Origin of the sequence: endosymbiont of Bathymodiolus septemdierum str. Myojin knoll (genome assembly GCF_001547755.1) — a bacterium.
Taxonomy (GTDB): Bacteria; Pseudomonadota; Gammaproteobacteria; order PS1; family Pseudothioglobaceae; genus Thiodubiliella.
The window spans coordinates 1,257,478-1,469,434 of sequence record NZ_AP013042.1; the positions used below are offsets into that span (position 1 = coordinate 1,257,478).

General features: G+C 39.3%; 221 protein-coding genes, 6 tRNA genes, 3 rRNA genes, 2 other RNA genes and 2 pseudogenes. 99 read left to right on the top strand and 135 right to left on the bottom strand.

From position 1 onward, the window contains the following. Window positions 1-304: 304 nt before the first annotated feature. From BSEPE_RS06620 to ftsH, 14 genes are read right to left on the bottom strand one after another with little or no spacing between them, the layout of a single operon-like run. Complete coding sequence (locus tag BSEPE_RS06620; RefSeq protein ID WP_066045342.1) at window positions 305-634, bottom strand: thioredoxin family protein; 330 nt, start codon at window positions 632-634, stop codon at window positions 305-307. Continuing rightward, window positions 631-987, bottom strand: coding sequence for an HIT family protein (locus BSEPE_RS06625; protein WP_173636498.1), 357 nt, complete (start codon window positions 985-987; stop codon window positions 631-633). Before BSEPE_RS06625 ends, BSEPE_RS06620 begins: the two co-directional genes overlap by 4 nt. Further along, window positions 977-1,999 (bottom strand): tRNA preQ1(34) S-adenosylmethionine ribosyltransferase-isomerase QueA, encoded by a 1,023-nt coding sequence (gene queA, locus BSEPE_RS06630; protein ID WP_066045344.1) that lies wholly within the window; start codon window positions 1,997-1,999, stop codon window positions 977-979. The genes BSEPE_RS06625 and queA overlap by 11 nt, the downstream gene beginning before the upstream one ends. Next, on the bottom strand, window positions 1,986-2,579 hold the full coding sequence (gene rsxG / locus BSEPE_RS06635) for an electron transport complex subunit RsxG (protein ID WP_066045346.1): 594 nt from the start codon (window positions 2,577-2,579) through the stop codon (window positions 1,986-1,988). Before rsxG ends, queA begins: the two co-directional genes overlap by 14 nt. Continuing rightward, entirely contained in the window at window positions 2,576-3,520 is a 945-nt protein-coding gene (locus BSEPE_RS06640; RefSeq protein WP_066045349.1) for an RnfABCDGE type electron transport complex subunit D, read from the bottom strand. The genes rsxG and BSEPE_RS06640 overlap by 4 nt, the downstream gene beginning before the upstream one ends. Further along, window positions 3,504-4,994, bottom strand: coding sequence for an electron transport complex subunit RsxC (rsxC, locus tag BSEPE_RS06645; protein ID WP_066045352.1), 1,491 nt, complete (start codon window positions 4,992-4,994; stop codon window positions 3,504-3,506). The genes BSEPE_RS06640 and rsxC overlap by 17 nt, the downstream gene beginning before the upstream one ends. Beyond that, entirely contained in the window at window positions 4,987-5,520 is a 534-nt protein-coding gene (gene rsxB, locus BSEPE_RS06650; protein WP_066045355.1) for an electron transport complex subunit RsxB, read from the bottom strand. The genes rsxC and rsxB overlap by 8 nt, the downstream gene beginning before the upstream one ends. Further along, window positions 5,517-6,092: an electron transport complex subunit RsxA gene (gene rsxA, locus BSEPE_RS06655; RefSeq protein WP_066045357.1), complete on the bottom strand. Its 576-nt coding sequence runs from the start codon at window positions 6,090-6,092 to the stop codon at window positions 5,517-5,519. The genes rsxB and rsxA overlap by 4 nt, the downstream gene beginning before the upstream one ends. Continuing rightward, complete coding sequence (locus BSEPE_RS06660; RefSeq protein ID WP_066045359.1) at window positions 6,089-6,418, bottom strand: type II toxin-antitoxin system PemK/MazF family toxin; 330 nt, start codon at window positions 6,416-6,418, stop codon at window positions 6,089-6,091. The genes rsxA and BSEPE_RS06660 overlap by 4 nt, the downstream gene beginning before the upstream one ends. A gap of 1 nt (window position 6,419) precedes the next feature. Beyond that, the gene (locus BSEPE_RS06665; RefSeq protein WP_066045361.1) at window positions 6,420-6,671 is read right to left on the bottom strand and encodes a hypothetical protein; all 252 of its coding nucleotides are present in this window, start codon (window positions 6,669-6,671) and stop codon (window positions 6,420-6,422) included. Between the two features lie 54 nt (window positions 6,672-6,725). Beyond that, window positions 6,726-7,460, bottom strand: coding sequence for a TSUP family transporter (locus BSEPE_RS06670; RefSeq protein ID WP_066045363.1), 735 nt, complete (start codon window positions 7,458-7,460; stop codon window positions 6,726-6,728). Between the two features lie 18 nt (window positions 7,461-7,478). Continuing rightward, complete coding sequence (gene glmM / locus BSEPE_RS06675) at window positions 7,479-8,807, bottom strand: phosphoglucosamine mutase (RefSeq protein ID WP_066045366.1); 1,329 nt, start codon at window positions 8,805-8,807, stop codon at window positions 7,479-7,481. After that, entirely contained in the window at window positions 8,800-9,600 is an 801-nt protein-coding gene (folP, locus tag BSEPE_RS06680) for a dihydropteroate synthase (protein WP_066045368.1), read from the bottom strand. Before folP ends, glmM begins: the two co-directional genes overlap by 8 nt. Window positions 9,601-9,607: 7 nt before the next feature. Beyond that, window positions 9,608-11,527: an ATP-dependent zinc metalloprotease FtsH gene (ftsH, locus tag BSEPE_RS06685; protein WP_066045369.1), complete on the bottom strand. Its 1,920-nt coding sequence runs from the start codon at window positions 11,525-11,527 to the stop codon at window positions 9,608-9,610. Window positions 11,528-11,663: 136 nt separating this feature from the next. Between ftsH and BSEPE_RS06690 the strand changes: the two genes are divergently transcribed. From BSEPE_RS06690 to ssrA, 5 genes are all read left to right on the top strand, one after another. Further along, window positions 11,664-12,104: an LPS-assembly lipoprotein LptE gene (locus BSEPE_RS06690; RefSeq protein WP_066045371.1), complete on the top strand. Its 441-nt coding sequence runs from the start codon at window positions 11,664-11,666 to the stop codon at window positions 12,102-12,104. A 6-nt stretch (window positions 12,105-12,110) separates the two neighbouring features. Continuing rightward, entirely contained in the window at window positions 12,111-13,130 is a 1,020-nt protein-coding gene (holA, locus tag BSEPE_RS06695; RefSeq protein ID WP_066045373.1) for a DNA polymerase III subunit delta, read from the top strand. Next, window positions 13,118-14,377, top strand: coding sequence for a glutamate-5-semialdehyde dehydrogenase (locus BSEPE_RS06700; protein WP_066045376.1), 1,260 nt, complete (start codon window positions 13,118-13,120; stop codon window positions 14,375-14,377). Before holA ends, BSEPE_RS06700 begins: the two co-directional genes overlap by 13 nt. 40 nt (window positions 14,378-14,417) lie before the next feature. Then, window positions 14,418-15,602 carry a tyrosine--tRNA ligase gene (gene tyrS / locus BSEPE_RS06705; RefSeq protein ID WP_066046178.1) on the top strand — a complete coding sequence of 395 codons (1,185 nt, stop codon included), beginning with the start codon at window positions 14,418-14,420 and terminating at the stop codon, window positions 15,600-15,602. A gap of 21 nt (window positions 15,603-15,623) precedes the next feature. Continuing rightward, window positions 15,624-15,967, top strand: a transfer-messenger RNA (tmRNA) gene (gene ssrA, locus BSEPE_RS06710). A 91-nt stretch (window positions 15,968-16,058) separates the two neighbouring features. On the opposite strand, the gene BSEPE_RS06715 is transcribed toward ssrA, so the two are convergent. Beyond that, the gene (locus tag BSEPE_RS06715; RefSeq protein ID WP_066045378.1) at window positions 16,059-17,339 is read right to left on the bottom strand and encodes a DEAD/DEAH box helicase; all 1,281 of its coding nucleotides are present in this window, start codon (window positions 17,337-17,339) and stop codon (window positions 16,059-16,061) included. Window positions 17,340-17,397: 58 nt separating this feature from the next. Between BSEPE_RS06715 and BSEPE_RS06720 the strand changes: the two genes are divergently transcribed. Beyond that, window positions 17,398-17,574, top strand: a complete 177-nt coding sequence (locus BSEPE_RS06720; protein WP_083503028.1) for a DUF1289 domain-containing protein — start codon at window positions 17,398-17,400, stop codon at window positions 17,572-17,574. Here the strand turns inward: BSEPE_RS06720 and BSEPE_RS06725 are convergent. From BSEPE_RS06725 to BSEPE_RS06735, 3 genes are read right to left on the bottom strand one after another with little or no spacing between them, the layout of a single operon-like run. Further along, complete coding sequence (locus BSEPE_RS06725; RefSeq protein ID WP_066045382.1) at window positions 17,571-17,801, bottom strand: BolA family protein; 231 nt, start codon at window positions 17,799-17,801, stop codon at window positions 17,571-17,573. The two genes, BSEPE_RS06720 and BSEPE_RS06725, sit on opposite strands and share 4 nt — an antisense overlap. 1 nt (window position 17,802) lies before the next feature. Continuing rightward, window positions 17,803-19,071, bottom strand: a complete 1,269-nt coding sequence (locus BSEPE_RS06730) for an inorganic phosphate transporter (protein WP_066045384.1) — start codon at window positions 19,069-19,071, stop codon at window positions 17,803-17,805. A gap of 9 nt (window positions 19,072-19,080) precedes the next feature. Beyond that, on the bottom strand, window positions 19,081-19,758 hold the full coding sequence (locus BSEPE_RS06735; protein WP_066045386.1) for a TIGR00153 family protein: 678 nt from the start codon (window positions 19,756-19,758) through the stop codon (window positions 19,081-19,083). Between the two features lie 243 nt (window positions 19,759-20,001). Here BSEPE_RS06735 and BSEPE_RS06740 point away from each other — a divergent pair, with 243 nt between their 5' ends. After that, the gene (locus tag BSEPE_RS06740; RefSeq protein WP_066045388.1) at window positions 20,002-20,952 is read left to right on the top strand and encodes an acetyl-CoA carboxylase carboxyltransferase subunit alpha; all 951 of its coding nucleotides are present in this window, start codon (window positions 20,002-20,004) and stop codon (window positions 20,950-20,952) included. Further along, window positions 20,933-22,102 carry a tRNA lysidine(34) synthetase TilS gene (gene tilS, locus BSEPE_RS06745; RefSeq protein ID WP_066045390.1) on the top strand — a complete coding sequence of 390 codons (1,170 nt, stop codon included), beginning with the start codon at window positions 20,933-20,935 and terminating at the stop codon, window positions 22,100-22,102. The genes BSEPE_RS06740 and tilS overlap by 20 nt, the downstream gene beginning before the upstream one ends. A 1-nt stretch (window position 22,103) precedes the next feature. On the opposite strand, the gene ybeY is transcribed toward tilS, so the two are convergent. Then, complete coding sequence (gene ybeY, locus BSEPE_RS06750; RefSeq protein WP_066045392.1) at window positions 22,104-22,541, bottom strand: rRNA maturation RNase YbeY; 438 nt, start codon at window positions 22,539-22,541, stop codon at window positions 22,104-22,106. 54 nt (window positions 22,542-22,595) lie between these two features. Between ybeY and priA the strand changes: the two genes are divergently transcribed. After that, window positions 22,596-24,560 (top strand): replication restart helicase PriA, encoded by a 1,965-nt coding sequence (gene priA, locus BSEPE_RS06755; RefSeq protein ID WP_066045394.1) that lies wholly within the window; start codon window positions 22,596-22,598, stop codon window positions 24,558-24,560. 167 nt (window positions 24,561-24,727) lie between these two features. Then, window positions 24,728-26,116, top strand: coding sequence for a tetratricopeptide repeat protein (locus BSEPE_RS06760; protein WP_066045396.1), 1,389 nt, complete (start codon window positions 24,728-24,730; stop codon window positions 26,114-26,116). 108 nt (window positions 26,117-26,224) lie between these two features. Here the strand turns inward: BSEPE_RS06760 and bioA are convergent, their stop codons facing one another. Together bioA and BSEPE_RS06770 are read right to left on the bottom strand one after the other, a co-directional pair. After that, window positions 26,225-27,457 (bottom strand): adenosylmethionine--8-amino-7-oxononanoate transaminase, encoded by a 1,233-nt coding sequence (gene bioA, locus BSEPE_RS06765; protein WP_066045398.1) that lies wholly within the window; start codon window positions 27,455-27,457, stop codon window positions 26,225-26,227. Window positions 27,458-27,467: 10 nt separating this feature from the next. Further along, the gene (locus BSEPE_RS06770) at window positions 27,468-28,136 is read right to left on the bottom strand and encodes a phosphoglycolate phosphatase (protein WP_066045400.1); all 669 of its coding nucleotides are present in this window, start codon (window positions 28,134-28,136) and stop codon (window positions 27,468-27,470) included. Between the two features lie 53 nt (window positions 28,137-28,189). On the opposite strand from BSEPE_RS06770, the gene proC reads away from it, so the two are divergent. The 3 genes from proC to BSEPE_RS06785 are packed head-to-tail and all read left to right on the top strand — an operon-like array spanning window position 28,190 to window position 30,444. Continuing rightward, window positions 28,190-29,020 carry a pyrroline-5-carboxylate reductase gene (proC, locus tag BSEPE_RS06775; RefSeq protein WP_066045402.1) on the top strand — a complete coding sequence of 277 codons (831 nt, stop codon included), beginning with the start codon at window positions 28,190-28,192 and terminating at the stop codon, window positions 29,018-29,020. Beyond that, window positions 29,013-29,417 (top strand): hypothetical protein, encoded by a 405-nt coding sequence (locus tag BSEPE_RS06780; RefSeq protein ID WP_066045403.1) that lies wholly within the window; start codon window positions 29,013-29,015, stop codon window positions 29,415-29,417. Before proC ends, BSEPE_RS06780 begins: the two co-directional genes overlap by 8 nt. Then, window positions 29,404-30,444: a hypothetical protein gene (locus BSEPE_RS06785; RefSeq protein WP_066045405.1), complete on the top strand. Its 1,041-nt coding sequence runs from the start codon at window positions 29,404-29,406 to the stop codon at window positions 30,442-30,444. Before BSEPE_RS06780 ends, BSEPE_RS06785 begins: the two co-directional genes overlap by 14 nt. Here BSEPE_RS06785 and BSEPE_RS06790 read toward each other — a convergent pair. The 14 genes from BSEPE_RS06790 to BSEPE_RS06855 form a co-directional block, all read right to left on the bottom strand. Beyond that, entirely contained in the window at window positions 30,430-31,146 is a 717-nt protein-coding gene (locus tag BSEPE_RS06790; RefSeq protein ID WP_066045407.1) for a 16S rRNA (uracil(1498)-N(3))-methyltransferase, read from the bottom strand. The genes BSEPE_RS06785 and BSEPE_RS06790 overlap by 15 nt on opposite strands. Before the next feature lie 4 nt (window positions 31,147-31,150). Further along, the gene (gene fabG, locus BSEPE_RS06795; protein ID WP_066045409.1) at window positions 31,151-31,870 is read right to left on the bottom strand and encodes a 3-oxoacyl-ACP reductase FabG; all 720 of its coding nucleotides are present in this window, start codon (window positions 31,868-31,870) and stop codon (window positions 31,151-31,153) included. An 11-nt stretch (window positions 31,871-31,881) separates the two neighbouring features. Next, window positions 31,882-32,319, bottom strand: coding sequence for a hypothetical protein (locus tag BSEPE_RS06800; protein ID WP_066045411.1), 438 nt, complete (start codon window positions 32,317-32,319; stop codon window positions 31,882-31,884). Beyond that, a complete protein-coding gene (locus BSEPE_RS06805) occupies window positions 32,312-33,103 on the bottom strand; it encodes a beta-ketoacyl synthase chain length factor (RefSeq protein ID WP_066045413.1) in 792 nt (263 codons plus the stop codon). Before BSEPE_RS06805 ends, BSEPE_RS06800 begins: the two co-directional genes overlap by 8 nt. After that, a complete protein-coding gene (locus BSEPE_RS06810; protein WP_231893493.1) occupies window positions 33,097-34,284 on the bottom strand; it encodes a beta-ketoacyl-ACP synthase in 1,188 nt (395 codons plus the stop codon). Before BSEPE_RS06810 ends, BSEPE_RS06805 begins: the two co-directional genes overlap by 7 nt. Next, window positions 34,277-36,535, bottom strand: coding sequence for an MMPL family transporter (locus BSEPE_RS06815; protein ID WP_162262093.1), 2,259 nt, complete (start codon window positions 36,533-36,535; stop codon window positions 34,277-34,279). Before BSEPE_RS06815 ends, BSEPE_RS06810 begins: the two co-directional genes overlap by 8 nt. Window positions 36,536-36,571: 36 nt before the next feature. Then, complete coding sequence (locus BSEPE_RS06820) at window positions 36,572-37,135, bottom strand: LolA-related protein (protein WP_066045417.1); 564 nt, start codon at window positions 37,133-37,135, stop codon at window positions 36,572-36,574. Then, entirely contained in the window at window positions 37,132-38,025 is an 894-nt protein-coding gene (locus BSEPE_RS06825) for an LpxL/LpxP family acyltransferase (RefSeq protein ID WP_066045420.1), read from the bottom strand. The genes BSEPE_RS06820 and BSEPE_RS06825 overlap by 4 nt, the downstream gene beginning before the upstream one ends. After that, window positions 38,022-38,312: a hypothetical protein gene (locus tag BSEPE_RS06830; protein WP_066045422.1), complete on the bottom strand. Its 291-nt coding sequence runs from the start codon at window positions 38,310-38,312 to the stop codon at window positions 38,022-38,024. Before BSEPE_RS06830 ends, BSEPE_RS06825 begins: the two co-directional genes overlap by 4 nt. Window positions 38,313-38,362: 50 nt before the next feature. After that, complete coding sequence (locus tag BSEPE_RS06835; RefSeq protein WP_066045424.1) at window positions 38,363-39,679, bottom strand: AMP-binding protein; 1,317 nt, start codon at window positions 39,677-39,679, stop codon at window positions 38,363-38,365. Then, window positions 39,676-40,185, bottom strand: a complete 510-nt coding sequence (locus tag BSEPE_RS06840; protein WP_066045426.1) for a COG4648 family protein — start codon at window positions 40,183-40,185, stop codon at window positions 39,676-39,678. The genes BSEPE_RS06835 and BSEPE_RS06840 overlap by 4 nt, the downstream gene beginning before the upstream one ends. A gap of 102 nt (window positions 40,186-40,287) precedes the next feature. Further along, the gene (locus BSEPE_RS06845) at window positions 40,288-40,554 is read right to left on the bottom strand and encodes a phosphopantetheine-binding protein (RefSeq protein WP_066045428.1); all 267 of its coding nucleotides are present in this window, start codon (window positions 40,552-40,554) and stop codon (window positions 40,288-40,290) included. Window positions 40,555-40,576: 22 nt separating this feature from the next. Continuing rightward, on the bottom strand, window positions 40,577-41,263 hold the full coding sequence (locus BSEPE_RS06850; RefSeq protein ID WP_066045431.1) for a YdcF family protein: 687 nt from the start codon (window positions 41,261-41,263) through the stop codon (window positions 40,577-40,579). A gap of 1 nt (window position 41,264) precedes the next feature. Further along, complete coding sequence (locus BSEPE_RS06855; protein ID WP_157059396.1) at window positions 41,265-41,966, bottom strand: glycosyltransferase family 2 protein; 702 nt, start codon at window positions 41,964-41,966, stop codon at window positions 41,265-41,267. 122 nt (window positions 41,967-42,088) lie between these two features. Between BSEPE_RS06855 and BSEPE_RS06860 the strand changes: the two genes are divergently transcribed. Further along, on the top strand, window positions 42,089-42,475 hold the full coding sequence (locus tag BSEPE_RS06860) for a hypothetical protein (RefSeq protein ID WP_066045435.1): 387 nt from the start codon (window positions 42,089-42,091) through the stop codon (window positions 42,473-42,475). A gap of 90 nt (window positions 42,476-42,565) precedes the next feature. After that, entirely contained in the window at window positions 42,566-43,657 is a 1,092-nt protein-coding gene (locus BSEPE_RS06865) for an SAM-dependent methyltransferase (RefSeq protein ID WP_066045437.1), read from the top strand. On the opposite strand, the gene BSEPE_RS06870 is transcribed toward BSEPE_RS06865, so the two are convergent. Genes BSEPE_RS06870 through BSEPE_RS06890 form a run of 5 tightly spaced genes read right to left on the bottom strand, consistent with a single transcriptional unit; the run spans window position 43,650 to window position 48,185 of the window. Then, window positions 43,650-44,762, bottom strand: coding sequence for an ABC transporter permease (locus tag BSEPE_RS06870; RefSeq protein ID WP_066045440.1), 1,113 nt, complete (start codon window positions 44,760-44,762; stop codon window positions 43,650-43,652). The genes BSEPE_RS06865 and BSEPE_RS06870 overlap by 8 nt on opposite strands. Next, the gene (locus BSEPE_RS06875) at window positions 44,755-45,672 is read right to left on the bottom strand and encodes an ABC transporter ATP-binding protein (RefSeq protein WP_066045443.1); all 918 of its coding nucleotides are present in this window, start codon (window positions 45,670-45,672) and stop codon (window positions 44,755-44,757) included. Before BSEPE_RS06875 ends, BSEPE_RS06870 begins: the two co-directional genes overlap by 8 nt. Window positions 45,673-45,702: 30 nt before the next feature. After that, complete coding sequence (locus BSEPE_RS06880; RefSeq protein WP_066045446.1) at window positions 45,703-46,110, bottom strand: hypothetical protein; 408 nt, start codon at window positions 46,108-46,110, stop codon at window positions 45,703-45,705. 9 nt (window positions 46,111-46,119) lie between these two features. Further along, entirely contained in the window at window positions 46,120-47,253 is a 1,134-nt protein-coding gene (locus tag BSEPE_RS06885) for a beta-ketoacyl-ACP synthase III (RefSeq protein WP_066045449.1), read from the bottom strand. Beyond that, a complete protein-coding gene (locus BSEPE_RS06890; RefSeq protein WP_066045452.1) occupies window positions 47,247-48,185 on the bottom strand; it encodes a hypothetical protein in 939 nt (312 codons plus the stop codon). Before BSEPE_RS06890 ends, BSEPE_RS06885 begins: the two co-directional genes overlap by 7 nt. 48 nt (window positions 48,186-48,233) lie before the next feature. Between BSEPE_RS06890 and BSEPE_RS06895 the strand changes: the two genes are divergently transcribed. The 10 genes from BSEPE_RS06895 (at window position 48,234) to cysQ (ending at window position 57,076) form a co-directional block, all read left to right on the top strand. Next, entirely contained in the window at window positions 48,234-49,241 is a 1,008-nt protein-coding gene (locus BSEPE_RS06895) for a BtrH N-terminal domain-containing protein (RefSeq protein ID WP_157059397.1), read from the top strand. Window positions 49,242-49,253: 12 nt separating this feature from the next. Further along, on the top strand, window positions 49,254-50,477 hold the full coding sequence (locus BSEPE_RS06900) for an aminopeptidase P N-terminal domain-containing protein (RefSeq protein WP_066045457.1): 1,224 nt from the start codon (window positions 49,254-49,256) through the stop codon (window positions 50,475-50,477). Next, on the top strand, window positions 50,474-51,493 hold the full coding sequence (gene trpD, locus BSEPE_RS06905) for an anthranilate phosphoribosyltransferase (protein WP_066045459.1): 1,020 nt from the start codon (window positions 50,474-50,476) through the stop codon (window positions 51,491-51,493). Before BSEPE_RS06900 ends, trpD begins: the two co-directional genes overlap by 4 nt. Continuing rightward, window positions 51,494-52,039, top strand: coding sequence for an oligoribonuclease (gene orn, locus BSEPE_RS06910; RefSeq protein WP_066045462.1), 546 nt, complete (start codon window positions 51,494-51,496; stop codon window positions 52,037-52,039). Next, window positions 52,032-52,865, top strand: a complete 834-nt coding sequence (gene ispE, locus BSEPE_RS06915; protein WP_066045465.1) for a 4-(cytidine 5'-diphospho)-2-C-methyl-D-erythritol kinase — start codon at window positions 52,032-52,034, stop codon at window positions 52,863-52,865. Before orn ends, ispE begins: the two co-directional genes overlap by 8 nt. 1 nt (window position 52,866) lies before the next feature. Beyond that, window positions 52,867-52,941 (top strand) — tRNA-Gln (locus tag BSEPE_RS06920). A 296-nt stretch (window positions 52,942-53,237) separates the two neighbouring features. Continuing rightward, a complete protein-coding gene (locus BSEPE_RS06925; protein ID WP_066045468.1) occupies window positions 53,238-54,200 on the top strand; it encodes a ribose-phosphate pyrophosphokinase in 963 nt (320 codons plus the stop codon). A gap of 85 nt (window positions 54,201-54,285) precedes the next feature. After that, a complete protein-coding gene (gene rpoD / locus BSEPE_RS06930; protein ID WP_066045471.1) occupies window positions 54,286-56,097 on the top strand; it encodes an RNA polymerase sigma factor RpoD in 1,812 nt (603 codons plus the stop codon). Between the two features lie 10 nt (window positions 56,098-56,107). Continuing rightward, a tRNA-Ile gene (locus BSEPE_RS06935) sits at window positions 56,108-56,184 on the top strand. A 124-nt stretch (window positions 56,185-56,308) separates the two neighbouring features. After that, a complete protein-coding gene (cysQ, locus tag BSEPE_RS06940) occupies window positions 56,309-57,076 on the top strand; it encodes a 3'(2'),5'-bisphosphate nucleotidase CysQ (protein WP_083502999.1) in 768 nt (255 codons plus the stop codon). Here the strand turns inward: cysQ and nadC are convergent. From nadC to BSEPE_RS07040, 21 genes are all read right to left on the bottom strand, one after another. Next, window positions 57,056-57,865 carry a carboxylating nicotinate-nucleotide diphosphorylase gene (nadC, locus tag BSEPE_RS06945; protein WP_083503000.1) on the bottom strand — a complete coding sequence of 270 codons (810 nt, stop codon included), beginning with the start codon at window positions 57,863-57,865 and terminating at the stop codon, window positions 57,056-57,058. The two genes, cysQ and nadC, sit on opposite strands and share 21 nt — an antisense overlap. Further along, window positions 57,858-58,943 (bottom strand): lipid-A-disaccharide synthase, encoded by a 1,086-nt coding sequence (gene lpxB / locus BSEPE_RS06950; protein WP_066045480.1) that lies wholly within the window; start codon window positions 58,941-58,943, stop codon window positions 57,858-57,860. The genes nadC and lpxB overlap by 8 nt, the downstream gene beginning before the upstream one ends. Continuing rightward, complete coding sequence (yhbY, locus tag BSEPE_RS06955; RefSeq protein ID WP_066045483.1) at window positions 58,943-59,245, bottom strand: ribosome assembly RNA-binding protein YhbY; 303 nt, start codon at window positions 59,243-59,245, stop codon at window positions 58,943-58,945. The genes lpxB and yhbY overlap by 1 nt, the downstream gene beginning before the upstream one ends. Window positions 59,246-59,249: 4 nt before the next feature. Next, on the bottom strand, window positions 59,250-60,224 hold the full coding sequence (locus BSEPE_RS06960; protein ID WP_066045486.1) for a tetratricopeptide repeat protein: 975 nt from the start codon (window positions 60,222-60,224) through the stop codon (window positions 59,250-59,252). Beyond that, window positions 60,214-61,455 carry a diaminopimelate decarboxylase gene (gene lysA / locus BSEPE_RS06965; protein WP_083503001.1) on the bottom strand — a complete coding sequence of 414 codons (1,242 nt, stop codon included), beginning with the start codon at window positions 61,453-61,455 and terminating at the stop codon, window positions 60,214-60,216. Before lysA ends, BSEPE_RS06960 begins: the two co-directional genes overlap by 11 nt. A gap of 4 nt (window positions 61,456-61,459) precedes the next feature. Further along, complete coding sequence (locus tag BSEPE_RS08215; protein ID WP_269450658.1) at window positions 61,460-61,585, bottom strand: hypothetical protein; 126 nt, start codon at window positions 61,583-61,585, stop codon at window positions 61,460-61,462. Between the two features lie 25 nt (window positions 61,586-61,610). Then, window positions 61,611-62,276, bottom strand: coding sequence for a leucyl/phenylalanyl-tRNA--protein transferase (gene aat, locus BSEPE_RS06970; RefSeq protein ID WP_066045491.1), 666 nt, complete (start codon window positions 62,274-62,276; stop codon window positions 61,611-61,613). Continuing rightward, window positions 62,273-62,818: an ADP compounds hydrolase NudE gene (gene nudE, locus BSEPE_RS06975; RefSeq protein WP_066045495.1), complete on the bottom strand. Its 546-nt coding sequence runs from the start codon at window positions 62,816-62,818 to the stop codon at window positions 62,273-62,275. Before nudE ends, aat begins: the two co-directional genes overlap by 4 nt. Window positions 62,819-62,836: 18 nt before the next feature. After that, complete coding sequence (locus BSEPE_RS06980) at window positions 62,837-63,103, bottom strand: thioredoxin family protein (RefSeq protein ID WP_066045498.1); 267 nt, start codon at window positions 63,101-63,103, stop codon at window positions 62,837-62,839. Window positions 63,104-63,117: 14 nt separating this feature from the next. Continuing rightward, window positions 63,118-64,023, bottom strand: a complete 906-nt coding sequence (locus BSEPE_RS06985) for a sulfurtransferase (protein ID WP_157059398.1) — start codon at window positions 64,021-64,023, stop codon at window positions 63,118-63,120. Between the two features lie 17 nt (window positions 64,024-64,040). Further along, the gene (locus BSEPE_RS06990; protein WP_066045504.1) at window positions 64,041-64,292 is read right to left on the bottom strand and encodes a hypothetical protein; all 252 of its coding nucleotides are present in this window, start codon (window positions 64,290-64,292) and stop codon (window positions 64,041-64,043) included. Between the two features lie 95 nt (window positions 64,293-64,387). After that, complete coding sequence (locus tag BSEPE_RS06995; protein WP_066045508.1) at window positions 64,388-64,801, bottom strand: arsenate reductase ArsC; 414 nt, start codon at window positions 64,799-64,801, stop codon at window positions 64,388-64,390. Further along, window positions 64,801-65,016, bottom strand: coding sequence for a YgaP family membrane protein (locus BSEPE_RS07000; protein ID WP_066045511.1), 216 nt, complete (start codon window positions 65,014-65,016; stop codon window positions 64,801-64,803). The genes BSEPE_RS06995 and BSEPE_RS07000 overlap by 1 nt, the downstream gene beginning before the upstream one ends. A 2-nt stretch (window positions 65,017-65,018) precedes the next feature. Further along, the gene (locus tag BSEPE_RS07005) at window positions 65,019-66,356 is read right to left on the bottom strand and encodes a multiheme c-type cytochrome (RefSeq protein WP_066045514.1); all 1,338 of its coding nucleotides are present in this window, start codon (window positions 66,354-66,356) and stop codon (window positions 65,019-65,021) included. A gap of 48 nt (window positions 66,357-66,404) precedes the next feature. Continuing rightward, window positions 66,405-67,091 carry a hypothetical protein gene (locus BSEPE_RS08085; RefSeq protein WP_066045517.1) on the bottom strand — a complete coding sequence of 229 codons (687 nt, stop codon included), beginning with the start codon at window positions 67,089-67,091 and terminating at the stop codon, window positions 66,405-66,407. Between the two features lie 50 nt (window positions 67,092-67,141). Continuing rightward, window positions 67,142-68,266 carry a transporter family protein gene (locus tag BSEPE_RS07015; RefSeq protein WP_066045520.1) on the bottom strand — a complete coding sequence of 375 codons (1,125 nt, stop codon included), beginning with the start codon at window positions 68,264-68,266 and terminating at the stop codon, window positions 67,142-67,144. Between the two features lie 74 nt (window positions 68,267-68,340). Further along, window positions 68,341-68,967: a Crp/Fnr family transcriptional regulator gene (locus tag BSEPE_RS07020; protein WP_066045523.1), complete on the bottom strand. Its 627-nt coding sequence runs from the start codon at window positions 68,965-68,967 to the stop codon at window positions 68,341-68,343. 71 nt (window positions 68,968-69,038) lie between these two features. Beyond that, window positions 69,039-69,305, bottom strand: a complete 267-nt coding sequence (locus BSEPE_RS07025; protein ID WP_066045498.1) for a thioredoxin family protein — start codon at window positions 69,303-69,305, stop codon at window positions 69,039-69,041. A gap of 66 nt (window positions 69,306-69,371) precedes the next feature. Then, window positions 69,372-70,325: a permease gene (locus BSEPE_RS07030; protein ID WP_066045526.1), complete on the bottom strand. Its 954-nt coding sequence runs from the start codon at window positions 70,323-70,325 to the stop codon at window positions 69,372-69,374. Further along, window positions 70,318-70,662 (bottom strand): ArsR/SmtB family transcription factor, encoded by a 345-nt coding sequence (locus tag BSEPE_RS07035; RefSeq protein WP_066045529.1) that lies wholly within the window; start codon window positions 70,660-70,662, stop codon window positions 70,318-70,320. Before BSEPE_RS07035 ends, BSEPE_RS07030 begins: the two co-directional genes overlap by 8 nt. Window positions 70,663-70,815: 153 nt before the next feature. After that, window positions 70,816-72,048: an MFS transporter gene (locus BSEPE_RS07040; protein ID WP_231893494.1), complete on the bottom strand. Its 1,233-nt coding sequence runs from the start codon at window positions 72,046-72,048 to the stop codon at window positions 70,816-70,818. Window positions 72,049-72,147: 99 nt separating this feature from the next. On the opposite strand from BSEPE_RS07040, the gene BSEPE_RS07045 reads away from it, so the two are divergent. From BSEPE_RS07045 to BSEPE_RS07060, 4 genes are read left to right on the top strand one after another with little or no spacing between them, the layout of a single operon-like run. Further along, window positions 72,148-72,828, top strand: coding sequence for an ArsR/SmtB family transcription factor (locus BSEPE_RS07045; RefSeq protein WP_066045535.1), 681 nt, complete (start codon window positions 72,148-72,150; stop codon window positions 72,826-72,828). Continuing rightward, window positions 72,828-73,556 carry an MBL fold metallo-hydrolase gene (locus BSEPE_RS07050; protein ID WP_066045538.1) on the top strand — a complete coding sequence of 243 codons (729 nt, stop codon included), beginning with the start codon at window positions 72,828-72,830 and terminating at the stop codon, window positions 73,554-73,556. The genes BSEPE_RS07045 and BSEPE_RS07050 overlap by 1 nt, the downstream gene beginning before the upstream one ends. Before the next feature lie 35 nt (window positions 73,557-73,591). Continuing rightward, window positions 73,592-74,548 carry an MBL fold metallo-hydrolase gene (locus BSEPE_RS07055; protein WP_066045540.1) on the top strand — a complete coding sequence of 319 codons (957 nt, stop codon included), beginning with the start codon at window positions 73,592-73,594 and terminating at the stop codon, window positions 74,546-74,548. Between the two features lie 57 nt (window positions 74,549-74,605). After that, window positions 74,606-75,232, top strand: coding sequence for a hypothetical protein (locus tag BSEPE_RS07060; protein WP_066045544.1), 627 nt, complete (start codon window positions 74,606-74,608; stop codon window positions 75,230-75,232). A gap of 3 nt (window positions 75,233-75,235) precedes the next feature. Here the strand turns inward: BSEPE_RS07060 and BSEPE_RS07065 are convergent, their stop codons facing one another. The 4 genes from BSEPE_RS07065 to BSEPE_RS07080 all read right to left on the bottom strand — a co-directional run bounded on the left by BSEPE_RS07065 (window position 75,236) and on the right by BSEPE_RS07080 (window position 77,371). After that, window positions 75,236-75,475 (bottom strand): glutaredoxin domain-containing protein, encoded by a 240-nt coding sequence (locus BSEPE_RS07065; protein ID WP_066045547.1) that lies wholly within the window; start codon window positions 75,473-75,475, stop codon window positions 75,236-75,238. After that, window positions 75,472-76,542, bottom strand: a complete 1,071-nt coding sequence (gene leuB, locus BSEPE_RS07070; protein ID WP_066045550.1) for a 3-isopropylmalate dehydrogenase — start codon at window positions 76,540-76,542, stop codon at window positions 75,472-75,474. The genes BSEPE_RS07065 and leuB overlap by 4 nt, the downstream gene beginning before the upstream one ends. Continuing rightward, entirely contained in the window at window positions 76,543-76,707 is a 165-nt protein-coding gene (locus BSEPE_RS07075) for a rubredoxin (RefSeq protein ID WP_066045554.1), read from the bottom strand. It abuts the gene before it with no gap. A gap of 64 nt (window positions 76,708-76,771) precedes the next feature. Continuing rightward, a complete protein-coding gene (locus BSEPE_RS07080) occupies window positions 76,772-77,371 on the bottom strand; it encodes a peroxiredoxin (protein ID WP_066045557.1) in 600 nt (199 codons plus the stop codon). Window positions 77,372-77,482: 111 nt separating this feature from the next. Here BSEPE_RS07080 and cysS point away from each other — a divergent pair, with 111 nt between their 5' ends. The 5 genes from cysS (at window position 77,483) to BSEPE_RS07105 (ending at window position 82,681) form a co-directional block, all read left to right on the top strand. Further along, window positions 77,483-78,871 carry a cysteine--tRNA ligase gene (gene cysS, locus BSEPE_RS07085; protein WP_066045560.1) on the top strand — a complete coding sequence of 463 codons (1,389 nt, stop codon included), beginning with the start codon at window positions 77,483-77,485 and terminating at the stop codon, window positions 78,869-78,871. Then, the gene (yrfG, locus tag BSEPE_RS07090; RefSeq protein WP_066045563.1) at window positions 78,856-79,518 is read left to right on the top strand and encodes a GMP/IMP nucleotidase; all 663 of its coding nucleotides are present in this window, start codon (window positions 78,856-78,858) and stop codon (window positions 79,516-79,518) included. Before cysS ends, yrfG begins: the two co-directional genes overlap by 16 nt. Continuing rightward, a complete protein-coding gene (locus tag BSEPE_RS07095; protein ID WP_066045566.1) occupies window positions 79,515-79,988 on the top strand; it encodes a metallophosphoesterase family protein in 474 nt (157 codons plus the stop codon). The genes yrfG and BSEPE_RS07095 overlap by 4 nt, the downstream gene beginning before the upstream one ends. Window positions 79,989-80,036: 48 nt before the next feature. Next, window positions 80,037-81,281: a 6-phosphofructokinase gene (locus BSEPE_RS07100; RefSeq protein WP_083503003.1), complete on the top strand. Its 1,245-nt coding sequence runs from the start codon at window positions 80,037-80,039 to the stop codon at window positions 81,279-81,281. A gap of 239 nt (window positions 81,282-81,520) precedes the next feature. After that, entirely contained in the window at window positions 81,521-82,681 is a 1,161-nt protein-coding gene (locus BSEPE_RS07105; RefSeq protein ID WP_066045572.1) for a hypothetical protein, read from the top strand. 178 nt (window positions 82,682-82,859) lie between these two features. On the opposite strand, the gene rrf is transcribed toward BSEPE_RS07105, so the two are convergent. The 10 genes from rrf to gshA all read right to left on the bottom strand — a co-directional run bounded on the left by rrf (window position 82,860) and on the right by gshA (window position 94,449). Further along, window positions 82,860-82,975 (bottom strand): 5S ribosomal RNA (rrf, locus tag BSEPE_RS07110). A gap of 326 nt (window positions 82,976-83,301) precedes the next feature. Beyond that, a 23S ribosomal RNA gene (locus BSEPE_RS07115) occupies window positions 83,302-86,193 on the bottom strand. A gap of 391 nt (window positions 86,194-86,584) precedes the next feature. Then, window positions 86,585-86,660: transfer RNA gene (locus BSEPE_RS07120), tRNA-Ala, on the bottom strand. Window positions 86,661-86,884: 224 nt separating this feature from the next. Continuing rightward, a tRNA-Ile gene (locus BSEPE_RS07125) sits at window positions 86,885-86,961 on the bottom strand. A 213-nt stretch (window positions 86,962-87,174) separates the two neighbouring features. Beyond that, window positions 87,175-88,707: ribosomal RNA gene (locus BSEPE_RS07130) — 16S ribosomal RNA — on the bottom strand. Together the 16S, 23S and 5S rRNA genes with 2 tRNA genes alongside form the textbook arrangement of a ribosomal RNA operon. A gap of 264 nt (window positions 88,708-88,971) precedes the next feature. After that, window positions 88,972-89,436 carry a rhodanese-like domain-containing protein gene (locus tag BSEPE_RS07135; protein WP_066045575.1) on the bottom strand — a complete coding sequence of 155 codons (465 nt, stop codon included), beginning with the start codon at window positions 89,434-89,436 and terminating at the stop codon, window positions 88,972-88,974. Between the two features lie 19 nt (window positions 89,437-89,455). Beyond that, window positions 89,456-90,085: a response regulator gene (locus tag BSEPE_RS07140; protein WP_066045578.1), complete on the bottom strand. Its 630-nt coding sequence runs from the start codon at window positions 90,083-90,085 to the stop codon at window positions 89,456-89,458. Continuing rightward, window positions 90,082-91,518, bottom strand: coding sequence for a GAF domain-containing sensor histidine kinase (locus BSEPE_RS07145; RefSeq protein WP_231893495.1), 1,437 nt, complete (start codon window positions 91,516-91,518; stop codon window positions 90,082-90,084). Before BSEPE_RS07145 ends, BSEPE_RS07140 begins: the two co-directional genes overlap by 4 nt. Window positions 91,519-91,565: 47 nt before the next feature. Beyond that, window positions 91,566-92,906 carry a tRNA uridine-5-carboxymethylaminomethyl(34) synthesis GTPase MnmE gene (gene mnmE, locus BSEPE_RS07150; protein ID WP_066045584.1) on the bottom strand — a complete coding sequence of 447 codons (1,341 nt, stop codon included), beginning with the start codon at window positions 92,904-92,906 and terminating at the stop codon, window positions 91,566-91,568. Further along, window positions 92,899-94,449: a glutamate--cysteine ligase gene (gene gshA / locus BSEPE_RS07155; protein ID WP_066045588.1), complete on the bottom strand. Its 1,551-nt coding sequence runs from the start codon at window positions 94,447-94,449 to the stop codon at window positions 92,899-92,901. The genes mnmE and gshA overlap by 8 nt, the downstream gene beginning before the upstream one ends. A gap of 48 nt (window positions 94,450-94,497) precedes the next feature. Between gshA and BSEPE_RS07160 the strand changes: the two genes are divergently transcribed. From BSEPE_RS07160 to BSEPE_RS07180, 5 genes are all read left to right on the top strand, one after another. After that, window positions 94,498-95,421: a Nudix family hydrolase gene (locus BSEPE_RS07160; protein WP_066045591.1), complete on the top strand. Its 924-nt coding sequence runs from the start codon at window positions 94,498-94,500 to the stop codon at window positions 95,419-95,421. Between the two features lie 319 nt (window positions 95,422-95,740). Further along, window positions 95,741-96,964, top strand: coding sequence for an IS256 family transposase (locus BSEPE_RS07165; protein WP_066046185.1), 1,224 nt, complete (start codon window positions 95,741-95,743; stop codon window positions 96,962-96,964). 76 nt (window positions 96,965-97,040) lie between these two features. Next, window positions 97,041-97,253 carry a helix-turn-helix domain-containing protein gene (locus BSEPE_RS08270; protein WP_066045594.1) on the top strand — a complete coding sequence of 71 codons (213 nt, stop codon included), beginning with the start codon at window positions 97,041-97,043 and terminating at the stop codon, window positions 97,251-97,253. A 123-nt stretch (window positions 97,254-97,376) separates the two neighbouring features. Beyond that, window positions 97,377-99,836 carry a DNA cytosine methyltransferase gene (locus BSEPE_RS07175; protein ID WP_066045597.1) on the top strand — a complete coding sequence of 820 codons (2,460 nt, stop codon included), beginning with the start codon at window positions 97,377-97,379 and terminating at the stop codon, window positions 99,834-99,836. Window position 99,837: 1 nt separating this feature from the next. Beyond that, window positions 99,838-101,052, top strand: coding sequence for a hypothetical protein (locus BSEPE_RS07180; RefSeq protein ID WP_066045600.1), 1,215 nt, complete (start codon window positions 99,838-99,840; stop codon window positions 101,050-101,052). Between the two features lie 328 nt (window positions 101,053-101,380). Here the strand turns inward: BSEPE_RS07180 and nadS are convergent, their stop codons facing one another. From nadS to BSEPE_RS07910, 5 genes and pseudogenes are all read right to left on the bottom strand, one after another. Further along, complete coding sequence (gene nadS / locus BSEPE_RS07185; RefSeq protein ID WP_066045603.1) at window positions 101,381-101,668, bottom strand: NadS family protein; 288 nt, start codon at window positions 101,666-101,668, stop codon at window positions 101,381-101,383. A 3-nt stretch (window positions 101,669-101,671) separates the two neighbouring features. Then, window positions 101,672-102,002 (bottom strand): annotated as a pseudogene (locus tag BSEPE_RS07190) (type II toxin-antitoxin system RelE/ParE family toxin). A 415-nt stretch (window positions 102,003-102,417) separates the two neighbouring features. Next, entirely contained in the window at window positions 102,418-102,864 is a 447-nt protein-coding gene (locus BSEPE_RS07195; protein WP_066045606.1) for a hypothetical protein, read from the bottom strand. Window positions 102,865-102,944: 80 nt separating this feature from the next. After that, window positions 102,945-103,193: pseudogene (locus BSEPE_RS08275) on the bottom strand (magnesium chelatase subunit ChlI family protein); the annotation flags it as partial. Window positions 103,194-103,205: 12 nt separating this feature from the next. Further along, on the bottom strand, window positions 103,206-103,430 hold the full coding sequence (locus BSEPE_RS07910; RefSeq protein WP_083503004.1) for an ATP-binding protein: 225 nt from the start codon (window positions 103,428-103,430) through the stop codon (window positions 103,206-103,208). A 28-nt stretch (window positions 103,431-103,458) separates the two neighbouring features. Between BSEPE_RS07910 and BSEPE_RS07200 the strand changes: the two genes are divergently transcribed. The 5 genes from BSEPE_RS07200 (at window position 103,459) to BSEPE_RS07220 (ending at window position 106,635) form a co-directional block, all read left to right on the top strand. Further along, window positions 103,459-103,860, top strand: a complete 402-nt coding sequence (locus BSEPE_RS07200) for a transcriptional regulator (protein ID WP_066045609.1) — start codon at window positions 103,459-103,461, stop codon at window positions 103,858-103,860. Between the two features lie 76 nt (window positions 103,861-103,936). Further along, window positions 103,937-104,806 carry a hypothetical protein gene (locus BSEPE_RS07205; protein WP_066045612.1) on the top strand — a complete coding sequence of 290 codons (870 nt, stop codon included), beginning with the start codon at window positions 103,937-103,939 and terminating at the stop codon, window positions 104,804-104,806. Between the two features lie 56 nt (window positions 104,807-104,862). Next, on the top strand, window positions 104,863-105,102 hold the full coding sequence (locus BSEPE_RS07210) for a hypothetical protein (protein ID WP_066045615.1): 240 nt from the start codon (window positions 104,863-104,865) through the stop codon (window positions 105,100-105,102). A gap of 364 nt (window positions 105,103-105,466) precedes the next feature. Then, window positions 105,467-106,009: a hypothetical protein gene (locus tag BSEPE_RS07215; RefSeq protein ID WP_066045618.1), complete on the top strand. Its 543-nt coding sequence runs from the start codon at window positions 105,467-105,469 to the stop codon at window positions 106,007-106,009. A gap of 23 nt (window positions 106,010-106,032) precedes the next feature. After that, window positions 106,033-106,635 carry a C39 family peptidase gene (locus BSEPE_RS07220; RefSeq protein WP_231893496.1) on the top strand — a complete coding sequence of 201 codons (603 nt, stop codon included), beginning with the start codon at window positions 106,033-106,035 and terminating at the stop codon, window positions 106,633-106,635. An 18-nt stretch (window positions 106,636-106,653) separates the two neighbouring features. Here the strand turns inward: BSEPE_RS07220 and BSEPE_RS07225 are convergent, their stop codons facing one another. Beyond that, window positions 106,654-107,130, bottom strand: coding sequence for a magnesium chelatase subunit ChlI family protein (locus BSEPE_RS07225; RefSeq protein WP_066045621.1), 477 nt, complete (start codon window positions 107,128-107,130; stop codon window positions 106,654-106,656). On the opposite strand from BSEPE_RS07225, the gene BSEPE_RS07230 reads away from it, so the two are divergent. The 3 genes from BSEPE_RS07230 to BSEPE_RS07240 all read left to right on the top strand — a co-directional run bounded on the left by BSEPE_RS07230 (window position 107,129) and on the right by BSEPE_RS07240 (window position 114,147). Beyond that, window positions 107,129-107,584: a helix-turn-helix domain-containing protein gene (locus BSEPE_RS07230; protein ID WP_066045625.1), complete on the top strand. Its 456-nt coding sequence runs from the start codon at window positions 107,129-107,131 to the stop codon at window positions 107,582-107,584. The two genes, BSEPE_RS07225 and BSEPE_RS07230, sit on opposite strands and share 2 nt — an antisense overlap. A gap of 131 nt (window positions 107,585-107,715) precedes the next feature. Then, window positions 107,716-108,201, top strand: a complete 486-nt coding sequence (locus BSEPE_RS07235; RefSeq protein ID WP_066045628.1) for a hypothetical protein — start codon at window positions 107,716-107,718, stop codon at window positions 108,199-108,201. Window positions 108,202-108,222: 21 nt separating this feature from the next. Then, window positions 108,223-114,147: a cadherin-like domain-containing protein gene (locus BSEPE_RS07240; protein WP_066045631.1), complete on the top strand. Its 5,925-nt coding sequence runs from the start codon at window positions 108,223-108,225 to the stop codon at window positions 114,145-114,147. 7 nt (window positions 114,148-114,154) lie between these two features. Here the strand turns inward: BSEPE_RS07240 and BSEPE_RS07245 are convergent, their stop codons facing one another. The 4 genes from BSEPE_RS07245 to BSEPE_RS07260 form a co-directional block, all read right to left on the bottom strand. Further along, entirely contained in the window at window positions 114,155-115,498 is a 1,344-nt protein-coding gene (locus tag BSEPE_RS07245; protein ID WP_066045634.1) for a YifB family Mg chelatase-like AAA ATPase, read from the bottom strand. Between the two features lie 334 nt (window positions 115,499-115,832). Next, the gene (locus BSEPE_RS07250) at window positions 115,833-116,138 is read right to left on the bottom strand and encodes a type II toxin-antitoxin system RelE family toxin (RefSeq protein ID WP_066045637.1); all 306 of its coding nucleotides are present in this window, start codon (window positions 116,136-116,138) and stop codon (window positions 115,833-115,835) included. Beyond that, window positions 116,128-116,382: a type II toxin-antitoxin system Phd/YefM family antitoxin gene (locus BSEPE_RS07255; RefSeq protein WP_331710346.1), complete on the bottom strand. Its 255-nt coding sequence runs from the start codon at window positions 116,380-116,382 to the stop codon at window positions 116,128-116,130. The genes BSEPE_RS07250 and BSEPE_RS07255 overlap by 11 nt, the downstream gene beginning before the upstream one ends. 267 nt (window positions 116,383-116,649) lie before the next feature. Next, window positions 116,650-116,739, bottom strand: a tRNA-Ser gene (locus BSEPE_RS07260). A 121-nt stretch (window positions 116,740-116,860) separates the two neighbouring features. On the opposite strand from BSEPE_RS07260, the gene rpmB reads away from it, so the two are divergent. Then, window positions 116,861-117,097, top strand: a complete 237-nt coding sequence (gene rpmB, locus BSEPE_RS07265; RefSeq protein WP_066045643.1) for a 50S ribosomal protein L28 — start codon at window positions 116,861-116,863, stop codon at window positions 117,095-117,097. A 10-nt stretch (window positions 117,098-117,107) separates the two neighbouring features. Continuing rightward, a complete protein-coding gene (gene rpmG, locus BSEPE_RS07270) occupies window positions 117,108-117,263 on the top strand; it encodes a 50S ribosomal protein L33 (protein ID WP_066045648.1) in 156 nt (51 codons plus the stop codon). A 71-nt stretch (window positions 117,264-117,334) separates the two neighbouring features. Here the strand turns inward: rpmG and BSEPE_RS07275 are convergent, their stop codons facing one another. After that, window positions 117,335-119,893: a bifunctional aconitate hydratase 2/2-methylisocitrate dehydratase gene (locus tag BSEPE_RS07275; protein WP_066045651.1), complete on the bottom strand. Its 2,559-nt coding sequence runs from the start codon at window positions 119,891-119,893 to the stop codon at window positions 117,335-117,337. A 66-nt stretch (window positions 119,894-119,959) separates the two neighbouring features. On the opposite strand from BSEPE_RS07275, the gene purB reads away from it, so the two are divergent. From purB to BSEPE_RS07295, 4 genes are read left to right on the top strand one after another with little or no spacing between them, the layout of a single operon-like run. Further along, window positions 119,960-121,336 (top strand): adenylosuccinate lyase, encoded by a 1,377-nt coding sequence (purB, locus tag BSEPE_RS07280; RefSeq protein WP_066045654.1) that lies wholly within the window; start codon window positions 119,960-119,962, stop codon window positions 121,334-121,336. Between the two features lie 60 nt (window positions 121,337-121,396). Continuing rightward, window positions 121,397-121,840: a 30S ribosomal protein S16 gene (gene rpsP, locus BSEPE_RS08220; RefSeq protein WP_066045658.1), complete on the top strand. Its 444-nt coding sequence runs from the start codon at window positions 121,397-121,399 to the stop codon at window positions 121,838-121,840. Window positions 121,841-121,844: 4 nt separating this feature from the next. After that, window positions 121,845-122,363 carry a ribosome maturation factor RimM gene (gene rimM, locus BSEPE_RS07290; protein WP_066045662.1) on the top strand — a complete coding sequence of 173 codons (519 nt, stop codon included), beginning with the start codon at window positions 121,845-121,847 and terminating at the stop codon, window positions 122,361-122,363. 44 nt (window positions 122,364-122,407) lie between these two features. Further along, window positions 122,408-123,001 (top strand): carbonic anhydrase, encoded by a 594-nt coding sequence (locus BSEPE_RS07295; protein ID WP_066045665.1) that lies wholly within the window; start codon window positions 122,408-122,410, stop codon window positions 122,999-123,001. Window positions 123,002-123,317: 316 nt separating this feature from the next. On the opposite strand, the gene BSEPE_RS07300 is transcribed toward BSEPE_RS07295, so the two are convergent. Beyond that, window positions 123,318-123,830 carry a hypothetical protein gene (locus BSEPE_RS07300; RefSeq protein WP_066045670.1) on the bottom strand — a complete coding sequence of 171 codons (513 nt, stop codon included), beginning with the start codon at window positions 123,828-123,830 and terminating at the stop codon, window positions 123,318-123,320. Window positions 123,831-124,035: 205 nt separating this feature from the next. Between BSEPE_RS07300 and BSEPE_RS07305 the strand changes: the two genes are divergently transcribed. Continuing rightward, complete coding sequence (locus BSEPE_RS07305; protein ID WP_066045958.1) at window positions 124,036-125,259, top strand: IS256 family transposase; 1,224 nt, start codon at window positions 124,036-124,038, stop codon at window positions 125,257-125,259. 30 nt (window positions 125,260-125,289) lie between these two features. Here BSEPE_RS07305 and BSEPE_RS07310 read toward each other — a convergent pair whose 3' ends face one another. Next, window positions 125,290-126,222 (bottom strand): hypothetical protein, encoded by a 933-nt coding sequence (locus BSEPE_RS07310; protein ID WP_066045673.1) that lies wholly within the window; start codon window positions 126,220-126,222, stop codon window positions 125,290-125,292. Window positions 126,223-126,437: 215 nt separating this feature from the next. Here BSEPE_RS07310 and BSEPE_RS07315 point away from each other — a divergent pair, with 215 nt between their 5' ends. Then, window positions 126,438-128,378 carry an SLC13 family permease gene (locus BSEPE_RS07315; RefSeq protein WP_066045676.1) on the top strand — a complete coding sequence of 647 codons (1,941 nt, stop codon included), beginning with the start codon at window positions 126,438-126,440 and terminating at the stop codon, window positions 128,376-128,378. Window positions 128,379-128,387: 9 nt separating this feature from the next. Here the strand turns inward: BSEPE_RS07315 and BSEPE_RS07320 are convergent, their stop codons facing one another. Further along, a complete protein-coding gene (locus BSEPE_RS07320) occupies window positions 128,388-129,272 on the bottom strand; it encodes a LysR family transcriptional regulator (RefSeq protein ID WP_066045682.1) in 885 nt (294 codons plus the stop codon). Between the two features lie 104 nt (window positions 129,273-129,376). On the opposite strand from BSEPE_RS07320, the gene metE reads away from it, so the two are divergent. After that, window positions 129,377-131,650 (top strand): 5-methyltetrahydropteroyltriglutamate--homocysteine S-methyltransferase, encoded by a 2,274-nt coding sequence (gene metE, locus BSEPE_RS07325; protein ID WP_066045685.1) that lies wholly within the window; start codon window positions 129,377-129,379, stop codon window positions 131,648-131,650. On the opposite strand, the gene truA is transcribed toward metE, so the two are convergent. Then, window positions 131,640-132,383 carry a tRNA pseudouridine(38-40) synthase TruA gene (gene truA, locus BSEPE_RS07330; protein ID WP_066045688.1) on the bottom strand — a complete coding sequence of 248 codons (744 nt, stop codon included), beginning with the start codon at window positions 132,381-132,383 and terminating at the stop codon, window positions 131,640-131,642. The two genes, metE and truA, sit on opposite strands and share 11 nt — an antisense overlap. Window positions 132,384-132,431: 48 nt before the next feature. Here truA and BSEPE_RS07335 point away from each other — a divergent pair, with 48 nt between their 5' ends. Together BSEPE_RS07335 and BSEPE_RS07340 are read left to right on the top strand one after the other, a co-directional pair. Then, complete coding sequence (locus BSEPE_RS07335; protein WP_066045693.1) at window positions 132,432-132,788, top strand: diacylglycerol kinase; 357 nt, start codon at window positions 132,432-132,434, stop codon at window positions 132,786-132,788. Continuing rightward, a complete protein-coding gene (locus BSEPE_RS07340; protein ID WP_231893497.1) occupies window positions 132,737-133,516 on the top strand; it encodes a biotin--[acetyl-CoA-carboxylase] ligase in 780 nt (259 codons plus the stop codon). The genes BSEPE_RS07335 and BSEPE_RS07340 overlap by 52 nt, the downstream gene beginning before the upstream one ends. Here BSEPE_RS07340 and BSEPE_RS07345 read toward each other — a convergent pair. Then, window positions 133,473-133,973, bottom strand: coding sequence for a bactofilin family protein (locus tag BSEPE_RS07345; RefSeq protein WP_066045698.1), 501 nt, complete (start codon window positions 133,971-133,973; stop codon window positions 133,473-133,475). The two genes, BSEPE_RS07340 and BSEPE_RS07345, sit on opposite strands and share 44 nt — an antisense overlap. A 51-nt stretch (window positions 133,974-134,024) precedes the next feature. On the opposite strand from BSEPE_RS07345, the gene lptB reads away from it, so the two are divergent. Genes lptB through BSEPE_RS07385 form a run of 8 tightly spaced genes read left to right on the top strand, consistent with a single transcriptional unit; the run spans window position 134,025 to window position 141,666 of the window. After that, window positions 134,025-134,753: an LPS export ABC transporter ATP-binding protein gene (gene lptB / locus BSEPE_RS07350; protein ID WP_066045701.1), complete on the top strand. Its 729-nt coding sequence runs from the start codon at window positions 134,025-134,027 to the stop codon at window positions 134,751-134,753. Beyond that, on the top strand, window positions 134,746-135,762 hold the full coding sequence (gene tsaD / locus BSEPE_RS07355) for a tRNA (adenosine(37)-N6)-threonylcarbamoyltransferase complex transferase subunit TsaD (protein ID WP_408065654.1): 1,017 nt from the start codon (window positions 134,746-134,748) through the stop codon (window positions 135,760-135,762). Before lptB ends, tsaD begins: the two co-directional genes overlap by 8 nt. Further along, window positions 135,759-137,267: a YifB family Mg chelatase-like AAA ATPase gene (locus tag BSEPE_RS07360; RefSeq protein WP_066045705.1), complete on the top strand. Its 1,509-nt coding sequence runs from the start codon at window positions 135,759-135,761 to the stop codon at window positions 137,265-137,267. The genes tsaD and BSEPE_RS07360 overlap by 4 nt, the downstream gene beginning before the upstream one ends. Window positions 137,268-137,304: 37 nt before the next feature. Then, window positions 137,305-138,036: a 1-(5-phosphoribosyl)-5-[(5-phosphoribosylamino)methylideneamino]imidazole-4-carboxamide isomerase gene (gene hisA / locus BSEPE_RS07365; protein WP_066045708.1), complete on the top strand. Its 732-nt coding sequence runs from the start codon at window positions 137,305-137,307 to the stop codon at window positions 138,034-138,036. Next, entirely contained in the window at window positions 138,036-138,332 is a 297-nt protein-coding gene (locus tag BSEPE_RS07370) for an RnfH family protein (protein WP_066045711.1), read from the top strand. The genes hisA and BSEPE_RS07370 overlap by 1 nt, the downstream gene beginning before the upstream one ends. 40 nt (window positions 138,333-138,372) lie before the next feature. Next, window positions 138,373-139,203, top strand: a complete 831-nt coding sequence (locus BSEPE_RS07375; RefSeq protein WP_066045714.1) for a transporter associated domain-containing protein — start codon at window positions 138,373-138,375, stop codon at window positions 139,201-139,203. After that, window positions 139,203-140,522 carry a metalloprotease PmbA gene (gene pmbA, locus BSEPE_RS07380; protein WP_066045717.1) on the top strand — a complete coding sequence of 440 codons (1,320 nt, stop codon included), beginning with the start codon at window positions 139,203-139,205 and terminating at the stop codon, window positions 140,520-140,522. The genes BSEPE_RS07375 and pmbA overlap by 1 nt, the downstream gene beginning before the upstream one ends. Continuing rightward, window positions 140,515-141,666 (top strand): FAD-dependent monooxygenase, encoded by a 1,152-nt coding sequence (locus BSEPE_RS07385; RefSeq protein WP_157059399.1) that lies wholly within the window; start codon window positions 140,515-140,517, stop codon window positions 141,664-141,666. Before pmbA ends, BSEPE_RS07385 begins: the two co-directional genes overlap by 8 nt. Here BSEPE_RS07385 and BSEPE_RS07390 read toward each other — a convergent pair. The 4 genes from BSEPE_RS07390 to yaaA form a co-directional block, all read right to left on the bottom strand. Next, the gene (locus BSEPE_RS07390; RefSeq protein WP_066046197.1) at window positions 141,653-142,198 is read right to left on the bottom strand and encodes a 5-formyltetrahydrofolate cyclo-ligase; all 546 of its coding nucleotides are present in this window, start codon (window positions 142,196-142,198) and stop codon (window positions 141,653-141,655) included. The two genes, BSEPE_RS07385 and BSEPE_RS07390, sit on opposite strands and share 14 nt — an antisense overlap. 20 nt (window positions 142,199-142,218) lie before the next feature. Beyond that, a non-coding RNA gene (gene ssrS / locus BSEPE_RS07395) (6S RNA) lies at window positions 142,219-142,413 on the bottom strand. Window positions 142,414-142,450: 37 nt separating this feature from the next. After that, complete coding sequence (locus tag BSEPE_RS07400) at window positions 142,451-143,122, bottom strand: ComF family protein (protein ID WP_066045719.1); 672 nt, start codon at window positions 143,120-143,122, stop codon at window positions 142,451-142,453. Next, on the bottom strand, window positions 143,101-143,853 hold the full coding sequence (gene yaaA / locus BSEPE_RS07405) for a peroxide stress protein YaaA (protein ID WP_066045722.1): 753 nt from the start codon (window positions 143,851-143,853) through the stop codon (window positions 143,101-143,103). The genes BSEPE_RS07400 and yaaA overlap by 22 nt, the downstream gene beginning before the upstream one ends. Window positions 143,854-143,974: 121 nt before the next feature. Between yaaA and gltB the strand changes: the two genes are divergently transcribed. Beyond that, the gene (gene gltB / locus BSEPE_RS07410; protein WP_066045725.1) at window positions 143,975-148,471 is read left to right on the top strand and encodes a glutamate synthase large subunit; all 4,497 of its coding nucleotides are present in this window, start codon (window positions 143,975-143,977) and stop codon (window positions 148,469-148,471) included. Window positions 148,472-148,539: 68 nt separating this feature from the next. Here gltB and tsf read toward each other — a convergent pair whose 3' ends face one another. The 21 genes from tsf to grpE all read right to left on the bottom strand — a co-directional run bounded on the left by tsf (window position 148,540) and on the right by grpE (window position 169,292). Next, on the bottom strand, window positions 148,540-149,424 hold the full coding sequence (gene tsf, locus BSEPE_RS07415) for a translation elongation factor Ts (RefSeq protein WP_066045728.1): 885 nt from the start codon (window positions 149,422-149,424) through the stop codon (window positions 148,540-148,542). Window positions 149,425-149,451: 27 nt separating this feature from the next. Next, window positions 149,452-150,411 carry a 30S ribosomal protein S2 gene (gene rpsB / locus BSEPE_RS07425; RefSeq protein WP_066045732.1) on the bottom strand — a complete coding sequence of 320 codons (960 nt, stop codon included), beginning with the start codon at window positions 150,409-150,411 and terminating at the stop codon, window positions 149,452-149,454. A 267-nt stretch (window positions 150,412-150,678) separates the two neighbouring features. Then, a complete protein-coding gene (gene rpe, locus BSEPE_RS07430; RefSeq protein ID WP_066045737.1) occupies window positions 150,679-151,353 on the bottom strand; it encodes a ribulose-phosphate 3-epimerase in 675 nt (224 codons plus the stop codon). A 9-nt stretch (window positions 151,354-151,362) separates the two neighbouring features. Next, window positions 151,363-152,904: a 2,3-bisphosphoglycerate-independent phosphoglycerate mutase gene (gpmI, locus tag BSEPE_RS07435; RefSeq protein WP_066045740.1), complete on the bottom strand. Its 1,542-nt coding sequence runs from the start codon at window positions 152,902-152,904 to the stop codon at window positions 151,363-151,365. Window positions 152,905-152,925: 21 nt separating this feature from the next. Beyond that, the gene (ychF, locus tag BSEPE_RS07440; RefSeq protein ID WP_066045743.1) at window positions 152,926-154,017 is read right to left on the bottom strand and encodes a redox-regulated ATPase YchF; all 1,092 of its coding nucleotides are present in this window, start codon (window positions 154,015-154,017) and stop codon (window positions 152,926-152,928) included. Between the two features lie 4 nt (window positions 154,018-154,021). Next, window positions 154,022-154,597, bottom strand: a complete 576-nt coding sequence (gene pth, locus BSEPE_RS07445) for an aminoacyl-tRNA hydrolase (RefSeq protein ID WP_066045746.1) — start codon at window positions 154,595-154,597, stop codon at window positions 154,022-154,024. Between the two features lie 14 nt (window positions 154,598-154,611). Continuing rightward, window positions 154,612-155,295, bottom strand: coding sequence for a 50S ribosomal protein L25/general stress protein Ctc (locus BSEPE_RS07450; RefSeq protein ID WP_066045749.1), 684 nt, complete (start codon window positions 155,293-155,295; stop codon window positions 154,612-154,614). Between the two features lie 127 nt (window positions 155,296-155,422). Beyond that, on the bottom strand, window positions 155,423-157,036 hold the full coding sequence (gene ubiB / locus BSEPE_RS07455; RefSeq protein ID WP_066045751.1) for a 2-polyprenylphenol 6-hydroxylase: 1,614 nt from the start codon (window positions 157,034-157,036) through the stop codon (window positions 155,423-155,425). Further along, window positions 157,036-157,515 (bottom strand): ubiquinone biosynthesis accessory factor UbiJ, encoded by a 480-nt coding sequence (locus BSEPE_RS07460; protein WP_066045753.1) that lies wholly within the window; start codon window positions 157,513-157,515, stop codon window positions 157,036-157,038. Before BSEPE_RS07460 ends, ubiB begins: the two co-directional genes overlap by 1 nt. Beyond that, complete coding sequence (gene ubiE / locus BSEPE_RS07465; RefSeq protein ID WP_066046200.1) at window positions 157,515-158,255, bottom strand: bifunctional demethylmenaquinone methyltransferase/2-methoxy-6-polyprenyl-1,4-benzoquinol methylase UbiE; 741 nt, start codon at window positions 158,253-158,255, stop codon at window positions 157,515-157,517. The genes BSEPE_RS07460 and ubiE overlap by 1 nt, the downstream gene beginning before the upstream one ends. A 2-nt stretch (window positions 158,256-158,257) precedes the next feature. Then, the gene (locus BSEPE_RS07470; RefSeq protein WP_066045757.1) at window positions 158,258-159,394 is read right to left on the bottom strand and encodes a citrate synthase; all 1,137 of its coding nucleotides are present in this window, start codon (window positions 159,392-159,394) and stop codon (window positions 158,258-158,260) included. 82 nt (window positions 159,395-159,476) lie between these two features. Further along, a complete protein-coding gene (locus BSEPE_RS07475; protein ID WP_066045759.1) occupies window positions 159,477-160,619 on the bottom strand; it encodes a Fic family protein in 1,143 nt (380 codons plus the stop codon). 183 nt (window positions 160,620-160,802) lie between these two features. Then, window positions 160,803-161,156 carry an iron-sulfur cluster insertion protein ErpA gene (gene erpA, locus BSEPE_RS07480; protein ID WP_066045762.1) on the bottom strand — a complete coding sequence of 118 codons (354 nt, stop codon included), beginning with the start codon at window positions 161,154-161,156 and terminating at the stop codon, window positions 160,803-160,805. Between the two features lie 12 nt (window positions 161,157-161,168). Continuing rightward, window positions 161,169-162,200 carry an N-acetyl-gamma-glutamyl-phosphate reductase gene (argC, locus tag BSEPE_RS07485; RefSeq protein WP_066045765.1) on the bottom strand — a complete coding sequence of 344 codons (1,032 nt, stop codon included), beginning with the start codon at window positions 162,198-162,200 and terminating at the stop codon, window positions 161,169-161,171. Next, the gene (gene accC / locus BSEPE_RS07490) at window positions 162,200-163,549 is read right to left on the bottom strand and encodes an acetyl-CoA carboxylase biotin carboxylase subunit (RefSeq protein ID WP_066045768.1); all 1,350 of its coding nucleotides are present in this window, start codon (window positions 163,547-163,549) and stop codon (window positions 162,200-162,202) included. Before accC ends, argC begins: the two co-directional genes overlap by 1 nt. 9 nt (window positions 163,550-163,558) lie before the next feature. Beyond that, the gene (gene accB / locus BSEPE_RS07495; RefSeq protein WP_066045771.1) at window positions 163,559-163,999 is read right to left on the bottom strand and encodes an acetyl-CoA carboxylase biotin carboxyl carrier protein; all 441 of its coding nucleotides are present in this window, start codon (window positions 163,997-163,999) and stop codon (window positions 163,559-163,561) included. A 20-nt stretch (window positions 164,000-164,019) separates the two neighbouring features. Then, window positions 164,020-164,460, bottom strand: coding sequence for a type II 3-dehydroquinate dehydratase (gene aroQ / locus BSEPE_RS07500; protein WP_066045774.1), 441 nt, complete (start codon window positions 164,458-164,460; stop codon window positions 164,020-164,022). Window positions 164,461-164,534: 74 nt separating this feature from the next. Beyond that, a complete protein-coding gene (gene dsbD / locus BSEPE_RS07505) occupies window positions 164,535-166,769 on the bottom strand; it encodes a protein-disulfide reductase DsbD (protein ID WP_066045778.1) in 2,235 nt (744 codons plus the stop codon). Window positions 166,770-166,826: 57 nt separating this feature from the next. Further along, entirely contained in the window at window positions 166,827-167,843 is a 1,017-nt protein-coding gene (locus BSEPE_RS07510; protein WP_066045781.1) for a thioredoxin family protein, read from the bottom strand. A gap of 104 nt (window positions 167,844-167,947) precedes the next feature. Next, window positions 167,948-168,589 (bottom strand): adenylate kinase, encoded by a 642-nt coding sequence (locus BSEPE_RS07515; protein ID WP_066045785.1) that lies wholly within the window; start codon window positions 168,587-168,589, stop codon window positions 167,948-167,950. Between the two features lie 91 nt (window positions 168,590-168,680). Further along, complete coding sequence (gene grpE / locus BSEPE_RS07520; RefSeq protein WP_083503006.1) at window positions 168,681-169,292, bottom strand: nucleotide exchange factor GrpE; 612 nt, start codon at window positions 169,290-169,292, stop codon at window positions 168,681-168,683. 76 nt (window positions 169,293-169,368) lie between these two features. On the opposite strand from grpE, the gene BSEPE_RS07525 reads away from it, so the two are divergent. Together BSEPE_RS07525 and recN are read left to right on the top strand one after the other, a co-directional pair. Beyond that, complete coding sequence (locus BSEPE_RS07525; RefSeq protein WP_066045789.1) at window positions 169,369-170,184, top strand: NAD(+) kinase; 816 nt, start codon at window positions 169,369-169,371, stop codon at window positions 170,182-170,184. Window positions 170,185-170,186: 2 nt separating this feature from the next. Then, entirely contained in the window at window positions 170,187-171,848 is a 1,662-nt protein-coding gene (gene recN / locus BSEPE_RS07530) for a DNA repair protein RecN (protein WP_066045792.1), read from the top strand. On the opposite strand, the gene BSEPE_RS07535 is transcribed toward recN, so the two are convergent. Beyond that, window positions 171,845-172,300 carry an RDD family protein gene (locus BSEPE_RS07535; protein ID WP_066045795.1) on the bottom strand — a complete coding sequence of 152 codons (456 nt, stop codon included), beginning with the start codon at window positions 172,298-172,300 and terminating at the stop codon, window positions 171,845-171,847. The genes recN and BSEPE_RS07535 overlap by 4 nt on opposite strands. A gap of 45 nt (window positions 172,301-172,345) precedes the next feature. Continuing rightward, window positions 172,346-173,632, bottom strand: coding sequence for an NAD(P)/FAD-dependent oxidoreductase (locus BSEPE_RS07540; protein WP_066045798.1), 1,287 nt, complete (start codon window positions 173,630-173,632; stop codon window positions 172,346-172,348). 163 nt (window positions 173,633-173,795) lie between these two features. On the opposite strand from BSEPE_RS07540, the gene BSEPE_RS07545 reads away from it, so the two are divergent. The 9 genes from BSEPE_RS07545 to BSEPE_RS07585 are packed head-to-tail and all read left to right on the top strand — an operon-like array spanning window position 173,796 to window position 180,619. Further along, the gene (locus BSEPE_RS07545; protein WP_408065655.1) at window positions 173,796-174,152 is read left to right on the top strand and encodes an ATP synthase subunit I; all 357 of its coding nucleotides are present in this window, start codon (window positions 173,796-173,798) and stop codon (window positions 174,150-174,152) included. Beyond that, a complete protein-coding gene (atpB, locus tag BSEPE_RS07550; protein WP_066045801.1) occupies window positions 174,152-175,018 on the top strand; it encodes a F0F1 ATP synthase subunit A in 867 nt (288 codons plus the stop codon). The genes BSEPE_RS07545 and atpB overlap by 1 nt, the downstream gene beginning before the upstream one ends. A gap of 26 nt (window positions 175,019-175,044) precedes the next feature. Then, a complete protein-coding gene (gene atpE, locus BSEPE_RS07555) occupies window positions 175,045-175,284 on the top strand; it encodes a F0F1 ATP synthase subunit C (protein ID WP_066045805.1) in 240 nt (79 codons plus the stop codon). 24 nt (window positions 175,285-175,308) lie between these two features. Next, on the top strand, window positions 175,309-175,779 hold the full coding sequence (locus tag BSEPE_RS07560) for a F0F1 ATP synthase subunit B (protein WP_066045807.1): 471 nt from the start codon (window positions 175,309-175,311) through the stop codon (window positions 175,777-175,779). Between the two features lie 12 nt (window positions 175,780-175,791). Continuing rightward, window positions 175,792-176,340 (top strand): F0F1 ATP synthase subunit delta, encoded by a 549-nt coding sequence (locus BSEPE_RS07565; RefSeq protein WP_066045810.1) that lies wholly within the window; start codon window positions 175,792-175,794, stop codon window positions 176,338-176,340. A 23-nt stretch (window positions 176,341-176,363) separates the two neighbouring features. Further along, a complete protein-coding gene (gene atpA, locus BSEPE_RS07570; RefSeq protein ID WP_066045815.1) occupies window positions 176,364-177,905 on the top strand; it encodes a F0F1 ATP synthase subunit alpha in 1,542 nt (513 codons plus the stop codon). A 16-nt stretch (window positions 177,906-177,921) separates the two neighbouring features. Next, on the top strand, window positions 177,922-178,785 hold the full coding sequence (gene atpG / locus BSEPE_RS07575; protein WP_066045818.1) for a F0F1 ATP synthase subunit gamma: 864 nt from the start codon (window positions 177,922-177,924) through the stop codon (window positions 178,783-178,785). Window positions 178,786-178,822: 37 nt separating this feature from the next. Further along, entirely contained in the window at window positions 178,823-180,205 is a 1,383-nt protein-coding gene (gene atpD / locus BSEPE_RS07580) for a F0F1 ATP synthase subunit beta (RefSeq protein WP_066045821.1), read from the top strand. Then, a complete protein-coding gene (locus tag BSEPE_RS07585; RefSeq protein WP_066045824.1) occupies window positions 180,206-180,619 on the top strand; it encodes a F0F1 ATP synthase subunit epsilon in 414 nt (137 codons plus the stop codon). Here BSEPE_RS07585 and BSEPE_RS07590 read toward each other — a convergent pair. From BSEPE_RS07590 to rpmH, 10 genes are read right to left on the bottom strand one after another with little or no spacing between them, the layout of a single operon-like run. Then, window positions 180,616-180,915 (bottom strand): MGMT family protein, encoded by a 300-nt coding sequence (locus BSEPE_RS07590; RefSeq protein WP_066045826.1) that lies wholly within the window; start codon window positions 180,913-180,915, stop codon window positions 180,616-180,618. The genes BSEPE_RS07585 and BSEPE_RS07590 overlap by 4 nt on opposite strands. Continuing rightward, complete coding sequence (kdsC, locus tag BSEPE_RS07595) at window positions 180,912-181,433, bottom strand: 3-deoxy-manno-octulosonate-8-phosphatase KdsC (RefSeq protein ID WP_066045829.1); 522 nt, start codon at window positions 181,431-181,433, stop codon at window positions 180,912-180,914. The genes BSEPE_RS07590 and kdsC overlap by 4 nt, the downstream gene beginning before the upstream one ends. Next, window positions 181,402-181,953, bottom strand: a complete 552-nt coding sequence (gene ampD, locus BSEPE_RS07600) for a 1,6-anhydro-N-acetylmuramyl-L-alanine amidase AmpD (RefSeq protein WP_066045832.1) — start codon at window positions 181,951-181,953, stop codon at window positions 181,402-181,404. The genes kdsC and ampD overlap by 32 nt, the downstream gene beginning before the upstream one ends. Next, window positions 181,917-182,288 carry a pentapeptide repeat-containing protein gene (locus tag BSEPE_RS07605; RefSeq protein ID WP_066045835.1) on the bottom strand — a complete coding sequence of 124 codons (372 nt, stop codon included), beginning with the start codon at window positions 182,286-182,288 and terminating at the stop codon, window positions 181,917-181,919. The genes ampD and BSEPE_RS07605 overlap by 37 nt, the downstream gene beginning before the upstream one ends. Beyond that, window positions 182,288-183,319 (bottom strand): pentapeptide repeat-containing protein, encoded by a 1,032-nt coding sequence (locus tag BSEPE_RS08295; RefSeq protein WP_066045838.1) that lies wholly within the window; start codon window positions 183,317-183,319, stop codon window positions 182,288-182,290. The genes BSEPE_RS07605 and BSEPE_RS08295 overlap by 1 nt, the downstream gene beginning before the upstream one ends. Next, a complete protein-coding gene (locus tag BSEPE_RS07615) occupies window positions 183,306-184,148 on the bottom strand; it encodes a TauD/TfdA family dioxygenase (RefSeq protein ID WP_066045841.1) in 843 nt (280 codons plus the stop codon). The genes BSEPE_RS08295 and BSEPE_RS07615 overlap by 14 nt, the downstream gene beginning before the upstream one ends. 49 nt (window positions 184,149-184,197) lie before the next feature. Then, the gene (yidC, locus tag BSEPE_RS07620) at window positions 184,198-185,817 is read right to left on the bottom strand and encodes a membrane protein insertase YidC (protein ID WP_066045844.1); all 1,620 of its coding nucleotides are present in this window, start codon (window positions 185,815-185,817) and stop codon (window positions 184,198-184,200) included. Between the two features lie 12 nt (window positions 185,818-185,829). Further along, window positions 185,830-186,057 (bottom strand): membrane protein insertion efficiency factor YidD, encoded by a 228-nt coding sequence (gene yidD, locus BSEPE_RS07625; RefSeq protein WP_066045848.1) that lies wholly within the window; start codon window positions 186,055-186,057, stop codon window positions 185,830-185,832. Beyond that, window positions 186,054-186,392: a ribonuclease P protein component gene (gene rnpA / locus BSEPE_RS07630; RefSeq protein WP_066045851.1), complete on the bottom strand. Its 339-nt coding sequence runs from the start codon at window positions 186,390-186,392 to the stop codon at window positions 186,054-186,056. The genes yidD and rnpA overlap by 4 nt, the downstream gene beginning before the upstream one ends. Continuing rightward, window positions 186,392-186,532: a 50S ribosomal protein L34 gene (rpmH, locus tag BSEPE_RS07635; RefSeq protein WP_066045854.1), complete on the bottom strand. Its 141-nt coding sequence runs from the start codon at window positions 186,530-186,532 to the stop codon at window positions 186,392-186,394. Before rpmH ends, rnpA begins: the two co-directional genes overlap by 1 nt. A 91-nt stretch (window positions 186,533-186,623) precedes the next feature. Here rpmH and dprA point away from each other — a divergent pair, with 91 nt between their 5' ends. The 10 genes from dprA to trpB all read left to right on the top strand — a co-directional run bounded on the left by dprA (window position 186,624) and on the right by trpB (window position 195,884). Further along, window positions 186,624-187,712: a DNA-processing protein DprA gene (gene dprA, locus BSEPE_RS07640; protein ID WP_066045857.1), complete on the top strand. Its 1,089-nt coding sequence runs from the start codon at window positions 186,624-186,626 to the stop codon at window positions 187,710-187,712. A gap of 6 nt (window positions 187,713-187,718) precedes the next feature. Further along, window positions 187,719-188,207: a DUF494 family protein gene (locus BSEPE_RS07645; RefSeq protein ID WP_066045861.1), complete on the top strand. Its 489-nt coding sequence runs from the start codon at window positions 187,719-187,721 to the stop codon at window positions 188,205-188,207. 15 nt (window positions 188,208-188,222) lie between these two features. Further along, window positions 188,223-190,553, top strand: coding sequence for a type I DNA topoisomerase (gene topA, locus BSEPE_RS07650; protein WP_066045866.1), 2,331 nt, complete (start codon window positions 188,223-188,225; stop codon window positions 190,551-190,553). A gap of 23 nt (window positions 190,554-190,576) precedes the next feature. Next, on the top strand, window positions 190,577-191,758 hold the full coding sequence (locus tag BSEPE_RS07655; protein ID WP_066045868.1) for an ImmA/IrrE family metallo-endopeptidase: 1,182 nt from the start codon (window positions 190,577-190,579) through the stop codon (window positions 191,756-191,758). Then, entirely contained in the window at window positions 191,751-192,239 is a 489-nt protein-coding gene (locus BSEPE_RS07660; protein ID WP_066045871.1) for a DUF4411 family protein, read from the top strand. The genes BSEPE_RS07655 and BSEPE_RS07660 overlap by 8 nt, the downstream gene beginning before the upstream one ends. 22 nt (window positions 192,240-192,261) lie before the next feature. After that, entirely contained in the window at window positions 192,262-192,999 is a 738-nt protein-coding gene (locus BSEPE_RS07665) for a phospholipase D-like domain-containing protein (RefSeq protein ID WP_066045874.1), read from the top strand. A 162-nt stretch (window positions 193,000-193,161) separates the two neighbouring features. Then, window positions 193,162-193,344: a sulfur relay protein DsrC gene (locus BSEPE_RS07670; protein ID WP_066045879.1), complete on the top strand. Its 183-nt coding sequence runs from the start codon at window positions 193,162-193,164 to the stop codon at window positions 193,342-193,344. Between the two features lie 11 nt (window positions 193,345-193,355). Beyond that, window positions 193,356-194,084, top strand: a complete 729-nt coding sequence (locus tag BSEPE_RS07675; protein WP_066045884.1) for a hypothetical protein — start codon at window positions 193,356-193,358, stop codon at window positions 194,082-194,084. Further along, window positions 194,074-194,682, top strand: a complete 609-nt coding sequence (locus tag BSEPE_RS07680) for a phosphoribosylanthranilate isomerase (RefSeq protein WP_408065657.1) — start codon at window positions 194,074-194,076, stop codon at window positions 194,680-194,682. The genes BSEPE_RS07675 and BSEPE_RS07680 overlap by 11 nt, the downstream gene beginning before the upstream one ends. After that, complete coding sequence (gene trpB / locus BSEPE_RS07685) at window positions 194,679-195,884, top strand: tryptophan synthase subunit beta (RefSeq protein WP_066045890.1); 1,206 nt, start codon at window positions 194,679-194,681, stop codon at window positions 195,882-195,884. Before BSEPE_RS07680 ends, trpB begins: the two co-directional genes overlap by 4 nt. Here the strand turns inward: trpB and glmU are convergent. Continuing rightward, window positions 195,881-197,242: a bifunctional UDP-N-acetylglucosamine diphosphorylase/glucosamine-1-phosphate N-acetyltransferase GlmU gene (gene glmU, locus BSEPE_RS07690; protein WP_066045893.1), complete on the bottom strand. Its 1,362-nt coding sequence runs from the start codon at window positions 197,240-197,242 to the stop codon at window positions 195,881-195,883. The genes trpB and glmU overlap by 4 nt on opposite strands. Before the next feature lie 58 nt (window positions 197,243-197,300). Here glmU and rpmE point away from each other — a divergent pair, with 58 nt between their 5' ends. The 10 genes from rpmE (at window position 197,301) to BSEPE_RS07740 (ending at window position 205,315) form a co-directional block, all read left to right on the top strand. Continuing rightward, on the top strand, window positions 197,301-197,513 hold the full coding sequence (gene rpmE, locus BSEPE_RS07695; protein WP_066045897.1) for a 50S ribosomal protein L31: 213 nt from the start codon (window positions 197,301-197,303) through the stop codon (window positions 197,511-197,513). A gap of 117 nt (window positions 197,514-197,630) precedes the next feature. Then, window positions 197,631-198,665 carry a uroporphyrinogen decarboxylase gene (gene hemE / locus BSEPE_RS07700; RefSeq protein ID WP_066045899.1) on the top strand — a complete coding sequence of 345 codons (1,035 nt, stop codon included), beginning with the start codon at window positions 197,631-197,633 and terminating at the stop codon, window positions 198,663-198,665. Window positions 198,666-198,670: 5 nt separating this feature from the next. Further along, window positions 198,671-200,044 carry an AAA family ATPase gene (locus BSEPE_RS07705; RefSeq protein WP_066045902.1) on the top strand — a complete coding sequence of 458 codons (1,374 nt, stop codon included), beginning with the start codon at window positions 198,671-198,673 and terminating at the stop codon, window positions 200,042-200,044. Next, window positions 200,037-200,570 carry a hypothetical protein gene (locus BSEPE_RS07710; protein ID WP_066045905.1) on the top strand — a complete coding sequence of 178 codons (534 nt, stop codon included), beginning with the start codon at window positions 200,037-200,039 and terminating at the stop codon, window positions 200,568-200,570. The genes BSEPE_RS07705 and BSEPE_RS07710 overlap by 8 nt, the downstream gene beginning before the upstream one ends. After that, complete coding sequence (gene trpA / locus BSEPE_RS07715; protein WP_066045909.1) at window positions 200,558-201,358, top strand: tryptophan synthase subunit alpha; 801 nt, start codon at window positions 200,558-200,560, stop codon at window positions 201,356-201,358. The genes BSEPE_RS07710 and trpA overlap by 13 nt, the downstream gene beginning before the upstream one ends. Next, on the top strand, window positions 201,355-202,194 hold the full coding sequence (gene accD / locus BSEPE_RS07720) for an acetyl-CoA carboxylase, carboxyltransferase subunit beta (protein ID WP_066045912.1): 840 nt from the start codon (window positions 201,355-201,357) through the stop codon (window positions 202,192-202,194). The genes trpA and accD overlap by 4 nt, the downstream gene beginning before the upstream one ends. Next, window positions 202,187-202,594, top strand: coding sequence for an FKBP-type peptidyl-prolyl cis-trans isomerase (locus tag BSEPE_RS07725; RefSeq protein WP_066045915.1), 408 nt, complete (start codon window positions 202,187-202,189; stop codon window positions 202,592-202,594). The genes accD and BSEPE_RS07725 overlap by 8 nt, the downstream gene beginning before the upstream one ends. Then, the gene (gene ispH / locus BSEPE_RS07730; protein ID WP_066045918.1) at window positions 202,591-203,511 is read left to right on the top strand and encodes a 4-hydroxy-3-methylbut-2-enyl diphosphate reductase; all 921 of its coding nucleotides are present in this window, start codon (window positions 202,591-202,593) and stop codon (window positions 203,509-203,511) included. Before BSEPE_RS07725 ends, ispH begins: the two co-directional genes overlap by 4 nt. Before the next feature lie 22 nt (window positions 203,512-203,533). Continuing rightward, window positions 203,534-204,475, top strand: coding sequence for a carbohydrate kinase family protein (locus tag BSEPE_RS07735; protein WP_066045921.1), 942 nt, complete (start codon window positions 203,534-203,536; stop codon window positions 204,473-204,475). Window positions 204,476-204,655: 180 nt separating this feature from the next. Then, on the top strand, window positions 204,656-205,315 hold the full coding sequence (locus BSEPE_RS07740) for a hypothetical protein (protein ID WP_066045924.1): 660 nt from the start codon (window positions 204,656-204,658) through the stop codon (window positions 205,313-205,315). 59 nt (window positions 205,316-205,374) lie between these two features. On the opposite strand, the gene mfd is transcribed toward BSEPE_RS07740, so the two are convergent. Together mfd and BSEPE_RS07750 are read right to left on the bottom strand one after the other, a co-directional pair. Next, entirely contained in the window at window positions 205,375-208,809 is a 3,435-nt protein-coding gene (gene mfd / locus BSEPE_RS07745; protein WP_066045927.1) for a transcription-repair coupling factor, read from the bottom strand. A gap of 4 nt (window positions 208,810-208,813) precedes the next feature. Then, window positions 208,814-209,413, bottom strand: coding sequence for a Maf family protein (locus tag BSEPE_RS07750; RefSeq protein WP_066045930.1), 600 nt, complete (start codon window positions 209,411-209,413; stop codon window positions 208,814-208,816). 63 nt (window positions 209,414-209,476) lie between these two features. Here BSEPE_RS07750 and folA point away from each other — a divergent pair, with 63 nt between their 5' ends. Then, on the top strand, window positions 209,477-209,962 hold the full coding sequence (gene folA / locus BSEPE_RS07755; protein WP_066046209.1) for a type 3 dihydrofolate reductase: 486 nt from the start codon (window positions 209,477-209,479) through the stop codon (window positions 209,960-209,962). A 178-nt stretch (window positions 209,963-210,140) separates the two neighbouring features. Here folA and BSEPE_RS07760 read toward each other — a convergent pair. The 4 genes from BSEPE_RS07760 to BSEPE_RS07775 form a co-directional block, all read right to left on the bottom strand. Next, window positions 210,141-210,226 (bottom strand) — tRNA-Leu (locus BSEPE_RS07760). A gap of 8 nt (window positions 210,227-210,234) precedes the next feature. After that, window positions 210,235-210,573 carry a preprotein translocase subunit SecG gene (gene secG / locus BSEPE_RS07765; RefSeq protein WP_066045933.1) on the bottom strand — a complete coding sequence of 113 codons (339 nt, stop codon included), beginning with the start codon at window positions 210,571-210,573 and terminating at the stop codon, window positions 210,235-210,237. 5 nt (window positions 210,574-210,578) lie between these two features. After that, window positions 210,579-211,328: a triose-phosphate isomerase gene (gene tpiA / locus BSEPE_RS07770; protein ID WP_066045936.1), complete on the bottom strand. Its 750-nt coding sequence runs from the start codon at window positions 211,326-211,328 to the stop codon at window positions 210,579-210,581. 57 nt (window positions 211,329-211,385) lie between these two features. Next, a complete protein-coding gene (locus BSEPE_RS07775) occupies window positions 211,386-211,904 on the bottom strand; it encodes a YqhA family protein (RefSeq protein ID WP_173636499.1) in 519 nt (172 codons plus the stop codon). Between the last annotated feature and the right edge of the window lie 53 nt (window positions 211,905-211,957).

The following is a 211,957-nucleotide window of genomic DNA, read 5'->3' on the forward strand; positions in this document are numbered from 1 at the left end:
AAACCAATAGGGAGTAATGGACAGACTTTTTATACTCCCATTAATTAAGAATAAGGTTGATTTTTAAGATGGCATCTGACCCCTTGATTGCATTATTTACTGCATGTGCCTTTTTTGGCTAACTCTAATTTAGAAACAGCCCTCTTTCCTTTTTTGGGATTTACAAATTCAAGTCCTGCACCTCCGACAAAAAGACCAAATTTTATATATTACCGTATAAAATAATTTTGATCTTTTTCTGTTTCTAGAACTAAAGCAACTATAACAACTAATGAGATTTTTTTAACGAATATGTTAAATAATTTCAGCTTTTCATCTTGATAAAAACTTGCTCAATTTTTTGCTCCAAAGCCAATAAACTAAAGCCTCGAACTTCTTCAATAAATTTTTGCCCCATAAAGAATACATGCACAACGGGGAGGGAGAACACGCCGTGTTGGGCGCAAATTTCTTGTTGTTGTTCGCAGTCGATGTAAATCATTTCTAGGGTGAGAAATTTGTGAGTGAATTTTTCGCTAATTTGGGGTTTGATGACCTGGCAAACGCCACAGTTTGCACCACCAAAAAGGAGCAGGAGCGCGTCTTTTTCACGCTTTAAGTTGTCTAATTGTTCCTGAGTTTTTAACGGATTCATAATTGGGTTTTGAGTTGCTTGAAAAATGTATCAAAATCAGGCAGGTTGAGCCCAGATTCCCTTTGTTTTTTGCCCCACATTGGCTCGGGAAAATGGCTGTCTAATTCAAATCGTGCCATAATGTGCCAATGGACTTGTGGCAAAATGTTGCCAAAAGAAGCGATATTGATTTTATCTGCGTTGAAATATTGCAACATTGTTTTTTCGACGATGTCAATGATGCGGAAAATTTCTAATTTTTCTTCCGTGCTACATTCGCTGAATTCTTTCATTTTGCGTTTAGTAAAAACTTTGACCCACGGGATGTCGCTGGGTTCGATTTCTACGGTGACTAAGGCGTTTTCATAAATCATTATTTCTCTCCAGAAGCATGGCGTCGCCATACGAGAAAAATCGATATTTTCCTTTAATAGCATGTTGGTAGATTTCCATCATTCGTTCGCGTCCGATGAAAGCACTGACCAGCATTAAAAGTGAAGATTTTGGCAAATGGAAATTTGTAATCATTGCATCCACCACTTGGAATTGATAGCCTGGGTAGATAAAAATATCCGTCTCTTCTTGTCTTTGTTTGAGTGCACCATGTCTAGCGGCAGATTCTAAGGAACGAACAGCTGTCGTGCCTACGGCAATGATGCGTCCGCCGTTGGCTTTGGCTTTGGTAATTTTATCAACAGTTTGTTGTGGCAATTCATAATATTCGCTGTGCATATGGTGGTCTTCGATTTCATTGGTTTTAACGGGTTGAAAGGTGCCTGCGCCAACATGTAAAGTGACAAAAGCTGAATTAACGCCTTGGTTTTTTAAGCTGGTAAGTAATGCATCGTCGAAATGTAATCCTGCGGTAGGGGCGGCAACGGCACCCTCTTTTTGTGCAAAAACAGTTTGGTAGCGACTTAAATCTTGCGCATTGTCTGCACGCTCAATGTAGGGTGGCAATGGAATATGCCCGACTTTGTCCAATAAATTTAACAAGGAGTCGGTAGCGAACTCAAGGGTGTAAAAGCCTTCACCTTTTTGTAAAATGGTTGCCTGAACTTGGTTTTCTAAGATGATATGACTGCCAACTTTTGGCGCTCTGCTGGCTTTAATCATTGCCAATGCTTGGCAGTCGCTGAGTAAACGCTCAATCATAATTTCAACTTTTCCGCCTGATTCTTTATGTCCGAATAGGCGGGCAGGAATGACTTTAGTATTGTTTAGCACCAATAAGTCCCCCTCTTTAATAAAATCTCCAATATTACTAAATATTGTATCTATAATGTTCAATTGTGGGATTAAAAGACGCGAACTTGTTCTATTTTCTGGCGGTGATTGTGCAATCAATGCCTTTGGTAAATCAAAATCAAAATCACTTAATTTCATGTTCAGAGAAATAAGTTAAGAGTTGATAAGTGGCAGTAACAATGGCTCTCGGGGTAATGGTGGCACCTGTAAAAGCATCAAACCTGCCACCATCGCGTTTGACTTTCCACTGGCTTGCAGTCGGATTGCCTAAAGACAGCCCTTTGAATTGTTCAATCCAATTGGATTTTTTGGTTTCTATTTTATCGCCCAAACCTGGGGTTTCTTTGTGAGCAATGACACGGACACCTAAAAGTTGGTTGTTGCTATCAATGCCTGTTAATAGGCGAATACTACCGCTATAACCGTTGGGGTAATTGTGCTCAACAAGGTAGGCAAATACTTGATTGTTGCGTTTGGCAGGGTAAATATTAATGGTTTGTTTACTGCCGTATAAGGTGATTTCTTTTGAAAATTTATCTTCTAAAATATTATTATCATAATTTTTAACTAACTCACCAAGGCGCTGAATAAGTAACTGTTCTTCATTGTGTTTAATGCGTTCTTTCATGGATTGTTGTGCCAATGATACAAAGAAAATACTAATGGCGGTGAAAATAAACAGCAAAAAACCTGCTTTGATTATCGGTTGCGATTTCATTTTCCAAATACCTTTGGCTGAGTGTAATAATCAATTAGCGGCACGGCGATATTCATTAACAAAACAGCAAATGCAATGCCGTCTGGATAATTACCAAAAGTGCGAATAATCACAATTAGCATACCGATAAGGAAGCCATAAATAAGCCTCCCTTTTGGCGTAGTACAAGCAGATACGGGATCGGTGGCAATGAAGAAAGCACCCAACATTGTACCCCCAAGCATCAAGTGATTTTGGATGGGTAGGTAATGTTCGGTGTTGCCGAATGAAAGTAAAGAGGCGCTGACGACAATACCCAATAAAAATGCCGCTGGAATATGCCAAAAAATAACACGACGAACAAGCAAATAAAAACCACCTAATAAAAATCCTGCGTTAATATAGGCTTGCGCCGTTGAATGCAGACTTAATTCGCTGATGGTTTTACCCAGTCCTAATTGCGTTTTTACCTCATCTAATCGGGTTGCACCGCTGAGCGCATCTACAGAATTAAGGTTGAAAATTACATCCAAAGTTTGCGTAAAGGTGACAAAATCGCCAGCCCAAGTAGTCATTTGTAGCGGGTATGAAATCAATAAAAAAGCGTAGCCTAACATTGCAGGATTAAAAGGATTATTGCCCAAACCACCGTAAAGTTGCTTGCCAAAAATAATGGCAAAACTCACGCCAACAACGACAATCCACCATGGTGCAATGCTCGGAATTGAGATGGCTAACAAGATACCTGTGAGCGCTGCGGAACCATCGCCAATGGCAGGTGCAACTGGTAGTTTTCTGATTTTCAAAAACGCAGCCTCTACGGCAACTGCAGTGGTGACGGCTAAGATAATTTGCAGTATTACACCCCAACCAAAAAAGTAATAAGAGGCGGCAACGCCCAAGGCAAGCGCATAAATCACTTGCCGCATCATTTGTGAAGTTGAATTAAGTATCGCTATCATTTTTCTTTTTAACCCTTGCCATTGCTTGTACTATTTTATCTTTTTGAATCTTGTCGCCCGCCATTTTTTTCTTTAATTCTGCTTTCTTTCTCTCCATCATCTCAGCGCGTTCGATTTTATTGCGTTCTAAGCGATATTCTCGATACTCAAATCGCTTGCGAGCCTTATCAATCTTTTGTTTTTCTTGTGTTTCTTTGCGGTGCAACGCCTTGGCAAAGGAAAAATACTCTGCTAATGGAATATGACTCGGACATACCACATCGCAACAGCGACACTCAATGCAACTGCTTAAATTATAACGCATTGCTTTCTCGGTATTTTCACTTTTTGCGTACCAATACAACTGTTGTGGTAATAAATCCACTGGGCAAACTTGATTACATTGCCCGCAACGAATACATTCTTGTACACTCGGTTTTGGCTTAACATTGTTGACAAAAATACAATTAGTAATCTTACAAATTGGCACGGCCAACGACGCCACATCAACCCCCATCATCATACCGCCCATACGCACTTCATGGGGCTGATTATTCGGCTTTGCCAACGCCACAATATGTTCAAATGATGCACCCAAACGCACTTCAAAATTATTCGGTATCACTGCGTCTCCCGTTACCGTTACTACGCGTGAAACCAACGGTCTATCCTCTACTACTGCATCAAAAATGGCTTTAGCAGTCGATACATTTTGACAAACAATACCTTTATCAATAGCAAGCTTGTCTGCAGGGATTTCAATATCCAATAAAGTTTTAATCAATAATTTTTCTGCTCCCGATGTGTATTTAGTCGGAATTTGTCTAATGGTAATTCGCTCATTATGATTAAACATCAATAACGATTGATAAGCTTCTTGCTTGTCATCTTCAATGGCAATAATTACCTTCTGTGCACCACAAATACGCAACAAAACTTCCACACCAAGAATGACTTCTCGTGCAAAATATTGCATCAATGCATCATCACACATAATCCCTGGTTCACATTCAGTTGCATTGATAATCAGCGTCTGACAATCAATTGCTTTATCTAATTTTGAATGCGTTGGAAACCCCGCACCACCCAAACCTACAATACCTGATTGTTGCACACAATCAATCAAAATTTCACGCGAGCAATGCAAGAAATCGCCAATCCACTCATCCTTAATCCACTCATCCTTGCCATCTGATTCAATGGTAATACATTTTGATTTCAACCCCGATTTATGTGGAATAATTTGCTCGTCAATAGCCACCACTACGCCAGAAATAGAGGCGTGAATCGGGGTACAAAATTGGTCTGTCGTTTGTGCAATTAATTGTCCTGTTAATACCAAATCACCGACCTCAACACAGGGTTCAGCCTGCTCGCCAATGCGTTGCTGTAAAGGTAGAACTACCTTATCAGGCAATGGTGCTTGAATAATTTCAACCTGTGCCACAGGGTGGGGGTTTTCAATCACAACACCATTATTAAAAGCGTTAAGCATGTGCCATATTCCCCACAAAAGTCGTCAGCGTCGGTTGAATTTCTTTAACATAAATACAATCCACAGGGCAAACTGGAATACATAAATCACAGCCTGTGCATTCCTCTTCGATCACCGTTGTCATTACTTTAGACGCCCCGACAAACGCATCAACCGGGCAGGCCTGAATGCATAAAGTACAGCCGATGCATAATTTTTCATCAACGAACACCACATGGTCAGTGGTATTTTCGCCATGCGCTTCATTCAGCAATAAAGTTTCCACGCCCAATAATTCTGCCAAAGCGTCTGCGCCTTCTTGTCCACCTGGTGGACATTGATTGACTTCTGCTTCACCTTTTGCTAATGCCTCCGCATAAGGCTTGCAACCCGGAAAATCACATTGTCCGCATTGTGTCTGTGGCAAAATCGCATCAATTTGATCTACCAATGGGTTGCCTTTAACCTTGAATTTAATCGCCGCGTAGCCTAAGACCAAACCTAATGCTAATGCCAGTAAAGAAAAAATGGAAATAGACGCTATCATGCCAAACCGATAAAACCCATAAATGCCATAGACATAAGCCCTGCAGTAATCAGTGCAATTGGAACGCCTTTAAAAACTGTTGGTACATTCGCCCCATCAATGCGTTCACGAATGCTTGAAAATAAAACCAATACAAAAGAAAAACCAATGGCCGCACCAAATCCATACACTGCCGATGCTAAAAATCCATTGTCCTGATTGACATTTAATAACGCCACACCTAACACCGCACAATTTGTCGTAATTAATGGCAAAAATACACCTAAAGATTGATGTAAAACTGGTGAAGTTTTATTCACCACCAACTCAGTAAAGCCTACCACACCTGCAATCGTTACAATAAACGCCACTGTGCGTAAATATTCCATCTCAAAGGGAATTAAAATATAAGTATTAATTAAATAACTGGTAACACTTGCCAAAGTTAGCACAAAAGTCGTGGCAAAGCCCATACCAATAGCTGTTTCTACCTTTTTGGACACCCCCATAAAAGGACATAAGCCCAAAAACTTTACCAAAACAAAGTTATTGACTAAAATCGTACTCACTAAAATTAAGATATATTCGTTCATAATAAATCACACAAAGCCTGGCGAATATCCTCTAATTCGCTACTTGTTACACTGCCAATTTTATCGCCTACTCTGCTTTTAGATAAAGATCGAATTTCATAAATACAAGCATCTGAATCTTTTTCGAGTGCCTGTCTTTTGCTAATAAAATAGCGATACGGTTGATTATCTTCAATCACCAAACTTGAAAGTGGTACAACCACAACGGTCGCAAATATCGTTGAGTCTTGATTATCGCTCAAAATAATGGCGGGTCTTAGTTTTCCAATTTCGTCCTTTTTTGCAGGATTGAAATTAACCAAACAGATGTCGCCCTTATTTAACATTTTACTCAATACCATCTCCTGCTGTGCCATCTCCTACAGGGTCAAGCATTTGAGCATTTGCTGCACGCTTAGCATTTTTTAGGCGTTTTTCTTGTTCTATTTTTTTCAAAAATTCTAAAAAATCTGCCTTAAATATATTTGGAACAAAGTAGCCAATTTCTTGTTTCTTTCTGCCGTTAATAATATTAATCACTTGATCGGTTTGAAAAAAATCAACCGACTTTCGCATATCTGCCATCGTTGCTTGAATCATTATATCTTCCTATTTTGTTGAACCATTATGTAACATTATAATGCAATATTAGCGTTACACAAATACTTTTAAAAGTCCAAACGAACTAATCAACAACAATGCCAGCCCAACCCAGCGTTTAAATAAAGCATCATTTTGAATGATTTTTTCGTGTAATTTTAGTCCGATGACATGCCCAATCGCTGCGATAGGAATCAGTCCTAACGATAATTGCCAATCAATCGTCACGCCCACTGCCACAAAGGTACTCATCTTAATACTAACCAAAATAAACCACAGTACAAATAGTGTGTTACGCAAATATTGTTTAGCCACATAACGCATATAAACTGCGACAATCAATGGCGCACCTGTGAGCGAAGTGCCAGCGACATAACCACCAAGAATCAACAGCACTTTATCTGCCCATGAGCGATGTGAAGTGATTTTTTGATTAAAAATCCAAGTGATTGCGTAGAAAATAGTAATGCAATAGACGAAAATAATCATCACCTTATCAGGTAATGCTAACAATCCAAATACGCCAACTAAAGTCGGTGGAATAACCCACCAAAGGGAATATTTAAGGTATTTCCAGTCGACTTGTTTGAGTGATTTTGACAACGTTAATGATGAGAAAAACAACAAATGCAGTCCAATCACTGGCAGCCAATAAAGGGGTGACCCGCCCAATAACAACATCAGTGGCAAGCCCAAAGCAGCGCCACCAAAGCCTAAACCTGTACGCACAAATCCCGCCCACATAAAAATTAAAGCGACTAAAAATAATTCTGTATTGGAGAAAATCACATCTTGAGACTGTTGAACTTAACTCAATGTGACAGCTAAGGCTTCGGCACTTTTTTGAACCAGCGTTAAGTCCTTACCTTCCACCATTATCCGAATGAGTGGCTCGGTACCAGATGCACGAATTAACACTCTACCAGAATCACCTAAAGCACTTTCCACTGCAATTTTCGCTTCTTTTAATGCTTGGTGCTCCGATAAATCAAGATGCCCTTTGACTTTAACATTGATTAATACTTGCGGATATTTTTGCACTTCAGATTTTAACTTGTCCAGTGTTTTACCGCTGCTAATAATAATTTCTAGAACCTGCAGGGCGGCAATAATAGCATCCCCTGAGGTGGTTTGATTAAGGCAAATAATATGCCCAGAACCTTCGCCACCCAGAATAGAATCGTTATTTTGCATTTCCTCCATAACAAATCTATCGCCCACATCCGCTTCAATAAAGTTAATATCTAAAGTTTTATAACCATGACGCACACCAAGATTGGTCATTTTCGTCCCCACCACGGTATTGTTAACTAATCGATTTTGTACTTTCCAAGCTTTGGCAATAATGAAAACCAATTCATCACCATCAATCAACTTACCTTGGCTATCCACCATCATTAAACGATCACCATCACCATCAAAAGCAATGCCTAAATCGGCTTTTTCCTCAACCACAACCTGTTGTAAATTTTCGGTATCCGTCGCACCGCAATTCAGATTAATATTAAAGCCATCCGGCTGATTGTTGATAACTGTAATATTTGCACCCAACTCAGAAAATACATTTTCGGCAATATGATAAGTTGCACCATTAGCACAGTCCACCACGATATTAAGACTGGACAAATCCATTTTTTTATCAAATGAGCGTTTACAAAAATCAATATAACGCCCCAAAGATTGCTCGTGACGAATAGCCTTTCCGATGTTTTCACTGCTGACACTAACCATCGGTTGACTCAGTCTCATTTCAATGTCTTTTTGGTCTTGGTCACTGAGTTTAAAACCTTTTTCGGAGAAAAATTTAACCCCATTATCTTGAAAATGATTGTGTGATGCGCTGATAACTACGCCCGCAGTAGCGCCATAAGTTTGTGTCAAATAAGCGATTGCAGGGGTTGGCATTGGACCCAAAAGACCGACATCCACACCTGCTGATAAAAACCCAGCTTCCAATGCAGACTCGAATAAATAACCTGAAACACGGGTATCTTTACCAATAACGACACTGGGGTTGTTATGATTTTGCGCCAAAACAGAGCCGACTGCCCAGCCTAGTTTTAAGAAAAAATCTGCCGTAATCGGCTCAACCCCAACTTCGCCTCGTATCCCATCTGTTCCAAAATAACTAGCCATTGTTAACCTTGTTTAATATCGTTAATGCATCTTTAGTTTCCAGAACATCGTGCACACGCACAATATCTGCACCATTTTGAACCGCTATTATAGCCCCAGAAACACTGCCTATCATCCTTGATTCTATGCTTGCGTCATTGAGCATTTGTCCAATCATATTTTTGCGTGACAATCCCGCTAATACAGGCAGACCAAAAGATTTGAATTCATTAAAACGACGCAGAATTTCTAAATTATGTTTGTAAGTTTTCCCAAAGCCAAATCCTGGGTCTAAAATCAACCTATTTTTATTGATACCAAAATCAACACAAACCTTTATTCTATCTGTAAAAAAGTCTTTAATATCCGCCACCACATCAAAATACTTAGGGTTGTTTTGCATACTACGAGGGCTACCTTGCATATGCATCAAACAAACATCAACATCCAAAGCGGCAACCGCCTCCACAGCACCCTCCATACTCAATGCACACACATCATTAATCATACTTGCACCCGCCCGAACAGCCTGTGTCATTAATTCTGGTTTTGAAGTGTCAATAGAAATCGGAATATCAGTGGTTTTAGCAAGCGCCTCAATCACAGGAATCACCCGATTAAACTCCTCTTCAAGGGAAACGGAATTTGCACCTGGGCGGGTTGATTCGCCACCGATATCAATAATATCAGCCCCTTGCTCAATCATCCGTTGCGCACGCTGAACAGCATTAGTAACATTAAAATACTGACCACCATCAGAAAAAGAATCGGGTGTTACATTCAAAATGCCCATAATTTTAGGCTGGATAGCCATAATTTTTTTAGGCGACTTGCTCGTTTAATGGTGCTTCGTTAGTGTTATCATCTGTATCTTCAGTTGCATCTTCATCAAGCCCTTTGCCTAATTCAGTAGAAGCCACATCAGAATCTACAATTACCGCTGCTTCACGCATTGGTACTCTTGACATTAAATCATCAATTTGGTCTTTATCAATGGTTTCAAACGCCATTAACGCTTTTGTCATCGCATGCAAAATATCAACATTGTCTTCCAAAATTTTAAGCGCAACCGCATAATTAGTATCAATAATTTCACGGATTTCAGCATCAATGACTTTAAAAGTATCTTCTGAGATGTGCTTATGTTTGGTCACCTGCTTACCCAAGAATACTTCACCCTCTTCTTCGCCGTACGCCAAGGGACCTAATTTATTAGACATACCCCATTGTTTAACCATTTTATGTGCAATTTCTGTGGCGCGTTCAATATCATTGCTCGCCCCTGTCGTTACTGCATCGTCGCCATAAATCAAACCTTCGGCAATACGACCACCAAATAATGCTGCTATTTGAGAGTTTAATTTGCGTTTAGAAATACTGTAACTGTCTTTTTCTGGCAAGAACATTGTCACGCCCAACGCACGACCTCTTGGGATAATGCTAACCTTATAAACAGGGTCATGCTCAGGTACCAAACGACCTACAATCGCATGTCCTGCTTCGTGATAAGCCGTCATTTCCTTCTCAGATTCATCCATAGCCATCGACTTTCGTTCAGCGCCCATCATAATCTTATCTTTGGCTTTTTCAAGCTCATTCATACCTACTAAATCTTTACCTTTACCTGCTGTAATCAGCGCTGCTTCATTGCATAAATTTGCCAAATCTGCACCTGAAAACCCTGGTGTACCTTTAGCAATATCAACAGATTTCACATTTTTCGCAATCGGCAGTTTGTTCATATGCACTTTTAAAATCGCATCACGACCATTAATATCTGGCAGACCAACCACCACTTGACGATCAAAACGACCTGGTCTCAATAGCGCAGGGTCTAAAACATCTGGGCGGTTAGTCGCCGCAATCACAATAATACCTTCTGAACCTTCAAAGCCATCCATTTCCACCAACATTTGGTTTAGTGTTTGCTCTCTCTCATCATGACCACCGCCCATGCCCGCACCTCGTTGGCGACCAACTGCATCAATTTCATCAATAAATATAATACACGGTGCGCTTTTCTTCGCTTGTTGAAACATATCGCGCACACGAGAAGCGCCAACGCCGACAAACATTTCTACAAAATCAGAGCCTGAAATAAAGAAAAATGGCACTTCTGCTTCACCTGCAATGGCTTTAGCCAATAAGGTTTTACCTGTACCTGGTGGTCCAACCAATAAAACACCTTTAGGAATTTTACCGCCCACCCTGGTAAATTTACTCGGATCAGATAAGAAATCCACCAATTCTTTAACATCTTCTTTAGCTTCTTCCACGCCAGCAACATCTTTAAAGGTCACATTCGACTCATCCTTGGGAATTAATCTTGCTTTAGATTTACCAAAACTCATCGGATTTTTACCACCCATCGTACCGCCAGCACCTTTCATTGTGTAAAGAATAACTCCGATTAATAATAAAATCGGCGCCAAAGAAATGATTAATTGTTTAAAAAAACCTTCTTTTTCTGGGGGCTTTGCCACCACATTCACACCATTATTAAGTAAATCTCCCATCAAGCCTAAATCTCCAGGACTGTAAGTAGTAAACTGTTTGCCACCAACACCCGTACCTGAAATACTACTGCCAGCAATCGTTACATTAGAAACATCGCCCTGCTTAACGCTTTGAATAAACTCAGAATAAGTGATGTTGTTGCTCTTTCCACCCGTCTGAAACTGACTAAAAAGTGAACTTGCAACAATGCCCAAAACCAACCAAAATAATAAATTTTTAAACATAAAAAAATCAATAGAAAATAAGAAATAAAATATACCCTAAATACGCCCGAGATAAAGTAGGTTTTTTCAAGGTTTATTACACAAATAAATTCAAATTCTGTCATAATTACTACTTTTACTTATTCAATACAAATCAATGTCAAAATTTAATTTACTTACCGTCCTCCTTGTTTCTAGTCTATTAAGCGCTTGTGGCTTTCACACACCAACCAATACAATATCGATAAATGTGTCAATCACAGGCAACTCAAACGGTGCATTTGCAACCGAATTCAAAAAACATCTTAGTGCAAAAGCAGAACGCACTTTAACGGTAAAAATTGGCGATGAAGTGCAAAAACAACAAGCGATTGCTTATACAAAAGGCGTTGCCAGTAGTTACACACTGATATTAAGTGTGCCTGTAGAAATATCTCGTGGTAAGAAAATATTATTATCAAAAAAATTGACAGCAAGCACTACAGTAAGCGACATAACAACATCTCAAGCTGATAGACTACGCATTGGTGACAGTTATGTGCAACTTCGCAAGGCGCTTGTCGTGAAATTATTGAGAAGGTTAAACGCTCTCAAATAATTTTAAATGCGCATTAAACCTGAACAACTCAAAACTAACTTAGTCAGCCAATTCAATTCACTTTACTTTGTTTTTGGTCCAGAGCTTTTATTGGTTGAACAAAGTCTTTCCCATATTAGAAACACTGCAAAAATGCAAGGCTTTGATGATAGAGTCAGCTTTGAAATAGAGGGTAATTTTGATTGGGGTGAAATCACAGCTGAACTCTCAGCAACCTCTTTATTTTCACCAAAACGTATTATTGAATGTCGTCTAAAAACTGGGAAAATCGGCATTAAAGGTTCAAAAGCATTAACTGAAATCGCTTCAAATCTATCAAATGACATCTTATTTATCGTTTCCACAGGTAAACTTGATTTCGCCCAACAAAAAGCAAAATGGTTTAAAACCCTTGATGCAAATGGCACGATTGTGCAAGTGTGGGAAGTGCAACGCGACCACCTTGTCGGTTGGGTTGCCAACCACATGGCAGAGGAAGGTTTGACTGCCAATCTAAAAATTGCAGAAGGTATCGCCTACTTCACCGAAGGTAATTTACTCGCCTCCATGCAAGAAATTCAAAAATTAAAAATGGCATACCCTGACGGTAATATTGATGCGGATGATTATCTCAAACAACTCAGTCAGCAATCGCATTACAGCATTTACAACCTTGTTGATTCTGCACTATTAGGCAATAGCGACCAAGTGTTGAAAATTTACGAAACCATGATTGCTGACACAGCAACACCGATTATTTTAAGTAGCACGCTCTACCGAGAAATCAGCGCATTGATTGATATGGCTATTGAACTGCGACAAGTTAAACAGGTAGCAAGTGTCATGAATAACCATCGAGTTTGGAAAAGCAGACAGGCTGTCATCAGTAACGCACTCAAGCATCATTCTTACCAACGCCTACAAAAAATCTTATTATTGCTCGGGCGTATTGACCGCTCCATCAAGGGTATGGATAATCTCAATGTTATTAACGAACTACGCACACTCTTATTAAATTTAGCAGGGAAAACACCATGGACTCAATAACAACTCTCATCAACACACTCGGTCAAAACGCACGCACTGCGTCAAAAACACTTCGTAGTGCGACGACTTATCAAAAAAATAATGCACTGATTAATATTGCCGAACAGGTAAATAAAAATCGCAAAGATATTCTAAACGCCAATCAAAAAGACTTAACCCAAGGTAAGGACAATAAATTAGACGCCGCTTTATTGGATAGATTAATGTTAGACGATGTGCGTTTAGACGGCATCATTGAAAGCCTAAAGCAAATCGCCGCGCTACCCGACCCAGTTGGAGAAATCACCGACTTAAAGTACCGCCCAAGTGGCATTCAAGTCGGAAAAATGCGTGTACCACTTGGTGTTATGGGCATCATTTACGAATCGCGTCCAAATGTAACAATTGACGCTGCTGCCCTGTGTCTTAAATCAGGCAATGGTGCAATTTTGCGTGGTGGCTCCGAAGCCATTGATTCAAACATTGCTCTTTATGCCTGTGTTAGGCGAGGATTGATTGATGCGAGTTTAAATAAAAATTGTGTACAACTGATTGACACCACCGATAGAGCCGCCGTTACTGAATTGGTTAAAGCCAAAGACTTCGTTGATGCGATTATTCCACGAGGTGGCAAAGGCTTGGTTGAAGCCATTAGTGATAGCGCTAAGATGCCTGTTATCAAACATTTACATGGAATTTGCCACACTTACATCGATAAAGACGCTGACACCAAAAAAGCCATTAACATTGCTTTCAACGGCAAAGCACGACGATATGGTGTATGCAATGCCACCGAAACTTTATTGATCCACGCATCCGCAGTCGGTCGGGTTATGCCTGAACTCATTGCAGAATTTATTGCCAAAGGTGTAGAATTAAGGGGCTGCAAAGAAACGCAAAAACTCTCAAAACAAATTAAAAAAGCCACTGAAGAAGATTGGGACACCGAATATTTAGATGCAATCCTATCTATTCGCATTGTCAATTCAATGACGGATGCAATTGACCATATTGAACAACATGGTTCGGGGCATACCGAGGCCATCGTTAGCGAAAACTACGGTGCTACTCGTCGCTTTATGACCGAAGTCGATTCATCTTCCATTATGGTCAACGCTTCTACAGGTTTTGCCGATGGTTTTGAATACGGACTTGGGGCAGAAATTGGTATCAGTACGGATAAATTTCATGTTCGTGGTCCTGTCGGATTAGAGGGTCTAACTTCACAAAAATACATTGTCCTTGGCGATGGACATATCCGAAGTTAAAGAATTAAGATTAAAAATAGTAGATATAGGCACACAAACAATGGATTTAGAACAGCAATTAGAAATATTTTTAAGGGGCACTGACGAAATCTTGCCACTGGATGAACTCAAAGACAAACTCAAACGCAAAAAAGTGTTAAAAATCAAAGCGGGTTTTGACCCAACAGCACCTGACTTACATTTGGGGCATACCGTTTTAATCAATAAATTGAAAATGCTGCAAGACCTAGGTCACGAAATTCAATTCCTAATCGGCGATTTCACCGCAATGATTGGTGACCCAACAGGAAAAAGCAAAACTCGCCCACCGCTTTCGCGTGAACAAGTGATAGAAAACGCCAAAAGTTACACAGAGCAAGTATTCAAAATCTTGGACGAAAACAAAACCACCGTTGTTTTCAATTCGCAGTGGATGGATAAAATGACGCCAATGGAATTTATCAAACTTTCATCAACGCGTACTGTTGCCAGAATGTTAGAGCGCAATGATTTTGAAACCCGTTACAAAAATGGCAATGATATTGCCATCCACGAATTCCTATATCCACTGGTGCAAGGTTATGATTCTGTTGAACTTGAAAGTGATATGGAAATCGGTGGCACTGATCAAAAATTCAATCTACTAATGGGCAGAGAATTACAAAAGCGTTATGGCAAAGAACAACAAGTCATCCTAACTATGCCAATTTTAGAGGGTTTGGATGGCGTACAAAAAATGTCAAAATCCTTAGATAATTATATTGGTATTGACGATACTGCTGATGAAATGTTTGGCAAAATTATGTCCATTAGCGATGAACTTATGTGGCGTTATTTTGAGTTATTGAGTTTTGAAAGTTTGCAGGCGATTGCCAATTTAAAGCAAGAAATGAACGATGGTAGAAACCCAAGAGATATTAAATTTATCTTGGCTGCTGAAATCATCACCCGTTTTCATAATGAGAAAGCCGCCAAACAAGCACAACAAAACTTCATTGACCGCTTTGCCAAAAATCAAATTCCTGATGAAATGGAAGTCTTTATTTTTGATGCTGGCATCAAAATTGCCAACCTACTCAAAGATGCCGGGCTTTGCAACAGCACCTCAAACGCCTACCAAATGATTAAAGGTGGCGGTGCAAAGATTGACGGTGAAAAGATTACGGATAAAAGCCTTGAACCTGAAAAAGGCACAGCCGTTTATCAAATCGGTAAACGCAAATTTGCCAGGGTTACCATTCAGTAGGTGTATAATATTATTCTTCCAGGGGATGACATGGCTTCGACGAGGAGTTGGATCTCAAGGATGCATGCCGAGGATGAGAATAACTCGTAACCGTTTCTCAAAAAAGATAGTTGCAAACGAAAACAACTACGCTCTAGCTGCATAGCTAGCCGCTCCCTTGAAGTTGTCTGTGCTTCTTGGACAGCGGTCGATTACAGACTCGCTAGAATTATTGGTTTAGGGTAATTCGGTTAAAACCAACTAAAATCGCACTTACATCCCTGATGGTCGGGTGGTAAATTGTTAAACTAATAGGCTAAACTAAGCATGTAGATTCTTTGTTTGAAGGTTTTCGGACGGCGGTTCGATCCCGCCCATCTCCACCACTTCATTAAATTAGCCCGCTTTATGCGGGCTTTTTTTATCGCTCAAAATATTCAGAAAAGAGCCGCTTAAATTGTTATGATCCTAGTTGTTTTATTTTTTGAAAAAAGTTTTTTTCTTCTTGGGTTTATTGTCGGCAGAGTTACTATTTTTTCCGTATCTTGGTTTGTTGCGACTTTTGCTTTTCTTTGGTTTCTTATTTTTTGGGGGTAGTAACTTCTTACCAGTTTCAGGAACATCGTGATTTGGAATAAAATCATCAACCATTATGCGCTCAAGTTTTTTCTGGGTTAGGCGTTCGATGTCAAACAATTGTTTGGCTTCGTCGGCGCTGACTAATGAAATGGCCTCTCCTTTTGAACCAGCACGACCTGTTCTACCGATACGATGAACATAATCCTCTGGGACATTGGGAAGGTCAAAGTTAACCACATGAGGGAGTTCAACGATGTCAATGCCACGGGCAGCGATGTCGGTTGCCACTAAGACATTCACTTTTCCAGCTTTGAAATCTGCTAAGGCGCGTGTTCTAGCGCCTTGGGATTTATTGCCATGAATGGCGGCGGCGGTGATGCCGCGTTTTCCCAACTGTGTGGCAATACGATTAGCGCCATGCTTAGTGCGACTAAATACCAACACTTGATACCAACTGTGTTCTTGTATAAGATGCGTCAGCAGGGCTTGTTTTTTAGATTTGTCAACGGGATGAATCCATTGTTTGACGGATTTCACTGTGGTATTTCTTGGGGTTACTGAAATTTCTACTGGATCATTAACCAAGGTTTTAGCCAGTTTTCTAATATCGTCAGAAAAAGTAGCTGAAAACATTAAAGTTTGTCTATTTGCTGGTAAAATCTTTAAAATTCTCTTAATATCGTGGATAAATCCCATATCTAACATTCTGTCGGCTTCATCCATCACAAAAATTTCTAAATGGTCGAATTTCACTGCATTTTGTGAATATAAATCTAATAATCTACCTGGGGTTGCTACCAAGATATCCACACCACCTCTGAGTTTTTGCATTTGTGGGTTGATTTTAACGCCACCAAAAACCACGGTTGATTTGAGTGGTAACTGCCTACCATAATCCATCACGCTGGCATTCACTTGTGCGGCAAGCTCGCGTGTTGGTGTCAAGATAAGGGTGCGCACTTGGTTGGATTTTGCAGGGGTGCCTTTTGATAGAAGTTGCAAAATTGGCAAAGTAAAGCCTGCGGTCTTACCGGTACCTGTTTGTGCAGCGGCCATAATGTCCTTACCATCTAAAACAACAGGAATTGCCTGTTCTTGAATGGGCGACGGTTTGTCGTAGCCCTTTTTAATGACTGCCTCAAGGATGGCGTCAGATAAACCTAATTTCGAAAAACCCATAGCAAACTATTTTTTAAATAAAGACGCACATTTTACATTAGCATCCTATAATACATTAATGAATACTCAAATCAAATCGCCTTGTGTTGGCATTTGTAAATACAACAAACAGAACTTCTGTGTCGGTTGCAAGCGCAACAGTGATGAAATTAGTAACTGGATTAATTATTCAAATGCAATGCGTGAAGCAATTATGAAAGATCTAGAGGGTCGGAAAGTTAAAGGTAGAGATTAAGACACTTCCGAAGGCGTACGGGCTTTAATACTTAAAGCATGTAACGCACCGCTATCAATATCTGAACGCACCGCAGCCAACACCATTTTTTGTCTGGCTAATAACGACATACCTTCAAAGACAGGGGAAACTACCAAAGTTGAACAATTACAACCATCACCCTCCATGGTAACAGTTGAATTTTCAATAGCTGCTTCAAGTTTTACTTGGATTTCTTCTAATGTCATATTATGCACCAAACACGCCTTTAAGGGTAAAAAAGAATAAAATCGACATTAACGCACCTGCCGGCAATGTTATTAACCATGATAAAAATATTTTATTAATCACACGGGTATTGAGTGCCGCCATACCTCTTGCCAAACCAACACCTAAGACTGCACCTACCAAAACTTGCGTGGTGGAAACTGGCAAACCTGTACCTGATGCAATGACCACAGTTGTGGCAGCCGCCAAAGTTGCCGCAAAACCGCGTGAAGGCGTTAGCTGAGTTATACCAGCGCCAATTGTGGCAATAACCTTATGCCCATAAGTCACGAGACCAAAGACGATACCCACGCCACCGACCAACAAGATACCAACGGGCAAAGCGCTTTTAGAGCCAATCAAGCCACCACTTTCAATCACACCGTAAATAGCAGCCAATGGACCAATCGCATTTGCCACATCGTTTGACCCATGTGCGAACGCCATAGCAGCGGCGGTAATGACCATTAATACACTGAATATTCGTTCCATTGAGGTAAAGTGAAAGTCTTTATTTTCTTTCGGATCTACATGAATGCGGCGAATAATTACAGTACCAACAAGGGTAACCAACAATCCAAACCCGACTGCCAAGGCATAACTTGTACCCATTTCGAATTCTAAACCAACATGTTTAAGTCCTTTAAAAATCGTTACCAGGGAAATAATAAAGCCCACTAAAAACATATAAAACGGTACATATTTTTTAGCATTATCAAATGGATCAGAAGTGTCAATAATTAAATTTTGCAAACTTTTAAACAATACAAAAGCGATGCTACCAGCCAAAATCGGTGAAACAATCCAACTCATTGCAATGTTGCCAACTTTTCCCCAAGCAACCGCATCAATACCTACGCCCACCGCACCAAAGCCAACGATTGCACCAACAATTGAGTGCGTGGTTGATACCGGCCAACCAAAAGAAGAGGCAATCATTAGCCAAAAACCCGCTGCTAATAACGATGCCAACATACCATAAACCAATAAATGCGGACTGTCAGTAAACACATTGGCATCTAAAATGCCTTTACGAATAGTTGCCGTAACTTCGCCACCTGCCAATACTGCCCCTGCAAATTCAAAAATAACAGCAATGATAATGGCTTGTTTGACAGTAATGGCGCCCGAACCGACAGATGTCCCCATTGCATTTGCGACATCGTTTGCACCTACGCCCCACGCCATAAATAAGCCAAAAACAACCGCAAGGATTAATAAGATATCGCCGTGATTTGCAATAATTTCCATAACGCTCCTTTATTTTGCAAGCAAGACTTCTAAGCGAGACCCAACTTTTTGAGCAGAATCTGCTAACTCACCTAGCCACTCAACCGCACGATAGTAAAACATTACATCAACGGGTGGGTAATCTCCTTCTATCGGGAATAATTTGGTGCGGATTTGGTGCTGAATTTTGTCAGATTTACTTTCTAGTTGATTGACATCGTCAATAATAGAACTCACAACTTTGCGCTCTCTATTGCCAAAAGCAGTTTCCATTAACTCATCTAACTCATTCACCGCCTTAAGTGCTGCTGCAGAAGTTTTAATACATACATCTGTCAATTCAATAACATCGGCAGAAATTGCTTCTGGCAAGGTCATTTTGCGATTAATAATTAAGCCTGCAACATCCTTTGTCGTGTTGGCAATAGAATCTTGAATCAATAATAAATCCAATAAATCACGACGAGAGAAGGGCATCATAAAAGTTGAAGGTAATTTTGCACGCAATTTTTTCTTCAAAATATCGGCTTCGCCTTCTTTATGTCCAATATCAACTCTGATTTCTTGCGCCTTTTCCCAGTCTTTTTCGTCAATAGCAATCATAAAACCTTTGAGCAATGAAATACACGAATGAACACTGCTCATATGCTGTTGTAGTGGGCTAATTGGTGATTTTCCGAACAGCCCATCAATGATACTTTTTGGCATTTTAACCCCACTTTAAAATTATGATTTCAATAAAGTGCATTTTCAACAGATAACCCCATATGTCAAGTCTTTTTTTAATTAAAACTTAAATCCATTCTTAATCCTGCCAAGAGTGGATTTAAAAAATTTATAAATTAATAAAATCTGTCATTTTGCTAATCACCCTTATTTATGCAGAGGTCTTAATAATAATTTAATGTTATAATTTACCACAATTGTAAAAAACACCCACTTTAACTTGATATGAATTTAAATTATCTCGATTTTGAACAACCGATTGCCGACTTAGAAGGTAAGATTGAAGCCCTACAGAGCGTCAAAGACAAAGTAGATATTTCCGAGGAAATACAAGCCCTAAAAGACAAAAGCACTTCATTAACTAAAAAAATTTTCTCTTCATTGTCGGACTGGCAAATTGCACAATTAGCACGCCATCCTAATCGCCTTTATACGCTTGATTATATTGACGATGTGTTTGATGAATTTACCGAACTCCATGGCGACCGTGCTTTTGCAGATGATTATGCAATTATTGGCGGTCTTGCCAAACTTGATGGCATGCCAGTAATGTTCATCGGTCAGCAAAAAGGTCGAACCACGCAAGATAAAATCAAACACAATTTTGGTATGCCAAGGCCAGAAGGCTATCGCAAGGCTTTGCGTTTAATGAAAATGGCTGAAAAATTTTCACTGCCCATTGTTACTTTTATTGACACCCCAGGTGCCTATCCAGGTATCGGCGCCGAAGAACGCGGTCAGTCTGAAGCAATTGCCAGAAACTTGTTCGAAATGTCCACCCTAAAAAGCCCAATTGTTTCTGTCGTCATTGGCGAAGGTGGCTCTGGTGGCGCATTGGCAATCGGCGTGTCAGATAGAATAATGATGTTTGAATACAGCATTTATTCCGTGATTTCTCCTGAAGGTTGCGCATCTATCCTTTATAAAGATGCAGCAAAAGCAAACATTGCAGCAGAATCGCTTAAATTAACCAGTGCTCATCTTAAAAAAGAAGGGCTGATTGATACGATTATCACTGAACCACTTGGTGGCGTTCACCGTGATACTGAGTCAGCCAAAATAATTCTCAAAGCTGCCTTAAAACAACAACTCAACGAAATAACTGCCATTGATATTGAACAATTGGTGGCTCAACGCGCAGAAAAACTATTAGGTTTTGGAAAATTTAAAGACTAAAGATGCATTTTTAGAAGGGAAAAACATCGTTCTCGGGCTGAGTGGTGGCATTGATTCGGTGGTTTTATTGCATTATTTGCACGCCAAATATCCTAATAAAGTCCGCGCTGTACATTGCAATCATCATCTTTCAAGGCATTGTAATGAATGGCAAGCATTTTGCGATGATTTGTGCCAATCTCTAAATATTCCTTTTACCAAAATCAATCTTATTATTAAAAAATCGTCAAATGTGGAAGAAAATGCGCGTAAAAGTCGTTATCTCTCACTATCTTCAGATTTAAAAAAAAACGAAGTGCTTTGCACTGCCCATCATAAAAATGACCAGGCAGAAACTTTATTGCTACAATTATTCCGTGGCTCTGGCGTGGCTGGATTGGCATCTATGCCAACCTTTAAAACCTTTGGCAAAGGCACCCTTTACCGTCCACTGCTAAATATTGCCAAATCTGAAATTATTCAATACGCTAAAGACAATCAATTGTCTTGGATTGAAGATGACAGCAATACGGATACAAATTTCCGTCGTAATTTTTTGAGATTAGACATTCTACCAAAATTAGAAACCGTTTATCAAAACCTAACAAATACTTTAGCGCGTAGTGCAAAACATCAGTCTGAATCCTTGCGTCTTACACAGGATTTAGCAAAATTAGACATTGAACAATATCATTTAATCTCAAGCAATAGATTGAATGTTGCGCGTTTGTCGGTTCTCAAACCTTATCGCATTAGGAATGTTTTGCGCCACCATCTGAGTAATTTAGGTTTTTTAATGCCCTCGGATAAAGTTATGCAACAAATCTTGGATTTACTCTATGCCAAAGAAGATGCTGTGCCGCTTGTTAGTTGGGGAGAGGCTGAAATTCGTCGTTATAAAAATGAACTTTATTTTATCAATCAAGCGCTAGAAAATAAGTCAAACTGCCCTTACCACGCTGAATTTAAGGATATGAATAATTTCTCCATTCGCCATCGTAAGGACGGTCAGCGTATCAAACTTTCAAACAAGCGTCACTCGCAATCCTTAAAAAAAGTCTTACAAGAAGCAAGCATCCCACCTTGGGAGCGTAATACTTTAAAGATGTATTATGTTGAAGATGAATTGCGGGCAATGGAACGCATCGGCTATATGGAAAATGCAGAATAACCTAGTAAGGGTTAGCTATTCCTAGTCCATTCAAAATCTTAACTTCTAACGCTTCCATTTCCTCAGCCTCAGCCTCTACAATATGGTCGTAACCAAGCAAATGTAATACGCCATGAATAGACATATGCATCAAATGGTGTTCAAAAGTTTTGCCTTGCGCCTTTGCCTCTTCGCGTACGATTTCAAGGCAAACAATGACATCACCCAAAATCATTTCTTCAATCTCTTTAGGTAAATCACTAGAAAAAGACAGCACATTGGTTGGTTGATTTTTATCGCGATAAGTTTTATTCAACGCCTGAATTTCATTTTTATCCACCAGTCGAATTAATAACTCGCTATCGCCCTCACCCAAGTCTGCAATCACTTTTTGCAAGGTGTTAATAAGATTTGGCTCATTAATTGACGCATCATTAGCGCTATTTTGAATAACAACCATATCCGCCTATTGTCTTATTGATAAAATGATTTATTTTATAGCATAATTTTTATCTTGTCATTAATCCTTGAAGTTGCTATTCCAGTGCCGTTAAACAAAACTTTTGATTACCTTTGCAATCAGAAGGCAACAGTTGGTGCGCGCGTCAAAGTACCCTTTGGGCGTAAAACAGTCATCGGCGTGGTGCTGACAATCAAAGACAAAAGCGACTTTGAAAAGTTAAAAAGCGTTGAAGAAGTCGTGGACGACACGCCAATCCTCGACCAGCCTATCCTTGATTTTTTGCTGTGGTCAGCCAACTACTACCATCACCCAATCGGTGAAGTTATTGCCACTGCTCTACCAAAAAACCTACGCATTGGTAAAGAAGCCATTATTAAAAAAGTCGTCGGACTGCCTCTAAAAACCAATGAACCCGACTTTGAGCCTACTGAAGAACAAACCAATGCGATTAATACAATCATCGGCGCTTTAGGAAAGTACCATGGCTTTTTACTACACGGCGTTACTGGTAGTGGTAAAACCGAAGTCTATTTACGCATCGCTCAAAAAGCCCTCAACCAAGGTAAACAAGTTCTTGTCCTTGTCCCCGAAATCGGACTCACGCCACAAATGGTCTCACGATTTGAATCCAGACTCAACACCCGCATCGTTTCCATTCATTCACAACGCAACGAAACACAAAAATTAGACGCTTATTTAATGGCAAAAAGTGGTGAGGCGGGTGTGGTACTCGGTACTCGTAGTGCGATTTTTGCCCCAATGCCAAACCTAGGTTTAATCATCATTGACGAAGAGCATGACAGTTCTTTCAAGCAACAATCCAGTTTTCGTTACTCCGCCAGAGACTTGTCTTTTGTCCGTGCCAAACAAGCCAATATTCCTGTGGTACTTGGCACTGCAACGCCGTCATTAGAAATGCTAAAACGCATGATAGATAAAAAGATAACGCGTTTAACCCTCGCTAAACGAGCAAATGGGGCGTTATTGCCAAAAGTGAGTTTGCTTGATATGCGCACCGAAACGGGGGTTGCTTTATCCGCCTTATTGGTTGAAAAAATGAAACAGTATTTGAAAAAAAATAAGCAAGTAATGTTGTTCATTAACCGCCGCGGCTATGCCCCCGTGTATTTTTGTACCGAATGCGACTGGAAAGCACAATGCGACCATTGCGACACAGGTATGATTTACCATCGCCACATCAACCGTCTAAAATGCCATCATTGTGGCGACGAAAAAATACCTCAAAGCACTTGCCCTGACTGCAATCAAGCCTCATTAGAAGTCTATGGATACGGCACTGAACGCCTAGAAGAAACCCTCTGTTCTCACTTTCCAGACACAGCAATTATCCGCATTGACCGCGATACCACACGACGCAAAAAATCCTTTGAGCAACATTTAGAACAAATCAATTCTGGCAAACCGTGCATCATCGTCGGTACACAAATGCTTGCCAAGGGTCACGATTTTTCTAACCTTGCAATGGTCGGCGTTTTGGACATTGACGGCGGTTTATTATCCAGTAATTTCCGAGCTACAGAATATTTGGCGCAACTCCTCATTCAAGTTTCCGGTCGTGCTGGACGCAGTGGTGACCAAGGCGAAGTTGCCATTCAAACCCGCTACCCAGAACACCCAATTTTTAACTTCGTACTCTCTAATCGCTACACCCAATACGCTGGCATATTACTCAAACAACGCAATCAAGCGATGATGCCTCCCTACGCCCAATACGCCCTATTATGTGCCAATGCCAAAGATAAAACGCTCGCTGAAGCCTTCCTCAACGAAGCCGTCACCCTGCTCAAACGCATCCAAATAGACAGTGTAGAACTCTGGGGGCCCGTTGCCAATACCATTGAGAAAAAATCTGACTACTACTACTTCAACCTTTACCTACAATCTAACGATAGAAAAGCATTACACCAACTGCTCTCAACTTTCAATCAACACGCTCATACCTTAAAACTCAAAAACAAAGTGCGTTGGTATTTAGATATAGACCCAATTGAATAACTCGTAATAAAGTTTATAAGATTTAAATATGCCCCTATAATAGTCAATTCATCAAAATAGTAAAAAGAAAAACAAATGAACCACTGGGCAAAATTAAGTATTGAATTTGCAAACCAACGCAATTATTAAATCAATTACTCTGGCTCCTTGATTTTAATCCGCATTCTATGACAACAAACAACGAAAAAAATATTAAAACTGTCTCTGATTTTCAAAAGCAAATTTTGAAATTAAAAGGTAGTTTTGCCTATCGCGGACAAGGCGACAAAACCTGGGGAGTTGAGTCTGGTGCATATAGACGCTTAGAGGGAAATGTCAATCAAGACCTAATTAAATACACCGAAAATATTATCAACCAAGCAAAAAACTACACGCAAGAGATTGCCAGCAATAACGACCTTGAACTTTTGGCAGAATTGCAGCATTATGGGTGCGCCACGCCTTTGATTGATTTTTCCTTGAATGCTTTAACGGCTTTGTGGTTTGCCTGTGAAGACACGAAAGAAGACGGCAAAGTTGTTTGTTTGAAGGTTGACGATAAAGCGCGTTTTTTAGAAGTATCCGGCGAAGATAAAAACAAGTTATTAAGCAGTATTTTATCTTTGTCAATTAGAGATGGTATAACATACACCCTTGGAAAGTGGCAACCACCCTTAAACAACAGCCGTATTGTTAAACAAGACAGCCTCTTTATATTCACAGCAAGTGGCGAGATTAAAGACAATGAATTTGAAGCGATACTCATCATTGACAAAGACTCAAAGTTAACCATTAGAGGCGAACTTGAGCAACTTTGTGGCATAACACAAACCAGCATCTACCCAGATTTTTATGGCTTTGCCACCAGTAATAGTGCAGTTAAGACTTATCGAGAACCAACCGTTGAGGAACTTATCAAGCGAGCCGATAAAGACTACCAACAAGGCGAATATAAAAAAGCCATTGAGTATTATGAATTGGCACTGGCAAGTGATTTAAAAACCTATGGTGAGGCGCATCCTAGTGTGGCAACTTGTCGCAATAATTTAGGCATGGCGTGGGAATCGCTAGGCGAATATAAAAAAGCCATTGAGTATTATGAATTGGCACTGGCAAGTGATTTAAAAACCTATGGTGAGGCGCATCCTAGTGTGGCAACTCGTCGCAATAATTTAGGCATGGCGTGGCAATCGCTAGGCGAATATAAAAAAGCCATTGAGTATCTTGAATTGGCACTGGCAAGTGATTTAAAAACCTATGGTGAGGCGCATCCTAGTGTGGCAACTTGTCGCAATAATTTAGGCGTGGCGTGGCAATCGCTAGGCGAATATAAAAAAGCCATTGAGTATTATGAATTGGCACTGGCAAGTAATTTAAAAACCTATGGTGAGGCGCATCCTGATGTGGCAAATCGTCGCAATAATTTAGGCATGGCGTGGCAATCGTTAGGCGAATATAAAAAAGCCATTGAGTATTATGAATTGGCACTGGCTACGCTTCAGAAAACTTTGGGTGATGAGCATCCTACCACTAAACAGGTGTCTGAAAATTTAGCAAATGTCTTAACGCACCTATGACTTTCGTTGAGGTGGTCGTTCTTACAAACTAGGGATATCTAAATTTCCTGCAAGATATGGCTGAAGTATTGGCAGTGCTAATGCTCGGAAACAATAAGAAATATATTGTTATTTAGTTACTTTTTTTATAGCGTTTGTTAACAATAACAACTCATCATCAGTAATGGTAAACGCTGGCATAGTGTAGAGTAGTTTGCCGTAAGGTCGCAGCCAAACGCCGCCCTCAAGCAGCTGGTTTTGAACTTTTTCTACCTCAATTTCAGCAACCATTTCTACCACGCCGATGGCACCCAAAATTCGCACACTGGCAACTTTGTCATTTTCACTGAGAGGGGATAAATGGGTGTAGAAATGTTTTTCTATGCGGGCAATATTGTCTTGCCATGGTTCGTTTAACAGCAATTCAATGCTGGCATTCGCGACGGCGCAAGCGAGCGGGTTTGCCATAAAAGTTGGTCCGTGCATTAGCGTACCGACTGTTGTCGCGACTTTATCACTGGTGAGCGTGGCAGCGAGCGTCATATAACCGCCTGTGAGTGCCTTACCAAGGCAGAGAATATCGGGCTCAACATCAACATATTCTAAGGCGAACAATTCACCTGTTCTACCAAAACCAGTGGCAATTTCATCTAAGATAAACAACACTTTGTATTGTTCGCACAATGCTTTTGCGTGGCTGAGGTATTGGGGATTGTAGATGCGCATTCCACCTGCGCCCTGCACCACAGGCTCTAAAATCATGGCGGCAATTGTATTAGCGCTTTTACTTAAAGTTTGCTCTAAATCTTCAAGCGCTTCGTCCATTGCTACTATGGATGGACTTTTGACAAAAACTTGCTGTGCTAATGTGTCGCCGAATAAGTGGTGCATGCCATTTTCAGGGTCGCATAGACTCATCGCGCCAAAAGTATCGCCATGATAACCACCATAAATGGTGATAAATTTTTGCTTATCGGTTTTTCCTTGCTTATGCCAATATTGCAATGCCATTTTAAGGGCGACTTCAACGGCTATAGAACCCGAATCAGAAAAAAATACTTTGGTTAAATTATCGGGGGTAATGTTAATTAATGTTTTTGCAAGATCAATTGCAGGTTGATGCGTCAGCCCGCCAAACATCACATGTGACATTTTTTTCAACTGTTCGGTAATCGCTTGATTTAATACAGGATTATTGTATCCGTGAATCACGCTCCACCACGAACTCATACCATCAATTACCTGCTTTCCATTCTTTAAAACCAAGTAAACACCTTGGGCAGATTCAACTAAATGCGTGGGAACCTCATTGGGAATCTTAGCATACGGATGCCAAATATGCGAATTGTCAAATGCATCCATAACGGTAGTTTTATAGGTATTCCTTAAGTTCAACCATAGAATCAATCACCATATCTGGATTGGCATCGCGGATATCAACGCCGTGATTATAACCATAAGACATACAAATAATATCAAATCCAGCTGCACGAGAGGCTTTAACATCACTAATAGAATCGCCTAACATCAGTGAGTCTTCTGGACTAATGTCAAAAAATTCTGCCGAATGCAGCAAAGGCAATGGGTCAGGTTTTTTCTTTGCCAAAGTGTCGCCAGAAACCACGATGCCGAAATAATCAAAAATCCCTAAATCTTTCAAAATAGGCAAAGTAAATTGCGCTGCTTTATTGGTCACACACCCCAAGGTATAGCCTTGTGCTTTCATATAATCCAAGCCCTCTTGTACACCCGGATACAGCGACGAGCGACCTGTAGTATTTTTGGCATATAATGCCAAGAAAATTGGATAAGCCTTGTCATAATCTTCTTGATTAACTGTGCCTTCTAACTCACCTGTTAACGAACGCTCTACTAACTTAGGCACGCCATTGCCTACCCACTGACGCACTTTCGCTTCGCCCCATTTTTTGCGTCCCATTGCCAACATCATTTCATCAACGCAATATGCCAAATCTGGCACACTATCAACCAAAGTGCCATCAACATCAATCATAATAAGTTTTGGGTTAAATTTTTTCATATTGTCCTTTTTTAGGTAGAATAGTCATCTTCTATAAGTTTTAAGATATTTTAATGGAAAAGACAACAACAATCGGTTTTATTGGTGCAGGAAATATGGCGTTTGCTTTGATATCTGGACTGCGTAGTAGTGGATTTCCAGTAAAAAATATCAAAGTCAGCGATAAAGATGCGGTTTTATTATCACAACGAAAGACCGAACTCGGTATTGAGATTTTTACCGACAATATGCAATTAGCCCGACAATCTGATGTCATTGTTTTTGCCGTCAAACCGCAAATATTATCAACAGTTTGTCAAGAATTACAGCCACATATTAACCACCAGCCTTTAATGATTTCTATTGTTGCAGGGGTCAAGTCCACCAGTATTAATCGCTGGCTCGGGGGCGATGCATCAATTGTGCGTGCTATGCCAAATACACCTGCATTATTAGGTGTAGGCGCAACTGGCATGATGACAAATGATGCGGTTAGCAAAGAGCAAAAGGCTTTAACCGAACAAATATTGAGTTCTGTTGGTGCGTGTTTCTGGGTTAAAGATGAGGATATGATTGATGCGGTAACCGCATTATCGGGCAGCGGTCCAGCCTATTTCTTTTTAATGATTGAATCAATGACAAAAGCGGGGGTCGCCCTCGGACTGGATGAAAAAATAGCCGAAAAACTCAGTATTCAAACCGCATTAGGCGCAAGTATGATGGCAAGTCAAAGCAACGATTCCAGCAATGAATTACGCGCCAAAGTAACTTCAAAAAATGGCACAACGCAGGCGGCGATTGAGTCCTTTCAAACGCAGAATTTTGAGTCTGTGGTTTCTCATGCAATGCGTGCTGCTTTTGACCGCGCTAAGAAAATCGGCTTCGAATTAGATGACAATGCGTAATAATTTGAGCGTCAAAATTCAACCGTCAAAAATCTATCTAGGCATTAGTATTGCTGTCTATCTATTGGGTATATTTTCAGCTTGGTATTATTTTTATAGCCTATGGCTCAGTCTTGCCGTTAGTATCGCCTTATGCTTTTGGTTGGTTTATTTTTTACCTAGGTTTTTATGGCTTACCCATCCGAACTCTATCGTAGAAATTTCTCTGAATATGGATAAATTAATGGTGACAAAAAACAATTTTGCCACCCAACAATATTCCACTTTCCACCTTGAATTTCAATCTCGTTTCTTGGTTATTATCCGCATTGGCAAAGAATCTGTGGTTATTTTTAAAGATGCTTTGGCACCTGCTTCCCTTTCAAAAATTAACAAATATTTCAATGCTCACAGCTGAAGACACCCTTAAACTCAATGTATTAATGGCAACCTGTGAGGCGATTCGCGTTGATGTTTATAAAATCGTCGTCGTCGGATTGACCGCAGATAAAAAAGAGCAAATCATCGTCCTCAACCCGCCTGGTGATAGTAGTAAGTATATTCAAGCCGTGCAAAAATTATTAGTCTCGCAAGCATTAGGCAGTATGGGCGGCTATCCATCTTACCTCAAACGCTGGTCAAGAATGGGGCAAGTCAGCTCCGTCAATCTAAAATCCTTGCTCAAAATCGGCAACATTGAAGCCGTTGTTGCTGTAGCAAATGCTCAAAGTTTAAACGATGAAGTGCTGGATTTAGTCTGGTGGTGTGCCACCAACACCGACCAACAAGCGGAAATCGGTCGCTTCCTACTGACCCGTGATTTTGTTGTAAAACACCCTGTTGGTAAACAAATTGCCGATTATTTATTAGAGTTTTTACCTTTTACCGACGACACAACGCAATTAATTGACACTACCAATCTACTTTTGCAAGACGCATTAATTTCTCAAGAAGCAAAAGATAGATTGTGGAAACAAGGGCAAAGAAAAACCGCCTTCTTAGTGGGATTTATTGAGAGAGATACCGACAATTTACCGAATAATGACCACACAATTGCGTTAGATAGCGACATTAAAGAACTTGAATGCATTAATAGCGAACAAAGGCAAATCCTACTCAAAACTATTATTACTATCTTGAAAAAAATCAACCAAGAACATGTCCTATATCGCACTTTAGAAGTCTTGGGTAGTACTTTGGCACATCCAATGATTCAACGCTCAGACGACATCAAACATTGCCAAACCCAAGCACAACAAGTTTTAGGCAGCTTAGGTTTAGATAATGAAAAAATCAAAGCCCGTCTTTTCCTGGCAAGCATCGGCGAACAATTGGTCGTTAGTACCATCTCCGCCCACAGTTTGGCAGGTTCTGCCATTCGCAAAAAACTTGCTAATGTGCTAATGCCTATTCAGGATGCTCTGAAACTACTAACTACCCCATAGCAACTGCATATTAGCAATCGCCACCAATGAAGCGGTTTCAGTTCTAAGAACGCGGGCACCTAATAATAAAGGTTGACAACCCGCCTGTGTGGCTTGATCAATTTCTACCCCGCTCAGCCCACCTTCTGGACCGATTAAGATGGTGGCTTGGTTGACTTTTTCTACTTCTAATAAAATTTTTTCACAACGATGATGAAGGACAAAACCATTGATAATTGGCTGTTGTAAAAAAGCCTCTAATGTCATTGGTGCAACAACTTCTGGAACGACAGAGCGACCTGATTGCTCGCAGGCACTAATGACGATTTTTTGCCAATGTGCGTGGCGTTTTGCTAATTTATCACCTTTAAGACGGACGACGCAACGCTCAGTAAAAATAGGGATGATTTTATTAATACCGAGTTCCACCGCTTTTTGCATTAAGAAATCCATTTTTTCACCCTTGGCAATGCCCTGCACTAAAGTGAGATTGAGTTTTGACTCGGACAAATTTTGAGATTTCTCTAAAATTTTTACAACACATTTCTTTTGCACTTGTGATATTTCAGCTGTGTAATTCGCACCATCGCCATTAAACAAAGTCACTCTCTTCCCTTGTTGAAAGCGTAAAACTTTCACCAAATGATGTGATGCAGGTGCATCCAGTGTCAATTCATCGTTAACATTAATTAAGGTATTTTGGTAGAGCCGTGGGTTTTTCATTAAATTAAGCCATGGCGCCATTAATACCGATGACTTGTCCAGAAATATAACCAGCAGAATCGCTTGCTAAAAACGATATTAGTGCGGCAACTTCTTCTGGTGTGCCTTCTCGCCCAGCAGGAACTACTTTTTTTATGTACTCTTTATCAAACACATCTTGCGTCATACTACCTTTTATAATGCCTGGAGCCACAGCATTAACCGTAATGCCTCTTGACGACATTTCTATCGCTAAAGATTTGGTAGCGCCAATGATTCCTGCTTTTGTTGCCGAATAATTTACTTGTCCACGATTACCTATTACACCTGCAACTGAAGATAAATTAATCACCCTTCCCCAGCGAGTTTTCATCATTGGCAACATTAATTTTTGTGTAACATTAAAAAAGCCGTTTAAATTTACATTAATAACTTTTTGCCACTGGGCATAGCTCATACTCGCAAAAATACCATCATCGTGAATACCGGCATTATTAACCAAAATTTGTATAGCACCCTGCTCTAAAACTTTATCTAACGCCTTCTGTGTGGATTCTATATCGGTAATATCAAAACAAACTAAGGTCGCTTTCCCTCCATTTTCAGTAATAATTTGCACAACTTCAATCGCTTTTTCTTCATTGCGATTACTATGAACCAAAACTTCAACGCCCTTCTTGGCTAAATCAATACATATTGCACTGCCTAAATCCCCACTACCACCTGTTACTAAAGCTCTTTTCATTTTTTATCTCATTAATCGTTAAAAATAGCAACCACTGTTGCCCTTCCAGATATTAAATTCTCACCCTCAGAAGTAATTAAAAAATCATATATCATATTGCCATGGGAGGCTAGTCTTCTTGTAGCTTCAATGACCAAAGGCGAAGTAACACTATTTATTTCAGCATTCTGGTAGAAATCTATACCCCTTAATGCTGCCAAATACCCTTTTTGCATTTTCTCCTTAGACTCTTTTGCAATCAGAGCTCCATGAACTGCCATCGCCTGAGCTCCGTATTCTATCAAAGCAGATGTATGTAATATGCCATTACTAAGCAAGGGATTATCCTGCTTTTGATGTGTTTGCGTTGTACAGAGAATTGAATCTTTATCCCATTTTTCAACAAAATCTATTAAGCACATCGCTCCAGCGTGCGGAATCAATTGACAAATTTCATCACTGCTAAACATTATTAACTTTGACCAATAATTGATTTTTATTTAAATATGGAATGAAAATTTTAGTATCCATCTTGCTAACAAGCGCTTCAACCAAAGGCAACCCAAGTCCGATAGGGTTTCCAACTCTAACTTTTTCCAGGGAGTCATTAAAACATTGGGTTATTCTTTGTTGCTGGTCTGCAATTGAAATATCAATGCTTGCTATTGTGCCAATTTCCTTGTTTGCGCTTAACAGCAAGGAAATGGCAACTGGATATTCAAAATGACGAAAGCCATCTAAATTATCAGGGATAACATTATCATAAGCCACTAATAAAACATCGTTTTCCTCAACTAATACTTGACTTACTGCCTCAATCAATCCAGCAGAAAAGGTGTTGTCTCCCGCAGATAAACTGGTTGAAGGTGTTTTCATGTTAGCAGAAATAGAAAAATACCCTGCAGGGGCATTATGTACAGAATTATGGAATAAAGTTGGGGATACCATTTTAGTTTCAGTTGCCAAAGTCTTACAGATTTTATCTGTTATACCTAAATCCCCTTCTGACGAAGCAAAAACTGCCAATGTAATATCATTGTTATATTCTACCAATTCGATGACTTTTAAGGCAAGTCTAATAACTGTCGTCGTCCTACGAGCCTCATTTGCTGGTAATAAAGATGGAATCATTTTAGACAGTGCCTTTGCTTGCCAGTTTTTATGACCTTTTAAAATCTTTAACGACTCACTAGAGTCTTCCATTCCTGGGATTATCACTGAGACACCGTTAACATAAACTTTTTTATTTAGCATGAGAATATTAAACTACAGTTACTGCCACCGAATCCAAAAGAATTAGACATTATATGGTTTAGTGATTTTTTGACGCTCTTTGTCAATACCTGAACTGGTAGATTTTCATCTACAGTGTCTAAATTTATATTAGCAGGAATAATAGAGTTCTCTAACGCCAAAATGCAAATAATAGCCTCATTAATGCCAGCCGCCCCCAAAGTGTGTCCAGTCATACCTTTGGTTGAACTGCATAAAATTTCTGAGTTAAAAACTGTGGATAGTCCTATAGATTCTGATTGGTCATTTGATGGCGTTGCTGTACCATGTAAATTCACATAGTTGATATCCGTAGCATTAATACCGGCGGCCATTAACGCACTCTCCATTGCCATCTTTCCACCGGCACCTTTGGGATGAGGTGAAGAAATATGATAAGCGTCATTACTTTCTCCGTAGCCCGTTAGGCGAATATGATTATTACCACTAGATTTTTCTAACAACACAAAGCCCGCAGCCTCGCCTATATTAATACCCTGTCTATTCTTATCCCAAGGTCGACAAATACCCTCAGACACTAATTGCAAAGCGTTAAATCCATACAAAGTTGTTAAACACATACTATCAACACCGCCCACAACTGCAGCATCGCAGAAACCTGCTTGTATATGTCGATAGGCTGAGGCAAAAACTTTGGCACTTGACGAGCAAGCAGTAGAAATCACCATACCAACACCTGTCAAACCTAATGAGCGACAAACATATCTTTGGATAGAACTAGTATTGTCGGTATAAAGCATATCTATGTTGAGTAATTTACCTGTCTCCTCATTTCTACCAATATAAGCATTCTCAGTTTCTGCAATACCCGAAGTGCTAGTACCCAGAAAAACACCAATTCGATCTTTGCCATACCTTTCAATAGCCATATCAACTTCATTGCGGAAATCATTAGTATCTAATGCCAATTTAGCTAATCTATTATTTCTACAACTAAATTTTGTTAGAGGGTCTTCTAATTCGACATTGTTAACACTGTTAACCAGCCCCAAAAAGGTATTGAAGTTCATCCCGGGATAATGAACATTACGCAAACCACTGGAACTATTAAACATTGCCTCTAAGGTGGTACCTTTTCCAACGCCCAGTGCGTTAACCAGAGTACTTGCAGTGATTTGAAGAGCGTCTATCGTTTTATTCATATTTATTCACAGCAGATAAAGTAGGTGTACTAACAAATTTAGCAACAATAAAACAACTTAGCACACCCACAACAACAACTTGTCCAATCGAACTTAGCACACTAACCTCTGAAAAAGTCAGTACAGAAAAGGACATTATAGTCGTTATTGCACTAATAGTAATGGCATGCGTGCTATTAGAAGGTTGACCTGCTTTTATGTTTTCATAATTAAAAAACAAGCTGTAATCAAAACCCAAACCCACAACTAGCAATAACGACAATAAATGAAAAATGCCAATACTATTTCCTAACAACACTTGAAAACTAAGGCTAATCAGAACCCCTGAAAACACAGGTAGAACTATCCAAATTCGACTTTTATCTTTGCGAGAAAACCAAAGTACGCTAAAAAAGAGCAACGCCATCATCAGCAACAACCTGTTCCAAGTTTCACTCAAATAATTATCCATAATATTACTAGCTTCTTCACTGACAGAATAATAAGCATCTTTTAAGATAGGATCGCTATCAACTTGTTGACTAAATTTATCCATCTCTTTAATGTCAATAATCCTAATTAAAGAATACCATATGCCTTCTTGAGTAAACAACAATGACCGCATCTTATTACCCATAATAGACTCTTTGAACGCTTGATAATTCAACAAAGGTAGTGTTTTACTGTTGCTAACATCTTCAATGAATTGTTTAAATACACCTTTTTTAAAAGGTAGTTCTAATACAGACAGCGCCACCTTACTTTGTAATGTCTCTTTACTCGGTAAATGACTTTGGCGATATTGTTGCATTTTTTTACTTGGTAGCAATGTATCCACGCCAATAGACCCAGCAATAATCTGCTGATTAATAAGATTTTTTAACTGTTGCCGTATCTCTTTAGTCTTTGCCAAAACACCTTCTAAATCTTTATCGGATACCAAAAAAAGCTGGTCAATTTCCTCAACTCCCAATGCTTGGCGTAAATTTGAATCAATCTGTCTTGATTCAATCGAAGCCGGGTTTAATTGTGAAATACTGGCATTAAATAAATTGTTTTGTTGCCATAAAAATATTGCAGGTAACAAAACAACCAAAAAACTAATTAAAAATTTTAGCCTTAATGACGAAGGTTTTCCGATAGAAACCTCTCGTTTGTTTACCTTTTGATTCCGCATCCACACAGGGATTAAATAAACACTGACTACAAATGCTATGAACAATCCCACAATAGCAAAAACAGCCAATTGATTGAGCCCATCAAATCCAGTTCCCATCAAGGAAACATAAGCAAATATAGAGGTTAATAAGCCAATTTTAAGCGGGTTTGAAATATAATTAACTGCATCAGAAGCTGATTTTTTTGCTGATATATTACTAAATATATGTAATGGGTAATCTAAGCAAACACCAAGTGCGGTAATGCCAAACGCCAACACAATACCGTGTATTTGTCCAAAGATAATTTGGGTCATGGTCATTGCAATAAGAATAGAGGATCCAAGTACAATATTTGCTAATAGCAATAAATAAACAGACCTATAGACAAAGATAAAGATAAGAAACATAACCAAGAGAAGCACAAAGCTAGCCTTTTTAATAGTATCTTGAATGTTTTCACGCACCTGTGTTGCCACAACACTCGGACCCGATAACAATAACTTAGCACTGCCTGGTTTGCTATTGATAAAAGCATCTTTAATAGCCTTTATTGCTATATCTTGCTGTCCAGTCGTAGAATTTTCTTGAATTTGTATCATTAACAACGACTTGTCAGCAACAAACCAAACGCCATGTTTTTCTTTTGCTACTGTTTTAACTTGATTTAAAAACAGATAGTCTAAAAATGCCTTTTGAGGGTCAATCAATAAATAATCAATGAGCTTATTAGGGGCATTAGCAGTAAAAGTAGATAATAATTCTGCAAAATTATTACGCAATTCATCCACTTCAAAACTATTATCGTGTAATAAATACCGGTATTTCAATAACTCTTTATACCTCAAATTATCGTAATCTTGGGAGTTAACAATAAAATCAAATATATTATTTGTTTGCAATTTTGCCTTTAGCGATTGACTGAGTCGAGATAACTCTTTGCTATTAGACTCTAAAATTTGTACCAAAATAAGGTTGGCAGACGCTCCTTTTTGAGACTGCTCAATTAACACTTGCGAATTTTTATCTTGAATATTGCTAGGTAAAAATTGCTCAATATTAGAAACAACTAATAAGTGGTTGTTTAAATACCAAGTAGAAATTACGATAGTCATTAAAAATAAGAAATTTTTATACGCAATACTCATTTTTTACAGATCACTAAAAGTTGTTGTAACATCAGCGCCATTAGACTTAATTAATTTAATAGTGTCTATAATGCCAAGATGCCCTTTTATTAAAATACTTGGAATTTCAGCTAGCACTTCTTCATCTTTTGGCACCAGTTCAATTTCCCATTTATCGGTTTTAGCAAGATATTCAATGGCATAATTACTTGCAATTTTTTCCACATCCCCCAATAAAAGCCACTTAATAACATTAACACTACTAGCAAGAACAGGATAGTTAGCAATTATCACACTTTTTTCTTTACCTTCATTATTTATCAATAAAAGCGTCTCTTCTGTTATATGCGATTCAGATTTTTTAGGTGTATGAATATATTTACTCATCACCCCATCGCTACTGAGCGAGACTATGCCTGTTGATATAATCTCATTGGTAAAGAAAGTTTCACTATGTACTTCAATAAAATTTCGAGACTTGCTTGAATTTTGAACAATGTTGTCAAAAATAGTATTAACCTCAATTTTTGCGTAAGCAATACTCGTCATTAATACTGAAAAAATTAATAAAAACCTGAGAGAAATCACAACTCATCTCCCCAATAATCATAAAAATTAAACCAGTTGTATGGATGCTCTCTAACTATATCCTCAATATACGACACATACACTTGAGCATCTTTTTCAATATTACTTTCTCTTGCAATGCGCCCCTCTTTATAATTACTTTTTAATTCCTTGAAGTGAATCTCATATTTATTACCACCCATATATATTCCAAAAAAAACAATGGTAGGTTTTTTTAATATGTATGAAAGTGTAAATGGATATTTTGGTACGCTTACATCACCACCTAGCAGTGAACATTGGATAGTTTTTCGCCCATTAATACTTCTATCTGCTAATATAGCCACAAATCTAGCGTCATCTAAAGCCTCCTTAACCTCCAATAAAGCATTATTATCATTAACATTAATCACAGCATCTAGCATAACTGGATTAAGGTTGTACAAAATATCTGTAATCATTGAATTATGGGAAATATCCATCATAATTTTTGCTTGACCATATTTTGGGGTTAAATATTGCAAAATATCAAACCCACCGATATGAGAACCAAGTAATATAAAGCCAGAATTATCTTTGGTTAATTTTGATACGATATCTTCATTAACAACCTTAATGTTAAATTGCTCTGTTTGATTAGTAATGAAATAAACTCTATCTAAAATCATGGCAGAAAAACAATAAATGTGTTTCAAGGTTTTAAATAACCCATATTTTGTTAAGGTTACTCTTTTTAGATAATTTTTAGAAGCTCGACGCACTTGCGACGAAGTAAAAAAGAAATACAGCGTAATTGGATACAGCCAAAATCTTGCAAAATTGCGAGAAATATTAACAGCAAACCAACAAATTAAGCGAATAAAAAATGGACTACCTCTTTCTTTGCTTGCCCTCCAATCAAGATTTTTCATTTAATTTTTAAACGCCCTAGCACTGAAACTTCATCATTACAAATACATTCAAAAGAGACCAATGTGGGGGAAATATCTTTCAAAAACACAGTAACTCTTTGATTAGATAAAATAGGTTTTACAAACTTCACTGTGGGCAAAAATATCTCTTCCTTGGCACCCCCTAACTCAAAAAAACCCTGAAGGACATGCTCAATAATTACTGCCCCAGGAACAATAGGGTTGCCAGGAAAGTGCCCTACAAGGGATTTATGTTTACTATTAACAACAAAATTAAAAAAATTCATAACAGCCTCAAATCAAAAAAATTCAACAACCCTTTATACCTCATATTATATTACTTTTCTAAAGGTAAAATATTCATTGTCTTAATCAAGTCATCTAATGGCAATTTTCCCAATTCATTATAAGGGAGTTTATCAACAATTTTCAAGGGTCTTGGCAAGAAAACAGAATCCACTGCTTCTGACAATTTCTGTATTATTTGCTTGTTTGTTAAAGTTTTAGACACAACTAAAGCAGCCAATCTTATGCGACAATTTGAGTCTTCTTTAGGGATAAAAAAGACACCATCACTAACACCGCCAATGCCTTTAAGTTTGCAAGAAAGTCCAGCTAATGACTCTCTTTTCCCGCCAATTTTAATTAAATCATTACTCCTTCCAAGTAAATAAAAAAATCGATTATTAATGACCTTAATTTTATCAGAAAGTTTAATTAAATCGTCATATCCAATCGCATTTAATAAGGCCCCGTTCTCTGTCTCTTGAATATTATAATTCTCTAGTAATTCCCATTGCTTATGCTTGCTCGTTTGCCTTGTTGCGATAGCACCAGACTCACTGCACCCATATATTTCAAATACCTTAGCACCCAATATCTGTTCCGTCTTATAAGCAATCTCATTAGACAATGGGGCGGTTGCTGAAATGATTAAATCAATATTTCTCCAGCCTTCAATCAACCCAGTGCAGGCCTTTAGATGTAATGGCGTTGTAATAACAATCTTTGGCTCCAAAGTTTCTAGCACGGTTTGCTGAATATCCAATGGATAAAATGGATGAGCATCATGCATCGTCACTCCCAAAGTCAAGGGGAAAATAATAGAAGTCTCAAACCCAAACATATGTTGTGGGGGAACAGAAGCAACAACACACTTCCCAGCAATACCCATCGGCCACAACCTTTGGCTAACTCTAATTGAACTTTCATTTAATTGCCCCCAAGTTTTTGGGTTTTCCTTTGGCTTTCCAGTAGTACCTGAAGTAAACAAAACAGCGACAATTTGCTGTGCGTCTATATCAAAATTCTTTGCCATATCTTTTTCATTGTGACAGTCTCCGCTATACAAATGAGCAACATCCTCGTCATTAATAATATCACTATCAGAATATAGCTCTGAGAGCCGACCTATCTCTTTTGTTGCTTTTGAATTTGGAAATAAACTTACTTTCCCAAGGGCAACACAGGCTGAAAAAGTAACTAAAAAATGATATTTATTCTCACAAAGATTAATCATATATTTACCCGATGATAAAGTAGCCCTTGTGAGTTCAATATGAAATAGAAACTCTTCTTTGAAAATTTTACGACCCTGGTAAATAGCAACTGCGTTTTCATTAAAATCATTCAGCAGTTTAAATGTTTTGTTCATAAACTATTTTTCAGTCTGCAACGAGAAAGGCGGATAATAAAAACTTTGAAACTAATTTTATCATCTTTAAATTTAATATTTCTATATAAAAACTCAATCAGCATAATCAATGTCAAAATAGCGTAGTTCCCAAAATTTGAAACCCAACTCCAAGTCTCAATAGAAAACCAGATAAAGACAACTACATTTTGCACAAGCATATACATAAAGCCAACTACCCAAATGACAGTAACCGTCCTCGTGTATTTTTTCTTGTTAGCGTTCAATGGTTTGTTATCAATGCAATCTGCAAATTGTGTAATAACGGGCACATTTCCAGATAGAAGAGATTTGGAAAATATATAAAGTAAGGTTAATAAAACCAATATAGGTGTTGATTGAATTAACGCTTGTCCTTTATTGCACATAACAATAAAAAATGCAGCACTTGTTGCAAATGCAATAATCGAAACCTTCAAAGTATAAGATTTGGTTTTTAAGGAGTAAGTAAGAAAAAATACTGCCATTAATAAATAAATAACGGGTAGCAATGTATTAGAAATTTGAACGCCTATATGGGAGACCACTGGATACAGGATAACCCATATAGGAAATTTCCCCATTAGAAATTAGACTTTATTTAATTTAACATGTTTGGCGAGCGAGCGAATAGAGGAAAAAATTTCCTTATTGTTTGCACCATCTGACTTTAATTGAAAACCGTATTGGGCCGATAATGCCATAGACAATTCTAAAGAGTCAATTGAGTCTAAGCCAAGTCCATCATAAAATAATGGCTCATCAAAATTAATATCAGATGCGTTAATATCCTCAAGATTTAAGGTTTCAACGATTAATTCTGCAATTTCACTTTCTAACTGCTCTGTACTTGACATAACTAGCTCCTAATATTTTGTTTTAAGGTGTGGAAATTCGATTGATAATTATACTGTTATTTGTGAGCATTGCCCAATACTTTCCTACTAAGTAAAAGTTAATAAAAAAAGCTTCAATAATAATTTTCCCCATACAGGGTAATCTGTATTTAAAAGCATCCTCCGCAGAGCAGCTAAGTGCATTTATTTTAAAACCTTTTGCCATCATTATGGCGCGTGCCATGTGGTAACGATTGGTTATCAATAAAACCTGTTGACTCTTGTTGCTGTACAAACCATAGAAATTCTTTAGATTTTCTAATGTATGTTTGGATTCTTGCTCTAAAAATATTCTATTATCCTCAACGCCCAAATCTTTTAAAACCTTCTTTCCTGCCTCTGATTCAGTAATATTTGCATTATTAGTCATCCCTCCTAGAATATAAACATTACTATCAGAATTTTTACCCAACATCCATGAAGCGCGTTTTAATCTACTACGGTATTCAGCATCTGGGATATCGTTGTCCAATTTTTTTCCCAACACCAGTAATACACCTGTATCACTAATACAATAGTCTTTAGATTTTGCAATAACAAGCACATATAAGAATGAAACTACCAAACTAAAACCAACTGTTATCAAAATAACAACCATTGATAAGATTAAGATTAAGATTAAGATTAAGATTAAGATTAAGATTAAATGTTTATCATAATCAATTTTCACACTATCTAAATAACTTTAATATCATTGGCTTAATAGCAGATTTATACAGACCTTGGGGGTACACCCCCCTGAGGATTAAAAACTTTGCTACCATTAAAGTAATCAGGGTTATGTCTCTCACCCCTTGAAAATGACTGGGCCGGGCATCTTCTCTATAAACGGCAGGAATAGGTACAGATTGGCTGATTATCCCCACCTGGGCAGCTTTAATAATAATTTCACTCTCAAAAACGAAACTGTTGTTTTTTGAAGTTGATATTTTTAATTTTTTAAGAAAATTTGCTGGATAAAGCCTAAAACCCGATTGACTATCAGAAATAGGGTAGCCCGCAGCCCATGCAATCCAAAAATTGGCAATTTTATTGGCGTAATATCTTTTTGCAGGTATGGAATCTTTATCGGCCAAACGAGCACCAATAATAATATGATGGTTGTATTTAAGTCTTTTATCAATCAAAAGACCTGTGTCCTCTGGTGCATGCTGGGCGTCTCCATCCAGTGTCACAATAAAATCAACTTCTTTTTTTAAAGCCAACTGAAAACCATCCCATAAACTAGAAGCCTTACCTTGATTCATTTTATGCTCAATTAAATCAATAGGTAAACCCTTTAATTCTAAAATAGTGTTGTCATTAGAGCCGTCATCTACTACAATGACTTTTGAGTGCTCTTTGAACAACATCTCGAATGGTTTTCTCTTCATTATAAGCTGGGATAACGATAGCAAAATTTTCTTGGAACGCCAAATTACCAATACCTTAAACAAAAAAATACATTATAATCCCTTCCGAAAAAATTTTTTAATTATATAAACAGGGGTAAAAGATGGAATTTAATTTATTTGGAAAAATATCAATCGTTATGGTTTCTTTAGCATTACTAGTGGGTTGTGGTTCTAAGCCAGTTAAAAATATTGATAATTCTACAATTTCTGGAGTTAGTTCTATTTCAAGTGTTGAGAATGCAATTATTAGGGCTGGCGCTGGACTTGGTTGGATTATTAAAAAGAAGAACAGCGGACACATGGTAGGAAAGTTAGCCCTTAGAAAGCATGTTGCAATTGTAGATATTACATATACTAAAAACAGCTATTCAATTAAATATAAAGATAGCACTAATCTAAATTATGATGGCACAAATATCCATTCAAATTATAACGGTTGGATTCAAAACTTACAGAATGCTATCAATGTCCAATTGAACTTACAATAAATATCTTATCTATTTAAAACAAACATTAACCCGCTGAGCGTAAATTACACTCAGCGGGTTTTTTATGAAAATAAATATATTTAATAACACATGACTTCAAAAAAACAGCTCTTCTCTCAAGGTGAAAAAACAGCCCAAGAAGCAATTTATGACGCTCAAAAAATAGCCTTTGCACCCATGACATTCCAAGCAGTTAGAATTGCTTGGAAAAGAGGTCTATTAAAAGCATTAGATAAAAACAAAGATGGGCTGACACCGAAAGAATTATCATCATCTGTCAACATGAGTTTATATGGAGTTAGAGTGATACTTGAGTCTTGCTTAAGTGTCAATGTTGTTTCATTAAAAGAAGGGGTTTATCATATTACTAAAACAGGTAAAGTTTTCTTATACAGTGAAATGACTCAAGTTAATATGAATTATAATCATGATATCAATTATTTGGGTTTGTTCTATTTAGAAGAAAGTATTGATAAATCTAGCCCTGAAGGGTTAAAAAAAATATTTGGCAACTACCCAACCATATACCCAGCACTAACATCACTTCCAGAGCCTGCTAAGACAAGTTGGTTTGAATTTGACCACTACTATTCTGATATTACCTTTCCATCGATATTGCCGCATATCTTCAAGGATAGCCCAAAAACAATTATGGACATTGGAGGTAATACAGGTAAGTTCTCTATCGTTTCTGCAAATTATGATAGCAATGTTAATGTTACCATTGTTGATATCCCTGAGCAATTAGCAGTTGCCAAAACTGAAATTACAAAAGCAGGCTTTAAAGATAGAATTGATACCATTCATATTGATATGCTTGACCACTCAAAACCACTACCAAAAGGTAAAGATGTTATTTGGATGAGTCAATTTTTAGATTGTTTTGGTGATAACGATATTATTGCCATCTTAAAAAGAGCGGCGGCGGCTATCACAAAAGATGGCAAAATATTCATTCTAGAAACCTATTGGGATAATCAAGAACTTGATAAAGCAGCATTTTGTATTGTTAATACATCTTTATACTTTACAGCAATGGCAAACGGAACCAGTAGAATGTATCGATTGTCAGATATGTTAGAATTTATTAAACAGGCAAACCTAAAAGTAAGCAATACAATAGAAAATATTGGCATGGGGCATACATTACTTGAAGTAGTCCCAGTTGTCTCACTTAAGTAATAAGCGTTTTTTGTAATTGCCAGTAAGTCAATAAGAATAAGAATATTGCCAAACCGACTAACTTTAACATATGGGGCAAGACAGAATAAAAATCTCCTTGCCTTAACAAAATCTCTAAAAAAGCGTTAAGCCCCCAATTCATAGGGGAGAATTCTGCTAAAGTTTGCATGGTTTTTGGCATAACAAAAACAGGCACCATAACCCCACCAATAGCACCCATAAGTAAATTACTCACCCCACCAATACTGGAGGCTTGCTCGTGTGTTCTAACAATAATAGCAATCAACAAAGCAAAACTAATAGCCGTCAAACTAAGTGCTATTGATACAGGTAATAATAACCAGGCGTTAGCACCTAGCACTAACGCCTCTCCACCAAGTGCTGGTACTAAAAATAAACCTGTGGCAAACATCAAGCAAGCTTGAATTAAATTAACCAACATATAAGGTAAAAGCTTGCCCAGTAAAATCCAAGTTTTTGCAATTGCAAAGGTATTTAAACGCTCTAATGTCCCATTATTAAGTTCAATAAGTAGTGTAGAGGATAGCGGAATAATAATAAAAAACATAGCAAATATTAGCCAAGCTGGTACACTTTGTTGTACAGACGATGGTTTTTTATTTGTTGTTGTGTTCGCCAGTTCATATACTGTTAAAGGGCTGGGCACTTTACTTGATTGTTTATTGCTTAATTTTAATAATAAATACGCCTCAATCAAAGCACGACTATAATCAGGTGTATTAGGGGCATAATAGATATCGATAGCAATTTTTTTAGACACTTGATTAAAGACAATAACGGCTGATGTATCGCCAGCTAAAGTGGTTTTTTTAGCGGCCTTAATTACATCAATATCATTTGAAACTGATTCTATTGTCGCATTGGCTAATGTTGAAAAATGTTGCCTTGTTTTTGGGTCGATATTATCAGCAAATACTGTCATTAGTTGCAAACTTCTATTGGCACTATCTTTACTAGAAAAAACAGACTGTAAACTGAATGACACAATAAGCACAAATACAATTGGCATAAAAAATAAAACCAATAAAGCATGATAATCCCTTAGTATAAGGCGAAATTCTTTAATGAGTAAAGTGCTAAGCATGGTTTATTTTTTGTAAAAATAAAGATTCCATACTACTTGGTCTGATGCTGAATTGTTTTAAATTAGCTTGCTGGCGTTCAAAATAACGATGAAACTCTTGGGTTATTTCGATAATATTGATTTGTGCAGGGAGTTGCCCAACAATATGACATTCTTCTAATTTTAGTTCGTACTGTTTAACAAAGTCAGATATGCCTTGTGGCCAAGGGTACATTGTTTCTGCTTCAAAAGTGTAACCATTATTTTTCTTTAATGTAGATAAATCGCCCTGGTGTAGAACCTCGCCCTGATTAATAATGATAACCTGGTCACATAAGATATCAATTTCAGCCATTTGATGGGAGGTATAAACAATACTAACACCTGTTTTTTTTAAGCGTTGAATTGCCGTTAAAATGAAATTACGAGAAACAGGGTCGATACCTATAGTTGGCTCGTCTAAAAATAATAAGCTAGGCTTATTAACAATACCGATAGCTAAGTTAAGTCGCCTTTTAAAGCCACCCGACAATGTTTGAGAGACTTTATCTTGATGATTTTTCAATTGACAAAAATCTAACGCTTCGTCAACCCTAGTTTTAAAAGCACCCAGCTCTTTTCTAAGCTTGGCAAAAAATAACAAATTTTCTTTCACGCTAAGCGTTGGATAAAAGGCATACTCTTGTGGCACAAGTGCGATTTTATTGAGTATTTGACGACGCTGATACTGGTAATCTTTGCCAAAAATATCAAGTGTCCCTGCTTGTGCTTTAAGCTGCCCAGTTAGCAACGCAATAAGGGTGCTTTTTCCTGCACCATTAACACCTAACAGCCCGGTAATACCTGGCTGAATAGATAAGCTTAGTTTCTTGATTGCCCAATTATCTTTTTGATAAGCATAACTAAGTTGCTTGGTTTCTATAAGGGTCATAAATCATTGACATATAAATTATTCAAAATCCTAGTCAGGTAAATCGCTGATATTTTGTAATGTATTGACATCAATGTCTAAAGCTACTGCGTATTTTCTCAGTATTTTTAAGGGCAATCTTTTAAAAATATTTGGCTTAAAATGGCGTTTAACCTGCCATTTAAATTGCCCAGTTGCTTGTGCTAGCATAGTCACATCTAAGCGTTGATGATGCATATGATATGCCAATATTGAAATTTTACTTAATTTTACTTGTTCTAACGCTATTTTTGTATTGTACTCAATTTCTTTAATTGCCTCTTTAAGAGCATTAATCTCAGCATCACAACCTGTACCTGTGGTACTTTTTATTTGACCTTGCTTGTTAATCGTATAAATAATTTTTTGATTATTTTCATAAATATCGTCAATTTTATTTGAAATTTTATTATTGCTCATAAAAAATTATCATACCACTGTTAGCAGCATAAATCCACTGGAAAAGCGCCCACTTTCAGGCACAAAACACAATATTTTATTCCCTGGTTTTAAAGATTTGGTTTTAATAAACTCATCCAACATAATAAAAATAGAAGCGGCACCTGTGTTACCTTTAGTGGCTAAATTGGTAAACCACTTTTCCATTGGAATCGCAAAATTTTTTGCCTCTAAGGCTTGTTTAATTTTCGGCATAAAATACATAGACGAAGCATGTGGTAAAAAATAATCAATATCGCTGGCTTGGATACCTGTGCAGGCAATAATTTTATCAATAGTTTGATTGATAGCAAATTCAATAATACTATAATTGAGTAATTTTACATCTTGTTTCAAAGTAAATGCATTGGGTTGGTAATGCATCCAGCCTAATAAGCCTCCATTTTCTATTTTTTTAGCACCTAGATACATACAGGTATCAATCTCATTGGCATAAGAATAAGTTTTAATCCATTCAATTCGTAAATTGAGCTGCCCTGCCCTAGGTTGAGTTTCAAGACACAATGCGCCGGCACCATCAGAAAGCATCCAACGCAAGAAATCTTCATTAAACCCTAACTCTGGATGTTTATCAAGTGTTTCAGCATCAATGGCTGAATGGTTGGAAAAATTATGAGCATGTAGCAACGGTGAAACCACTTCAGACCCAGTAATAACCGCCATTTGACTGTCGTCATTTTTAAGGGCTAAAAACCCGTATTTCAACGCCATTAATCCACTAATGCAAATACCTGATAAAGACGCTACTTCGCAAGGGGGTGAGCCTAATTCACCGTGTACCATCACCGCATGCCCAGGTGCAAGCTGGTCAGCAATAGTAGTTCCTGTGCAAATTAAATCAATGTGATTTAACGCATCTGCTGTATTAAACAATTGCTTAATAGCTTTGGCACTAAGCTGTGCATTGGTATGAGAAGGTTTTCCTGACTTGCTATTAAGCACATAATGGCGTAACTTAATACCGTTATTTCTCAAAACAATACGCTTTGTTTTTGAGGCTTTGTTATTAATTAATCCTAATACCTTTTCTATTTGACTATTGTCAACTGGAGCATTAGGCAGAACACAAGCACTTGAGGTGATAAAAACAGAATGGCTTAACATAAAAACTCCGAAATCCTGCTATCATCGGCACCAGAAGGTAGTTCAAATTTCGCCTCTAACGCTTTAATTTTTTTCCTAAAGAAGGGTTTTAATATTGCCCTTAATAATAAACTGATAGGCACAACACTGATAATCATCAGTATTAAAAATAACAAATACAGCAATAATATTGGTTTTCTAATCCAGGAACCACGAGCACCAAGCGAGCGCAAAAGTTTACCCCAAATGTGAAAACTTCTGCTACCAATTTTTTCAGATTGCAACAAACCTGCATGGACTTTGACGGCACTCAAACCTTTTAAAATATTACTATTTAATTGATGAGTATTGAGTGCATAGGAAATTGCTTTGCCAAAGCGCGCAGATGCCTCAATCTCTTTTTCACTAATACCTGCTTTAGGAAAACGCCAAAAGCCATTTTTTTTGCCTGTTAGTAGCCATCTTGGTGTTGTGATAAAACTCACTAAACTTGAACCTTGGTCAGTTAAAACCGCGTTACCGATTAAATTTGCATCTAAATCGTTAAGCATTTGTAATATTTTTTGTTGTGCTTGCACCCACATATTTCTACAAGCAATCACAGTAATAACTGGTGTATTTTTCAAAACAACTTGTGCTTGTTTAGATTTTAAAAAAGCCGTTGTTGGTAATGATGGTGCTAAAAACCAGGGCTGATAACCCAAAATAACCAAATCATAATTACTTTCTAGGTTTAGTGCTTTATTTTTTGGAGCATCTAAATATATACATTCAGGAAAAGTATCAAAGAAATTAAAAAAAGACCAAGGGAAGTCATACGCCTTAATAGGCTCTAGTGCTTTAAAGGTTACTTCAATGTTGTTTTGATGGGTTAATGGTAATTTAATTGCTTTCAAAACCTTATGCAATTGCCCTGTTTGACTATAACCAATAATAAGTACTTTTTTTACCATTAAAACAAAGTTGACTGTTAAAATTAGCCATTTTAATATACTTTCATTATGGAAACTCACTTTAAACACCAGCAGTCTGCTCATTGCGAAACAGGTGTGGCTTCTACTTTATTGCGCCATCATGGTTTAAGACTATCGGAGCCTATGGTGTTTGGTATTGCTAGTGGTTTGACCTACGCTTGCTTGCCCTTTGTTAAGATTAACGGTTTGCCATTAATGGCGTATCGCATGCCACCGCGTTTAATTATTAAACTGTTGTCATGGCGTATCAAAGGACTGAGCGTTACTTTTAAAACTTTCAAAAAACAGGCTGATGGCACTTTATTTTTAAATAAAAAATTAAATGAAAATCAAGTGGTTGGGCTCCAAACTTCGGTTTACTTTTTACCTTACTTTCCTAAGGAAATGCGTTTTCATTTTAATGCGCACAACCTAATTGTGTATGCAAAATCAAATAACAATAAAGATGTGTATTATCATGTTAGCGACCCTGTTTTTGCCAAAACACAGCGCATTGAAGCATCAAACTTGTTAAAAGCACGCTTTGCTAAGGGTGCGCTAGCGCCAAAAGGTAGGCTATATTACTTAACTTCAGTGCCAAACTCAATTGACTTTAAAGTGGTTATCACAAAAGCCATTCGCTTTACAGGTAAAATAAACCTTAGCAAACTTATTCCTATTGCTGGTATAAGTGGTATGAAAAAAGTAGCTAATAAAATTGAATCTTTACAACACAAATCACCTAGATATCAACAATTATTTTTAGGTAATATTGTTAGAATGCAAGAAGAAATTGGCACAGGAGGGGCGGGTTTTCGATATATGTACGCTGCTTTTTTACAAGAATCTGCAGAGTTAATCAATAAGCCAGAACTCGAAGACTGGGCACAACAATTTATGGTAGTGGGCGACGAATGGAGAGAATTTGCTAGGCTATGTGCACAAATCAATAAAAATCGAGGGGATGCAACCCTGAAACAAGTAGCAAATACCTTGAGGGAGGTGGCTAAAAAGGAAGAAGCGTTGTATAACAAAATGGCAAGTTTTAAATTGTAGCGCCCTAAAATAATGACAAATCAACACAGACAAAAAAAGTTATTAAGCCAATTAAAAGACGGTGCGTTGGTGATTATTGCCACAAATCCTGAGCAAACTCGAAATGGAGATGTGCATTATCCGTTTCGTCCGCATAGCGATTTTTGGTATTTAACGGGATTTACTGAGCCAGAATCGGTGGCAGTTTTTTCAAGGGAAGGTTATACAATTTTCTTGCGTGAAAAAGACCAAAAACGCCAGATTTGGGATGGGGAGCGATTGGGTGTTAAATCGGCATTAGAGGTTTTAAAGGCTGATTACGCTTATTCGATTGATGCGTTAAAAACACAATTACCGCAATTAATCAAAAATGCAACGACGGTATATTATGATTTTAAACCGTGTAAGTTGGATGATGATATTATGGAATGCTTGGCAACAACGCAAACACAATCATTGGGCGAATATTTACATGAAATGCGCCTTATTAAAGATGACAATGAAATTGCACTTATGCAAAAAGCGGCGGATATCTCGGTGGAGACGCATCAACTGGCAATGCAAGAGACGGCTCCGAAATTATTTGAATACGAGATTGCGAGTATTTTTGATGGGAATTTTAGGAAATATAACGCCGAACACGCCTACACACCGATTGTAGCGGGGGGTAAAAACGCCTGTGTGTTGCATTATATTCAGAATAATAAGGTGCTGAATGAGGGTGAGTTACTGTTAATTGACGCAGGCTGCGAGGTGGAAGGGTATGCGTCAGATATTACACGAACTTTCCCAATTAACGGGATATTTAGCGGGGCGCAACAACAAATTTATCAACTTGTGTTGGACGCACAATTGGCAGCAATTGCAGCGATTAAGCCAGGTGTGGCAATTACCACACCGCATAACATTGCAACGGAAATTATCCAGCAAGGCTTGATTGATTTAGGGATTTTGACGAAAAATGGCGATGTGAAGCAGTTTTATATGCACGGCACGGGGCATTGGCTGGGGATGGATGTGCACGATGTAGGGTGCTATCAACAAGGGAAACAGGACCGAGAATACGAAATTGGAATGGTAACAACGGTAGAACCAGGCATTTACATCCGTAAGAGTGATAAAATTAACCCAATTTATTGGGATATTGGCGTTCGGATTGAGGACAATATATTAGTTATCAAGGGTGGAAATCGTGTACTGACGCAGGCGTTGGAAAAAGAAATTGACGATATAGAAAAAATAATGGAAACACAATGAACATACAAGAAGCGATAAAAGCAGTTATTGCAAAACAGGATTTAACGCAGGAACAAATGCACTCGGTGATGAGTGATATTATGACTGGCAAGACCGAGGATGCACAAATCGGCGGTTTTTTGGTTGGCTTGTCAATGAAAGGCGAAACTGTTGCGGAGATTACGGCAGCAGCAAAAGTAATGCGTTCACTAGCGACGCAGGTCAATCTAAAAAACCCAAAACACCTAGTGGACACTTGTGGCACAGGAGGTGATGGCTTAGGTTTGTTCAACATCTCAACCGCTTGTGCATTTGTCGTTGCTGCTGCTGGGGCACAGGTTGCCAAGCACGGTAATCGCAGTATTTCTTCTAAATCTGGCAGTGCTGATGTATTGGAAGCGGCAGGCGTTAATTTAGATATGACGCCTGAAGAAATTAGCAAATCGGTGGAAAAAATTGGCGTTGGTTTTATGTTCGCACCAGCGCATCACTCGGCAATGAAACACGCTATTGGCGCGCGTAAATCCTTAGCAGTTCGCACTATTTTTAATGTCTTGGGTCCACTCACAAACCCTGCCAAAGCACCACATCAAGTAATGGGTGTGTATGATAAAAATTTAGTTGAGCCGATTGCAAATGTATTGAAAAGTCTTGGCTCTAAACAAGTGATGGTCGTACATTCGAAGGATGGGTTGGATGAAATTTCAATCGCTGACGACACTTTTGTGGCAGAATTAAAAGACGGGAAAGTCACAACTTATACCATTAATCCTACCGATTTTGGCTTACCATTGGGCGATTTAAATGACATCAAGGCAGAAGATGCAGAAAGTTCATTGTTGTTAATTCAAAATGCCTTGGATGGCACCGATGGTGCGGCTAAAAATATCGTTGCTTTAAACGCCGGTGCGGCAATTTATGTATCGGGCGTAGTCGATTCTTTGCAAGCAGGCGTCAATAAAGCGATGAAAATTTTAAACAGTGGCGTTGCACATCAAAAACTTGATGACTTCGTTAAAGAAAGTACGGGGTGCTAAATGTCAAATAAAGAAACCAACCTAATTTGGATTGATTTGGAAATGACAGGTCTGCTGCCAGAAAGCGATGTCATTATTGAAATTGCCACGATTGTAACCGATAAAGATTTGAATATTTTGGCAGAAGGTCCTGCTTTGGCAATCCATCAAAGCGATGTGCTTTTGGATAAAATGGATGAGTGGAATACCGAGCACCACACCAATTCTGGACTGGTTAAACGCGTCAAAGAAAGCACAACTTCTACCCTACAAGCCGAAATAAAAACCATCGAATTCTTGCAACAATGGGTGGACAAAGGTGCATCACCAATGTGCGGCAACACCATCTGTCAAGACCGTCGTTTTCTGTATAACGCTATGCCAAAATTAGAAAAGTTTTTCCACTATCGTCACATCGATGTCAGCACATTAAAAGAGTTAATTAAACGCTGGAAACCTGAAGCAGCCTTAGAACGAGAAGGTGAATCCGAACACCTGGCCTTGGCGGATATTCGTGAATCCATCAGAGAACTTAAACATTATCGCAAGACCTTTATTAATGTCTAAAACTTGGCTTTCTCCTGCAAAAATCAACCTATTTTTGCACATTAATTCAAAACGAGAAGACGGGTATCATAACCTGCAAACTATTTTTCAATTGCTGGATTATTATGATGAATTGACTTTTGAGATTCGTCAAGATGGTGTTATTTCTCGTATTTCTGGCAATGAAACAGTGCCAGAAGCGGAGGATTTGATTATTCGCGCTGCGAAGGCACTACAAAAATCCACAGGCACAGCATTAGGTGCGGATATTTCGGTGCTGAAAAAAATTCCTGCGGGGGGCGGATTGGGGGGCGGCAGTTCAAACGCTGCAACAACTTTACTTGCCCTTAATCAATTATGGAATACAAAATATTCTACAAAACAACTCTCTGAAATCGGCTTATCGCTAGGGGCTGATGTGCCAATTTTCATTGCTGGACATAGTGCCTGGGCAGAAGGCGTGGGGGAGGCTTTAACGCCGATATGCTTGCCAAAACACCACTTTTTGGTAGTTTGTATTAACAAACACATCTCTACCAAAAAAATATTCTCACATAAAGCATTGACAATGACGCCTATCATAGGGAAAATACAGCCTTTCTCAGAATTAATCAATCCACACAATGATTGTCTTGAGGCTGCCATAGAGTTAGAAGATGAGATTTTAGAAGCGTTAACGCATTTGAAATTAAGTGAAAATTATCTTTATGAGCCGAGAATGACAGGCACAGGTTGCTGTGTTTTTGTGGCGTTTGAGAATGAAAAAGATGCTTTGGTGGCGTTGAGAAATGTGCCAAGGCAGTGGCTGGGGTTTGTTGCGAAAGCGATTGACACCCTGCCAAAATAATTGGGCTGTCGCCAAGCGGTAAGGCAACGGGTTTTGATCCCGTCATGCGCAGGTTCAAATCCTGCCAGCCCAGCCAATTTCCTTTTTTTCGTTGCGTCTTTTTACTTTCTGCGGCGTTAAATTTTAAAAATACTCAGTTATGTAGGCGAACTACATGCTTTCGTATTTTTGCAATTTGCCTTGCAGAAAGAAAAAATACTTTGCGAAAAAATCTCTCGTTGCGTCTTTTTACTTTCTGCGGCGTTAAATTTTAAAAATACTCAGTTATGTAGGCGAACTACATGCTTTCGTATTTTTGCAATTTTTTGTAAAAAAATGATTGCATAGATAGTATAATTTATACACTTTAAAAATACCCCCCCAAATATACCTATGTCACTTGACAAAATTAAAATTTTTAGCGGAAACGCTAATCCGCAACTTTCTGGTGAGATTATTTCAAATTTGAATGTTATCCAAGGTAAGGCTTTAGTGAGTAAGTTTAGCGATGGAGAGGCACGGGTTGAGATTTTGGAAAATGTGCGCGGCTGTGATGTGTTTGTATTACAGCCGACTTGTGGACCTTCTCCAGCGGAAACTTTGATGGAGTTGCTGGTTATTGTAGATGCACTGAAACGCTCCTCAGCTTCTCGGATTACAGCAGTTGTACCCTACCTTGGGTATTCTCGTCAAGATCGTCGTTCACGATTGACGCGTGTGCCGATTACGGCAAAATTAGCGGCAAAAATGATTGAAGCAGCTGGGGTTGATAGGATTTTAACCGTTGACTTGCACGCAGACCAAATCCAAGGATTCTTTAATATTCCAATTGATAATATTTATGCGCAACCCGTGTTAATTGAAGATATTCTTGCGCAAAATTATAAAGATATCGTTGTCGTATCGCCCGATGTTGGTGGCGTGGTGCGTGCACGAGCGGCGGCGAAAAGATTAAATGATGCGGATTTGGCAATTATTGACAAACGACGCCCTGAAGCGAATGTTGTAGAAGTAATGAATGTGATTGGCAAGGTTAAAGGTCGAACTTGCGTGCTGATTGACGACATGGTTGATACCGCTGGCACTTTATGTCAAGCGGCAGCAATTTTAAAAGAAAGAGGCGCTAAAAAAGTAGTAGCCTATGCAACGCATGCTGTGTTATCTGGCAAGGCTATTGTGAACATTAACAATTCAGAATTAGATGAATTGGTGGCAACCAACACCATTCCTTTATCAGCTCCAGCAACTAATTGTAAAAAAATTAGACAATTATCTCTTGCGCCAAAACTTGCAGAAGTGATTAAACGAATCAGCGAAGAGCAATCTATCAGCACCATATTCTCTGATGCCAAATAATCACTTAAAATTTAAATTTCACCCTTTACATAAGGCTCTATATGTATAATTGCTCTTTTCGTCAACCGTAAAATAAAAAATCTCTATGAAATCTACGACAAAAGCACACAAACAAGCACTCCAAAATCTCATTACTGTTGGCAAGGATAAAGGTTACCTAACCTATGCAGAACTTAATGACATGCTACCAGAGGACTTATTGACGCAAGATCAAATTGAGCCGATTGTTTCTATTTTAGAAGAGTTAGATATTATCGTTTCTGAAACCGTTCCTGATGCGGATACTTTGGTTGTAGAATCTGGTGCCAAAGCACAATCTACTTCTGCGGAAGCAGCAACTGCAGCGCTTGCAGCGCTTGACTCAGAATTTGGCAGAACCACTGACCCAGTTAGAATGTATATGCGTGAAATGGGTGTGGTAGATTTGTTAGAGCAAGAAGATGAAATTCGTATTGCCAAGGAGATTGAGGAAGGCATCTTCGAAATTATGCAGGCGATTACACTTTATCCGTCAATTACTGATTTGTTCTTTAAAGCACATATGCGACTTGAAGAAGGAAAATGTAAGATGACCGATGTCATTATCGGCTACCAAAACGACGCACAAGATTTTGCTAAGAAAAAAGCAGCATTTGATTCAGGTGAGTTTGACGATGATGATGAATATGCAGATATGGAAGAAATGGAATACACCGGACCCGATGAAGATCAGGTGTACTTGCGTTATGATAAAATTCTAAAAGCTGCTAAAAAATATGAAGATACCAATAAGGAGTACGGATTGCATGATAAAAAAACAATCTCTACGCGTACAGCACTGGCAAAAAATCTATCAGATTTGCGCCTAGCACCAAAATTAGTATCTACCATGGTGGATGTTGTTTGTGAGCGTATTGCCAAAGTCAAGAAACAAGAAAAAATCATTCAAAATGCTTGCCTATATGCAGACATGGAACGCAAACAATTTTTTGACTTGTTTACTGACAATGAAACTAACTTTGACTGGCTAAAAAATGCCAAATTAGATAAAAAAGTTAAAGATAAATTAGCCGACAGCGAAGACAAAATTTATTACGCACAAAAAAACCTTAAAGAGTACGAAGAAGAAATGCAACTCACTATTGCCGAGTTAAAAGCAATTAATAAACTCTATCGTCGTGGCGATCGTCGCGCCAAAACAGCAAAAGCACAAATGATTGAAGCAAACTTGCGTTTAGTGATTTCAATTGCCAAAAAATATGCCAACCGTGGCTTGCAATTCTTAGACCTTATTCAAGAAGGCAATGTTGGCTTAATGAAAGCCGTTGATAAATTTGAATACCGTCGTGGTTACAAATTCTCAACTTACGCAACTTGGTGGATTCGTCAAGCAATTACGCGCTCAATCGCTGATCAAGCGCGCACCATTCGTATCCCAGTGCATATGATTGAAACGATTAATAAATTGAATCGTGTAAAGCGTCAATTACTACAAAAATACGGCAGAGAGGCAAGCCCTGAAGAATTATCCGTAGAAATGGAATTACCAGAAAGTAAAATTATTAAGATTTTAAAGATTGCCAAAGAGCCATTATCAATGGAAACCCCAGTTGGTGACGACGAAGATTCAAACATTGGTGATTTTATTGAAGATATCAACCTTTCTTCACCGGTGGAAACCACAACCAAAGAAAGCCTTAGAGAGACAACTGGCGACTTACTTGCCAACCTTTCTTCAAGAGAGGCAAAAGTATTAAAAATGCGCTTTGGTATCGATATGAACACTGACCATACCCTAGAAGAAGTGGGTCGTCAATTTGATGTAACACGCGAGCGTATTCGTCAAATTGAAGCCAAAGCATTGCGCAAACTCAGGCATCCGTCAAGAGCGCACAAACTAGCAAGTTTTCTAGAATAACCCCGTTTTCGGGCCTATAGCTCAGTTGGTTAGAGCAATCGACTCATAATCGATTGGTCCTTGGTTCAAGTCCAAGTAGGCCCACCATTTTAAAACTACCTCGTCTCTTTCCTTCGCATTGCGTTGGATTTTTCGTGTGCCTGTTCATATAACGCTCTTCCGCCCTGTAGAATGAGAAAATGTTTGTATTTAAAAAAGGTATGATGTCCATATGATGTTTGACCAAATTCTGCCCTCGTTAATTAAACTCACCACCAAGGTTGGAGATGAGATTTTGTCGCATTATAAAAACGACATAAAAGTTGAGTTTAAAACAGATGAAACGCCGTTGACGATTGCAGATAAAAATGCACATCGGGCTATTGCTGAGGCCTTATCCAAACTAACGCCTAATACACCTGTCTTATCCGAAGAATCGACCGTAGTAGATTTTAAAGAGCGTTCAAAATGGACTGAATATTGGCTGATTGATCCGCTGGATGGGACGAAAGATTTTATTGAACGAACGGGTGAGTTTTGTATTTGTATCGCTTATATTAAAAATCATCGGGCAATTTTTGGCTTGGTTTATGCGCCGATAACCCGGGTGCATTATTATGGTTTTGAGGGGGTGGCGTATAAATATCATCAGAATATTCAAACTATCATTAATGCTTGCATGAAAAAACAGCCATTGCGTATCGTTACTGGACATCATTCGTCGAATAATTCAAAATTAAAAGCGCATTTTGCTACGCTGGGTGAATACGAATTAAATAACTTAGGCAGTGCGTTAAAATTTTGTGAAATTGCGCAAGGGCATTATGACTATTATCCGAGATTTGGACCTTGTTCTGAATGGGATACAGCGGCAGGTGGCTGTATTTTACAAAATGCAGGTGGCTTGGTAGTGGATGAGAATGGCAAGCCACTTAGGTACAACACTCAAGACAGTTTATTATCGCCGCCGTTCTTTGCCTCAGGAAAACCTAAGGGATAAATCGATTGCTTGAATGTTTTTGGTGATACTGCCAGTGGAAATATAATCAACACCCGTTTCAGCGACTTTAACAATGGTATTTTCATCAATATTACCCGATGCCTCTAAGGGTAGTTTGTGATTGGCTAATTTAACGGCCTGAATTAAATCTGTGATTGAAAAATTATCACACAATGCCCTAGTAATGCCCGTTAAACCTAACACCTCTGTAAGTTGTTCCAAATCTTCTACTTCCACAATTAATGGCAAATCTGGGTATTGGTCTTTTGCTAATTGCACGGCTTTTGTGATTGATCCAGCGGCAATAATATGATTTTCTTTGAGCATTATCGCATCAAATAAGCCGATGCGATGATTAACACCGCCCCCGCATTTAACCGCCTGTTTTTGTGCCAAGCGTAATCCAGGAATGGTTTTTCGAGTGTCTAATAATTGGGCGTTGGTATGGGCGATTTTATCCACCAAGGTTTTTGTCTGCGTGGCAACAGCGCTCAAAGTTTGTAAGAAATTGAGCGCCACCCTTTCCCCGCTGATAATGCTATTAGAGGCGCCTGATAAAGTGCATAAAACTTGTTTTGCTTGAATGCGCTCGCCTTCTTTAAAATGCCACTCAATTTGAATATCCTTGTCTAGAGATAAAAAAACAGCTTGCGCATATTCAACGCCACAAATAATGGCAGATTCCCTGGCAATAACTTGTGCAGATACGATTTTGTCTTCCAACAAGTGTGCCGATACATCGCCACTGCCAATGTCTTCATTGAGCGCAAGTTCAATTATTTTATTCATTGACAAACTCGCTAATAAGTCGTGCCGACTCTTCGCTAGCATTCATATTTAATTGCTGATGAATAGCGTTAAATTCTTGCACCAATAATGCGCTGTCATTTTGCAAAATAGTCATCGCTTTTTCAGCAATATTAGCCCCATTCGCCTCGTCTTGAATCAACTCTGGCACCAGCGATTTATTGGCAATAATATTCGGCAAACTCACATGCTCAATCTTAACGAGTCGTGAGACAATGAAATAACTAAAAACTGACAATTTATACACCACCACCATCGGCACGCCCAACAGTGCCAATTCCAAAGCTGCCGTGCCACTCGCCACCAATACCAAATCTGACTCTGGCATCCGCTGATGCGCATCACCTGTAGAAATGCTAACATTCGCCTTCTCAGCCAACGGCTTTGCCCACGCCAGCAATTCGTCATTTGCCAAAGCCAAATGAAAAGTTAATTGCGCATCTTGCTGCGCCATAATAGAGGTTGCCACCAACATTTCAGGTAACAATCGGGTAATTTCGCTAACGCGTGAGCCAGGCATTAATAAGATTTTTTTGCTACTTTGATAGTTGACGCGTGGATGCAATGTTTCTGCCAAAGGATGTCCAACAAACAGCGCACGCTGCTGATGTTTTTGATAAAAATCCACCTCAAAGGGAAATAGGCACAACACCAAATCGGTTGACTTTTTGATTTTTTTCACCCGACTTTGACGCCACGCCCACACCGATGGAGAAATAAAATGCACCGTTTTAACACCTCGGCGCTTGAGTTTTTTCTCAATCATAAAATTAAAATCAGGGCCATCCACCCCAATAAAAACATCGGGTTTATTCTTGGAAAAATAGTCAATAATGGTTTTTCTGAGTTGCAATAATGCAGGCAATTTTTTCAGCACTTCACTAAGCCCCATCACATTCACCCGCTTTTGATCCCACAATTGCTCACAGCCCGCCTCAATCATCTTGTCGCCAGCCAGCCCTTGTATTTGAATATCAGAATTTTGCGCTTTTAACGCAGTCACCAATTTTGAACCAATCAAATCGCCCGAAGTCTCAGCAGCACTGATGGCAATTTTCATTACTTCCTCGGTAAAATAATTTCCGGCTCTTCATCAAACCCGCGATAAATCACCATCACCGCACCAATCACCTGTATCAAATGCGCCTGAGTCACATTGACAATCTCATCAATCATCCGCTGCCTATCTTCTCTATCCTCTGCACGAATTTTTATTTTCAGTAACTCGTGCTTAGTCATACTGATTTCCAATTCCTTCAACACCGACTCACTCAGCCCATGCTGCCCGACCATTACAATAGGCTTTAAGGCGTGCCCGCGAGCGCGTAAGAATTTTTTTTGATTGTTTGTTAGTTTGTTCATAACTTTATTTTCTTAATTTTTCAAGTCCATTAATTATTTTTTCCACCAAGCCATTGGAATCATTTTTTTCTTTGATTGTAGAATACACGATAGCATCAGAGAGTTTAGGTAAAAATTCTTTTTGGTAATCATTATTTTCGTGTTTCACTCGTTCAAACATCTTTGCCATTGCCACACGATTGCTGGCTTCAATACGCAAAGCCTTGGCATTAGTATATTGACGAATGACAGTATAAGTGATAATAGAGAAAAATACATAAGCTGTATAAAAAGACATATTAGATGGCATGCTGGTCATATCAAAAACATATACAACATCAGGCAGTCCGTTCATTAGATTCTGTCCAGATATAAGGAAGCACACCATTAAAACAATTACAACCACGCTACCTACTCCCCAGTTTTTTTCATCTCTTTCACAATTGTCTTCTAATTCTTTTAAAATATCTTGAAACCCTTGCACCTCTTTATTGCTTGCTTGAGTTTGTTCAATCTTTTCTACAAACTCTTTTTCTAATTCTTTGATGTTTTCTTGAGTAATGATGGTTGGGTCAATATCTGCTGCGGCTTTCAAGCTTTCAATGGCTTTTTCCTCATCACCCATTTTTCGGTAAGCAACGCCGCGGTTGTAAAAGGCGTTGGCATACTTTGGATTTAAGTCAATGGCCTTATCATAATCTTCAATGGCTTTTTCAAACTGTTTTAAATGAGTATAAGCATTGCCGCGGTTGTAAAAGGCCTTGGCATACTTTGGGTTTAAGTCAATAGCCTTATCATAATCTTCAATGGCTTTATCAAACTGTTTTAAAGAAGCATAAACAATACCACGGTTATTAAAGGCATAGGCATCATTTGGATCTAGTTTAACAATCTGGGTGCAAATTTCAATTTTCCTAGTGTGATCGTCACTTTTAATAATCTTATCATATTCTGATTTCAATTCTGCAAGCGTCATTCCCGTCACATTCTTATCCTTCATACAATCGCTCCTTGGCAAATAAATCTTGCACGCTTTCTCGCTTGCGCACTAATTGGTGATTTTCGCCTGAGACCATCACTTCGGCGACTCTAGGGCGGGAGTTGTAGTTGGAGCTCATGCTAAAGCCGTAAGCACCAGCGGACATTAGTGCCAAATAATCACCTTCGCTTAGGGATAAATCTCGGTTTTTGGCGAGGAAATCGCCGGTTTCGCAGATGGGGCCGACTAAATCCCATTGGGCTTTGGTGCCGGTGGCGTTTTCATTGACGGGTAATACTTGGTGATAGGCGTTATAAAAACTTGGGCGTAGTAAATCGTTCATAGCACCATCAACGATAGCAAAGGAATGTTCAGAATTTTGTTTTAAAAACTCAACTTTAGTGACGAATATGCCAGCGTTACCGACGATGGCTCTGCCAGGTTCTAGGATTATTTCGGTTTGCCCTACTTTGTTGATAATGGCGTCGATGTAGGCTTTAATGTTGATGGTTTGCTCGCCGTCATAATCAATGCCAACGCCACCACCTAAATCTAAGTGGTGAATACTAATACCTTCGTCATTTAATTGCCAAACTAAGGCTAAAACCTTGTCCAATGCATCTAAAAATGGCGATACATCGGTGATTTGTGATCCGATATGGCAGTCTAAGCCTTGGACTTCTAAGTAATCGGCGTTATTGGCTTTTTTGTATAAGTCAATGGCTTCACCAATATCAACGCCGAATTTGTTTTCTTTTAAGCCCGTGGATATGTATGGATGGGTTTTGGCATCAACATTTGGGTTGACGCGAATAGAAATTGGGGCTTTTTTACCGATGGATTTTGCCACAGTGTTGATGCGGTCTAATTCGGATTCAGACTCCACATTGAAACAACGCACACCAACCTCTAAGGCACGCTCAATTTCAATGACGGTTTTTGCCACACCTGAAAAAACACATTTGCTCGCTTCTCCGCCTGCTTTAAGGACGCGTTCTAATTCACCGATAGAGACAATGTCAAAACCACTACCCAATTTTGCTAAAACATTGAGCACAGCAATGTTGGAATTTGCCTTAACGGCGTAACACACTAAATGCGGATGCGCACCAAAAGCTTGGTCAAACTCACGCCAATTATTCTCAATGTCAGTGCGTGAATAAACATACAGCGGTGAGCCGTAAGCATCCATTAACTCCATGATAGCAATAGATTCTGCGTGTAGCGTTTGATTTTGGTACGAGAAACTCAAAATACTATGCGATGTGTGTAATGTGCGTTGTTGTTGAAGTTTTAACGCGCTCTAATTCGCCCATTCTGCCACAAGCAGAAATGCTGAGAATAAAAAGTGTTAATGCGGTTAGTTTGATAAAAGTTTTCATGGCTGCCCTCTTAAATGGTTTAACGCTATTTTAACAGTAATTTTTGTAATTTTTGAATGAACACATCACGAGGGATATTAAATGCACCCAAACTTTTTAAATGCGTGCTTTCAACTTGGCAGTCAATCATTTCATAATCCATATTTTTAACCAGATGAACGAAGGCGATTTTTGAGGCATTACTCACCTTTGAGAACATAGACTCACCAAAAAACACCCTGCCCATTCGCACACCATACAACCCACCCACCAATACATCGTTTTGATACACTTCCACCGATTGCACCACACCCTGATGATATAATTCCGTGTAAGCACGCACCATGTCTGCATCAATCCAAGTGCCTGTTTGGTCTTTGCGTATTACACTTTTACAGTGGCGAATGACGCTGTCAAAATCGGCGTTAATTCTAACTTCAAATTGATTGGAACGCAGGGTTTTGCCCAAACTTTTGGCAATATGCAAAGCCTCAGGCGTAATAATCATTCGCGGGTTAGGGCTGTACCAAATCACCGGCTCATTGTCGCTATACCACGGGAAAATGCCTTGCTGATAAGCGCTGATTAATCGTTCAGATGACAAATCACCGCCAATCGCAATCAGTCCATTTGGCTCATCAAGTGCCAAGGAGGCATCGGGGAACGGGGTGCTTGGCGATTTGAGAAAAAACGACGGCGGGATTTCTATCACTGATTTCTAATGATTTCCTTTGCCATGTAAAGTGCTGCAATGGTTCTGGCTTCGGTTAAATCTTCGTTATAAACCAAGTTTTCTAAGTCCGATAATTTGTGCTTAACCACTTCCAACGGTTCTGGCTCATCGCCCTGCGCACTGTCTTTATACAAATCTTGTGCCAAAATAATATGGGTAAAATTTGATTGATAACCTGGTGCTAAAGTCATGGTTTTTACAAAAGAAAGCTGTCTGGCACCGTAGCCAATTTCTTCAATTAACTCTCTATTAGCAGCCTCAATTGGAGATTCACCTGCATCAATTTTACCTTTGGTCAGTGCTAACTCGTATCTATCGGTGCCACCCGAATATTCATAAATCATCAAAACTGTATCATCATCCAACATCGGAATCACCAAAACTGCCCCGTCGCCATCGGGCTTCAATCGTTCATATTGTCGCTTTTCCCCATTAGAAAACTCGATATCCATTGACTGAATATTGAAAAATTTTGTGGTGGCAATATTTTTTATATTGGTAACAATTGGTTTTTTTTTCATTTGACCATTATAACGCTTTTAGCAACAATCATTATCCGTTGGGCAACATTGTGATTTAAACCAAGATAAAACAGTTTTTGCGTCTGGAATACCGCCTGCATGAGCGATTTTGCCATCAACCACGACACCTGGTGTGGACATAATACCGTAAGACATAATCTGCGCGGTATCTTCAATTTTTTCTATGCTGATAGGAATGGCGTTGTCGCTACAGACTTTTTCAATCAATTTTTGCGTTGCCTTGCAATTTGCACAACCTGTGCCTAAAACTTTGACTTCTATCATTTTTTCTCCTTTTTTTATAATTCATAATCGCCAGCATAAGGCGCCTCATCTTCCACAGTTGGCAAAGTTAAACGATTGCCCCAATGTGACCAGCCACCATTGTAAAGTTTGACATGTTTATAACCCAAACTCTTTAATTGTAAATACGCCAAACTCATTCTAAAACCATCATGACAATAAACATAAATAGTCTTATCTTTGGGAATCTGCGCATAAAGATCAATCAAACCTTTTTCGTCTATCCATTCTTGTGCGCTAATACCTTTCATACTAACAATATTTATTGCACCAGGAATATGTCCCGCTAAAATAGAATGTTTAATCACTTCTCCAGTATACATTTTATGTGGTCTGGCATCCAATAACACAATATTCTTATCGCGTTCTGAAACAACATCACCATAAACATCTTGCCATTCAATAAATAAATTAGGATTTTTTTCTTGCAACACAACATTACCTCGGGAGACTCTTGTAGTTTCTGTGGTCATATCTTCAAATGAATTCCATGCCCTGCTGCCACCATTTAAAATTTTAACTTGATTCATATTAAAACCGTATAACTCTAACAAAAAATATACTCTTGATGCTAAGGCAGTGCCTGAATCATCATATATAACTATTGTAGAATCATTATTTATACCCCAACGACGCAAGGTGTCTTCAAATGCTTTTTTACTAGGAAAACGCATAATAGGATTGGCGTTATTATCACCCAAATCTTTAAAGCGTTGCACCTGCACAGCTCCTGGAATATGTCCAATGGTAAAATAGCGATGCGGATGATAACGCACCTCTAGAACGCGTATATTTTTATCCTCAATTCTCTCACTTAGCCAATCACTGTCTATTAAAAAATCTCGGTTTGCTAAAGCAAACTGACTGATTAACACCAATATAAAACTAATTAATATTCTCATTTTCATTCCCCTGTTATTTAATTTTCAAATTCTAGTTGCAAAAATACATTATTAGGCATTTTTTCTTGCAATGCCTTTAAAATTTTTAAATAATTAAACTTATCTTGATTAATATTAGTTGCTATCATAATACAATCATCATTAGCAACAACCTTGCGTATTTCATCACGCAAAAATACCAGGTAATCATAAGTATCTTTGCTTGCCTCCACTAAATTTGTTATATGTCTATGTCCTGGAATAATATAGTTTGGTTTGAAACTTGCCATTTTCTCAAATACCTTAATCCAGCTTTTAATATTTGGGTCTTAACTAGTTAAGACCCAAAATAATAATTAGTTTTTTCATTGCGTCCTTCCTAATTTTATGATAAACACAATTTATCACTAACAACTGGCACAAGTTTTTCTCGAATTTGCATAAAGGTTTGTTTAAACACATCAAATGCTTGTCCATCCGGGTCATCAAACCCAATATGAATAACTTCTGTCTTTCCTGGGAAAGTTGGGCAAGTTTCTTGTGCGTTACCGCAAACCGTTACCACTAAATCAAACTTAACACCTAATATTGTTTCAATAGCTTTTGAATGATAATTCTCACTCCACATATTGTTTTGCTTTAATATTTTTTCAGCATTTGGGTTAACCTTTCCGCTGGCAGCTACCCCAGCAGAATAAGCGTTAACACAATAAGATAAATCGTAATTTAACAAGGCTTCAGCAATAATAGAACGACACGAATTACCTGTGCATAAAATTAAGTACTTTTTTTCATGAATTAACCCTTGGTGTCTTTAAGCCCTAAAAGTTTAAAAATAAATTTAGCAGGGCAAAATCCAGTGATTGCCATTTGCATTAAATTTAATCCTACAAAAGCACTCAGCCATAACCAACTGGTATTGGTAATATCAATGGTGCCATTAAAATGTGCAAGTGCCAAACCAAGTGTTACCACCGAACCTGCCATAAAATTAACTGCGTTATTAATTGTCATATTTACTCCTTTAAGTTAAAGATTTTGTTAACTGTAATCATTTCTCGCTGCGCTAATTTCCAGCCTTTCTTGTCTGATAATGGCTTGAATGCATCACGATAAACAATACGGGCTTTTATTTTTATACTTTTAGTATTTTTAGGCAAAGCATACACAAATTTAGCATGGTCTGGTTCTCTGGGTTTGAGCGCTGTATCAAATACGACAGCATCAGCCAAAAATCCACCAACGCCTACCATTGATCTATTTCCCATTTTAGCAATGGGTTTGGATTTATATACCTTGGCATACATTTTACCTGGTTTACCCGCCCAATCATTAGGTCCGCGTTTTTTGGTTTTAGGGTTGCCAAAACCTGCTAACGGTGGCAAAAGACCTCGTTTATCACCTATATAATTAAGTATTTTACCATCAACATCTGTGACTTCTATTTTAAGAATAACATTTCTAATAGGTCCAGAACCTGGCACTTTATGACCTGCACCAACATTTTCAACCGTTGTGTTGACAATGAGTTTTCCATTTTTCACCTCAGGCTTAACCTCTAATGTTAGTGCTTTTTTTAACATTTCGGTATCATGGGCGCCAACAAAAGTATGGGCTCTAGTGATTCTTTTAGGATTGTTTAACCCTGTAACGGTTGCCAGTTTATGCCTGCCTGGTAATATTGGCATATGACATTGTTGACAGGTCTGATTTGTTTTGCCAGAAGTATAAGCCTTTTTCCAATCGTCATATTGTGAAATAGAAAGGAACTTTTCTTGGTTTAAATGGCAGGTGCCACAAAGTTTAGAATCTCTAATTAAATCACTTTTCATGGTTGGGTGAGCTAGTGATTTAGCATCTGCACGCGGACCATATTTAACGCCAGAATGATCCATAGTTACTGTTTCAAATATACGCGTATTATATCGTCCATTTTTGTCTTTGTTGATATGCACATCTGCAATGCTATGGCAGAAATTACAACTAATACCATGGTCAAGCTTTTGTTTCATGGCTATACCTAAATCAACCTCTTCACCTTTTGCATGTTTTTCAAGCGCCAACTCTGGCACATGACAATCGGCACAATCACCATTTTTACCGTGCATCAGAGGCTGAAACCCAAGCCCATCTTTTTTACCTGCTGGATTAGTGCCAGTATAGAATTGATACACAATTGAATTGTTCAAATCTTTACCCATTAATGAGCCCGACCATTCTTTGTAAATTCGTTGATGGCAACTACCACAATATTTAGGGTCTTTTAATGGGTCTGGTGCCGCTATTGCTATGACGGATTGCCCTGTTATTACAATCAGTATAAGTAAAATCCAGTTTTTGTAATATTTTTTCATTTTTTATTCCTTTTAAAAGTTTATTATCATTGATATGTTTTGACTTGGTTATTTTTGTGGCAAATATAGCTTTGCCCCTGCTTGTAACGAGATATTGCGCAAATGCCCTGCTTCCCCTAAATTAGTAAGTAGCACATGTGGGTGAATGTTATAGCCCTTAACCATAAAATATTTTTGTTTATTATTGACGTTATAAAGTCCGACAACTTCCACAGATTGATTTTTACTATTTACTACTCTAGGGTTTTCAGTATCCATACTCCAAGTAAGTGAATTGGCATAACCAATAATCTTAAATGGCATCAAAACATTCTCACCACATTCAATTTCTTCTACCACATCATCCATTTCAAATGCTAAACCATTAAATGAATCAATATCGTCCATTTCACCGTATAATTTCCAAGCTTTTGGTGTTGCTATTTGTAACATTGCAGCGCCATCAGCCTCTTTGAGTATTGTGCGCATCATTACTTCATCATCTTTTCCAGGGCGTGCCATATATACCACACCATTAACTATAGTCAATTCGTATTGATGATCAGCACCTGGACCATAGCCAACACTGGTATTTGACAATTTAACATCTTTAAATAAAACATTGGGTGAAAAATCACCGGCTGTCATTTTTTTAATATTACCAAATGATTGCACAGGCACTTTGCATGCAAAATCACTGGCAATACTTGATATACTTAGTGTAATTAAAATACTACCTAATAAATATTTTTTCATTTTTATCTCTCTTTATAAAACAATTAAAATAACTAAAATTGGTTAATTTTTTAGAAAAATGCATTTCTCCAACTGATGGAAATTGTTGAATCTCTTTCTGCTTGATAACCATTACGATTTTGTGAAATTGGCACTGCGTATTCAATGCTAATATTTTTGGCACGGGCATATGTCCAATTCATACCAATACTGGCCTCGGTAAGATTGCCACCATAGTTACTGGTTTGGGCGCCTAACCCTGGACCGTATATGTTTGAGTCAACACCTTTGATTTTGCCTTGATGCTCTGTGCGTAACCGTAATGATGAGACCAAAGATGGTTTCCAGGCATAACTCCCCCAAACAGTTGCTTCATGTTTATCATCATAACGCCAACCTTCTGAATTTTTATCTTCAAGTGGAATGGTGGCTAAATATTGAGCCCCCCAACCCCATCTTTTATCTTTGCCCCAGTAAGAAACACCTAATAAAGCATCTAAAGTGCCACTGCCTAATTGTAGGCCATAACCTAAGCGTGCACTTTGCATAGTGTTTGCTGGTGTAAGTGCAATATCCTCTTTTTTAATGCTACCAGTTGGCAAACTCAATACCATATCAACTAACACATGATGTTTGTCGCTATCATGTAACTTATACAAAGCACCTAATTTAATATCACCCAAACCTTTAGATTCAACAGTATTAGTGCCAAGACTAACATTTGGATTGGCACCTGAAAAAGTCTCAAGTGTGGCTTGTTTCTTAGTCAAAGGGACAAGGGCAACTAAGGAAACTTTATCACTTATGGTGTAGTTAATAAATGGAAGTATTACATCTGCTTTGGATTTTTTCGGCACAACTCGTAATGTTGCTGGTTGCAGAGGTTTGCCAAAAAATTGATTGGGCGCCTCTAAAGCAGTTTGTTGTGCTGAAATAGAATTACTGCCTTTTAATAATCCGCTAAATTCATAACGCTGGTAATTAACGCCTATCACAAATTGTCCTTTCTTTGGTAGTCCATAAACGCCAAAAAGTCCAGCTGCTGGTGGGATGGACAGTTTTTTCTTTAAGTTTTTCATTTTCTCAGACATAACCATATGTTTTTTATCAACATCGCTATATTTAGCAAATGTTTGGGCTGAAGTAGCAAGTGCCAAAGTAAACATCATTATAGTTAAAATATTTTTTATCATCATTTTCTCCCCTTTATAGTTATAAATGAATCATACAATAACTCTGATAAATAAAATATGACCGCTGTTAGGTTTTTTTATTTTTTTGATTTCAAAATTCTAATGCGTCGACGATTTCTTTTAATTAATCCAATATTTTCCATATTGGCTAATGTGCGATACAAACTTTCTGGCTCAACACATAGTTCTTCTGCCCATACCAATAAAGGTATATTCAGTCCAAGTGTAATTCCATCAGGTGCCTCACAATTGATAAAGTGCAAAATTCGCTCTTGAATGGTTTTTAAGCGTAACCTTTCAACACGTCCGCATTGCTTTTTTAATTCTTTAGATAAAGCTAGTGAAAATTGCTTACCCAGTGTTGCCGACACCCCTAGTGACTGATAAAATTTGTCTTTGGGTATGCGCCATAAAATCGTCTTAACTGGTGCAAAACCATCACAAGAATAAGTATCCAGACAAAGGCTAGAAGTAGCAAAAAATTCATAATTAGTTGCCCGCATTAAAGTAGATTTTTGTCCACTTAATTGATATCTAATCGCTCGTAATTCACCTTTAATAACAAAATACAAATAATCAGAATTTTCGCCACAATGAAAAAGATAAGTATTTTTTTCTACTTGCAACATACTGCCTTTGATGGCAATTTCAGCAGGCACAACACTCAAAAGAGCTTTAGGTATGTCAGATTCAACTAAATTCATAATTATATAAAAAGTTTCTTTAGGTTTTCGAGTCTTGCTTGCTTAAAAACTACTCGTCCTTAAGGAAATTTTCAACAACAATCATTATCCGTTGGGCAACATTGTGATTTAAACCAAGATAAAACAGTTTTTGCATCCGGAATACCGCCTGCATGAGCGATTTTGCCATCAACCACGACACCTGGTGTGGACATAATACCGTAAGACATAATCTGCGCGGTATCTTCAATTTTTTCTATGCTGATAGGAATGGCGTTGTCGCTACAGACTTTTTCAATCAATTTTTGCGTTGCCTTGCAATTTGCACAACCTGTGCCTAAAACTTTGACTTCTATCATTTTTTTCTCCTTTATAAAAAGACCCTTGTATGAACATAAATAACCATCTTTGTTTATACGAAAGTCTCACAAAATTATATTAAATACAATCCCAATCAAAATAATTGAAATTGTCACTATGGCAGTAAAGAGCGCCAATGCCTGCCACTTAATCACCTTTCTTAAAATCAATAATTCTGGCAAAGAAATTGCGGCAATGCTCATCATAAAAGCAAGTGTGGTGCCGACCGCCACACCTTTTAGCAACATTGCCTCTGCCAATGGAATCACACCGACTGCGTTTGAATACAATGGTACACCGATTAGCACTGCCATTGGTACGGCTAATACGCTGTTAGCCTCACCCAAACTTTGTGCCCATTCTTCAGGGAAATAACCGTGGAAATACGCACCCAAGCCCACACCTAAAATCACCCATTTCCACACGCGTCCAACAATTTCTTTGGTTTCACCAATCGCATAACGATGTCTTGCTTCTAAAGAATTATCTTGCTTAATTTCTGCCATTTCACCCATTTGGATTTTCCAAACATAATCCTCTACCCAGCGCTCAGGCTTAAATTTTTCAATAATAATGCCACCAAAAAATGCCACCAATAATCCTGATCCGACATACAATAATGTAATCTTCCAACCGACAATACCTAACAACATTACTACGGCAATTTCGTTAATCATCGGGCTGGCAATTAAGAATGAAAAGGTAATACCAAGCGGAATGCCTGCTTCAACAAAACCAATGAATAATGGCACCGATGAGCATGAGCAAAATGGGGTAAAGGCACCCAGAACGATTGAAAAAATTCGGGCAACAAATTTAGAGCGTCCGCGCACATAATTACGCACCTTTTCGGGGGAGACAAACGATCTAAATAAACCCATGACATAAATAATAAGAACCAGCATAAAAAATATTTTGCTAATATCCATTACGAAAAAATGCACACTTTCGCCTAATTTTCCATCAGGTGAGACCCCTGCTAAGTCATAGACCAAATAATTTGCTAATAAATCAAACATCGCATTCTCCTATTTTTGGACGGTTAGTCATTACTTTAAGTTGTTTTGAATCTTGTTGAAACAAAGACTTTGTATGTGCTTCGGTGGTTGTAAACTTAATAATACTCTTCTGAAAATCTACCAAATCTGGGTGAATAGAATACAAGACCCATTTACCACAACGGCGTTTACGAATCAATCCATTGAGTTTTAAAATATTCAAGTGACGCGATATTTTTGACTGCGGCAAATTAAGCGCGTATTCAATTTCACAAACGCACAATTCCTTTTGTTCACAAATTAAAGTAAGGCACCTCAGCCTAGTTTCGTCGGATAAAACATTAAAAAATTCATTCATAATTAAGTATTCACATATTCGTTTTTCCATATATGATACACTAAAAAATTTATAGATGCAAAACTCTCTAAATTAATCACATTTCTTACTGCTCTAATTCAAAGATAAAGGCTGCACAGATGGGGATAGGCGACAATGTTAGATTTGTTGCTTTTATTTTTGGATTTGGGTACTAGGTAAAGCAATTAAAACATACAGTCCTGATAAAATCATTGCCGTAGATGCGAGCAAAAATGGCGCTATCAGAACTTGTGTCATTTGCGCAACCATTCCTAGTGTTAAAGCTGATACAGCATAACCAAAATCACGCCAAAATCTGTAAATACCTAACAATGTTCCTCTGGATTCAACAGGTGCAAAATCAGCAACAGCAGCGCCCAGTGTTGGGTACAACATTGCCATACCAGTACCGATTACGCCAGCTTCCAATGTCCATAAAAATATATTGTTAGTATATGGAATGCTTAACAGACCAAGTCCACATATCCACATACCACCAACAATTAACACTTTGCGTCCAATTTTGTCAGATAAAGGTCCAGTAATCAGCTGAGACCCTCCCCATACAACAGCATACACAGACACGATCGCACTTCCCTCTATTAAAGTTAAATTTTTTGATAAAAAGAACACAGGTAGAAATATCCAAACCATCGCATCTGTAAATTTCTCAACCAATCCTGCCTGATTTAAAGACAGTAATACTTTATCATGCCAACTTGCTTGAATAAACAACTTGCCAAGGCTTTGATGTGTAGCAGGAGTCACACCAACTTGATGCAACTTCGCCCACGGCATGGTTTCTTTGATTGAGAATATAGAAGAAATTAACCCTAGAAAAATAACCACTACGCCAAAAATAAACAAACCTTGTCTTGCACCCAGAAAGTCAACAATATAAGCAGTAATTACACCCGCAATTGCAACAGCCGCATAGCCAGAAAACTCATTAATGCCGTTCACCAATCCTTTTTGATTGAGTCGTGCTAAGTCTAGCTTGCTATTAATGGTCATCGACCAACACAGACCTTGGTTTACACCTAATAATAAGGTCGCTGCTACAATCCAATTCCAACTGGGCGCATACAAAATCATCAATGGAATAGGAATAGCAACAACCCAACCAGTAACCAATACGCGTTTACGCCCATAAGTATCGCTCAATTTTCCTGCGAGTAAATTCATAATGGCTTTAACCACGCCAAAAACAACCACGAATGAAGTCAACAATAAAAACTGCTGACTTCCTAGCCCAAATTCCGTATCTGCTAGACCTGGTATGACCGTTCTTGTCATGCCAATTGTTAGACCAACTAAAAATACTTGTATTAATTGCAATATTATTTGCAACTTATTTTCAGATATTCCATGTCTAATTGTCATCATTTATCCCCTATTTAATTAAATCTACATTTGCCATATTATATGCTATAATTCAATAAATCAATTGAATAGATGAATAGATGAATAGATGAATAAATAATTATGTCTTCAATAAAATACTTATTAAATGAACAACTGTCACTCATCGCACAAAGTTTAACATCGCCACAGCGATTAGAAATATTAGAATATCTATCGCAAACAGAACGCAGTGTTGATGAGTTAAGTCAATTATCAAACTTAAATATTGCTAATACTTCTCGCCATTTACAAATTTTAAAACAAGCTGCCTTAGTCGTTGTTCGTCGCGCAGGAAATAAACGCTTTTATAAATTAGCTGGAAATGATGTTACCAACCTAATTTCTAGCCTTCGTAATACAGCTAAAATCCATTTGGCTGAAGTTGAGTATTTAATGCAAAGTTATTTAAATAAGAAAGATGAGTTAGAGGCTATTGATGCGCAAGAATTACTCGAAAGAACAAAACATAATGAGGTTACCATTCTGGATATACGCCCAAAAGAGGAATTTAATACGGGTCATCTGCCAAATGCTATCAATATCCCTCCCGATGAAATAAATGAGCGCATTAAAAACCTTAAAAAGGACAAAGAAATTGTGGCATATTGTCGAGGTCCATACTGCTTATTTGCTTATGATGCAATCGAGGCATTGAGAGGTCAAGGTTTTAGGGCAAAACGCCTAGAAAATGGCTTTCCAGAATGGAAGGCTGCTGGATATCCAATTCAACAGTCTCATAATTTAAAACAAGGAGGCTTATAATGTTCTTAACCCAAAGACAAGCGCCTAGCGACCCATCGTCACTATCCTATTTATACGGCTGTGGTGGCAAAGGAAAAGCTATTGCAGTTGATGTTCATCAAGAGGATGTGGACTGGTTTATCGAGCAAGCCAAAATCAGAGAAGTTGAAATTAATACCATTATTGACACGCATATTCATGCCGACCATATCTCAGGTGGTCGTGAATTAGCTAATAAATGTGGTGGTACTTATATGCTGCACGAATCGTCTACGCCTAATTTTGAATTTAGTCCATTGCAAGATGAACAACTACTTGTTTCTGGCAATGTAATGACCAAAATCCTTCACACACCTGGGCATACAATGGACAGCGTATGTTTACTTGTATCTGACACAAGACGGACTAGCGAACCTTGGTTTTTAATCTCTGGTCATACTTTATTTGTAGGTAGTGCTGGCAGACCAGATTTGAAAGGACAAGAAGAAAAAATGGCGAGATTATTGTATCATTCAATTAATGAGAAAATCTTAACCTTGCCGGGACATGTGGAAATATACCCAGGTGCTCAAGCAGGCAGTGTTTGTGGTGCAGGTTTATCAGCCAAACCCTGCTCAACAATTTCTTTTGAAAGGCGTTTTAATACCTCGCTAAAAGAGAACGAAGATAATTTTATTAAGAGTATCTTAGATAACATCCCGTCGAAACCCATTAATATGCCAAATATTGTTCAGAAAAATAGCCAATAACAAATATAATACATTCTATTCTTAAGGAGAAAATAATGAAAAAACTTATACTAACATTAACACTTATATTTTTAGCAATCGCTGTCGTTTGGCTGTTAAATAGCACAGAGGGATATAAATTTGAAAAAATTGCCGACAATGTGTATGTAATACATGGTCCACTTGACGAGCCTAATGCTGAAAATCGTGGATTTATGAATAATCCTGGGCTTATTGTCGGTGCTAATGGTGCCATTATTATTGATCCAGGTAGCGCTTATAGTGTTGGCAAAAATGTCCTTGCTGCGGCTGAGAAAATTACCGATAAGCCAATTGTCGCAGTTTTTGACACCCATGTCCATGGTGACCATTGGTTGGGCAATCAGGCGATTGTTGAACACTACCCAAATGTCAAAATCTATGCCCACCCAAATATGATTGAGCAAGCCAAAGATGGTGAAGGTAATCGCTGGATAGCCTTAATGAATACCTTAACTGAGGGCGCCACTAAAGGCACGATTGCCACTTACCCAACGAATGCCACAACACACCTTCAAATCATTAACGCAGGCGGTGAAACTTTTAAAATTCACCATAATGTGACAAAAGCAGCGCACACCAATACTGACATTATGGTTGAGCATATCAAAACTAAAACTTTATTTATGGGTGACAATGGTTTACTACACAGACACGGACGATTTGACAACACTTCTGATATGCACGGCAACATTAAAGTATTAGAGTATGCAATCGATTTAAACTTGGATTACTATGTCCCTGGCCATGGGGAAACTGGCAATGCAGAAAGCACGGTAAAACCCTTGTTAACTTACTTGCGTATTATCCGTGATGAAGTCAAAAAAGGCTACGAAGAAGACTTGGCCGACTATGAAATCAAACCACTTGCTGACAAAAAATTAACGGATTATCGTGATTGGCATGGCTACGAAAGCAACATGGGTAAACATATTGGTAAGATGTTTAGTGAGATTGAGGCGTTAGATGAATAAAATTCAAAAAAATATTCTTACGCTATCACTGATTATATTTAATTTTCCTGCTTTTGCATGGTTTGGTATAAAAATAGCATAACTGAAGACAATAAAGCAGAATTACATAAACTTGCCTGTCAAGGCGAACGCAAAAGCAACTCCCCTTGGCATATAATCAACTTATACAATTGCGAAGAAAATACGCTATTTATTCCTTATCAATTATGGAGTGGTGCAGATTGGAATGGCGATAAAAACAGCGCCTGTATGCATAAAGCAAACACCTCCTTCTATGTCAATGAAAACAGTGGCACAACCATTAAAGGTCCAAAAAAATGGCTTAACCCAAAAACCAATCAAGAAATTGAAGTATGGTTTAGAGAAAAAATGAATGGTTCAAAACAACAATTTTTCACCTGCAACGAAAAAGGCATAGGTCGCGTATATGACAGTCGTAGAGGTGGCAGGTATTATAAATTGGGCAGATGTAAATTCCCTGCTGGATTCGGCTGGAGTATTGGCGTGCAAAGAAAATGCAAAAGCACCATGATTGAAATTATCAAGATTGATTTAAACTCAGATAATGACTTATCTGCAATAGAATTCAAATGGTGGTATAAAAACAAAAAAGGCAAACACATTCACGATCATACTTATAGATATGAAGCAGGTTATGGCTCAACAAATGCTTGGAAACAGTAATTTTTAATCGAAAAAACCATCCATATGTAATTCAGTTAAATCACTAAACCCGCCGATATGCTTGTCGTTAATGACGATTTGTGGCACTGTTCTTGCACCATTTGTAATTTTTGAAAACTCTGCCATTAAACTGCGGTCTTCATCAATCATTTTTTGTTCAAACGGCAGATTCCATTTGTTTAATAGTGCTTTGGTTTTAACGCAAATTGGACAGGTATTTGTTGAATAAACCACTATTTTCATGCCAATGCTCCCACCACTAAATCACCCATTTTATTAGTGCCCACAACAGTATCTCCATCGCTGGCAATGTCTTGGGTGCGATAGCCTTGGTCTAAGACACTGTTAACAGCCGCCTCAATTTTCTTGGCGAGAGACTCTTGATTGAGTGAGTAACGCAACATCATTGCCACTGATAAAATAGTTGCCAATGGATTTGCAATATCTTGCCCCGCAATATCAGGTGCACTGCCATGAATAGGCTCGTACATGCCAAAACCATCTTTATTCAACGATGCCGACGGTAACATACCAATAGAACCCGTCAACATTGCGGCGCAATCAGACAATACATCACCGAACAAATTACTGGTAACCATTACATCAAATTGCTTCGGTGCTTTGACCAATTGCATGGCTGCATTGTCTACATACATATGTGAAAGTTCAACATCTGGATATTCTTTTGCCACCTCAATCATGGTTTCACGCCACAACTCGCAAACTTCTAACACATTGGCTTTATCAACCGAACAAACGCGTTTTCCACGAATTTGAGCGATTTTGAAGGCAGAATGTCCAATACGGCGGATTTCAGATTCAAAATAAGTCGCTGTATTAAAGCCATATTTTTCACCATTCTTCTCTTCAATGCCTCGTGGCTGACCGAAATAAATCCCCGCTACCAGTTCACGCACAATCATTAAATCCAGACCTGAAACCACTTCCTCTTTCAAAGTTGAGGCGCTGGCAAGTTGCGGATACAAAATCGCAGGTCGCAAGTTAGAAAACAAATCCATTTCCGCGCGCAAACCCAATAAACCGCGCTCTGGACGCAAATCGCGCTGTAATTTTTCCCACTGATAACCACCCACCGCACCCAACAAAATTGAGTCGCACTCCGCGGCCGTATCCAGTGTTGCCTGTGGCAATGGCGAACCCGTCTCGTCATAAGCCGTACCGCCGATTAACCCGTGCACCAGCTTCATATTGAGTGCGTTGTTTTCATTTAGAAAATCGATAACTTTCAACGCTTGCTCAACAATCTCTTTGCCGATGCCATCGCCTGGCAATATTAGAACTTTTGACATTTAAATTTCCACCATATCAAATTGGTCTTTAGTCACGCCACAATCAGGGCATACCCAATCTTCAGGAACATCTTGCCATTTTGTCCCTGGCACAAGCCCTTCTTTTTCAGAACCTTTTTCTTCGTCGTAAATCCAACCGCAAACCATACATTTATATTTTTTCATGCTTTTCTCCGTGTAAAAAAGGGAGTGATTGTCACTCCCTTTTCATTAAATTTTTACCTAATTACTACAGGTTATCGGCGTTTTTTGCCAAGTATTCAGCCACGCCTTCCGGGGTGTCTTTCATACCTTCATCACCTTTATTCCAACCTGCTGGACAAACTTCACCGTGTGTTATGTGAAAATCAAGTGCATCAACCATTCGCAACATTTCATCAACATCCCGACCTAATGGCAAATCGTTCACCACTTGATGGCGAACAACAAAATCTTCATCAATCAAGAATGACGCGCGAAGTGCGATGCCCGCTGGATGAACAACACCATAAGATTCCATAATTGAATGGTTAACATCGGCAACCAATGGGAAGTCAATCTTGCCTAAACCACCATCTTTAGGGTCGGTATTTCTCCATGCATTATGGGTAAATTGTGAATCAATAGAAACGCCTACAACTTCAACGCCCTTTTCTGCAAATTTTGCCATACGGTGATGGTGTGCCAAAATCTCAGATGGACAAACAAAAGTAAAGTCCAACGGATAAAAGAACAGCATAATTTTCTTACCTTTAAGGCTTGAAAGTGTAAAGTTGTCTACAATTGAACCGTCTGCCAATACTGCTGCAGAAGTAAAATCTGGTGCTTGCTGTGTTACTAAAACGCTCATAATTTTCTCCAAAATAATAAATATAAAACCGTTTAATTATACAACCATAAATGCCTTTAAATCATATAAAAAATAAGGGATTGTCTGAAATACTAAGTAAAATACCGTCTTATGCTAAAAATTTACAACACACTCAGCAAGAAAAAAGAAATTTTTCAAGCCATTAACCCTGAAAAAATCGGAATGTATGTCTGTGGAATGACGGTGTATGATTATTGTCATATGGGTCATGCCCGCGTGCTGGTGATGTTTGATGTGATTACTCGCCATCTTCGTCGCCACTTTCCACAGGTGGAATATGTGCGCAATATTACCGACATTGACGATAAGATTATTCAACGGGCAATTGAAAATAAAGAGGATATTTATGCATTAACCAACCGTTTTATCAAAGCAATGCACGAGGATGAGCGTGCTTTGGGCATCTTGCCTCCTAATGCTGAACCTCGTGCAACGGATGCCATTGATCAGATGTTTTATATGATTAAAACTTTGATTGATAAAGGTATTGCTTATCAAGGCAAGAATGGTGATGTGTACTATTCAGTGCGAAAATTCAAGGATTATGGTAAGTTAAGCGGTAAAAATATCGATGATTTAGAGGCGGGTGCACGGATTGACATTGAGGAAAATAAAAAAGATCCGTTGGATTTTGTACTGTGGAAAATGGCAAAAGCAGATGAGCCAAGTTGGGAATCGCCTTGGGGCAATGGTCGTCCGGGGTGGCACATTGAGTGTTCGGCAATGTCTTGCACGCACCTTGGTAAACATTTTGACATTCACGGGGGTGGAATGGATTTGGCGTTTCCACATCACGAAAATGAAATTGCACAATCTGAAGGGGCAAACGATTGTGCCTTTGTGAATACTTGGATGCATGTAGGGTTTGTCAATATTAATAACGAGAAAATGAGTAAGTCGTTGAATAATTTCTTTACCATCCGCGGGGTGTTAGAAAATTATGACGGCGAATCCTTGCGTTACTTTATTATAAGTTCACATTATCGCTCTCCGTTGAATTTTTCAAATGAAAATTTAGACAACGCCAAGGCATCGTTGATGCGTTTATATACTGCCATTCGTGGACTTTATGCATCAGAATCAGCAACGGAAGAAGTTTCACAACGCTTTGATTTTGAGGCGAGAATGACACAAGCACTGGACGATGATTTTAATACGCCGATTGCATTAAGCGTATTATTTGAATTAGCAAAACTAATCAATACTGAGCGAGAAAAAGACAAGGATTTGGCAAATGCATTGGGGCAGTTATTGAAAAAACTCGGTGGCTTCATTGGTATTTTGCAGATGGATGCGGATGCTTTTTTAAAGCAAGGCGTAACATTATCTGATGAAGATATTGAGGCAAAAATCACACAAAGAAATGAAGCCAGACTCAACAAAGATTTTACCACTTCTGATCAAATCAGAGATGAATTAGCCGACCTTGATATTATTTTAGAAGACAGCGCGGGCGTGACCACATGGCGAAGAAAATAGAATGGGACGATATTGACACCGTACTGTTAGATATGGATGGCACACTGTTGGATTTGAATTTTGATTTGCATTTTTGGATGGAATATATGCCCTTAGTTTTTGCCAAAAAACACGGTCTCACGCATGAGCAAGCAAAGAATAAACTTTTCCCGATTTTGCGCGCTGAAGAGGGGAAATTGCATTGGTATTGCCTGGATTATTGGCAGGAAAAATTACAATTAGACATTGCCGCATTAAAAGAAGATGTGGCACATTTGATTCAAATTCATCCTTTTGTTTTGGAATTTTTAGAGCAGGCAAAAGCCCACAAAAAACGCATTTATTTAGTCACTAACGCTCATAGAAAAACCCTGCAATTAAAAATGCGAGTAACGAATCTAGCGTCTTATTTTGACGCTATGATTGTCTCGCACGACTACAACGCTGCCAAAGAAAAACAAGAATTTTGGCACAAATTAGAAACTGAATTAAAATTTGACAAAGCCAAAAGCATCTTTTTCGATGACTCATGCGCCGTATTAAATGCCGCCAAAGAATACGGCATCGGCACCATTGTTGCAATGAGCAAGCCCAGTTCTAAAATGGACGCCAAAGAAATTGAAGGTTTTATAAACATCGACACTTTTAAACAGGCATTAATCTTATGAAAATAGGCATCCTATCAGACTCCCACACTTGGATTCACCCTCAAATAATTACTTTAATGAATACCTGCGACCGCATTATTCACGCAGGGGATATCATGGAAGAAAACACGCTCAATGTATTTACTGCGCCACTCACAGCGGTCAGAGGCAATAATGATGGGCACCTTGCTTTTGCCGATATTGAGATGCTTGACTTGCCTGGTGGCAAATTGGTGGTGGAACATGGGCATGAACACGGATGGCAAACACCGTCGCATGAATCTTTACGAGAAACCCACGCTGACGCCAAAGTCATTATTTACGGACACACGCACAAGCAAGTCATTGATACCGATGTTAGCCCTTGGATTGTCAATCCAGGTGCATCGGGTGCTGTTCGCAATCGCGGTGGTTCTAAATGTTTGGTGCTAACGATTGACAATCAGCAATCATGGGAAATAACGCCTTACAATTTCCCCGATAACGCATAGTCTGCACTGTATAATTATTCTTTTTTAAGTTAACAAAGGATACAACAAATGAAAAACGCTTTTTATGCACAATCTGGCGGTGTAACTGCCGTAATCAATGCTTCGGCTTGTGGTGTTATCGAAACAGCACGCAAATTCCCAGACAAAATTGGCAAAGTTTACGCAGGTCAAAATGGCATCATCGGCGCCTTAATGGAAAACTTAATTGACACTTCAAAAGAATCTGACTCGAACATTTCTGCATTAAAGCATACACCTTCTGGTGGTTTTGGCTCTTGTCGTTATAAGATGAAGTCTTTAGAGGCTAACAAGGCTGAATATGAAAGACTTATTGAAGTATTTAAAGCGCACGACATTGGTTATTTTTTCTACAACGGTGGTGGCGATTCTGCTGACACTTGTTTAAAAGTTTCTCAACTATCTGAGTCTATGGGCTACCCAATCCAAGCGATTCATGTACCTAAAACAGTTGATAACGATTTACCAGTCACAGACAACTGCCCGGGTTTTGGCTCGGTAGCAAAATACATTGCAGTTTCCACAATGGAGGCAAGTTTTGATGTTGCATCAATGGCTGCAACCTCTACTAAGATTTTCGTTTTAGAAGTAATGGGTCGTCATGCAGGCTGGATTGCAGCGGCAGGTGGTTTGGTTGATGATTCAATCCCCGTGGTTATTTTATTCCCAGAAATTGAGTTTGATGAAAAGGCATTCCTTGCGAAAGTTGACAAGAATGTGAAAGAATTTGGTTATTGCACCATTGTGGTTTCTGAAGGCACGCAATGGCCAGATGGTCGTTTCCTTGCAGAGCAAGGTACACGCGATGACTTCGGTCACGCACAACTTGGTGGCGCGGCGCCAGTTGTTGCTAACTTAATTAAAGACGCATTAGGCTACAAATACCACTGGGCAGTTGCAGATTACTTACAACGAGCAGCACGCCATTTGGCTTCCAAATCAGATGTTGAGCAAGCATACGCATTAGGTGAGGCAGCTGTCAACTTGGCAATGGAAGGCAAAAACTCTGTCATGCCTGCGATTATTCGCACGGGTAACAACCCGTACACTTGGGAAATCGGCATGGGTGAGCTGAAAGACATTGCTAATGTTGAGAAGATGATGCCAATGGATTACATTACTAAAGATGGCTTCGGTATTACCGATGCATGTCGTAAGTATTTACAGCCATTAATTGAAGGCGAAGACTACCCACCATACAAGAACGGCTTGCCGGACTATGTAGTGATGAAGAAAGAAATGGTTGATAAAAAATTACCATCGTTTGAAGTTTAATTTTTAACGAAAAACTCAAAAGGGTTGTGTCATTAGTGGCATAACCCTTTTTTATTAAGGGATTGTTGATTATTGAAAGTGCGATTTAGGAAATGCAAAAAATAGTGCATTTTTTACTCAAAAATAAGGAGAATAGCCAGTTATTTGACGAATTTTTGAGCGAAAAAAGGTGCTGTTTTATGTGTTTCATGAATTGTGCTTTCAATATTCAATAGTCCCTTTAACAAGGAGAAAATAAGATGCCAACAGGACCAAGAGAAATTACCACGCCTTTTCGACCTATTCCATTGGATGTGCCAGAAGGAATGAAACCGAATGAATTTTTTAACTCGCCAGAAAATTTAGCGGATTTAGCGGGTAACAATGGCTTATTAACCAACGATGAAGATTTACTACTTTACAGAAAAGCATTAGGACACTCAAATGAATTTGACTGCTCTATCATCTACAACACATCCCAGAAGATACTAAACCCACTAGGGCGACCTGTACGACGCACCCAAGTGCCCGACAATGTGAAAAATGTTTGGAATCGTATGAACCAAATCATCATTAGCTTTATGCTGGAAAAATATCCTGACCCTGAAAAATACTTAATCCTAGCGGGAGAGGCGTCGCTTGATTCCACTTGGCCGATTACTTCTCCAGGTGTGCCGAGTATTCGTATGTTGCACAATCACTTTATTGTGTTTGACAAGCAACAACTGAAAGATGCGGATATGACAGATATAAATAATCCTAATTTAACCGATGGTGGGCAACATTCTGTTTTTGCTGCTTACATGAAGGATGTTTATGTAGAATTTTTATCATCATTAGATTTAAAAATTCTAAAGCCTGTTACTGGTAATTCATCAAGCATTGCACTAACAGGCTATCCGCAAGGATTAACCAACTGGGAAATCCAAGGCGGTATTGAAAGCCTAAAAAACATTGATTTTTGGCATGAATACGACCAAATTTTAAAAGGTTTCTTAGATTTTTATCGCACTTTCTTCACTCAAGTATCTAGTAGAAATTCAGGTGTACCAAAGAATGCTTATTTTGCCAAAGAAATTGAGAAAACCCTATTATTTAACAACGATTTCTTATCTGCAGCCAAGCAAGTACGCGACAAATGCTTAAGCGATGCAAAATACGCCTCAGATATCCGCTGGCAACCTGCCTTTAAACAACTCATCTATCGTGATGACCAAGGTAGGCTCATCGTTACCATTTCACAGAACTCAATCGGCAATGCAATTACTGAATTGTTGGGCGTTGTGGTTAAACGCTCCCCAGATAAGGAAGCCTATGAAAAAGCCGAACCTGCACTAATTAAAAGACTACTAGAAGTGCGCTCAAGATTAATCGATGCAGACTTAGGTCGTGCTATTAAAACCAAGTATTGGGACAAATAATAAGGTATATTTTACCAAGTCTTAAATTCAAAAAAGATATAGACATTAATTACATTAACAGGCTTGAACCCTGTTAATTAAAAATTACTTAAGCGCATATCTCTCTTTATTTGGCACCTTATTTTAGACAAAAAAATACCCCAACACTCATTGAATGTTGGGGTATTTTAGAATTAAAGCCTAGCAATGTCCTACTCTCACATGGGGAGACCCCACACTACCATCGGCGCTAAGTGGTTTCACTTCTGAGTTCGATATGGGATCAGGTGGGTCACACTCGCTATTGTCACTAAGCAAACTGTTTTCTTATTCTATCCCGTGGCGAATATTTCACTCATTTTCTGCGTTATTTTCACAACTCAATCAGTCACACAGTTTTCACTGTGCACCTTCAATCATTGTAAAAATGCCTTGAAACTAAGCAAAATCTCCGCCACTCTTTCTTTATTAGGTGGCATAGATGCATAGATTAAGAGAATTAAAAAGTTTTTATATCTTAAAGAAGATATAACAATTAAATACATTTATAAAGTTTGTACACTTACTCAGTGTATTGCATGACACATCAACACAAAAATATGAATCCGAATAAATAAATATTCAAATAATTTGGGTGTTATATGGTCAAGCCTCACGATCAATTAGTACAAGTTAGCTTCACACATCACTGCGCTTCCACACCTTGCCTATCAACCTCGTAGTCTTCGAGGGATCTTTAGGGATATTAAATATCCAGGGAGACCTAATCTTGGGAGGGGCTTCCCGCTTAGATGCTTTCAGCGGTTATCCTTTCCAAACATAGCTACTCGGCAATGCGACTGGCGTCACAACCGAAACACCAGAGGTTTGTCCACTTCGGTCCTCTCGTACTAGAAGCAGCTTCCCTCAAGTCTCCAACGCCCACGGTAGATAGGGACCGAACTGTCTCACGACGTTCTAAACCCAGCTCGCGTACCACTTTAAATGGCGAACAGCCATACCCTTGGGACCTGCTTCAGCCCCAGGATGTGATGAGCCGACATCGAGGTGCCAAACACCGCCGTCGATGTGAACTCTTGGGCGGTATCAGCCTGTTATCCCCGGCGTACCTTTTATCCGTTGAGCGATGGTCCTTCCACTCAGAACCACCGGATCACTAAGACCTAGTTTCCTACCTGCTCGACGTGTCAGTCTCGCAGTCAAGCACCCTTTTACCTTTGCGCTCATTGCACGATGTCCGACCGTGCTGAGGGTACCTTTGCGCTCCTCCGTTACTCTTTAGGAGGAGACCGCCCCAGTCAAACTACCCACCATGCATTGTCCTCGATCCAGATAATGGACCTAAGTTAGAACCCCAACCATACCAGGCTGGTATTTCAAGATTGGCTCCACTCAAACTAGCGTTCAAGTTTCAAAGCCTCCCAGCTATCCTACACAAGTAGGATCAGAGTTCAATGCAAAGCTGTAGTAAAGGTGCACGGGGTCTTTCCGTCTGGCCGCGGGTATACTGCATCTTAACAGCAATTTCAATTTCACTGAGTCTCGGGTGGAGACAGTGTGGCCCTCGTTACGCCATTCGTGCAGGTCGGAACTTACCCGACAAGGAATTTCGCTACCTTAGGACCGTTATAGTTACGGCCGCCGTTTACTTGGGCTTCGATCAAAAGCTTCGGACGAATCCTAACCTCATCAATTAACCTTCAAGCACCGGGCAGGCGTCACACCCTATACGTCCACTTACGTGTTTGCAGAGTGCTGTGTTTTTAATAAACAGTCGGAGCCACCTGGTATCTTCAACTCTTACCAGCTCATTTAGCAAGTAAAATCACCGGCAAGAGCACACCTTCTCCCGAAGTTACGGTGTCATTTTGCCTAGTTCCTTCACCCGAGTTCTCTCAAGCGCCTTAGAATTCTCATCTCGTCCACCTGTGTCGGTTTGGGGTACGGTTTCATATAACCTGAAGCTTAGAGGATTTTCCTGGAAGCATGGTATCACGCACTTCTCCCAAAAGAGGGATCGTTATCACGCCTTGAGATAAAGAGTTCCGGATTTTCCTAAAACTCATCTCTACACGCTTGAACTTGGACAACCATCGCCAAGCTGCGCTAACCTTCTCCGTCTTCCCATCGCAGTTATATGAAGTACAGGAATATTAACCTGTTTCCCATCGACTACGCATTTCTGCCTCGCCTTAGGGGCCGACTAACCCTACGCCGATTAACGTTGCGTAGGAAACCTTGGACTTCTGGCGAGGGGGTTTTTCACCCCCTTTATCGTTACTCATGTCAGCATTCGCACTTCTGATACCTCCAGCATCCCTCACAGGACACCTTCAACGGCTTACAGAACGCTCTCCTACCATACTAATAAATTAGTATCCGCAGCTTCGGTATATAGTTTTAGCCCCGTTAAATCTTCCGCGCAAACCGACTCGACCAGTGAGCTATTACGCACTCTTTAAAGGAATGGCTGCTTCTAAGCCAACCTCCTGGCTGTCTGGGCCTTTTCACATCGTTTCCCACTTAACTATAATTTTGGGACCTTAGCTGACGGTCTGGGTTGTTTCCCTTTCCACTACGGACGTTAGCACCCGCAGTGTGTCTGCCATGCTCATACTTTCAGGTATTCGGAGTTTGCAATGGTTTACTAAGTCTTGACGACCCGCTAGCCATAACAGTGCTCTACCCCCTGAAGTAATACATGACGCTCTACCTAAATAGATTTCGGAGAGAACCAGCTATCTCCGGGTTTGTTTGGCCTTTCACCCCTATCCACAGTTCATCCCCTCATTTTTCAACATAAGTGGGTTCGGGCCTCCAGTTAGTTTTACCTAACCTTCACCCTGACCATGGATAGATCACCCGGTTTCGGGTCTACTCCCAGCAACTAATCGCCCATTTAAGACTCGGTTTCCCTACGGCTCCCCTAATGGTTAACCTTGCTACTGAGAAGTAAGTCGCTGACCCATTATACAAAAGGTACGCAGTCACGGAATAAATCCGCTCCTACTGCTTGTATGCATACGATTTCAGGTTCTATTTCACTCCCCTCCCGGGGTTCTTTTCGCCTTTCCCTCACGGTACTTGTTCACTATCGGTCATTAGAGAGTATTTAGCCTTGGAGGGTGGTCCCCCCGTATTCAAACAGCGTTTCACGTGCGCCGCCTTACTCGATTTCACATAAATTTAGTTTTCGTGTACGGGACTATCACCCTGTATCGTTGAACTTTCCAGAACATTCTACTAACTAAAAATATGCTTAAGGGCTGATCCCCGTTCGCTCGCCGCTACTAAGGGAATCTCGGTTGATTTCTTTTCCTCTAGGTACTTAGATGTTTCAGTTCCCTAGGTTTGCCTCCTTAACCTATGTATTCAGTTAAGGATAACCACCTGATGGTGGCTGGGTTTTCCCATTCGGAGATCTCTGGCTAATAATGCTTATTATCAGCTAACCAAAGCTTATCGCAGATTATCACGTCCTTCATCGCCTTCTAATGCCAAGGCATCCGTCGTATGCACTTATTCACTTGACCATATAACCCCAAACTATCTGTTTGTGATGGCAACTTTTGCCCTCACAAACCTATAAAGGTTATAGGTTAGTATTTCACCTGAAGTCACAAATTGTGATAAATCACAATCGGTGAATTCTTTTTTATTTCATTGGCAGCTATTAACTGCCGATGAGAATCCATATTTTTTGAAATTGTTGTGTCAATGCAATACACCAATGATAACTGTCATCACAACAGTCATCGCGTTGTTATATTGTATATTTACAAACTTTACTTCATGTATTAAATTGTTAAAGAGCATCACACCCGAAGGCGAGATTTAAAAACTTAAATTAAAACCACATTAAAATGATTTTATTTAAGTTTTCAAGAAAATGAAAACTTGTATTTTGCAAGGCAAAATAGAAAGTGGTGGAGCCAGGGAGGATCGAACTCCCGACCTCTTGCGTGCAAGGCAAGCGCTCTCCCAGCTGAGCTATGGCCCCTTACTTGTCTATTTTTCATTGTTCTGCGTTATTTTTTTCGTTCGGTCAGTCATGTAGTTTTCACTACATTCCTTCCTTCACTCAAAAAAAATGCCTTGAACAATAAAAAATATCCTGCGTAAACAGTATTAAAAAACACTGTAATTTTGATTTTTTGCAAGGAAAGACTGATTGAACTTATGCTAATAAGCGATTGAAGGCTTGACGCCGCAAAAAACAAAATTTGGTGGGTCTGGGTGGATTTGAACCACCGACCTCACCCTTATCAGGGGTGCGCTCTAACCAACTGAGCTACAGACCCAAATTACTTGTCTATTTTTCATTCTTCTGCGCTATTTTTTTCGCTCAGTTGCTTATGTAGAAAAACTACACGCCCGCCTTCGCTCAAAAAATGCCTTGAACAATAAAAAATATCCTGCGCAATTACATAAATTAATGCTTATGCAATTCCGTAATTTTTTTATTTTCTTTATTTAGTTATCAAACAACTTGTTGTGGACACTCATACTTATCTTAAGGAGGTGATCCAGCCCCAGCTTCCGCTAGAGCTACCTTGTTACGACTTTACCCCAGTCATGAATCACAAAGTGGTGAGCGCCCAAATAAGCTACCCACTTCTTTTGCAACCCACTCCCATGGTATGACGGGCGGTGTGTACAAGACCCGGGAACGTATTCACCGTAGCGTTCTGATCTACGATTACTAGCGATTCCGACTTCACGGAGTCGAGTTGCAGACTCCGATCCGGACTACGAAAAGGTTTATGAGATTAGCACCACCTCGCGGCTTAGCAACCCTTTGTCCTTCCCATTGTAGCACGTGTGTAGCCCTGGTCGTAAGGGCCATGATGACTTGACGTCGTCCCCGCCTTCCTCCGGTTTATCACCGGCAGTCTCTTTATAGTTCCCACCCGAAGTGCTGGCAAATAAAGATAAGGGTTGCGCTCGTTACGGGACTTAACCCAACATCTCACGACACGAGCTGACGACAGCCATGCAGCACCTGTATCACGGTTCCCGAAGGCACCAATCCATCTCTGGAAAGTTCCGTGTATGTCAAGACCAGGTAAGGTTCTTCGCGTTGCATCGAATTAAACCACATGCTCCACCGCTTGTGCGGGTCCCCGTCAATTCCTTTGAGTTTTAACCTTGCGGCCGTACTCCCCAGGCGGATAACTTAACGCGTTAGCTTCGCCACTAAGAGGTAAATCCTCCCAACGGCTAGTTATCATCGTTTACGGCGTGGACTACCAGGGTATCTAATCCTGTTTGCTACCCACGCTTTCGTACCTCAGTGTCAGTATTAGTCCAGAAAGCTGCCTTCGCCATTGATGTTCCTTCAGATATCTACGCATTTCACCGCTACACCTGAAATTCCACTTTCCTCTCCTATACTCTAGTTTGCCAGTTTCAAATGCAGTTCCCAGGTTGAGCCCGGGGCTTTCACATCTGACTTAACAAACCACCTACGCACGCTTTACGCCCAGTAATTCCGATTAACGCTTGCACCCTCCGTATTACCGCGGCTGCTGGCACGGAGTTAGCCGGTGCTTCTTCTAAAGGTAACGTCAAGGCTAACAGGTATTAACTGCTAGCTTTTCTTCCCAATTGAAAGTGCTTTACAACCCTCAGGCCTTCTTCACACACGCGGTATTGCTGGATCAGGGTTGCCCCCATTGTCCAATATTCCCCACTGCTGCCTCCCGTAGGAGTCTGGACCGTGTCTCAGTTCCAGTGTGGCTGATCATCCTCTCAGACCAGCTAAAGATCGTCGCCTTGGTGAGCTTTTACCTCACCAACAAGCTAATCTTACGCAGGCTCATCTAGTAGCGTGAAGTCCGAAGATCCTCCACTTTAATCCATAGATATTATGCGGTATTAATCCAGATTTCTCTGGGCTATCCCCCACTACTAGGTAGATTCCTACGCGTTACTCACCCGTCCGCCACTCGACGCCTAAGAGCAAGCTCTTATCGTTTCCGTTCGACTTGCATGTGTTAAGCATACCGCCAGCGTTCAATCTGAGCCAGGATCAAACTCTTCAGTTCAATTCTAACTATTTAGAACATTGGCAACACTTATAAATAAGTGCGCTTTGCGTTCAATTTTTTAAAAAGCTTATTTGCTTTAGTTTTTAATGTGCACTTGCACAATTTAATGTACGAGTGCCCACACAAGTTGTTTGATAGATTTTTAAAGAGCAACTAAGACTTGGAAAGTAAATTCTTTGTCTCAGTGAAAGATGGCTATTATACAAGTAAAATTTACGCTGTCAACAACTATTCCACTTTTTTATTAAAATAATTCCTAAGTTAAGGAACTACTTGTAATTTCTCTTCTGCAACTGCTTGGTTAAGCCATTCGTCAGCAGTATTAATATCAACAATATTACCTTTTATATCCATCATTTCGAAGTCATTGTCATTCCAACCCTTGATACCTAATTTAAGAGATTGTACATTTTCAAAGCCCATCTGTTGCATAGTTTGTGCCGCTAATACGCTGCGATTACCCGAACGACAGATAACAACAATATTTTGATTTCTAGCTTTTGCCAGTGCTGGCACGGTATCGTCATAATTCCAAACGCAGGCGCTTTCAAGCACACCTCTAGGCACATGAATAGAATTTGGGATGTGCATCATTTCAAATTCGTGCGCTTCTCTGATATCTAATAAGATTAAATTAGAATTTGGAATACCTTCCTCTAAATCCCATGGCATAATCTCATCCACTGTCTCCAATGCTTTTGCCACTAATTTTTGATAATCATCCATAACTTATATTAAGACCTTTTTATTTACAATACCTTTTTTCAGTCACCATCACCGCAACTTCAACGCGGGATGATAGCGTTAATTTCTTTAAGATTGATTTCACATGCAGTTTTACCGTACCATCTGATATGCCCAACTCCCGGGCAATGACTTTATTACTGTGTCCGACAGCGATTTGGCAGGCGACTTCTTTTTCTCTATCTGTCAATGAATCAAAAGAGGGTTCATTATCGGTGAGTTCGTTGCGTAGAATTTTAGCTAACATATAGGTCATATCTTGAGCAACAACAATATTGCCTGTTTTGATTTCTTCTAAAGCATCAACCAATTCATCTGGATCCATATCTTTTAATAGATAACCTTGCGCACCATGCTTTAAACAATCGCGTAAGTCAGATTCTTCGGTGCTGGTAGTGAGCATGACAATTGGGGTTTCTTCCCCTTGTTTTTTTAGTGCTTTTAAAACTTCAATACCTGACATGCTTGGCATGCGTAAATCTAATAAGATAACATCCAGTTGCAAGTCTGGAATTTCATTCAAACCTTGCTCGGGTGAGGGTGCAGATTTGGCGCTAATTTTTCTAGACTCTAATAAAGACACCAGTCCATTGCGGAATAGGGCGTGGTCATCAATAATATAAACTTTCATAAACTTTCTCCAAAGGTTACTATGACGCGAGTGCCTTCATCAACCTCAGATTCAATTTCAATGTGGGCACCAATTCGTTGGGCACGCTCTTGCATGATATTCATACCGATATTATTCCCCATTATCTCGGTGTCTAATCGCTCTTTTTCAAAGCCAATGCCATCGTCTTCGATTAACAACTGACAAACTGGCTCAGCAGAAAGTAAGATCCGTACATTGCGTGCTTGAGCGTATTTACGGATGTTGGACAAGGCTTCTTGTGTGATACGCATAATCTGCATTTCCGTTTCTGGGGTTAAATTAAACTTACCTTTCACTTGTAAATAGGTGACAATACCCTCTTCAGTTTTGAAGCGATTGACTAAGTTTTCCAGCGAAACTTTAATGCCTCTCGAATCTAATGGCACACGGAAATTGCACATTAATTCTCTAAGTTCTTGATTGGCTTGCGTAATGTTTGATTGCAAGCTGGCAACTTTTTCACCTGCATCAGATAGATTTCCTTGCTTTAACATATCGTCCAAAACAGTAGCTTGTAACTTTAAACTGTAAATTGTTTGTGCTAAAGAATCATGAATTTCTTGCGATAAAAATAAGCCCTCTTGTGAAAGTTCTAATCGTTTGGTTTCTTCATCAAGTCTTGCCTTATCTAAAGCAATGGCAATATTGTCGGCAATGGATTCCAATAAGGCACGCTCATCAAACGCAAGTGATGGCTCAGTGTCAAAAAATAAATTGAAAATACCCAAAGTTTTACCGTGATATCTCAAGGGGATGAAAATCGTGCCAACATCGGCTTTGGCTTTGGCTTTTTCGCCCACGCATTTTGCGCAAGTATGAATGCTGAATTGTACGCGGGTATCTTGTGCCATTGCCACTTCACCACAGAGACAATCGCTGCTGAGTACATCAGGAACTTGTCCATTTGTATCAATGGCGCCACATTGGGCGACTAAGTGCAATTCCCCGTCATCACTCAATTGACGCGCTGCGCCTGAAGAGGCACAGGTCATTTTCATAAAAATATCTAAAAAATACTCAAATAATTCGTTCGCTGAATGCATAGAGTTGAGTTTTGACGAGACACTATATAAAGTCTCTAATGAGGCGGATTTTTTGCTCAATCGTTGGACTTGCTTGTGCAGAATACTTTCCATATCGTCGTATAGATATTGGTTTTCGTCAATCAAATGATTAATTGCCCTAGCAACAGGCTGAAAAGTGGTCTTTTCTTTATCACTCAAACGCGCACTTTGATCAATATTGTATTCAAGCACCCATTTTTGCAAATCATTAAATGGCAATAAAAAGTCCTTACGAATAAAAAGGTATAGCCCTAAATAAATCAATAATATTAATAATGCAAATATCGTATCAATGAAATTTGGCGAGTGATACACCGAAACTAACTCACGAAACAATAACGGTGACAAAATAATTGTCGTTAAAAAATAGAGATAAAATTTTGTCTTAATGCCCATTATTTACCGATGCAGAAAGAAGAAAAAATCTCGCCTAACAAATCATCTGAAGAAAACTCGCCAGTAATACTACCCAAATCCTGCGCAGCATAATACAAATCTTGTGCCAACAACTCGCTGGCATTATTATCCAACTGTGTCAATGCATTGTGAACTGAGGCGAGGGCAGACTCCAAAGCGATGATGTGGCGCTTTCGAGCTAACAAAACGCCCTCATTAGCATCGCTCAATCCTGCAATGCTTGATAATTCTTGCCTTAATAAGTCAATGCCCTCTGAGTTTTTAGCGCACAATGACAACTGTGTTTGCCCATTAGAATGCTTTATGCTCACCACATCATCGGTCAAATCCACCTTATTTTTCACAAAAACAATCGGCTTATCGTTAATCCCCTCAGGCAAAATTGACAAATCTGGTATTTTGTCCTGAGCATCAAATACCAATAACACCACATCGGCTCGCTCGATTTCACTATGCGCGCGTTTGATGCCTTCTTGTTCAACTTTATCCTTGCTTATATGTAAACCTGCTGTATCGATGATGTTGAGTGGCATGCCATTAATATGGATAGTTTCTTTTAACACATCCCGTGTGGTGCCAGCAATATCGGTTACAATCGCACTTGATTCTTGCGTCAATGCATTTAATAACGAAGATTTCCCCGCATTCGGTTTGCCGGCAATAGCAACACTCAGCCCCTCTCGTAAAATTGCACCTTGCTCTGCTGATGTCAAAATGGTCTGAATGTCAGCCTCAATTTTCTCAATTTTTTTCTTCACTTTGCCCGATGCTAAAAAATCAATCTCTTCATCGGAAAAATCAATCGTCGCCTCCACAAAAACCCGTAACTCAATCAGTGCCTGTGTCAACGCATTGACCTGCTTAGAAAACTCACCTGACAATGAACGCAATGCCGATCGTGCCGACTGTTTTGAACTGGCGTCAATAATATCTGCTACCGCTTCTGCCTGCACCAAGTCCATTTTGCCATTCAAAAACGCGCGCTTAGAAAACTCACCTGGCGATGCAGGAATGGCCCCCAATGCCATTGCCGTATCCAGTAACAACCGCATCACAACAAGACCGCCGTGTCCTTGTAATTCTAAAACATCTTCGCCAGTAAAAGAATGTGGTCCGGGAAAAAACAACGCCACACCCTTGTCAATTTCTCCGCCATTTTCATTAAAAAACGAGCCATAATGGGCATAACGAGCTTTGGGCACACGCCCCAGCATTACCTTAGCAATCGCCGCTGCCCTTATGCCAGAGATACGCACCACGCCGATACCACCTTGCCCCGCGGCACTTGCTAATGCACAAATTGTTGTCGTTTCACTCATTAAAATACGCTGCTAAATATTCATCAAAAGATATATTATCCGCTTGTTCTATCTCTAATTGCTGCTCGCAAGATTTTTTTGCCTGCTCATCCAAATATGCAAAATGTTCCACATCCAATTCCTGTGCCAAAGCGTCCCTCTGATGTTGCTTCGCCAATGCATTGCTATAATCAAAAAAACCTTGCCCCTGCTTACGCATATCCTTCAAAATAATTGCCGATGGCGTTAGTTCCGCATTTTCAATTCGCTCGCCAATCTCTGCCACTGCCTGCTGATACTCCACTCCTAACAACGCCGCGCACAAGGCAATTTTATCCATTGCCGTTTTACCAAGTTCTTGCAACGGCACTTTCTGCCCTTGATGTGTCAATGCTAAATTCGGCATTCGCCCTTTATGTGCTACCAACTGGTCATTTGCATCAATATCAAACTGCTCACGACTGGCAATAATGGGTGACTCTTCCAGTAAACAAAACAACAAAAATACCTCCAAGAATCGTACCTGTGTCTCGTCAATCCCTAGTGCCAAATTCGGATTAATGTCCAACGAACGCAATTCAATATAACGCACGCCATTCTCACTCAACGCATCCAACGGCTTCTTATTTGTCATCATTTCTGGTTTCGGTCGCACCGATGCATAATATTCATTTTCAATCTGCAAAATATTAGTATTTAGTTGTTGGTATAACCCCTGTTTTTTCACCCCCATCTGCGCATATTCATGACATGTCGTCTGCATTCCCGATTTCAAACTGTGAATATAATGCCCCAGCGAATTATAACTCGCCTTCACTCCTGCCTCATCTTCACGCAAATTCTGATAACCAATATCTCCCATTCTAAGCGAAGTCGCATACGGTTCATACAAAGTCGAATCGTTAAATTCAATCAAAGAATGCTGATGATAACCCTTTAAGAATGATTTGCAAACTGAACTCGATGCCCCAAATAAATACGGCATCAACCACCCATAACGCAGCACATTTCGAGTTAGCCCCATATAATGCTGATCGGTAAAATCTCTTAGCGACTGATTTGGCGACCGAATCAAACGATATTGCTCCAAAAAATCCGTCGCAAACGAATAATTAAAATGAATTCCCGCAATCGTCTGCATCACACTCCCATAACGATTCGCCAATCCATGTCGATACACGGTCTTCATTCGTCCACGATTACTGTTGCCATATTGTGCAATCGGAATATGAGTCTCACCCCTAATCACACATGGCATACTTGTCGACCAAAAATTTTGGTCTTTTGGCAAATGATGATACAAATATTGCTGCGTCTTTGACAAAAATGTCAGCATTTCTCTCGCACTATGTACCGGTGGCGTCACCAATTCAATCAACGATTCGGAAAAATCCGTCGTAATATACGGATGCGTCAACGCACAACCCAATGCCTGTGGATGTGGCGCCTGAGAAATTCCGCCCTTACGCGATACTCGCAGCCCTTCTTTTTCCAGACCCATCAAATTTCCCTTTAACAAGGTGCGATGTGGCTTTAGTTGTTGGATTGTTTCAATTAAAGACAAAATGCAATAGAATGTTAAAATAACGCTATTTTACATTAAGGCAAGCGAATGAAAATAATCAAGGCAGTTGTCGGCGTTTTACGCAATGAAAATCAAGAAATCTTTATCGCAAAACGCAGAGCAGGGCAATTTATGGCAGGGTTTTGGGAGCTTCCTGGCGGAAAAATCGAACCCAACGAACTGCCCGAACAAGCCATCGTCCGTGAATTACAAGAAGAACTCGGCATCCAAGTCCAGCACATTAGTCTGCACCAAACCATGACGCACGCTTACTCTGACCGCATCGTTGAACTTAGCATTTACAACATTAACCAATACCAAGGCACTGCTGCTGGCATTGAAGGGCAAGAAATTGCATGGGCAGCAATCGATGCTCTCCTCGCCTACAACCTACTGCCAACTATGAAGGCCTTCATTCACGCCATCACCCTCCCTGACAAATATTGGATAACCCCCGCAAAAAACCACGGTAGCGACGATTGGATGCTAAAATTCAACCAAAAACTCAGCCAAGGCGTTAAACTCATTCAGCTTCGCAGCAAGATAGCCTTGGATAGCGCGATGATAGAAGAAATTAAAAGCAAATGCCGACAATATGACGCAAGTTTACTACTAAACACGCCCAATAAAGATTTTTCCCTTCCCGACTGTGACGGCTACCATCTCACCACCGAAGAAATGTACATCCTTAAAACCAGACCTTGTCCTGCCACTCAACTACTCGGCATCAGCACCCACAGTCTAACCGAGGCATTTCAGGCCCAGGCATTCGGTGCAGACTTCATCGTCATCTCCCCCGTCCAAGCCACTCAAACCCACCCCGACACTCAGCCTATCGGCTGGGATGCCGCCAAAGAAGTGGTTGATAAACTCAACATCCCCGTCTATTTCCTCGGCGGCATGCAAGAACAAGATTTGGAAAAAACTTTGCAACTCGGCGCTCAGGGCATTGCGGGGGTCAGTGCTTTTTGATTAAAAATTATAGTAGCTTAAACTGATATCTTCTTATTTTTACTTAAAGGCGAACGACTAAATACTCAATTGAGCATAATATTGCTCTATTATATGATTATAGATATTTAGTCGTTTAATGCTATAGAATAAGAAAAAAGGCGCAGTAATATGGTGGAGGGATAGGGATTTGAAAACGCCGTATAACTAATTGATTTATATAAGACCCTGTAAACCAGATTGTGTAAACCCTCATATTTTATAATCCCTAAAAAGGAGAAAAAACATGAGTAACGCAACACTAAGAAAAAACCAAAAGAACCAACTGAACAACACAGGCATTAACCAACAAAAACTCCGTGCTTTTGCTGGTGAGCTTGCCAAAGACATCCACACCCAAGATGACTTGGCAGACTTGTCTGCATCATTGGTTAAGATGACCATAGAAGCGGCACTTGGTGCTGAGATGGAACATCACCTTGGCTATCCAAAATATGGACAAAATGGCAATGAATCTAATGCCAGTAATAACGCTCGCAATGGCTACTACTCTAAAATTGTTAAAGGTAATCATGGCGAAGTTGAACTTGCTATTCCAAGGGATCGCAATGCTAACTTTGAGCCTGCTATCATTGAGAAGGGTCAAACCAGATTAGGCGCTTTTGATAATCAAATATTAAGCCTGTATGCCAAAGGCATGAGCACCCATGATATTGTCACAACCTTTAAAGAGATGTATGACGCTGACATCTCAGCAACGTTGGTGTCCAATGTAACACAAGCGGTTATTACTCAAGCCACAGAGTGGCGTAATCGTCCATTGGATGAGATTTACCCCATTGTTTATTTAGACGGTATTGTCATTAAAGTTAGGCAAGATAAACAAATCATTAAAAAGACCATGTACATTGCCCTAGGCGTTAATCTTGAGGGTAAAAAAGAATGTCTTGGCTTATGGTTGTCCAAAAATGAATCTTCTAAGTTCTGGTTGGGCGTTCTTAACGATATTGCTAATCGTGGCGTAAAAGACATTCTGATCGCCTCAGTCGATGGGTTAACGGGATTCCCCGAAGCTATTAATGCCGTGTTCCCACAGGCTGATGTACAACTGTGTATTGTTCATATGGTTCGCAACTCGCTTAAATATGTGGGCTATAAGGAACGTAAGAATGTTGCTAGTGATTTAAAGCAAATCTATCAGTCTATTACTGAAGAAGAAGCTTTATTGGCGTTAGATGAGTTTGAGTATAAATGGGATACGCAGTTCCCAAGTATCGCCAAATCGTGGCGACGAAATTGGGATAATGTTGCTACTCTATTTGCTTATCCTGAGGCAATCAGAAAGGCAATCTATACCACTAATGCCATTGAATCCTTAAACTCAGTGATTAGAAAATCTATCAAAAACAGAAAGATTTTTAATCATGATAACTCTGCTTTTAAAGTGGTCTTTTTAGCCATTGAAGCAGCCAGTAAGAAATGGACAATGCCAATACGAAATTGGTCACAAGCAATGAATCAGTTTATAATCCTACATGAGGATAGATTAAAGGATTATGTCTGATTTTTGAAAGAGGTGTTTACACAATCTGGTTTACAGGGTCCCATATGGGTGGCTTTTTGATTTTTTTAGTTGGTTTATGCAAAGGTCTCCAAAAACATTAGGACAAAAAATCAAACTTCACAGACTCCATCAAGGACTTAATCAGAAACAATTTTCTCAACTACTAAAAGTTGACCCAACGACTGTTAAATTTTGGGAGAGTGGAGAAAGGAAGCCTTCTGAAAAGATGATTGAGAAACTGTACAAAGCTATTAAGCTTAATTCTAAATATTATCTAAACACAATTTGAATTTAAGCATTATTTAGATAAAACTTCGAAGTAATAAAATAATTGTATAAAATATAAAACAATTATGTTTGCCTTAGACTTTATGAAATTGGTATTTTTTTACACAAGTGTTACAATATTTATATGAACTATATTAGTCTTTTTAGTAGTGCAGGAGTTGGTTGTTATGGCTTTAAACAGTCAGGTTTTGAGTGCATTGCCACAAATGAACTACTAGAAAAAAGACTCAATATACAAAAAGCAAACAAAACTTGTTCTGACCCAAAAGGTTATATTTTGGGAGATATTTCTAAGTCAGAAACAAAACAAAAACTGCTTAATAAAATTTACAGTTGGCAAGATAAAAATAAGAAACAAGATATTGATTTTCTAATTGCTACTCCGCCTTGTCAAGGTATATCCGTAGCAAATCATAAAAAAAGAAATGATGAAATTAAACGAAACTCTTTGGTTACAGAGTCAATAAAAATAGTTTCTGATATAAAACCTAGAGTCTTTGTTTTTGAAAATGTAAGAGGCTTTTCAAAAACATTATGCATAGATACAGATAATAAAGAAAGAGAAATAGGTTTCGCCATAGAGAAAAATTTAGCAGCACAATATCATATAGAAAATAGAATTATTAATTTTAAAAATTATGGCTCAAACTCTAGTAGAACTAGAACATTAATCATAGGCACTAGAAAAGATGTAGAAGATTTAAACCCGCTTATGCTTTTTCCAGATTTAAAAAAAGAAAAAACTCTGAAACAGTCCATAGGTAAATTACCTAGACTAAATAACATGGGAGAAAGCGACATAAATGATCCATTGCATAAATTTAGAAAATATTCTAATCGCATGGTGCCATGGATAATAAATACAAAGTATGGATGCTCTGCATTCGACAATAAAAATCCAAAATTCAGACCGCATAAAATAGTGGATGGAAAAATAGTTGAAAATAAAAATAAAAACGGAGACAAATATAAAAGATGTATTTGGGAGAAGGTGGCACCATGCATACACACAAGAAATGATATTTTAGCTAGTCAATCTACTATTCATCCTGTAGATAATAGAGTTTTTAGTATTAGAGAATTGATGTTATTAATGACTATTCCCAAAAGTTTCAAATGGTTTAAATTTGATATAAGCCATGACAATATTGATACTTTAATAAAAAATAATGAAATAAATATTAGACAATCAATAGGAGAGGCGGTTCCAACTGCTATATTTAAAAATATAGCAGTTAAGTACAAAAAGCTTATTGGTAAAAAGCAATTGCCCTTAAGACAAATTAAGTTATTAATCGAAAGTCAAGAACTCTCAAATATTAAAAAATTAATCAACTTTTTAAATAAAAACCTAGACAACTATTCTTTTACAGACTTATCGAAAATATCAGAAATAGCCAACTCAAAGAGATTAAAAAATTCAGCTTTTTATACTAGAAGGGATGTTGTTTTTAGGTCAATAAAATACATACCAAAAATTACAAATAAAGAGGTTAAAATTTTAGAGCCATCTGTTGGTGTTGGTAATTTTCTCCCTGATATAATTAAAAAATATGAATCATACGAAAGTGTCACAATAGATGCTATTGATATAGACCCTTATAGTATAAAAATAGCAAAAATTTTAATCAAAAAAATAAAGATTCCTCAACATATAAAATTAAATTTTATAAATGATGATTTTTTGTTACATGATTTTAAAAATAAAAAATATGATATTGTTGTAGGAAACCCTCCATTTGGTAAGGTGCTAGATACTTCTCTAAAAAACACATACAAGGAAAATTTATTTAATACAGGCACTAATAACATATTTTCTTTTTTTATGGAGAAGTCACTGCAAATCTCTAGTTATATTTCTTTAATTATTCCAAAAAGCATACTATCATCTCCAGAATTTGAAAAAACTAGGATATTGTTAGAAACTAGGAAATTTATCTCCATTTATGACCATGGAGAAAAAGGATTTAAAGGAGTTAAAATAGAAACCATATCTGTATTGTTTTCAAACAAAAAAACTATAGATAAAGATTTAGTTGTATTGGAATCAGCTATAACAAAAGAATGCTCCACCAAAAAGCAATCTTATATATTGGACTCTTCTTTACCTATTTGGCTTTTATATAGAAATCATGCTTTTGATGCCACATTTATAAAACTTAAAGTAGATATTTTCAAATATTTTAGAGATAGGCAAATTACTAGAAAAGATTTATCTAGCAAAGGAAAATATCAAATAATAAAATCTAAAAATTTATCTCTAGATGGTAGTTTAGTCAATAATGAAACAAATAGCTTTTTTATAGATGATATCGCTAAATATGTAGTAAAAAAATTCCTAAATAAGATGTGCATAGTAGTCCCAAATTTATCATATTATCCTAGAGCTGCTTTTTTGCCAAAAAATAGTGTAGCTGATGGCTCGTTAGCTATTTTTGAAACAGATGAGAATATTACAAAAGACGATATTGATTATTTTAAATCAGATGAATTTACTAAATACTACCGTATAGCTCAGAATTATGGCACAAGAACCCTTAATATAAATAGGAGTACCACATTTTTTTGGGGAATAAGAAAATAATATGATTGACAATGACAATATAGACAATAACATTAATAGCTTATTAGGTTCTTATAATTTTGATATTAAAATTACTAGGGATGCTCGTTTTATGGATCAAAAAGTAACACCTGATGTTTTAACAATAGTAGCCGATTGTATTATTCAATTTGTTGGTAGCGAAAGCAAAGAATTTACTGCAAGAAACATATGGGAAAATGGCTACACAAATGAAAATGTTAAAGATATTTTTAATAAACCTGATGTTTCAAACAAAAAAGCACGAAGTGAGTACGATAAGTTTTTTGCCCAACCCTTAAGAATGTTAGCATATGCTGGTGTCTTAAATTTAAGAAAGGTTAGAAACAGAAATTTCTTTACTGTTAATAATTATGGTGTTCTAAGTTATATTTCGATTAAAGAAAGAAACGCTCTAAATTTTATAATTAAATATTTAACTAAGGTGTTGGTAGATAGTGACATATTTAAATTGTTTAATAATTTTTTTCTTAACAATAATGAACAAAACTTTCATAATCTTAAATCTAAATATGAACAGTTTATTATAGACAATACATCTATTAATCAAACAACAGAGGTTAGAAGAATTTTTACCAAGATACTAAATCCACTATGCTATAACGAAAAGGTTAATGGAACAAAAAGTGGTTATTTTTCCAAAGATGTAACAGGTTATGATGAGCTTATGTATAACAGAACAAATTGGAGAGATGTTAATAAAAAAAGAGGAGAGACTAGGATAGAATATGATTCTAGAGTTCAAAAAAGTGAAAATGCAAAAAATGCATTTATTAAATTCACTGTAGAAAAAGCCAAGAGGCTGATTAAAGAAAGACATAAATATATAAGTGAAGTAGATGATGCAGAAGCAGTTGGAAAGGCAACACAAGCCCATCATATTTTTCCAAAATCTACTTACCCTAAAATTGAATCATATTTAGAAAATTTAATTTTATTAACAGGCACTCAGCATAATTCTAAAGCGCACCCAAATAACAATACGCATCTTGTTGATAAGGACTATCAATTATCGTGTATTTTATCTAAATTTGATTCTATAGAAAAATCTATTAATACTAATGATGGGTTTTATTCTAAAGAAGATTTTATATTTGTTTTAAATGAAGGTGTGTCTCCTAATGATAAATTTAATGAAAATGGTTCTTTTAAAGAGATAAAAGAAAAAGTAGTTTTTGAATATCAACAAACAGGCTAACCACCCAACACAACCCAATAAAAAAAAGGGGACGCTACCCTTTTTTAGGTCCATTATTTTTAAAGGAGAACGACTAAATACTCAATTGAGCATAATATTGCTCTATTATATGATTATAGATATTTAGTCGTTTAATGCCATAGAATAAGAAAAAAGGCGCAGTAATATGGTGGAGGGATAGGGATTTGAACCCAACATTAAAACCACTAAAAACCATAAACCGCTACACAAAAGCATTTTAAAAGTTATGATTGGTGTATTTTGACCCTATTTAGAAACTATGTTGTCAAAATGTTGTCAATTTATTCTTTAAGAGGTTTCTTAAAATTTAATGACTTAAAGCCCTTAAAACAACGCTTGGCTCTTTAGCGACGACATTAAGTAACACCAAAGCTGGACCTCTAGGATGTCTATCGCCACGCTCCCAATGACGCAAAGTATTAACACTAACACCAAAAGCATTGGCGAATTCATTTTGACTCATTCCAACATTAGCACGAATATTCTTTATATCTAATGGGTTTATATCGTGAACGATAGCCTTTGATTTTTTGCCTTTAGAAAAATCAATTGCCTCATCTAAACCTTGCTTGATACTGTTAAATAATTCACTCATTTTTTAAGCCTCATAATTATCTTTTAATAGTTTGGTTAATTTAGTCAACTCGTTTCTTTCTGATTTTGACAAGTTGCTTTTTTCACCTTTGCTAAATATTGCCAACAAAAACAGCGGAATGGCTTTATTGTGATAATAATAAATCACTCTAACGCCACCGCTTTTTCCTTTACCTTGGCAGACCACCTAAGTTTACGAATACCGCCCGTACCCGTAATTAAATCACCTGCTTTAACATATATAGCTAAATAATCAATAAGCCCATCTTTTTCTGAAATGCTTAAAGTTTATCTGCTCTTTTTATAAACTCTGGTAATTCTACTATAGTTTGCATATGTGTATTGTAATCCATTGGATTATAGTCGTCAAGTTTTTTTGTTTCGCAAAAATTGAGTTACACCCAAACCCGTTCGTTTATTTTTTCAAGTGTCAATATTTGATTTTGGTTGATAGTGCAGTGTTAAGCTCTCTAAATTCCACAGTGTTGGTCTATTTGAGCGGTCGCATTATTGACTTGTAAAAAGCAACAAGTCTAATAAATGACACGCTTAAAAGCTTGTCGAAAGTTTTAAGGCGTTAAAAAAAGGGGCTATCTAACCCGGCTTCAATTGCCATGGATTCCCCTTTTAAATACATTATACATAATTATAACAAAAAGTCAGCTAATAATGAGTAGGCTTCAATTGCCCTCGTCACTATTAACTGACTTAGTTAGTATTATAAACAATAAAAACTAAGGATTATGAATATTAATATTTTGGAAGGTCATTAATCCATAAATCAGTTTTATTAATTTCTTTGTTTTGCAATATCTTTAAATATTCATCATGCAATTTTTGTTTTTCCTTTGTGGTATTTAGCCAATCATCAACAGAATAGAACAATGAAGTAAAAGAATGTTTTTGTCTTATTCTATCTAAAAACATATCGGCAATAGCACGGTAATGATTGGCTGCATATATTTTATTAGAACTTGGGCTTACACCATACTGTTTTAGAATACTAGAAACCTCGATAACACCTTTACTGCCCCACGGTGTGTTGTTAATATTTTCAACAAAGTACTTGTTTGGCTTGTGCAAGAAATAATCATAAAAGTGCCAGTCACCCGTCATTTCATCACTGGCAATATTAAGGGCTGTTCTTGCTGTTAAATAAGACTCAAGCGAGGTATTAAGTTTAAATATTGTTTGCATAAAACATCATTCTAACATATCTAAGGCTTTTTGATTTTGAAAGTCAAAGGGGCCCAAAGTCAAGCTCTTTGTCGTTTAAATCAGTTACGCCGATAGCTAATCGCCTCAGTTAAATGTTGGATGTTGACGGTATCTGAGTTGTCTAAATCAGCAATGGTTCTGGCAACTTTTAAGATGCGGTGGTAGGCACGGGCAGATAGATTGAGTTTGTCGATAACGCTGGATAATAAGTGTTTGTTGTCTGCATTTAGATTGGTCAGTTTTTCGATTTCGTCGGGAGCAAGTTTGTCGTTAGATTTACCTTGTCTTTCTAATTGGATGTTGTGGGCTTTGACGACTCTTTAGCGGATGGTTTCGCTATTTTCTATTGTGTCCGTACTTTGGTTGAGTAATGTCTCTTTAGGCAGGGGTGGTACGGTTAATACCATATCAATTCTATCTAGTAGCGGTCCTGATATTTTGTTTTTGTATCTGTCAATTTGGTCAGCTGTGCAATGGCATTTAGCTGTGCCATCGCCATAATAGCCGCATGGGCAGGGGTTCTGTGCCTTGTTACCGTCTCTCATATTTGTTGTTCCAAAGCCTATTGCAGAAATGCCTAAAGAATTAATCACACTTGGCGACCATATTAAAAAGAAAAGGTTGGAAAATAATTTGTTTCAAAAAGATGTTGGAATAATCATAGGAACTGATAATTTTACTATAGTTAATTGGGAAAAGAATAGCACTAAAAGTATCCCTGCAAAATATTATCCTAAAATTATGGAGTTTTTAAATTATTGTCCGCTGGAAAAAATACCCACAACCATAACCGAGAAAATTAAACTCCATAGAATTCATCGAGGCCTTAATCAGAAGAAATTTACTCAACTGTTAAAAGTTGACCCAACTGCTGTTAAATTTTGGGAGAGCGAGGAAAGAAAGTCAAAATTATTTTTAGTAAGCATCAATAAAAGATCGAACAGTTTGTGGCATAATTACCCTTTAAATAATTAAAATATACATTTGCGCTTGACAAGTGTATGCAAGGGGGGGGTATATTACATTCTAATTTCACCTAAAAGGTTTACCTGTGTCTAAAGTTATTTTTATTTTTATTTTTATTTTTATTCAAAATTCTTTAGCAGAGTTGCCCTTGACTGTTGAAAATATCATTACTAACAAAGGAAAATTTAAGTTAGATTTATCTATGTCTTATAACAATTTAGAGTTACAAGGTGTACAAGCAAGTGATGGTGTTTTAATTCAAACAGGCCCAACTTCTTTTGTTAGTGTACCAAGTAAAGTGGGGCAAACTCAAATTAATAGTGACATTTTAATCGCTAATATTGGTGTTCGTTATGGTTTTTCTGATAATCTTGAGGGTTATTTAAGGGTAAATTATTTAAATGCTAATAGCCGCGTAACAGATTTATCTGGCTCTTCAAGCACAAGTGATTCAAAATTAGCAGATACTTGGGTAGGGTTAAATTACCTCTTCTCAGAAGATATGGGCACGCCAGCACTAATTGGCTCTATTGAAACTACTTTATATGAAGAGTACACTTCTGATAATGCTCAATTTAAATCATATCAAATTGGTGTAACCACTTACCGAGCTATTGATCCAATCGTTTTATCACTGACAAGTGGATATCGTTTTAATCAAGTCAGAAAATATGATAATATTGATTATAAACCAGGTAATTTTTTCTTTATTTCACCTTCTGTTGGTTTTGCTGTTAATGACACCATTACTTTAACTACGGGCTTTCAATGGTTAAATAAACAGCCTGACAAAATTAATAATACCAACCAAGGTGCGCTTTCAACTAATACAGATTTAATCCTTGGCATGGGTTATGGGCAAGCAAAAAATAGCATTATTAATACTACTTTAAAGGCAAATATTTCAGGTCGTGGGGGATCGGATCTGAGGGTTAATTGGTTATATAGTTTCTAATCTAATAATCAATTAGAAAGTTGCTCCTATTTTATTCATCAAACAAGGAGAATATGATGAAAAATGTAAAAACACTCTTACTAGCAACACTGGTAAGTTTTATGATGGTAACATCACCAATGGCAAATTCGATTAGTAGTGATGCTAATTTGATTTTTAGTAATGGTAGTTCACAAGCTCAATCAATGGATTTTGCTAGATTATCAACCACTGAAATGAAAAAAACTGAGGGCGAATGGTTTTGGGTGGCTTGGGCTTCCGCCTCTAGAATGCTTTGGTCTAGACCGGCTTACTAAGTTGGCACTTAATTTTTATTAACTAAAAAAATAAGCCTTTTAATTAAGGCTTATTTTTTTCTATATTGACATTATGAACATTGTTTCCATAATAATTTTTCTTGGTGGACTTGAATTATTTTTTTATCTTATCTATAAAGTAATTAAAAATAGAAAAAAAAATGATTTTAAAATGTTCGTAGCAATTATCAAAAAAACTTTAGCATTGATAAGCAGTCTAATAAAAAAAAATAAATAATGCCCCTCAAGATGAGATAGGGGCAGAATGTATTTTTTGGCAAATACACCTGAATTTATATTTGTAATTATTGTTTTATTAATTTTATTTATTCGCTTATCCCGTTAATTTACATAAGGTTTTACAATGATTAAAGATATTCTAAACTTACTTAAATTTAAACCAGAACCAATTGAATATTACCAAAAATATTCACAAAAAACCAGTATTGGTATTGCTATTTTTATTAGTGCGGTTTATAGCTTTTTGTTGCCACAACCGCCTGAAATAAAAATTTTCGCACATTTTTTAATGACGCTGACGATGGTACCACTGATGCTAATAGTGACTTGGACCCTAATTAAGTTGTTAAAATTTAAACTTAAAAACCCCTCATTCCAAGCTTTATTTACTTTAGCTGTTTTGGCAAGTATTATTGATTTATTGTTAATACCTTTAGTTTTTTTAACACAATTTCACGGGGTTTTTGATTATTTACAATTGATCATTCTTTGTTATTCATTTTTAGTATTTTTCTTCGCATTTGCCAAGGCAAATGCAGTAAATTTTAGTTTTAGTTTATTAGCAATGTTACTTGGAATGGTTACTTTAACTGTTCTAATGATGACAACCAGTATTATTTTTACCTCCCTTGGCTTGATGCCAATGCCAACTTTACCACCTGTGTGATTAGATTAATAGCTCTATTTTTTTTGACATTTGGTGTTAATGCAGGCGTGATTGTTCCAGTATCAAATTATTCTATTGAAGTTAAAACCAAAACTTGGAAAGATTTAAGAGATGCGCGTATTGTTAAACAAGATAAGGATTATTCTTGTGGAGCAGCATCAATGGCAACTTTGCTAAATGAGTTCTATAATCAATCATTCACTGAAATAGAATTATTAAAAGCTATGAACAAAGGAGATGGTCGCGCCTCATTTAATGATATGGAAAAAGTATTACCACAGTTTGGCTTTCGTGGTATTGGTTACGCCCTATCATTTGAGAAATTATCTAAGCTTAAAATTCCAACGATTGTGTATTTAAAACATCGAAAAAATGACCACTTTTCAGTTCTGCGTGGGATTAATAAAAATACTGTTTGGCTGGCTGATCCATCGCTGGGCAATCGTACTTATAGCAGATCTCAGTTTTTAGATATGTGGGATACCAGAGACGATAAGCTATTAAAAGGGAAAATATTGGCGATATTGCCCAATCATAAGACTAGGCAGTCAATTGATTTTTTTACAAAAACACCAAAACGCCAAACTTCCTTTGCAAGTAGTTTAGAAATACTACAGCGCTTTTAGTAAAGAAGTATTTTTTTATCAATTATGTCGTCGATACCCAATCGCTTCAATCAAGTGCGGCTTATCCACAATTGCATTGCCTTCTAAATCAGCAATGGTTCTGGCAACTTTTAGGATGCGGTGGTAGGCGCGGGCGGATAGGTTGAGCTTGTCGATGACGCTGGATAATAAGTGTTTGTTGTCTGCATTTAGATGAGTAAGTTTTTCGATTTCATCGGGCGCAAGTTTGTCGTTAGATTTACCTTGGCGTTTGAGTTGTATGTTGTAAGCTTTGATGACGCGTTGCCTGATGGTTTCGCTGGTTTCGGTTTCTTCTGCGGTTTGGTTAAGCAGGATTTCTTTTGGTAGGGGTGGCACGGTTAGTACCATATCGATTCTGTCTAATAATGGACCTGATATTTTGTTTTTGTATTTATCAATTTGGTCGGCTGTGCAATGGCATTTAGCTGTGCCATCGCCATAATAGCCGCATGGGCAGGGTTTCTGTGCCAACATGCCGTTTTTGATACTAAAGGCACAGAAACCTATTGCTAATATGCCTACTGAGTTAGTAACCATAGGCGACCATATAAGGGCTAAGAGGCTAAAAAGCACAGAACCACTCAAAGAAACTGCAAGTAAAATTGGGGTAAATCAATGGACACTAATGAACTGGGAAAAGCACAGAACCAAAAATATCCCTGCAAAGTATTATCCTAAAATTATGGAGTATTTGACTTACTGTCCTTTAATCCAAGATGCAGAAATTAAAAACACGCCTAAAACATTGGGGCAAAAAATCAAACTTCACAGACTTCATCAAGGGCTTAATCAAAAGAAATTCGCCAAACTGTTAAAAGTTGACCCAACTACGGTTAAATTTTGGGAAAGTGGGGAAAGAAAACCGTCAATAAAAACAGTTCAAAAACTAATAAAAATTATGGGTATTTTCGACTTTCAGAAATTTTGAATTTGGTATTTGTTTATAAAAAGTTTTGAAAAAATGCTTGTAAAAAAAAAAAAAACTGGTTATAATCAGAGAAAGAAATTAATATTTGATGCAAAAACTAAGAGCGCAAATTCAAAATTAAGGGATAAAAAATGAAACACTATACAAAACAAATAACAAAACTATTTTTAACTGGATTCTTATCTTTAATATTGGTTGCTTGTGATAATGAAGAGCGGCTTAATTATTTCAACCAGCAAGTCAACAAAAATATTCAAGACAAAAACTCCGTTATTGTTAATGTTAAAGATTTAACTAATTTTGAGTGGGATAAGGTTTGTTTTGTAAGATACGATGGATATAGCCTTCCATATATTCCAAAAGTTATTATTGGTAGTGATGGCAAGATAGTGTTAAATTTTTACATTGAACAAAAAGAGGAGGAAGTTGAGTCGTTTGAGTTGTCGTTTGAAAATTATTATTTAGATGAAGATTATGTAGCAAGTACACCAGGGTGTCTTAACAATAAAGAGAAATTGCTATTGTTTAGACATCCAAATTCAAGTGATAAATCAATTGATTTTCTAATGCCAGACACTAAGCAACTTCGTGGAAGATCAATAAAGAAATTTTTATAAAACAGTATAAGGGAGGTAAAAATGTCAGATTATTTAAAAGAATGGAAGGAAGCAATATCTAAAGATGCTCGTGACTTTTATCAAAGCCTTTCAGGTAAATCCGATGCTCAGATGCAAGGATTAGGGCACAATGATGATTTAGACGCCTTTCGTCATGCTTATACCAGTGGTCGAGTGTCTCAATTAACATTTGATTGGGTGGCTGAATATTTTGGCAATAAAAACGAATTGCCAAATGATAAAACTAAAAATAAAAATAAAAATGATCCATACGAACATCGAATGGACTTGTGGAACAATGAAATTGGCAGAAGATTTGCACAACAAAATGATAATAAAGGGGAGTTAGCGACAAAGTTATACCAAGAATTATCAGATGGCAAATTAGCAACCAATATTCAAGACAAGCGCATACAAAGTTTATACTCCAATGACCCTAGATTATTGTCAGACGATGATGGTGTTAGAGAAGTTCTTAGCGAATCAGATGTTGAGAAAATCAATCAAGAAATAGATTTAGCATTAAAAAATCCAAATGCACAAACTAACCAAAACCCACTTAACAGCTTCCAAGATCAACTTGATGCCGCCGCTAACAATCCAGAATTAAAAGATAGCGTTGAACAAGTTGAGAATGAATTCAAAGATAAAGCCACTATAAACGAAGATATTCCTAGTTATGACCAGTGGTTTGATAAAAAATACACCGAGTGGTTTGACACTGAGTTTAGCCAGTGGTTTGATACCAATTACGAAACTTATCTCAACGAACAATATGACGATTACTTAGATGACCAATACTTTGAACAACACAGCAACAAAAACACCGAGTGGAGCAATGAAAAATACGCACAGTGGTATAGCGAGCAACACTGGGAATTACACGATGAGAAGTATGATGAGTGGCAGGATGAGAAATATTTTGATTGGTATTACGAACAATATTATGAGTTGAATGACGAGAAGTATGCTGAATGGTATAGCGAAAAACATTGGGAACTATATGATGAAAAGTATAGCGAATGGGAGGATGAAAAATACTTTGACTGGTATTACGATGAGTATTATGGATTAAGTGATGAAAAATACGCTGACTGGTATAGTGATAAACACTGGGAAACATATGACGAAAAGTATGATGAATGGCAAGATGAAAAGTATTATGATTGGAAATATGATTACGATGGCGAAGAGGATGGTTATGACGAGTGGTTTGATGAGAGCTATGACGAGTGGTTTGATGAGAGCTATGATGAGTGGTTCGATGAATACTACAGCGAATGGTTCAGCGAACAATATGATGAATGGTTTGATGAGTATTATGATGAATGGTTTGACGAAAGTTACAGCGAGTGGTTTGATGAAAATTACGACGAATGGTTTGACGAATACTACAGTGAGTGGTTTAGCGAGCAGTATGATGAATGGTTTGATGAATACTATGATGAGTGGTTTAGTGAACAATACGACGAGTGGTTTGATGAGAATTACGATGCGTGGTTCGATGGACAATATGACGAATGGTTTAATAAAACTTATGACGCATGGTTTGACGAAGCCTATGAAGATTGGTATCAGGAAAACATCAATAATGACGAGCAATATAATCAGTGGTATGACGCAAAATATAGTGAGTGGCATGATGAAAAATACACTGAGTGGTCAAGCCAAAAATATCAGGAATGGAAAAACAGCAAATATGATGAGTGGACTGGTGAATACAACAATGAATACCCGTCTGGTGCGCCAGTTATACTAGACCTAGATGGAAATGGTATAGAAATTACCACTTTAGATAACTCAAATGCCTATTTTGATTTTGATGATGATACTTACTTAGAAAAAACCGCTTGGACAACAGATGCAATATTAGTCTTTGATGAAAATAATGACGGTCAAATAACAAGCAGTAGTGAAATTGCCTTTGCCAAACTAACAGATACTGATGATACAGATCTTGAAGCGCTTAAAACCGAGTTTGACAGTAATAATGATGGCGTATTAAACGCAAATGATACACAGTTTAGCCAGTTTAAACTGTGGCAAGACAGCAACCAGAACGGTGCTGTAGATACAGGGGAGTTACAAACACTCACTCAAGCTGGGATTACTTCAATTAGTTTGGTCTCTGATGAACAGCAACAAATACTAGATGATGGTTCAACCGTCTTTGGAAAAACCACTTTTACAAAAGACGATGGAACTACGGGCGAGGTAGCCGATGTTGCGTTTAAATATAAAACCAGTGGCTATAAAATGGTTAAAACTGATAGTGGTTATGAGATGCGATTAGAGCAAGACTCTAGTGAGAAAGGCAGTTATTTCCATACCTCGCCTGATGCGCTGAATATCAACCTTAAGGATAATAATTATGATATTGTCACGGGTAATATTGGCGATGATACGCTAGATGGCTCTACCACTGATTATGATGTATTAATATCAGGCGGTGCTGGAGATGATACATTACTAGGTGGTAGTGGAAATGACATACTTATTGGTGGTGCAGGACTTGACACCTTTAATGCAGGTAGTGGTAACGACACTATTACGGTGAATAACGATGACATTTTAACCAGCACCTATATTGATGGCGGTAGCGGATATGACAAGTTGGTGATTAAAGGTGATAGCACCGTTAATGTCAACTTAGACGAACTCAATATAGAATCCGTTACCTTAGGTGATGGCATCTCAACAGTTACAGGAAATAGTGATGATGTCAATTACTTAATTATTGGAGGCACTAATACCGCCACCATTACTACAGCAGGTGGTAGGGATATTATTTATGGTGGTGTGTCTGTTGACACTATTAACTCTGGTAGCGGAGATGATTATATTGTTACAGATAATGGCGATGATGTTATTAATGCAGGAGATGGCGATGATGTTATCTATGGTGGTGCGGGTGATGACGCTATCAATGCAGGCAGTGGTAAAGACACTATTTACTTAGAAGGTGATTTAGATGTTATCTCAGGTGGTAGTGATGCCGATACCTTTAAGCTCTCTTATCAAGACCAAGAAGCAAAGTCTGGGCTGACTAACTTAATCAAGGATTTTGAATTAGGCGTTGACACACTTGATTTAAGCAATGTTAAAAGCATGCGTTCAATGGATGATATTAGCATTAGTTCTGTCAATCAAAATGGTAAAACTTATGCCAAGATTGATGTTGGACACAATAAAAATGCAATTTATTTAGAAGGTGTAAGCAGTAGTTTTTTAACTAAAGACAACTTTGAATTCTACAACCATAAAGCAATCAATCTTGCTGAGGTAACACTCTCAATGAGTGAAGACCAAAGCCTCACCATTACCTCAGCACAACTACTGGCTAATGTCATTGATTTTGATGGGGATGATTTGAGCGTGGTTAGTCTTTCTGTTGTTGGTAGTGATGCAGGTAATGCAACATTAACTGATAACAATAATGGTACTTGGACACTCACACCAAAGGCTAATTTTAGTGGAGATATTGCATTTAATTATCAGATTAGTGATGGTTATGAGGCTACTGATGCCAAAGCCAAGATAACTGTTGAAGCGGTGGCTGATAAAGTTAGTGTGGTAGATAATGGCAAACAAGCAACAACTTACGGACTGAATATTGAAAACGACTTTTGGGACAAAATTGGCTATCATAAATTGGTTAGTAGTTATGAGAGTTACACTATGCAAGAAGGCTCTTCTGCGTATCTGTTGCAAACCACAACTAAAACAGGTGTTAGCGGGACTAAAACTTACAGTAGCGATATTGACAGTTTCTTAACCCTTGGTGATAGCAGTGTCAAAGATGTGAGTTCTCAAGCAAGCAATGGTTCTGCACTGAAGAGTAATTTTATTGTTAGCGAAGGCGATACAGTGAGTTTCCATTACATGTTTGATACCGATGATTATCAGCCCTATGTTGATTTTGCTACCTATTCTATTGGCAATGAAGTTTATCAATTATCCAGTGTGGCTGAAGTAGGTAACTTTGGCAACTCAGGCTGGAAAGAAATTTCTTTTGTAGCACAAAGTTCAGGTAATCTTGGATTTGCTGTGCTAAACCTCAAAGACGGTGCTGTTAATAGTAGTCTTTTGATTGACAATGTTGTTGTTAACGCAGAAAATAATCAAGTACAAGTAGGCGATATTTATAAACTACCATTTGATTTTAATCTAGCAGGTATTGATGGTTCAGAAAGCCTAACCATCATTATTAAAGGTCTACCGAATAGTGCAACACTTTCTCATGGTTCATTACTGACCAATGGTTATTGGCAACTAACCAAGACGCAATATGATAATTTAGAAATCACCTTTAGTGAAAAAAATAAAACCTATAATCTAACCGTTAATGCAATCTCAACAGAAAGTAGCAATGGGGATACTAACATCGTTAGTCAAACTGCTCAAGTTAAAGTAAGCAGTTCAAGTGCGTTAACAGATTTAGCTTTCTCAGTAGCGGAAGATAATCTACTGGTGATTGATAAAAGCACAATTACCAACAATATCGGTGTAGATAATATAACCATTACCAATATTGGAAGTGAAAACTCTATTAGTTCTATTGATGAAAATGGCAATATCAAAATAGTACCAAATGACAACTATAGTGGATTAGAGACACTCAGCTATACAGTAGTAGCTGGTGGCAACGAGTACTACGGCAATATCAATGTAGAGGTGGTTGCTAGAGCAGACAGCCCACTACTGCTTGTTGAAACCAACGATTATGTATTTGATTTTTCCTCAGGTAATCTTAACAATTGGCAAACAGTTGGTGATGTTGATGTGGTGAGTAGCTATGATGGCTTTAACTCAGCAGATAATGATGGCTACATGGCAAGGCTAACCACTGGATATGGTTCTGTTGACCAAAGTGTGCTTGAGAGTTTTATGAACATGGGTAATGGTAAGCTAGATACCTTTAATGGCAATGCTACCAATGGCTCAGCCATGCAAACAGTGATAGATGTTAAAACAGGCGATATAGTGTCTTTTGAATATATATTTTCAACTAATGATTATGCACCTTATAATGATTTTGCCTTAGTTAAAATTGGTGATGACAGTTTCAAACTATCAGATGTTAGTACTGTAGGTGATTATGGTGCATCCGATGGTTGGCAGAAATTCCAATATATTGCAAGTAGTAATGGTAAGCTCAATCTTGCAGTTGCTAACCTGCTAGATACTTGGGTTAGTTCATCACTGATGATTGATAATGTGGTGATTAGCTCAAATAACACTTTAGAAGTGGCATCTAACTCAACCTTAGCATTGCCAATTACAGCAGTTCTGAATGATACGGATGGTTCTGAAACATTAAGTATTAGTATTAAGAATCTGCCAAGTGAAGTAACCCTTAATAATGGTGCAAAACAAGCAGATGGCTCTTACTTACTAAGTCAAAATGATTTAAGCAATCTACAACTTATCACTGGCAATTTCTCGGGTCATCTTAATATAGAAATTGAAGCAACATCAGTAGAATTCTCAAATTCAGATACTGCAACAAGTTCTAAAACTCTGAGTATTGATGTGATTCAAACGGGTGATGCCAATGATAATCAACTGGTTGGCGATGAAGGTGATAATATCATTAGAGGCTTGGCAGGTGATGATACTATCACTGGCATCCAAGGAGACGATACCTTGAGTGGTGGCTTAGGCAGTGATACATTTGTCTATAGTAATAATAATGATGGCAATGATACGATTACTGACTTTAGTTTATCTGAGGGTGATAAGTTAGACCTCTCAGATTTAGTCGATTATCAAGAGGGTCAGAATATCACTGATTTTGTTAGCGTTGAAAATATAGGCAATGATAGTATTGTTCATATAGATTCTGATGGTGCTGGCATTGGTGAGAGTTATGTGAGTATTACGCTATCCAATGCAACTTTATCATTTGAAGATTTATCTAATGCTGATGTCTTGATTGTGCTGTAAGTTTTTATCAAGCATCACGCCGATAGCTAATCGCCTCGGTTAAATGCCGGGTATTTACGGTGTCTGAGTTGTCTAGGTCTGCAATAGTTCTAGCGACTTTGAGAATGCGGTGATAGGCTCTGGCTGAGAGGTGGAATTTATCTATTGCCATTTCTAAAAGTTGTTTGTTGGCTTGCTCTAGTTTAATGAGTTTGTCGATTTCATCGGGGGTGAGTTTGTCGTTGGTTTTGCTTTGGCGTTTTATTTGTTTTTCATAGGCTTTTAATACTCTTTCTCTGATTATTTCACTGGTTTCTGCAGTTGTGTTTTCTTGGTTAAGCAGGTCTTTTTTAGGTAAGGGCGGAACATTTAATACCATATCAATTCTATCTAGTAGTGGTCCCGATATTTTGTTTTTGTAGCGGTCAATTTGGTCTGCGGTGCAGTGGCATTTGGCAGTGCCATCGCCATAAAATCCACAAGGGCAGGGGTTCATTGCGCCGATAAGTTGGAAATTAGCGGGGAAAGTGGATTGTTGTGCAGCGCGTGATAGGTGGATTTCACCACTTTCTAAAGGTTGGCGTAATACCTCTAAAACACTCCTTGGGAATTCGGGTAATTCGTCTAAAAACAACACACCTTCGTGAGCCAATGAGATTTCACCGGGTTTGGGTGGCGAGCCACCACCGACTAAGGCGACTGCCGAAGACGAATGGTGCGGGCTGCGAAATGAGCGGATTTTTAATTGCGTTAAATCTAGTGGCTTATTAGCGACGGAATAGACAGATGCTCTTTCTAGTGCCTTGTCAGTGGTGAGGGGTGGCATGATAGAGGGTAAGCGTTCTGCCAACATTGTTTTACCTGAGCCAGGTGGACCGATTAGTAATAAATTATGCCCACCACTCACGGCAATTTCTAAGGCGCGTTTGGCGTGGTACTGACCTTTGACTTGAGAAAAATCGTTTTGATAAGCAAGTTGTTCATCGGCTAAATTATGCACTAATTGATTGATATTGTCTGCACCATGTAGCAGTTCGCAGACTTGTAAAAGACTCTCGCATGGATAGATTTTTGCTTGACTGACTAATGCGTATTGGTTGGCATCTTGCACGGGCAGAATGATATTGCGTTGGTCTTGGCTACTGGCAATAATGGCGGGTAGCAGGCCCTCAGTGACGCGCAATACACCGTCTAACCCCAATTCTCCGAAAAATTCAAATTGTTCCAGATTGACACTAGGGTTGATTTGTTCACTTGCAATTAAGAGGCCAATTGCAATTGGTAAATCGTAACGCCCACCACTTTTTGGTAAATTGGCAGGGGCAAGGCTGACGGTAATGCGGCCTTTTGGTAATTTAAAGCCTGAATTCATCAGTAAAAAAAGGGGACTAAAAAAAGGACTAAAAAAAAGGGGACGATACCCTTTTTTAGGTCCATTATTTTTAAAGGAGAACGACTAAATACTCAATTGAGCATAATATTGCTCTATTATATGATTATAGATATTTAGTCGTTTAATGCCATAGAATAAGAAAAAAGGCGCAGTAATATGGTGGAGGGATAGGGATTTGAAAGAACTATATAACTAACTGATTTATATAGTATTAATTTTTTACACCATTTTTTATACTCGTCTCTATACTCAAAAAAATCACTGCTAGGAGTTTTAAAATAGTAAAAAATCTTTGTTTTTTATGCCTCTCAAGTTATCTAGACCCAAAATCTTTTGTGCTTCTTTGTCTTAGTAAGTTATAAATCTTGTTTTTATCTCTTTTTCCTACCGCAACAACATAGACTACCAATCTATTATCAATAACTTTATATGCAAGTCTAAATCCTGATTGCCTTAATTTTATCTTATAGATATTTTCATATCCCCTCAATCTGTTTTTAGGAATTTTGGGATTTTCTAAAATCTGTTTTAATTTCTTTTTAAATTGCTCTTTAATGGTGGAATTTAGTTTGCCCCATTCTTTTAATGCCTGTTCGTTAAATTCTAATTTATAACGCATCTAAACTAACAGGGATTGTCTTGTTTTTGCTGTTTGCTCTTTTTTCCACTTCTTGCCCCAATAGATAATCATCTGCTAAGTTTATAAATTGCTCATATAACGCACTTGGCACAAAATAACCATAAGGGGTGTTATGGTTTAAGATTGCTACGCTTTCGCCTTTGGCGTTGTTTAATATTTTAGTGGGCGATTTTTTAAACTCGCTAATGCTTGCTGAATAGTTTGATAGTATCTTATCCATCATAAAAAAGTATTAAATAAAGTATTTATTTTAACACTATTATTTTAATAAATGGTGGGTTATTCGCGAGAGTGTATATTATATATATAGTTGTATACACTTTATTTTAAACTAGCCTACTTAGAAAAAAGGGGGGCGCTACCCTTTTTTAGGTCCATTATTTTTAAAGGCGAACGACTAAATACTCAATTGAGCATAATATTGCTCTATTATATGATTATAGATATTTAGTCGTTAATGCCATAGAATAAGAAAAAAGGCGCAGTAATATGGTGGAGGGATAGGGATTTGAACCCTAGAAGGAGATTAATCCTTGCTGGTTTTCAAGACCAGTGCATTCAGCCGCTCTGCCATCCCTCCGATAGGCGCGTATGATACCAAGTCTTTTATCAATAGTAAACAGTATCTGTAAAATTTAACTGTTAAAGTGTAATATTTTTAAGTATAATGCTTTCTTTTTAGATTTTCAGATAGGTGAACCATGGCAAAAGTATGTCAAGTAACGGGTAAACGCCCAATAAGTGGAAACAATGTTTCTCACGCAAACAACAGAACGCGTCGTCGTTTTTATCCAAACTTGCACACGCATCGTTTTTGGGTAGAAGCTGAGAACCGTTTTGTTAAGTTGAAATTAACGGCAAAAGGCTTGCGTACTATTGATAAAAAAGGCATTGATGTTGTTTTAAAAGAAATTCGCGCCCGTGGCGAAAAGGTTTAAGGAGTAAGATATGAGAGAGAAAATTAGATTGGTATCATCTGCAAAGACAGGTCACTTTTACACAACAACCAAGAACAAGCGACTTCACCCAGAAAAAGTAGAAGTTAAAAAGTTTGATCCAGTTGTTCGTCAACATGTTATGTATAAGGAAGCAAAAATTAAGTAATCCTTAATTAAACTTCCGATAAAAAAGCCACTTTTTACAGTGGCTTTTTTATCGTCTGATAATTTTTTAAATCATTCTTCTAAGATAGTATCTAATGCAATATGCCCAATCACATCCTTGTATTCAGAGATTTGGTCAAAGTTTAGATACTGATAAATCTCAAATTCCGCAGGTTTAATGGCTTGCATGGCAGACAAATATTCTTTTATTGTTGGAATATGTCCAAGTTTTGCTGAAATGGCAGCCACTTCAGCAGAGGATAAATAGACATCAGCATTGTCACCCAAGCGATTTGGAAAGTTACGAGTAGAAGTAGATACTACCGTCGTATTGCTGGCAACGCGCGCCTGATTACCCATACATAAGGAGCAACCTGGGATTTCTGTGTGCTTGGTAATCGCATCAAAAGTTTTGTACACCCCTTCTTTTTTGAGTTGCGCTTGGTCCATTCGTGTTGGTGGTGCGACCCACAATTCGGTTGGTAATTCTGATTCGTCTTTTAAGAGTTGTGCGGCCGCCCTAAAATGACCGATGTTGGTCATACAAGATCCAATGAATACTTCGTCAATCTTGGTATTAGCAACATCTGACAAAGTTTTAACATCGTCAGGGTCGTTTGGGCATGCCAAAATTGGCTCTTTAATATCATCTAAGTTAATGTCAATCACAGCTGCATATTCAGCGTTGTTATCAGCTGACAATAATTCAGGGGTGTCTAGCCATTTTTGCATTGCTTGAATACGACGAGCGATGGTTTTTTTGTCTTCATAGTCCATTTCTATCATTGATGAAAGTAGTGCAATATTAGACTGTAAATATTCTGCGATTGGCGCTTTGTCCAATTTAATAGTGCAGCCATTTGCAGAGCGTTCTGCAGAGGCATCGGTGAGTTCAAAGGCTTGTTCAATTTTTAAAGTTTCCAGACCTTCAATTTCTAAAATACGACCTGAAAAAATATTCTTTTTATTTTCTTTTTCAACCGTCAGTAAACCTTGTTGAATTGCCACATACGGAATGGCGTTAACCAAGTCCCTAAGGGTGATGCCTTCCTGCATTGTACCGCTAAAACGCACCAAAACAGATTCGGGCATATCTAACGGTAAGACGCCAATCGACGCACCAAAAGCCACCAAACCCGAACCTGCGGGAAAACTAATGCCAATCGGAAAACGCGTATGTGAATCGCCTCCTGTGCCGACGGTATCAGGCAACAGCATACGGTTCAACCACGAATGAATCACGCCGTCGCCAGGTTTTAATGCCACGCCGCCACGAGATTGCATAAAGTCAGGCAGACTGTGTTGTAATTCTAAATCAACCGGCTTTGGATAAGCGGCAGTATGACAAAAACTTTGCATCACTAAGTCCGCAGAAAAACCCAAACACGCCAATTCTTTCAGTTCGTCACGCGTCATTGCACCTGTGGTATCTTGTGAACCCACCGTTGTCATACGCGGCTCACAGTAAGTGCCAGGGCGTATGCCATCAACACCACAGGCTTTACCAACAATTTTTTGTGCTAGTGTGTAGCCTGCATGATTGCTACCAATATCAATTGGGCGTAAGAAAACATCGCTCACAGGCAAGTCTAAATCAAAGCGAGTTTTATCTGTTAATCCGCGACCAATAATAAGTGGAATACGACCGCCAGCGCGGACCTCATCAGCCATTGTTGTTGGTGTCAATTTAAAAGTAGAAACGATATCACCCTTGCTATTAGTAATTTTACCCTCATAAGGATAAATGCTAATTTCATCGCCCATATTCAGCTTTGTCACATCGCATTCAATCGGCAATGCACCTGAATCTTCGGCAGTATTGAAGAAAATTGGGGCAATATTACCACCCAAGACCACGCCACCGCCGCGTTTATTAGGTACAAAATCAATATCATTGCCCATATGCCAAAGCACAGAATTAATCGCTGATTTGCGTGAAGAACCTGTGCCAACTACATCGCCAACGAACGCCAAAGGCAGACCTTTTTCTTTAAGCTTTTCAATCGTAGCCAATGGATTGTCCATTTTTTTAACCAACATAGATTGCGCATGTAGTGGGATATCAGGGCGCGACCAGGCCTCGGTTGCAGGAGATAGGTCGTCAGTATTGACCTCACCTTCTACACGAAAGACTGTGAGCTTAATTATTTTTGGTAAAGCCTCTTTGTCTGTAAACCATTTTGCATCTGCCCAATTATTCAACACTTTTTTGGCAAATTTATTGTTTTTAGATTTTTCAAAAATGCTTTGATATGCTTCGTAAATCAGTAAAGTATTAGATAAAGCCTCGCAGGCAACTTGTGCTGTAATGTCATTATCTAATAGCTCAATTAATGGGGCAATGTTATAACCACCCATCATCGTGCCTAACAAGAAAGTAGCCTGCTTTTTGTCAATCGCCTGACATTTTTGCTCGCCCTTGGCAACACTATTCAAGAAACCCGCTTTCACATAAGCCGCCTCATCCACTCCAGGTGGCACGCGATGCGTCAATAAATCTAAGTAAAAACCATCATCGTCTCCACTAATTAAATGCTCGACAACAGACTTAGTCTGCTCTGCATTTAATACTAAAGGAGGTAAATTGTTTTTGGCACGCTCATCAATATGCGCTAAGTAGGCTGTCTTCATCTGTTTAAATAAGTGAATGTATAAAGCGTATAATTTTATCATTTATTTGATTTAACTAACCACATTATGGAACTCAATACACTCACTGCAATTTCACCCATCGATGGACGCTATTTTGAAAAAACCAAAGTCCTCAATTCAATTTTTAGTGAATTTGGACTGATTAAATATCGCGTATTAATTGAAGTTAGGTGGCTACAAGCAATGTCAGAAATCGACGGAATTGCCGAAGTGCCTTCGTTTAGCAAAGAGGCGTCCGAATTTTTGACCAATATTGCCACTAGTTTTTCACTAGCAGATGCGCAAGCGGTTAAAGATATTGAACGCACGACCAATCACGATGTGAAAGCGGTTGAATATTTCTTAAAAGAAAAAATTAAAAGCCATGCAGAATTAAATGCGGTTAGTGAATTTTTCCATTTTGCTTGCACTTCAGAAGACATTAATAACTTATCACACGCCTTAATGTTGCTTGATGGACGCAAAGTAATGTTGGCGCAAATGCAAAATATTTTGTCATTAATGACAGACTTAGCAAAATCCAATGCATCCACCCCAATGCTCTCTCGTACCCATGGTCAAACAGCATCACCAACAACCGTAGGCAAGGAAATGGCAAACTTCGCTTATCGCCTAAAACGCCAAATTAAACACCTAGAAAATGTCAAAGTGATGGGTAAATTTAACGGTGCAGTGGGTAATTTTAATGCCCATATTTCAGCCTACCCAGATTTAGATTGGCAAAATATCTCACAAGCGTTTATTGAAAATTTGGGCGTTAATTACGCCACCTATACACCGCAAATCGAAACCCACGATTATATGGCTGAATATTTCCATTCAATCAATCGTTTTAATACGATTTTGATTGATTTTTGTCGCGATGTTTGGGGTTATATTTCTTTGGGTTATTTCAAGCAAAAAACCATTGCTGGCGAAGTTGGTTCTTCAACCATGCCCCATAAAGTTAACCCAATTGACTTTGAAAATGGCGAGGGTAATTTAGGCATTGCCAACGCCATTAATACGCATTTGGCGGACAAATTAGCGATTTCTCGCTGGCAGAGAGATTTGACTGACTCAACGGTTTTAAGAAATCTCGGTGTTAGTTGTGCACATTGCTTAGTGGCGTATGCGTCGATTGCAAAAGGCATAGGAAAACTTAAAACCAATGAGGAAAAATTATTGGCAGATTTAAACAGTTCATGGGAAGTTTTGGCAGAGCCGATTCAAACGGTAATGCGTCGTTATGGTATTGACGAGCCGTATGAAAAACTCAAAGCACTCACCCGTGGACAAACGATTAATGCAGCAGTATTAGCAGAATTTGTGAAAAATCTTGATATGCCAGAGGATGCGAAAAAAGCCTTATCTGAATTAACCCCAATGACTTACATAGGTGATGCAGAAAAACTAGCAAACGATATTGATAATTTGGTATAATACTGCGTCTTATGTTATTTTGCATAAGATTTTTATAATAAAACAAGGAGCAAAAAACCCATGGTTAAAATTAGACTAGCCCGAGGTGGAGCCAAGAAAAAACCTTTTTATTCAATTGTAGCAACAGACTCTCGCAAGCGCAGAGACAGTGCTTACATTGAGCGTATTGGATATTTTAATCCAGTCGCCCGCGGACAAGAAGTTAGGTTGACCATCGAAGAAGATAGATTAGAGTATTGGACTTCAAAAGGCGCACAAACAACAGATCGTGTCAAGCAACTTATCAAAGAATTCAGAGACCCTTCAATCCGTGAAAAGCGTGTTGCAGCACAGCAAATGCGTGCAGAGGCAGTTGCAAAGAAATTAGCAGCAGAAGCGAAAGCGAAAGCGGACGAAGAGGCAGCAGCGGCAGCAGCAGAAGCAGAGGCTAAAGAAGCCACAAAGGCAGAGGCTGAATCAGCAACGGAAGAAGCGCCTACTGAAGAGGAAAAGCCAACTGAATAATTCAGTGAGCATCTCTACGACAAAAAGGCTGTTGATCGGTACGATTAACGGCCTTTTTGGCGTCCAAGGCTGGGTGAAAATATTCTCACACACAGAGCCAAGAAAAAATATCCTGACCTACAAGCCTTGGCATATTGAAGTGGATGGACAATGGAAAAACTTGGAATTCACTAACGGTCGAGAGCAAGGTAAAACCATTGTTGCGAAAATTAAAGATGTGAATGACCGTGAACAGGCAAGAATTTTAATTGGTACGGATATTTATATCGAAAAATCACAATTACCAAAACTTAAAAGTGGCAAACATTATTGGGAAGACTTGATTGGACTAGAAGTGGTTAATCAATCAGGTTTTGTTTTTGGAAAAGTGGAAAATTTGACGGACACAGGCTCTAATCATGTACTTATTGTACAAGGAAAAAAAGAGCATTGGATTCCCTATGTCGCCCCCTTTCTACTTGAAACAAATTTATCAACAAAAAAGATTTTGGTTGACTGGGATGAAAATTTTTTAACAAGTTAATGCAGTGGTCTCTAATGTTAAATTTTGTATAAAATTATAGAACTATGAACACCCAACAAGCACAACAAAAATTAATTGACGGCAACCAAAGATTTGTCAATAATCAAACTACGAGACCTGAGTTTGCGCCTCAGCAGGATTCGGTAAAACCACAAATGCCCTTTGCTATTGTTTTAGGTTGTTCCGATTCTCGCGTGCCCATCGAAACGATTTTTGATCAAAGTTTTGGCGATTTGTTCATTATTCGCATTGCGGGCAATATCGTTGCACCTTCGCAAATTGGTAGTATCGAATTTGCGATTAGCATGTATCAAACACCATTGGTGATTGTACTCGGACATACGCATTGCGGTGCGGTATCAGCGGCCATTGATGCGCACATACAAAAAAATAATATCTCTTCAGGTGTGCATTCGATTACCAAGCGTATTCAGCCCGTTATTGATACATTAATCACCGATGATTACAATCACGATAGCTTAGTATGTCAAGTAGCGGACGCTAACATTAAACAATCGGTAAGGCAATTGCAAGAATCTTCTGAGATTATTCGCATGGCAATGACAAAGAACAAACTCGATATTGTAGGTGCAAAATACATCCTACAAACAGGTGAAGTTACTTTTTTTCCGGCTTAAAATATGCAGTTCTAGAATATTAGTTAATTCTAATACGGTACAGTAGGTTTAGCCTCTTTTGTTAATCCTACGCGCCTACAATGAAGGTTATAAAAAATCAAAAAATTACGATGTAAATTTAAGTTTTATCTTATCAATATTTTGATAAGTTATTACTTTAACCGTTGTATTTTTAATGGCGCCATTGACTTGTTCAACCATGCCGTTAAAGAGAAAATGGTAGTATTCCCTTTAAAAAGCAGATAAAATATCCCTCGCTCCAAAGCATATGCCACCCTCGCTCCCAAACTCCTGCCTGAGAACGAGACATGTAGCTTTATTCTTGAAATACTATATTTTCATATTCAGATACAAATGAATTTACTGGCTCCCATATCTCAACATAACTTCCCTTTTGTTCAAAAATTTTACCGTGATTTTTCTCAGCAATATTTTTCATTTGGTCAAAGTTGTTTTTAAAATCATCTATATTTTGTAATTCATTTTGAATATCAATTTCTGTTATATAATTTTTACCAGATCGTCTTAATTTTAAATATGCATTTAATATTTGAGAATTGATGTTTTGTTGTCTTTCTGGCTTGCTCCATAACTTTAATTTCCTTCGCACTTTTTCTATTTCATTAGATTCGCTTTGATTATATTCATTTTCTTTTGTATTTTGTGTTGAGATTGATTTTTTAACATCTGACAAAATTATCAATCCTTTGATTATGCTCGAGTGAATGTCTTTTGCAGATACTCCTTTGGCAGATACTCCTTTGGCAATAAGAAAAGCAACATCTTCAAAAATTATTGTTGCTTGTGACAACTTGTATTCTATATCCATTATAATTATATTTAGTAAAAAAATACCATTTTATAGTGTTTTTTAGAATATACAAGTCTTTTTTAGTAAATTTTACATCACTCCCAAGCGACCCTGTAAACCAGATTGTGTAAACCCTCATATTTTATAATCCCTAAAAAGGAGAAAAAACATGAGTAACGCAACACTAAGAAAAAACCAAAAGAACCAACTGAACAACACAGGCATTAACCAACAAAAACTCCGTGCTTTTGCTGGTGAGCTTGCCAAAGACATCCACACCCAAGATGACTTGGCAGACTTGTCTGCATCATTGGTTAAGATGACCATAGAAGCGGCACTTGGTGCTGAGATGGAACATCACCTTGGCTATCCAAAATATGGACAAAATGGCAATGAATCTAATGCCAGTAATAACGCTCGCAATGGCTACTACTCTAAAATTGTTAAAGGTAATCATGGCGAAGTTGAACTTGCTATTCCAAGGGATCGCAATGCTAACTTTGAGCCTGCTATCATTGAGAAGGGTCAAACCAGATTAGGCGCTTTTGATAATCAAATATTAAGCCTGTATGCCAAAGGCATGAGCACCCGTGATATTGTCACAACCTTTAAAGAGATGTATGACGCTGACATCTCAGCAACGTTGGTGTCCAATGTAACACAAGCGGTTATTACTCAAGCCACAGAGTGGCGTAATCGTCCATTGGATGAGATTTACCCCATTGTTTATTTAGACGGTATTGTCATTAAAGTTAGGCAAGATAAACAAATCATTAAAAAGACCATGTACATTGCCCTAGGCGTTAATCTTGAGGGTAAAAAAGAATGTCTTGGCTTATGGTTGTCCAAAAATGAATCTTCTAAGTTCTGGTTGGGCGTTCTTAACGATATTGCTAATCGTGGCGTAAAAGACATTCTGATCGCCTCAGTCGATGGGTTAACGGGATTCCCCGAAGCTATTAATGCCGTGTTCCCACAGGCTGATGTACAACTGTGTATTGTTCATATGGTTCGCAACTCGCTTAAATATGTGGGCTATAAGGAACGTAAGAATGTTGCTAGTGATTTAAAGCAAATCTATCAGTCTATTACTGAAGAAGAAGCTTTATTGGCGTTAGATGAGTTTGAGTATAAATGGGATACGCAGTTCCCAAGTATCGCCAAATCGTGGCGACGAAATTGGGATAATGTTGCTACTCTATTTGCTTATCCTGAGGCAATCAGAAAGGCAATCTATACCACTAATGCCATTGAATCCTTAAACTCAGTGATTAGAAAATCTATCAAAAACAGAAAGATTTTTAATCATGATAACTCTGCTTTTAAAGTGGTCTTTTTAGCCATTGAAGCAGCCAGTAAGAAATGGACAATGCCAATACGAAATTGGTCACAAGCAATGAATCAGTTTATAATCTTACATGAGGATAGATTAAAGGATTATGTCTGATTTTTGAAAGAGGTGTTTACACAATCTGGTTTACAGGGTCTCCCAAGCTCCTACTTGGGAGTGTGTTTTGTTTACTTGTGTTGTTTTTTGTTTTAGTATGCAATCCATTAATTTTTCTGGTTTAATTGTTTTAAAACCGTATTCTTTATCGAACCGTATTAAATTTTCCTGGCTTAAGATGGAATTACCTCCAGCACTATTTGCGGTATCTCTTGTGCAAAAATAATCACACCCTAAGGCAATACAGCAAGCAACAGAATCTCCGTCCGACCATTCTGCAACTGCTTTTTCTGCTTTCGTCCTTTCCGATGCTGGCAATTGTTTTATTTTATTTGCAATATTGGAACTATCACAATTTTTTATTAAATCCTCAATCCAAAAAAAACCACCACCTTTTTTGAATATTTGTTCTTCAACTTCACACATACGAGCACGAGTTGCATCATCTATTGTCATTAAATTACCTTCTAAACCAGTGTTTCTTATGCCTCCACATCTTGGGAATTTTACAATTTTAAAATCCAACCTTATTGCTTTTGAAAAATACTTTTTAAGTATAGGGTCCTTATCAAAACTAACAAAATCTTTTGGGTCTGGTCCAGTAGTAATTATGCCTCCAACAATTTCACTGGTGCTTTTATCTTCTACTGTAATTTTTGACACAACATCTCCAAAAAATTGATGTCTTTCTTCTCTTCTAATTAACTCTAGAGTAAATATTGTTTCTGACAAATAAGGTGTAATTCTTCCATCACGAATAGCTTCATTTATTATTTCAAAACATTTAGTTTCTTCTTTATTTTCATAGTCTTCAGGAAACACTACTTTTTGCCAAACATTTGTATCAAACATTATTTTCATTTTAAAATTCCAATTTTGATAATTTACCGATAATACAATGCTTTCAACACTAACTGTAATGACTTTTAATAATAAATCTAGTGGATATTTAGAGTTGTTCATTTTTTCACTCGCCAAAAAACTTCCTACTCCCCTTGTTTTTAGACGCCCCCCTTAAATTGCACTGGATTAATACAAATGGCCTCAGCGTGGTTAAAATAACAAATCAAACAAGTGGGGTTACTTTTTTTCCGGCTTAAGGTATGTAGTTCTGGAATATTAGTTAACTTGAGTGCGGTATAATTTTGCATTTAATTTAATTTAATTCCAAAAATTTCATGCTAAATAAAAAAGTCATTGTCGCCCTTATTTTTTCAGCCTTTGCGTTATGGCTGTCGACCGTTGCGCCTTCTGTCGCTATCGCGTGGATGCTATCCATTTTACTTCTAACTATCTATCTTTTTGCCTTTGAAGTGGTTGAAGTAGATGAAGCAGCGATTACGGTAATGGTAATTTTAGGGTTGATTTCATTGCCAATGGTACACACGATGATGGGGCTTGATAGTGGTCTGGTTGACAGTGAAAAACTGTTTACTGGATTTTCTTCTAACGCGGTGATGTCAATTATTGCCGTGATGATTATCGGCGCAGGTCTGGATAAAACTGGATTAATGGCAAAAGTAGCGTCATTCATTCTAAAAGTCGGCGGTCGCTCAGAAACCCGCATCATTCCTATCGTTTCATCGGCCGTTGGTTTTATTTCTTCGTTTATGCAAAATGTCGGTGCGGCAGCGTTATTTATCCCTGTCGTCAATCGTATTTCAGTGCGTTCAGGTGTGCCAATGTCAAGATTGCTTATGCCGATGGGTTTTACAGCGATTCTGGGCGGTACAATGACGATGGTAGGCTCAAGTCCATTAATTTTACTGAATGACTTAATTTTGACCACCAATCAAGGATTGACAGCAGAAAATCAAATGGATACTTGGGGTTTATTTTCAGTGACACCAATTGGTATTGCTTTAGTTATTACTGGCATTCTGTATTTCGTTATTGCTGGTAAATATGTTTTACCCGTTGCCAAAGTTAAAAAAGAAACCACCTCTGTCATTAATCACATTAAAGAAATTTATGGCATTGATTATGATTTGTTTGAGGTTGGCGTACCTACAGACAGTTCTTTAGTGGGAATGACATTAGACCAAGTAGAAACTATTTATAAAATACGGGTCATCGCTGTCCGTGATACAGAAGATCATAATTTGATTGGACATGGTTCGGTAGAAAGGGGTACCGAAATTCAGGCAGGAATGACTTTAGGGTTGTTGACCTCAATAGAGAATTTAGAAAGTTTTGTTGCGGGTTTTGGCTTAGAATTATCTAATAAAATTGAAAAGTTTTCTGATGTTTTGTCTACTCAAAATTGTGGCACGGCTGAAGTGGTTATCCCGCCAAACTCCTCCTTGATTGGTAAAACGGCACGCGATGTATGGCTTAGAAAAACTTATGGCCTGGCGATGGTTGCCCTGCATCGTGGTGGTAAAACCATGAAAGAAGGTGAAGGTATCCGTGATGTTGAATTTCAATCGGGCGACACATTAGTTGTTTATGTAGCCTGGGAAGATTTAGACCGATTAACAGATAATCCAGATTTTATTGCCATTACCAATAATTATCCACACCAAGAGGAATCACGCCCTGAAAAGGTCAAATGGGCAGGCTTGTTCTTTGGTCTTGCATTATTCTTAGTTTTATTTACCGATATCAAACTTTCTATTGCCTTGTTGACAGGTGCATTAGGCATGATTTTGACCAAAGTATTGAATATTGAAGAGGCTTATCGAGCGGTTTCTTGGAAAACGGTGTTTTTACTCGCAAGTTTAATTCCATTAGGTTTGGCAGTGTCAAAAACTGGCACAGCGCTTTGGATTGCACAAGAAACGGTTGCCGTGGTGGGCGATATGGCGCCGTGGATTATTTTGACTGCAATTGCAGTTTTGGCAACTTTCTTTACTTTGGTAATGTCGAATGTTGGCGCAACCATTTTATTGGTACCGATTGCGGTAAATATTGCGATTCAAGTCGGTGCAGACCCAGCAATCTACGCATTAACAGTTGCAATTGCAACTTCAAATTCATTCCTAATCCCAACGCATCAAGTAAACGCCCTTATCATGGGCCCAGGTGGCTATAAAGTAACTGATTTCATTAAAGCGGGTGGCATCATGACAATACTGTTCTTAGTCGTTATGATGGTGATGATGAGTCTTATTTTTTAGCGTTAACGCTTATTTCGTCGCTTTGCCGATATCAATAAAACACTGAATATAGTTAATCTCCTTATCCTGCTGGCGTCCGACGGCAAACAATTTTTGATTCAATTTTTGTGTACTTATTTGGATTTTTTTCACCGGCATTTTTTTGATAAACTCATCTGCCAGCCATTCGGGCAATACGCATACGCCACGCCCTAATGCTGTCATTTGCAGTATAAGGTCAATAGATTCTATTTTTTTAATACGCTTGGGTTTGATGTGTGCAGGATTTAAAAAACGGGTCAAAATATCAAGCCTATCTAATGATACAGGAAAAGTTAATAAAGTTTCATCGACAAAATCTACTGGAAATACCACTGTCTTTTGTGCCAATGCGTGTTGATCGGCAACCAAAAGTACCAAATTATATTGCGCCAATATTTCCGTGTGAATGTCTGATTTTCTCTCTATATCTGGCGTTATCAAAATATCAATATGGCGGTTCAGCAATCCTTCATGTCCAGAAAATTGAAATTTGTTAATAATATCCACTTCCACATCAGGCATTTTCTGCAAAAACACACCAATCACCTTGGTCAGCCACTCATAACAAGGGTAACACTCAACCCCAATGCGCAAAACCCCTTGGCGACCTTCAGCGTAGGCCTTGAGTGTTTTTTCGGTTTGTTCTAATATGGGTAGTAATTGCTGTGCAGTTTGTAATAACAATTCTCCTGATTTTGTCAGACGCAAACTTCGACCCTCTTTTTCCCAAAATGCCACATTTAGTTTACATTCCAAATAACGAATTTGGTGAGACAAAGCAGATTGACTTAAGTGCAACGCATTAGCGGCACGAGTCAAGGTGTTATTTTCATGTAATGCTTGAATAATTTTTAAATGTTTTAGGGTGATCATAAAATATATGAATATAATTCATAATTAAGGTAAAAACAATCATTTTACTTCATATTATCACTGCTATAAAATAATCCACTTTAAATCAATAAGGCATCTTAATCATGGTTACAACACACAATTTAGGCTTCCCCCGTATCGGCAAGCAACGAGAGTTAAAATTTGCATTAGAAAAATATTGGACAAACCATATTTCTCAAGAAGAATTATTACAAACCGCCAGCACACTGCGTCAACAGCATTGGGAAAATCAAAGCGCTTTAGATTTAGCGCCTGTAGGTGATTTTTCTTTTTATGACCAAGTTTTGGACACCAGTTTTTTATTGGGCAATGTGCCACAACGGGTTGAAAACATATCAGACAATGAATTGGATAATTATTTTCGAGTAGCACGAGGACGCGCCTCAACCAATGAATCCAGTTGCACTTGTGTTCAAGCAGGTGAGATGACCAAATGGTTTGACACCAATTATCACTATATTGTGCCAGAATTTAGCCAAGCAACGAATTTTGCACTACAACCGCAACGCTTGATTGCACAAATCGTTGAAGCACAAGCACAGGGTATCAATACCAAGCCTGTTATTGTAGGACCTGTTACCTATTTATGGTTGGGTAAATCTAAAGATACAAGTAACAAATTGGATTTATTAGATTCTCTAGTTGTAGTATATGCCCAATTATTTGATGAGTTAGCAAAATTAGGCATAGAATGGGTACAGATTGATGAGCCTATTTTGGTCACAGAATTATCAGCAGATTGGCAATTGGCATTTGAAAAAACTTACCAATCATTGGCTAGCAGCCCTGTTAAATTATTACTTGCCAGTTATTTTGGCACTTTACAAGACAACTTAATGCTTACTTGTAACTTGCCTGTTGATGGGCTACATATTGATGCAATTAATGCCAAAGAAGAAGTGCAAAAAGTGATTGATAATTTAGCAGATAACAAGATTTTATCTTTAGGCGTTATTAATGGTCGTAATATTTGGAAAACAGATTTTAGTGCCACTTTATTATGGTTAAAGCCTATTTACCAGCAACTAAAAGACAGATTGTGGCTAGCCCCCTCTTGTTCACTACTGCATGTGCCTGTGGATTTAGGCAGCGAACAAGCACTGGATGTGGATATTAAATCATGGTTATCTTTTGCGGTGCAAAAATTAGAAGAATTACGAATTCTAGCCAAGGCACTCAATCAAGGGCAGGCGAGTGTTACTAAAGAAATAGCGAATAATATTAATGCAATTGACAACAGAAAACATTCATTACTTGTTCATAATAGTCTTGTTAAACAGCGTGTTGCTGATGTGAGTGATGCTCTGGGTAATCGTCAATCCAGTTATAAAGTGAGGGTAAAAATTCAAGGTGAAAAGCTTAATTTACCCTTGTATCCAACAACAACAATTGGCTCATTCCCACAAACGACAGAAATTCGACAAGCAAGGCGAAATTATAAAGCAGGGCAATTATCAGAGACTGAGTATATTAAAGCAATGCGCGCCGAAGTGCAACATTGTATAAAGATGCAAGTAGAATTAGGTTTAGATGTTTTGGTTCACGGTGAGCCTGAACGCAATGATATGGTAGAATATTTTGGGCAACAATTAGAGGGTTATGCGTTCAGTCAATTTGGCTGGGTGCAATCTTATGGTTCTCGTTGCGTCAAACCGCCTATTATTTTCGGTGATATTTCCCGTTTAAAACCGATGACAGTAGAATGGGCAGTTTACGCTCAATCATTGACGAATAAGCCAGTGAAAGGAATGCTGACAGGACCTGTAACAATGCTCAACTGGTCATTTGTGCGTGATGACCAGCCGCGTGCAACCACTTGTTTGCAATTGTCTTTTGCCATCAGGGATGAAGTTATAGATCTTGAAAAAGCAAATATTAATATCATTCAAATTGATGAAGCAGCCTTAAGAGAAGGATTGCCATTGCGACAATCTCAATGGCAAGAATATCTTGACTGGGCTGTCAATGCCTATCGAATTAGTGCTAACGGTGTCAATGATGGAACCCAAATTCATACCCATATGTGCTATTCAGAATTCAATGATATTATTGGGGCAATCGCACACATGGATGCGGATGTTATTACCATTGAAACTTCTCGTTCTGATATGGAATTATTAGATGTTTTTGATGATTTTACTTATCCAAATGAAATTGGACCAGGTGTTTACGACATTCATTCGCCAAATATTCCTACGGTGAACTCTATAGTTGAGCTTATGCAAAAAGCCGCACAACGCATTCCTGCAGAGCGTTTATGGGTAAATCCTGATTGCGGGCTGAAGACTCGTAACTGGTCCGAGGTTAAGCCAGCGTTGGAAAATATGATATTGGCAAGTAAACAGCTTAGAAATTAGAATAAAAGGCTTTCATAAAATATAAACCTTGAGGCGGGGCAGTAGCACCCGCCTTTTTTCTGTCCTTAGATTTTAACACTTCTTGCATCCACTCTACTGTCCGCTCACCCCTGCCGATTTTTAGCAAGGTGCCAACAATATTGCGCACCATGTGATGTAGAAAAGCGTTTGCCTTAATGTCTAATAAAATGTCATTACTGTTTTTATTTAAGCGAATAAATTCTATGGTTTTAATCGGCGATTTTGCTTGACAAAGGCTGCCGCGGAAGGCTGAAAAATCATGCTCACCCAGTAGGTATTCGCTGGCCTTTTGCATAGCATCAATGTTTAACCTTCTTGGCTCCCACAAAGAATGTTTATCAATAATCGCAGAACGCACTCTAGTATTATGAATTTTATAATGATAGCGCCTAGCATGTGCGCTGAAACGCGCATGAAAATTATCATCCACTCGCTTTGCCCAAATGAAATTGACATCAGTAGGCAAATTGACATTACCGCCAAATAACCAAGCCTCGTTTTCTCTATCGGCTGTGGTTTCAAAATGAATTACCTGTTCAACCGCATGTACACCTGCATCCGTTCTACCTGAACAAAATACGCGTATAGGACGGTCTGCCACTTTTGAAAGCGCAGCTTCAACCTCTTGTTGAACGGTGCGAATGCCAGATTTTTGCAATTGCCAACCGTGGAAATCGCCCCCCATATATTCAACCCCCATTGCTACTTTCATGGCTTATACTGTAAAATAAAATTATTCTATTTTACGCTAAACACTTATATGAAAAATGAAGCAACAGGCGTCAAGCGAATTTTTAGTGCTTACACCTTTTCTATGCAAGGGTTAAAGGCGTGCTATCAATCAGAAGCCGCATTTCGACAGGAGGTTTGGCTCAGTTTTATCTTAATCCCACTGGCCTTATATTTACGCGACGACGCCATTGAACGCGTATTGCTAATCCTCCCAGTATTTCTAATACTGATAATCGAAATCCTAAATTCAGCCATCGAATCTGTCGTTGATAGAATTGGCGATGAATACCACCCACTTTCAGGCATAGCAAAAGACATGGGTTCGGCAGCCGTTTGGCTGGCGTTAATATTATTCATAGTGATATGGTCAATTATTCTGATTTAACTGCCCATTTATCTGGCGACATTGATTGCCATATTTTTGACACCCTCCCTAGTACTAATGATTATCTTTCATCGTTAGCCTTTTCACCGAGAACGCAAGTCTGTGTAGCTATGCAGCAGACACAGGGGAAAGGGCAATACAATCGACGCTGGTTGAGCAGCAAAAACAATAGCATCCTATTGTCTATTCGTAGAGTTTTTTCAGCCGATGTGACTTTGAGCGGTTTGAGTTTGGTGGTAGGTTTGGCGTTAATTGAGACACTCAAAGATTATGGTATCAATGATTTACAACTTAAATGGCCGAATGATGTTTATCATCAAGACAAGAAATTAGCTGGCATTCTAATTGAAAATAGCCTAAAAAACCAAATGCAATCTGTGGTCATCGGACTTGGTATCAATGTTGATGTGGATATTGATTGCCAAACGCCATGGACAGATTTACGCACAATTAGCAAAAATCCTATCAATCAATTTGATTTAAACAAAGATTTAATCAATAAAATTCTGCAATTCTGTCAGATTTTTGCAGACGAAGGCTTTGTATATTTCACCCGGCAATGGGAAAATGTTGATTATTTACACGGTAAGCGTCTTCAATATGACGACAAAAAACAAACCTTTTTAGGTCTGTGTTGCGGTGTTAACGCAGAAGGAGCGTTACTGATTAAAACTAAGCGCGAAATTAAGCGTGTTTATTCTTCCCAGTTTCTGTCGTTTCCTTGTTAATCGGGTTTACTTTATTGTCAGTCATTGAAACATTGCCTGTGAAATAGGAACCGTCTTTTAGGATTATTTTCGGTGCAACCATATCACCAGTAACATTGCCATCTTGATGAATAGTGATTTTCTCGCTAGCGTCAATATTACCAGTCATGCTACCTGTTACATTCACCACTCTGGCAAAAATATTAGCCTTAACATTGCCAGATTCTTCAATAGTAAGAATATTGTTTTTAAGGGTGATAGTACCTTCAACCTTGCCTAAAACACTGACATCATCATTGCCTGAAACTTCACCTTTAATAAAACAGTCTTTAGAGATGGTTGTTTTTCCTTGGCTAGAAGCGCTAGCAACAGGCGCTTTCTGAGCGCTATTGTCTGTTGTTCTAGGGATGGATCTAGTGGGAGTAGAAGTCGGCACTTTCGAAGGGGCAATGGTTTGAGGTTTTTTAGTGGCAAACATAGGATTAAGTATTAGTGATAAAATTGTTAATTATAATCAATTTTATAAATTATGTCTACTGCACACTCTCTTCATATTTCTAATATCAGTAAATCTTATTCAGGCAGAGATATAGTTTCTAATGCTTCATTCTTTGTGCAAAGTGGTGAAGTGGTAGGCTTGCTGGGTCCAAATGGCGCAGGGAAGACCACTTGCTTTTATATTGCCTGCGGACTGGTTAAATCGGATTCAGGGCAAGTCACTTTGAATGATCGCAGGATTGAACACCTGCCGATGCACAAACGCGCCAAGTTAGGGCTGGGTTACCTACCCCAAGAACCCTCTATTTTTAGAAAATTATCTGTTGAAAATAACATTATGGCTGTTTTGGAATTAAATACCGCTTTAAATAAAGAAGAAAAAAAAGATAATTTGGAGGGGCTATTGAATGAATTTAACATTCAACATATTCGCAAAATCAATGGTTTAAGTCTATCTGGCGGTGAAAGGCGACGCGTTGAGATTGCCAGAGCATTGGCAATGCATCCAAAATTCATTCTATTGGACGAACCATTTGCAGGCGTTGACCCTATTTCTGTCGGCGACATACAAGAAATTATTTTCCAACTAAAGAACAAAGGTATCGGTGTGCTGATTACCGACCACAACTATCGCGAAATGTTAGACACCTGCGACCACTCTTATGTATTACATGGTGGTTCAATCATTGCCGAGGGCAGCAAAGAGCAAATCTTAAATAACAACAGAGTGCGTGAAGTATATCTTGGTGAGCGTGGCTAAATTTATTACATTAGGCGTAGAAAGTTCTTGCGATGAAACAGGTATTGGCCTGTATTCAGAGCAAGATGGATTGATTGCACATCAATTATTTTCTCAAGTCGAAATTCATGCAGAATACGGCGGTGTGGTGCCAGAATTAGCGTCCCGTGATCATATTCAGCGCGTTCTACCTTTAATTAAAGCCGTCTTAAAAGACGCCAATTTATCACTCACCGATATTGATGGCATCGCCTATACAGCCGGTCCAGGCTTAGCAGGGGCATTATTAGTTGGCAGTGCGGTGGCAAAATCTTTAGCATGGAGCCTTAAAATCCCATCACTTGGCGTACACCATATGGAAGGGCATTTACTCGCCCCTTTGCTAGAAGACAAACAGCCTGATTTTCCTTTTGTGGCATTATTGGTTTCAGGCGGACACACGATGTTGGTTGATGTAAAAGCCATCGGGCAATACAAAATATTAGGCGAATCTTTAGACGATGCCGTGGGAGAAGCCTTTGATAAAACGGCTAAGATTTTAGGTTTGGGCTACCCTGGAGGTCCCGCCTTATCAGCCCTTGCTGAACAAGGCACCGAAGGCGTTTTCAAATTCCCAAGACCAATGATAGACAGACCTGGACTTGATTTTAGCTTCAGTGGTTTAAAAACTTTTGCCCGCAATACTTTTACCAAACACCCCGAAAAAAAAGCCGATATTGCCAAAGCCTTTGAAGTCGCCGCAACACAAACTCTAATGATTAAATGCCGTCGTGCTTTAAAAGAAACAGGGCGACAAACTTTGGTGGTTGCAGGTGGTGTGAGCGCCAATACCGCCTTACGCAGGGAATTAGATACAATGGGTTCAAAACTTGGCGTCAATGTTTTTTATCCAAGACAAGAATTCTGCACGGATAATGGTGCGATGATTGCTTTGGCAGGGCATTTGAGATTAGTCAAAGGACAAGTCACAGCTGGCACCGACATTAGCATCAATCCAAGGTGGAGCATAGAAACGTTAGAGGTAGTATGAGTAAATTAGCCAAAATTTTTACCCGCGCCTCTACAGGCATGCAAGCACCTCTCGTCACCATTGAAGTACACATTTCAGGCGGATTACCAGGGTTTTCCATTGTCGGTTTGCCTGAAGGTGCCGTGCGTGAAAGTAAAGACCGCGTGCGCAGTGCCTTGATGAATTCAGGTTTTAAATTGCCAAAAGGTCGCATTACCGTCAGTCTTGCCCCTGCCAACCTGCCAAAAAGTGGTGGGCGTTACGATTTACCAATTGCAATTGGTCTTTTAATAGCAAGCGAACAAATCAACCCTAGCGTCAACTTTAGGCAATTTGAATTTTTCGGAGAATTGGGGTTAGACGGTGTATTGCGCGTCACTGAGGGCCTGCTACCCGCCATTATTGCCAGTAGCCAAGACCAACGCAATATCATTCTGCCCGTGCAAGATGCCAACCAATACGCATTAGTCAGTCAAGCAAAAATCTATCCATGCGAGAGTCTTTTACAAGTCTGCGAACTGCTACATGGTGCAGACAATATCAATCAATTAGTGCATAATTTAGCCGATGAACAACTTGCTTATCAAAACGATTTTTCTCAAGTCAAAGGTCAGTACCACGCCAAACGCGCCTTAGAAATTGCCGTGAGTGGTGGGCATAATTTATTACTAATCGGTCCACCTGGCTCAGGTAAAACAATGTTGGCAGAACGCTTACCCTCTATCATGCCACCCCTCACCACTGACAAGGCACTAGAAAGAGCATCTGTCTATTCCGTCGCTAATAAGCCACTAGATTTAACGCAATTAAAAATCCGCTCATTTCGCAGCCCGCACCATTCGTCTTCGGCAGTCGCCTTAGTCGGTGGTGGCTCGCCACCCAAACCCGGTGAAATCTCATTGGCTCACGAAGGTGTGTTGTTTTTAGACGAATTACCCGAATTCCCAAGGAGTGTTTTAGAGGTATTACGCCAACCTTTAGAAAGTGGTGAAATCCACCTATCACGCGCTGCACAACAATCCACTTTCCCCGCTAATTTCCAACTTATCGGCGCAATGAACCCCTGCCCATGCGGCTATTATGGCGATGGCACAGCTAAATGCCATTGCACAGCCGACCAAATTGATAAATACAAAAACAAAATATCAGGTCCATTATTAGACAGAATCGATATGGTACTAACCGTGCCACCCCTACCAAAAGAAATCCTGCTTAACCAAACCGCAGAAGAAACCGAAACCAGCGAAACCATCAGGCAACGCGTCATCAAAGCTTACAACATACAACTCAAACGCCAAGGTAAATCTAACGACAAACTTGCGCCCGATGAAATCGAAAAACTTACTCATCTAAATGCAGACAACAAACACTTATTATCCAGCGTCATCGACAAGCTCAACCTATCCGCCCGCGCCTACCACCGCATCCTAAAAGTTGCCAGAACCATTGCTGATTTAGAAGGCAATGCAATTGTGGATAAGCCGCACTTGATTGAAGCGATTGGGTATCGACGGTTTAATGATTAATATAAAATACATACTCGCTTAAATAAAAATAGAAACAATGATAATAATCCCAGCAATAGATTTAAAAGACGGTCAATGTGTGCGTTTGAGGCAAGGTTTGATGGAGGATACCACGGTATTTTCTGACAACCCTGTGGAGATGGCGAAGCAGTGGGTTGACCAAGGGGCGAGGCGTTTGCACTTGGTGGACCTCAATGGGGCATTTGAGGGTAAGCCGATTAATGCGCAAAGTGTGACTGAAATTACTCGGGCGTTTCCCGATTTGCCGGTACAAATTGGGGGTGGAATTCGCACGATGGAGATTGCCAATACTTATATTGAGGCGGGAATTAGTTATTTGATTATTGGCACGATGGCAGTGACACGGCCTGAATTTGTGTCAGAATTGTGCCGTGAATTTCCTGGCAAAATTATCGTTGGTTTGGATGCGAACAATGGCTTGGTGGCAACAGAAGGTTGGGCAACACAGACTGATTTGCAGGTGGTGGATTTGTCGAAAAAGTTTGAGCAAGATGGTGTAAGCGCTATTGTTTATACCGATATTGCCCGTGATGGGATGATGCAAGGAGTAAATATTGAAGCAACTTCGAGTCTTGCCAAACAGACTTCAATTCCGATTATTGCATCGGGCGGCATTACCAATATTAATGATATTTCGGGGCTCTTAACTGAAGCACATCACGGCATCACAGGGGCAATTACAGGGCGTGCAATTTATGAAGGCACACTTGATTTTAAACAAGCGCAGGACTTGTGCGACGCTAAATAATGCTTATTGAAGTCGCCTACGCCTTAGAAAACAAACAGACGCTACTTACTTTAGAGGTAGAGAAAGGCACAACGCTCAAACAAGCAATTGAAGCATCCGGCATATTAGATAGTTACCCACAAATTGATTTAGACAAAGATAAAACCGGAATTTTTGGCAGAATTGCTAAATTAGACACAATTTTGCGTGAAAAAGACCGTGTAGAAATCTACCGACCACTGATTGCCGATCCAAAAAAAGTGCGTAAAGAACGCGCTGCACAAGGTAAGAAAATGCGAAGTGGTAAAAAGGTTTAATTTTTGTTAAAATAGTTGTTTAATATTTATTAAACCTTAAATGAACGAAGATTGCCCTCCCTCGACATTGTCTTTTGGACAAAGACTAAAAAAACGATTTTTCCATATACCCATTCATTCAAATGAGGGGTTGCTACAAGCATTAAAAGAAGCGGAAAAAAACCACATTATCGATTCTCACAGTCGTAGCCTTATAGAAGGCACCTTGCAACTTGAAAATATGGAAGTGCGCGATGTAATGGTGCCTAAGTCAAAAATGGTACTGATTCAAAATGACATCTCAACCGAGCAATTATTGGCAACAATGGTGCAATCATCACATTCCAGGTTCCCTGTGTTGAACGCACAAGGAGATAAGATTCAAGGGGTTATTTTAGCAAAAGATTTACTCGGTCATCTGTCCAATGAAGACAGTAAAGATTTCAGTTTTCAAGAATATCTACGCCAGGTGTTACTAGTGCCAGAAAGTAAAACACTGGGCTCATTGATGCGGGATTTTCAACAAAAACATTCCCACATGGCAGTCGTAGTTGATGAATATGGTGAGATTGCTGGTTTGGTCACATTAGAAGATATATTGGAGCAAATCGTGGGCGAAATTGAAGACGAGCACGATATGGAAGAAGAGGATATTATTGATTTTGGTAATGGCAGGTATTTACTAAAGGCCACAACGCCGATTGAAGAGTTTAATAAATTTTTTACCGTCGCATTGCAAGTAGAAGATGCAGACACTATAGCAGGCCTAGTGATTGCCGGCTTTACTTATTTGCCAGAGCAAAAAGACAAAATAACACTACAAGGGTTTAATTTTAAAGTCTTGAAAGCCGATTCTCGTCGATTACACCTATTGGAGGTAACCAAAGCATAATGTCATCTTTAGAACGAATCGCACACACGGCAATTGCGTTATTAAAAAAATACAAAGTCAGTGATTATGAAATATCGCTGAGTTCCAGTTCGGGTGTTTCTACCACCGTGCGATTGGGCAAAGTAGAAACCTTGCAATATCATTTAGACAAAAGCTTTGATGTCAATGTATATTTTGGCAACAAAAAAGGACACGCATCCAGCGTTGACACCAGTACCATAAGCCTTGAAAAAACCATCGAGTCCGCTTGTTTGATTGCCAAATATACCCAGGAAGACCCCTTTAATAGCTTGGCACCAAAAAAATTAATGGCATTTGATAGACCTGATTTGGATTTGTATTATCCTTGGGATTTAGACGCGCAGCAGAGCATTGAATTGGCAAAATCCTGCGAAGAAGTCGCACTCGCACAAAACGAAATAGACAATTCTGAAGGCGCTGAAGTGTCCAGTTTTCAAGGCGAAGGTTTGTACGCCAACTCCAATGATTTGATTGCCACACAAAGTAGCACGAGACATTCGTTAAACTGTTCTCTGATTGCCAAACGCGGTGATGATATGCAAACGGCTTATGAATATACCACGGCACTTGATGCTAGGGATTTAGAAAGCCCTCAAAAAGTGGGCGAAAAAGCCGCAAAATTAGCCCAACAAAAACTAGGGTCTCGCACGATTAAATCACAAAAATGCCCCGTGATTTTTTCCGCTCGCCTTTCTAGCGGCTTATTTTCTAGCCTTTTAGGTGCGTTGAACGGCTCCAGTCAGTATAAAAAATCCACTTTTTTGCTCAATAGTATCGACAAAATTGTCTTACCAGAAGACATCAGTTTATTCGAAAACCCTTTTGCCAAAAAGACTTTAGGTGCCAAAACGATGGACCATGACGGCGTACTCAAACGCGAGCAATATTTCATTCAAGATGGACGCGTCAAGCAGTATGTGATGGGACAATACTCTGCCAACCAATTGGGCTTAAAAACTACCGCAAATGCAGGTGGTGTCAGCAATGTTATTATTAAAGAAAACTTCAACGGCGGTTTAGATACACTAATTAAAGCAATGGGAAAAGGCTTAGTCGTAACCGAATTAATGGGACAAGGCGTGAACGGCACAACAGGCGATTATTCCCGTGGCGCCTTGGGTTTTTGGGTAGAAAATGGCGAAATCCAATACCCAGTCTCAGGGCTCACCATCGCTGGCAACCTCAAAGAAATGCTACTCGGTATTGTGCATATCGGCAACGATGTGGACCACCGTAGCAATATCAAAGTCGGCTCAGTTTTGGTTAATCAAATGACGGTGGCAGGTGATAGTGCTTAATTTTGACATTCTTATTGTCGGTGGTGGTATGGTTGGAAAAGCGTTTGCCTTATCAATGGCAAAGCAAAATTTAAACATTGCCATCATTGAGCCTAACAACCCAAATCCTAAAATAAAAACCGCTTTCCATACCCGCGTTAGCGCTATCACCCCAACTTCAGAAATATTTTTGCAAAGCATTGGTGTATGGAATAAAATCCAACGCAAATATGCCTTTACCGACACCAAGGTATGGGATCAAAACTCCCACGGACACTTAGACTTTTCCACCACCGATAACCGCGCAACGCATCTTGGACATATCATCGAAAATGACTGCATTCAGTCTGCAATGTTTACTGAATTAGCCACCACTAATGTGCAATTTATTCATGCAAAAGTAAAAGATATAAACAAAATTAAACACGGATATGCCCTACATTTAGACAACAAGCAAACCTTGGAATGTACGCTGCTCATCGGCGCCGATGGCGCCCGTTCTCGTATTCGAGACTTAGCCAACATCGCCTTTGGCGATACTGATTACCAGCAAAAAGCCATCGTCTGTAACATCCGTGCCGACCACGCTTTTAAGAACACCACTTGGCAACGATTTTTATCTGATAGCATCATTGCCCTCCTGCCCCTTAACAATAATGAGGCCTCCATCGTCTGGTCAGCCAACAACCAACTCGCTGATGAATTACTCGCACTACCCCCAGAGTCCTTCGCCGATCGCCTCTCGGCAAGCGTCGAGTACCGCTTCGGCAGTTTTGAAGTCCTCAGTAAAATCCAAGCCTTCCCTCTCATCGAACGCAGTGCCAAAGAATATGTTCAAGCCAACCTCGCCCTAATCGGTGACTCAGCCCACAATATCCATCCCCTGGCAGGACAAGGTGTAAATCTAGGTTTTGCCGATGTTATCGAATTATCAAAACAATTAACAACAAATAGCACCAAATTAGGAGATTTTCAAACCCTTAGAAAATACGCCCGTGCCCGTCGATTAGACAACGAATTAATGGCAAAAACCATGACAACTCTAAATTGGGTATACAAAGAAAACAGCGAACCATTGCGTTGGCTACGCGGTTTTGGTATGAATGTTATTAATGAAGTTCCAGCCTTAAAGTCTTTTTTCCAAAAACACGCTAGCGGTAAATAGTCGTCGGCGTAATCACCGCATCAAGTGGCACATCCCATGCCCGCGTTTCTATTGCATCCACTTGCTGGCAATCAAATGCCAATCCGTACAATTTTGGATGTGTCTGCTTTTGTCTAAACGCAAGCGTTCGGTCATAAAAACCCCCGCCCATACCAATCCGATTTTTATTTTGATCAAACCCCACCAAAGGCATAAAAATTACATCCATCTGCTCCGCATTTAACAACACAGAAGTATCTGGCTCCTTGATGCCGAAGCGATTTTTCTTAAATTTATCACCAATTTTGGCAAATTTAAGTAATTTTCCAACCAAAACAGGCAAAAATATCTCTATTTTTTGAAGTTTTAGCCATTTTTCGATGTGTTTTGGGTCAATTTCTCCATCATTTTCCAAATATAAGGCAACTTTATGCCTATATTCAATTTTTGCAACCATTTTTACCTGAGAAGCAAGGATTTTTGCAAAACGCTCTCTTTCACGCGGTTCAATATCGAGTCGTTGTTGTCTGAGCGTCTGCCGAAGTGTTTTCATTTGCATAAAACCCGTAAAATTCAGTGTCTATCATACTCGCGTGACTTTAAACCTGAACCATTAAGGTTCAAGGCGGAAGTTCGAAGCATACCGCAGGCTTCCCGCTTCAATACCCAAAGGCAAGGCGGGCTTGCACAATAGCACACTATCTCATCTCCTTATTTTTTATTTATCAGCTCAGGGGACAAAAGTCAACGCAAGTACAATAGACAATTATTATTATCACCTGTTATGAGAATAATAGCAATTTTTTTACTCAGCCCGTGCCAAGGTCATAACATCGCAGTGAGTGACTTGTGTGTTTTTGAGGATGGTAATGGCAAGCTCGTTAAGGCTGGCACCAGTGGTTATGATATCGTCAACAAGGAGAATTTTTTTATAGGGCATAGAGGTGACGGAGAAGGCACCCTTAATTTCAGCGCGGCGTTGTTCGGGGGTAAGCTCAAAGAGTGGCTGGGTGGCTTTAATGCGCTGGACGCTACGGATGTCAATAGGTGTTTTAGTACGCTGTTGTATTTTACGCAAGAACTCTAGAGTTTGATTAAAACCGCGTTGTTTGATGCGTTGTTTACTCAGTGGCATGGGGAGGATAGCGTCATAGGTTGGCAAGGTTTGGTACAGGGTGTATAGTTGCCGAGCGAAGTAATTGCCAATGCAGAATTGCTGGTTATACTTAAAATCTTTGATGAGCTGGGCAATGGCACCTTGGTAGTCGTATAAGGTGTAAGTACGGTTAAAAGCAGGGGAATTAGTAAGGCAGGGAATACAAAAATCAAGGTGCCCAGTAATGGGATAAGCACAAGTTTTGCAACGCTGAGGGCTACTGCTAAAATCTTGAGCGCAGGTGTCGCAAATGCAGAAATTTGCTTGCTCTGAACACAAGACACAGGTTTGCTTAAGTATTAATCCCTGGTAAATACCCATGTGCTGTCGTCGGAAAGGTCGGGCTTGAATTGATAACCTTCAATATCAAATGCTTTGAGGGATTCTGGGGTAGTGAAACGGTTTTTTATCATATAGTTGACCATTAATCCGCGGGCGCGTTTGGCGTAGATTCCGATGATTTTGTATTGGTCGTTTTTAAGTTCTTTGAAGACGATATTGATGATTTTTGCATTCAGGGATTTTTTGTCAATCGCTTTAAAATACTCATTGGAGGCGAGGTTGATAATGGTTTTTGATTCGTCTTCGTTGAGGATTTTTGAGATTTTATCTCCCCAAAACTCATAGAGATTTTTGCCTTTGCTACTGACCAATCTGGTGCCCATTTCTAAACGGTAAGGGGCAATCAAATCTAAGGGACGAATAACGCCGTATAATCCTGATAACATACGCAATGAGGCTTGGGCAAAGTCTAAATCTTCAGCATCTAAACTGAGGGCATCAATGCCGTTATAAACATCCCCTTTGAAGGCTAACAAAGCTTGTTTGGCGTTGGCAAGCGTAAAAGGGATTTTAAAAGTTTGAAAACGCTCGTAATTAAGGGCAGAAAGTTTTTCACTAATGGACATTAACTCAGCAATGTCATTTTGACTTTTGCTTTTGAGTAATTTAACCAACTCCTCTGTCTCTTTGATTTGCCTGGTTTGCGTATGAGTAGTGATATCACTGGAGTTGAAGTCTTGGGTTTTTGAGGGGGAAATAACAGCCAGCATTGCGTGTGTAGTTTAATTAAAAATAGGAATAAAATATTCTACCCGAATCTTCGTGCTAAATGCTAATAAAGAGGCTGATTTCACATTATAATTGAGACATTTTTTTGATTAATATCTAACAATGAAAGCGCCTTTATTACACTTACCAAAAGCACACGGTTTATACAACCCAAACAACGAGAAAGAGAACTGCGGTGTCGGCTTTATTGCCCACATCAAAGGCAAACCATCGCATTCAATTACGGCAGATGCTTTGGAAATGTTGGCGCGTATGGACCATCGTGGTGGTTGCGGTTGTGAGGTAAATACGGGTGACGGTGCGGGAATTCTGACAGATATTCCACATAATTTTTTCATTAAAGAGATTAAATCTTTATTTGCTGTAACAATGACTCAGGGTAAATATGCAGTGGGTAATGTGTTCTTACCGCAGGATGCCGTGCAGCGTGAATTGTGCATGAAAGCATTGGAAAAGGCAGTTACTGATGAGGGGCAGATGCTGATTGGTTGGAGAGACACACCGATTGATGTGGACAAAGCGGATGTTGGTAAAATTGCCAGAGAGTCTCAGCCAATAATTAAGCAATTGATTGTTGGCAAGGCAGAAGGCATTGACACACCTGCGTTTGAGCGTGCGTTGTTTGTAATTAGAAAGCATGTTTCTAATCAGATTAGAACGGATAAATCGTTATCGCAGGCGCTGTTGTTTTATATTTGTAGTTTATCAACCAGTGTGATTATTTACAAAGGAATGTTGATGGGGTCACAAGTTTTGGACTTTTATAGTGACTTGTCTAACCCTGAATTTGAGACTTATTTGGCAATGGTGCATTCGCGTTTTTCAACCAACACTTTCCCGTCGTGGGACAGGGCGCAACCATGTCGCTATATGTCACATAATGGTGAAATTAACACACGACAGGGTAATTTTAATTGGATGCACGCCAGAGAAGGTGCGCTAGAAAGTGTGTTATTTAAAGATAATTTGGCAAAGACATTGCCAGTGATTGAGAGCGAAGTTTCAGACTCTGGCAGTTTTGATAATGTGCTGGAATTTTTAATGATGAACGGTCGCACTTTGCAAGAGGCCATATTAATGATGGTGCCAGAAGCGTGGCAAAATGATACCAATATGAGTGACGAAAAGAAAGCATTTTATGAGTATTTGTCAAATGTAATGGAACCGTGGGACGGTCCTGCGTCGATTGCCTTTACTGATGGTCATTATATCGGTGCTGTACTTGACCGCAACGGCTTGCGTCCATCTCGCTACTATATTACCCACGACGAACGCGTGATTATGGCGAGTGAAGTTGGCGTGGTCGATGTGGCAACAGATAATGTAAAAGCCAAGGGTAGACTGCGTCCAGGCAAGATGTTCTTAGTCGATTTTGACAAAGGCGAGTTGTTGGACGATGAAAGTATTAAGTCTGATTTTGCTAAGAAAAATCCTTATAAGCAATGGCTAAAAGAACAACAAATCCACCTATCGGAATTACATTGCGAGGAAGAGGCGCACGGTTTTTACCCTAAAACTTTGATTCATCGTTTGCAGGCATTTGGCTATAGTACAGAAACAATGCGGTTTATGTTATTGCCGTTAGTAACGGAATTGCGTGATCCAGTTGGCTCGATGGGCAATGACTCGGCGTTGGCGTGTTTATCAAGTCAGTCGCGACTTATTTATGATTATTTCAAGCAATTATTTGCACAGGTGACAAACCCGGCGATTGATTCTATCCGCGAAGAAATCGTAATGTCATTGCGTTGTTCTATCGGCCCAGAAGGCAACCTTTTGAATGATAAAGCCGAAAATGCACACCGCCTAGTCATTGACCACCCGATTTTGACGAATGAAGAAACCGCAGCACTTAGGCATTGTAATCATCGTGGTTGGACTTCAAAAACCATTGATATTACTTATAAGAAAGGTTCAAACAAGAAGATTACCGAATTACTTGACGAGATTTGCCAGCAAGGCTCTCAAGCGATTAAAGACGGTCATAGTTTGATTATCTTGTCAGACCGTACAATCGATGAAAATCGTATTGCAGTCTCCAGTTTATTGGCATCAAGCGCTCTACACCGCTACCTTGTTGCTACTTCTGAGCGAACTCAGGTCGGCATCATCGTAGAGACGGGTGAGGCGCGTGAAGTCCATCATTTCTGTCTAATGACTGGTTTTGGCGCCGATGCAATTAACCCATATTTAGCTTTTGAAGCATTATGGCAAGCGCGTCGTGACAAACTCACTGATATTGACAGTGATGAAGCCATAGTCGCCGCTTATCGCAAGGGCGTAGGCAAAGGGATGTTGAAAGTGATGGCGAAGATGGGTATTTCTACTTTAGAATCTTACAAAGGTGCCCAAATTTTTGAAGCCGTTGGTTTGGCACAAGAAATTATGGAAAAATGTTTCTTCGGTACCGCATCTCGCATTGACGGTGTTGGTTTTGACATTTTGCAAGACGAAACAGAGACTCGCCATCAAAGTGCTTACACCAGTGAGACCTTGGACAACTTAGGTCAATACCATTGGCGTAGCGGTGGCGAAAAACACATGTGGGATCCAGAAGCGATTTCTAATCTACAAGTAGCAGCGCGCAACAACGATGAATCTGCCTATTGGAAGTTTGCCAAACATGCGAACGAAGAAGGCACACGCAACTCAACTTTGCGCGGCTTAATGTCCTTCAAAAAAGGCAGTCCAATCAACATTAACGAGGTTGAACCTTGTCAAGAAATTGTTAAACGCTTTGCCACAGGCGCAATGAGTTTTGGTTCAATTTCTGCTGAATCGCACGAATCTTTAGCAATCGCAATGAACCGTTTGGGGGGTAAATCCAACACAGGTGAAGGCGGTGAGGACAGTAAACGATGGACGCCTGACGCCAATGACGACTCACGCAGAAGTGCAATTAAACAAGTAGCGTCAGGTCGCTTTGGTGTCACCATCGACTATTTGAACAATGCGGATGAAATCCAAATCAAAGTCTCACAAGGTGCGAAGCCAGGTGAAGGCGGAGAATTGCCAGGCACTAAAGTTGATGAAGGCATCGCTAAAATCCGTCATTCAACCCCAGGCGTTGGCTTGATTTCACCACCACCACATCACGATATTTATTCTATCGAAGACTTATCGCAATTAATTTTCGACCTAAAACGCTCAAACCCTGACGCACGAATCAGTGTGAAATTGGTCGCAGAAGTTGGTGTCGGCACGATTGCCGCAGGTGTAACCAAAGCAAAATCAGACCACATCGTTATCGCTGGACACGACGGTGGCACAGGTGCATCGCCACTCACTTCTATCAAACATGCAGGCTTGCCTTGGGAACTTGGCTTGGCAGAAACGCATCAGACCTTAGTAATGAATGACTTGCGTTCACGCGTGGTTATCCAGACGGACGGACAACTAAAAACAGGTCGCGATGTGGCAATCGGTATTTTATTAGGCGCTGAAGAATTTGGCTTCTCAACTGCCCCGCTTATCACCATGGGGTGTATTATGATGCGTAAATGCCACCTCAACACTTGCCCAGTCGGCATTGCCACGCAGGACAAAGCGTTGCGTAAAAAATTCGCTGGCAAGCCTGAATATGTTGTGAATTACCTATTTATGGTCGCACAAGAATTGCGCTTGATTATGGCTGAGTTAGGCTTCAAAACCGTTAATGAGATGATTGGTCGCGTGGATATGCTAGAGATGAATCAAGCGATTGAGCATTGGAAGCAAAGCGCCATTAATCTTGACGCGCTACTAACCACCGCAGAAAAACCACACGCCAACGCAGGCACTTACCAAACTCAAACCCAAGACCACCAGTTAGAATTACAATTAGACAACATACTAATTGCAAAGTCAAAACCTGCAATTGAAGGCAATGAAAAAGTTAAATTTGAGTCTAAAATCACCAATATTGACCGTGCTGTCGGTGCAATGCTGTCTTCAAGCGTGGTCAAAACTCGTGGTAGCAATAACCTAGGTGCTGGCTCAATCCACATTAAATTCTCTGGCTCTGCAGGTCAATCACTCGGTGCCTTCTTGGCGCAAGGTATTACTCTTGAAGTTGAAGGCGATGCCAACGACTATGTTGGTAAAGGTCTATCAGGTGGTCGCATTATCGTTTATCCGCCAAAGAATTCAACTTTCAACGCTGAAGACGAAGTCATTGCTGGCAATGTCTGCGGCTACGGCGCAACAGGTGGCGAGTTATACTTATCAGGCTGCGTCTCCGAACGCTTCTGTGTGCGTAACTCAGGCGTCAATGCTGTTGTAGAAGGTATCGGTGACCATGGTTGCGAATATATGACGGGTGGCAAGGTCATCGTCCTTGGCGAAGTTGGTCGTAATTTTGCCGCAGGCATGTCTGGCGGTATTGCTTTCGTCTACAATCCAAACAAAACCTTTGAAAGCATGCTTTCAACAGGTGCTATGGTTGACCTAGACCCATTTAATAGCGATTACGAAAGTGAATTAAAACACTACATCCAAAACCACTACAGTCTCACTGGCTCACAAGTAGCAAAACGCATTTTAGATGATTGGACAAATGCCTTAACTGACTTCGTTCTAGTTATTCCAACAGAATATAAGTTAGCCCTTGAAAACAGGTAGTTTTTTCAATAGGCAATAAAAAAAAGGCACCTCAACGGTGCCTTTTTTTTATTGGATGAATAATTTAATTACTCACCTTTAACTTGCGCCATAACTTCATCAGCAAAATTTTCTTCTTTCTTTTCTATGCCTTCTCCGACTTCGAAACGAACGAATGATTTGATGTTTGCATTGTTTGATTTAAGAAGTGCAGCCACGGTTGTTTCTGGGTCCTTAACAAATGCTTGACCCTCAAGAGTAACTTCGTTAACGAATTTTTTCATACGACCAACAATCATTTTTTCAATGATTTCTTCTGGCTTGCCAGATTCTCTGGCTTGCTCGACGAAAATTGCTTTTTCTCTTTCTAAAAGATCGGCGGACAAGTCTGATTCAGAAATACATTCAGGCTTAGAGGCAGCGATGTGCATAGCAACATCTTTTGCCAATTGCTGATCGCCGCCCTCTAAGACAGTCAATACTGCAATACGATCGCCGTGCTTGTAAGCACCGATAACACCATTAGCACCTACAGTCAAAGTCTGTACACGACGAATCGCAACATTTTCACCTGTGCTTGCAACAATATCTTCGCGCGCTTTTTCTAACGAATCACCGTTTTCCATGCTTTCATTCAAAAATTCATCAATGTCAGCAGGTGTTGTTTTAAGTGCCAATGCACCTAAATCATCAACAAAATTAATAAAGGTTTCACCCTTAGTAACAAAGTCTGTTTCAGAGTTAACTTCCAAGATAGTCGCTGTTTTACCATCGTCACTCATATTAACTTTCACCAAACCTTCGGCTGCGATACGACCAGATTTCTTAGCCGCCTTTACTGCACCAGAAGTACGCATCAAATCGATTGCCGCCTCCATATCACCGTTCGTTTCACTTAATGCCTTTTTGCAATCCATCATACCTGCGGCAGTTCTTTCTCTTAGTTCTTTAACCATTGCTGCTGTAATAGCCATAATAATCTCCTAATTTATGTGCTTGCTTTACGCAAGAATTTTTTCAATCATTGCCGACTTAGTATCGCTAGCATTAACCTTGACACCTGCTTTTTCTGCATAGTCAGCTAAGTCTGCTTTTTTCATTGCTGCCAGATCCGTCTGACTTAACTTTTCAGTTTTCACTTCTTCTTTGATAGGTGCTTTTTCAGTAGGCGTTGCTTTCACTTCTTTTGTCGGCTTTTCTTCTTTTACTGGCTTTTCCGCTTTAACTTCTGCAACTTTCACTACTTTCTTAACAGTTTTCTTTTCTGTTCTTTGAGCGGGCATTGATGCTTTTGCTTCTAAAACCGCGTTGGCAATTTCTCTTGCGTAGAAACCGATGGCTCTGATTGAATCGTCATTACCTGGGACCACATAGTCGATACCTTCAGGATTGTGATTTGTATCAACGATACCGATAACAGGTAAACTTAATTTTTGCGCTTCTTTAATAGCATTCTTTTCATGACCGATATCAATAACAAATACCACATCAGGGATGCCACCTAGGTCTTTAATACCACCCAAACTTCGCTCTAGTTTTTCCATTTCGCGTGTCATCATTAACGCTTCTTTCTTGCCAAACTGGGCAAAACTTTCTTCTGCTAAAAATTCTAAATCTTTCAAACGCTTAATTGAAGCCTTGATAGTTTTGTAGTTTGTCATCATGCCACCTAACCAACGGTGATTAACATAAGGCATACCACAACGGATTGCCTCTTCTTTCATGATATTGCTTGCTGCACGCTTGGTGCCAACGAATAAAATTGAACCACCTTGTGCCGCTGTTTTTGATGCGAAATTAAGCACATCATTAAACATTGGCAGGGTTTTTTCTAAGTTGATGATATGAACACCATTACGAGTGCCATAGATATAGCGCTCCATTTTCGGGTGCCAAAATCTACTACGGTGACCAAAATGAACACCGGCTTCTAACATTTTTTTCATGGACGCTTTTGCCATAATATTTCTCCAGGGGTTACGAAGGGAATCATTTCCCTTCCTTCCACAACTTCTAGCAGCCAACCCTTCTTTCTCAAAGAGCACCCTGACTGCCATGCCAAGTTGTGTGATACATTGTGAGACCTTTTAAAAAATCCCACTAAAAAAATAAATTGGGCGTCAAGATGACGCCCAATTCAACTTATGATTTTTTCCACTCGAAAGCAGTAAAATCACAAAGGCGTAATTATACCCACTTACCGCCTTAACAGCAAGTGAGTATAACGACTATTTCGCTAAAGCCAACTGCGCACGCATTGCGTCGATTGTTGCTTTGTAATCTTCTGTACTGAAAATTGCAGAACCTGCAACGAAAGTATCAGCACCTGCTTCTGCCACCTCGCGAATGTTATCAATTTTAACACCGCCGTCGATTTCTAAACGAATGTCTTTGCCACTAGCATCAATCAATTGACGCACTTGACGACATTTTTCTAAAGTGTGTGGAATGAAAGACTGACCGCCGAAACCAGGGTTAACTGACATCAATAGAATCATATCTAATTTGTCCATCACATTTTCTAAAACATGTAGTGGTGTCGCTGGATTGAATACCAAACCTGCCTTGCAACCGCTCTCTTTAATCATACCTAAAGTTCTGTCGATATGCTCTGACGCTTCTGGATGAAAAGTAATATAAGAGGCACCAGCGGCAATAAAATCCGGGATGATTCTATCCACCGGCTTGACCATTAAATGCACATCAATCGGCGCAGTCACGCCGTGATTTCTCAACGCTTCACAGACCAATGGACCAATGGTTAAATTAGGCACATAGTGATTATCCATCACATCAAAATGCACGATATCTGCACCATCGCGTAAAACATTGTCAACTTCTTCACCAAGTTTTGCGAAGTCTGCTGCAAGGATAGAGGGGGCAATAAAATTAGATTGTTTCATAGTTTTCTCCTATTTTTTAAAAGTGATTAAAGAGGTGCCAGTCATTTCTTCAGGCTGCTCAACATCCATCATTAATAACAGTGTTGGGGCAATATCAGACAAGGCACCTTCGCCAGGTTCGGCAATTTCTACGGTGCGTTCACTCACAAAAACCAGTGGGACTGGATTGCTAGTGTGTGCAGTATGGACTTCGCCAGTTTTCGGGTTAACCATTTGTTCAGCGTTACCGTGGTCGGCAGTGATTAACATTTCTCCATCAATCGAACGCAATGCTTGATAAACAATGCCCAAGCAAGTATCTACCGCTTCAACTGCCTTAATAGTAGCGTCTAATTTTCCTGAGTGACCAACCATATCGGTGTTGGCAAAGTTACAAATGATTAAATCGTATTTTTGACTCTCAATATTTTCGGCCAATTCGTCGGTTAGTTCAAACGCGCTCATTTCTGGCTTAAGGTCGTAAGTAGCAACATCTGGCGATGGGATTAACACACGGTCTTCACCGTAAAATGGGCGTTCAATACCGCCATTTAAGAAAAAAGTCACATGTGCGTATTTTTCAGTTTCGGCAATTCTCAACTGTGTCATACCTAAGTTAGATAAATATTTACCCAAAACATTATTGAGTTTTGCACTCGGATATGCCACCGGTAAATTGAAATCTTTTTTGTATTCCGTCAAACAAATAAACTGTGTTGGCACGAAAGTACCACGGGAAAATCCTTGGAAATTTTCATCGGTAAAGGCTTGGGTAATTTGCCTAGCACGATCAGCACGATAATTCATAAAAATCATCACATCGCCTTTGTTAATTTTTGTTGGCGCTTTGATAACCGTTGATTCGATAAACTCATCAGTTTCGCCTCGCTCATAAGCCATATCAATGGCTTCGCTGGCTGTTTGTGCTAAATATTTTCCTTTGCCTTTGGCAATTAATTCATAAGCACAACGAATGCGTGCCCAACGATTGTCCCGATCTAAAGAAAAATATCGACCGATAATACTGACGATTTCACCCACACCAAATTCGGTAATTTTATCTTCTAATTTTTGAATATATTGTTTGGCACTCTTTTGTACACAGTCTCTACCATCAGCAAAAATATGTAGATACACTTCTTTGCACGCATATTTTTTGGTCATTTCTAACATCGCATGCAGTTGCTCCTCATGCGAATGCACGCCGCCATCAGATAATAAGCCCATAATATGCACGGCTTTATTGTTATCGTTGGCGTATTCTAATGCGTTTTTTAGGATTGGATTTCTAAAAAAATCTCCATTTTCGATATCAACACTAATGCGAGTAAAATCTTGCTTAACCACCCGTCCTGCACCAAGATTCAAATGCCCAACTTCTGAGTTACCCATTTGTTCACCAGGCAGGCCAACTTTCACGCCACTGGTGCTGATTAAAGTGTGTGCAAACTGCTCATTAAACCGATCCCACACCGGCGTATTTGCCATAGCAATGGCGTTATTTTCCACGACTTCTGAATGCCCCCAGCCGTCTAAGATAATCAATACTTTGGTTTGTTTTTTGGTGCTCATCGTATGCGAATTATATCAAATTTAGACATTAAATAAAAAGTGAATGACATCACCGTCTTGCACAATGTATTCCTTACCCTCTGAACGCAATTTACCCGCTTCTTTCGCACCTTTTTCACCTTTGCATTCAATAAAATCATCAAAAGCGATGGTTTCAGCCCGAATAAAACCTTTTTCAAAATCGCCGTGAATTTTGCCCGCAGCTTGTGGCGCACTGTCGCCGATACTAATTGTCCATGCTCGCACTTCTTTTACACCTGCGGTAAAATAAGTCTGTAAACCTAATAATTTATAACCCGCTTTAATCAGGCGATCTAAGCCTGATTCGTCTTGTCCCATTTCAGATAAAAACGCTTGTTTTTCTTCGTCATCTAATTCTGTAATTTCCGCCTCTACATCTGCACAAATTGCCACAACTTCTGCGCCTTCTGCATCTGCAAACTTCTTAATATCGTCAACATAGGTGTTACCATTTAATCCATCTTCGCTCACATTTGCCATATACAGAACGGGTTTAATAGTTAATAATTGAAAGCCTTTCAATAACTTGATTTCTTCCTCGTCAAAATCTAAACTACGGACACTGTCACCGTTTTCAAGTGCTGGCAAAATTTTCTCTAATAACATTTTCAAGGGAATGCCGTCCTTTTGACCAGATTTGGTATTCTTAACTGCCTTTTGATAGAGTTTTTCAACCGCAGCTAAATCGGCTAAGACCAATTCTGTGTTAATAATTTCAATATCATCAAGTGGGGAAATTTTGCCTGCAACATGGATAATATCATCATTATCAAAAGCACGAACCACATGCACAATTGCATCGGTTTCTCGAATATTGGTCAAGAACTGATTGCCCAGCCCTTCGCCTTTTGATGCGCCCTCAACTAAGCCTGCAATGTCCACAAACTCCATTGTGGTTGGCAAGATTTTTTCAGGATTGACGATTTCTGCTAATTGTTCTAAGCGTTTGTCGTTCATCGGAACGATACCAACATTAGGCTCAATAGTGCAGAATGGATAGTTTGCCGATTCAATACCTGCCTGAGTCAGTGCGTTAAATAAAGTTGATTTTCCTATATTGGGCAAGCCCACAATACCGCATTTAAATCCCATGTTGTTATCCTTGTGTGTGTAATGTTTGCATCGCAGATTCGGTCTCACCTTTGACGATTTGTTCCAGCACTTGCAGTGCGTCAGTCATGGCATTTTGAATTGATTCAATCTCTGATTTTTTTGGCGCATGTAAAACGAAATCAGCCACCTGGGACTTATCACCTGGGTGACCGATGCCAATTCGTAGGCGATAAAATTCTTTACTATCCAATGCTTTAATCGTATCACGAAGCCCATTATGGCCACCATGACCGCCGCCCGATTTCAGCCTGGCAATACCAGGGTCTAAATCCAGTTCGTCATGTACGACTAGTAATTCTTCAACTGCTATTTGATAAAATTTTGCAATACTTTGAATCGACTTACCCGATGCATTCATATAGGTACTTGGCTTTAACAGCCGAACCATTGTTCCAGCAATATTAACTTGCGTCACATCACCAAAGAACTTGGATTCTTTCTTAAAAGTACCGGAATACAACTGTGCAAGCGTATCACAAAACCAAAAACCGACATTATGACGATGTGACCGATAATCTTTGCCTGGATTTCCCAGACCAACAATCAACTTAATCGTCACAACGCTTAATCAAATTAAGCGTCTGAATCGCCTTTAGCTTCATCAGCTTTGGTGTCTTCGGCTTCAGCGCCTTCTTCGCCTTCAACTTCAGTTGCTTCAACTGCCGCCTCTTCAGTCATTAACTTCGGCTCTTGAACCGCAACCACATTTTGATCGTATGTTTCAATATCACCATGTGTCAACGCGGTAATAATAACGCCTTCTGGCATATTAATGCCTGTCAAACTGATGTGTTCGCCCATTTTTAAGTTGCTAATGTCAACTTCGATAGCATTCGGTAAATTTGCCGGTAGGCAAGAAACTTCAATTGCGGTAACAAACTGATTAAGAATCGCACCAAGACGCATTGCAGCATTGTCATCCTCGCCAATGAAGTGCAATGGAATGTTAGTAACAATTTCCTTTTTCATGTCAACACGCAAAAAATCTACATGGGTAATCAAGTTTTTTGCTGGGTGGCGTTGCAAGTCTTTAATAATGACTGGCTCTACTTTATCGTCAACCGACAAATCTAACACTGAAGTATAAACCTCTTCATCCTCTAAGAGGTGTGTCATTGCGTGTAAACCCAATGTAACCAAACTTGGGGCTTTGCCTGCGCCATAAATAATAGCAGGGATTTGTTCATTGTGACGCAGGCGGCGGCTCGCACCTTTCCCCTGGTCTTCGCGTATCGTAGCGTTAATTTTAATACTCATTTTGTTTTCTCCAAAAAATAAAAAAACACCCGATTAATGGGTGTCATTATTATGATATGTTTTGCGACCAAACACATCAAGCGGATAATTTTACCTGAAAATATGGTGTTTTGATGATTATTCGTATTTATGTAAAAGTCTTTCTAGACTTAATCCAGAACATCAAAGCAACCATAGCAGAAATTCCACTGGCAATCCATAAATCATTGATGGCTAAAACGCCTGAAAGAATTGCCAATGCCCCCGAAAAAGTTGCCGAAGTTTGACGGCTGGCATTGTCTTTTAACTGTGTGACAATCACCTGCGTTTGCTTTTCATAAAGACCATTAATGTCTTTCATTTTCTCAGCCTGTTTGAGCGCATTCATTATTAATCCTGGCAATTCAGGAATATCTTTGAGGATTTCTGGTGCTTTTTCTTGCAGTTTTTCAAAGGTCTTTTTCATACTGTACCTCTCTTTTACTAAGTCTTCTAAAAAGGGTTTTGCCGTTGACCACAAATCCAATTGTGGGTAAAGTTGCCTGCCCAGCCCTTCGATATTTAATAGGGTTTTGTCTAATAATAACAGTTGTGGTTGTACGGCAATATTAAAGTTCTTTGCCTCTGCCATCAAATCCATCAGCACTTGTCCGAAAGAAATTTCATCCAATGATTTTTCGAACATCGGGGCGCAAATCCTGCCAATCGCTTTTTCAAACGCCAGCACATCAATCTCACCCGTCCACCCCGCATCAATATAGGCATTGGCAACACCGCGATAATCTTGGTTAAAAAATGCCAATAACATATCCACCAAAAAGTCCTTATCCGACTCATCTAATACGCCCATAATACCGAAATCAACACCAATATAATTGTCGTTTTTCCCCACAAAAATATTGCCTGGATGCATATCAGCGTGAAAAAAGTTGTGTTTGAAGGCTTGCGTGAAGAAAATAATAACCCCATCTTCTGCCAATTTTTTCAAATCAACGCCGTCCGCTTTGAGTTTTTCAATATCGCCCACTGGAGTGCCGTAAATACGCTCGGTCGTCAACACTTCCTTGCTGCACAAATCCCAATGCACCTTAGGCACATACAGCAAATCCGAACCGGCAAAATTATCTCGCAATTTCTTCGCATTCTGCGCTTCAATAAGCATATCTAATTCTACCAAGATAATGCTTTCAAACTCCGCCACAATTTCAAGTGGGCGAATTTTTTGACTGATGGCATAACGACTGACAAATTTTGCCACAATATACATCAACGCAATATCGCGTTTAATAATCGCCTCTATCCCCGGTCTGACAATTTTAACCGCCACCTCGTCGCCTTCGTGCGTCACTGCCGTATGCACCTGTGCAATTGACGCACTGGCAAGCGGCTCAACATCAAATTGCTTGAATAGTTTCTCAACCGTATCGCCCAACGATGCTTCAATCATGGCCTTGGACTGTGCATTATCAAATGCAGGGCATGCATCTTGCAACTTCGCCAATTCGTCACCAATATCGGCAGGCAATAAATCACGACGAGTTGACAAAGTTTGTCCAAATTTAATAAAAATAGGCCCCAATTCCTCCAATGCCTTGCGAATTCGCTCGCCTCTGCTTAGATTTTTTCTCGGAATGTAATGCCATGGCGTTAAATACACCATCCATTTAAACCGCTGTAAAAACGGCAATGTCAATATCAACGCATCAATTTTATAACGCGTTAACACACGAAAAATATTAATAAATCTGACTAAATTACGCATTATAAATGTTTTGATGGTGCAATTAAAAAGTTGGTAACGCCGTCCTTGATAGAAGTAATCGGATTGTCTAATGATTTGAATTTGCGCGCCAATTCGCCCACTTGATGGGCAATAATATCACCCGTATATTTAGACAATAATTCTTCCAAATCAATATCCACCTGTTGCAATAAATCTACCAATAGTTGCGCTGTTTTTACATCGCCATGAATGACGATTTTGTCTTGTCTCAATAATTCGGTCAAGTCTTCACCCTGAAACAAGGCTAAAAATACACTGGCTTGCAGTTTGACATTCACATCAGCAGTTGTACTGGTATCCGTCGTAACAAAAATACGATTATTGGTACAAATAAAATTAACTTCCAGCGGAAAATCTTGCAAACAAAAATGCACCGTTTTGCCATCTAATGGCTGTATATCAATTGGGTGCGTCTGTAATAAAAAGTTTAACGCACGTTCTAAAATAACGGCTTGCATTACTTTTTGATGCCTTTATGTAAAGCGACAATACCACCCGATAAATTGTGATATTCGCACAAACCAAAGCCTGCATCTAACACCATTTTTTTCAAAGTTTCTTGGTCGGGGTGCTTGCGGATAGACTCAGCAAGATATTGATATGACTCCTCATCATTAGCAATAATTTTTCCCAACTGTGGCATTATATTAAAGGAATAGAAATCATAGAATTTTTCTAATAAAGCGATATCTGTTTTTGAAAATTCCAAAATTAGCATACAACCGCCTGGTTTCAAAACACGATGCATTTCTCTGATGCACTGATCTTTATCCGTCACATTTCGCAAGCCAAAAGCAATCGATACGCAATCAAACGAATCATCTACAAAAGGAATATGCTCGCCACTGAGTTGCACAAACTCAACGCCCGATGTGCCTTTGTTAATCAGATTTTTACGCCCTTCGCTCAACATTGCTGCATTAATATCCGACAAAATAACTTGCCCTGTATCACCGACTTTCATCGCAAACGCCCGCGCTAAATCGCCCGTGCCACCTGCAATGTCTAATACTTTATCACCTGCTTGAACATTCGACGCACTGATTGTATAGTGCTTCCATAAACGGTGTGCACCAAACGATAACACATCATTCATCAAGTCATATTTACTGGCAACAGAATCAAAAACACTGCGCACCATACTTTGCTTCTCTGTGGTAGCAACATCTTTAAAGCCAAAATGTGTTGTTTCTTGCATCATTATTTACTCGGATAATCTCTAAAATCCGCACCCGTATAAATCTGTGTCGGTCTGAAAATTCGGTTATGTGCCACTTGCTCATGCCAATGCGCTGCCCAACCTGCAGAGCGCGCCATGGCAAAAATCGGGGTGAAATACTTCCTTGGAATCTTAAAAATTTCGGTGTACAAAATACCCGAATAAAAGTCTACATTTGGAAAAACACCCTTAACACTTAACAATTCTTCACACACTCGCTCAACTTCCAACGCTGTTTCAAAACGCTTTGAGAGCACCATATTAGTTTTACTCACATACGAGCGCATCATCTCCTGCAAAATCGTCGCTCGTGGGTCCTTAACGCTATACTCTCTATGCCCCATTCCCCAAATAACTTGCTTATTTTTCAAGCGATTTTCAATATAAGCCCGTGCATTCTTCGCATCACCAATCTCATCCAACATATTCAACACATCTTCGTTCGCGCCGCCATGTAACGAACCCGCCAAAGTCCCCACTGCTGCTGATACCGATGCAAATGGATTAGCCAGCGTAGAGGCCGTAACCATTGCCGAAAAAGTGCTAGCATTAATCGTATGTTCAGCGTGCAAAATCAGGCAGGCATCAAACAATTTGACAATATCCTCATCTGGCTCCTCACCGAACGACATATATAAAAAATTCTTCGCATACGACATTTCCTTGCTCGGTGGAATTGGATCATATCCCGTCGAAATACGCGCCCACATTGCCACCAAAGTACTCATATTGGCAATAATTTTCGTCAATGCACTCTGCGTATAAGCCGAATCTGGGTCCTCTGCACCCGCATCAGGATAAAAAGTTGCCATTGACGCAATCGCCGTCTGCAACACATCCATCGGGTGTCCATTTGTCGGCAACGCCCACATCATAAGGCGAATATCGCGCTTCACTTCATAACGCTCGTGCAATACTTTATTAAAATCTGCCAAAGCCTCTGCCGTTGGCAACTCGCCATCTCTAAGCAGCATTGCTACTTCCTCAAACGAGGAGTACTTCACTAAATCCTCAATCGAATACCCACGATATGCCAAAATACCGTTCTTGCCATCAATCGATGAAATTGCCGATTCTGTCGCTGGAACGCCTGCCAAACCTGGGATATATTCAATCATAATCAACTACTACTACAAAACTAAAAATTTTACGCATTTTTACGCTTTGGTAACAGTTTTTTTAATGTCAAGATTACTGGGTTTACTCCCTTTCAAATAAAGATAAATAGCCGCCCATCACAAATAAGCGGTTTCTACTTTGCCCCGTTATTTCTTTTAAAATTTGTAACCCAACCAAATCCTTTACCAAATTATTGCTTGCTGCATAGCCTAAACCTGAAAGGTTCTGCACCTGTCCAACATTAATAACTGGGTCAGTATATAAAAAATCTAGCGTTATTTTGGCTATTTTTGCCCTTCTGCCCAAGCCAATAATACGAGTTTCATAATCTTTCTTAAGAATTAAAATATTTTTCAAAGTATCTTTAGATTGTTTTGCAGTCTCAACAATACCTTCCAAGAAAAATATTAACCATTGATTAATATCATTACTCTGACGAACCCTATCTAAGGCTTGGTAATAAGCCGAGCGATTTTTCTCAAAAAATTTAGATAAATATAGAATAGGCACACTTAAAAACTGTGCCTCTATCAGTTGCAGGGTGATAAAAAGTCGCCCAATTCGCCCATTACCGTCTAAAAATGGATGAATGGTTTCAAACTGATAATGACATAATGCAAGTTTTATTAAAATCGGTATTCTATGATTATTATGCCAAAAGTCCTCCCAATCAGACAACAACACATTTAAATGCTGATGATGTGGTGGAATAAAATGCGCTGAATTAATAGAAGCACCGCCAATCCAATTTTGCGATACCCTAAGCGCACCAGGTTGTTTATTTTGACCACGCACACCACTCAATAATTGCTGATGCGTTGTTTTTAATAATCGCAATGAAATTGGAATACTCTTCAAATTATCAATCGCATCATTCATTGCTTTAACATAATTGTGCACCTCACCCCAATCATCCCTAACTTCTAATTTAATATCGGCTTCAGGCAATAAAGCTTCTTGCATGTTAGTTTGCGTGCCTTCTATTCTAGAAGAAGCCACAGATTCAGAGAAAATATGCATTTTGATGAAAAAATCAATATCGGGTATCAATTCGCCATAAGTATTTAACTCACCCAGTGTTTTAGTCGCCTGTTCTAATACGGTTAATAATTTAGCATTATTTAAATCATAAGCACGGTTTAATAAAGTAGGCAAAAAGTATTGATACTCTGTCGCCTTGTTTTTATTTTGCGTTTTAAAACAACCTGCAATAAAATTATTCATAAACACCTAAAAAGATAATAAACTGTTTTATATTATATACCTTTAAAAGATAATATAAATATTTATATTATTGTTTATTAGTATAAAAGATAATATAAATATTTATATTATTGTTTAAGCTATTTTTTATTTTGAGTAATTTTTACAGGTCTTAACTGATTAAGTCTCGTTTTATTTATCTATTTAAACCGAAAAAGATGAACCGCAACCACAAGTGGTTTTGGCATTGGGGTTGTGAATGATAAAACGGGCACCTTGCAAATCTTCTAGATAATCAACCGTTGCACCGACTAAATATTGATAACTCATCGGGTCAACGACCAATTGCACGCCGTTTTTCTCAACACCTGTGTCACCTTCTTTGTTTTTATCGTCAAAAGTAAAGCCGTAAGAAAATCCCGAACAACCGCCGCCAGTAATGTAAACACGCAATTTTAAGTTGTCATTTTTCTCTTCAACAATCAAGTCGGATACTTTCTTAGCCGCACTGTCGCTAAAAATAATATCTGCCTCTTCTAAAGTTTGTACTGCTTCCATAATTTTCTCCTACTAAGGCAATAAGCCAATCTGCTCTAAACCTAAATCTTCGTCCATACCAAAGAGTATGTTCATATTCTGAATTGCCTGTCCCGATGCACCCTTAACCAAGTTATCAATCACCGACATCACCACTAATTTATTCCCATCTGGTGCTTTTTGCACGCCGATTTGGCAGAAATTTGAGGCTTTTACATTGCGAGTTTCAGGTACTTTTCCAACGCCCAATACCGTCACAAAATGTTCGTTTTTATAACATTGTTCAAACACCGATTGTACATCAACATCAGCGTCCAATAAATCCACATATAAAGTTACTTCCATCCCACGAATCATTGGCACCAAATGTGGCACAAAAGTCAGCCCGATATTTTCTCCTGATAATAACCCCAACGCTTGTTTAATTTCTGGATAATGACGGTGTCCGCCCACGCCGTAAGCCTTAAACGACTCGCTCACTTCACACAGAAGCGTCGCCTGATTTGCCCCACGACCTGCACCACTTACACCCGATTTGCAATCAGCAACAATAGCGGATAAATCAATCAATTTATGCGCAATCAATGGCTTTAAAGCCAACTGAATAGCGGTTGGATAGCAGCCTGGGTTGGCAATCAAATTTGCATTCTTAATCTGTTCGCGATTGATTTCACTCAAGCCATAAACTGCCTGCGCTAATAGTGTCTCTTGCGTATGCTCTAAACCATACCATTTTTGATATTCATCTTTATCGTTCAAACGAAAATCTGCACCTAAATCAATAACCTTGATGCCTTTTTCAATAAACGCACCCGCATTTTCCATAGCCACACCATGCGGCGTGGCAAAAAATATCACATCGCAGGTGTCTAAAATCGCATCATCAGGCAAGGAAAAAACCAAATCTGACTGCCCTGCCAAAGACGGGAACATTTCATCCACTCGCTGCCCTGCTTCCGAACGCGAACTGATTGCTGCCACTTGCACTTTTGGATGCGTGTGCAACAAGCGTAACAACTCAACACCCGTATAGCCTGTACCACCAATAATACCTACTTTAATCATTAGTGCTCGCCCAACATTTTTTCAAGATAATGAATGTTCATCCCGCCCCTACGGAAAGTTTCATCTGCCATAATCCGTGCTTGTAAAGGGATGTTGGTCTTAATGCCATCAATCACCATTTCATCGAGTGCATTTTGCATTTTGATAATCGCGCCCAAGCGGGTATCAGCAAAAGTAATCAATTTGCCAATCATTGAATCATAATGTGGCGGTACGCAGTAGCCATTATAAATATGGCTGTCAACTCTCACGCCCAGTCCACCTGCTGCATGAAATTGGGTAATTTTACCCGGCGATGGCATAAAGTTATTTGGGTCTTCGGCATTAATACGGCACTCAATAGAAAAACCTTTAATCTGCACATCATCCTGCGTAAATGATAACGGCTGACCATCGGCAATCAAAATCTGCTCACGCACGATATCAACCCCCGTAATCATTTCCGTTACTGGATGCTCAACTTGCACACGAGTATTCATTTCAATAAAATAAAATTCATCATTCTCAAACAAAAATTCAAAAGTGCCTGCGCCGCGATAATTAATTGCCTTGCACGCATCCGCACAAACTTTGCCAATTTGATTACGCAATTCAGGGCTGACACCTGGTGCAGGCGCTTCTTCCACCACCTTTTGATGACGCCGTTGCATTGAGCAATCTCGTTCGCCAAGGTGTACTGCATTACCATGCTCATCTGCCAATACTTGAATTTCAACATGACGAGGCGTGGTTAGAAATTTCTCCATATACACTTCTGGATTACCGAAAAAACTCTGACCTTCGCTCTTTGCAAGTTCAATCAAAGGCAGTAATTCAGATTCTTTTTCCACCACTTGCATACCACGACCACCGCCACCGCCAGATGCTTTGATAATAATCGGGAAACCGATTTTATTCGCCAACCTAATGTTTTCTTGCTCATCAGTGCCCAATCCGCCATCAGACCCTGGCACACAAGGTACGCCAGATTTCTGCATGGCTTCAATCGCTGCCACTTTATCACCCATCACTCGAATATTGCTCGCTCGCGGACCGATAAAAATAAAACCACTTTCCTCAACGCGTTGCGCAAAATCTGCACTCTCAGACAAAAATCCATAGCCCGGATGAATCGCATCTGCATGCGTCACTTCCGCCGCTGCAATCAAGGCGGGGATATTCAAATAACTCTCCGTTGATGGGGGAGGTCCAATACAAACCGCTTCATCTGCCAAACGCACATGCTTCAAATCTTTGTCCGCCGTAGAATACACGGCAACGGTTTTAATGCCTAATTCTTTACAAGCACGCAAAATACGCAACGCAATTTCGCCACGATTAGCAATTAAAACTTTATTAATCTTATCCATCCATCAATCCTATTGAATCACAATCAAAGTTTGACCAAACTCAACCGCATCACCATCAGTACACAAGATTTCCGTCACCGTGCCCGACTGGTCTGCTTCAATTTGGTTCATAATTTTCATCGCCTCAACAATGCAAATCGTATCGCCTTGATTAACATGCTGCCCCATAGTTACAAATACATCAGAGGCCGGCGATGCTGCGCCATAAAAAGTCCCCACCATCGGCGAAGTAATCGCATGCCCATCAATCGCAGGTGTAGCCGCTTCAACAGATACCGCAGGTGTAACTGGTGCAGCAGCAATAGGGGCTGCCATTTGCATAGGCGCTGCCATCGGCATATCACCATATCGTGAGATACGAATTGACTCCTTACCCTCTGTGATTTCTATTTCTGCCATGTTAGAATCTTCTAACAATTCCATGAGTTTTTTTACTTTACGGATGTCCATTTTTTTTCCTCTTCTTTATTTTAGTTTGATTGAATGTGTTTAATTGCCACCGCTAATGCGAATTCATAGCCTTGCGCGCCAAAGCCTGAAATGACACCTTCTGCAATGTCTGAAAAATAAGATTTTTTACGGAATTCTTCTCGTTTATATACATTCGACAAATGCACCTCTGTAAATGCGATATCAACTGCCGATAATGCATCACGCAGTGCAATCGATGTGTGTGTGAATGCTGCAGGGTTAATAATGATATATTTTGTACCATCCTGACTGGCGGCATGGACCCTATCAATTAGCCCTACCTCTGAATTATCTTGATAATGGTCAAGCGACAAGTTTGCATCAGTTGCCAATGCACTGACACAACTAACAATATCGTCCAAAGTCTGCGTACCATACTGCTCTGGCTCACGCACACCGAGCATATTTAAGTTAGGTCCATTAAGTAATAAGATGTCCATCGTCAATCAAAACAGTTATATATTCAAACGCTAATTTTACCACCAACATTAGCGATTTTAAGCGTATTTACCTACTACTTAGCGCTGTTCAAATGCTTAATGAAATCTTGTGCATTTATCTCACCAACAATACGTTGCGAACGATTTTCAACAGCGTTTTTGAAGAACAAAATTCCTGGTGGTCCAATGATGTCAAAGCGTTTCATTAGCGCCTTATCGGTTGCATCATTTTTAGTCACATCAGCTTGTAGGGCAATGACATTTTTCATCTGTTTGACCACTTCGGCGTTTGAAAAAACAAAACGCTCTATTTCTTTACAAGAGATGCACCAATCGGCATAAAAATCTAACATCACAATTTGATTATTACCTTGTGCTTTGGCGAGGATACGGTCTAAATCAGCATTGGATTTAACCTTATCAAATACAACATGTACTTTTTCTGCTGGTGCGTTTGCACCATAGCCTGATAATGGTGCAAGCATATCGCCACCACCACGAGCAACTAGTCCACCTAACAATAAACCGTAAATTAGCATCAATAAACCGATGCCTTTAAATAGGCGATGGAAGGCGGATGCGGTGTCGCCTAATTTTTGAAAAACGCCCATTGCAATTGGGGACAAAGTGAAGAGCAATGCCCATAATATCAAGGAAACGAATGGCGAAATGATACGGTCCAATAAATAGATTGCAACACCTAACATCATAATGCCAAACACATATTTGACATTATCCATCCAGCCACCCGCCTTAGGCAACTTGCTTACGCCTGCACCAATTGCGATAAGTGGTACACCCATACCCAAACTCATTACAAACAATGACAATCCGCCAAGTAGGGCATCGCCCGTTTGTCCGATATAAATCAACGCACCTGCAAGTGGCGGGGCAACACATGGGCCAACAATTAATGCGGATAAAAAACCCATAATAGCGACGCCGATTAAGTTGCCACCTTCTTGTTTGTTGCTGATACTGGTAATTTTGCTCTGCAACGCCGATGGCAATTGAATGTCATAATAGCCAAACATTGAAAATGCCAACGCCACGAAAATCGCACTGAATACCATCAAAACAACTGGCGTTTGTAACAATACTTGTAAATTTTCGCCGAAATATCCTGCTAACACGCCCGCTATTGAATAAGTCACACTCATTGCCAAGACGAAAACAATCGACATAACCAACGCTCTTTTAGTCGTCATTGTTCCTTTTTGCCCAACAATAATGCCTGACAAAATCGGAATCATCGGGAACACACAAGGGGTCAATGACAGCAATAAACCAAAACCAAAGAAACTGACTAACACTAATAAGAGGTTGTCTTGTTGGAGCAGTGCGGTAATTTGGTCGGCTTCATTTAATGGCGCATCATTTACCACCACTGGTGTCACGATTGATTGTAATTTTACCGGTGCTTGTGGCTGAATAGGTTTGACAACTTCGCTCACTTTTGGCATTGTAATAGTGGTAATTTTTTCTATCGGAGGGTAACAAATCCCGCCCAACCAACAACCTTGGTACTTAGCCGAAAAAGTAACTTTATTAGTTTGAATATTTTTCAGCGGAATGTCAACCACGAGATTGCCTTTGTAAACCTCTACTTTTCCGAATAATGGATCGTCTTTTATCTCCCACTTAGGGAAATCAATTTCCCCAAATTCTGCCCCTTTAACATCAATGAAAAATTTATCACGATACAAATAATATTCTGGATGCACTTGCCAAATCGCACGCAAAGTCGTTGCGTCAATTGCCTCTACTGAATAGGCAAATGCCTCATCTGCAGGCAATGGCTCATCCGAAATCTTCACCTTCTTTTGCACAATAGATTGCATTGTAGATTTTGCTTTGGAGAACATATTAAACGCCCCATCGACTAAAGATTTCTTACGATTATTTTGTACTTTTAGCGTCACCGATTTAGTAATCGGCGGATAGCACACACCTACATCTGCACAACCTTGAAATACCACATTAAGAACAACAAACTGTGTATCACCTTCCAACACAGGCACAGGCACCGCTACGCTATGGCGATAAATTCCAATCTTACCAAAAAACTCATCGTCCTTAATCTTTGCCGTTGGAAATTTCGCCTTGCCCAATCGCGATGAATGGTCCGACGAAATCTTGATTTTCTCCTTATAAAGGTAGTAGCCATCCGCTACTTTCCAATCCAAAAGAATCTCATCCCCTACTACCTTTGCCTTAAACGCAAACGCCTCATCTGCAGGCAATAACTCAGTATTTGCCTGCGTAACCATAGAAAATAATAAAAATAGTGATAATAATAAACGCTTCATTGTCTTTTCCTCAAAATACTTTTTTTATGTTATACGCTTAACAAGAACAAGTAAAGATTATTTGCTAATATCAATGTCAATCCCTTGCGCTAACAATTGCTTTTGTCGCACACCCAAATACGCCCCATAAGTCGGAATTTCTCGATAAAACCCACCGCTTACATAACGCAACGCTTCTTGAAAATGGAACAGGTACAAAAAACCATCAATCCGACTCACTTCCTTAGCCTTGTCAAATAAAACAATCCCCGGTCGATAAGTCAATTTCAACCGCTTCGCCCACGCTTTTGGCGTCGTCACAGTGCCCATATTATCCACAATCCTTTGCGTAGAGTCCGCATCAAGCCTCACCACCTTAAATGCCTTAAACTCATTCATCACCGATTGCTCTTTTAGCGTCTTATCGTAAAAATACCCACAAGCCTCGCAATTGCTGTCCTCAAAAATAACTGCCAACGGCACCTTAATCGCAGAAAAATCTGTCACTTTTTGAAACATCGCGTGATTTTGCAACTGATAATCTCCCACCTTTTTCGTTTGCTCTATATATTCTGCCAGCGTCGAATCTGCGTATGCCTTACTTGCCACATACCTCAAAATTTGCTTAAATTTCTGCGGTTTCCGATACCCATTCGTTCGTGCCACTTCTTTGTTTTTCTGATTCAAAAACACAATCGTCGGCGTATATCGCACCCCGACTTTTGTCGAAAATTCCTTTTCTGTCATTGCCTCATCCTCATTCAAAACCACCTCTTTATCGCCCAGAATATTAATCGCAATCACATCAAAATTTTCCTGAATAATCTGCTTTAAGGGCGGCTTATCAAAATTTTTCGCCATCTGGTCGCAATACGGACACTCCGACAAATGAAAAAACAACAACACATGTTTATCCCCTTGTTTTGCCTCATCCACATCATCCGCCAATTCTAAAAAACTCTCCTTGAACCAACTTGGCAACGAATATTTCACACCTCCGGTCACCGCCCCAGTCTTTGCCAGAACGGGCGCACTACTCACAAAAATCACCAACAGAAAGGTAACCAAAACCCATTTTAAATTATGCTTTTTCATAAAACCACCCTCGTTTATTATTCTCAATTATAACCTTTATTTAATCAAGGTATTAAAAAACCCCGAGCAAAGTCGGGGTTTTTACGGGTAATCAAGTGGATTAATTAGCCATTAATTTTTTCTTGAATAGCGTTAATAACCGCTTCAGATGAAGTTGCATCAACACTCAACAACAAACCTTCCTCTTTATAAAAACCAACCAGTGGGGCTGTTTGTTCGTTATAAACATTAAGACGATTACTGATTGCTTCTTCAGTTTCGTCGTCTCGTTGAACGACTGGTTCGCCACATTTGTCACAAACGCCTTCAACTTTTGGCGGGTTAGATTTAACATTATAAATCTCACCACAGCCCGTGCAAGTACGACGCGTGGTTAGACGGTCAAGGATAACATCGCGAGGAACATCAATTTCAACCGCTGCGTCTAATTTTTCACCCATTTTGTCCAATAATTTTTTCAACGCTTCTGCTTGCGGAATGGTACGCGGGAAGCCGTCTAACAAGTAGCCAGATTTGCAATCGTCTTCTTTAAGGCGCTCTTCCATAATGCCCATAATTAAATCGTCAGAGACCAAATCGCCTGCTTTCATAGCTGCCTGTGCTTGCTTGCCTAACTCAGTGCCTGCTGCTACTGCGCCACGCAAAATGTCGCCTGTAGAGATTTGAACTGAACCATCGATTTTCGTGAGTAATTTGGCAACAGTACCTTTGCCTGCACCTGGTGCACCTAAAAGAATAAGTTTCATAATATGTCCTTGATAATTAATAAAATTTAGCCTCTTTTTTATAGCGTTAGAGGCAAAAAACGAGGGTAAATTATACCATAATTTTTACAGTCTATTGAGCAACTACAACCATTGCCGGACGCATTAAGCGACCGTTTAAAGTAAAACCAACTTGCACGACCTCTAAAACAGAGTTGGATTTCTTGTCGGGCATTGGAATCATAGTAACGGCCTCGTGAAATTCTGGATTAAAATTTTCACCAGTTGGGTCGATGGGCTCTATGTCGAATTTTTTCAAAGTAGACAAAAATACTTTGTCGGTCATCTTTAAACCTTCCAAAATACTGTCGATGGTTGCATTTTCTTCTTTTGCAGTTTTTAACCCCATGGTTAATGAATCTTTGACCTCAAGTAATGCCTTGGCGAAGTTATCAAGCGCAAATTTGTGCGCATTTGCCAAATCAATAGCGTTACGGCGTTTCATATTTTCCATTTCTGCCTGAGCGCGCAAAAGCTTATCGTGACTATCCTTGGCAGATTTTTGCGCTTCTTCTAATTGCGATTGCATGTCATCGCTGCTGTCTATTTTAGAAGCGTTTAAAATTGCATCTTCGATGTTTATTTCTTCCGTTGAAGTTGCTTCTGCTTGACTTTCAAGCGCTTCATCCTTTACTTCTGTTGATTTTGTTTGATTTTTTGATTCTTTTGTTTTCTTTTTTGTCATTTTTCCATCCAATTCGTGTATATTTCGCTTGTTATATAGGTACTATTTTAAATAAATCAACTACAAATAAACAACTATGTTTAATACAATCGGAATTATTACCAAACCCAACGACCCAAATAGCGATAAAAAGGCGAGCGAACTCAGTAATTTGCTTGAACAAAAAAGCGTTACTATTGTGCGTGGCGGGCAAATTGGAGAGCAGGCGGACTTGATTATCGTTGTCGGTGGTGATGGCTCGCTATTGAACACTGCTCGCAATTTTGTGGACAAAAAAATTCCGATATTGGGGATCAACTTAGGTCATCTCGGATTTTTGGCTGATGTGCCTGCGACTAAAATGCAAGACATTGTGACCGAAGTACTGAACGGCAACTTTACCAAAGAGGCGCGTCATTTGTTGTCCTGCCAGATTGAGCAAGATGGCAAAGTATTAGGGCAATACTTGGCGCTCAATGATGCGGTGGCACATAGGACTGGGACTTTAAAAATGCTTGAATTTGATTTATCTATTGATGGAAAATTCGTCAGTAATCAACGCGCCGATGGACTTATTATCACTACGCCAACGGGGTCAACTGCCTATGCACTATCCAGTGGCGGACCAATTATGCATCCAGGTGTGAATGCCATCGGCGTTGTGTCTATTTGCCCGCACACAATGAGTCATCGCCCTTTATTAGTGCCAGGCGAAAGTGAGATAGTGGTGCATATTAAAGAATCTGATGAGGGTGCTACGGTCAATTTTGACGGGCAAACTTCGGTGCCAATTTCAGCGGGGCAAGATATTTATGTGCGTCAACACAAAAGTTCAATTCATTTGTTGCACCCACAAAATTATGATTATTTTGAAATTATTCGCTCTAAGTTACACTGGGGTGCAAAACTTTAGCAATGTTATCCCAGTTATCGGTTAAAAATCTCGCTGTTGTTGAAAAACTTGACTTGTCTTTTACATCGGGTATGAGCACGGTGACGGGCGAAACGGGGGCGGGAAAATCTATCCTCTTACAAGCCCTAAATTTAGCACTCGGTCATCGCAGTGATTCGACGCTTGTGCGTCATGGCAAGGATAAAGCCGAAGTCAGCGCAGTGTTTGAGGTAGAAAACCAACAAAAAATACATGACTACCTCAAGCAACATTCTCTGGATGAAGATGGGGAGTGCGTTTTGCGTCGCATTGTTACCAGTGATGGACGCTCGAAAGCCTTTATAAATGGTACCAGTGTGCCATTATCGGTGTTACGGGGAGTGGGTGAATTGTTGATTGATATGCATGGTCAGAATGAACATCAACTGCTGTTACGCCCCGACCAACAACGCGATTTGCTTGACGCTTATGCACAAAATTCTACGGCTTGTGTGGCATTAAATGTCATTGTGGCGGAATATAATACTATTTGCAATACAATTGACGAGCTCAATAATAATCAAGACTTGAAACAGCAACAGCAAGAATTATTGCACCATCAATTGGACGAATTAGAAGCGGCAGCATTGATACAAGAAGACTTAGATACCATAGAGAATGATTTTAAAGCCAGTGCCAATGCCGCCAGTTTGATTGAACAAACCTCAACCATTCTTAGTCAACTTGAGGAGGAAAATGGCGTGAATACGCAATTAATGGCGTTGAGTTATTCGCTAAGTCAGGCAGCGAATACTGATGAAAAACTAGCCCCAATTGCCGAATTATTGACCAGTGCCCAAGTACAAACGCAAGAAAGTATTTACGAATTAACCCGTTATTTAAGCGCTCTATCATTCGACGAAGAAACCACTAAAAATCTTGAGGAACGCCTTAGCGAATTACATAATTTAGCACGCAAACACTCGTGTCAAATTACCGAATTGATTGAAGTCAAAAACAAAATTTCTACTGAATTAGATGTCATCGGTGATGTAGGCGCGTCAATAAACGACTTGGAAGAACAAAAAGCAGCCCTAACAAAACACTATAACGAAAAATCCGACGCATTAAGTAAAGTGCGCACTGAAAAAGCCAAACGCTTATCGCACTTAGTTACCGAAGCTATGCAAGTGTTGGGCATGCCCGGTAGTGCGTTTATTGCCGACTTGCCAAAAAAGGCAGAAGGCGTGCATTATAACGGTAACGAAAACATTAATTTTTTAGTCAAGACCAATATGGGTAGTGATTTCAAAGCCTTAAAAAAGGTTGCATCTGGTGGCGAACTGTCCCGCATTTCATTAGCGATTTCAGTTATTAGTAGTGACAGTGAATACACACCAACCTTAATTTTTGATGAAGTTGATGTTGGCATCAGTGGCGCCGTTGCCGAAGTGGTCGGGCAAAAACTCAAGCAACTCAGTAATAACTATCAAATCCTCTGCATTACCCACTTAGCACAAGTCGCTGCCTTTGGTCATCAACACTTGCGCGTACACAAATCTCAAACAGATGATGGCGCCCAAACCACCGTAATGCAACTATCCAACGATGAACGCATTGATGAAATTGCTCGTATTTTAGGAGGAGCCATCATTACTGATAATGCACGAAATGCTGCTGCTGAGATGATTAAACTTAGTCTTTAGCCGTTAAAAATCGCCTTATTATCTTGTTTTTTCCTAATAACAACGGTCTTTGCTAATTTAGCATGCCAGCCTTGTTTTCTTTTATCAAACGCCACCCAAATAATACCTAGCATAAATATTAGCATTGCTGGAATATAGGCAAAATATCGCCCTATACATTGCCCCACGCTTAATTTGGCACCATCGTCAGCATTAACTATTTTTATTTTTAATGCCATCTTTCCAGGGGTGGCAGATTTATAAAACCAAAATAACACAGTTGCAAACAATGGGAATGTAACATTGATTAAAAAATCAGCCCCTCCTAAAAATACACCATTACTTTCCCATATCAAACTACCATATATCGAAAACGTTAATGGAAGGGTAATTATGAAAAATAATAACGAATCAATCAATGATGCTCCGACTCTAATCCAAAATCCTGCGTACTCATACTCTTCGTTATTCAATTTATACCCCTTAAAATTATAAATCTATAAAGTTGCCCAAAATCTCTATTTTTTCTTCAAACGCTCAATGCCTAACATCTTAAAGATATATTTTTGATAAGCGGGTTCTGAGTTACCTGTTTTCATATTGCGAATAAAGAATTTCTCAAAAGCAATCTTAGCCAGATGCATCATTTTACCTTTCTTTGCCCAAGTTACATTTCTCGGAGGAATTTGTGGCATAGCAACGAAAGCTGCACCTGTGTCACCCATATCGGCAATACAAACTGCGTTCCAAGTTGGAATATTTGATGGCTCTTTGCCATCAATCATTTCTTCGATATTATGAACAACAGCGGTTACCATTGATTCAATCATATAGCCTGTCTTCGGTGTACCGCACATAATAGGGGTTGCCTCTACCGGTGGAATGGCAATATTAACACCTACAGAGAAGATATTATTTTTAACAGGGGATTGATGGTGCTCATTCACAAATACAAAACCACGCGGATTAACATAACCTGCATCAACATTGGCTAAATTAGCAACTGTGTCAACACCTTTAAAAGCCGGCAATAACATTGTATAGGCACTTGCAATTTCTACCGTTTTAACCACTTCCCCATTGTCATCACATTCTTCTATCACAACCTTGTCGGCCTGAACTGAGGCAACTTTACTGTTGATATGCCATTTAATATGACGATGACGACATTCTCCCTCTAACAAGCCTTTAGAGTCGCCAACACCCCCTAAACCTAAGTGTCCAATATATGGCTCAGGGGTTACAAAAGTAATCGGGCATTTATCACGAATGCCGCGTTTTCTTAAGTCGGTTTCCATGATGGTTGCAAACTCATAGGCAGGACCGAAACAAGAAGCACCTTGCACTGCACCAACAACAATCGGACCGCCGCCATTTGAACAAAACTCTTCCCATTTTTGTCTGCCAACCTCAGCATGTGCTGTTGTACAAATAGAAACACTATGCCCATCTGGACCAAGCCCTTCAACTTCGTCAAAGGCTAATTTTGGTCCTGTTGCCAAAACTAAGTAGTCGTAATCAACGACTTGCTCGCCCACCAACACTTGGTTTTCGTCGGGTTTGATTTCAGTTGCTTCACCAACGATTAAATTAATGTTCTTACGCGTTAATTTTGGCTCAAGTTCAAAACTGATGTCACTTTCAGAACGCCAGCCAACAGCAACCCATGGGTTTGAAGGGATAAAGTTAAAGTTCGGATTGTTAGAAATCACCGTTACTTCGTGATTTTTACCTAGTGTTTTCTTTATATCATAAGCAAAAGGCAATCCACCTGTGCTCGCTCCAATAACAACTATATGTGCCATTTTAATTCCTCTCGTTTATTTTAAAACCATATTATTAAGGATATTGTATCATTTGTCAAATACATTAGTATATTACTGTTATTTAATGTAGTTATAAAAAGACAAAATTAACTTTATTTATTGTTACCTAAACTGTATAATTCCGATTTTTTGTTAGTTTGTGGTGCTAATATTGGCAAATTATAAGACCTTGCCAAAAGTTCAATTAACTATTATGTTGGCGTCTATCGCTTACTTCTCCACAATAGATGCAGGCGTTTCTGCGCTTTATGGAGGTGTAATCAGTTTGATTAATACGGCGTTGATTACCAGGCATACGAACAAACAAAAAAAAGACGCAACTATTAGTGCCCAGATAGCTCTCTGGATGATGGTCATTAGTGTAATAATGCGAATGGCAATTGTAGTGGGTTTAACTTTGACAGGTTATTTTGTCCTTGAGTTAAATGCAGATGCACTAATTATTGGTTTGGTTTTAGGGTTAATTGGTTTTTTATTAGACAAGGCTTTGTATAGATAATGTCAGCAGAAATGGAATCAGGTGCATACATTAAGCATCACTTACAGAATTTGACTTACGGTCAATTCCCTGATGGGCATTGGGGCTTGGCACAATCTGCTGCAGAAGCCAAAGAAATGGGCTTTATGGCGTTTCATTTAGATACCTTGGGCGTTTCATTTTTCTTGGGTGCTGTGTTTTTATTTTTCTTCTATCGCATCGCTCAGAGGATGACCACTGACACTCCTTCAGGCGCACAAAACTTTATTGAAAGCATTATCGACTTTATTGATGAAAATGTTCGCGGTTCCTTTAACGGCAAAAACCCATTGGTTGCTCCTCTGGCCTTAACCGTTTTTATTTGGATTATCTTAATGAACACGATGGACTTGATCCCGGTTGACTGGGTGCCACAAATTGCACAATATATTGGCGTCGCCTTTGGTGCTGATCCACATCATGTCTTCTTTAAAGTTGTGCCGACCACCGATCCAAATGCCACTTTCGGTATGTCAATCGGCGTGTTCTTATTGATGTTGTACTATACAATTAAAATCAAAGGTGTTGGCGGTTTTGTTGCAGAATTAACCCTACACCCATTTGAATCTAAAAACCCATTTTTAAAGGTTCTATTGATTCCAGCTAACTTTTTCTTAGAATTTGTCTCATTAATTGCAAAGCCAGTATCACACTCGCTGCGTTTATTTGGTAACATGTATGCTGGCGAGATGATTTTCATCTTAATCGCGTTATTACCGTTTTGGATTCAGTGGACACTATCAGTGCCTTGGGCAATCTTCCACATTTTAATCGTATTGTTACAAGCCTTTATCTTTATGACATTGGTGATTGTATATATGGACATGGCACACGACGAAAGCCATTAATTTTTTAACAAAAAAGGAGTAAGAAAATGACAGAAGTACAAGCAACGCTATTTTTAGCAGGTTCCATCTTAATGGGTTTAGGTGCATTAGGTGCAGCGGTAGGTATCGGCATCTTGGGTGCAAGATTCTTAGAAGGTGCAGCACGCCAGCCAGAACTTATTCCAATGCTTAGAACGCAAATGTTCATCGTAATGGGCTTGGTAGATGCGGTTCCAATGATTGCAGTAGGTATCTCAATGTATATCTTATTTGCGGTTGCAGGCTAATTATTTAAAAGCAGGGTTTAAGCTATGAATATTAATTTGACGATGATTGGACAACTAATCATGTTCGCCATGTTCACATGGTTCTGCATGAAATTCGTATGGCCGCCAATTATTGCGGCTATGGAAGCGCGTAAAAAACGCATTGAGAGTGGTCTGATTGCAGCAGAACGAGGCTTATCAGAGCACAAAGAAGCGCAGCAAAAAGCCCAAGAAACCATTAACCAATCCAAAGACCAAGCGGCTGCAATTATTGCTAATGCAGCAAAACAAGCATCGGGTATGGTTGAAGACGCTAAGAGCACCGCTTCTCAAGAGGCAGACCGCATCAAAACACAAGCACACGCTGAAATTGAGCAAGAGTCACAACGCGTGCGTAACCAATTAAAAGACCAAGTATCTGAATTGGTTATGCAGGGCGTGAATGCAGTTTTAGACAAAGAGGTTGACCCTAAAGTACACCAAGACATGTTGGGAAAACTGTCGCAGACTTTATAAGGAACGAGAACAGTGGAATTAACGACAATCGCCAAACCTTATGCCAATGCAATTTTTGAAATTGCACAGCAAAACAAATCTCATTCAGACTGGAAGGCTGTTTTAGAGGTGGGTGCATCGATTGCAGAGGATGCGATGATGTCTGCATTTGTTGCTTCACCGAGTGCCAACAAAGCCAAAAAGGTAGAAGTACTAACAGGTGTGTTTAAATCTGCATTGGGCAGAGCATTGAGCAAGGAAGAAACAGCGTTTGTTAATTTGTTATTAGAGAATGGTCGTATTGTTGTATTGCCAAGCATCTTAGAATTATTTGATGCAAAATCCAATCTCGACAGCGATGCGAAAGTATTTCATGTAATTAGTGCTTACAAGTTAAGTGCGACCGAAGAAAAGGAAATCACAAGTAACTTATCAGATAAATACAATACGACAGTGAGCATCGATACTGAAGTAGATGAAAATTTGGTCGGTGGCGTTGTGATTAAAGAAGGTGACAAAGTGGTTGACTTATCGGTCAAGGCTCGTGTAGACGAGCTAAGTTCGCGTTTGTCAATCAATTAATTTAATTTATAAGAGGAAAGGTTATGCAATTAAACGCAAGCGAGATTAGTGATTTAATTAAAAAGCAAATAGAAGGCTTTGATTTTGCAGCTGAAGCGCGTACAGAAGGTACGGTAATCAGCGTAAGTGATGGTATTGTGCGTATTCATGGTTTGGCGGATGTTCAGTTCGGTGAAATGCTTGAATTCCCAGGCAATACTTTCGGCATGGCGCTTAACTTAGAGCAAGATTCCGTTGGTGCGGTAGTTTTAGGTGAATATTTGCATATTTCTGAAGGTGACACGGTTAAGTGCACCAACCGCTTGGTAGAAGTACCTGTTGGTGAAGCGATGTTAGGTCGCGTTGTTAACGCATTAGGCAAGCCTATTGACGGTAAGGGCGACATTAAGGCAGAAAATTCACGCCCATTAGAAGTTATTGCACCAGGTGTTATTGACCGTCAATCGGTTGACCAGCCCATTCAAACAGGTGTGAAAGCGATTGACGCAATGGTGCCCGTTGGTCGTGGACAACGAGAGTTAATTATTGGCGACAGACAAACCGGTAAAACTGCTGTTGCAATTGATGCAATCATCAATCAGAAAAATACAGGGGTCAAATGTGTGTATGTTGCGATTGGTCAAAAAGACTCATCAGTAGCAGCAGTTGTACGCAAATTAGAAGAACATGGTGCAATGGAAAATACCATTGTGGTAAATGCTGGCGCTTCTGATGCACCTGCCTTACAATATATTGCCCCTTATGCGGGTTGTTCAATGGGTGAGTATTTCCGTGATATTGGCGAAGACGCACTGATTGTCTATGACGACTTGACCAAACAGGCTTGGGCTTATCGTGAAGTGTCGTTACTATTGAAACGCCCACCAGGTCGTGAAGCTTACCCAGGTGATGTGTTTTACTTGCACTCTCGTTTATTAGAACGAGCGTCACGAATCAATGCAGATTATGTAGAAAAATTAACCAATGGCAAAGTAAAAGGTAAAACCGGCTCATTAACCGCATTACCAATCATTGAAACCCAAGGTGGCGATGTATCTGCATTCGTACCAACCAATGTAATTTCTATTACTGACGGTCAGATTTTCTTAGAAACTGACCTATTCAACTCAGGTATCCGTCCAGCGATTAACGCCGGTTTATCAGTATCTCGCGTAGGTGGTGCAGCACAAACGGACATCATTAAGAAGTTAGGCGGTGGTATTCGTCTTGACCTTGCACAATATCGTGAATTGGCGGCGTTTGCACAATTTGCATCAGACCTTGATGCAGAAACTAAAGCACAAATCGACCGTGGTCAGCGCGTTACAGAATTAATGAAGCAAAACCAATACTCTCCACTATCAGTGGCTGAAATGGCAACTTCATTATTCGCAGCCAACTCTGGCGCATTAGATGATATTGAGGCGAATAAGATTGTTGATTTTGAAGCGGCATTGATTGCCTATATGGGTGCAAACCAAGTGGCATTAATAAATAAAATTAACGAAACGGGTGACTATAATGACGACATCAAAGCTGAATTACAGGCAGCGATTGATGACTTTAAAGCAAATCATACTTGGTAATAGGGCAATATAAACAATGGCAAGCGGAAAGGAAATTAGAACACAGATTGCGAGTATTAAAAATACTCAAAAAATCACTGCGGCCATGGAAATGGTCGCAGCTTCTAAGATGAAAAAAGCACAAAACAGAATGTTGGCTTCTCGCCCTTATTCTGACAAAATATCCAAAGTTATTGGACACTTGGCTTACGCACATTCAGAATTTAAACATCCGTATATGAAAGAAACGGGTGACCTTAAACGCGTTGGCATCATTATTATCTCCAGTGACCGTGGTTTATGTGGTGGCTTAAACACCAATCTATTCAGAAGTTTGTTAAAGCAAGTGCTGGCATATCAAGCGCAAGGCGTCGAAGTTGACATCTGCACCATTGGTAAGAAAGCCACCTCGTTCTTTAAAAATTCAGGATTAGTCATTAAATCAGTTTTGACAGATTTGGGTGATGCGCCTCACTTTGATGACCTATTAGGCACAGTCAAAGTGATGCTAGATGCGTATGACGAAGGCGAAATTCAGCAATTATCAGTTGCCTATAACAAATTTGAAAACACCATGACCCAAGTACCGACAGTCACACAATTGGTACCCATGGTTGCAGGCGAAGTAGACGGCATGGATCATCATTGGGACTACATCTACGAGCCAGATGCAGAGATAGCACTCGGCGCATTATTGGTGCGTTACATCGAGGCTTTGGTTTATCAAGGCTTGGTTGAAAACATCGCCTGTGAGCAGTCGTCAAGAATGATTGCAATGAAAAGTGCAACGGATAATGCAGGTGATATGGTTCAAGATTTAGAATTAGTTTACAACAAAGCAAGACAGGCAGCCATTACTCAAGAAATCTCTGAGATTGTGAGTGGTGCGGCTGCAGTATAAATATTAACAGTAAAAGTTTAAAAAGAGGATAAGCAAAATGAGCAACGGAAAAATTACACAGGTTATTGGCGCGGTTATCGATGTCGAATTTGCAGAAGGCAAGATTCCAAGTATTTATGACGCCTTATTAGTGACGGAAACAGGGTTAACCTTAGAGGTTCAACAGCAATTAGGCGATAACATTATTCGTGCCATTGCAATGGGTACTTCTGAAGGCCTTAAACGCGGTCTAGAGGTTTCCAACACAGGTGCAGCGATTAAAGTGCCTGTCGGCGTTAAGACTTTAGGTCGTATTATGAATGTATTGGGTGAACCAATTGATAATGCCGGTGACATTAACCCAGAAGCAGAATGGGAAATCCACCGTAGTGCCCCTGCTTATGATGAATTAGCCCCTGCTGCGGAACTTTTAGAGACAGGTATTAAAGTCATCGACTTAGTTTGCCCATTTGCCAAAGGCGGTAAAGTCGGCTTGTTCGGTGGTGCTGGTGTTGGTAAAACCGTCAATATGATGGAACTTATCCGTAACATCGCGATTGAACATTCGGGTTATTCAGTATTTGCTGGTGTTGGCGAGAGAACTCGTGAAGGTAACGATTTCTACCACGAAATGAAAGAATCTAATGTCCTAGACAAAGTATCCCTGGTCTACGGTCAAATGAACGAGCCACCGGGAAACAGATTGCGTGTGGCTTTGACGGGTTTAACAATGGCTGAGTATTTCCGTGATGAAGGTCGTGATGTTTTATTATTCATTGATAACATTTATCGTTACACACTTGCGGGCACAGAGGTATCAGCGCTTTTAGGTCGTATGCCTTCAGCGGTAGGTTACCAGCCAACGCTTGCCTCAGAAATGGGTGCATTGCAAGAACGAATTACTTCAACTAAGAAAGGCTCAATCACTTCAATCCAAGCAGTTTATGTGCCTGCAGATGACTTGACTGACCCATCTCCGGCAACCACTTTCGCGCACTTAGATGCAACGGTTGTACTGTCTCGTCAAGTAGCAGAATTGGGTATTTACCCTGCAGTAGACCCACTTGATTCCACTTCTCGTCAGTTAGATCCACTCATCGTTGGCGAAGAACACTACAATGTTGCACGAGGCGTGCAAGGTGTGTTGCAACGATACAAAGAATTAAAAGATATTATTGCGATTTTGGGTATGGATGAATTGAGCGAAGAAGATAAGCAATCGGTTTCTCGTGCTAGGAAAATCCAGCGTTTTCTCTCTCAGCCATTTTTCGTGGCAGAGGTGTTCACAGGTTCAGCAGGTAAATATGTGTCACTAAAAGACACAATTTCAGGTTTCAAAGCTATCCTTGACGGCGAAATGGACGACCTTCCAGAGCAAGCATTCTATATGATGGGTTCTATTGACGAAGTGCGTGAAAAAGCAGCGGCGGAGAGTGCGTAAATGACTATTCATGTCGATGTTGTCAGTGCAACGGAGTCTCTTTATTCGGGTGATGCCAAGTGCGTATTTGCACCTGCATCAACGGGTGAATTAGGCATCTATCCAAAGCATGTTGCGCTTTTATCAACATTAAAGCCGGGTGAAGTGCGTATTGAAACTGAAAATGGCATTGAATCTATTTATGTTTCTGGTGGCATTGTTGAAGTTCAGCCTGATGTCGTAACCATATTTTCTGACACAGCGCTTCGTGCTGGCGATTTGGATGAAACTAAGGCATTAGAAGCCAAACAACGGGCAGAGGAAGCAATGGAAAACTCAGAAGGTGACCAAGATTTAAGCAAAACACAAGCTGCTCTTGCCGAGTCAATAGCTCAATTGCAAATGATTAGCAAAATGCGAGGCAAGAAAGGTTAAATACAGATTTTCTTAAAATCAACAACCTTTCCATTCTCCACTAAAACGCTTTCTTCTTCAAGGCGTTTTACTTTAAGCGAAATATCATAGGCAAACTTACCCAAATCCCCATTCGATTTCACCACACGGTGGCAAGGTACTTCAGGCGCAAAAGGATTTTTATTCATAGCAGAACCAACAGCTCTGTATGCATTTGGATGGTTAATCAGTTTGGCAAGCCCACCATAGGTGATGACTTTACCCGCAGGGACTTTTTCTTTAAGGGTTTTGTAGCAAAGTTGTTGGAATTCGGTCATTGCAAATAAGGCGCCATCGCTTTATCGAAATTACCTTGCGCCCTGAGAATAAAATCACAAACTTCACGCACAGCACCGTGTCCGCCGATTTTGTCTGTCGTTAAGTGTGCATGTTGTTTGACTAAATCATGTGCATTGGCAACAGCAATGGCAAAGCCTACTTTGCTCATCACTGGCAAATCAATCACATCATCGCCCACATATGCGACTTCATCAGCACTGACACTGAGCGTTTTTAACAACGCATTAAAGGCAACAACCTTATCACTTTGCCCTTGATAAAAATGTTTAATGCCTAAGTTTTTCATTCGATACTCAACGCTTTTAGTGTTTCTAGCGCTAATCACTGCCACTTCAACGCCGTTGTCTTTGAGCATTTTGATGCCATGTCCATCTAATGCATTAAAACGCTTTATTTCCGAACCATCCTCGGCAAAATATAACCCGCCATCGGTTAAAACGCCGTCCACATCAAAGATGATGAGTTTAATTTTTTTTGCTAATTTGTCTGTGTTCATCTATTTTTCTCCAATCAAATGCGCGCCCCGGATCACTCTTTCTACCTGGGGCAATGTCACTATGACCAACAATATATTTTATCGGATATTGTTGACACAAATAGGCTAGAATTTTATTGAGTTCTCGGTATTGCGCCTTGGTGTAGGCAATATCATCTGCACCTTCTAATTCAATGCCAATGGAAAAATCATTGCAATCATCCCGTCCTTGATAATACGATGCACCTGCATGCCAAGCTTTATCAGCAAAATCAACAAATTGAAGCGTCTCGCCATCACGCTTGATAAGCAAATGGCTGGATACTTTTAGGGTTTTGATGCGATCAAAATACGGATGGGCATAGGGATTTAATTTGTTTTGAAAAAAATCCTCAATATACCCACCCCCAAACTGATTTGGCGGCAAAGATATATTATGAATAACAATCATATCAACCTGTGAATCTCGCTTGCTAAAATTGGGTGATGGACATTGTTTAAAAATCATAATTTTGTAGCCGCCAGATAATCTTTCAACCATTTATCAGCTTCTTTTTTGCTGTATGTCCCTGTCATTGCGTTTGATAAGTCCAGTTCTTCTGAGGCGGATTCAATGCGCCCTATTGCTTTTTTAGCCGAAGGGCTTCCAACTGTTTTTAGCATTGTAATCAATTCTGATTTTTGCGCATCATCAAGCACCTGATATTGTTCTTTTAAGTTGTTGCTGTCGGTGTCTTTATCGGTTCGTTGCTCTATTCTTTCTTTAAAATTTAAGGAGTCGTAACCTAAACAAACCCCTTGTAGTTGTGCACCTGTCAAATTCGCCCCTTGTAGTTGTGCATTCAGCAAATCCGCCCCTTGTAGTTGTGCATCCATCAAATTCGCCCCTTGTAGTTGTGCATTATCAAATTCGCCCCTTGTAGTTGTGTGTGCCGCAAATTCGCCCCTTGTAGTTGTGCACCTATCAAATTCGCCCCTTGTAGTTGTGTGTGCCGCAAATTCGCCCCTTGTAGTTGTGTGTGCCACAAATTCGCCCCTTGTAGTTGTGCATGCAGCAAATTCGCCCCTTGTAGTTGTGCGTGCGATAAATCTAAGGTTTCGTCATAAATCCGGTGGTGCAGGTAGGTTTCTTGCAAATCTACGCCTAATAAACTGATGTTATTAGTGGGGAAATCGTGATTAATCAATAAATTAAACCACTCTTCATGAGCAATAATATTGAGTTGTTTAGTGAGTGAACAACGGTTTATCGCATCTGCTATGCTGAGATTTTTTTGTTTTTTTACTTCTTGCAAGATTTTTTGATGCTGAGTGGCTAAACTGGCGCGGAAAATCTCATACGCACCCCGCCTAAAACTCTCACCATATTCGCCTTTGAGATAGCCGCGCAAAGAATGCAGCGCCGATATTTGCAGGGCAATCTTGTTGTCTGCGTTGTCTTCATCGCCCTCAATATTGCCGGTTGCCCAGCGTTGTAGTTGTTGAAATTCTTTAAGATTGGTGTCTTTTCTGGCGTTGTCAAGTTCCATTAAGTGATTCTTATCACGAAATATCCAAATAACAAAAACAATAGGGGCAGACATCACGATACCTGAGACGCCTACAGAGGTTATCTTAATAAGAATATTATCGATATTAGCAACAAACCAAGGCACATAGGTGCTATTAAATGACGCAACAACAACGGCTGCAGAAATAACACCGAATGCCCTTTTTGTCGTATTGGCAGTTTTTTTATGGTTGTTATGGATGCGCCTAAATTCGGCAATTTTGTTTTGATGTTGCCAATAGGATTGATTAAATTGATGGGTGTAAAAGTTTCTAAAATATCCATTATCAAATACATATCTTAGGTCAATATTTTTATATACTTTAATTTTCTGTAGTTTTTCGCTAAACCCGCTCAAAATATCGCCCCCTTAAAAGTAGCCGTGGATTGTGTTTATCATCAATAAAACTACTGCGCTTATGAATGACATTGTTACATATCATACCTTGGTTTTTTGCCATTAAATGTTGAAAATGATAATCACTGCCTGCGGCTAAAATATCGTCCAATAAGGCGACGGCGGCAACGACTTCACTGGTAAATTGCACATTTTTTTTACGCTGGGTGTAACGCAAATAAAGCCGTTTGTTGTCTTGCATAAAAATTGCACCTGTTGATTTGGGGCGCAAGATTTTGCCATTTTCACTGTGCGCGGGGATGCTCATGGCATCGATTTTGGTGAGTAATTCGGCAGCCTCTGGGCTTTGTTGGCGTAATAAAATATAGAGTATTTCATTATCCAGCCAGCTGTTTTCTCCACCATGATTGGCAGGGTTGACGCAGAATAAACTAAAACTGCGAATGCGCTTATCAGGATGATTGTAATAGCCGTCGGTATGCCAGCCGATGGCTTTATTGGTGTAGGGAATAAATTCGCCTTGTTGCTTGTTGCCTGTTGGGGTAATGTGTGCCAAGCCGTCCTTTTGCACATAAAGATGCTGGTCTTGATTGTTCAAACCAAATTGTTGATTAAATTGGTTGATGGCATTGGCATAATCGGCTTGCGCCGTGATGGCAAATAAAGCAAAATTATTGTAACGACAAAGTTGCTGGATTTTATCTTTTTCAGTATTGGTCAGCGCATACGGGTTGGCAATCTCAACCAAACATGCCTCAATATTGCTTTCGGCATTGGCAAGTTTTTCATCTCGCCAGTATTTATAATCATCTGAATTGTCAAATAGCATTTCGCTATTTTAATTCATTGAGAAAAAAAATCTAAAATTTATGCAATAATTAGCCGTTGATTCTTTTATTAATGGTCCATTGCTGCAATATTGACAAGGTATTGTTGAATACCCAATAAAGCACCAATCCCGACGGAAACCACAAAAACATCACTGTGAACACTAACGGCAACGCCATCATAATCTTAGCCTGTATTGGATCAGCCGGTGGTGGGTTTAGTTTTTGTTGAATAAACATAGAAACACCCATCACAATTGGCAGGATGTAATACGGGTCCATTGCTGATAAGTCTGGCATCCACCAAAAAGCCGTTTGGCGTAATTCAATAGTATCAAGCAACATCCAATAAAAAGCAATAAATACCGGGATTTGCACCATAATCGGCAGACAACCAGAGGCGGGATTTATTTTCTCTTTCTTATACAGTTCCATGGTTTTTTGCCCCATTTTTTGCTTGTCATCGCCATAGGTTTCTTTGAGTTTTGCTAATCTTGGTGCTAATTTTCTCATACCCGCCATTGAGCGATAAGATTTTTCACTAAGCGGATAAAATGTTAACTTAATCAAGAAAGTAATCAAAATAATTGACCAACCCCAACTGCCAATAAACTCGTTAATTTTATGAATGCCCCATGATAGTGGACTGGCGAGAATATCCAAAAACCCATAATCTAGTGTGTAATGCAAGCCTGTTGCCACCTTTTCAATTTTGCCATATTCTTTCGGCCCAACATAAAGTTGATTAGTCGCCAATGTGGCTGTCGTTCCCGCAGCCACGGTCATTTGTTGATTGGCATTGGTTAATTTGTAAATGCCCTTACTTACCTTGGCAGAAAAGTGTTGCGTTTCATTTTGATTTGGAATCCACGCTGCAATAAAATATTGTTGCGCCATTGCTATCCAGCCACCCTGTGCTTGCTGCGATTCAAAATCTTCCCAATTTTTAAACTTATTTTTTTGCACGCTGTCTTTTGCTTTGTCATACACAATGCCGCCCGTAAAAGTCGGCATCGTCACATTGCCTTGATCAATTGGATGGCGACTCAAACGCACATACGACTTAACTGGAATGTCTTGGCTGGTGTTGTTTTTAATTTGATAATCCACGCCCACCACATAACTGCCTTTCTTAAAGTGATAATTCTTCACCACTTGAACGCCGTTTTTACCCTGCCAAGTCAATGGCACCAGTAAAGTATCGCCATTCATTTGATAATCAGTATTGACAGAACGAAAATTAGACAAATGCGTCGGTAACAAATCATTGCTTGATGCTAAACCACTTTGCGCTTGGAATACTTGCCCTGCTTTGTCACTCAATAATTGAAACTTCTCTTCACTGCCCATTTCAACAGGATAGTTATTCAAGAAAGCATTTTGAATCGTGCCACCTTTGTGACTGATTTCTACCGTCAACAAATCCGTGGTTACCGTAGTAAACCCACCCTTTTGAACAACAGTTGGCATAGTCGGCAAATCAATTTCCACTTGTTGCGTGTCCATCATCGGTACATCGCCATTTGCAGTTGGCGCACCTATCAGGGTTGTGGTTGTTTTACGCACGACATTGCCATCTGCATCCACTGTTTGCGTGATTTGCCATTTATCCCATAAGATAAAAACCGTTAAAAAAATTGCAATGCCTAAAAATAATTTTTGATTGTTCATAATAATATTTGCTTAGTGTGAATGTTCTTTTTCTGGTACTGGGTCAAAACCACCCTCATGCCAAGGGTGGCACTTGCCGATGCGTCTAATACTTAAATTAAATCCTTTGAAAAATCCGTGTTGTCGCACTGCTTCATAGGCATACTGCGAGCAAGTTGGGTCAAAACGACAATTAGAACCCAACAAAGGGCTGATGAATAGTTGATAAAATTTAATCGGGACTAACAAAACATATTTCATTGCGTTACCTTCTTAAATAAATTCAATAATTCTACAGATAAAACCCCATTTTTTACAGGCTTTGAACGCCTTGCCATCACCACAAAATCCCAATTGTCCAATTGTTGCTTTTCCAATCTAAAAGTTTCTCGGGCAATACGCTTAAATCGATTTCTATCAACGGCCAAACGATATACTTTCTTCGAAATAGCCAACCCTAAACGAGGTTTAGAATTGTTAACAGGTTTTGCAACGATTTGCCAATACTCGCCTTTTATGAATTTCCCACCTTTAAAAACGCTGGCGTATTCGTTGGCTTTAAGAATTTTGGCTTCATGCGTCAGCCCGAGAGACATTAGGCTGCCAAACGCTTGCGTCCTTTTCTTCTACGAGCGTTAATCACCGCGCGACCTGATTTGGTACGCATTCTTGATCTAAAACCATGTTTTCTTGCACGCTTGATAACACTCGGTTGAAAGGTTCTTTTTTGTTTCATAATTAGTTACGGTCAAATAAAATGAGCAATTTTACCATAATCAGAGTGTTACAATAAAAATAGTGCAATTCTATTAAACAAAATTAGAAAAATGAATTTAACATATTGGTTACTCCTATTAAAAGCGCCTCGTGTCGGTCCGCGTACCTTTTATAAGGCATTGCAAGTTTTTGAAACGCCCGAGCAAGTCTTTTCTGCCAGCAAGACCGAACGCAAAGAAAGTGGTGTATTTCAAACAAAAGCATTAGATTTTTTAGACGCTGCCGACACCAGTTTGGTTCAAGCCGACCTCGATTGGGCGCAAAGCGACGATTGCCACATCTTGACTTTAATTGACGATAATTACCCGGAATCACTCAAAAACATCCACGATCCACCACCCCTATTGTATGTCAGAGGCAACATCGAATGCCTATCGATGCCCCAACTTGCCATCGTCGGCTCGCGTAATCCTAGCGCTGGCGGCAAAGAAAATGCGCAATCCTTTGCCAAATCTTTAGCCCAATCAGGCTTGGTCATTACTTCTGGCATGGCAAGTGGTATTGACGCCTATGCCCACATGGGCGCACTAGAAGTTAACAAACCCACCATCGCTGTTTGTGGCACGGGATTGGACAGAATTTACCCCGCAAAACACAAATCAATGGCACACCAAATTACCAAAATAGGAGCTTTGGTTTCTGAATTTTGCATTGGCACTACCCCCATCGGCACAAATTTCCCAAGACGCAATCGCATCATCAGCGGCTTAAGTCTCGGCACTTTGGTAATTGAAGCCAGCATTAAAAGTGGCACCATGATTACTGCCAAACTCGCCGCCGAACAATGCAAAGAAGTTTTTGCCATCCCCAGTTCTATCCACAACCCGCTCTCAAAAGGCTGCCATCAACTCATCAAAAACGGCGCAAAATTAGTAGAAGATATTGATGACATTTTGGACGAGTTACAATTTGAATCGTCAAGCCTATTATTAAAGGAAAATGTGACTATTTCTGAAAAAGAGTTGGATGACACCCCCTTTATACTATTAAAATACCTAAGTTATGACGCCATCAGCATTGACGAATTGGTTGAAAAAAGTGGGCTTAGCCCCCAAATTATCACCCAAGAGCTGCTTTTATTAGAACTTAACAACAAAGTCGCACAAACTGATGGCTCCAGTTATGTGTTAACTAAATGAGGTTTTATGACAAATAATATTCTTGATGTTTTAACTTATATGTTCGATTACTTGTTTGAAGCTGCCGACGAATCGACGGGAGAAATCGATGATACCGCCTTAAAAGCACACCTTTCAAATGCAGGTTTCGAAGTTATGCGCATCAACAAGGCTTTAGATTGGCTAGAGAACATTGCCAGCCTACAAAATGGAGAGGCCCAAGCATTTTCCAACACGCAAGGCGGTCTACGCATCTACACCAACGCAGAAAAAATTAGATTAGACGCCAAAGCGCGTGGCTTCCTATTGTTTATGGAAAACATAGGCCAACTAACTGCCATTCAACGCGAAATCGTCATTGAACGGGTAATGTCACTAGATGTAAACAACCTCAATCTTGAAGACCTAAAATGGGTGGTTATGATGGTCATCGGCAACAGCGACGATGCCGATGAAATATCACCAGAATGGCTAGAATCTGTTGTTTTTCTTGATGATAACCACACCGTTCAGTAAGGAAAAACCGTCATAATGTCAAAAAATTTAGTCATCGTTGAGTCCCCTGCCAAAGCCAAAACCATTGAGAAATTTTTAGGCAAAGACTATATCGTCAAATCTAGCATTGGTCACATCCGTGATATGCCAAAAAAAGACATGGGCATTGATATTGAAAACAACTTTGAACCCACCTACGAAATCACCGCTGACAAGAAAAAAGTCGTCGCCGACCTAAGAAAATCCGTCAAAATCTCTGAAAAAGTCTATCTCGCAACGGATGAGGACCGCGAAGGGGAGGCCATCGCTTGGCACCTGCTCAAAGCACTTAATCTACCAGACGACACCCCAAGAATTGTTTTCCACGAAATCACCAAAGGGGCAATCACCAACGCCATCACTCAACCCAGAGTGGTGGACCAAAATATCGTTGATGCCCAGCAAGCCCGTCGTATTATTGACCGCTTGGTCGGTTTTGAAATCTCCCCAGTCCTCTGGCGTAAGGTTTCGGGTGCGCGTTCCGCAGGTCGAGTACAGTCACCAGTGATGCGCCTGGTGGTGGAAAGAGAAAGAGAAATTACCGACCACACCGCTAAAAATACTTATAAAGTCAAAGCAGAATTGGTCAATACTGCGGGTGAAGTTATTGAAGTTAAAATCGGCAAAGATTTTGCCAACAAAGCGGAAGCGTTGGCTTTTTCCACTGCACTTTTAAGCAGTGATTTAAGCGTTGCTTCAATTGAGAAAAAGCCATCAAAACGCTCTCCAAAATCGCCTTTTATCACTTCAACCCTACAACAAGAAGCCTCACAAAAATTAGGCTTCTCCGTCAAGCAAACAATGACCCTCGCACAAAACCTCTACCGCGAAGGTGCCATTACTTATATGAGAACCGATTCATTCACTCTCTCAGAAGAGGCTATTTCTGCCGCGGAAAAAGTCATTAAACAAGAATTTGGTGAGCAATATCATCAAACCAGACGCTATAAAACCAAGGATGCTGGCGCCCAAGAAGCACACGAAGCCATTCGCCCAACCGACTTAACCAAACCAAGTATTTTCGGCATCGAAGACCAAGCGGCAAAACTCTACAGCCTAATCTACAAACGCACCTTAGCATCGCAAATGAGTGACGCACAATTAGAAAGAACGCAAATAAAAATCAACATTACAGGTCGTGATGAGCAATTTTTAGCCAATGGCGAAGTATTGGTTTTCCCAGGTTTCTTACGCGTTTACGACTACCTGTCGTCAGAAGATAAACTTTTACCCAGCCTTGTCCAAGGCGACGCCTTAACCTTAACAAGTTTCGCCGCTAGAGAAAGTTTCTCAAAAGCAAAACCTCGCTACACCGAAGCCTCATTGGTGAAAAAAATCGAAGAAATGGGCATCGGCAGACCTTCAACTTTTGCCACCATGGTTTCCACCGTGCAAGAGCGAAATTATGTCACCAAAGAAACCCGAGAAGGCACAGAACGCGAATTTCAACTGATTGAAATCATCGACAACAAAGTGGTCGAATCCACCTCTACAGAAACAACTGGAGCAGAAAAAAACAAGCTTTTCCCAACCAGTGTCGCCTACCTACTCACCGACTTCTTAGTCAAATATTTTGACGACATCATTGACTACCAATTCACCGCAAAATTAGAAAGTAATTTTGACACTATTGCCACAAAAAATACCCCATGGCAAGGTGTAGTAAAGGACTTCTATACCCCTTTCCATAAAAAAATTGAAGGCGCCGAAAACATTTCCAGAGAAGAAGTCAGTGGCATGCGCGAACTCGGCACCGACCCAAAAAGTGGAAAACCCGTTAGCGTACGCTTCGGCAGATACGGTGCTTTCGCTCAAATCGGCCACAAAGACGACGAAGACAAACCGCTTTTCGCCTCACTCCGTGGCTCACTAAACCTTGAAACCATTACCTTTGAAGAGGCGTTAGAACTCTTCAATATGCCACGCACCGTCGGCGAAACCAACGACTTCGGCACCATCAAAGCCAACTACGGTCGCTTCGGTCCCTACATCCAATACGGAAAAAAATATGTTTCCCTTAAAGAAACTACCCCCGAAGAAGTCACCCTAGAAGAAGCCTTGGTCCTGATCAAAGCCAAAGAAAAATTCGACGCCGAACGCATCATCAAAACCTTTGATAACGAAGAAATTCAAATTCTCAACGGTCGCTTCGGCCCCTACATCTGGAACGGCAAGAAAAAAGGCAAAGGTCAAAAAAACATCACCATCAAAAAAGTCTTCGGCGAAAAACTTCCCTCTGACTTAACCCTTGAAGAATGCAAAAAAGCCATCTCTAATAAACTCAAACCAAAAGCCAAACCTAAAAAGAAAAAAGCAATCAAGAAATAGCGTAAATCATCTAAAATGGCTTTATGGAAAAAATAGCCATCAATCCAAATCGTCTAGCCTGGTGTTGTGAAACGCTTGAGATAGATGTATCTCTACTATATAAAGATATCAGATTTGCAGAAAATACTATTGCTAACGCAATGAAAGGCAAAAAGTCTTTAACTATAAATCAATTGCAAAATATTGCAAAATATTTTAACCGCAGTTTGCTATTTTTTCTTGAACCTAAAGATGTCAACTATGAAAAGGTTTACTCTCCGCAATTTCGCACTATTAACAATCAAAAACCGCTACATTCTAGAAAGATAAACACGTTAATTGAGAATGTTGAGCAACATCGAAAAATCTATTTAAACTTATTAAATGAATTGGGCACGCCAATGACAGGTAGTTGGCATCCAGAACAAATAAACTCTACTGATAGCACTAAACAAAGTGCCGATAATGCTAGAGAGTGGTTAGGCATTCGAGATAACCTTGATTTTAATGAGCTAAGGGCGCTAGTAGAAAGCAAAGGTATTATGGTATTTGTTAGTAATGGCTACTCTGGTAAATGGCAAATAGGTAAAGATAGTTCTGTACGTGGTTTTGCACTTTATTATGAAATACTACCAATTATTGTTATAAAAAAACAAATTAGCAAGGGCGCACAAGCCTTTACTTTGCTACATGAATTGGCACACTTATTATTGCATAAAGAAAGTATACTAGATGAAAACAAAGATTTCTATACTTATAGTGGGAAAGAAAAACAGGCCAATGAATTTTCTAGTAACACTTTAATGCCCGATAATTCCATCAATACAATTGATTTAAATAAATTACAAAATTTAGATATACACGAGTATGATGATTTTTTAGAGCCGTTTAAAAAGCGTTGGTGCGTTAGTGGTGATGCAATTCTATATCGATTATTTAGAGACAATAAAATTACCAAAGTCCATTATCAGGCTTATAGGGATCTAAAAGAAAAACAAACCAAAGAAAAAAAGTTAAAAGAGGAAAGACAAAAACAACTAGGTACTTATAAACCACCGCCTAGAATGTATCGACATAGAGAGCCCGTCAATATTTTTGGTAGAGCCTATGTGGGAACTGTTTTAGATGCTTTGCAAAATAAGCATATTACTTTAAGTAAGGCCAGTACGTATTTAGATAACCTCAAAATACGCACGCTTCATAAATTGGAGGGTGATTTTGTATAACTTTGATGCATCGGCTATTGTTGACCTGTGGGACAATTACCCTTTCAACAACGAGGTGTTTAAACCTTTATGGGGTAAATTTGTAGAGAACATTGAGAAAAAAGTGTTTGTTATATCTGACATTGCCCTTAACGAAACAAAATCTAAAATAGACTCAAATATTTTTAATGGTTTGGTGTGTGACATCAAAATTTATAAAAAAGAAGTTCGTGACTTGACAGTGGCTCAAAGTATTAAATTATCGATAGAAATAGAGGGTGATAATTACGGCGAAGGTGTAGGTGAAAACGATATTTTTATTGTTGCCATCAGTAAAAGAATTGATGCAATTTTAGTCACTAATGAAAATAGGCAGCCTTCGTTACCACAAATAAAATCAAAATATAAAATGCCTGCAGTTTGTGGATTGCAGGAAGTGAGCGTTAAAAGTATTAACCTGACTGAATTATTGCATGAGTCACCTTTGTGGCAATGTCCTTAATTGACCAATTTAAAACAATACCATGCAAATTTTAAAACAACATTGGGAAAACACTTTAATTGACTTAGTTAAAAGTGCGAATGAGAAAATCTATCTCTCATCTCCTTTTATTAAAGAAAAAGTTGCCCAAGTCATAGTTGACAATAAAAATGACAGGGTGGATTGCAGATTACTCACAAAATTTACTTTGCCAAATATGCGTGGAGGTGGGCTTGATTTAGGTGCGGTAAAAGCATTTAAAGATAACGATTTTTCATTAAAAAATATAGACAACCTACATGCAAAGATTTTTATTTTTGACAACAAAGCAATTATTACTTCTGCAAATTTAACCAATGGCGGACTGCATAATAATCTTGAATATGGTATTTTGCTAGAAAATGAAACAAAGATAGAGAAAGACTTTCTAAATTATTACAACAATAAAGACTACCAGCAGATAGAAAACAAACACCTTTTAAAGGTGCAAGCGTTATTAGGTAAACTGCCTAAAATACAAAGATCTAAAAATCTGAATGGGGGTGTTCAAATTTTTGCCAAGGAATTGAATGAGAAGTTATCAACTGGCAATCAAAAAGTATTTGATGGTATTGAGAAAATAGGTCTAGAAATATTTACCACGCAAGATATTTATCAATTTAAAGATCAGTTTTCAGGCAAAACGCCTGAAAATACAATTAGGCGAAATCTACAAGAATTAAGAAATATTGGATTGTTAGAATTTGTTGAAAAAGGTGTTTATAAAAAATTATGGGAGTAATGGTAACATAATGCTAACTAGACTTGTGAAAGTAGGTGCTCAATCAATAGAATAGGTCGATAATCACATCTATCTAATACTAAAAGAATTACAGGGTAGCTTGACATAAAAACAAACTTTGCAAGTGTAAAATATCTAACTTTCTACACAATAAAAAAAAACATGTTATTAATCAGCGAAGTAATGATTGCAAACCCAGCGTTGGACTCTTTTGAAGACTTGGTGGTGGTGTTAAAGACGATTGCCAATGAGTCGGATGAGCGATTTTTTCAGATGGATGTGAAGCCAGATTATGGGGACACACCTGAGAATTGGGAGGACCGCCTGGAAGCGGCCTTTTATTAGGAGGAAACAAAATGGGATTTAAATATTTGAACAAAGGCGAGGATATTTTCGACGGCGATGACGGCGAGGATGTTTATGCGAATGAAGCGCAGTTGACGGCGAGACTGGAATATTTTGAAGAACAGATTGCACAGATGAATGAAAGCACGCCTACTGAAGAACGCATTAAAGCGTTGTTGGAGATTGGGCGGATTCAGGTTGAACGCTATAAGGGTGCAGATGCTTGGGAGAAGGCCTGGACAGCATTTATGCTGGCACAGGATGACGAATTATGGGAATTGGCAGTTGAGGCTTGCGATGTGATGTTTTTGTCAGAAGGTCCAGATGCACTGGTAGCACTTGGGCATGCGTTGTGGCTGGGGATTACTTTTCCAATTGACCCTGAAATTACGGTAGCAATGTTACAGCACTTAGTGGAGGAGTCCCCCGAGGAGGCAGATACGCGTGCGGTAGCGGCGACGGTGGCACATTATGTGACTTCGATGCGTTGTGGTCCGGATGATGATTTGACTTTTTTCACTTCGCAGATGCTTGCCAGTGTGGCGGATAAGCACTCGCATGTGACTGACCAAACGACTTTTGATATGTGGCATCGGACGCTGCAACTGGATAAGCCAGAGGTGTTCTTGCCGAAACTTTCAGGAGCAATTGACCAATTGGTTGAAGACAAATGGTGGATCGATAGGGATGCCATTAGAGCGAAATTAGAGGCTGAAAATCCAAATGACAATGAGGATTAAAATTTGTGGTTTTACCAACGCGCAGAATGCAAGAGAGGCATCTCTGCTAGGGATAGATGCAATTGGTCTGGTGTTTTATGATAAATCGCCCCGTTTTGTAGAGGTGGAAAAGGCATTGGAAATTGTCAATGCTTTGCCGCCATTTGTTAATCGCGTGGGGTTGTTTGTGAATGCAAATTCCAGTTTTATTGATGAGGTGTTATGCGAGGTGCCATTAGATACTTTACAATTTCACGGCGATGAGTCACCAACAGAATGTAGTCAGTATGGCATACCTTTTATTAAGGCGTTGCGGGTAACGACAGAAATGGATATCAATAAAATGGCGAGCGATTATCATCAAGCCAGTGGCTTATTATTAGATGCTTTTCACAAAGGGGAATATGGTGGCACGGGCAAAAAATTTGACTGGGGATTGGCAAAAATAGAGGCTGATTTACCGATTATTTTGGCGGGCGGTTTAAATCCTGAGACGGTTAATGATGCGATTAAACAAGTAAATCCTTATGCTGTAGATGTATCAAGTGGTGTGGAAAGCATAAAGGGCATAAAAGATATTAACAAAATTAAACATTTTATTCAACAAGCAAACCTATGAGTAACTACAACTTACCCGATGATAAGGGTCATTTCGAACAATTTGGCGGTGTTTTTATTGCAGAAACACTGATGACTGCGGTTTCTGAATTAAAAGAAGCGTATGAAAAATATAAAGATGATGCCGATTTTTTAACCGAATTTAAAGACGATTTGAAGCATTATGTCGGGCGTGAAACGCCACTTTATCACGCAAAAAATCTCAGTGAAAAACTCGGCGGTGCGCAGATTTATTTAAAACGCGAAGACCTCAATCACACGGGTGCACATAAGGTTAATAACACCATTGGTCAGATGTTGTTGGCAAAACGAATGGGCAAAACGCGTATTATTGCAGAAACTGGTGCAGGGCAGCACGGCGTGGCAACGGCAACAGTGGCGGCGCGTTTAGGCTTAGAGTGTGTCATTTATATGGGTGAAGTTGATGTGGCGCGGCAGGCGTTAAATGTATTTCGGATGAAATTATTAGGGGCAACGGTTGTGCCAGTAACTTCGGGCTCGAAGACACTAAAAGATGCATTGAATGAAGCGATGCGGGACTGGGTAACGAATATTGACGATACTTTTTATATCATCGGCACCGTGGCAGGTCCGCACCCTTATCCGATGATGGTGCGTGATTTTCAAAGTATTATCGGCAAAGAAGCTAAAGTGCAATTTGCACAGCAAGTTGGCGGGTTGCCTGATGCGTTGGTAGCTTGTGTGGGTGGTGGCTCGAATGCAATTGGCTTGTTCCACGAATTCATTGACGACAAATCTGTTGAAATTTACGGCGTTGAAGCAGCAGGTCATGGGCTTGAAAAAGGACCAACTGCACACGCAGCACCGCTTTGTGCTGGTAATATCGGTGTCTTACATGGCAATCGTACCTATTTAATGGAAGATAAAAATGGGCAGATTATTGAAGGTCACTCAATTAGTGCGGGCTTGGATTATCCAGGTGTTGGCCCTGAACACGCCTACTTAAAAGACAGTGGTCGTGCACAATATGTGGCGATTACCGATAAAGAAGCTTTAGATGCATTCCACACCCTCACAAGGGTTGAAGGTATTTTGCCAGCACTGGAATCCTCACATGCTGTTGCTTACGGCATCAAACTTGCCCAGGAATGGAACAAGGATAAACATATTGTTATAAACCTATCAGGGCGTGGCGACAAGGATATTCATACAATTGCTGAGATTGAAGGTATAGAGTTTTAGTTTTTTTTAATCGGTTTATTCCAGTTTTTTAGACTTATTTGTTTGGAACGGCTGAGTGTTAATCGCCCTTCTGGACTATCTTTGGTAATGGTTGATCCGGCGCCAATAGTGGCATTTTTACCAAGAGTGACAGGCGCAATGAGTTGCGAATCTGAACCGACGAACACGCCATCTCCGATAATGGTTTGGTGTTTGTTAACGCCATCGTAATTGCAGGTAATAACGCCAGCACCGATGTTGACAGCCCTGCCCATTGTGGTATCGCCAATATAACTGAGGTGTGAGACTTTTGAACCTTTGCCGATGGTGGATTTTTTTACTTCAACAAAATTGCCGATTTTGGCATCTTCACCGATGTTAGAATCTGGACGAATGCGAGCAAACGGACCAATGGAGGCGCCATCTCCGATAATGGCATCTTCGATGATTGAATTTGGCAAAATAGCGACATTATTTCCAATTTTAGCGTTTTTTAGGATGCAATTCGATGCAATTAGCGTATTATCGCCTAAAGACACATCACCTTTAATTAAGACATTAACATCAATTTCACAATCTTGCCCAAAACTGAGTGTGCCACGACAATCAAAACGCAACGGGTCTTTTAATGTTAAACCATTTTGCATAAATTTAGTGGCTTGGTTTTTTTGAAAAACGCGCTCTAACTCTGCTAATTGCACTTTGTCATTCACGCCTGCTACCTCAAATTCATTATCAGCAATAACAGAGGCAATGATTTTTCCATCTGCAACTGCCATTGCAATAATATCGGTTAAATAAAGTTCGCCTTGGGCGTTATTTGTGTCTAATTTGTCTAAATAGACCTTCAATAAGCCACTATTGACCGCCATAATACCTGTATTTACCTCAGAAATGGCAATCTGCTCTATATTTGCGTCTTTTTGTTCGATAATGGCTTGAATTTTTCCATTTTTACGCAAAATTCTCCCATATCCTGTTGGATTATCCAAAATAACGGACAATAATGCCACGCCCTGCTTTTCCGCTTGGGCGATTAATTTTTTCAGTGTAGATTGCTCAATCAAAGGCACATCGCCATATAAAATCAAAGAAATGGAGTCGTTGTTAATCTGTGGCATCGCCTGGACAACGGCGTGCCCTGTGCCTAATTGTTCAACTTGTTGCACCCATTTAATGCTATCGTCATTGATTGCCTGTTGTACTTGTTCACCACCGAAGCCATAAACAACAAAGACTTGCGAACAAAGTTGCTGCGCTTGAATCAGTACATGTTGAAGCAGGGTTTTATCTGATAAGGCTTGTAACACCTTTGGCTTGGTAGAGTTCATACGGGCGCCTTTACCGGCAGCGAGAATAATTGCGTTTATTTTGTTCATAACCTGCATTTTAGTATATAATTCTTTCTCTTTGAGATTTAACGAATAAATTAAGACTATGCAAGCAGATATCCACCCAAATTATAATCCAGTAAAAGTCGTGTGTTCTTGTGGCAACACTTTTGAGTCGCGTTCAACCATCGGTAAAGAAGAGTTACACTTAGATGTATGCTCTTCTTGTCATCCTTTCTACACAGGTAAGCAAAAAATTATGGACAGTGCAGGTCGGGTTGAGAAATTTAAATCTCGTTACGCTGCGTTCAAACGATAAACAAGAAATTTTTGATAAAAAAAGCCACATTTTTGTGGCTTTTTTTATGCCCGATTGCTGCTGAGTTTGGGTAAAAAATTGTTATAATTATCGCTCTTAATTTATTCTCTGTCAACTATGTCATTCGACTACATAAACGCCCTGCAAAAAAAACCAACCACGCGCACGCCAATTTGGGTAATGCGTCAGGCAGGGCGTTATTTGCCAGAATATCGTGCCACTCGTAAACAAGCAGGGGATTTTATGTCTTTGTGTAAAAATAAAGAATTGGCGTGTGAAGTGACAATGCAGCCGATTGATAGATTTGATTTGGATGCGGCAATTTTATTCTCAGATATTTTAACCATTCCTGATGCGATGGGCTTGGGCTTATACTTTTCAGAGGGAGAAGGCCCTAAATTTACCAGTCCCATTCAATCGTTGGCGGATATTGAGAAAATTCCAACCGATGTAACCAATGAATTGACTTATGTTTTTGATGCTGTTGCGACGATAAAAAAAGCGTTGAATAATCGCGTGCCGTTGATTGGATTTAGCGGCAGCCCATGGACATTAGCGACCTATATGATTGAGGGGGGCAGCAGTAAAACTTTTGCCAACACCAAAAGAATGCTGTTTAATGAGCCACAAGCCTTGCATTTATTATTGGATAAATTAGCTGACAGCGTGATTGGATATTTAAACCAACAAGTTTTGTCGGGTGCGGACAGTTTGATGCTGTTTGACACTTGGGGTGGCGTACTATCAAAACAAAATTATTTAGATTTTTCGTTAGACTATATGGCAAAAATTGTGAAGAGCATCAAAGCCTTGCACCCAACTGTGCCGATCACTTTGTTCAGTAAAAATGGCGGTAAACATTTGACTGATATTGCCGATACAGGCTGTGATGGTGTGGGCATTGACTGGACGGTGGAGTTAGACGATGTGCAGGCACAAGTGGGCGACAAAGTAGCTATCCAAGGTAATCTTGACCCTGCCGTGATGTATGCAACACCTGAAATTATCGAGAAAGAAGTTAAAAAAGTGTTATCCAAATTCAAAGGAAATACGGGGCATATTTTTAATCTTGGACATGGCATCACCCCTGATGTTGACCCTGAAAATATGAAGGTATTGGTAGATTGTGTGCATAAATTTAGTGCGAGGTAAATATTATGGATAAATTAGACATTGAGATAAAAAACTTGGGTAAGTTAAAAAATGGCACAGTAAAAATTCGCCCATTAACTGTACTGACTGGTGAAAATAGCACGGGCAAAAGTTTTCTTACTAAAACGCTTTATTCTATTTTTAGCATGGTTAATAAAAACTTACTTTATATTGAGGCTATTGATAACATTAAAATAAGCAGTTTTGGGGTTGATTTTTTTGATAAGTCTTTAACGCGTAAAAGCAAAGAAGATAAAAAGTATATCCAATTGTTGAAATCAGCCCTTAACGAGCTTCACTCTCTATTAATGGATATGAAAGACCATCCTATAGATGTTTATATTCAAACCTGCTTTATTACTGCCGAAACACAAATTGAAAAAATTCATAAATTTAGAGAATACTTAAGGAAATTAGAAAAAAAACAAAAGATTAAGTCTGTTCGTTACCAGGTTGATATTTTAAGAGAACATTTAGCCTCTTTAATCTTTAATTTAACAAAAGGAAGGGAAAGATATATTAGGTTACTGGATAAATCTCTAAAAAAAGAATTACAAGAAAACTTCCAAATAGCCAACATATCAGAGTTGGTTTCTTTTAATGCAAAAAAGACAAGTCTATCTGCCGATGGATTCACAATATCTTTTGATACAAAAAATATCATTGATTTTAATTTAGACCTTAATTTTATTAATGACATATCTGGGCTTTCAAGAGTGGTATTTTTTGAATCTCCTGCTTATTGGAGCGTTAGAGATGCTTTAAATAAATCAAAAGAAGTAAGAAAACCAGGGGATTTAACTGGCGTACCAAAATATTTCTATGATTTAGATGAAATCTTAAACACCAAATCCACCAACACTCCATTGGAGATTGTTTCAGAATTAGTGTCTGAATTAAAAACGGAAATTGGTGGGGAATTTATTTTTGATAATGGTCGCCTATCTTTTGTTGATAACTCTGGCAAGAGCATTGATAAAAACTTAATTTCTTTTGGTATGACCAATTTAGGCATGATACAAGCACTATTAAAAAACAATGTGATTAGCGCAGGTTCCTTTGTATTTTTTGATGAGCCAGAAACAAACTTACACCCATCTTGGCAAGTTTTATTAACTAAAGTCTTAATTAAGTTGGCGGAAAATGGTGTCAATGTAGTAATAGCAACGCACAGTTTAGATATGATTAAGACTCTAGAAGTTCACACTAAAGGCAAGGATAGTGATTTTATTGCCGTTAACCATTTTCAAAAAGATGGCACTTTATTGGCTTTTGAAAGTGGGAATATTACTGACAATCTAATAGAATCTAGAAATGAGTTAATGAACGCTTATGAGGATTTGTTTTTAAGTGAATTATATAACCCAGAAAATGATTGATATAACCCAGAAAATGATTGATATAACCCAGAAAATGATTGACCTGAAATCATTTTGTTCAAAAATTGAACATGCGCCTAATAATGGCGTGGAAAGCGCAGAATGTGATGCGATTAAATTTGACGGTGAAAACGGGTTTGCTGAAAGTTTGACAGAAAATTGTGCAAACCAATGTAGAGTGGATTATTTTGATATCATTGAAAATGGCTTAATTATGATTGAGATGAAAGACTTGCAATCAAAAATACTTAAGAATCCTAAAGAACAGCCAACTCAAAAAAATTTGAAGGCTATTTTTAAAAATATGAGTGCTAAATTTGCAAATTCTTTTGATTTAATTAAACAAGAGATAAGCCCAGATTTAATAGAGGTTTCTAATTATTTGGTATGGAAAGATAATACTGATACAAATTTAATGGACAGATATTTACCAGCAAATTTTAAAGAAAAACCTTATCAAATTTGCAAAACTAAAGAAATTTGCGAAAAAATATCAAAATTAGATACAAGAATATGTCAAGAATAAAAAAGACCTTCACTGCTTTAAAAACCAATCAACAAAAAGCTTTCATTCCGTTTATTACCGCAGGCGATAGTGGGTTAGATAATTCGTTTGCGTTGATGCAGACTTTGGTGGTAAACGGTGCAGATGTGATTGAACTCGGTGTGCCTTTTTCAGACCCGATGGCCGATGGTCCTGTGATTGCAAAATCGCATGAGCGGGCGGTGGCAGATGGCGTAAGTTTGCAGGATGTGTTGGATTTGGTGGCAAAATTTAGGCAGACCAATACAACAACAGCGATTGTATTAATGGGCTACCTTAATCCGATTGAAGTGTTTGGCTATCAGGCGTTTGCAAGAAAAGCAAGTGAAAGTGGTGTGGATGGCGTATTGGTGGTGGATATGCCACCAGAAGAAGCGCATGATTTGAAGCAAGAATTAGACCAAAATGACATCGATTTTATTTTCTTAGTGGCGCCAACAACGACAGATAAGCGCCTTAAATCTTTGGCAAAAATTGCCTCGGGTTTTGTGTATTTTGTCTCTCTAAAAGGGGTGACGGGTGCGGGACATCTGGATGTAGATTCGGTCAATATCAATCTTAGCAGAATTCGTCAGTTTATTGATTTGCCAGTTGGCGTTGGCTTTGGCATTAAAGATGCGGCAACTGCAAAAGCCGTGGGGAAATCAGCAGATGCGGTGATTGTGGGGTCGTCATTGGTGGCATTTGTTGATAAATACAGTGAAAATACAGATAAAATGTTAGAAAGTGTTGGTAAATTAGCCAGCGAGATTTCAGGAGCGATAAAATGAGTTGGTTGGAAAAAATATTACCTTCTATTACCAGTGTTGTAAAGAAAAACATCCCAGAAGGACTGTGGAGCAAGTGTCAAAAGTGTGAAACCACGCTGTATTCAGAAGAGCTAAAAGACTTGAATTATGTGTGTCCGAAATGCGATTATCATATGCGTATTTCTGCTCGTGTGCGCATTGATGCGTTCCTTGATAAGGAAGGGCAGGAAGAAATTGCGGGCGATTTGGTGGCAGTGGATCCGTTAAAATTCAAAGACCAAAAGAAATACAAAGACCGTTTAATACAGGCACAAAAAAACACCAATGAGAAGGATGCTTTGGTGGTTAAAAGTGGCACATTATATGGTATGAGTGTTGTGGTGGCAGCGTTTGAATTTAAATTTATGGGTGGCTCTATGGGGTCGGTTGTTGGCGAAAAATTTGTGCGCGCAGCACAACTGAGTATGGAAACTAATGCACCGCTGATTTGCTTTTCAGCCTCAGGCGGTGCGAGAATGCAGGAGGGTTTATTATCGTTGATGCAGATGAGTAAAACTTCGCTAGCATTGAAATTATTAAGTGATAAAAAAATTCCTTTTATCTCAATTTTGACTGACCCAACCATGGGCGGTGTTTCTGCAAGTTTTGCAATGTTGGGTGATATTCATATTGCCGAGCCGAATGCTTTGATTGGTTTCGCGGGTCCGCGTGTGGTTGAACAGACAGTGCGTGAAGCCTTGCCAGAAGGGTTTCAACGCAGTGAATTTTTACTGGAAAAAGGCGCAATTGATATGATTGTCCATCGCCACGAATTACGCGATAAAGTCCATACCATATTGCAAGCTCTACATGGCTAAATACAAATTATTGTATAAACTAACACATGCAAACGGTGCATTGGCGGATGAATCAGGCAGCGCCCCTTTTGAATTTGAGATTGGCGATGGGCAATTAGACCCGTGTTTAGAATCTTGCATAAAAGAAGCCGAAGTGGGGAAGTTACGCACTTTTTTATTGGGCGCCGATGAAGCCTTTGGCGCAGTGCATGACGAGGCCATTCAAGTAATGAATCGTTCTGAATTCCCCGACGGTTTTGAAATTAAAATTGACACGGCGGTTGAGTTTAAAACCCCGACAAATGAGTCGTATGTGGGATGCATTGACAAAATTGACGGCAATGATATCACGGTAAATTTTAACCATCCACTCGCAGGCTGTGATGTCGTATTTCAAGTGGAAGTTTTGGAAAAATCATGAAAGTATTGTTAGCAAATCCTCGTGGTTTTTGTGCAGGCGTTGACCGTGCAATTGAGATTGTTGAGCGTGCGTTGAAACGCCATGGGGCGCCAATTTATGTACGCCATGAAGTAGTGCATAATAAATTTGTAGTAGATGATTTAAAAAGCAAAGGGGCAATTTTTGTTGAAGAAATTGACGAAGTGCCTGCGGGAGGCGTCGTTATTTTTAGCGCCCACGGCGTATCAAAAGCGGTGCGTAAACAGGCAAAAGCAATCGATGCAATTATTTATGATGCCACTTGTCCTTTAGTGACCAAAGTGCACAAAGAAGTGGTGCGCAAGCAAAAACAAGCACACCAAGTCATTTTAATTGGCCACGAAGGGCATCCCGAAGTCGAAGGCACACTGGGACAGTCCGATCAGGGGTCAAGTATTACCTTGGTGGAAACGGTAGACGATGTCAGTAAGCTTAATCTGAACGGTGAAATTTCATACACCACACAAACCACACTTTCTGTGGATGATACTCAGCAAATTGTTGACGCATTAAAAGATAGGTTTCCAGAAATTAAATCACCACAAAAAGATGATATTTGTTATGCCACGCAAAACAGGCAAGACGCAGTAAAAATATTAATGCAAGACTCAGATTTATTACTTGTGCTTGGCTCTAACAACTCATCAAATTCTAATCGTTTGCGTGAGATTGCTTTAAAAATGCACAAAAATTCCTATTTAATTGATGGTGCCGATGAAATTGACAGCAAGTGGTTGAACGGTATTAATACTGTTGGCGTAACCGCAGGTGCATCCGCACCAGAAATATTGGTGCAAGAGGTCATTAGCTATTTGCGCAACTATGGTGCAAATGAAGTGATTGAAGTCAACGGCGTGAAAGAAAATGTACACTTCCCAATACCCAAGCAACTAAGATAACTCATAAAAAAGGAGAAATACTATGTCACAAACAGCACTAATATGTGGTTCTTACGCATTTGATTCCATTATGGTTTTTCAAGATAGGTTCAAAAACCACATTTTGCCCGACAAGGTGCATATGCTCAATGTCTCTTTTTTGGTGCCAACAATGCGTAAAGAATTCGGCGGTTGTGGTGGCAATATCGCCTACAACTTACACTTATTAGGTGCAAATTCTGTACCAATGGCAACGGTTGGCGAAGATTTTACCCCCTATATGAACTGGATGGAATCACACCACATGAACACCACGCATATGAAAGTCATCGACGGTGCCTACACGGGTCAGGCGTTTATCACCACTGATATGGACGACAACCAAATCACCGCTTTTCATCCTGGTGCAATGGGCGAATCATACTTAAACAAAGTCAGCGATGTCAGCACCGTTGACATCGGTATCGTCTCTCCAGACGGTCGTGATGGTATGATTGCGCACGCCAAACAATTTAAGGATGCAGAAATCCCGTTCATTTTTGATCCAGGCCAAGGCATGCCGATGTTTTCAGGCGACGAATTAATTGCCTTTGTTGAGCAAGCCGACTATGTTGCTGTAAATGACTATGAATCACAAATGTTGCAGGACAAAACTGGCTTAGACTTAGTCACAATCGCCTCAATGGTCGATGCACTCATCATCACCAAAGGCGCTAAAGGTAGTGAAATCCACACCAACGGCGAAATCATCAATATTGCCCCCGCCAAGGCTCGAGCAACCCAAGACCCAACTGGATGTGGCGATGCCTATCGTGCAGGCTTGTTATACGGCTTAATGAACGATATGGATTGGAAAACCACCGGTCAATTGGCAGGGCTTTTAGGTGCAATTAAAATTGCCCATTTAGGCACACAAAATCACAAGTTTGACTTAGCCAAGATTGAAAAACTTTATCAAGAAAACTATAGTGAGGCTTTGTTTTAAGTTAAAACAACACCAAGGTGCGATTGACTTTAAAAGCGGTTATATTTAACACACGCAATCAATGTCAATATATTTTCAGTTAAAATTGCTACAATAAACTGGTTTTTAGTAAAGTTACATATGGTTAGTGGCATATTGTGTAGTTAATAAATAGTTAGATGCCAAAGGAAACAAATTAATATGAAGAAAAAATTATTTCAAAAACCCTCCATGCAACAAATTAAAGAAAGTTCAACTTTAGGCAATAAATTAATTGATGCTAAATATGCCTACATCAACGGATATTATGAAGCAGGAAACCATTTAATTAAAACAGCTATTGATATGACAAATAGCACAGATAAAGATTCTTTAATTTATCCTATTTGTTTTAATTATAGGCATTATATTGAACTACATTTAAAAAGTTTAATTGAAGAAGCTGAAGTTTTATATGAAAAAATGGAACAATTAGGATACTTACAAAATGGTACATTATCTGAAAAAATTAGCAATTCATTAGATAGCACACATAATTTATATGAACTACTCGATTCATTAAAAAATATACTTTTTGTTATTGACATCTCAAATGAAAAATTTCCAAAAAATATAGAAAAATATATTCAGCAAATGCATGATACTGACACTAATGGTCAAAAATACAGATACCATAAAAATAAAAGTGGCGGGTTACATTTTCCAAATGAAAAAAGTTATAACATAGAAAATATGTCCAAAATCATGAAAGAGGTAAATAGCATGTTGTGGGCTATTAATTCTCATATTTTTCACTATATAGAAATGTCAAATGATATAATTAGTGACTATAGAAGTGAAATGGGACATCAGTACCACTAAAGAACATCTAACAAATCATTCCAGCCGAGACATGCTTACGCGTCGGCTGAATTCAGGCGTTAAGCTCCTAAAGTTTTTAGAAAATCTTCAACCCATTCAATGCGCCCGATATCTTCGGGCATTTCGCGGGTGATAATGAGTTGATTTTGTCCTTTAATTCGATAAGTTCGTGGTTGGGTTTGTATTAAATTGATGATTGTTATTGGCTCAATAGTAGTTTTGTCGGCAAAGGTTAGATGAACTTTGCCCTCAAAGATTGAGACTTTGTTAATGCCGATTTTTTCACAGAATAGTTTGAGTTGGGTAACGGCGAATAGGTTTTTGCTGGCATCTTTGAGCAGTCCGAAGCGGTCAATCATTTCTATTTGCAGGTCTTTTAATTCGGTATTATTTTTGGCGCTGGCGATGCGCTTGTAAAGCACCAAGCGTTCGTGGACATCACCAAGATAACTTTCGGGGATAAGGCAGGGGAGCCCTGTATCAATTTCAATTTCGTGGTTGAGTGGGTTGTTGAGGTTTATTTTTCTGCCCACGCGCATTGCATCAACGGTGCGTTTGAGCAGGTCATGATACATATTAAAACCGATTTCGCTGATTTTTCCCGACTGATTATCGCCAAGCAAATCGCCCGCACCACGGATTTCTAAGTCATGATTGGCGAGCATAAAGCCTGCACCTAACTCCTCTAAAGACTCGACGGCATCTAAGCGTTTTTTGGCATTTTTACTCAGTGACTGGTGCGATTTAATCACCAAATACGCATACGCCCGATGATGTGAACGACCAACTCGCCCACGCAATTGGTGCAATTGCGCCAAGCCAAAATTTTGTGCATTGTTAATAATAATGGTATTGGCATTAGGAATGTCAATGCCTGTCTCAATAATGGTGGTGCAGACTAGAATTTGGAAGCGACCATGATAAAAATCACTCATAATTTGCTCTAATTCACGGGTTGGCATTTGCCCGTGGGCAATACGCACACGGGCATTGGGTATCAGCGATGTTAGCTTTTCTGCCATATTATCAATACTATCAATGTCATTATGCAGGACAAATATTTGCCCCCCACGATGTAGCTCACGCGAACACACCTCTTTAATAGTGGCATCACTCCACTCGTTGACAAAAGTCTGAATTGCGCTCCGCCCTTGCGGTGGCGTGGCAATAATGGACAACTCTCTGAGCGAGCCGAGTGCCATATTCAGCGTGCGTGGAATCGGGGTTGCTGTCATTGTTAGAATATCACTCTGACCCCGAATTTTTTTCAGAGACTCCTTTTGTTTAACGCCAAATCTATGCTCTTCATCAATGATAATCAGCCCCAGATTTTTATACTTAATACTGCCGTGAATGAGCTTGTGCGTGCCGATAACGATGTCCACTTTTCCTTCAAGCAGTTGTTGCTTAATGCGTGTTTGCTCCTTAGTAGTTTGAAAGCGTGACATTGCTGCAATTTCCACTGGATATTTAACAAACCTATCTTTAAAGGACTCAAAATGCTGATTTGCCAACAAGGTCGTCGGCACCAAAATTGCCACCTGTTTACCCGCTTCAACGGCTAAAAATGCTGCTCGCATGGCAATTTCAGTTTTACCGAAGCCCACATCACCACAGACCAGTCTGTCCATTGGTTTTTGCGATTGCATATCTGCCAACACCTCGCCCATGGTTTTCAGTTGGTCGGGCGTTTCTTCAAAAGGGAAACTGGCAACAAACGACGAATACGCATCATTCGGCTCTGGAAACGCAAAGCCAACTTGTGCCTGTCGTTTGGCGTAGATTTCCAATAATTCTGCGGCAATATCGTGCAAGGCGTCGACGGCTTTTTGCTTTGCCTTACTCCATTGATTAGAGCCTAATTTGTGTAGAGGTGCAATATCAGGCGATGCCCCCGAATAGCGAGAAATCAGATTCAACGAAGTCATCGGCACCATTAATTTAGATTCATCAGCATACTCTAACACCAAAAAATCTTGCGTCATTTCATCAAAAGTCTGTGTTTTCAAACCCAAATAACGCCCCACACCATAACTCTCATGCACAATTGGGTCGCCGATTTGGACTTCCACCAGGCTCTTAATCGCCTCATCAAAATCCTTATGCTTCGCCCGTCTGCGTCGTTGCTGTTTAACCACATCAGCGCCAAACAAATTGACTTCGGTAATGACCGCAATGTCCTTAGTTAGCAAGCCTTCGGTCAGCTCATCATTGGTAATGCAAAGGCTTTGCTCGCTCTCAATAAAATCTTGCCAATGTGCCACTGGCAGCGGATTGCGGTTGTGATTAATGAGAAAATCACTCAACACACTCTGCCTACCTTCGGACTCGCAAACAATCAGGATTTTCCCTGTAAACTTTTTCTCAAAATTTAGAAATTTACTCAGTGGATTTTTATTTTGCGCACTAATCGTCAGCGGTGGCAACAACTGACTACCAAAATTCAAGCGCCCAACTTTCTCTTCCTGTTTCGAGCTGCCAGTCACCAGCTGCTGGCGTTGTTTTATCTGCCCAAACAGCACATCTTTATCCACAAATACCTGATTAATCGGCAATGGCAGACGCTCATAATTGCATTCCGCTTGCTGATGACGCGCGTCAATCTCGTCATAATTTACCTCTAACAACTCGCTAAACCCTTGACTGGTGGCAATAATTGTATCCTTGGGCAAATAGTCAAATAGGCTGTTGGTATGGGTAAAAAATAATGATAAATAAAATTCAATGCCATTCGGCAATCGCAACTCGCTAACCTCATCAAAAATAAACCCATTGGTATTGCCAAATGCTTTTTGATAGTTAGATTTAAAAACCTCAATACTGCTCTGGTCAGTCGCAAACTCTCTCGCTGGCAACAATGACACCTGTTCCACCGCCTCAATAGAGCGCTGAGTTGATGCGTCAAAAATACGAATTGATTCAATTTCTTGGTCAAACAAATCAATCCGATACGGTAAATTCACACCCATTGGAAACAGATCAATCAATGAGCCTTTAACGCTAAATTCTCCGCGCTCTCTAACTGTATTCACGCGGTTATAGCCGATTTTCAACAGGCGTTGAGAGAATGACTGTATCTCCAAATCATCGCCACTTTTCAGACTAAAACTGTATTGCTTGCTAAACTCAATTGGACACAACTTCTGAGACAGAGACTCCAAAGTGGTAATAACAATACCGCGTTTTAGCGTCGGTAATTTAGACAGCGTATCAAGGCGACTAGAGGTGATATCCGGATGCGGAGAAAAATGGTCAAACGGCAACACCTCCCAATTATCAAAGCGTAAAACTGCCAAGTCACTGCCATAAAAATTGAGCGATTTAAACAATTGCTCAAAGTGGCTAATATCATTTGCCACCACCAAAATCACCCGCTCTTGCTGCCGAGCAAACTCAATCAACGCTAACGCCTGAGCGCTGCCGTAAAGCGACCCCCAATAAAATTTTTGCCCGGACTCGAAAGGCGTTACACCCTGTGGATAAAAGGACTGCATAGCGTTAGCCTTTAGAGGCGACAATCCCTTCATTTTTCAACATTTTTATCAGTTCAATCAACGGCAATCCAACAATCGCATCCGGATCGTTGTCCTCAATATGCTCAAATAAGCTCGCTCCTGCAATGGTCTCAGATTTAAAACTCCCTGCACATTTGTATGGTTTGTCCTCTTGCAAATATTGTTCGATTTTTTCCGCACTCAGCACCTTAAAAAATACTTTAGTAGTGTGTACAATCGTCTGTATCTTGTTGCTATTTGTATTCAAAAGTGCCAAACTTGTCTTAAAAGTAACAATATTACCCGAACTCCCTTGAAGTTGTTTAGTCGCATTCTCGTGCGTATGTGGCTTTCCCAAAATCACATCATCCACGCCGTTGCCGTCTCCAAGTGTTGAAATCTGATCTGATGCAATAATCAACCCACCCTGCATCTTTGCTACTTCCCATGCCTTTTCCTGTGCCAATCGAAATACCAACTGCTCAGGTGTCTCCCCCTTGCGTCTAGACTCATCAATATCCGGTGAAATGATATCAAACGCCAAACCCAATTTATTGAGCAAATTTTTCCTAAATGGCGAAGAAGAAGCAAGAATTAATGGCACAATTGGGCAAAGAGTTTGTAAAATGGGGTTATTTTACTTTATTTGAGACCTTTTACAGCAATGATGCGCCTATCTATTATCGTCGCAATGGACGACAATCAACTCATCGGCAAGAACAACGCCTTGCCCTGGCATCTTCCCGCTGATTTAGCCTATTTCAAAAAAACCACCACTGGAAAAACCGTGTTAATGGGTCGTAAAACGCACGAATCGATTGGCTTCCCCCTGCCAAACCGCCGCAATGTCATTATCACTAGAAACCCCAACTACCAAGCGAACAACTGTGAAGTCGTCAACAGCATTGAAGATGCCTTAGTCCTCGCCAAGAATGACGATGAGTTAATGATAATGGGCGGCGCCTCCTTCTACCAACAAACACTTCCCTTCGTCGACCGCCTCTACATCACTCAAATTGAAGGTACTTTCGACGGTGATGCTCACTTCCCCCCATTCAATCGCGACGATTTTGAAGAGGTTTTTCGCGAATCTCACACTGCTGATGAAAAAAATAAATACGCCTATCACTTTACAATTTTAGATAGAAAATAAACCAGTAAAGCACCACACTCTTATGAATAAATATAAAAAAACCTGCGATATGCAGGTCTTTTTATTAACATCCGTTTTTACAAGGTGTATTTTAAAAATACGAAGGCGCATAGTCTTCCTATATGACTGAGTATTTTTAAAATACAACGCAATGAAATAGGAAAAGACGATGCAAAAATGGTGCCGATGGCGAGAGTTGAACTCGCACGAGCATAGCCCACTACCCCCTCAAGGTAGCGTGTCTACCAATTCCACCACATCGGCAATATGATTTATTTAGGAATGTCGCTGTCTTGATCATCCATTGCTGGAACATCAGAAACAACTGCTGGAAGTACCTCTTCCATAACGCTCTTAGGCTTGTCTTGCACACCAGTATCATTTGTAGCTAAATATGCCAAAGATAAACTGGTGACAAAGAAGCCTGTTGCAACACCTGCGGTGAGCTTATAAATAAACGAGTTAGCGCCACGAGCACCAAAGACAGAGCCTGATGCACCCGCGCCGAATGCGGCACCCGCATCAGCGCCCTTACCATGTTGCATGAGAACAAGTGCGACTAGGCCCAGAGCCAATAACACATGGATGATTAAAATAACTTGAAATGACATAATAATTAACCCGCTTTACAAATACTTAAAAAATCTTCTGCTTTGAGTGACGCACCGCCAATCAAACCGCCGTCAATATCTTCACAAGCAATTAATTCTTCTGCATTAGCAGGATTCATACTGCCCCCATAAAGGATAGGGGTTGTTTGTGCGATATCAGCATCATTTTCTGCCAATAAGCTACGAATAAAGGCATGTGTGTCTTGTGCTTGTTGCGGTGTTGCGGTAACGCCGGTGCCGATTGCCCAAACGGGCTCGTAAGCAACAATGATATTTTTAAAGGCTTCGATGCCAACTTTAGCAATAACGGCATTGATTTGACGGGTAACAACTGCCTCGGTGTTGCCGGACTCTCTTTCCTCTAATAATTCACCAATGCAAAATAACGGGGTTAGGTCGTTATCAAGTGCGGCTTTTACTTTGTTGGCAACAATTTCATCAGTTTCACCGTATAAACTTCTACGCTCAGAATGACCAACAATAACATATTCAGCGCCAAAATCTTTAATCATATCTGCACTTATTTCGCCAGTGAAGGCACCTGATGCATTAACATTAAGGTCTTGTGCACCAAGGTTTAATTGTGAATGCACTGCTAACGCCTCAACTTGGGACAGATAAGGTGAAGACGCACATACAATTACTTTTGCGTTTTTTACATTATGTAGCCCCTCAAGAATGCCCACAACCAAGGTATTGACGGTTTCTTTTGAGGCGTTCATCTTCCAATTGCCTGCTACGATTGTTTGACGCATAATGATTATCTACTGTAAAAAATGAGTGATTTTACTCTAACTGATACTAAAAATCAATCAGTGCGATGATTTTGAACCAAAATAAAGCGCCAAGGAAACCATTAAAATACCAAAAGCAAAGTACATTAAATCAAGTGCCTCTGTAAACCCCATTGATAGTGAAACCTCAAAAAATGTTACCACTAAAATCATCAATATAACTTTAGCAAGTTTTTCTTTTAAATCATCAAGCGAGTTAATTACCAGCACTTTTGATGAACGCTCGCTATTTTTAGCATCGTCAATATCACTAATAAACAATTCATACAAGCCCAATGAAAATATCAACAAAATAGTTGCCAACAAAAATCCATCAATAGCACCTACAGTATGGGCAACCATTTCAATTTTTAAAATTTTTCGCGCTTCAGCGCTCGCATTAACATAGTCGCCAACATGGGTAAGCAAGGCAACAACATCAACGGCGGTAATAACAAACAGCAGTAACGACAAAAGCAGCGATGCGATCACGGCAACTATCACCATTAAGCGTGAATTCCACAATATTTTTTCAAAAACAATTTCAAGCATTCTCATTGATAAACCTCTATAATGTAATATCGTCTTATTTTAATCTTTAAAATATAAAA

Coding starts and splice junctions, on each gene's coding strand:
- BSEPE_RS06620 (WP_066045342.1), bottom strand. CDS start 634: ATGAATCCGTTAAAAACTCAGGAACAATTAGACAACTTAAAGCGTGAA.
- BSEPE_RS06625 (WP_173636498.1), bottom strand. CDS start 987: ATGATTTATGAAAACGCCTTAGTCACCGTAGAAATCGAACCCAGCGAC.
- queA (WP_066045344.1), bottom strand. CDS start 1,999: ATGAAATTAAGTGATTTTGATTTTGATTTACCAAAGGCATTGATTGCA.
- rsxG (WP_066045346.1), bottom strand. CDS start 2,579: ATGAAATCGCAACCGATAATCAAAGCAGGTTTTTTGCTGTTTATTTTC.
- BSEPE_RS06640 (WP_066045349.1), bottom strand. CDS start 3,520: ATGATAGCGATACTTAATTCAACTTCACAAATGATGCGGCAAGTGATT.
- rsxC (WP_066045352.1), bottom strand. CDS start 4,994: ATGCTTAACGCTTTTAATAATGGTGTTGTGATTGAAAACCCCCACCCT.
- rsxB (WP_066045355.1), bottom strand. CDS start 5,520: ATGATAGCGTCTATTTCCATTTTTTCTTTACTGGCATTAGCATTAGGT.
- rsxA (WP_066045357.1), bottom strand. CDS start 6,092: ATGAACGAATATATCTTAATTTTAGTGAGTACGATTTTAGTCAATAAC.
- BSEPE_RS06660 (WP_066045359.1), bottom strand. CDS start 6,418: ATGTTAAATAAGGGCGACATCTGTTTGGTTAATTTCAATCCTGCAAAA.
- BSEPE_RS06665 (WP_066045361.1), bottom strand. CDS start 6,671: ATGATTCAAGCAACGATGGCAGATATGCGAAAGTCGGTTGATTTTTTT.
- glmM (WP_066045366.1), bottom strand. CDS start 8,807: ATGGCTAGTTATTTTGGAACAGATGGGATACGAGGCGAAGTTGGGGTT.
- folP (WP_066045368.1), bottom strand. CDS start 9,600: ATGGCTATCCAGCCTAAAATTATGGGCATTTTGAATGTAACACCCGAT.
- ftsH (WP_066045369.1), bottom strand. CDS start 11,527: ATGTTTAAAAATTTATTATTTTGGTTGGTTTTGGGCATTGTTGCAAGT.
- BSEPE_RS06690 (WP_066045371.1), top strand. CDS start 11,664: ATGTCAAAATTTAATTTACTTACCGTCCTCCTTGTTTCTAGTCTATTA.
- holA (WP_066045373.1), top strand. CDS start 12,111: ATGCGCATTAAACCTGAACAACTCAAAACTAACTTAGTCAGCCAATTC.
- BSEPE_RS06700 (WP_066045376.1), top strand. CDS start 13,118: ATGGACTCAATAACAACTCTCATCAACACACTCGGTCAAAACGCACGC.
- tyrS (WP_066046178.1), top strand. CDS start 14,418: ATGGATTTAGAACAGCAATTAGAAATATTTTTAAGGGGCACTGACGAA.
- BSEPE_RS06715 (WP_066045378.1), bottom strand. CDS start 17,339: ATGGGTTTTTCGAAATTAGGTTTATCTGACGCCATCCTTGAGGCAGTC.
- BSEPE_RS06720 (WP_083503028.1), top strand. CDS start 17,398: ATGAATACTCAAATCAAATCGCCTTGTGTTGGCATTTGTAAATACAAC.
- BSEPE_RS06725 (WP_066045382.1), bottom strand. CDS start 17,801: ATGACATTAGAAGAAATCCAAGTAAAACTTGAAGCAGCTATTGAAAAT.
- BSEPE_RS06730 (WP_066045384.1), bottom strand. CDS start 19,071: ATGGAAATTATTGCAAATCACGGCGATATCTTATTAATCCTTGCGGTT.
- BSEPE_RS06735 (WP_066045386.1), bottom strand. CDS start 19,758: ATGCCAAAAAGTATCATTGATGGGCTGTTCGGAAAATCACCAATTAGC.
- BSEPE_RS06740 (WP_066045388.1), top strand. CDS start 20,002: ATGAATTTAAATTATCTCGATTTTGAACAACCGATTGCCGACTTAGAA.
- ybeY (WP_066045392.1), bottom strand. CDS start 22,541: ATGGTTGTTATTCAAAATAGCGCTAATGATGCGTCAATTAATGAGCCA.
- BSEPE_RS06760 (WP_066045396.1), top strand. CDS start 24,728: ATGACAACAAACAACGAAAAAAATATTAAAACTGTCTCTGATTTTCAA.
- bioA (WP_066045398.1), bottom strand. CDS start 27,457: ATGGATGCATTTGACAATTCGCATATTTGGCATCCGTATGCTAAGATT.
- BSEPE_RS06770 (WP_066045400.1), bottom strand. CDS start 28,136: ATGAAAAAATTTAACCCAAAACTTATTATGATTGATGTTGATGGCACT.
- proC (WP_066045402.1), top strand. CDS start 28,190: ATGGAAAAGACAACAACAATCGGTTTTATTGGTGCAGGAAATATGGCG.
- BSEPE_RS06780 (WP_066045403.1), top strand. CDS start 29,013: ATGCGTAATAATTTGAGCGTCAAAATTCAACCGTCAAAAATCTATCTA.
- BSEPE_RS06785 (WP_066045405.1), top strand. CDS start 29,404: ATGCTCACAGCTGAAGACACCCTTAAACTCAATGTATTAATGGCAACC.
- BSEPE_RS06790 (WP_066045407.1), bottom strand. CDS start 31,146: ATGAAAAACCCACGGCTCTACCAAAATACCTTAATTAATGTTAACGAT.
- fabG (WP_066045409.1), bottom strand. CDS start 31,870: ATGAAAAGAGCTTTAGTAACAGGTGGTAGTGGGGATTTAGGCAGTGCA.
- BSEPE_RS06800 (WP_066045411.1), bottom strand. CDS start 32,319: ATGTTTAGCAGTGATGAAATTTGTCAATTGATTCCGCACGCTGGAGCG.
- BSEPE_RS06805 (WP_066045413.1), bottom strand. CDS start 33,103: ATGCTAAATAAAAAAGTTTATGTTAACGGTGTCTCAGTGATAATCCCA.
- BSEPE_RS06810 (WP_231893493.1), bottom strand. CDS start 34,284: ATGAATAAAACGATAGACGCTCTTCAAATCACTGCAAGTACTCTGGTT.
- BSEPE_RS06815 (WP_162262093.1), bottom strand. CDS start 36,535: ATGACTATCGTAATTTCTACTTGGTATTTAAACAACCACTTATTAGTT.
- BSEPE_RS06825 (WP_066045420.1), bottom strand. CDS start 38,025: ATGAAAAATCTTGATTGGAGGGCAAGCAAAGAAAGAGGTAGTCCATTT.
- BSEPE_RS06830 (WP_066045422.1), bottom strand. CDS start 38,312: ATGAATTTTTTTAATTTTGTTGTTAATAGTAAACATAAATCCCTTGTA.
- BSEPE_RS06835 (WP_066045424.1), bottom strand. CDS start 39,679: ATGAACAAAACATTTAAACTGCTGAATGATTTTAATGAAAACGCAGTT.
- BSEPE_RS06840 (WP_066045426.1), bottom strand. CDS start 40,185: ATGGCAGTATTTTTTCTTACTTACTCCTTAAAAACCAAATCTTATACT.
- BSEPE_RS06845 (WP_066045428.1), bottom strand. CDS start 40,554: ATGTCAAGTACAGAGCAGTTAGAAAGTGAAATTGCAGAATTAATCGTT.
- BSEPE_RS06855 (WP_157059396.1), bottom strand. CDS start 41,966: ATGAAGAGAAAACCATTCGAGATGTTGTTCAAAGAGCACTCAAAAGTC.
- BSEPE_RS06860 (WP_066045435.1), top strand. CDS start 42,089: ATGGAATTTAATTTATTTGGAAAAATATCAATCGTTATGGTTTCTTTA.
- BSEPE_RS06865 (WP_066045437.1), top strand. CDS start 42,566: ATGACTTCAAAAAAACAGCTCTTCTCTCAAGGTGAAAAAACAGCCCAA.
- BSEPE_RS06870 (WP_066045440.1), bottom strand. CDS start 44,762: ATGCTTAGCACTTTACTCATTAAAGAATTTCGCCTTATACTAAGGGAT.
- BSEPE_RS06875 (WP_066045443.1), bottom strand. CDS start 45,672: ATGACCCTTATAGAAACCAAGCAACTTAGTTATGCTTATCAAAAAGAT.
- BSEPE_RS06880 (WP_066045446.1), bottom strand. CDS start 46,110: ATGAGCAATAATAAAATTTCAAATAAAATTGACGATATTTATGAAAAT.
- BSEPE_RS06885 (WP_066045449.1), bottom strand. CDS start 47,253: ATGTTAAGCCATTCTGTTTTTATCACCTCAAGTGCTTGTGTTCTGCCT.
- BSEPE_RS06890 (WP_066045452.1), bottom strand. CDS start 48,185: ATGGTAAAAAAAGTACTTATTATTGGTTATAGTCAAACAGGGCAATTG.
- BSEPE_RS06895 (WP_157059397.1), top strand. CDS start 48,234: ATGGAAACTCACTTTAAACACCAGCAGTCTGCTCATTGCGAAACAGGT.
- BSEPE_RS06900 (WP_066045457.1), top strand. CDS start 49,254: ATGACAAATCAACACAGACAAAAAAAGTTATTAAGCCAATTAAAAGAC.
- trpD (WP_066045459.1), top strand. CDS start 50,474: ATGAACATACAAGAAGCGATAAAAGCAGTTATTGCAAAACAGGATTTA.
- orn (WP_066045462.1), top strand. CDS start 51,494: ATGTCAAATAAAGAAACCAACCTAATTTGGATTGATTTGGAAATGACA.
- ispE (WP_066045465.1), top strand. CDS start 52,032: ATGTCTAAAACTTGGCTTTCTCCTGCAAAAATCAACCTATTTTTGCAC.
- BSEPE_RS06925 (WP_066045468.1), top strand. CDS start 53,238: ATGTCACTTGACAAAATTAAAATTTTTAGCGGAAACGCTAATCCGCAA.
- rpoD (WP_066045471.1), top strand. CDS start 54,286: ATGAAATCTACGACAAAAGCACACAAACAAGCACTCCAAAATCTCATT.
- cysQ (WP_083502999.1), top strand. CDS start 56,309: ATGATGTTTGACCAAATTCTGCCCTCGTTAATTAAACTCACCACCAAG.
- nadC (WP_083503000.1), bottom strand. CDS start 57,865: ATGAATAAAATAATTGAACTTGCGCTCAATGAAGACATTGGCAGTGGC.
- lpxB (WP_066045480.1), bottom strand. CDS start 58,943: ATGAAAATTGCCATCAGTGCTGCTGAGACTTCGGGCGATTTGATTGGT.
- yhbY (WP_066045483.1), bottom strand. CDS start 59,245: ATGAACAAACTAACAAACAATCAAAAAAAATTCTTACGCGCTCGCGGG.
- BSEPE_RS06960 (WP_066045486.1), bottom strand. CDS start 60,224: ATGAAGGATAAGAATGTGACGGGAATGACGCTTGCAGAATTGAAATCA.
- BSEPE_RS08215 (WP_269450658.1), bottom strand. CDS start 61,585: ATGAAAACTTTTATCAAACTAACCGCATTAACACTTTTTATTCTCAGC.
- nudE (WP_066045495.1), bottom strand. CDS start 62,818: ATGAAAAAAAAACCAATTGTTACCAATATAAAAAATATTGCCACCACA.
- BSEPE_RS06980 (WP_066045498.1), bottom strand. CDS start 63,103: ATGATAGAAGTCAAAGTTTTAGGCACAGGTTGTGCAAATTGCAAGGCA.
- BSEPE_RS06985 (WP_157059398.1), bottom strand. CDS start 64,023: ATGAGAATATTAATTAGTTTTATATTGGTGTTAATCAGTCAGTTTGCT.
- BSEPE_RS06990 (WP_066045504.1), bottom strand. CDS start 64,292: ATGGCAAGTTTCAAACCAAACTATATTATTCCAGGACATAGACATATA.
- BSEPE_RS07000 (WP_066045511.1), bottom strand. CDS start 65,016: ATGACAATTAATAACGCAGTTAATTTTATGGCAGGTTCGGTGGTAACA.
- BSEPE_RS07005 (WP_066045514.1), bottom strand. CDS start 66,356: ATGAAAAAATATTACAAAAACTGGATTTTACTTATACTGATTGTAATA.
- BSEPE_RS08085 (WP_066045517.1), bottom strand. CDS start 67,091: ATGAAAAAATATTTATTAGGTAGTATTTTAATTACACTAAGTATATCA.
- BSEPE_RS07015 (WP_066045520.1), bottom strand. CDS start 68,266: ATGATGATAAAAAATATTTTAACTATAATGATGTTTACTTTGGCACTT.
- BSEPE_RS07020 (WP_066045523.1), bottom strand. CDS start 68,967: ATGAATTTAGTTGAATCTGACATACCTAAAGCTCTTTTGAGTGTTGTG.
- BSEPE_RS07025 (WP_066045498.1), bottom strand. CDS start 69,305: ATGATAGAAGTCAAAGTTTTAGGCACAGGTTGTGCAAATTGCAAGGCA.
- BSEPE_RS07030 (WP_066045526.1), bottom strand. CDS start 70,325: ATGTTTGATTTATTAGCAAATTATTTGGTCTATGACTTAGCAGGGGTC.
- BSEPE_RS07035 (WP_066045529.1), bottom strand. CDS start 70,662: ATGAATGAATTTTTTAATGTTTTATCCGACGAAACTAGGCTGAGGTGC.
- BSEPE_RS07040 (WP_231893494.1), bottom strand. CDS start 72,048: ATGATGACAATTAGACATGGAATATCTGAAAATAAGTTGCAAATAATA.
- BSEPE_RS07045 (WP_066045535.1), top strand. CDS start 72,148: ATGTCTTCAATAAAATACTTATTAAATGAACAACTGTCACTCATCGCA.
- BSEPE_RS07050 (WP_066045538.1), top strand. CDS start 72,828: ATGTTCTTAACCCAAAGACAAGCGCCTAGCGACCCATCGTCACTATCC.
- BSEPE_RS07055 (WP_066045540.1), top strand. CDS start 73,592: ATGAAAAAACTTATACTAACATTAACACTTATATTTTTAGCAATCGCT.
- BSEPE_RS07060 (WP_066045544.1), top strand. CDS start 74,606: ATGGTTTGGTATAAAAATAGCATAACTGAAGACAATAAAGCAGAATTA.
- BSEPE_RS07065 (WP_066045547.1), bottom strand. CDS start 75,475: ATGAAAATAGTGGTTTATTCAACAAATACCTGTCCAATTTGCGTTAAA.
- leuB (WP_066045550.1), bottom strand. CDS start 76,542: ATGTCAAAAGTTCTAATATTGCCAGGCGATGGCATCGGCAAAGAGATT.
- BSEPE_RS07075 (WP_066045554.1), bottom strand. CDS start 76,707: ATGAAAAAATATAAATGTATGGTTTGCGGTTGGATTTACGACGAAGAA.
- BSEPE_RS07080 (WP_066045557.1), bottom strand. CDS start 77,371: ATGAGCGTTTTAGTAACACAGCAAGCACCAGATTTTACTTCTGCAGCA.
- cysS (WP_066045560.1), top strand. CDS start 77,483: ATGCTAAAAATTTACAACACACTCAGCAAGAAAAAAGAAATTTTTCAA.
- yrfG (WP_066045563.1), top strand. CDS start 78,856: ATGGCGAAGAAAATAGAATGGGACGATATTGACACCGTACTGTTAGAT.
- BSEPE_RS07095 (WP_066045566.1), top strand. CDS start 79,515: ATGAAAATAGGCATCCTATCAGACTCCCACACTTGGATTCACCCTCAA.
- BSEPE_RS07100 (WP_083503003.1), top strand. CDS start 80,037: ATGAAAAACGCTTTTTATGCACAATCTGGCGGTGTAACTGCCGTAATC.
- BSEPE_RS07105 (WP_066045572.1), top strand. CDS start 81,521: ATGCCAACAGGACCAAGAGAAATTACCACGCCTTTTCGACCTATTCCA.
- BSEPE_RS07135 (WP_066045575.1), bottom strand. CDS start 89,436: ATGGATGATTATCAAAAATTAGTGGCAAAAGCATTGGAGACAGTGGAT.
- BSEPE_RS07140 (WP_066045578.1), bottom strand. CDS start 90,085: ATGAAAGTTTATATTATTGATGACCACGCCCTATTCCGCAATGGACTG.
- mnmE (WP_066045584.1), bottom strand. CDS start 92,906: ATGAGTGAAACGACAACAATTTGTGCATTAGCAAGTGCCGCGGGGCAA.
- BSEPE_RS07160 (WP_066045591.1), top strand. CDS start 94,498: ATGAAAATAATCAAGGCAGTTGTCGGCGTTTTACGCAATGAAAATCAA.
- BSEPE_RS08270 (WP_066045594.1), top strand. CDS start 97,041: ATGCAAAGGTCTCCAAAAACATTAGGACAAAAAATCAAACTTCACAGA.
- BSEPE_RS07175 (WP_066045597.1), top strand. CDS start 97,377: ATGAACTATATTAGTCTTTTTAGTAGTGCAGGAGTTGGTTGTTATGGC.
- BSEPE_RS07180 (WP_066045600.1), top strand. CDS start 99,838: ATGATTGACAATGACAATATAGACAATAACATTAATAGCTTATTAGGT.
- nadS (WP_066045603.1), bottom strand. CDS start 101,668: ATGAGTGAATTATTTAACAGTATCAAGCAAGGTTTAGATGAGGCAATT.
- BSEPE_RS07195 (WP_066045606.1), bottom strand. CDS start 102,864: ATGCAAACAATATTTAAACTTAATACCTCGCTTGAGTCTTATTTAACA.
- BSEPE_RS07910 (WP_083503004.1), bottom strand. CDS start 103,430: ATGAGAGACGGTAACAAGGCACAGAACCCCTGCCCATGCGGCTATTAT.
- BSEPE_RS07200 (WP_066045609.1), top strand. CDS start 103,459: ATGCCTAAAGAATTAATCACACTTGGCGACCATATTAAAAAGAAAAGG.
- BSEPE_RS07210 (WP_066045615.1), top strand. CDS start 104,863: ATGAAAAATGTAAAAACACTCTTACTAGCAACACTGGTAAGTTTTATG.
- BSEPE_RS07215 (WP_066045618.1), top strand. CDS start 105,467: ATGATTAAAGATATTCTAAACTTACTTAAATTTAAACCAGAACCAATT.
- BSEPE_RS07230 (WP_066045625.1), top strand. CDS start 107,129: ATGCCGTTTTTGATACTAAAGGCACAGAAACCTATTGCTAATATGCCT.
- BSEPE_RS07225 (WP_066045621.1), bottom strand. CDS start 107,130: ATGTTGGCACAGAAACCCTGCCCATGCGGCTATTATGGCGATGGCACA.
- BSEPE_RS07235 (WP_066045628.1), top strand. CDS start 107,716: ATGAAACACTATACAAAACAAATAACAAAACTATTTTTAACTGGATTC.
- BSEPE_RS07240 (WP_066045631.1), top strand. CDS start 108,223: ATGTCAGATTATTTAAAAGAATGGAAGGAAGCAATATCTAAAGATGCT.
- BSEPE_RS07245 (WP_066045634.1), bottom strand. CDS start 115,498: ATGAATTCAGGCTTTAAATTACCAAAAGGCCGCATTACCGTCAGCCTT.
- BSEPE_RS07250 (WP_066045637.1), bottom strand. CDS start 116,138: ATGCGTTATAAATTAGAATTTAACGAACAGGCATTAAAAGAATGGGGC.
- BSEPE_RS07255 (WP_331710346.1), bottom strand. CDS start 116,382: ATGATGGATAAGATACTATCAAACTATTCAGCAAGCATTAGCGAGTTT.
- rpmB (WP_066045643.1), top strand. CDS start 116,861: ATGGCAAAAGTATGTCAAGTAACGGGTAAACGCCCAATAAGTGGAAAC.
- rpmG (WP_066045648.1), top strand. CDS start 117,108: ATGAGAGAGAAAATTAGATTGGTATCATCTGCAAAGACAGGTCACTTT.
- BSEPE_RS07275 (WP_066045651.1), bottom strand. CDS start 119,893: ATGAAGACAGCCTACTTAGCGCATATTGATGAGCGTGCCAAAAACAAT.
- purB (WP_066045654.1), top strand. CDS start 119,960: ATGGAACTCAATACACTCACTGCAATTTCACCCATCGATGGACGCTAT.
- rpsP (WP_066045658.1), top strand. CDS start 121,397: ATGGTTAAAATTAGACTAGCCCGAGGTGGAGCCAAGAAAAAACCTTTT.
- BSEPE_RS07295 (WP_066045665.1), top strand. CDS start 122,408: ATGAACACCCAACAAGCACAACAAAAATTAATTGACGGCAACCAAAGA.
- BSEPE_RS07300 (WP_066045670.1), bottom strand. CDS start 123,830: ATGGATATAGAATACAAGTTGTCACAAGCAACAATAATTTTTGAAGAT.
- BSEPE_RS07310 (WP_066045673.1), bottom strand. CDS start 126,222: ATGAACAACTCTAAATATCCACTAGATTTATTATTAAAAGTCATTACA.
- BSEPE_RS07315 (WP_066045676.1), top strand. CDS start 126,438: ATGCTAAATAAAAAAGTCATTGTCGCCCTTATTTTTTCAGCCTTTGCG.
- BSEPE_RS07320 (WP_066045682.1), bottom strand. CDS start 129,272: ATGATCACCCTAAAACATTTAAAAATTATTCAAGCATTACATGAAAAT.
- metE (WP_066045685.1), top strand. CDS start 129,377: ATGGTTACAACACACAATTTAGGCTTCCCCCGTATCGGCAAGCAACGA.
- truA (WP_066045688.1), bottom strand. CDS start 132,383: ATGAAAGTAGCAATGGGGGTTGAATATATGGGGGGCGATTTCCACGGT.
- BSEPE_RS07335 (WP_066045693.1), top strand. CDS start 132,432: ATGAAAAATGAAGCAACAGGCGTCAAGCGAATTTTTAGTGCTTACACC.
- BSEPE_RS07345 (WP_066045698.1), bottom strand. CDS start 133,973: ATGTTTGCCACTAAAAAACCTCAAACCATTGCCCCTTCGAAAGTGCCG.
- lptB (WP_066045701.1), top strand. CDS start 134,025: ATGTCTACTGCACACTCTCTTCATATTTCTAATATCAGTAAATCTTAT.
- BSEPE_RS07360 (WP_066045705.1), top strand. CDS start 135,759: ATGAGTAAATTAGCCAAAATTTTTACCCGCGCCTCTACAGGCATGCAA.
- hisA (WP_066045708.1), top strand. CDS start 137,305: ATGATAATAATCCCAGCAATAGATTTAAAAGACGGTCAATGTGTGCGT.
- BSEPE_RS07370 (WP_066045711.1), top strand. CDS start 138,036: ATGCTTATTGAAGTCGCCTACGCCTTAGAAAACAAACAGACGCTACTT.
- BSEPE_RS07375 (WP_066045714.1), top strand. CDS start 138,373: ATGAACGAAGATTGCCCTCCCTCGACATTGTCTTTTGGACAAAGACTA.
- pmbA (WP_066045717.1), top strand. CDS start 139,203: ATGTCATCTTTAGAACGAATCGCACACACGGCAATTGCGTTATTAAAA.
- BSEPE_RS07390 (WP_066046197.1), bottom strand. CDS start 142,198: ATGAAAACACTTCGGCAGACGCTCAGACAACAACGACTCGATATTGAA.
- BSEPE_RS07400 (WP_066045719.1), bottom strand. CDS start 143,122: ATGGGTATTTACCAGGGATTAATACTTAAGCAAACCTGTGTCTTGTGT.
- yaaA (WP_066045722.1), bottom strand. CDS start 143,853: ATGCTGGCTGTTATTTCCCCCTCAAAAACCCAAGACTTCAACTCCAGT.
- gltB (WP_066045725.1), top strand. CDS start 143,975: ATGAAAGCGCCTTTATTACACTTACCAAAAGCACACGGTTTATACAAC.
- tsf (WP_066045728.1), bottom strand. CDS start 149,424: ATGGCTATTACAGCAGCAATGGTTAAAGAACTAAGAGAAAGAACTGCC.
- rpsB (WP_066045732.1), bottom strand. CDS start 150,411: ATGGCAAAAGCGTCCATGAAAAAAATGTTAGAAGCCGGTGTTCATTTT.
- rpe (WP_066045737.1), bottom strand. CDS start 151,353: ATGAAACAATCTAATTTTATTGCCCCCTCTATCCTTGCAGCAGACTTC.
- gpmI (WP_066045740.1), bottom strand. CDS start 152,904: ATGAGCACCAAAAAACAAACCAAAGTATTGATTATCTTAGACGGCTGG.
- ychF (WP_066045743.1), bottom strand. CDS start 154,017: ATGGGATTTAAATGCGGTATTGTGGGCTTGCCCAATATAGGAAAATCA.
- BSEPE_RS07450 (WP_066045749.1), bottom strand. CDS start 155,295: ATGAGTATTAAAATTAACGCTACGATACGCGAAGACCAGGGGAAAGGT.
- ubiB (WP_066045751.1), bottom strand. CDS start 157,036: ATGCGTAATTTAGTCAGATTTATTAATATTTTTCGTGTGTTAACGCGT.
- BSEPE_RS07460 (WP_066045753.1), bottom strand. CDS start 157,515: ATGCAAGCCGTTATTTTAGAACGTGCGTTAAACTTTTTATTACAGACG.
- ubiE (WP_066046200.1), bottom strand. CDS start 158,255: ATGCAAGAAACAACACATTTTGGCTTTAAAGATGTTGCTACCACAGAG.
- BSEPE_RS07470 (WP_066045757.1), bottom strand. CDS start 159,394: ATGATTGAATATATCCCAGGTTTGGCAGGCGTTCCAGCGACAGAATCG.
- BSEPE_RS07475 (WP_066045759.1), bottom strand. CDS start 160,619: ATGAATAATTTTATTGCAGGTTGTTTTAAAACGCAAAATAAAAACAAG.
- erpA (WP_066045762.1), bottom strand. CDS start 161,156: ATGGAAGCAGTACAAACTTTAGAAGAGGCAGATATTATTTTTAGCGAC.
- argC (WP_066045765.1), bottom strand. CDS start 162,200: ATGATTAAAGTAGGTATTATTGGTGGTACAGGCTATACGGGTGTTGAG.
- accC (WP_066045768.1), bottom strand. CDS start 163,549: ATGGATAAGATTAATAAAGTTTTAATTGCTAATCGTGGCGAAATTGCG.
- accB (WP_066045771.1), bottom strand. CDS start 163,999: ATGGACATCCGTAAAGTAAAAAAACTCATGGAATTGTTAGAAGATTCT.
- aroQ (WP_066045774.1), bottom strand. CDS start 164,460: ATGGACATCTTATTACTTAATGGACCTAACTTAAATATGCTCGGTGTG.
- dsbD (WP_066045778.1), bottom strand. CDS start 166,769: ATGAAGCGTTTATTATTATCACTATTTTTATTATTTTCTATGGTTACG.
- BSEPE_RS07510 (WP_066045781.1), bottom strand. CDS start 167,843: ATGAAAAAGCATAATTTAAAATGGGTTTTGGTTACCTTTCTGTTGGTG.
- BSEPE_RS07515 (WP_066045785.1), bottom strand. CDS start 168,589: ATGAAACTTATTCTTTTAGGTGCACCAGGTGCAGGCAAAGGTACTGTT.
- grpE (WP_083503006.1), bottom strand. CDS start 169,292: ATGACAAAAAAGAAAACAAAAGAATCAAAAAATCAAACAAAATCAACA.
- BSEPE_RS07525 (WP_066045789.1), top strand. CDS start 169,369: ATGTTTAATACAATCGGAATTATTACCAAACCCAACGACCCAAATAGC.
- recN (WP_066045792.1), top strand. CDS start 170,187: ATGTTATCCCAGTTATCGGTTAAAAATCTCGCTGTTGTTGAAAAACTT.
- BSEPE_RS07540 (WP_066045798.1), bottom strand. CDS start 173,632: ATGGCACATATAGTTGTTATTGGAGCGAGCACAGGTGGATTGCCTTTT.
- atpB (WP_066045801.1), top strand. CDS start 174,152: ATGTCAGCAGAAATGGAATCAGGTGCATACATTAAGCATCACTTACAG.
- atpE (WP_066045805.1), top strand. CDS start 175,045: ATGACAGAAGTACAAGCAACGCTATTTTTAGCAGGTTCCATCTTAATG.
- BSEPE_RS07560 (WP_066045807.1), top strand. CDS start 175,309: ATGAATATTAATTTGACGATGATTGGACAACTAATCATGTTCGCCATG.
- atpA (WP_066045815.1), top strand. CDS start 176,364: ATGCAATTAAACGCAAGCGAGATTAGTGATTTAATTAAAAAGCAAATA.
- atpG (WP_066045818.1), top strand. CDS start 177,922: ATGGCAAGCGGAAAGGAAATTAGAACACAGATTGCGAGTATTAAAAAT.
- atpD (WP_066045821.1), top strand. CDS start 178,823: ATGAGCAACGGAAAAATTACACAGGTTATTGGCGCGGTTATCGATGTC.
- BSEPE_RS07585 (WP_066045824.1), top strand. CDS start 180,206: ATGACTATTCATGTCGATGTTGTCAGTGCAACGGAGTCTCTTTATTCG.
- BSEPE_RS07590 (WP_066045826.1), bottom strand. CDS start 180,915: ATGACCGAATTCCAACAACTTTGCTACAAAACCCTTAAAGAAAAAGTC.
- kdsC (WP_066045829.1), bottom strand. CDS start 181,433: ATGAACACAGACAAATTAGCAAAAAAAATTAAACTCATCATCTTTGAT.
- ampD (WP_066045832.1), bottom strand. CDS start 181,953: ATGGTTGAAAGATTATCTGGCGGCTACAAAATTATGATTTTTAAACAA.
- BSEPE_RS07605 (WP_066045835.1), bottom strand. CDS start 182,288: ATGGATGCACAACTACAAGGGGCGGATTTGCTGAATGCACAACTACAA.
- BSEPE_RS07615 (WP_066045841.1), bottom strand. CDS start 184,148: ATGCTATTTGACAATTCAGATGATTATAAATACTGGCGAGATGAAAAA.
- yidC (WP_066045844.1), bottom strand. CDS start 185,817: ATGAACAATCAAAAATTATTTTTAGGCATTGCAATTTTTTTAACGGTT.
- yidD (WP_066045848.1), bottom strand. CDS start 186,057: ATGAAATATGTTTTGTTAGTCCCGATTAAATTTTATCAACTATTCATC.
- rnpA (WP_066045851.1), bottom strand. CDS start 186,392: ATGTCTCTCGGGCTGACGCATGAAGCCAAAATTCTTAAAGCCAACGAA.
- rpmH (WP_066045854.1), bottom strand. CDS start 186,532: ATGAAACAAAAAAGAACCTTTCAACCGAGTGTTATCAAGCGTGCAAGA.
- dprA (WP_066045857.1), top strand. CDS start 186,624: ATGAATTTAACATATTGGTTACTCCTATTAAAAGCGCCTCGTGTCGGT.
- BSEPE_RS07645 (WP_066045861.1), top strand. CDS start 187,719: ATGACAAATAATATTCTTGATGTTTTAACTTATATGTTCGATTACTTG.
- topA (WP_066045866.1), top strand. CDS start 188,223: ATGTCAAAAAATTTAGTCATCGTTGAGTCCCCTGCCAAAGCCAAAACC.
- BSEPE_RS07655 (WP_066045868.1), top strand. CDS start 190,577: ATGGAAAAAATAGCCATCAATCCAAATCGTCTAGCCTGGTGTTGTGAA.
- BSEPE_RS07665 (WP_066045874.1), top strand. CDS start 192,262: ATGCAAATTTTAAAACAACATTGGGAAAACACTTTAATTGACTTAGTT.
- BSEPE_RS07670 (WP_066045879.1), top strand. CDS start 193,162: ATGTTATTAATCAGCGAAGTAATGATTGCAAACCCAGCGTTGGACTCT.
- BSEPE_RS07675 (WP_066045884.1), top strand. CDS start 193,356: ATGGGATTTAAATATTTGAACAAAGGCGAGGATATTTTCGACGGCGAT.
- BSEPE_RS07680 (WP_408065657.1), top strand. CDS start 194,074: ATGAGGATTAAAATTTGTGGTTTTACCAACGCGCAGAATGCAAGAGAG.
- trpB (WP_066045890.1), top strand. CDS start 194,679: ATGAGTAACTACAACTTACCCGATGATAAGGGTCATTTCGAACAATTT.
- glmU (WP_066045893.1), bottom strand. CDS start 197,242: ATGAACAAAATAAACGCAATTATTCTCGCTGCCGGTAAAGGCGCCCGT.
- rpmE (WP_066045897.1), top strand. CDS start 197,301: ATGCAAGCAGATATCCACCCAAATTATAATCCAGTAAAAGTCGTGTGT.
- hemE (WP_066045899.1), top strand. CDS start 197,631: ATGTCATTCGACTACATAAACGCCCTGCAAAAAAAACCAACCACGCGC.
- BSEPE_RS07705 (WP_066045902.1), top strand. CDS start 198,671: ATGGATAAATTAGACATTGAGATAAAAAACTTGGGTAAGTTAAAAAAT.
- BSEPE_RS07710 (WP_066045905.1), top strand. CDS start 200,037: ATGATTGATATAACCCAGAAAATGATTGATATAACCCAGAAAATGATT.
- trpA (WP_066045909.1), top strand. CDS start 200,558: ATGTCAAGAATAAAAAAGACCTTCACTGCTTTAAAAACCAATCAACAA.
- accD (WP_066045912.1), top strand. CDS start 201,355: ATGAGTTGGTTGGAAAAAATATTACCTTCTATTACCAGTGTTGTAAAG.
- BSEPE_RS07725 (WP_066045915.1), top strand. CDS start 202,187: ATGGCTAAATACAAATTATTGTATAAACTAACACATGCAAACGGTGCA.
- ispH (WP_066045918.1), top strand. CDS start 202,591: ATGAAAGTATTGTTAGCAAATCCTCGTGGTTTTTGTGCAGGCGTTGAC.
- BSEPE_RS07735 (WP_066045921.1), top strand. CDS start 203,534: ATGTCACAAACAGCACTAATATGTGGTTCTTACGCATTTGATTCCATT.
- BSEPE_RS07740 (WP_066045924.1), top strand. CDS start 204,656: ATGAAGAAAAAATTATTTCAAAAACCCTCCATGCAACAAATTAAAGAA.
- mfd (WP_066045927.1), bottom strand. CDS start 208,809: ATGCAGTCCTTTTATCCACAGGGTGTAACGCCTTTCGAGTCCGGGCAA.
- folA (WP_066046209.1), top strand. CDS start 209,477: ATGCGCCTATCTATTATCGTCGCAATGGACGACAATCAACTCATCGGC.
- secG (WP_066045933.1), bottom strand. CDS start 210,573: ATGTCATTTCAAGTTATTTTAATCATCCATGTGTTATTGGCTCTGGGC.
- tpiA (WP_066045936.1), bottom strand. CDS start 211,328: ATGCGTCAAACAATCGTAGCAGGCAATTGGAAGATGAACGCCTCAAAA.
- BSEPE_RS07775 (WP_173636499.1), bottom strand. CDS start 211,904: ATGAGAATGCTTGAAATTGTTTTTGAAAAAATATTGTGGAATTCACGC.